Source organism: Elioraea tepida (assembly GCF_019203965.1).
In the GTDB taxonomy this organism is placed as follows: domain Bacteria; phylum Pseudomonadota; class Alphaproteobacteria; order Acetobacterales; family Acetobacteraceae; genus Elioraea_A; species Elioraea_A tepida.
Window position 1 is genome coordinate 1281557 of sequence record NZ_CP076448.1, and the last position, 221221, is coordinate 1502777.

A 221221-nucleotide genomic window follows, 5' to 3' on the forward strand; every position below is an offset into this window, starting at 1 on the left:
TCGAGGCCGATCTCCTCGCGCGCCATCCGCATCGCGCGGCACTCGAGCGCGAAGCCCTCGCGGTAGCGGGCGGAGTAGTAGCGTGCCGCACCGCGCAGCCCGAGCATCGGGTTCTCCTCCTCGGGCTCGAAGGCCGCCCCGCCGACAAGATGGGCGTATTCGTTGCTCTTGAAATCGGAGAGGCGGACGATCACGGGCTTCGGGTGGAACGGGGCGGCGATGCGCGCGACTCCGCGCGCGAGTGTCGAGACGAAATACGCGGCCTTGTCCGGCCAGCCGCGCGCGAGCCTCGCGATCTCGGCCTTGGCGGAACGATCCGTTAGCGTGTCGAAATGGAGAAGCGCCATCGGGTGGGCGCGCACTACGGCGGAGATGATGAACTCCATCCGCGCGAGCCCCACCCCCTTCGCGGGCAGCCTCCAGGCGCGCAGGGCCGAGGCGGGGGTTGCGATGTTCAGCATCAGCGCCGTGCGCGTGCGGGGGATCGCGCCGAGGTCGAGCTCCGTCGCCTCGAAGGGGATCGCCCCCTGATAGACCCGCCCCTCGTCGCCTTCGGCGCAGGAGACGGTGACGATCTCGCCGTCCGCGAGCGTCGTCGTCGCCGCCCCGGTGCCGACCACCGCCGGCAGGCCGAGCTCGCGGCTGACGATCGCGGCATGGCTTGTCGCCCCGCCCTGGTCGGTCACGATCGCGGCGGCCTTCTTCATCAGCGGCACCCAGTCCGGGTCGGTCGCCTCCGCGACCAGAACCGCGCCTTCAGGGAAGTCCTCGCTCGCCGCCGGGTCGCGCACGAGCCGCGCGGGGCCGGAGGCGATCGCCTCTCCGACCGCGGCGCCGCGCAGGAGCACCCGCCCCTTGCCCTTCAGACGCCAGGTCTTCAGCGTCGCGCCGCTGCGCGCCGAGTGGACCGTCTCCGGCCGCGCCTGGACGATCGCGAGCGCTCCCGTCACCCCGTCCTTCGCCCACTCGATGTCCATCGGCCGCCCGTAGTGCCGCTCGATCGCCACCCCCCAGCGGGCGAGGGTGAGGATCTCGGCATCGTCGAGAACGAAGCGGTTGCGCTCGCGTGCGGTGGTCTCGACCGTCGCGGTTCGGGCCGAGCCGCCCTCGGCAAGCACCATCTTCACCCGCTTCTCGCCGCAGCGCTTATCGAGGATGGGGGTCTTCGCCGGGTCGGCGAGCGGCGGCTTGAAGACGAGATAGCGGTCAGGGTTCACCGCCCCCTGAACGATCGGCTCGCCGAGGCCCCAGTTGGCGGAGATCACGACGACGCCCGGGAAGCCGCTCTCCGTGTCGAGGGTGAACATGATCCCTGCGGCCCCGCGATCGGCCCGGACCATCACCTGCACGCCGACCGAGAGCGCCACCTTCTCGTGCGCGAAGCCCTGAAGCTCGCGGTAGCTGATGGCGCGATCGGTGTAGAGAGAGGCGAAGCAGTGCCGGCAGGCCTCGAGCAGGGCGCGGGCGCCGACGACGTTGAGGAAGGTCTCCTGCTGGCCGGCGAAGGAAGCGGTGGGCAGGTCCTCTGCGGTGGCGGAGGAGCGGACGGCGACGGCGGGCTCGGGCGTGCCCACCCGTTCGCCGAGCCGGCGATAGGCGTCGGCGATCGCGCGAGCGGTGGCCTCGGGGAACTGGCCGTCAAGGAACAGACGGCGTATCGCCGCGCCGGTCTCGGCAAGGCTCGCCCGGCCCGCGTGGAAGGCCTCGAGCCGTTCGGCAAGGCGTGGCCCGATTCCGTTGGCGGCGACATAGTCGCGGAACGCCGCAGCGGTGGTGGCGAAGCCAGGCGGCACCGCTACCCCGGCGGCGGAGAGGGACCGAATCATCTCGCCAAGCGAGGCGTTCTTACCGCCGACGCGAGCGACGTCGGCAGCACCGACCTCATCGAACCAGAGCACGGGGTGATCAGGCAGCGTATTGGGCATCGGACGGTCCTCCTCAAGCATCAGAGCATGCCGCCCGCCCGGCCGGCCTTGATCTGGCGCATGGGGTGGCGCTTGCGGCGGTGCAGCGTCGCGCCTAGACAGGCGCGGCAACCTGAGGAGACGCCGTGATCCGAATCCTCCTGCTCGGCCTCGTGCTCGCCGGTGTCTGGTATCTTTACCGGATGGTGACGCAGCAGGGCGCCAAGGCCGGCACGCCGGCGACTCCCGCGACGGAGGACGGCACGGCGAGCCCGGCTTCCGGAGATGGGGAGGCGCAGCCGGAGGCCGAGGCAGCGTCGTCTCCCGAGCCCGCGGCGCCCGAGCAGCCGGCTGAGGCGCAAGAGATGCTCGAGTGCCCGCTCTGCCACGCCTATGTGCCGGAGGGCGCGCGTGACGGCTGCGGCCGGCCCGACTGCCCGATCCCCCTCATCGCGGCGGACCGCCCTGGCCCCGGGGGGACGTGAGCGATGCCCGCAGAACCTGCGTCAGACCGTTCCGCTGCCGAGGCGGCCCGGGTGATGCCAGCCGGAGCGTCTCCCGTGCGCGAGCCGCCGGCGAGCTTCCAGGAGGTGATCCTCCGCCTCTCCGAGTTCTGGGCGCGGCAGGGCTGCGTGATCCTGCAACCCTATGACATGGAAATGGGTGCGGGCACCTTCCACCCGGCGACGACTCTGCGCGCGCTCGGGCCCCGGCCCTGGCGCGCGGCCTATGTCCAGCCCTCGCGCCGGCCCTCGGATGGGCGCTACGGCGAGAACCCCAACCGTCTGCAGCACTACTACCAGTTCCAGGTGATCCTGAAGCCGTCGCCCGAGGACACCCAGGGCCTCTATCTCCGCAGCCTCGCCGAGCTCGGCATCGACCCGCTCCTGCACGACATACGCTTCGTCGAGGACGACTGGGAGAGCCCGACCCTCGGCGCCTGGGGCCTTGGGTGGGAGGTCTGGTGCGACGGCATGGAGGTGACGCAGTTCACCTATTTCCAGCAGGTGGGCGGCATCGCCTGCGAGGTGCCCTCGGCCGAGCTCACCTACGGGCTCGAGCGCCTTGCGATGTACATCCTCGGCGTCGAGAACGTGTTCGAGCTGCCGTTCAACCGCCCCGATGCCGCCACGCCGCTGACATATGGCGACGTTTTCCTGCGCGCCGAACGCGAGTTCAGCGCCCACAACTTCGAGCATGCCGACACGGATGTGCTCTTGCGCCACTTCGAGGACGCCGAGCGGGAATGCGCGCGGCTCCTTGCTGCGGGGCTCGCGCTTCCGGCCTACGACCAATGCATCAAGGCGTCGCACCGGTTCAACCTGCTCGATGCGCGTGGGGTGATCTCGGTGGCAGAACGGGCGGCCTACATCGCCCGGGTGCGGGCGCTCGCGAAGGCCTGCTGCGAGGCTTGGCTCGCCGGGGAGCGTGCGGCATGACCGGCTGCATCGCTTCTACCATTGAAGGGTGGTATTCTACCGACGCGATGGCACGGCAGCTCAACATCAAGTCCGAGGAGGCCTATCGCCTCGCTTCGGAGCTCGCTGCGCTGAAGGGGGAGAGCCTGACGCAGGCAGTGACGGCGGCGCTGCGCGAGCGGCTTGCGCGGGAGAGACAGAGGGCGACACGCGAAGAGCGGCTCGCGCGGATCCTCGAGCACGCAGCGGTGGTGCGGGCGAATGTCGCTCCGGGGACGAGCTCCGAGAGCGACAAGGACCTCTACAACGAGGACGGGCTTCCGACGTGATCGTCGACACCTCCGCCCTGCTCGCCATCCTTCTGGGCGAGGAGGAGGCCGCGCGCTTCGCCTCCGCCATCCTCGACGCCCCGAGCGCCGGAATCTCGGTCGCGAACGTCCTCGAGACGGCGATCGTTCTGGAGCGGCGCGGCAACGCGCTGGCGCGCAGCCGGCTCGATCCGCTGGTTGCCGATCTCGGCCTCGCCTTCCTGCCCGTCACCGTCGCCCAGATGCACCGCGCCCGCGCCGCCTTCACTCGGTTCGGCAAGGGCCGCCATCCCGCCGGCCTCAACTTCGGCGACTGCTTCGCCTATGCGCTCGCCGAGGAGACGGGCGAGCCGCTCCTGTTCAAGGGCGAGGACTTCGCGCGGACGGACATCGCCCGCGCGCTCTAGCCCATGCCCGACCTCCTGCTCGAACTCTTCTCCGAGGAGATCCCGGCGCGGATGCAGGCAGAGGCCGCGGCGTCGCTCGCGAAGGGTGTCGCCGAGGCGCTCGCGCCGCTCAACGCCCGCAACCTACGCCCGTTCTGGGGCCCCCGCCGGATCGGGCTCGCGGCCACCCTCGACGCTGCGACCGAAGCACGCCGGGTGACGGAGCGTGGCCCGCGCGTCACCGCCCCCGAGGCCGCGCTCGCCGGTTTCCTGCGCAAGCACGGTGCGACGCGCGAGGCGCTGCGCGAGGAGGGAGGCTACTGGGTGCTTGAGACGGCGACGGAGGCGGTCCCCGCCGAGGTCCTCGTCGCGGACGCGCTGCCGGGCGTGATCCGTCGCCTCCCTTGGCCGAAGTCGATGCGCTGGGGCAACGGCAGCATGTTCGCCTGGGTGCGGCCGCTCAGGCGCATCCTCTGCACGCTCGACGGCGCCCCGTGCCCCTTCGCGCTCGCCCAAACCGGCGACGACGCGCACGGCCTCGTCGCCTCCACCCTGACCGAGGGCCATCGCTTCCACGCGCCCGGGCCTGTCAGCGTCGGCGGGGTCGACGACTATGTCGCGCAACTCCGCGCCCATCGCGTGATCGTCGATGCCGCGGAACGGCGTTCGGTGATCGCCCAAGGGATCGCGGCTCTCGCGGCGTCGGTCGGCTGCACCGTCGCCGACGACCCCGCCCTGCTCGACGAGGTGACGGGCCTCGTCGAGTGGCCGGTGCCGCTGCTCGGCCGGATCGATCAGGCGTTCATGGACCTTCCCGCCCGCGTGCGCCAGGTGACCATGCGGGCGAACCAGAGATATTTCACCCTGCTCGAGGCCGACGGCTCGGCCGCCCCCTGGTTCGTCGTGGTCGCCAACATCGAGGCAGCCGATGGCGGGGCGGCGATCGTCGCCGGCAACGAGCGCGTGCTTCGGGCGCGGCTTGCTGATGCGCGCTTCTTCTGGGACCAGGACCGCAAGCAGAGGCTCGACAGCCGGCTGCCGAAGCTCGAGGCGGTGACGTTCCACGCCCGCCTCGGCACGCAAGGCGCGCGGGTGCTCAGGCTCATGCGGCTTGCGGGCGTGGTCGCGCCGCTCGTAGGGGCGGAGGTCGCCACCGCCGAGCGGGCAGCGCTTCTCGCCAAGGCCGATCTCGTCACCGGAATGGTCGGCGAGTTCCCCGAGCTCCAGGGCTACATGGGCGCGCGCTACGCCGCCCATGACGGCGAGGACGAGGCGGTCGCGCGCGCGATCGAGGAGCATTACGCGCCGCTCGGGCAGGGGGATTCGGTTCCCACCCACCCCGTCAGCGTCACCGTCGCGCTTGCGGATCGTCTCGACACGCTCGCCGGCTTCTTCGCGATCGGCGAGAAGCCGACCGGCTCGGGCGACCCGTTCGCGCTGCGCCGCGCCGCTCTCGGCCTCATCCGGCTTGTGCGGGAAAACGGGCTCAGGCTCGATCTGCGCGCTCTGGTCGCGGAAGCTGTGCGGGGTGTTGCAGGCGCGCTCGGCCTCGGGGCGGCTGATCAGGCCCGGGTCGTGGAAGAAGTCTTTGCCTTCCTCGTCGAGCGGCTGCGGGTGCAGCTCCGCGCCGAGGGGAGACGGCACGATGTGGTGGCGGCGACTCTCGCCCAGGCCGCCGCGGAAGGCGATCTCGTGCGCCTGCTCGCACGCGCCGACGCGCTCGCCGCCCTGCTCGGCACGGAGGACGGCCAGAACCTGCTCACCGCCTACAAGCGCGCGAGCAATATCCTTCGGATCGAGGAGCGGAAGGACGGCCGGAGCCATGCCGGGCCGCCCGACCCCGCCCTTCTGCGCGCGCCTCAGGAAATCGCTCTCGCCGAAGCGCTCGATGCCGCCGAGCCGGAGATCGAGGCGCGCCTTGCGGCCGAGGACTTCGCCGGGGCGATGGCGTCGATGGGGCGGCTGCGCGCGCCCGTTGATGCCTTCTTCGACGCGGTGACCGTCAACGCGACGGAAACCGATCTCCGTGCTAATCGGTTGCGGCTGCTCGCGCGCATCCGGTCGGTCACCGCCCGGGTCGCCGACTTCTCGCTGCTCGAAGGGTGAGGGCCATGAACGTCACCACAGCGACCAAGTGGGTCTATGCGTTCGGCGCCGGTCGCAACGAGGGCGGGGCGGGGATGCGCGACCTGCTCGGCGGCAAGGGAGCGAACCTCGCCGAGATGGCCGCGATCGGGCTGCCCGTGCCGCCCGGTTTCACGATCACCACCGAGGTCTGCACCGCGTTCTACGCCAACGGCCGGTCCTATCCGGCGGGGCTCGAGGGGCAGGTCCGCGAGGCGCTCGCCGGCCTCGAGGCGGCAACGGGGTTCCGTTTCGGCGACCCGGCGAATCCGCTGCTCGTCTCCGTCCGCTCCGGCGCCCGCGTCTCGATGCCCGGGATGATGGACACGGTGCTCAATCTCGGCCTCAACGACGCGACCGTCGCCGGGCTTGCCGCCAAGTCGGGCGATGCGCGCTTCGCTTGGGACAGCTACCGCCGGTTCATCCAGATGTTCGGCAGCGTGGTGCTCGATGTCGACCATCACCGCTTCGAGGAGATCATCGACGAGGTCAAGCGCGAGCGCCTGGTGACGGAGGACACCGCGCTCACCGCCCAAGACTGGATGCGCGTGGTGGAGGGGTACAAGCGCGTGGTCGAGGAGGCGACCGGCAGGCCCTTCCCGCAGGACCCGTGGGAGCAGCTCTGGGCCGCGGTCGGCGCGGTGTTCGGCTCGTGGATGAACCAGCGTGCCATCACCTACCGGCGCCTGCACGACATCCCCTCGGAGTGGGGCACGGCGGTGAACGTGCAGGCCATGGTGTTCGGCAACATGGGCGATGACTGCGCGACCGGCGTGTGCTTCACGCGCGACCCCTCGACGGGAGCGAACATCCTCTACGGCGAGTTTCTGGTGAACGCCCAAGGCGAGGACGTGGTGGCCGGCATACGCACGCCGCAGCCGCTCTCGAAGGCGGCGGCCAAGCCCGGCGAGGTGTCGATGGAGGAGGCGATGCCGGAGGTGTTCGCCGAGCTCCTCCGCGTGCGCAAGGTGCTCGAGGAGCACTACCGCGACATGCAGGACATCGAGTTCACCGTGCAGCAGGGCCGCCTCTACATGTTGCAGACACGCAACGGCAAGCGCACGGCGGCGGCGGCGCTGCGAATCGCGGTCGACATGGCCGAGGAGGGGCTGATCACGCGCGAGGAGGCGATCCGGCGCGTCAACCCCGCCTCGCTCGACCAGCTCCTGCACCCGACACTCGATCCGTCCGCGAAACGAACCTTTCTCGGCAAGGGCCTGCCCGCAAGCCCGGGCGCCGCCTCGGGCGTGGTCGTCTTCTCCGCCGAGGAGGCAGAGGCGCGCGCGCAGAAAGGCGAGAGCGTGATCCTCGTCCGCATCGAAACAAGCCCCGAGGACATCGCGGGCATGCACGCCGCCCGCGGCATCCTCACCACCCGCGGCGGCATGACGAGCCACGCCGCCGTGGTGGCGCGCGGCATGGGCCGCCCCTGCGTGGTCGGAGCAGGGGGGATCGCGGTCGACTACGCCGCGCAGACCCTCGCGGCGTCGGGCCACGTGGTGCGCGCGGGCGAGACGATCACCATCGATGGGGCGACGGGAGAGGTCTTCCTCGGCTCGGTGCCGATGATCGAGCCGAAGCTCTCGGGCGAGTTCGCCACCCTGATGGCCTGGGCGGACTCGATCCGCACGCTCAGGGTGCGCACCAACGCAGAGACGCCGCTCGATGCCGAGACGGCGCGGAAATTCGGCGCCGAGGGGATCGGCCTCTGCCGCACCGAGCACATGTTCTTCGAGGCCGAGCGGATCCTCGCCGTGCGGGAGATGATCATGGCGTCCGACGAGGCGGGGCGTCGGCGGGCGATCGCCAAGCTCCTGCCCTACCAGCGCCGGGACTTCGTCGATCTCTTCCGCATCATGGCGGGCCTGCCGGTGACCATACGCCTGCTCGACCCGCCCTTGCACGAGTTCCTGCCCCACGCGCCGGAGGAGATCGCCGAGGTCGCCGCCGCGATCGGCACCGATGCGGAGGCGATGAGCCGACGCGTGGCCGACCTTTCGGAGGCGAACCCGATGCTCGGCCATCGCGGCTGCCGGCTCGGCATCTCCTATCCCGAGATCTACGAAATGCAGGCGCGCGCCATCTTCGAGGCCGCGCTCGAGATCGCGGCCGAAGCCGGAGCGGCGCCGATCCCCGAGATCATGATCCCGCTTGTCGGCATGCGGAAGGAGCTCGAGATCACCCGCGCCCTGGTCGAGCGCACGGCGGAGGCCGTGTTCGCCGAGAAGGGGGCGCGCGTCGACTACTCGGTCGGCACAATGATCGAGCTGCCGCGCGCCGCGCTCACCGCCGACCGGATCGCCGAGGTCGCGGATTTCTTCTCCTTCGGAACGAACGACCTGACCCAGACCGTGTTCGGCCTCTCGCGCGACGACGCGGGCAAGTTCCTGCCCACCTATCTCGAGCAGGGGATCCTCGCGAAGGACCCGTTCGTCTCGCTTGATCGGGAAGGGGTGGGCGAGATGGTGCGGATCGCGGTCGAGAAGGGGCGGCGTGCCAAGCGCACGCTCAAGCTCGGCATCTGCGGCGAGCACGGGGGCGACCCGGCCTCGATCGCCTTCTGCCAGGAGGCGGGGCTCGACTACGTCTCCTGCTCGCCCTACCGCGTGCCGGTGGCGCGGCTTGCCGCCGCCCAGGCGGCGCTCGGCGCTGCGTCGGTCGACCGAACGGCCTGAACACTGGGGGAGAGCTCCCGCCGCGTCTGTAGGATCGGCAGGTCGCGCCGCTCGTCGCGCCTCGCCCGGCCGGTTCCGGCAATCCAGACCGGCAGCCGCAGCCTGAGGCTCACTCCGCCGCAAGCGGTCGGCGCTCCGCCTCCCGGAAGGGCTGGGTCAGCATCCGGTCGAGGCGGAGCTCGGCAGGGTCGCGGAACGTCTCGAGCCCAATCGTGAACCCCTCCTGCCCGGCCGCCGGCTCGGCCCGGTAGGTGCCGAACAGGCGGTCCCACACCGAGAGGCAGAAGCCGAAATTGCTGTCGGTCTCCTCCTTCAGCGCGCTGTGGTGAACGCGGTGCATGTCGGGTGTGACGATCACCCGCCGCAGTGCCGCATCGACAGGCGCGGGCAGGCGCACATTGCCGTGGCTGAACATCGCGGCCGCGTTGAGCAGAACCTCGAACAGCAGCACCCCGAGCGCCGGCGCCCCGAGCGCCACCACGACCGCGATCTTGATCAGCATCGAGAGCAGGATCTCGATCGGGTGGAAGCGCAGGCCCGTCGTGACGTCGAACTCCGTGTCGGCATGGTGCACCCGGTGCAGGCGCCACAGCGCGGGCACGGCGTGGAACAGTCGGTGCTGGGCCCAAATCGCGAGGTCGAGCACAAGGATTCCGAGCGGCACGGCAACCGGGGCCGGAACGTCGGCGAGATGGAACAGCCCGACCCCGCGCGCCTCGGCCCAGAGCGCGGCGCCGACCGCCCCTGCCGGGAACAGCACCCGAACGACCAGGCTGTCGAGCACGACAAGGCCGAGATTGTGCGGCCAGCGCTCGCCACGGCCGCGCGCCTGGGCGCGGAACGGGCGGCGGAGCTCCCAGGCCGCCATCGCGATCAGAACGGCGACGAAGGCGCCGAGCCGCAACAGCGGCTCCGGAAGGCCGAAGGCGGTGATCATCCGGGGCGGGGCGGCTCGTCCCGTCGCGCCTCTGCCTCGGCGAGCGCCCGCGCCATCTGAGACAGCGCGAGCTGGTGCCGCTCGTTGCTGATCTGGGCGAAGTTCCGCGCGACCTCGAGCCACAGACGCTGCCGCTGCGTCAGCGGCGCCGGCTCCTGGTCGGAATCGAGTCCGTCAAAGAACCAGCTGATCGGCACGCCGAGTGCGTGGGCGATCTCGTAGAGCCTGCCGGCGGCGATCCGGTTCAGACCGCGTTCGTATTTGTGCGCCTGCTGGTAGGTGACGCCGATCGCCTCCGCGAGCTCCTGCTGCGACAGGCCGAGCATCAGGCGGCGTTCGCGTATCCGCGCGCCGACATGCCGGTCAATCGCGCCGGGCTTGGGCGTGTGGCGACGGCCTTCCTGCGGGACGCGACCGGGCTCTCTTCGAGACACCCTACGCATGGCCCCCTCCGAGGGTCGTGGTGGGGACGGGGTGACCCCGCCCCGTTGGCTCCACATAAGACCCCAAACCGTGCCGGAATGCGCGCCGCGCGAGAGAACAATCGCGTGAGCGCGCCTGCCGCGTTCACCGCTGCCGAGCGAAGTCGTGATCAGTCAATCGCTTGACCGGTGTTCGCGGCTGCAGCGCACGCGCCTTGCGGAGCCGTCAGGAACGCAGCCCGAGGGCGAGATAGAGGCGCTCGCTCGGCGGCCAGGCGGCGATCACCGCCTCGCGATAGGCATAGGCGCCCCAACCTGCCACCGCGAGCAGAACAACCGTGGCGACCCAGCCGATGAGGGCGGCCGCGGCAAGCGACCGGGGGCGCGGCGCCCGGTCGTCCTCACCTGCCGCCCGCGCCTCCTCTGCCGGCGGCGCGGATGGGCGTTCGGCGCGGCCCGGATCCGGACGCGGCGAGTGTGGCGAAGGCGGAGGACCGCCGAGGTCGGTGGCTCCGGGGCGGACCGGCGGCTCCGGCCACGGCACCGGCGTCTCGGGGGCGATGACCGCAGCGCTTCGGGCGAGCCAGACCGTGCCGCACCGTGCGCAGCGGACGTTCTTCCCGGAGGGGCCGATCACCCCCTCGGCGACCTCGTAGCGCGCAGCGCAGTTCGGGCAGACGATCAGCATCCGGTCCGGCTCCTCAAGCTGCGACTCGGTTCGGTACAGGCGCTCCCCTGCCGCACCATTCCCGTCCGGGCCCAAGCGCGCAAGGGCGCTGCCGCGGCGTCGTCGCGCGCGCTTTGACAACCCCGTTCGGGGCGGCATGCTGAGCACCCGCGATCGCAGCTCGCCAGGAAAACAGACAGAGGACACGCCGAGGATGACCGCACGCCTAAGCCGCGCCGCAGCCGCACTTCTCCTCGCGCTTTCCGCCGCCCTGCCGGCGGCGGCGCAGGAGCCGCTTCGCCTGATCGTCTGCGCTCCCGCCGGCTCGACGGTGGACATCACCGCCCGCCTCTGGGCCGAGGCGCTGAAGGACCGGCTCGGCCAGCCTGTGGTGGTCGAGCCGCGCGCGGGAGCAGGCGGCATGGTGGGGGTCGAGGCCGTCGCCCGGGCCCGGCCTGACGGGCTGACGGCGCTCGTCTGCTTCCCGGGAAGCTTCACCATGCGGCCGCATCTCGGCCAGCCGATGCCGGTCGATCCGAACACGGCGCTCACGCCGGTCGCTCTGCTCGCGACAGCCCCCTTCGTGTTCGCCGCCGATGCGCGGCTCGGCCGGACGCTGCCCGAGTTCATTGCGCGCGCGAAGGCCCCGGGGGCCGACCTCTCCTATGCCTCGGTCGGCAACGGCAGCCTCGCCCATCTAGGCATGGAACTCTTTAAGGCCCGAACCGGGGTGGCGATGGTGCACGTGCCCTATCGCGGCAGCCCCGAGGCGGTCGCCGACATGCTCGCCGGACGGATCGCCGCCTTCATCACCCCGCTCTCCGCCGTCGCCGGCCACATCGAGGCGGGGCGGATCGCTGCCCTGTTCACCACCGGCCCCGCGCGCCTGCCGCAGCTCCCGGCGGTGCCGACAGCGCGCGAGGCGGGGTTGCCGGACCTCACGGTGGTGACCTGGCACGGGCTGTTCCTTCCCGCCGCCACGCCGGAGGCGGCTGTGGCGCGGCTGTCGCAGGCCGTGCTCGCCGCCGCGCGGGAGGACCAGGCGCTCCGCGACGGCCTCGCCCGCGCCGGCTCCGACCTTCCCGTCACGACGCCAGCGGAGGCCAAGGCGCATATCGCCGCGGAGAGTGCCATCTGGGCGCGCGTGATCGCCGAAGCGGGGATCAAGGCGGACTGAGCTTGCCCGCCGCAGAGCCGGCTGCTCCGGCTCCGGGGTGCGGCATCTGAGGCGCGACCGAAGGCGATCGGCACGTGCGAACCGGGAGGTTCGTTCGGGAGGAGCCGAATACCTCTCGATGAAACGCCAAAGGAGCCGCCCGTCTCTCGCGCCCAGCCTCGGATCGTCGCCCAATCGGTGCTCCGCCCGTGATCCGGTCGGATCGCGGCGAGCAAGGCCGCGCCCCCTTGCCCTCGCGTGCGTGATCGGCTGGCATCGCGCCGCACACAAGGGGGCCGAGGCATGGACCTTCACCTGCGCGGGCGGACCGCGCTGATCTCCGGCGGATCGAAAGGGATCGGCCGCGCCGCCGCCGAGAGCCTGGCAGCGGAGGGGTGCGACCTCGTGCTGGTCTCGCGCACCCTCGCCACGCTCGAGGAGACGGCGGTGGCGATCCGCGCCCGCCACCAGGTGTCCGTGCGCGTCCGTGCCGCTGACCTCTCCGTCCAAGGCGCGGCGGAGGACCTCTCCGCGCAGTTCCCCGATGTCGACATCCTGGTCAACAACGCCGGCGCCATCCCCGGCGGGTCGCTCGCCCAGGTGGACGGCACCACCTGGCGGCAGGCCTGGCAGCTGAAGGTGTTCAGCTACATCGACCTGTGCCGGGCCTTCTACCCGCTTCTCAAGGCGCGCTCCTCGCCCGCCTTACATTCCCTGCATCGTCAACGTGATCGGCAACGCGGCCGAGACGCTCGACCACGCCTATATCTGCGGCGTGACGGGCAACGCCGCTCTCTACGCCTTCACCCGCTCGCTCGGGGGGGCCGCGCCGAACGACGGCCTGCGTGTGGTCGGCCTCTCGCCGGGGCCGGTCGCGACCGACCGGTTGGTTAGCCTGATGCGCCGCAAGGCTGCCGATCGGAGGGGTGATCCCGAGCGGTGGCAGGAGCTGTTCGCGTCCATGCCCTTCGGCCGCGCCGCGACGCCGCAGGAGATCGGCGACATGATCGCCTTCCTCGCAAGCCCCCGATCCAGCTTCACGAGCGGCACGATCGTGACGATCGACGGCGGCATGGCCGCACGCTCGCGCGCCTTCTGAGGACAAAGCGATGACGCAGCGGACCATCACGACGACCGACGGCGTGCGCCTCGCCGTCGAGGACACGGGCTCGGGCACGGCGATCCTGTTCGTGCACGAGTTCGCGGGCGACATGCGCAGTTTCGAGCCGCAGGTGCGGTTCTTTTCGCGGATGTACCGCTGCGTGACGTTCAACGCGCGCGGCTATCCGCCCTCCGACGTTCCGCCGGAGCCGGAGCGCTATAGCCAGGAGCGCGCACGCGACGACATCCGCGACGTGATGGACGGGCTCGGCATCCAGGGGGCGCACATCGTCGGCGTCTCGATGGGCGGGTTCGCGGCGCTGCATTTCGGCCTCGCCTATCCCTACCGGGCGCGGTCGCTCGTGCTCGGCGGTGTCGGCTACGGGGCGCCGGCGGAGAAGCGGGCGCAATTCGCCGAGGAGTGCGAGGCGGCGGCGCGGCGCTTCGAGACGCTGCCGATCGCGGAGGCGGCCGCGAGCTACGGCCGCGGGCCGACGCGCGTCCAGTTCGAGAACAAGGACCCGCGCGGCTATGCCGAGTTCCTGAGCGCTCTCGCCGAGCATGACCCGACGGGTTTGGCGAACACGCTGCGCGGCGTGCAAAAGCGGCGGCCGAGCATCTTCGACCTCGCTGAGGAGCTGCGTGCCCTCGCCGTGCCGAGCCTGATCATCACCGGCGATGAGGACGACCCCTGCCTCGAGACGAGCCTGTTCATGAAGCGGCAGATCCCCTCCTCCGGCCTCGTCGTCCTGCCCTGCACCGGGCACACGCTCAACCTCGAGGAGCCGGCCGCCTTCAACGACGCGCTCGCACGGTTCTTCGCTGCCGTCGAGCTCGGACGCTGGCCGCGGCGCGACCCGCGCTCGACGACGGGAGCGATCCTCGGCGCGCGCTGAGGCAGTCGCCTCGCGGCGTACACGGGCGCAAGCGTCGCGCGCGGCCGCGTTGACACGGGGGCACGCCGCGCCAACCTAGCCGCCATGCGGCCCTTCTTCGCCCTTCTCCTCGCCTCGGCCACGCTCACCGGCGTGCCCGCGCTCGCGGGCGAGGACAGGCGAGCGGATGCGCCCGACCGAAGCGGCACAGCGGCGATCGATGCTGCGATGGCGACGCTCGCCCAGATGCGTGCCCAGGCCTCAGCGGAGGCAAGCGAGCTCGTCGCCGCCATCCAGAGGCGGCTCGCGGCTCTCGGCTATGACCCCGGCCCGCCCGACGGCGTGATCGGGGCGCGCACCCAGTCGGCGCTCGCCGCGTTCCAGAGCGACCGCGGCCTTCCGCCGACCGGCCTGATCGACGGGCCAACCATCGCCGCCCTGCGTTCCGCCGCGCCGGCGGGCAGCGTCGAGGGCCCTGACGGCAAGCCGCCGCCGATCGCAGCGGCGCCGCGGCAGGGCGCGGCCGTCGTGCCGGGCAAACCACCGCCGCCAACCGGCCCGGACAGGCCGGAGCCGATCCGCGGCACCGGGGCAGCGACACCGCCGCAGGGGCAACGCCCATCCCCCGTTCCGCAGGACCCGTTCGCCCAGCGCCCGATGCAGCGGGCGAGCACCGGCACCGGGTTCGTCGTGGCGGAGGTGCGGCTGCTGACCAACCAGCATGTCGTGGCGAACTGCCGGGCGGTGATCGGCGTCTTCCCCGAGAACCGACGCCACCCCCTGACCGTTCTCGCCGCCGACGCCCAGCGCGACCTCGCCCTTCTCTCGGCCCCGCGCGACGCCGGCCCTGCGCTTGCCTTCCGCGACGGCCCGCCGCGCCGTGGCGACGAGGTCGTCACCTACGGCTTCCCGCTCACCGGGATCCTCGGCAGCGGGCCGACGCTCACCACCGGCGATGTCAGCGCGCTCACCGGGCTGCGCGACGACCCCAATACCTTCATCATCTCCGCGCCCGTGCAGAGCGGCAACTCGGGCGGGCCGCTGCTCGACCGTTCCGGCAATGTCATCGGCGTCGTCGTCGCCAAGCTGAATGCCCAGCGCGTGGCGGAGCGGATCGGCGACCTGCCGCAGAACGTCAACATCGCGATCCATGGCCGGGTGGCGATGGACTTCCTCCGTCGCCACGGCATCACGCCGCGCACCGCGCCCTTCACGGGAACGCGCCCGGCGGCGGAGGTGGGCGAGATCGCACATCCCTCGACCGTCCTGATCGAGTGCATGCGCTGACCGGCGCAGCCGGGCCAATCCGCGACGCGGGATCGTGCCGAAAGGCGACGCATTTACGCGCGCCGCGCCGGGCGTGAGATTGACATGGTGCGCGCGCAAGCAGTGTGCGAGGATGTTTCGCCTGCAGCACTTCTCGGGGTGCGTCCATGCCGACCCGGATCGCCGCCTTCAACGTCGAGAACCTGTTCGCTCGCGCAAAGGCGCTGAACGCCGACCGTCCGGACGCGCACACTGACATCCTCGAGGCGCACGCTGCGTTGAACCGGCTGATCGACCGCGTGACCTACACCGATCCGGTCAAGGCCGAGATGCTCCGCCACCTCGGCACGCTTGGCCTGCTTTGGAGCGACACGGCCGAGTTCGCGCGGCTGCGCCGGATCAGGTGGAAACTGATCCATCGCCCCCGCAACAGCAGTACCCCCGAGATCGTCGCCTCCGGCCGCGCCGACTGGATCGGCTGGTGCGAGCTCGTCGTCGAGCCGGTGAATGCGCTCGCGATGCAGCACACCGCGCTTGTCATCAAGGAGGTCGCCGCCGACATCCTCGCCATCGTCGAGGCGGAGAGCCGGCCGGTCCTGACCGCTTTCCAGGAGCAGATGCTCGGCGCCGTCGGCGTCACGCGGGAGGAGGCCTACCGGCGCGTGATGCTGATCGACGGCAATGACCGGCGGGGGATCGATGTCGGCCTCGCCACGCGCTCCGGCTATCCGATCAGCGCGATCCGAAGCCATGTCGATGATCGCGGGCCGAACGGAGAGCCCATCTTCAGCCGCGATTGCCCGGAATACACCGTGTCGACGCCTTCGGGCGAGACGCTTGTTGTGTTGCCGAATCATTTCAAGAGCAAGTTCAGCGGCAATAGCTGCGCGAGCCGCGACAAGCGCAGGCTCCAGGCGAGAACAGCGGCCGGGATCTACCGGAGGCTCTGCAGCGAGGGGCACGAGAACGTGGTCGTGCTCGGCGACCTCAACGACACAGCCGACAGCGAGGAGCTCGCCCCGCTCTTCTGCGACACCGACCTCGTCGACGCCGCCCTCCATCCGGCCTTCACCGAGGTCGAGTTCCGGGGAAGGAGCGGCCGCGGCCTCGGCACGTTCGGGCTCGGCAACGACAGCGACAGGATCGACTACATCCTGCTGTCGCCGGCCCTGTCCCGCCGCATGGTCAGGGGAGGGATCTGCCGCAAGGGCGCTTGGCCCGGCGCAAGACCCAAGCGCTGGACGGTGTTCCCGACACTGACCGAGACCGTGCACGCCGCCTCGGACCATCATGCGATCTGGGTCGATCTCGATCTCTGACGCGAAGCCGACATCCCCACGGGCGCCCGACACCGGTCGAGTGTGGCACGCTCGAGGGCGCATGCGCTCGCCGCGTCACGTCGTGTGATCTGCCCCGATGCCCTACGCGACGAACGAGGACCTTCCGCCCGCCGTGCGTCACGCCCTGCCGGAACACGCCCAGGACATCTGGCGGGCGGCTTTCAACAACGCCTGGTCACGGCTCCGGCCGGGCGAGGACGAGGCAACGTGCCACCGGATCGCCTGGGCTGCGGTGAAGCGTGTCTATGTGAAGGAGGGAGATGTCTGGGTCCAGCGTGGATAGCCACGCGCAGCCTGTGCGTGGAGATGTGGCGGTCCTGGAACGGCAGGATCGGGCCAGGCGTCGGGACCGCCCCCACCTCTACGTCCGGAACGGGGACCAGGAGCCGCGGCCCAGAATCTATCGTCAAACCTCAAGCAGTTCAACGCCTACACGCCAACCGGCCGGGCGGTGTCGACGCGTCATTTGACGCTTCGTGCCGTCGCAGCGAGGCGCAAGGGCCCGATTACACCGCCCGGTGATGCCGTGATCAACCCGGCGACCCACGTGCGTCTTTCAGGGACTGTCGGAGGACGGCGCTGCAGGCTGGAGCGGGTAGCGGGAATCGAACCCGCGCATTCAGCTTGGGAAGCTGACAGGCTACCATTACATCATACCCGCCCGTTGGCGCCCGAAGTGGAATATAGGGTGGCCGGGCTTGACCCTGCAAGTCGCTGCCCCTATCCGACGCGTCGGTGCGTCGGCACCCCTCGCGATTTGTCCGGCCAGCTTGCGGCGAGGTGAAACAAGCGCGCTAAAAGGCCGCGTGCCCCCCGAGCCGGGGGTCGCGACCCCGTGGCCGGGCCCGGAGCGGAGAAGGGTCCGAGAACCATGACCGCACGCAGCTATCGCCCCGCCACCCTCGCTGTCCATGCCGGGCAGACGCGCAGCCAGCATGGCGAGACGGCGGAGGCGCTCTTCCTCACCTCAGGCTTCGTCTACGACAGCGCCGCCCAGGCCGAGGCCACCTTTCTCGGCACGGAGCAGCACTACCAGTATTCCCGCTTTGGCAACCCCACCGTCGCGATGTTCGAGGAACGCCTCGCCGCGCTCGAAGGCGCCGAGGCCTGCCGCGCCACGGCCACCGGGATGGCAGCCGTCGCCTCCGCCATGCTCGCGCATCTGAAGGCAGGCGATCGCGTCGTCGCCTCGCGGGCTCTGTTCGGCTCCTGCCACTGGATCGTCTCGACGCTCTTGCCCAAGTTCGGCATCGAGACCGAGTTCGTCGACGGCAGCGACCTCTCGGCATGGCGCAGCGCCCTCTCACGCCCGGCGCATGCCGTACTCCTCGAGACACCCTCGAACCCTTGCCTCGAAATTGTCGATCTCCGCGCCGTCTGCGACCTCGCCCATGCCGCCGGGGCGACGGTGATGGTCGACAACGTGTTCGCCACCCCGCTTCTGCAGCGGCCGCTGGCCTTCGGCGCCGACGTGGTGCTCTACTCGGCAACGAAGCACATCGACGGCCAGGGCCGCTGTCTCGGCGGGGCCGTGCTCTCCTCGAAGGCCTGGATCGAGGGGACGCTTCAGGCCTTCCTCCGCAACACCGGCCCGGCGATCAGCCCGTTCAATGCCTGGGTGATGCTGAAGGGACTTGAGACGCTGTCGCTGCGGGTGGCGGCGATGTGCCGCTCCGCCGCGCAGATCGCCGATTTCCTTGCGGGGCAGCCCGGTATCACGCGGGTGCTCTATCCCGGGCGGGCTGACCATCCGCAGCACGCACTCGCGATGTCCCAGATGTCGGCCGGCGGAACGATCGTCTCTTTCGAGCTCGCGGGCGGGAAGGCGGCGGCGTTCCGCCTGATCGATTCGCTACGGCTGATCCGGATAAGCAACAATCTCGGCGACGCGAAGTCGATCATCACCCACCCGGCGACGACGACGCACCTCAAGATCGGCGCGGAGGAGCGGGCGCGCCTCGGCATCTCGGACGGGCTCGTGCGCCTCTCCGTCGGCCTCGAGGACCCGGCCGACCTCGAGGAGGATCTCGCCCAGGCTCTCGCCTCGGCCGCGGTCGCGCGGGCGGCTGAGTGAGTCGGCGGAAAGGGGGCGCGCGATGGCGTCACGTCCCTCTTGCCTTCGCGCGCGACTCGGCCGATACCGCCGTCGCGTCGCAGCCGCTGCGTCAGCCAGCGGTGGCGACCCTGACCCGGGGGAGCCGATGAGTGAGGGCGGCTACAGTGCGACCACACGCGGAATTCGCGTCTCGGTCGAGCCCTTCTTCCTCGAGGAGCAGTCCTCGCCCGAGGACGGCCGCTACGTCTGGGCCTATCGGGTGGAGATCGTCAACGAGGGCAGCGAGACCGTGCAGCTGACCCACCGCACCTGGTCGATCACCGATGCGCGCGGGCGGGTGCAGAAGGTTCACGGCCCCGGCGTGGTGGGCGAACAGCCTGTGCTCGCTCCCGGCGAGAGGTTCGAATACACCTCCGGCGCTCCCTTGAGCACGCCGTCGGGCTTCATGCAGGGCGCCTACCACATGGTCGTGCGCGACACGGGCGAGACCTTCGATGCCGTGATCCCGGCCTTCTCGCTTGACAGCCCGCATGCGGAGATGCGGCGCCACTAGCGCGGCAGGCGGGCGGATGAGCGCCGAGCCGTCGGTGCCGCTGCCGTCCGCAGGCAGGAGCCGGGGGCGAACGGCTCGGGGCAGCCCACCGAAGGCGCCTCACGCGTGCGTGAGCGGGCTCTATCTGTCGTGAACGCTTGACGACGCGCTGGGCGGGAGCACCTTTGGCATGGTTGAGGAACCGGGGTGTCGGGCGCTTCGCCCGCTCCCTCGCGTATAACCCCGACGGAAGACGCGGGGCGAAAAGAACGGTCATCCCGCCACCCGAACCGTCCGGAAGGACACCAGGCACATGAACATCCACGCACCCGCAGCCCTCTCCGCCGCCTCTGTCAGCCGCCCGCGCCCGACGCGCGAGGAGGCAGAAGCCGCCGTCCGCACCCTGCTGCTCTGGGCAGGCGACGACCCCGATCGCGAGGGCCTCGTCGACACGCCCGCGCGCGTGGTCCGCGCCTACGAGGAGTTCTTCGCGGGCTACGAGATCGACCCGGTCGAGCTCCTCGCCCGGACCTTCGAGGAGACCGACGGCTACGACGAGATGGTTCTCCTGCGCGACATCCGGCTCGAGAGCCATTGCGAGCACCACATGGTGCCGATCATCGGCCGAGCGCATGTCGCCTACCTGCCGCACAAGCGCGTCGTCGGCATTTCGAAGCTCGCCCGCGTCGTTGAGGCCTATGCGAAGCGGCTGCAGATCCAGGAGAAGCTGACGGCGCAGATCGCCAACACGATCAATGACGTGCTGCAGCCGAAGGGGGTTGCCGTGGTGATCGAGGCCGCACACCAGTGCATGACGACGCGCGGCATCCACAAGCCGGGCGTGTCGATGGTGACAAGCCGCATGCTCGGGGCTTTCCGTGACGACCCGGCCACGCGGCGCGAGTTCTTGGCGATGATCTCGATGGGCGGAACCTCCGCACGCACCGCCTCGGAGGCCTGAGGCCCAGGGCGCTCGCCACCTGGCCGCAGCAAACGAAGGGGGCCATCAGGCCCCCTGTTCACATGTATCCCGTTCCCGAGCTGGCCCAGCTGACTTCGGGCAGGGCTGCGCGACCGAACACTCAGCGCGTGGCGCCCTCACCTGGTAGCGCGTGGAACGCACCCCCGCGCTGTTGCGCGACAGCGGCGGCGTGGGACGCGTGAAGCAGCGTCAGGAACGCATCGCCCGCGTGACTGCGACGCTCGGTGACGGCGCCGGCACCGAGCACCACCGCGGCTCCGATCATGGCCGCGACGAGGGGTATGATCAGGCGACCCATCTCCGTCCCACCTGGCGCCCTTGTCCGGCCGGCGTGTTGCCGAAGCGTTGACGAGGTCGCTCCGGCCACCGAACACCTCCGCATGGCGGCCATGCGCCAGCCGCCGCCGCGCCGTGCCGCAGCATGCACCGGGCCGCGGCCGCCCCGAGGTGCGGCTGGTCACACGGCGTCGACCGGAATGGCGGCGGCTGCGGGGTCCGGGTGTCTATGGGGGCGCGGAAGACCGGGCGGGGGCGGTCGGGACGTCGTCCCCGCTCCCCGCGCCCCTTAGCCGACCGCGATGACCTCGACCTCGATCGCGCAGCGCGGATCGGCGAGGCCAGAGACGATCACCTGCGTGCTCGCCGGCGGCGTGCCCGGGAACAGGGCGTCACGCCTCTCCTGCCAGGGCCCGCGCGCCGCCCGCGTCGTGAGATAGGTGGTGAGCTTCACCACATTGCCCCAGCCGAGCCCGTGATGGGCGAGCGCGGCCGTGATGTGCGCGATCACAAGATCGGCCTGGGCGCCGTAGTCCTCCGGCACCGACCCGTCCTGCGCCACGGGCAACTGGCCGCTGACGAGCACCCAGCGCGACGCGCCCGTGACCTCTGCCGTCATGCTGTAGCGCGCAGCAGGTGCGGGCATGCCGGTAGGGTTGGCGAAGGTGACGATCGGCATGGTCGTACTCCCCGAGGTGACGGCAGGGGGTGCGCGGCGGCAGCGGTCCGGTCAAAAGGCAGGTGAACGGTAACGTTGCCGTTCCCGCCCGGCGGGCCGCGCCCCTGGCCACGGCTCACCCCTCGCGCTCACCGCCCGCGATCCGGAGGCGGATCACGCCGCGGATGCCAGCATTCGGGTCCTGCGTCTTCCCCTTGCGGAGGATCTCGACCCGCCCCGCTCGGGCGAGCCGGAGCGCCTCCTCGCGCACGGGATGCATCAGGAGGCGCCAGACCTTCTCGTCGTCGCCGGCCAGCGCACGCGCCACCTCGGAGGGGCAGATGCTCCGCTCCGGCCCCCGTGCGGCGCAGAGAGCTAGGATCGTCCGCTCAATCGCGGTGCGGTCAGCCGTCATTCTCCGAGCGGCAGCGGGGCTTGCGCCCCCGCCTTCCGGCGTGCCCCGACCTGCTTCAGGCCGGACCGGCGGCTGCCATGGCGGCGCTGGATCGCATCCGCAGCGTCGCGATAGGCGCTGCCGCGTCGCACGGCCCAAAGCCTCTCGCGTGCTGCGCGCGCGAGCGCCTCGTGATCACCAAGCGGTGCCGGATAGGTTTCGACGCCCCCGAAACGCCACGGCATGTGCACGGACCCGCCCGGCAGGCCGCGCAACTCCGGGACCCAGCGTCGGACGAACACGCCGTCCGGGTCCTGGTCGAGCCCCTGCTTCACCGGGTTGTAGATCCGGATCGTGTTCACCCCTGTCACCCCGGACTGCATCTGCACCTGGCTCCAGTGGATCCCGGGCTCGTAGTCGGTGAACAGGCGGGCGAGATGGAGGCCGACCGCACGCCAGTCGAGCCCGAGATGCATGGACGCGACCGAGACGAGCATCGCCCGAGCGCGGAAATTGAGCCAGCCCGTCTCGGCAAGACAACGCATGCAGGCATCGAGGAAGGGCCAGCCGGTCCGGCCCTCCGCCCAGGCCCGGAACCGTGGGTCGTCCTCCCCCGCTCCGGCGAGCCCGCGATAGGCAGGGTGAAGGGCGCGGCGCTCGATCGCGGGCTCGGTCTCGATCTTCTGTATGAAATGGCAGTGCCAGGCAAGGCGCGTGAGGAAGCTGTCGATCCCCTTGCGCAACGGTCCCGCGGCGTTGGCGCGCGCCGACCGCGCGGCTTGGGCCGCCTCGCGCACCGAGAGCGTTCCGGCTGCGAGATGGGGTGAGAGACGCGAACACGCCTCCCACCCGGCGAGCGGCGAGGACATCGCGCGGCGGTAGGTGAGCGCGCGACCGGAGAGGAAGGACGCAAGCAGCGCCTCCGCCGCCGCCCGCCCACCGCGCTGCCGTCCCGGGCAGGGGTCGGGCGCGAGGCCAAGCGCCTCGGGAGAAGGGATCGTTCCGGGGTCGATGGCAACGGGGGCAAGCGCCTCGGGCGTCGGCACGAGCGGGGCGCGGGTGAAACGTTCCCACCGCGCCGCCCAGCCGTCGCGCGAGCCGAGAGCGCGGATCGCCCCGTTCTGCCGATGCTCGCGGAAAGGGATGCCGGCCGCTCGCGCCCAGGCCCGGACCGCGCGGTCGCGCGCGTAGTCGCGCTCGCCGGTGCTCTCCTGGTGTGCCTCGATCGCGCCGATGGTGACCGACGCGGCGAGCGCGCGGAACACTTCCACAGGCTCGCCGACACGAACGACCAGAGGCTGGCCAAGCGCGGCAAGGTCGGCCGAGAGCTCCGCCGCCGATTCCGCTTGGAACAGGTACTGCCGCGCGGACGCTTCGGGGGCGCGCCACTGGCCTGGCTCGACGATCCAGAGTGGCAGCACGGGGCCGGACGCCGCCGCGGCGACAAGCGGGGCGTGATCGGCGATCCTGAGGTCGCGCTTGAACCAGACGATGCTGACGGGGCGGCGCATGGAGGGGAGATGGGGGCCGCGCGCAGGCGCGCCAGCGGGGCGGCCGGTCAGGCGAGCTCGCTGTAGGGCAGGAACGCCACCGTGTCTCCCGGGGCGACCGTGCGCACCTCCTCGCCGAGCTCGACCAGCCCGTCGCTCTCGACCAGAGAGGAGAGAAGCCCGGCCCCCTCGCGCGGGAACTTTCGCGCCTCCGTCGCGCCGTCTTCCCCCAGGGCGAGGGTGACGCGCACATACTCCCGCCGCCCCGGCTTCTTGCGATAGGCGAACGCCGCGCGCACCGCGAACCGCGCGGGCGGCGTGACCGTCGCGCCCATCAGCCGCAGCGCGACGGGGCGGACGACATGGGCGAAGGTGACCATCACCGCGACCGGGTTTCCGGGAAGCCCGATGAAGGCCGTGCCGCCGACCTGGCCCATCGCCACCGGCCGGCCGGGCTTGATCGCAAGCCGCCACAGGAACAGAGACCCCGCCGCCTCGACGGCGGCCTTCACATGGTCCTCCTCCCCGGTCGAGACGCCGCCCGAGGTCAGGAGGAGGTCGTGCGCCGGCGCGGCGTCCCGGAGAGCCGAGGCCACAGCGTCGCGCCGGTCGGGCAGGATTCCGAGATCGGTAACGGCACAGCCGAGGCCGCGCAGAGCCGCGCCCAGCGTGAACCGGTTGCTGTCATAGAGCCGGCCTGGACCGAGCGGCGTGCCAGGCTCGGCGATCTCGTTTCCGGTCGAGAACACGGCGACACGGAGCGGGCGACGCACCTCGAGCGATGTGACCCCGATCGACGCGGCGAGGCCGACGTCCTGCGGACGGAGGCGACGTCCCGCGCGCAGGATCACACTCCCCGCAGCGACATCCTCGCCGGCCGCGCGCGCGTTCGCGCCACGCGCCAGACCAGGCGGAAGGCGCACCCTGCCGTCGGGCAAGGCTTCGGCATCCTCCTGCATGAAGACCGTATCCGCCCCCTCAGGCATCGGCGCGCCGGTGAAGATCCGGATCGCCTCGCCGGGGCGGATCGGCCTCCCCAGCGACCCACCCGCCGCCACCCTGCCGCCGACGGGAAGGAGCGTCTCGCCCTCCGGCGCGAGATCGGCGTGGCGGACGGCGTAGCCGTCGACGGCGCTGTTGGCGAAGGGAGGAACGTCGAGCGGCGAGCAGAGATCGGCCGCAAGCACGCGTCCAGCCGCCTCCGCAAGCCCGACGCGCTCCGTGCCGCTCACCGGCGGAAGACGCTCGGCGACCAGGGCGAGCGCTTCCTCCACACGCATGAGCGCGCCGCCGAAGGCAAAACAATCGTCGCTCAACTGGGCCACGCCGAGGATCCTTCAGGATTGGCGGCAGCGCAGCACCGCCTGCTCGATCACGAAGGCGGCGATCGCCTCGACATCGTCGAGGTCGAACACCGGCACGGTGCAGCCGGGCACGGCGCCGTCGGAGGCGACTGCCACCACGCTCGGATCGTCAGGCCAAAGCGGCGGCTTGCCGACGGCGGCGCGCCAGACCTCAAGCTTGCGGTGGCGGGACCGCTTGAACCCCTCGACCAGCACGAGATCGACCGGCGAAAGCCGAGCGGCCAGTTCCTCGAGCGTCAGCTCCGGCGCGCCGCGCAGCTCGTGGATGAGCGCGTATCGCGCGGCCGAGCTGACCAGAACCTCGGTCGCCCCCGCACGCCGATGCGTGTGGCTGTCCTTGCCAGGCGTGTCGAGGTCAAAGCCGTGATGGGCGTGCTTGATGGTCGAGACGGTGAGCCCGCGCGCGACCAGCGCCGGGATGAGCTTCGCAAGCAGCGTCGTCTTGCCGGAGCCGGACCAGCCGGCGATCCCGAACAGCGTCATGGAAAGAGAATGGGGGCTGGCGGAGGCCCTCCGCCAGCCCCGAGGCACATTGAGGTGGCCTGTCTCAGTCGGCGCCGGCCTTGCTGGCGCCGCGCGGAACAGAAGCGCCCCGTCCGCCGGACATCACCTCCTCGACCCACAGGCTGTGATGCTCCTTGGCCCAGTTCAGGTCGACCTTGCCGCTGCCCATCGCGGCGAAGGCTCCCTCCATGCCGACCGAGCCGATGTAGATGTGGGCGAGGATGATCGCGATCATCAGGAGAGCGATCACACCGTGAAGCTGGGTCGCGAGCTGCATTCCCTCCATCGTGGTCACGAACTGGAAGGGGAACATCATGATGAACCCGGTTACCGCGATCGCGCCGCCGCCGAGCACGACCAACCAGAAGATCACCTTCTGCCCGCCATTGAACTTCCGCGCGGGCGGATGTCCATGCCCGATCAGCCCGCCGCCGGCGGCGAACCACTTCACGTCGTCGCCGTTCGGGATGTTGTCCTTGATCCAGATGACGAGCATCAGGAGCACGCCGAGCGTGAAGGGGAAGGACAGGTAGTTGTGCGCGATCTTCCCCCACTGCGACCAGGCGGCGAACGCCTCCGGCCCCATCAGCGGCAGAAGCAGCTCCCGCCCGAAGCTGATGTTCAGCCCGGTGATGCCGAGGATGATGAAGGTCGAGGCGGTGAGCCAGTGCGCGAAGCGCTCGAGCCCGTTGAAGCGTTCGATCGTGCGCCCCGACAGCCCCGCCTCGACGCGAACCTTGCCGCGGATGAGGTAGAACAGCACGAGGACGGCGAGCATGCCGCCGATCGCGACACCGCCGATCCATTTCAGCGTGGTGCGCCAGAAATGCTGGAAGTCTCGCCCCCGGGGCTGGATCAGCAGCGCCGACTTCTGGTCGGGGATCGTCACGCGACCCTGAACGCTGCCCTGAAGATAGTTGAAGAGCATCTGCTCGTTCGCCGCCGAGGGCGACGCTGGCGCCTGGGCGGCCGCGGGGGGGAGCGAGGCCGGCAGGCTTGCCGCGGCAAGCCCGAGGCCAAGCAAGAGAGCGGCGACAACGCCGCGAAGCCGCTTGAGAAGTGGTCTCATCGGAAGCTCCTGCCGCTGTGCTTTGCTCTGGTGGCGGAGGCCGTTCGCCGGCACTCCGGCCACCACGCTGTCCTCCGCAACCGGTTCAGCCGGTCGTCATCTCCTTGTAGGCGGTGCGCCAGCCCCACGCCCCGGAGCCGTAGCCACGGCGTGTCACACGCTCGGCATAGATCTGCGCGATAATGTCGCCGTCACCGGCCAGCAGCGCCTTGGTCGAGCACATCTCGGCGCAGATCGGGAGCTTGCCCTCGGCGAGCCGGTTCGCGCCATACTTCGCGAACTCCGCCTGCGTGTTGTCGGCCTCCGGGCCGCCGGCGCAGAAGGTGCACTTGTCCATCTTGCCGCGGGTGCCGAAGTTGCCGAGCCGCGGGTATTGCGGCGCCCCGAACGGGCAAGCATAGAAGCAATAGCCGCAGCCGATGCACAGGTCCTTCGAGTGCAGCACCACGCCGTCGGCGGTAGTGTAGAAGCAATCCACCGGGCACACCGCGGCGCAGGGCGCGTCGGTGCAGTGCATGCAGGCCATCGAGATCGAGCGCTCGCCCGGCTTGCCGTCATTGATGGTGACGACGCGCCGGCGGTTGATGCCCCAGGGCACCTCGTTCTCGTTCTTGCAGGCCGTCACGCAGGCATTGCACTCGATGCAGCGGTCGCTGTCGCAGAGGAACTTCATGCGGGCCATGGTCGTGTCTCCCCTCTCCTACCCGCTCACGCTGCGCGAATTTGGCACAGCGTGCACTTGGTCTCCTGCATCGAGGTGACCGGATCGAAGCCGTAGGTCGTGACCGTGTTCACGCTCTCGCCGAGCACGATCGGGTCGGTGCCGGCGGGATACTTGCGCCTCTGGTCCTCCTGCATGAACCAGCCGGCGAAGTGGAACGGCATGAACGCCACGCCGCGCCCGACCCGGTCGGTGACGAGCGCCTTGACGCGGATGAACTTGCCCTGTGGCATCTCCGGGCCGTTCACGAGCACCCACTGGCCATCGCGGATGTTCCGCTCCGCCGCATCCTGGGTGTTGATCTCGATGAACATGTCCTGCTGCAGCTCGGCGAGCCACTTGTTCGAGCGCGTCTCCTCGCCGCCGCCCTCGTATTCGACGAGGCGCCCCGACGTCAGGACGATCGGGAAGTTGCGCGCGACGTTGTTCGCTACCGCACGCTCCTGGATCGTCTTGCCGATGTTCCGCACCCGATGCGCCATGAAGTTGTCGCGGGTCGGGTACTGCGCCACGAGGTCGGGGCGGGGGCTGTAGATCGGCTCGCGGTGCACCGGGATCGGGTCGGGCAGGTTCCAGGCGTTCGCCCGCGCCTTCGCGTTGCCGAACGGCGAACAGCCGTGCTTCAGCGCCACGCGGATGATGCCGCCCGAGAGGTCGGTCGCCCAGCTCACGCGATCGGCGTTCGCGCCGCCGATCCGCTCGATGGTCGCCCGCTCCGCCTCCGTCAGGTCCTTGTCCCAGCCGAGACGCTTGAGCACGGCGTAGGTGAACTCGGGGTAGCCGTCGGTCAGCTCAGAGCCCTTGGAATAGCTGCCCTCGGCGAGCAGCGACACGCCGTTGCGCTCGACGCCGAAGCGCGCACGGAACGTTCCGCCGCCGTCCATCACGTGCTCGTTCGTATTGTAGAGGATGTGCGTTCCGGGGTGGCGAAGCTCCGGCGTGCCCCAGCATGGCCAGGGCAGGCCGTAGTAGTCCCCCCTCACCTCGGGAGGCGCGTCGGGCTTGGCGCGCAGCGTGACGATGTCGAAGGCGCCCTGATTGGCCATGTGCGCCTTCAGACGCTCGGGGCTCTGGCCGGTGTAGCCGGTCGACCACGCGCCGCGGTTGATCTCCCGCAGCACGCTCTCGGGTTCCGGAACCTTGGCCTTGACCGTGATGTTCTTGAACATCTCGTTGGCGAAACCGAGCTTCTCGGCAAGACGGTAGATCACCTCGTAGTCGGTCTTGCTCTCGAAGATCGGCTCGACGATCTTCTGGCCCCACTGAACCGAGCGGTTGGAGGCGGTGCGGCTGCCGTCGCACTCGAACTGGGTGCAGATCGGCAGGAGGTAGGTGTTGTCGCGCCGGTTCGCGAGCACCGCGAAGGTGGTCGGGTGCGGGTCGGCCACCACGAGGAGGTCGAGCTTCTCGAGCCCCTTTGCCGCCTCGGGCATCCGGGTGACAGTGTTGCCGCCATGACCGAACACCAGCATGGCGCGGAAGTTCGGCTGCCCGGCCACAAGGTTCGCGGTGTCGCCCGACCCGGGCTCGAGGAGGATCGCGTCGAAGTAGCGCGTGGTGGTGATGCCGGGCATCTCCATCATGCGCTTGCGCGCCGCGTCATCCGCGTTGGGCGGGCCGAACCGGCCGCGAAGATACTCATAGGAGACATCCCACACCCGGCCCCAGTGACGCCACGCGCCCTCGTCGAGCCCGTAATAGGCTGGGAGCGTGGTCACATCGAGACCGAGGTCGGTCGCCCCCTGAACGTTGCAGTGGCCGCGGAAGATATTCGCGCCCGTGCCGGGGGAACCGACATTGCCGGTGGCAAGCAGGAGGATGCAGGCCGCGCGCACGTTCGCCGTGCCCACGGTCTTCTGCGTCATCCCCATGCACCAGACGAGGGTGGCGGGCTTTTGCTTCGCGAACATCTCCGCCACCTTGCGAAGCTGCGCGCCGGGAACGCCGCTGACGCGCTCGACCTCGGCCGGCGTCCACTTCGCCACTTCCTTCCGCACGTCCTCCATCCCGTAGACGCGCTGGCGGATGAACTCCTTGTCCTCCCAGCCGTTCTCGAAGATGTGCCAGAGGATGCCCCACAGCACGGGGATGTCCGTGCCGGGGCGGAACCGGACATACTCTGTGGCGTGCGCCGCGGTGCGCGTGAAGCGCGGATCGGCGACGATCAGGTTGGCGCGGTTGATCTCCTTGCCCTGGAGAACGTGCTGCAGCGACACCGGGTGCGCCTCGGCCGGGTTGCCACCCATGATCAGGATGGTCTTGGCGTTGCGGATGTCGTTGTAGCTGTTGGTCTGCGCCCCGTAGCCCCAGGTATTGGCAACCCCCGCGACCGTCGTCGAGTGGCAGATGCGGGCCTGATGGTCGACGTTGTTGGTGCCCCAGAACGCGGCGAACTTGCGGTAAAGATAGGCGCCTTCGTTCGAGAACTTGGCCGAGCCGAGCAGGAACACCGCGTCGGGGCCGGCCTTGGCGCGGATATCGAGAAGCTTGTCGCCGATCTCGTTGATAGCCTGGTCCCAGCTCAGCCGGGTCCACTGGCCGTTCACAAGCTTCATCGGGTACTTCAGGCGCCGGTCACCGTGCACGAGCTCGCGCACCGCGGCGCCCTTGGCGCAGTGCGTCCCGCGGTTGATCGGGCTCTCCCAGGCCGGCTCCTGGCCGACCCACACCCCGTTCTGCACCTCGGCGATCACGGTGCAGCCGACCGAGCAGTGGGTGCAGATGTTCTTCCTCTTCACCACCGCCACGCCGGGCTGCATCGGCCCGGCGTCCGCCTTCTTCACCGTGCCAGCACCGAGCGCGCCGAGCGCGCCGAGACCAGAGGCGACGATCCCCGACTTGCGGAGGAAGCCGCGACGGTCCATCGCCCCGCCGGAAAGGCCGGCGAAGGCCGAGGCGAGACCCGTGCGCGAGACCTTGCCCTCGCTGCGCTTGATCAGCATCGACGCCTCCCTCACTGCTCGTAGCGGTTGGTGCGGTAGAAGGCCTGGATGTGCGGGCTGTTCGGCTGGTAGCGCCGCTTGCGCGCTTCCTGGGCGCTCTCGCGTGCGGCAGCCGGCGTCGCCAGCAGCGGCGCCGAGACAGCGGCCGCTCCGGCGGACAGCCCGAGCGACTTGAGGAACCCACGCCGCGCCGGCGCGGCGTCAGCCTTCTCTGTCTTCATCATCCCTCACTCCGTACCGATCCGTTCCTCATCACCGGGAAGCCTTGGCCCCGACCTCAGGGGTTTCCCCTCAGGCAGGAAGCGTGGCCGCCTCAGCTTCGATCTCGACGAACACGCGCCCGAGCCGGCCGACCGCCCGGTAGAACCGGGCGTGCTCGGCCGTCTCGAGATCCCGAAAGAAGGTCCCCGCCCAGGGAGCGATATGGCGCGCGAAGAACCGCGGCGCCTCCTCGGCCCCCGCCTCGAACGCGCCGGAGAGGAGCCCCGCCATGATCTCGGCAAGTGTTGCGATATGGTCCTCCGGTTCGCCCACCCCGTCGGCGCGGGCAAGCCCGAGCCGCTCCATGTCCGCCCGAACTTTGGCGAGCGGCTTCTCGTGCAGGAAGCCCGTGAGATAGTAGCTCGCATAGGGCAGAAGCTCGCCGCGCCCGAGCCCGATGAAGAGATCGTGGAACTCGCGCGCAAGCGCGGCTTCGTTCGCCTCGCGGGCGGAAGCGGCCAGCATGCCGCGCGCCGCGCCAAGCGGCGTCTCGTCCGCCTCGAGCGACGAAAGCTGTTCAAGAAGCTCCTGTCCAGGTGGGCGGAACAGAAGCGTGGAGAGCAGGGACCAGTGCCGCGCCCGCATCACATCCACGGGGTCGACCGCCGCGTCGCGGCTGCTCTCCGCACCAGGGCCAAGCCGTGCCACGGCAAGCTGTTCGGCCATCAGAACCAGCCCCTCAGCGACCCAAAGCCTCGCCGCGCTGGAGGCCAGCACAAGCCCTGACTTGCACCGTTGTTCGGCGCTTCCGCCGCTTGCATCCGTGTCGGCACCAAGGCCAGCACGTCCCCGTTCCTCCCTACCTCGATGTGTGAGAGGCTATGCCCCAGCCGGCATGTCGGTCAATAGGCCGTGACCTGGGTTGCGGTGGCCGTGTCGGCCCGAGCGGAGCGCCTCCGCAAGGGCTCATCGTCTCGGAACGATGCGGGGACAGCCGTTTTTCCGACCTGCACGCTCAGGTAGGGGTCGCGCCGCCGTGACGCGGCCGCCGCGCCCCGCCCCTGCTCGCCTGACCATCGGCCGGCGCCTCGAGGCTCGCGGGAACCGCGGGAGCCGTTGCCGGGGGGATGGCGTCGGGCGCGGTGACCACCCGGCCCGCCGACTCGGAGAGGCGAATTGCTGCCTGGGGCGGCGAACCGGCTCCCTCCGCCCCGCCCGCGTCGGGCGCTTCCCCTGCCATGCCGTCGCTCGGGCTTCCGGGCTTGTCCTCGGCACGCTCGCGGCGAACGAGGCCAAGGATCCGGTCCGCCAAAGCCTCCACGTCCGGCCCGGTTGCGATCTCGGCCACGTAACCCGGCGCCCCCCCCGGCACGTTCCAGTCCCACGCATAGTCGGCCGGGCCGATGAAGTCGCGGATGGTGGGATCGAGGCTCCAGACCCGCCGAAGCGCGGCATTCCGAAGCGCTGCCGGAACCCCCTTGCGGAGGAAGACGCTGATGTCGCTCTCGGCCGTGAGCGTCTCGATCGGCGGCAGGGAGGAGAGGTCGAGCTCGGGCTCGGGCTCGGGCTCGCCGACGGCTTCGGCCCGCGCCGCGACGGGGGGCGGCGGGACTGGCTCGGTGGCGGGCGCGACCCCCGACGGCGCGCCCGGGGTGACGGTCGGAGGCGGCTCCTGGCGGGATCGCTCCCCGCCCGAGCGCTTGAGCCGCGACCAGCGGGCGAGGAAGCCTTCGCCGGAGCGCTCCTCCTCAGACATCGCGCGCGACCCGTCGGCGCACCCCGAGGCTCTCGGGGTCAGCACGATCACGCTTGCGCTTGTGGAAGCCGCGCTCGACGTGATGCGCGGCGACGAACGCCTCGAGCGCCTCGCGGATCTGCCCCGGCATCGGCACGGTCTCGATCACGTCCGACCCGGCGGTGGTCATCGCCTCCGCTTCGCCAGGATCGGCGAGCACGGCCACAAGCTCCATCCCTGGCGGAGTGCTCGAGGGCCTGAGCACCACCCAAAGCACCGGCGCCCCGCTCTCGAGGTTCGACTTGTAGTTCGGCGTCTCGGAGGAAAAGAAGCTCACCGTGGTGCTGCCGGCGATGTAGGCGGTGAGCCCTTTCTCTTTGCGCAGGACCGTCCACGGCGCCGCCGCGGTCTCGCCCGGCAGCACCGCGACCGGCACCCAGAGATCCTCGGCCCAGGGCGTCGACCCGGCACGACGTTCCACCACGACGGCGACGGGGTGATGCTCCTCGGCCAGCATCGCTTCCGCCTCAGGCGGCCTGCGCCTGCCGAAGCGGCAGGCCGGCGAGCAGGTTCTGCGGCTTCATCCGCACCGTTCGCGCCGGCGTCATGGCAAGAGCGAGATAGACCGGGCGGCCGGCAACGCGGGGCAGCATCTCGGCAGGATCCTCGAACTCGAGGCGGAACAGGGCGAGGATCCGGCCCAAGTCCTCCGCCCCCACACGCTCGCCGTGCCAGAGCCGGGTGCAGATCGCCGTCGCCTCCTGATCGAGGCCGACATACCAAGCCCAGGCCTCGTCATGGATCGTCTGCAGCGGCTGGACCGAGACGCGCACGCCGACGAGATGACGCACCCAGGCCTCGATCACGCGCGCGAGCGCGTCCTGGCCGTCGCGCCCGAAGGTCAGGTCGAGCACGGTATCGAACCGGTCCGACCGGTCCCAGTAGATCGCGGCATTGTCGCGCGACAGAACGTCGAGCTCCACCGAGCGAAGCTTCGCCCCGGCTTCGGCGATCATCTGCCCCAGCACGCCGAGGCCGGCGTGGCGCTCCCGCGCCTCTCCGGCCGCCGCCTGGACCGTCTCCTCGTCGGCGAGCAGGAGGTTGCCGCCCTCGGTCGAGACACGCTGCGGGCGGAAGAACAGCTCCGCCGCGCGCAGCCGGATCGGGTCGTCGGTCTCGTCGAGGATGTTGCGCAGGATCAGCTGCGCGAGCTGGGCGAGGAACAGCGGCGGGGTGCCGCGAAGGTCGCCGCGGAACAGCGCCGTGTAGGCCGACTCGACCGTCGGGTGGGCGAGCAGGTGGTCGCGGAACGCGAGCCAAGCCTGCCAGTTCTCCCGCGCATCGGCATCGGCGATCGCCTCGACCTCGACGGCAGCGACGCCGCGGCGCGGATTGGCGAGCAGGGAGGCGTGCAGAGCGCGCTCCGCCGCGCAGGCCTCTGCAGGCGGCACGAGCTCCGGCCGGGCGAGCCAGGCAGCAATGAGGGCGTCCGTCACCGCAAGCCCCCCCGCCTCGGTTCGCTCCACGAGGTGATGGCCGCACGAGAGCCAGAAATCGGGCCGCACGCCGCTCCTCCTCAGCCGTTCGCCCGACGCACGAGTGCGACGAGATCGACCCGCTCCGCGCGCTCCTCCGCCGCGTCGTCGCTGCGCACGAGGCCGATCACGGGCAGAGCCTGCGGGGACCCCCTGCGCCTGAGGGTGCGGAACCGCTCCCGAACCCCCTCCGCTTCGACGCTGCGGCTGAGCGCGATCACCGTTCCCGGCTCATGCCCGGAGGCGAGCTCCTCAGAGAAGGCGAGCTCCTCCTCGGCGACGGCGAGCGCCGACGCATCGTCGGGAGCGCCGAACTGGTCGCGCAGACGTGCGGCGAGAGAGGCGGCCGCAGCCGCACGCTCCTCCTCCGTGACCGAGCCCACACTGACGAGGGTCGAGAACCCGAAGGAGCCGAGGCCGAGGAAGCCCGAGCGGAAGGCTTGGCGCGCCCGGCCCGTGAGCGCGGCGGGGTCCACGTCCCAGAACATGAAACTGCCGACCACCGCGATCTCGCCCGGCTCGGCGGCGCGATCGAACACCACCGTGTCGGAGGGGTCGAGCCTAAGGGTGCGCAGGATCCGCCGTGTCATGCGACGAGATCGAGCCATTGGGGGGCGGCGAGCGCCTCGGCAAGCGGCCGTCGCGTCTCCACCCCTGCCTCGTCCACCAGCACAAGGTCGCCCGAGGGGTCGATCCCACGCCGCGCCGCCTTCGGCTCCTCGAGGCGCAAGAGATACTGCTCCGCCACCGGGGCGAGGCCCTCGTCCTGCCAGGTGTAGAGCCCGACCATGAGATGCCGCGCGAAGCGCTCGGCGAGCCGGGCCCCGTCCTGGTCCTCGAAGCCCTGCTGCTCGAGCGAGGTGCGGTCGGGGAAATGCCCGGTCTCGATTCCGGGCGGTTCGGCGAGCCTGAGCGCGGCGTGCAGGACCATCCAGGCGGGGGCCTGGAGCTCGCCCGCGACGGGGGCCCAGGCGAGCCGCATGCCGCCGAGCCGGGCGCCGTCGACGCGGATGAGATCGGGCCAGACGAAGCCGATCGGGTGCTCGGGCGGAGCGGCGACGGCAAGAGCATCGGCGAGCGCAGCCATGCCGACATAGAGGGCGAGCCGCGCGCGGGCGAGCGGCATCGCGGGTTCGAGCACCACCGCGCAGTCGAAGGTAAGGCCGCCACGGGCGAGCACCAGCGTCCCCGCCCCCGCCTCAGGCGCGATCGCGCAGGCGTGGCGGAAGGCGTCCCCGCCTTCGCGCAGAGTCACGCCCCTGAAAAGGGGGGGAAGGTCGAGTCGTCGGTCAAGCTCGGCGGCGCGCATGGCGTCGTGGGCTGCCCCCGCTGGCGGTCGTGGTCGCGCCGTCATATATGCGCGGGGCGGTCGGTTTCCCAGGCGGGCGCCGGCAGGCTCCGGGGGAGGCGCATGGCAGAGTCAGAGCGGCGCGTGTTCGTATGCTCCTGCGAGGAGACGATGCCGCTCGACCTCGGCGGCATCGCCCGCGTCTGCGCCCGCGCGCTTCCCGGCGCAAAGGTCGAGGAGGCGCGCCAGCTGTGCCGGGCGGAGCTCGCGCGTTTCGAGGCGGCTCTCGGCGGGTCGGACGTGCTTGTGGCCTGCACCCAGGAGGCGCCGCTCTTCGCCGAGCGGGCGGAGGAGGCGGGGCACCGGGGCCGGCTCGATACCGTCAACATCCGCGAACAGGCGGGCTGGAGCGACGAGGCGAAGGCGGCGACACCGAAGATCGCCGCGCTGATCGCCGCCGCCGCCGTGCCGATGCCCGAGACCGCGATCGTCACCTACACCTCGGAGGGGGTGACGCTCGTCTACGGCCGAGACGAGACAGCGATCGAGGCGGCGCGCCAGCTCGAGAACCGGCTGAACCTCACCGTTCTTCTCACGCGGCCGAAGGACGTGCTGCCGCCGCGCACAACCACCTTCCCCGTCCTCAAGGGGACCATACGCTCGGCGCGCGGGCATCTCGGCGCCTTCGAGCTCGTGGTCGATGACTACGCCGCCCCCGCCCCGTCCTCCCGCGCCGCGCTCGTCTTCGGCCCGCCCCGCGACGGGGCGAAGAGCCGCTGCGACGTGATCCTCGACCTCTCGGGCGGGGCGCCCCTGTTCCCGGCCCATCATAAGCGTCCGGGCTATCTGCGCGCCGACCCAGGCGACAGGGCGGCGGTGCAGAGAGCGATCTTCCAGGCGGCGGAGCTCGTCGGCACCTTCGACAAGCCGCGCTTCGTGACCTTCACCGCGAGCCTCTGCGCGCATTCCCGCAACAAGCGCACCGGCTGCACCCGCTGCCTTGACCTCTGCCCGGTCGGCGCGATCGCTCCTGCGGGTGATCATGTCGCGATCGACACGAACATCTGCGCCGGCTGCGGCTCCTGCAGCGCCGTGTGCCCAACAGGGGCGGCCTCCTACGCGCTCCCGCCGGCGGATGCGCTTCTGCGCCGGCTGCGCGCGCTCCTGCTCACCTATCTCGAGGCGGGGGGGAAGCGGCCAGTTCTGCTCCTGCACGAGGACGAGCATGGCGCGCCGCTGATCGAGGCGCTCGCGCGCCATGGCCCCGGCTTGCCGGCGCGCGTGCTTCCCTTCAACGTGAACGAGGTGACAGCGTTGGGTCTCGAGCTCATCGCTGCCGCCTTCGCCTACGGCGCGGCAGAGCTCCGCGTTCTGATGGGCGCGCGCCCGCGCGACGACACCGCCGCACTCGACCGGACGCTGACGCTCGCCGATGCGGTGCTACGTGGCCTCGGCTTCGGTGAGGAGCGGGTCGGGGTGATCGCTGCGGATGACCCGGACGCGCTCGCCGCGGCGCTGCGCACGCTGACGCGTCGTGACGGTGTGGCGGAGCCGAGGCGCTTCCTCGCGATGGGCGACAAGCGCGGCGTGCTGCAGACGGCACTGAAGGAGCTCGGCAAGGCAGCGCCCGCCCCTGCGGCGATCATTCCGCTTCCCGAGCGCGCTCCCTTCGGCACGCTTCGGGTCGACACCGCGGGCTGCACGCTCTGCCTCTCCTGCGTCTCCGTCTGCCCGACCGGGGCGCTGCGCGACAACCCCGACCGCCCGATGCTCACCTTCACCGAGGACGCCTGCGTGCAATGCGGCCTTTGCGCCGCGACCTGCCCGGAGAAGGTGATCGTACTCGAGCCGCGGCTGAATCTCACGCCGGAGGCCGCAGAGCCGCGGCTCATCAAGGAGGAGGAACCGTTCGCCTGCATACGCTGCGGCACCCCGTTCGGCACGAAGAGCACGATCGAGCGGATCGCGGCGAAGCTCTCGGCCTCGCACTGGATGTACAAGGGCTCGGCGGCGAATCTCGATCTCATCCGCATGTGCGCCGATTGCCGCGCCATCACGGTGACGGAGACGGGCGGGCTCGACCCCTATGCGGCCGGGGAACGACCGCGGATCGTCACGACCGACGACTACCTCGCCGCGCGCGGCGAAGGCGCCCCCGACGACCCGAAGAAGCTGAACTGAGGCGGCAGGGGCCCGCGCGCCGGCGCATCGCCCGTCCGACGGCCGGCGGCGGCGTTCCGAGATCTGGGAACGGGTCGGCTGAGGCGGCCTGCCCGCCCCGCGCCGACCTATGGCGAGCCTCGGCGGCCCTAGGCGCCCCCGTCAGCCGCGGCGGCGGAGTGCGAGGCCGAGGCCGACCAGCGCGGTGCCGAATAGGGCGAGCGCCCCTGTCACGGGCACGGCCGTCGTGAAGCTGTAGGTGATGTCGTTGATGCCACTGTCGTCCGGCCCGAACAGGATGAAGCCGGTCGAGGAGGTGGCGTTGATGGTCACCACGAGCCCCGTCCCGCCGGGGACAATCGAGGTTTGTTGGGCGACGGTGCTGTCGTCCGTGAGGTCCCTTACGCGCCAAAGGACGCTACGGTCCTGTGATTCAGCCAGGCGCCCAGGAAGAAGCTCTTGAGCGTCACCGTGCTGCCTGGGGCCACGGTCAGGTCGAGCCGACAGTCGGCCACCGCCGTGCACGACGCCGCCTGCCGGCGGGAGTAGTCCAGACCGTTCCAGTTCAACAGGCGCTGGAATGGGGACACGGCTGCGCCCCAGTCCAGTGTCACCGGGCCGGCGCTGCCGAAGCCGGGACGCGCAGTCTGGACCAAGTTGCTGTCGGTGGTGAACTCCATGTCCTCGACTTTGACCACAATGGGCGCCGCCGCGGCGAGGCCGGACGCGAACACCCCCGCGACAACGGCCGATGTCAGGAAACCCAGTCGCATCACCTTCTCCCTCGGTTCTTCTCGTCCTCCCTCGGTTCTTCTCGTCCTGCACGAGCCGATCAGCGCTGGGCCCGTGGATGAAGAAGGTCCGAAAAACAGATGCCAGAATGGAGGTCCTTGAAAAGCCATGGCTTTCAAAGCCCCTTTCATCGAAGTGTAAAATCCGCCGAGATCGCCTTTCAGGCGATCGTCGAGGAAGCGCGCTAGCGGCGCGTCTCGATCTCGAGGAAGTCGAGCAGGGCGTCGAGGTCCTCGCGGTTGCCCACCGTCTGTTCGGGCATGCGCGTGCCCGGCGTGTAGGCCGCGGGGCCGAGGGTGAACAGCGCCGCCAGCGTCTCGCGCGTCCAGACGATGTCCATGCGCCGCAGCGCCTCCGAGTAGGGATAGTCGGGCACGGAGGCGATCCGACGGCCGAACAGACCGGCAAGCGTCGGGCCGGCACGGTTGGCGCTGTCGCCGGTGAGCGTGTGGCAGGCGGCGCAGGCGCGGAACACGCGCGCGCCCGGGTGGTCAGAGGCGGTGGCGGGCTCTTCCTCCTCGGGCGTCACGGGGCCGAGATGCGCCCCCGTCGCCGCGTCCCAGCGGCGGACGCGACGGTCGGTGCCGCCGGTGAACAGCGTCCCGTCGGGGGCGAAGGCGGCCGCCCACACGGGCACGCCCGGCCCCGTCAGCGTGCGCAGAAGGCGCCCCTCGGGAAGCGACCAGATCGCCACCGAGCCTCGGATCCCGCCGGCCGCGAGCAGCGTGCCGCCGGCGTTCACGGCAAGGGCGATGATCGGAGCGGCCCCGCCCGCGAGCTCCCGCACCGCTCCCTCACCGAGCGGCACGAGCCGCACGGTGCCGTCCGCCCCGGCGACGGCAACGCCAGCGCCGCCCGGTAGCACGGCGAGAGCATTCTGCGGCAGGCCGAACTCGGCGAGCACCCGCGGCGCGCCGCCCTCGACCGGCCAGAGGCGAACCGTTCCGTCATACCCGGCGGAGACGATGGCCGAACCGTCAGCGAGCACGCCGACAGCGTTCACCGCATTCTCCGTATGGCCCTCGAACACCCGCGGGGCGGAGCCGTCGAGCGGCCAGAGCCGGACCGTCCGGTCCCACGCCGCGGAGACGAGGAAACGTCCAGAGGGGTCGGCCGCAAGCGAGGCGATCTTCGCGCCATGGCCCTCGAACACGCGCTCGGGGCGAGACGCGCCGGGCTGCCAGAGGGCGATCCGCCCCTCCTCGCCGGCGGTCGCGAACCGGCCATCGGGCAGGAAGGCGACGGCGTTCACCGCACCATCATGCGCGCGCAGCACCACTTCCGCCGCCCCGCGCCCGGGCGACCAGAGGATCGCGGATTGGTCGAAGCTGCCCGAGAGCACCCGCCCGCCGTCGGGCGAGACGGCGATCGCCTTCACCGGGCCGCCATGGCCGCGGAATTCCGCCCGCGCCGGAAGGGCGGCGACCAGAACGAGCAGAAGGACAAGACCCCTCATGGTGCGAACCCGAGTTCGTTGAGCATCGCGCGCGTCTCCTTCCGGGCAAGAAGCGCCTCGAAGCGTCGCACCGGCTCGCGCCCGCGTCGCGCCTCGGGCACCGCGAAATCATAGTGTTCGTCGGCGAGCGGGATGAAGCCGAGGCCGTAGTCGCGCGCGACCGTCGCGATCGCCAACCCCCAGTCCGCGCGGCCCCGAGCCACCGCCGCCGCCACGGCGTTGTGGCTCTTCGGCTGGTTCAACGCGCCCGGCGGGCGCGCGCCCTTGAGCAGCCCGTCGATCAGCACGCGCGTGCCGGAGCCCTGGTTTCGGCTCACCATGATGCAGGAGGGGTCGGCGAGAGCGGCGGCGACCGCTGCCTCGGCATCGCGCCCCTCGAAGCGCGCATCGCCCGGGCGGAACACGATGCCCTGCAGCCGCCGCCAGCCGGGGATGAGGGCGACGCCGGGGGGAAGGAACGGGGCGTTGTAGCGGCCGGTGGCAGGGTCAAGCAGGTGCATCGGCGCGAGGTCGCACTCGCCTCGGCGTGCGGCCGCGAGCCCGCCCATCGAGCCGATGGCGAGCGCCTTGACCGTGACGCCGCTCTCGGCGAGGTGCCCGAGCACACGGTCGAGCCCGACACAGTGGCTGCCCATCACCACGAGGTCGGCCGGCCGAAAGGCGCGCCCGATCAGCGTCACCCGAACCGGCGCCCCGGCCTCGATTCCGTCGGAGAGCGCATCGATCGCGATGAACCCGTCCGCCTGCGAGAAGGCCGTCACAGCGCCCGAGCCTTTCGCCAGCGGATAGGCGGCGAGCCCCTCCCCGGTCTCGACGAGGGAGACCATCGCATACTCGGTTCGGCCGAGCTCCGACGGCGTGCGCACCGCAAGCCGCGCCTCGACCGTCTCGGCCTCGGCCTCGCGACGCCCCGCCATGGCGCGGATGAGCGGCGCGACGAAGCCGTGGAAGGTGAACACGGCTGAGGTGGGGAACCCGGGCAGGACGGCGACGGGGGTTGCGCCCACGAGGCCAAGGCAGAGCGGCTTGCCCGGCTTGAGCGCCACCCCGTGCACGACCACCCGCCCGAGCGAGGAGAGAACGCGGTGCGAGAGGTCACCCGCCCCCTTCGAGGTGCCGCCCGAGAGCACGACGAGATCGGCCTCTTGGGCAGCGCGGCGGAGCGCGTCGGAGAGCGACACCTCGTCGTCGGCGATGATGCCGAAGGGAACTGCCTCGCCGCCCGACTCAGCGACGGCGGCGGCGATGATCGCGCCATTGCTGTCGAACACGCCGCCAGGCCGTGGCTCGCCACCGGGGGGGATGAGCTCGTCGCCGGTGGAGAGAACCGCGACGCGCGGGCGGCGGACCACCGGCACGCAGGCCCGACCGACGGCGGCAAGCAGGCCGATCTCCCGGCTCGACAGCACGGTGCCGCGGCGCAGCAGCGTCTCGCCGCGCGCGATGTCGCTGCCTGCGCCCGCGATCATCGCCCCCGGCACGACAGCGCGGCGCAGCACAATGACCGGCCCGTCTGCCCCCTCCTCGGCCTCGGTGTGCTCGACCATCACCACCGAGTCAGCGCCGCGCGGGACCATCCCGCCTGTCGCGATCACCGTCGCGGTACCGGGCTCGACCGCAAGGCTCGGCGCCCGGCCGCAGGCGAGAACCTCCGGGTTGAGGCGGAGCCGCACCGGCGCATCCTCCCGCGCCCCGAGCGTGTCGGCGGCACGCACGGCGAACCCGTCCACACTGCTTCGGTCGAAGCCCGGAACGTCAACCTCGCTTACCAGGTCCTCGGCAAGCACGCGCCCAAGAGCGGCCTCGAGCGGAACCTCTTCCGCCGGGCAACGCCTCGGGGTGAAGGCGGCGGCGAAGCGGGTGCGCGCCTCCTCCTCCGTCACCACCTCGAGGAACTGCTCCTGCCTCGCCGCGGCCCGCACCGCCGCCATCGCATCGAAGGGAGGCATGGTCAGGCGAGCACGGCGGGGGGAAGCAAAGTGACAGTCACGGACGCACCCTCCGGCCAGCCCTCGCTCGCCGGCGGGACCTCGACCCAGCCCGCGGCCAGGGTGAAGGCGGAGAGGGAGGGCGAGTCGGCCGCCGCCAGCGGTGTCGCCACCCCCTCGGCGAGGCGGACGAGAACGAGGTCGGTGAGGCCGGCGGCGGAGGCAAGCTTGCGGGCAAGACGCGCCGGCACGCTCTCGCCCGGCGGCGGAACGAGAGCGAGCCAGGCGAGCAGCCGCGCGGCCGGGTCGGCGGGCAAGGAGAGGGCGGGGCGACCGTCAGGGCCATGGCCGAGAACCGTCTCCTCGATCGGCCGCGCGCCGAGGCCGGCGATGGCCGGGGCGGAGACCGGCCCGAGGGCGAGGCCGGGCGGGGTGAGGGATGCGAGAAGCGGGAGCATCGCCTCCGCCTCGCCGGCGGCGAGCAGGCGCGCAAGCGGCGACGCGACGGACCCGGCGCGGGCGAGCACCTGGCCTACGGCGAGATGGCCCGAGGCCGGCACCACGCCTTCGCCCGGAGCGACCGAGGCCGTCACCTCCACCCAGGGGCCTGCCTCCGTCCCCGCCTCGGGCGGCAGAACCGCGTCGGTTCCCGGCGGAAGGGGCTCGCCGGCGGCGACGAGGCGGAGCCCCGGCAACGGAACCGGTCCATACGGGCTCGCCCCGAGCGTGGCCTCGGCCGGAACGGCCCAGCCCGAGCGACGCGCCGTCAGCACCGCGGGGAGGGGGCGTTCGACCACGAGATCGGCGTCGAGAGCCGGAGCCGCGGGCGCTGGGGCAGCGGCACCAAGGCCAAGAGCGGCAAGCCAGGCGCGCGCCTCTTCGAGGCCGCGCAGCCGGGAACGTCGCGGGAAGGCAGTCATCGGGCCGCAACATGGGGAGTGCCAGGGGATGGGAAAAGCCCGTCCCGGTCCGACCGTGGCGCGCCTCAGGCCGCGCCGGCGGGCGCCTCGGCGAGGTGGCAGGCCACGCGGTGCCCGGGAGCGAGCGGGCGAAGCGCCGGCACCTCCTCGGCGCAGCGGGCAACGGCGATCGGGCAGCGGGTTCGGAAGCGGCAGCCGGAGGGAGGGTCATCGGGGCGCGGGATCTCGCCCCGAAGCACGATCCGCTCCCGCCTTTGGGCGCCGGGGTCAGGCACCGCCGAGAGCAGCGCCCGAGTGTAGGGGCGGAGCGGGGCGGAAAACAGCGCCTCGCGCGGGGCCTCCTCAACGATCGTGCCGAGATACATCACCGCCACGCGCTCGGCCATGTGGCGCACCACGGCGAGGTTGTGGCTGATGAACAGGAAGGCGAGGCCGCGCGCGGCCTGAAGGTCCTTCATCAGGGTGAGGATCTGCGCCTGGACCGAGACATCCAGCGCCGAGACCGGCTCGTCGGCGACGATCAGCGACGGCTCGAGCGCGAGAGCCCGCGCGATCCCGATCCTCTGCCTCTGGCCGCCTGAGAATTCGTGCGGGTAACGCCCGGCGTGGTGCGCGGCGAGCCCCACGGAATCGAGCAGGCGTCGCACCGCGCGCGCCCGGTCCGCCGCGCTGCCGATGCCATGCACCACGAAGGGCTCGGCGAGGATCTCGGCCACCGTCATGCGCGGGTTGAGCGAGGAGAACGGGTCCTGGAACACGATCTGCATCCGACGCCTCAGCGCGCGAAGCCGGGCGGGAGGGGCGGCGCGCAGGTCCTCGCCCTCGAAGCGGATCGTCCCCGAATCCGCCTCGATCAGCCGCAGAACGAGCCGCCCCGTCGTCGACTTGCCACAGCCTGATTCGCCGACAAGGCCGAGCGTGCCGCCCGCGGGGAGGCCGAGATCGATGCCATCGACCGCGCGGACGGGACAGCCCGACCGGCCGAACAGGCGCGCGCGCGGGCGGAAGTGCTTGACGAGGCCGCGCACCGAGAGAAGCGGCTCGCTCACGCCGCCACCATGTAGCCCGCATGGCGAATGCACGCGGCCGCCCGCCCCTCGCCGACAGGCAGAAGAGGCGGGGCAGCGGCGGCGCAGGGGGCCTTGGCGTGGGCGCAGCGCGGCGCGAAGCGGCAGCCGGGCGGCATGGCGAAGGGCGGCGGCACCTGGCCAGGGATCGCGACGAGGCGCTCGACCGTCTCGGAAAGCCGCGGCAGCGAGGCGAGCAGCCCCTCCGTGTAGGGGTGGGCGGGCGCGGCGAACAGCGCCTCGGCCGGCGCCGTCTCGACGATCCGCGCGGCATACATCACCGCCACCCGGTCAGCGAAGTCGGACACCACGCCGAGATCGTGCGTGATCAGGATCACTGCCATGCCGAGCTCGGCGCGCAGCCTGCGAAGCAGATCGAGGAGCTGCGCCTGCACGGTCGCGTCGAGAGCGGTCGTCGGCTCGTCGGCGATCAGGAGGCGCGGGCTGCAAGCAAGCGCCATCGCGATCATCACGCGCTGGCGCATGCCGCCCGAGAGCTCGTGCGGATACTGCGAAACGCGCGCGGCCGCGTTCGGGATCTCGACGAGGGAGAGAAGCCGCACGGCTTCCGCCCGCGCCGCCCGCGCCGAGAGGCCACGGTGCCAGGAGAGTGCTTCGGCGATCTGCCGGCCGACGGTGAACACCGGGTTGAGGCTCGTCATCGGTTCCTGGAACACCATCGCCATTGCACCGCCCCGGATGGCGCGCATCCGCCGTTCCGGAAGCGTCAGGAGGTCGGTTCCCTCGAACAGCACCCGCCCCGAGACCACTCCGGGCGGCGGCACAAGCCGCATGAGCGCGAGCGCCGTCATGCTTTTCCCCGAGCCGCTCTCGCCGACGAGCGCGAGCACTTCGCCCGGGGCGACCGAGAAGGCAACGTCCTCGACCACCGCGAAGCGGCCGAACCGCACGGTAAGCGACTCGACGGTGAGCAGCGCCGTCACGGCGTGTCGATCCTCACCGCGGCTCGACCTTCATGCGCGGGTCGAGCACGTCGCGCAGCCCATCGCCGAGCAGGTTGAGCCCGAACACGGTGACGGCGATGGCAAGCCCCGGGAAGAGGCTGATCCAGGGTGCCTCGAGCATGTAGTCACGCCCGTCCGCGATCACGCCGCCGAGCGAGGGCGTGGGCGGAGGCGGCCCGACGCCGATGAAGGAGAGCACAGCCTCGGCGAGGATCGCGAGAGCGAAGATGTAGGTCGACTGCACCACGAGCGGGGTGAGCGCGTTCGGCAGGACGTGGCGGAACAGGATGTGCGCGTCCCCCGCGCCGAGCGCGCGCGCCGCCTCCACATAGTCGAGCTCGCGCACGACAAGCACCGAGGCGCGCACGACCCGCGCTGTGCGCGGCGTGTAGGCGACGGTGAGAGCGATCGCGGCATTGATCTCGGAGGGGCCGAGGGCGGCGGCGAGCGAGATCGCGAGCAGGATCGCCGGGAACGCCATCAGCCCGTCCATCAGACGCATCAGCGGCCCGTCCAGCGAGCGAAAGTAGCCCGCCACTGCACCGATCAGGGCGCCGAAGACGCCGGTCGCCGCCACCACCATCAGGCCGATGCGCAAGGACACGCGCGTGCCGTGGATGATCCGGCTCAGGATGTCGCGGCCGAACCGGTCGGTCCCAAGCCAGAACACCTCGTTCGGCACACCGAGCCGGTAGCGAAAATTGTTCCGCACCGGGTCGTGCGGCGCGATCCAGTCGGCCAAGAGAGCGACGAGCACCACCGCGCTGAACAGCACAAGCCCGATCAGCACGCCGCGATGGCCGAGCGCCCGGGAGAGCGCCGAGGGGCGCCGCGGCAGCGCCTCCGCGAGCGCCGCCTCACCGGCCATAGCGCACGCGCGGGTCGACCGCGGCGTAGAGCAGGTCGACCACGAGATTGACGAGCACGAAGATCGTCGCAGTGAGCAGGAGCCCTCCCTGGATCACCGGATAGTCGCGGCGCTGGATCGCGCCGATGATCAGACGCCCCACGCCGGGCAGGCTGAACACCTGCTCGATCACAACCGCTCCGCCGAGCAGGATTCCGACCGAGACGCCCGCGACGGTGATCACCGGCACGAGCACATTCGCCCACGCATGGCGGCCGACGACGACCCAGCCGGGAAGCCCCTTGGCGCGGGCGGTGCGCACATAGTCCTGCCGTAGCACCTCGAGCATCGAGGCGCGCGTCATCCGCGCAAGCAACCCCATCTGCGTGAGCGCGAGCGCGCCCGCGGGCATCGCCATCGCGCGAAGCCACCCCAGCGGGTCCTCCGTGAAGGGAACGTAGCCGCCGGTGGGCAGCCAGCCGAGCTCGATCGCGAATAGCCAGATGAAGACGAGACCGAGCCAGAAATCGGGCAGGCTAAGCCCGACGAGAGCGAGCGCCATCACGCCCTGGTCGGTCCAGGTGTTGGGGCGCACCGCAGCGACCATGCCCGCGAGCACGCCGAGCACGATCGCGACGGCGAGCGCAAGGACGGTCAGCCCGAGCGTGACCGGGAGACGCTCGAGGATCGCCTCCGTGACGGAGCGTCGCAACAGCACGCTCTGGCCGAGATCGCCGCGCAACAGCGCGCCGTACCACTCAACCATCCGCTCGAGGATCGGCTTGTCGAGGCCGAGCTCGGCCCGCAGCCGCGCGAGCTCCTCGGCGGTGGCGGAGGGCCCTGCCATCTCGCTCGCGATATCGCCCGGAACGAGGGCGATGATGGCAAACGAGACGAGCGAGACGACGAACAGGACAGGGATGGCGGCAAGGAGCCGCCTGGCCGTGTAGCGCAGCACCGCCGCGCGCCGCCCTCCCCGCCGGTCAGCGCCTCAGGCGAACCAGCAATCCCACATGCGGGGAATGCGGTAGGGCTTGTAGTTGACGATGTTGGCGCGCGTGGCCTGGACGATGCCGACATCGCCGCACTTGATCGCGATCGCCTGGTCGTACATCCGGCGCTGGAAGTCCGCCACGGCCTGCTTGCGGTCGGCCTCGGCGAGGCTCGTGTTGAGGCGGCGGTTCGCGTCCTCGATCACCGGGTCGGGGACATGCTGGATCGGCCTCTCGCCGGAGAAGAAGCCGACCACGTTGAACGGCCCCTCGTAGGGCTCGATGCCGAACATCAGAACCCACATGTGCCAGCCCTCGCGCCGGGTTCGCTGGTTGAAGGCGGTCGGCCAGTCGACGACGTTCAGCCGGACGTTGATTCCGACGGCCTTGAGTTGCTCGGCCGCCACCTCGCCGGCTGCCTTGTGGTTCGAGAACGAGCTGTCGGTGAGGATGATGAACTCCTCGTTTCGGTAGTTCGTCTCGCGCAACAGGGCACGCGCCCGGTTCGCGTCCTTGAGGTTGTAGAGCTCCTTGCCGACATCGCCGGCGAAATAGGTCGTGCCCGGATGCTGCCAGCCATGGGTGAGGCGGAATAGACCGTCGGTGGAGATCGCCATGATCTCCTCCATGTCGAGCGCAGCCTGGAGCGCACGGCGGAAGGCGAGGTTGGCCGTCGGCCCCTGAGCGTGGTTCAGCATAAGTGTCTGGAACGCCCAGGGCATCATCTCGTAGATGCGGATGTTCCGGTCCTCGCGCAGCCGCCGCGCCGCTGGAACGGCGAGCGCCTCGAGAACGTGGAGCTCGCCCGTCTGCAGCCCGGCGGTCCGGGCGCCGGCCTCCGGCACGAAGCGGATCGTCACGGTGTCGAAATACGCGGTCTTCCTTCCGCCGAACCCGTCGCGCGCTTGGAAGTTGGTGTTCTGGGTATAGTCGTCGAAGCGTGCGAGCCGCACATGGCTGTCGGGCCGGTACTCGACGAAGCGGAACGGCCCGGTGCCGATAATCTCGATCTGGCCGGCCGGCTTGGCCGCCTCCTCGGCGGGGATGATGGCGCAGGGAGCGCGCGGGCTCGAGATCCCGGCGATGAAGCCTGGCGAGGGTTCCTTGAGCTCACCACCACCGTGTTCGCGTCCGGCGTCTCAATGGCAGCGACCGGGCGCATGATCGCAGCCGAGGCGCCGACGCGGCCGTAGCGCTCGAGCGAGGCCTTCACATCGGCCGAGGTCATCACCTTGCCGTTGTGGAACTTCACCCCGCGCCGGAGCGGGAAGGTGTAGGTGAGCCCGTCCGAAGAAATGTTCACGCCCTCGGCGAGGTCGGGCATCGGGTTGCCGGCCTCGTCGCGGGCAAAGAGCGTCTCGAAGATGTGCAGCGTGATGTTGCGCGAGGATTGGGCTGACGAGGTGGCGGCATCGAGCGAGGGCGGCTGCGCCTGCTGCGCGATCACGACCTCGCCGCCACGACGCTGCGCGAGCGCCGGGGCGGCGAGCGTGCCCGCTCCGAGGGCCGTGGCGGCAAGACCCCCCACCCCCCTCGCCAGATCCCTCCTGCCCAGTCCCTTTCGCCCGCTCATCGATCCCGTCTCCCTGGTTTTTCGCGGCAACGATGGCGCGGGCCAATAGGCTCGGCAAACACTTCCGGAAGCGTTAAAGTTTTGGAAGCCGAACGAGGCAGGCGATGGAGCAGCACCCGGCGGAGGCCTCCCCCGTCTGCGCCGAGATCGATCTCTGGGCCCAGGGAGAGACGGCGGGGCATCTCCGGGTTCCCCACTCCCGGAACGATAGCGGCTGGGGAACGATCGCCATCCCGATCGTCGTCATCGCCAATGGCGAGGGCCCGACGCTGCTTCTGACCGCCGGCAACCACGGCGACGAGTACGAGGGACAGGTCGCGCTCCTGCGTCTCGCGAGAGAGCTCGACCCGGCAGCGCTCTCGGGCCGCGTGATCCTCCTTCCCGCGATGCACGATCCGGCTGCGCTGGCCGGCACGCGCAAGAGCCCAATCGACGGCCGAGACTTCAACCGCTGCTTCCCGGGCAACCCGCACGGCAGCGTCGCCGAGGTGCTCGCCCACTACATCGATACGCATCTGTTGCCGCTCTGCGATGCGCAGATGGATCTGCACTCCGGCGGCACGGGGATAGACATCCTCCCCTCGGCCTGCGGCCACATCCTTGACGACGAGGCCTACATGGAGAGGAGCCTCGCCATGGCCGATGCCTTCGGCGCCCCGATCACGCTGCTGCTCAAGGAGGTGAACGCCGGGCCGACGCTTCTGTCCGCCGCCGAGCGTCGCGGCGTCGTCGCTCTCTCCTCCGAACTCGGGGGCGCGGGGCGGCTCAACCCGCACGGGCTTGCCGTGACCGAACGTGGCGTGCGCAACGTGCTGAAGCACTATGGCATGCTCGACGGCGTGCCGGAGGGGGAGCGGAGCCGGCGCATGGTGGTGCCGGACCTGGCGCACTACGTGTTCGCGCCGCATGACGGGATCTGGGAGACGGCCGATCGGCTTGGCGCCGAGGTGCGCAAAGGCGAGCGCGCGGGCTTCTTGCACCGGATCGAGGAGCCGCTTGCACCGCCGACGGCGCTCGCCTACGGCGCGGGCGGGCTTCTGTGGTGCACGCGCGGCCCAGGCAGAGCCCGGGCCGGCGACCCGGTGGCGGTGGTCGCACGCGATCTCTGAGAACGGAGGAGGACGGGATGACGCCAGTGGTGAAGGCGCTCTCGAGCACGAAGGCCGAGGAGGCCGAATGGGCGCTCCGCTGCGACATGGCGGCGGTGTTCCGGATCAGCGCGCGGCTCGGCTGGAACGAGCAGATCGGCAACCACAACAGCGCAATGTTGCCGGGCGAGACGCCGCTGTTCCTGATCAACCCGCGCGGCTATCTGTTCCAGGAACTCCGCGCCTCGGACCTGATCGTGTGCGATCTCGAGGGACGCGTGCTCCGCGGCAGCGGCGAGCTACGGAAGGTCGCGTTCCACATCCATGCGCGGATTCACCTCGCCAATCCGAAGGCGGTGGTGGTGATGCATGTGCACCCGCAATACCTCACGGCGCTCTCGATGCTCGAGGGCGGCACGCTCAGGCTCGCGCACCACAACAATCTCCTTCTGAACGACCGCATCGTCTACGACACGGAAGGCTACGAGCCGGTGGACGACAACGAGGAGGGGGACAGGATCGCGCGCATGCTCGGCGACAAATCGATCCTGCTGATGGGCGGCCATGGCGCGACCGTCATCGGCGCGACCGTGGCCGAGGCCTTCGACGAGCTCTACTGCGCCGAACGGACGGCGATGTACCAGATGACGGCGATGTCGACCGGCCTTCCGTTGCGGGAGCTGCCCCAGAAGTACCGCCGCAACTACACCGGGCCCTGGGGCGAGAAGGTGGACGCGCGGATGCATCTCGACGCTTGGCGCCGAATCCTCGACCGCGAGGAGCCCGACTACGCGACCTGACCGCCTGGGGCGACCGCACGGGCGAGGCGCGACGGACCGGCCCCGAAAACGCTGGAACGGAAGGCCGTTCTGCCGCCAGGCGTGATGGAACACGCGTTCCTGCCGCCGAACCCTCGGCACGCGGCAACGCGCCCCTTCACAGCACGGCGCGGGGGAGCGCGGTGATGATCCCGGGGAAGACCATCATCAGCGCGAGGCCGAGGGCCTGCATCGCCACGAACGGGATCACGCCGCGATAGATGTCGGCCATGCTGACCGAAGGGGGCGCCACGCCGCGCATGTAGAACAGGTTGAAGCCGAAGGGCGGCGTGAGATAGGCCATCTCCATGTTCACCACGAACAGCACGCCGAACCACACCGGGTCGAAGCCGAGCGAGCGGGCGAGCGGGAAGAACAGCGGCACGGTGATGATCATGATGCCGATCGGGTCGAGCAGGCAGCCGAGCAGGAACCAGATCGCCTGCATGCCGATGATCACGCCCCAGCGCCCGCCGGGAAGGGCCGTCAGCGCGTTCCGCACCATCGCCTGCGCCCCCACGGCCGTGTAGAGCGCGGTGAAGATCGAGGCGGCGAACACGATCCAGATCACCATGCAGGAGAGGCGGAGCGTGATGCGCGCGCTCTCGGTCACCGCCGTCACCGTCAGCCGCCTCTGCACCGCGGCGCAGACCATGGCGCCGAACGCGCCCACGCCTGCGGCTTCCGTCGGCGTCGCCGCGCCCGACACGATCGAGCCGATTACGAGCACAATGAGCGCGATCGGCAGGACGACGGCCTTGAGCGCGACGAGCCGCTCGCGCCACGCCGCGCGCTCGCCCCGCGGCAGCGCCGGGGCGAGCTCCGGGCGAAGCGTCGCCGCCACGGTGATATAGGCGATGAAGAGAACCATCAGCAGCACGCCCGCGGGAATGCCGCCCAGGAACAGCGCCCCGATCGAGACGTTCGCGTAGAGGCCGAGCACGATCATCAGCACCGACGGCGGGATCAGCACGCCGAGCGCCCCGCCGGCGGCGATGCAGCCGACGGAGAGCCGGCGGTCATAGCCGCGCGCGAGCATCGACGGCAGGGCCACGAGGCCCATCGTCACGGTCGAGGCGCCGGAGACGCCGACCATGGCGGCAAAGATGCCGCAGATCAGCACCGTTCCGGCGGCGAGACCGCCGCGGACGCCGCCCATCCACTTATACATCATGTCGTAGAGATCCGTCGCGATGCCGGATCGTTCGAGCATGCAGCCCATGAAGATGAACAAGGGCACGGCGATCAGAACGAAGCTGTTTGCAGCGGAGAAGGTGCGCAGGCCAACCATCGCGAGCGCCTGCGGGCCCCACAGGAAATAGGTGCCGATGATCGCGACCGAGCCGAGCGCGAAGACGAGCGGCAGGCCGAGCGCGATCAGCAGGATGAACCCGCCGAACAGGAACAGCGAGGCGAGTTCCGGGCTCACGGTGCGAGCACCCGCCCGGTGAGCGCGAGGTGGAGGTCCCGCACGAGCTTGGCGAGCGCCTGCAGGAACAGCAGCGCCGCGCCGACCGGCAGCGACAGCATCACCGGGAAGAGCGGCGGGTTCCAGTCCGTCCCAGTGGTCCGTCCGGTCGCGAGCGCCTCAAGCGCGACCGACGCCGTGTAGTGGAACAGCACGCCGCAATAGAGCAGTGCGAAACCGGCGGTGAGGCAGTCGGCGATCGCCCGCCCGCGCGGCGAGAGGCGGCCGTGCAGGATGTCGACGTTCACGTGGTCGCGGAGGAGCAGCGTGTAGCCGCCGCCGAGCATGATCATGCCGGCGAACAGGAAGGTGATCAGCTCGGTGCCCCAGACCGTCGGGGCTGCGAACACATAGCGCAGCACCACCTCCATCACGACGAGGCCGACGAGGACGAGGACGAGCAGGGCGACGAGCCGGCCGAACCGCTCGTTGACCCAGTCGACGGCGCGCACGAAGCCTCGCAAGGCGGACATCACGGCCCCCGATGCTGATCGCCTGAGAGGGGAGCCGGGCGAGGCGGCCGCCCCGCCCGGCGGATGTGTCGCTCCGGCCTCAGATGCCGGGCGGCCGCTGCGCGAACGCGGCCTGGGTGTCGCGGATGATCTTCAGCGCCTGCTGCGTGCCGCGGTCGTTGCCGGCGAGCTTGTCGGTGAACTCAACCGTCAGCCGCTTCATCGTCTCGACGTCCTCGGGCACCATGGTGTTGAAGGTGACACCCTGCTGTTTCATGGTCGCGACGATCTTGGCGCTCTCGATCGCCGCGCGGGTATAGCGCTCAATCGCCCACACGCGTTGGGCCGTGAGCATCACCTGCTGGAGGTCGGCCGGCAGGCTGTTGAATGCCGCCATGTTCATGAAGCTGTCCTCCATGTCAGCCCAGATCAGCGGCGGCCCGAGATAGAACTTGGCGACCTCCTGGAGCTTAAGCTGGGCGAAGCCGAAGGGGCTGCCCCAGTTCGCGGCGTCCGCAACACCCGTCGCGAGGGCGGTGTAGATCTCCTCGCCCGGCACGGTGACGATCGAGGCGCCGAAGCTCTTCCAGATCTCGGCGGCGATGCCGAAGCTGCGCACCTTGAGGCCGCGGAAATCGGTCAGCCGCTTGATCTCGCGCCGCGACATGGTCGAGCCCCATTCGTCTGAGTAGATGGGGCCGAGGAACTTCACGCCGACGGTCGCGAAGGCGTCCGAGACGAGCTGGTTCAGCCCCGCCTCGTGCCAGAGATAGTCGTACTGGTCGATCCGTTCAAAGGCGAACGGGATGCCCCACGTGAACAGCGTCATCGGGAAGCGGCCGCGCCAGTACACCTGCGCGCCGTAGCCGATGTCGACCACGCGGTTGATCACCCCGTCGAGCATCTCGAAGGTCGGAACGAGGGCGCCGGGCGGGAAGGCCTGGATCTCGATCCGCCCGCCCGACATGTCGCGCACGCGCTTGATGAAGCGCGGCACGATGTCCTCCCATTCGTAGTTGCCGGGGCCGAGGAAGCTCTGCATCCGGAACCGGAACTGGGGGCGCTGCGCACGCGCCGGTTCGGGAACGCCGGCGACCGCGAACACCGAGGCGCCGGTGACGGCGGCCTGCATGATGTGGCGACGCTTGATCGCCTTGAGGCTTGCCATCAGGCGCTTGTCGTCAACCGGTGTGCTCATCGTCTCGTTCCTCCTCCGTGTCGCCGCCTTGCCGCGGCCTTGTTGGCCTCCGAGCCGGCCTTGCTAGCGCTCGATCCGGCAGACCTCCGCCCCGACCGCGACGGTCTCTCCCGCCGGAACGAGGATCTCGAGCAGCGTCCCGTCACAGGGCGCCTCGACTTCGGTCGTCACCTTCTCGGTCTCGACCTCGTAGAGCGGGTCGCCGGCGGCGAAACGGTCGCCCGGGGCGAGCTTCCACGCCGTGATCGTGCCTTCCTCCATGTTCATGGAGAGGCGCGGCAGTTTGAGTGCAGCCCTCATGACGCCCCGCCGGCGCTGACGGAACGCCGAAGTGCGGCGGCGATCCGCGCGGCATCGGGGATCACCCGGCGCTCGAGCGGCGGGCTGTAGGGGATCGCGACGTCGGGCACGGTCACGCGCAGCGGCGCCGCCTGCAGCGCGCCGAAGGCATGCTCAGTCACCACGGCGACGATATGGCTCGCCGCCGAGCAGGCGTCGCGCGCCTCGTCCACCACCACGAGCCGGCCGGTACGCCGCACGGAGGCGACGATCGTCCCGGTGTCGAGCGGCCAGAGTGTGCGCGGGTCGATCAGCTCCGCCTCGATGCCCTCCTTCGCCACCTCCTCCGCCGCGCGGCGTGCAGGTGCGACCATCGAGCCGATGGCGACGAGCGTGACGTCGCGGCCCGCACGAAGCACGGCCGCTTCGCCCAAAGTCGCGACCACCTCCTCCTCCGGCACCTCTCCCGCCTCGCCGCCGCGGCCGGCCGCCTGGAGGAAGATGACCGGGTTGTCATCGCGGATCGCCGCCTTGAGCAGCGCCTTCGCATCCGCCGGGCTGCCAGGAAGCACCACCTTGATGCCGCCGAGATTCATGAAGAGCGGATGCATCGCATCCGAATGCTGCGCGGCGGAGGAGCGGCCGCCGCCGAACACGCCCATGAACACCAGGGGGAGCGTGATCTGCCCGCCTGTCATGTAGCGGAGCTTGGCCGCCTGGTTCGCGATCGCATCGAACCCGGTATAGAGGAAATTGCCATACATCATGTGGCACACCGGCCGGTAGCCGGCCGCGGCGGCGCCGACCGCCATCCCCGTCATCACCGTCTCCGAGATCGGCGTGTTGCGCACACGGTCTGGCCCGAAGCGCGCGGCGAGCCCGCGCGTGTCTCCCATGATGCTGATCTCGACGTCCTCGCCGAACAGGATCACGCGCTCATCGCGCGCCATCTCCTCGGCGAGCGCCTCGTTGATCGCCTGGATCATCCGCTTGCGCGCCATCGCGGCACCCTTCCTCAGGCGAACATGAAGCGGAGTTCCTGGCCCTCCTCGGGCCAGGGCGAGGCCTCGGCGAAGGCGACTGCGTCCGCCACCTCGGCGGCGACCTCCTCGTCGAGGCGCACGAGATCGGCCTCCGTCGCCAGACCGTTGCCGACCAAATACGATGCGAAGCGCGCGATCGGGTCCTTGGCGCGCCAGGCCTCGACCTCGCTCTCCTCGCGGTACTTGCCTTGGAGGAACGTCACCTCCGCCTCGACATGGCCGCGCAGGCGATAGGTTCTGGCCTCGATCAGGGTCGGGCCGCCGCCCTCGCGGGCGCGGCGCACGGCGGCGTTGGCCGCCTGCCACACGGCAAGAAGGTCGTTGCCGTCCACCGCCACGCCGGGGACGCCGAACGGAGCGGCGCGGTCGGCGATCGTTCCGGCGGTGACCGTCGCGGTCGGCGAGAACTCGGAGAAGCCGTTGTTCTCGCACACGAGCACGAGCGGCAGCTTCCACAGAGCGCCGAGGTTGAGCGCCTCCATCAGCACGCCCTGGTTGGCCGCCCCGTCGCCGAAGAAGGCGACGGCCACGTGGCCCTTGCGGTCGAGCTGGGCCGCGAGCGCGGCCCCCACCGTCAGCGCGATGCCGCCGCCGACGATTCCGTTGGCGCCGATGATGCCGCGGGAGAAATCGGCCACATGCATCGAGCCGCCCATGCCGCGGCAGATGCCCGTGGCGCGGCCATAAACCTCGGCGATCATCGCCCGCGTCTCGCCCCCCTTGGCGAGGAAGTGCCCGTGCCCGCGGTGGGTGGAGGCGATCCAGTCGCGATCGGACAGGTGCGCGCAGACGCCGACCGCCACCGCCTCCTCACCGATGTAGAGATGAACGGGCCCAGGAAGCGTGCCAGCCTTGAAGTCGTCGCCGAGCCTCTCCTCGACGCGTCGGATCAGAAGCATGCGCCGATGGAGCGCGAGCAACTCGTCGCGCGAGAGGTTCGTCGCGACCGCGGGCGCCGCCTCCAGCATGGACCGTCCCATCCCGTGTGCGTGTTCGTTGCATCGATGGTGACGGAGGGCGTAAGCCCGCGTCAAGCGACCCCGTTTTTTCCGCGCGGCCGCTCGCCGAGCCGCCCCCCCATTGCATCGGCCGCGGAAAGGCTCGACGCTTGCCGCGAGCCTCGAGCGAAGGAGCGACACCGCATGATCGAGCTGCACTACTGGCCGACGCCGAACGGCCACAAGATCACCATGTTCCTCGAGGAGACGGGCCTTGCCTACGAGATCGTTCCGGTGAACATCGGCAAGGGCGAGCAGTTCCGGCCCGAGTTCCTCGCGATCGCGCCGAACAACCGCATGCCCGCGATCATCGATCGCGCCCCGGCCGATGGCGGCGCGCCGATCAGCGTGTTCGAGAGCGGCGCGATCCTGCTCTATCTCGCCGAGAAGACCGGGCGGTTCATCCCGCCCGACTTGCGCGGCCGCGTCGCCACGCTCGAGTGGCTGTTCTGGCAGATGGGCGGGCTTGGGCCGATGCTCGGCCAGAACACTCACTTCCGCGCCTATGCGCCGGAGACGATCCCGTACGCGATCGATCGCTATGGGCGCGAGGCGAACCGCCTATTCGGCGTGATGGAGCGCCGGCTTGAGGGGCGCGACTTCCTCGCCGGCGAGTACACGATCGCCGACATGGCCTGCTACCCCTGGGCCGTCACCTGGGAGCGGCAGGGAATCGACGTCGCCGAGTTTCCCCGTGTGAAGGCCTGGCTCGACCGAATCGGCGCGCGGCCCGCCACACAGCGGGCCTATGCGCTCGGGCCGAAATATCGCCCCGACGGCCCGCCGCAGATGACGGAGGAGCAGCGTCGCGTTCTGTTCGGGCAGACGGCGGCCTCGGTCGCCTCTGGCGCGCACATCCCAAAGGGCTGAGCCCGCCCGCGCGTCGCTCGCTCCGCCTCCCCCTTCGCCGTCGTGCTCCTGACCCCGGCCGAACGACGCCGGGTCGTCACCCCTGCGCTGAGACGTTCGGCTCCGCGCGCCTCAGTGTCTCCAGTCGGGCGCGAAGGCCGGGTTGACGAAGCGCCGGTCCTTCGGCAGCGCCGCGATCGCCGCGCGATCCGCCTCGTCGAGCCGGAGCGAGAGCGCGGCGAGATTGGCGCGCATGTTCTCGACCCGGGCCGATTTCGGGATCGCGGCGACCATGTCCTGCTCGAGAAGCCACGCGAGCGCGACCTGGGCGCCGCTCGCCCCGTGCTTGGCGCCGATCGCCGCGAGCACCGGGTGATCGACGAGCCCGCCCTTGCCGAGCGGAGAATGGGCCGTCAGCACCACGCCATGGGCGCGGCAGAGGGCGAGCAGCGGGTCCTGCCCCAGCATCACGTGATACTCGACCTGGTTGGCGGCGATCGGCGCGCCGGTCGCAAGCGCCTCGGCGAGCAGGCGCGGGGTGAAGTTCGCAACCCCGATGGCCCGGTAGAGGCCGCGCTCCTTCAGCACCTCCATCATCGCAAGCGTGCGCTTGAGCGGTACGGCCGGATTGGGCCAGTGGATCAGGAACAGATCGACATAGTCGAGCCCGAGACGCTTGAGGGAAGCCTCGAGCGCACGGTCGGGCGCCGCAAGGTTCTCCCACCAGACCTTGGTGGTGACGAAGAGGTGCTCACGCGGCACGGCCGAGTCGCGCAGGCCCTCTCCCACCGCCTCCTCGTTGCCGTACATCTCGGCCGTGTCGATGTGGCGATAGCCGAGGCCAATCGCCTCCGCGACGGCGCGGGCACAGTCCGCGCCTGAAAGCGCCCAGGTGCCGAGGCTGAGTTTGGGCATCGCAAGATGCGGTGTCTCGATGCGCGGCATCTCCCCCTCCCTTGACACGGCAAGCCTTGCGGCGTCGGCCCGCACGGTCAAGCCGCGCCGGCCCCCTTTCCCTGAGCCCGGCACTGTTCTAGGCTTCCCGCAAAGAGGAATCGGACCGGGAAGGGGAACGTCATGACCACGACACGACGCCGCCTGCTCGCCGCCGCCGCGCTCGCTCCGGCCGCGACGCTTGCCGCGCCGGGGGCGCGCGCGCAGCAGCGCTTCGAGAGCATCTTCATGTTCATCCCCGCCAGCCCCGGCGGCGGCTGGGACAGCACCGGCCGGGCGATCGAGCAGGCCGCACGCGCCGCCGGCCTGGTCGGGTCGTTCCAGTTCGAGAATGTCGGCGGCGCGGGCGGGATGGTCGGCCTGCCGCGTTTCGTCAACCAGAGGCGGAACCAGGCCAACGCGCTGATGGTCGGCGGCAGCGTGATGGTGGGCGCGGGCATCACCAACAAGTCACCGGTGACGATCGAGCACGTCCAGCCCGTGGCGCGGCTGACGGAGGAGGCGGGCGTTATCGTCGTGCCGGCAAGCTCAGAGGTGCGCGACTGGGCCGCGCTTGCGGCGAAGCTCCAGGCGAACCCGGGTTCGGTTCCGGTCGGCGGCGGTTCCGCCGGCGGCACCGACCATATCGCTCTCGCGCTCATCCTGAAGGCGCTCGGGCGCAACCCGCGCGAGGCATCCTACGTCGCCTTCGCCGGCGGGGGGCCTGCCAATGCCGCGATCCTCGGCGGCCAGGTGGCGGCAGGAATCTCCGGCTACTCCGAGTTCGCCGAGCAGATCAAGGCCGGCCGGATTCGCGCGCTCGCCACCACCGGGGAGAGGCGCGTTCCCGGCACGGACATCCCGACGCTGAAGGAGCTCGGCCTCGATGTCGTCGCGACGAACTGGCGTGGCGTGTTCTGCCCGCCCGGTCTCTCCGCGCCCCAGCGGCAGGCACTGATCGACCTGATGACGGCGATCCACGCGACCCCGCAGTGGAAAGAGATCCTTGCCGCGCGCGCCTGGACGGATGCGTTCCTCGCGGGCGATGCCTTCGCCGCCTTTCTCAAGCAGAACATCGCCGCGACCGAGGCCGTGCTGAAAGATCTCGGGCTTGCCTGAACGCCGCCCCGTCGCGGGCGAGGTGGGCGTCTCGATCGCGCTGATCCTGCTCGCGCTTGTGTCGCTGTGGGAGAGCGCGTCGATCCCGGTCTCTCCGATCTATGCCCGCGTCGGCCCGACCGTTTTCCCGTGGATCGCCTCCTCGGGCCTGCTTCTGATTGGCGTCCTCCTGCTCGCGCAGGCGCTGCGGGGCGGCTTCGGTGTCGAGCCGGCCCTTGCGGTGGACTGGCGCGCCACGGCTTGGGTCGCCGCCGGGCTTGCCGCCAACGCGGCTTTGATCGGGAGCCTCGGCTTCGTGTTCGCGGCCATCGCCTTATTCGTGTGCGTCGCGCGCGGCTTCGGCTCGGCCGCGCCGCTGCGCGATGCGGCGATCGGCGCGGCACTCGCTCTCGCCTCCTATCTCGGCTTCGAGAAGCTGCTCGGCGTCAACATCGGCGCCGGTGTGCTCGAGGGCCTTCTCTAGAGCGATGGATACGCTCGCCGCGCTCGCCGGGGGGTTTGCGACGGCGCTGACGCCAACCAATCTGCTGTTCGCCTTCGCAGGCTGCTTCCACGGCACGGCTGTGGGCGTGCTGCCCGGGATCGGCCCGGCACTCACCGTCGCCCTCTTGTTGCCGATCACCTTCCAGGTGCCGGCGACCTCGGCCTTCATCCTGTTCGCCGGCGTCTACTACGGCGCGATGTATGGCGGGTCGACCACCTCGATCCTTCTCAACACGCCCGGGGAGAGCGCGACCATCATCACCGCCCTCGAGGGGCACCGCATGGCGCGGGCCGGGCGCGCGGGCCCCGCACTTGCAACGGCCGCGATCGGCAGTTTCGTTGCCGGCACGATCGCCACGGCCGCCTTGACCTTCTTCGCGCCGGTCGTGGTCGAGCTCGCGCTGAAGCTAGGGCCCGCCGAGTATTTCAGCCTGATGGTGATCGCCTTCGTCGCCGTCTCCTCGGTGCTCGGGCGCTCGGTCCTGCGCGGGCTTGCGTCGCTCTTCCTCGGCCTGATCCTTGGCGTCGTCGGCGTCGATCTGCAGACGGGCCAGCCGCGCTTCACCTTCGGGATGCTCGAGCTGCTCGACGGGATCGAGGTGACGATCGTCGCCGTCGGCCTGTTCGCGGTTGCCGAGACGCTCCATCTCGCCACGCGGCGGCGGCACGGCGAGGACGAGATCCTGCCGCTGCAGGGCAGCCTCTGGCTCTCGCGGGAAGACTGGGCGCGGTCGTGGAAGCCGTGGCTTCGAGGCGCCCTGATCGGCTTCCCCTTCGGCGCGATCCCGGCCGGCGGGTCGGAACTGCCGACCTTCCTCAGCTACTACATGGAGCGAAAGCTCGCGCGGAAGCCGGAGGAGTTCGGCCGCGGCGCGATCGAGGGCGTGGCGGGGCCTGAGGCGGCGAACAACGCCGCCGCCGCCGGCGTGCTGATGCCGATGCTCACGCTCGGCCTGCCGACCTCCGTCACCGCGGCGATCATGCTGTCGGCGTTCCAGAGCTACGGCATCCAGCCCGGCCCGATGCTGTTTCAGACCCAAGGCGAGCTCGTGTGGGGCCTGATCGCGAGCCTCTATGTCGGCAACGCGATACTGCTCGTTCTGAACCTGCCGCTCGTCGGGCTCTGGGTGAGGATCCTGAAGATCCCCGCACCGCATCTCTACGCCGGCATCCTGGTGTTCGCCACGATCGGCGCCTACGGCGTCTCGAACTCGGTGGCCGATCTGCTCGTGATGTACGCCGTCGGCATCGTCGGGCTGTTCATGAAGCGCTACGACTTCCCCGTGGCGCCGACGGTGATCGGCATGATCCTCGGCCCGCTCGCCGAGCAGGCCTTCCGCCAGGCGCTGACGATTAGCCAGGGCGACGTCACCACCTTCGTCACCCGCCCGATCAGCGCCACCTTCCTCGCGATCGCACTCCTGCTCGGGGTCGGGCCTTGGCTTTGGCGCGCGCTCAAGGCTTCGCGCGCCGCGCGCGCCTGAGAGGCGCCATCATCCGCCGCTAGACCACGCGCATGCTCGTCCTCCGACGCGCTGTCTGGCTCGCGCTCACGCTCGTCTTCGCGGCCCTGCCGCTCGTTCTCCTCGCGGCGGCTCTCGGCGAGGGCGGGTGGACGCCGTGGGAAGCCATCGCCTTCGCGGCGCTCGCCGTCACGGCGCCGTGGGTCGGCACGATGGCGGCCTCGTCTGTGATCGGTGCGGTGCTGCTGCTCACCGCGCGCGACCCGCTCGCCGCCACTTGGCCCGGGGTCGCGCGCGGCGAGGGCCTGCCCAGGCTCAGGACCGCGCTTCTGCTCTGCCTCAGGAACGAGGACACGGCCGCAGCGCTCGGGCGGATCGCGCCTCTGCTCGACGGGCTCGCCGCCGCCGGGGCGGCGGATCGTTTCGCCCTGTTCGTTCTTTCCGACACGCCAGCGGGCGCGCATGCCGACGCGGAGGCGTGCGCCGTCGAGGCGTTCTGCGCCGCGCGTCCCGAGGCCCCCGCGATCCACTACCGAAGACGCGAGGTCAACACAGGGTTCAAGGCCGGCAATGTCATGGAATGGGTGAGGCATCGCTCGGCCGGGTTCGAGACGATGATCACGCTGGATGCCGACAGCGTGATGACGGCGGGGACGGTGCTCGAGCTTGCCCGCCTGATGGAGGCGAACCCGCACGCGGCGCTGATCCAGACACTGATCGTCGCCCGCCCGGCGCTCGTTCCGTTCCCGCGCCTGTTCCAGTTCGGCATGCGCCACGGCATGCGCGCCTATGCCGCCGGGATCGCCTGGTGGCAGGGGCCTGACGGGCCCTACTGGGGCCACAACGCGATCATCCGCGTCGCCCCCTTCGCGGCGCATGGAGACCTTCCCGCCCTGCCCAACGGAGAGGCGATCCTGAGCCATGACCAGGTGGAGGCGGCGCTGCTGCGCTCTGCCGGGCACGAGGTCCGGCTCGACCCACGCGAGACCGGCAGCTATGAGGCGAACCCGCCGTCGCTCCTGCCGTTCCTCGTGCGGGACATCCGCTGGATGGCGGGCAACCTGCAGTATCTCGCGCTCCTGCGCCTGCCCGGGTTCACCGTCGTCGGTCGGCTCAACCTTGTCTTCGCCATCCTGCTGTTCGCTGCCGCGCCGCTTGCGGTGGTCGCGTCGGTGGCGCTGATGCTGAACGCTCTCTCGTCCGATCCGGCGTCCGCGGTCGATCGCCCGCTCGGGCTCGCCGCAACGCTCGCCTATCTCGGAGGCTACTTCTCGCACAAGCTCTGCGGCGCGCTTCAGGCGGCGGTCGATCGGCGCGCGCGTACGTCATACGGCGGCGGGTGGAGGCTCGCGCTCGGTGCCGCGCTCGAGTTCTGCCACGGCCTCGTGCTCGAGGTGATCCGAGCGGTGAACCAGACGGGCGGGATGTTGGCGCTCGCGCTCGGGCGGAGGATCGGCTGGGCGCCTCAGCTGCGCGAGGAGCGCGGCGTGTCCTGGGCAGAGGCGGCGCGCGGCCTCTGGTGGCACAGTCTCCTGGGCGTTGCAGGGCTTGCGGGGTTCGCCGCCGCCGGGCCGGTGGCGTTCCTCTGGGCCCTGCCGTTCCTCGGCGGACTTGTGCTCGCCATCCCGTTCTGCGTGGTGACGTCCGACCCCGCCCTCGGCCGGCGCCTCGTTCGGGCTGGGATCGCCGCGATCCCGGAGGAGAACGATCCGCGCTCGCCCTTCCCGCCGCTTGGGTGACCCTCGTCGCGGCGCTCTATGGGAATGTGCAGACGCGGGCAAGATGCGCGCGCTGCCGCGCTCACCCAGGTGGGCGGCGCGCTCACCAGCACGAACGTTCGCGGCCAAGCAAAGCGACATTGCGCCGTGGCGGGATCGCACTTGGGGGGCAGAACCTGGAAGGCGGTGTCTTGTTGGCGCGTGCGGTCCCGGCAACGTGGATCAGACATTGAAGCGGAACAGCATCACGTCGCCGTCGCGCACCACATAGTCCTTGCCCTCGATCCGCATCCTGCCCGCCTCCTTCGCCCCCTGCTCGCCGCCGAAGGCCACATAGTCCTCATACGAGATCGTTTCGGCTGCGATGAAGCCGCGCTCGAAATCGCCATGGATCACGCCTGCCGCCTGGGGCGCCTTCGTGCCCTGGACGATCGTCCAGGCGCGCGCCTCCTTCGGCCCTGCCGTGAAGAAGGTGATCAGGCCTAAGAGCGCGTAACCTGCGCGGATCACCCGATCGAGGCCGCTGTCGGCGAGGCCGAGCCCCTCGAGGAAGGCGGGCTTGTCCGCCTCCGGCAGCTGGCTGATCTCTGCCTCGATCGCCGCCGAGACAACGACCTGCCCCGCCCCCTTCGCCCGCGCCATCTCCGCGACCCGGGCGGAGTGCGCGTTGCCGGACGCGGCCGACGCCTCCTCCACGTTGCACACGTAGAGAACGGGCTTGGTGGTCATGAGGCCGAGCGTGCGCGCGACCGCCTCCTCCCCGGGGCCGATCGCCGCCCGTGCGGGCCTTCCCTCCTGCAGCGCTGCGATCATCCGCTCGACGAGCGCGAGCAGGGCGGCACTCTCGCGGTCGCCGCCGCGCGCCCGTTTCGTGAGCGTGCCGAGGCGACGCTCGAGGCTCTCTAGGTCGGCGAGCATCAGTTCGGTCTCGACCGTCTCGGCATCGCGAACCGGGTCGACCGACCCTTCCACATGCGTCACGTCGGGATCGTCGAAGCAGCGCAGCACGTGGATGATCGCGTCCACCTCGCGGATATGGGCGAGGAACTGGTTGCCGAGCCCCTCGCCCTTGGAGGCACCGCGCACGAGCCCCGCGATGTCGACGAACTCGAGGCTGGTCGGCACGATCCGCGCGCTCCGGGCAAGCCGCGCGAGCGTCTCGAGCCGCCTGTCCGGAACCGCCACCCGGCCGAGATTCGGCTCGATCGTGCAGAATGGGTAGTTCGCCGCCTGCGCCGCGACCGTCGCCGTCAGCGCGTTGAAGAGGGTCGACTTGCCGACATTCGGCAGGCCGACGATGCCGCAGGTGAACCCCATCGCCTCTCCTCGCTTCGGGCGGTCTCCCCAAGCCCGGACACCGCTCCACCTTCAGCTGCTCCGCGTCGTCGCGCCCAAGGCCGATGACCGGTTACGCGGACGATGCGCCCTAGGGCCCCGGCTGGGTCAGAGCCGCTACCCGGTTCATGAACGCCTCCGCCCGCCCTTCCGCGAGCAGCGGCGCGGCTTCGGCCACCGCCTCGAGCAGGCGCTCGAGCCAGGCGCTGTCCTCCTTCGCGAAGTCGCCAAGCACATGGCCGGTCACCCGCTCCTTCTGGCCCGGATGGCCGATGCCGAGCCGCACCCGCCAGTAGTCCTGCGCGCCGAGAGCGCGGTCGATCGAGCGCAGACCGTTGTGGCCAGCCGCCCCGCCTCCTTTCTTGACGCGCACCTTGCCCGGCGGAAGGTCAAGCTCGTCATGGAACACGCAGATCGACTCCGGCGGGAGCCGGTGGAAATGCGCTGCCTGCTGCACCGAGGCGCCGCTGTCGTTCATCCAGGTCTCGGGCTTGAGGGCGAGGATCCTCTCCCCCGCGATCGTTCCGTCGGCGACCTGGCCGCGGAAGCGGGACCGCCACGGCGAGAAATGGTTCCGCGCGGCGATCGCGTCGAGCGCCATGAAGCCGATGTTGTGCCGCTGGCGCGCGTGCTGAGGCCCCGGATTGCCGAGGCCGACCCAGAGCTTCATCGCACCCCCGCCCGCCCCGGAACCGGGGCGTGGCCGCTACTTCTTCGCAGGCTTGGCGGCCGGCGCGGCCTTGGCCCCGCCGCCCGAAGCGGCCTTGCCGCCGGCGGCAGGTGCCGCACCCTTCGCCGGCGCCGCCGAGGACGCCGCCTCGGCCGACGCCGCCGTCTCGACCTGCTTGGTGGGTGGCGCGATCGTCGCGATGGTGAAATCGCGGTCGGCGATCACCGGCCTGATCCCGGGCGGAGCCTTCACCGCACTCCAGTGGATCGTATCCCCGATCGTGAGGCCGGTGAGGTCGATCTCGAACTTCTCGGGAACCGTCTCGGGCGTGCAATAGACCTCGACCTCGTGGCGCACGACGTTCAGCACCCCGCCCGCCTTCAGCCCGGGCGAGGCGGCCTCGTTGAGGAACACCACCTCGACGCCGACGCGGATCTCCTGCCCGGCGGCGAGGCGCTGGAAATCGACGTGCTGCGGCCGGTCCGTCACCGGGTGGAACTGGACGTCGCGCAGGAGCGCACGCTCGGTCACTTCGCCCACCTTCACATCATAGAGGCGCGACCGCCAGCCAGGCCGGTGCAGCTCCTTAAGCACCACCCGCGGATCGACCGAGAGGAGGCGCGGCGGCTGCTTCGCCCCGTAGATCACCCCGGGCACATGGCCCGCACGCCGTGTCGCCCGCGCCGCCCCCTTGCCGGCCCGCTCGCGCGCCACGGCCTCGATCGTCACGACCTCGACCATCGTCGGCTCCTTCGCGAAAGAGAAGCGCCGGCCTCCAGGGGTGCCGGCGCGAGCAGGCCTTTAGGGGAAACCGCCGAGAAAGGCAAGTCAGGCCGGAGGATGGACCTCGAGCGTCCAGGCCCCGGCCCGATCGGCGGGCGGGCGGACGAACAGAGGGGTGGCGTTCGGCGTCCGCACATTCACCTCGAGCCCGAGGGCAGAGCGTATGGCACGCCAGAACGCCCCGTGGCCGACGAGAAGCACCACGGGCGGCTCGCCGAGCGCTCGGTTGACCGCGGCGACGGCGCGGGTGCGGAGATCGGCGAAGCGCTCCCCGCCGGGCGGGGTGTAGCGTTCCGCGACCCACTCGGCGAACCACGCGCCCATCGGCTGGCCTTCGTGCGTGCCGAAGGCGCTCTCGCGGAGGTCCTCGTCCTCGGCGAGCGGCAGGCCGAGCTCGGCGGCGACGATCTCGGCGGTGCGCCGCGCCCGCGCAAGCGGGGAGTGGATGATCGTGGTGATGCCCCGACCCTTCAGCAGCTTCGCCGCAGCCTCAGCCTGAGCGATGCCGCGTTCGTTCAGGGGAATGTCGGTGCTGCCCTGGCTGAGCGACCGCGCGTTCCACTCCGTCTCGCCATGGCGCAGGAACCAGAAGGCGACGGGGGTGATCACCAGCAGCCGAAGCCGTCCGCGCGGCGGGCCGCGTCGGCCAGAGGGGCGGTGCCGCCCCCCTCGCCCCCCGTGCCGGCGCCTCCGGCCGCAGCGGCCATTCAGGCAAGCCCCTCTGCGGCGAGCGCCCTCTTCGTCGCCTCGCGCGCGGCCACCCGGTCATGGAGACGCTTGAGGGCAGGGAAGTCGGAGAGCTCTTTGCCAGTGCGCGGCACCCAGCGGGCGATCACGAAGAGATAGTCATCCACCACCGAGTGGCCGGACGGGAGCGCGGTGTCGCGGCCAGCGAGCATCTCCTCGGCGATCGTGAGATACTTGATCGTGTCGGCCTTAGCCTTCTCGCTCGCGGCCGGGGCGTGCTCGGGCGCACCCACGAAGCGTTCGGCACGCAGGATCCGGGTGAAGCCGCCGTTGTGGATGCTGCCCGAGATGAAGTTCATCCACTCGAGAGCGCGCGCCTCGCCGTCCGCGTCGTCCGGCAGAAGCTTCGCCTCAGGGCTCGTGCGCGCCACCCAGAACAGGATCGCTGGGCACTCGGTGAGGATCGAGCCATCGTCGCGCGCAAGCGCCGGCACCTTGCTCTTCGGGTTGACCTTCAGGAACTCGGGCGAGAACTGCTCGCCGTCCTTGAGGTTCACGCGCACCGCCTCGAAGCTCTTGCCGCTCTCGTGCAGCGCGATGTGGACGGCGAGGCTGCAGGCGCCCGGGCTGTAGAACAGCTTCATCGTCAACGTGACCTCTGGCGTTCGGGGTGAAGCGGGCGGCACTCTGATCAGGCGGCGCCGGGGGCGCAAGAGGGGGCGGGAGGATCGGGATGGCCGAGACGGCGGGAAGCGTGGTGGCGTTCTGGCGCGACGCCGGGCGCGAGCGCTGATTCCGCCGCGACGACGCGTTCGATAAGCTGTTCCGCGATCGTTTCATGGCGCTGCACCTCGAGGCCGCGGCGCGCGCGCACGACGACTGGGTGGAGGCGCCCGAGAGCGCGCTTGCGCTCCTGATCCTGCTCGACCAGTTCCCCTGCAATGCCTTCCGCGGCACGACACACATGTACCCGCGCGCGCTTGCCTTCGCCGAGGCGGCGATCGCGGCGGAGCATGACCGCAGCGTCGCTCATGACCTCCGCGTGTTCTTTCTACCTGCCCTTCATGCACGCGGAGTACCTGGGCCACCAGGAGCGGTACGTTGCGCTCTGCGGGCCCTTGTACGGAGAGACGCTCAAGCATGCGCTCGTCCACCGCGACATCATTGCGCGTTTCGGCCGTTTCCCGCACCGCAACCCCGCCTTCGAGCGCATGACAACGTCAGAGGAACAGGCGTTCCTCGACTTGGGCGGCGTCGCGGGCTGATGCGGAGACGCAGGATTTCCGCTTTCAGAGCGAGATCACGTTATCAGGCGGGTTGGCGGCAAGCGCTGCATAAAGCTGGGGAAAGCAGCCTGCCACCACACCCGGCACGCAGTCCTTCGGCTTGACCTCGCCTCGGCCGCACTGGTGGAAATCGCCCTCACCAAGGCCGCGGCGGATCGCACAGTCGTCGCACATCATGAGGAGAATGTTGCGCTCGGCAGCGAGCTTGGCCAGCCGCTCTCCAATCTCGTCGCCACGGCGAAGCACGAAGAGATTGTCGTCGAAAAACATCATGCCGACCACCTCGGCACCATGCTGCCCTGCTTCGAGCTGCGGCAGGATCATCCGCGCGAGCTTGAAGGTTGCAGCCATGGGAGAGATGAACACGTAGGCGACCTTCACAGCACCCCTCACTGGCAAAAGAGATGGTTAATGTTATAACATTTCGTGATGGAGACGCAAGCTGTGTGACGTGCGCCGATGCAGGTGCGGTTTCGCGACCGACCGCCGCGCTTGTCGTCCAGCGGCTGTGGCAGCGCGCCTCAGCAGAACAGCGAGCTGACGGAGCTCTCCTCGCTGATCCGCCGGATCGCCTCGGCGAGCAGAGGCGCGATCGTGATCTGGCGGATGTTGTGGCTGACGCGCACCGCTTCGGTCGCGAGGATGCTGTCGGTCGTGGTCATCATCTCGATCGGCGAGGCGGCGACACGCGCCACCGCCCCGCCTGAGAACACCCCGTGCGTGACATAGGCCGAGACACCGGTCGCGCCGTTCTTCATCAAGGCCTCGGCCGCATTGCAGAGCGTTCCGGCGGAATCAACGATGTCGTCAACAAGGATGCAGTGCCGCCCCTCGACCTCGCCGATCACGTTCATCACTTCCGACACGCCCGCGCGCTCGCGCCTCTTGTCGATGATGGCGAGATCGACGTTCAGCCTGGTTGCGATCTGCCGCGCCCGCACCACCCCCCCGACATCAGGGGAGACGACGATCAGGTCACGGCCCTTGTAGCGCTCGCGTATGTCGGCGGCGAACATCGGCGCGGCGAAGAGGTTGTCGACCGGGATGTCGAAGAAGCCCTGGATCTGCCCGGCGTGAAGGTCGAGCGTCAGAACCCGGTCGGCGCCTGCCTCGGTGATGAGGTTCGCGACGAGCTTGGCCGAGATCGGCGTGCGCGGCCCCGATTTCCGGTCCTGCCGCGCATAGCCGAAATAGGGGATCACCGCGGTCGCGCGCCGCGCCGAGCCGCGGCGCAGCGCATCGAGCGTGATCAGGAGCTCCATCAGGTTGTCGTTCGCGGGATAGGACGTCGACTGGACGACGAACACGTCCTCGCCGCGAACGTTCTCGTGGATCTCGACGAACACCTCCATGTCCGCGAAGCGCCGGACCGAGGCCTTGGTGAGCGGGATGTTCAGCGCCGTCGCGACCGCCTCGGCAAGCGGGCGGTTGGAGTTGCAGGCGACGATCTTCATCGCTGGCGGAACCTTTTGGGCTTGGCGGAGCGCACGGCGAGACGACCGGCGGGCGGTTGGTAGCAACGGCACGGAACCGTGTAAACCGGGCCTCAGGGCCGGCGCGGGGCGTCAGTCGCCGTCGCGGTGGCGGCGTATGACCTCGACCACCCCTTGCGCGGCCTGATCGGCCACGATCACCGCCACATCCCCCCACAGCCCGTCGAGCGCCCCGCGCGGCACCTCGTTGAGCTGCGCCACGCGCCCGAGCTCGAGCCCGTCGGCGCGGAACACGGTCCAGACGATCTCGACACGCTCGCGCGCCCGGCCGGCGGGAGCACGTGCCACCCGGCCGGCTATGCGGAACTCGGCCTCTGCCCCCTCCGGCGCCACCACCACGCCCTCGCGTTCGAGCGCGGCGCGCAGCGCGCGATCGAGCGAGCGGGCGCCGTCTCCCGGCGCGCCGACGATCGCGGGAAGCGTGGCCGAAGGGAGGCGCCTGGCAGCCGCCCCAGGGGCCTGCTCCCGCGCGCTCGCCTCCACCGCGCCGAGCATGCGCAGGATCGCCGGCGCGGCATCAGACGCCACGGCCCGGAGCGTCTCCGGCGCGGCCTCTGCCCAGGCTCGGGCCGGCACCGGCCGCGGCCCTCCCGTGGCGGCGATCTGCCTGCCGTCACGACCCGTGAGCGAATAGGTCAGGCGGACGAGCCCCGCCTCCGCCTCGCCGTTCACGAGCAGACGGTATTCGGGGTTCCGTATCCCCGCAGCGGTGGCGGGCACCTCGAGCTCCTGAAGCGCCGAGGCAAGCTCAGCGGCGAAGTGCTGCGCCCGGTCAGCCCCGAGCCCGGCCGAGGCGGGCGGGGGGATGACGATCCGCGCCGGCGGCGGGCGGATGAGCGACACGGGCGCGGGCGAGGGGGTGCTGCCTGGCTCGAACGGCATCGGCAGGGAGACGCAGCCCGCGAGCGCGAGAGCGACGATCACCGCCCGCGCGAGGCCAAGATCAGAGCGCACAGGTCGCGAGCATCCCGAGCAGAAGCAGGAAGAGGAACATCCAGAGATAAGGCATGGCACGGCGTTCCTAGCACGCCGGCGCGGTCCGGGGCAGGGCGGCCGTCAGGGCAGCCCGATCGCCGAAAGCTGGTGCCCGATCGGGCCCTCGCCCGCGAGGGTGGCGCGGCGATAGCTGAAGAAGCGCTCCGCCTCGGCGAAGGTGTCGGCCGCCACCACGGCGACCGTGCCGACCCCGGCCGAGGCAAGCGCCGCGGCGCAGAAGCCGGCGAGATCGAACTGGGCATGGCCCGGGCGGCCGGGCGAGAAGAACCGGGCGTTGCCAGGGTCGGCCTCGAGGAAGCGGGTGCGGAACGCGGCATCGACCTCGTAGCTCGCCTGGCGGATCGAGGGGCCGATCACGGCGGCGATCCGCTCGCGCCGTGCGCCGAGACGCTCCATGGCCGCGACCGTCGCGCCGACGATCCCGGCAAGAGCGCCGCGCCAGCCGGCATGCGCCGCCCCGATGACGCCGGCCTCCACGTCGGCGAATAGGATCGGCGCGCAATCAGCCGTGACGATGCCGAGCAGCACCCCGCGCCGGCGCGTGACCATCGCATCCGCCTTTGGCCGCGCCCCCGTCGCCCAGGGCTCCTGCAGCACAACGACCTCGGCCGAGTGCACCTGGAACAGCCCGACGAGCCGGTCGGGAGCGAAGCCGAGCGAGCGGGCGGCGCGGGCGCGGTTCTCGGCCACCGCCTCAGGGTCGTCCCTTCCCGAGAGCGAGCAATTGAGGCTCGCGAAGGCGCCACGCGACACCCCGCCCGCGCGGGTGAAGAACCCATGCGGCAGCGCGTCGAGCGACGGGTCTGTCAGCGGCGCGAGGGTCATGGGGCGAAACCGGGGAGGAGCGGCAGGCGAGGGTCGCAGACCGCGAGCGCCTTGACCAGAAGCCCCATCGCGTCGGGGTCCATCAGACGCCGCGCTCCGGCCTGCAGCGACCGTGCCACGCCAGGGGCGGCGTTGCGGCAGAGGATCGCCGTGCGCTCGGGCAGGCCGAGGCGTCGCAGGAACTCTCCCTGCGGCACCGGGCCCTGTACGGCGGCACCGGCTGCGCGCGCGGCGGCGGCGACGGCGCGCCAGTCGACATGGGCGGTGAGGTCGGCACTTCCGGGAGACTCGAGCGGGTCGGCCCGGGCGTGGCCGCGCACCGCCTGGAGGCTGTCCACGGGCGTCACATCCGCCGGCCCATAATCGAGGAAGAGAGCCGCTCCGCCCGAGGCGGCAAGCCGCGCGCCGAGCCAAGCGGCGAGATCGCGCGCCGCCTCGCACACCTCGCCGCCGCCGAGCGCGCGGATGTCCTCTGGCGGCTCCGCCGGAACCGTCACGAAGCGGTGCCGCCCGCCCTCCGACACCACCGCCACCTCGCGCCAGGCCCCGCCCTCGCGCAGGAAGCGGCGTATCGGCAGGGCATCGAGGAACTCGTTGGCGATCAGGATCAGCGGGCCGGGAGGCAGGGAGAGGGGATCCTCGTGCCAGGCAGCGACGGCGCCGCCGAGGCGGTCAGCCTGGGCCGCGCGCAGGCGCGGGCTCGTCTCGACGAGATGGAGGCGAAGGGTGTCGCGGAAGCGCGGGGCTGCGCGCGCCACGGCACGCAGCGCATCCGCCATCAGCGTGCCGCGGCCCGGGCCGAGCTCGGCGAGGATCACCGGCGCGGGCGCGCCCATCTCCTCCCACACAGCGGCGGCCCAGAGGCCCAAGAGTTCGCCAAACGCCTGGGTGATCTCGGGAGCGGTGATGAAATCGCCCGCCCGCCCGAACGGGTCACGCGCGGCGTAATACGCAGCGTTGGCGTCGGCCATGAACCGGTCGAGCCGCACCGGGGCAGAGCCGGCGATCGCCTGCGTCGGCCGCATCACGCCACCCTGCGCCGGCCGCTCGTGGCCACGAGCCAAAGCCCCGCCGCGAGCATCGGAAGCGACAGGAGCTGCCCCATGGTCGTGCCGAAGACGAGGAACCCCAGGAACGCGTCCGGCTCGCGGAACAGCTCGCCGATGCTGCGCGCCGCCGCGTAGCCGGCAAGGAAGAGGCCGGCGAGCAGGCCGCGCCGCGCCCGCACCTCCGTACGCGCGGCAAGCGTTGCCATCACCGCGAACAGAACGAGACCCTCGAGCGCCGCCTGGTAGAGCTGGCTCGGGTGTCGGGGCAGCTGCAGAGGATCGGCGGGGAAAATCATCGCCCAGGGCCCGTCCCAGGGCCTGCCCCAGAGCTCGCCGTTGATGAAATTGGCGCAGCGGCCGAGGAACAGGCCGATCGGCGCAACCGTCGCCACACGATCGCCGAAGCCGAGCATGTCGATCCCCCGGCCGCGGCAGAAGAGCACGATCGCCATGATCATGCCGATCATCCCGCCGTGGAAGCTCATCCCGCCCTGCCATACCATCAGCGCCTCGAGCGGGTTCGCGAGGTAGTGCGAGGGCCGATAGAACAGCACGTAGCCGAGCCGCCCGCCGAGAATGATCCCGACCACGGTCCAGGTCAGGAAATCGTCCACCTGGTCGCGGGTCGCAACGGGGGGCGGGGCGACGGCGAGGCGTCGCATCAGCATCCAGCCGGCGACGATCCCGGCGATGTAGGCGAGAGCATACCAGCGCACCGCGAAGGGCCCGACCGAGACGAGCACCGGGTCGATCGCCGGGAAGGGAAGGATGCCCAGCATCGGCGGGCGGGTCAGGCGCAGGCGCGCGGCGTCGCGGCGAGGGCGGCGCGCAGGGCTGAGACGGCCACCTCGAGTGTCGGCGCAGTATGCCTCAGCGGCGCGGCGACCGCGGCGATGAGGTCGATGTGCCCGACGCCCGGAAGCAGATGCAGCGCGGCGGGCCGGCCCGCGCGCGCGAGCGCCTCCGCCAGAGCCTCGCTGTTGCGCGGGCTGACGAGCGTATCCGACGCACCGGCGATCAGGACGGCAGGCGGCGCGGCGGCCGAGACCTGGGCGAGCGGCGACACCTCGGCGGGTTGCGGCGCCGGCCCGAAGGCGGCGACCACCATGCGCGCGCCGGTCGGGAAGATGGCATAGGGGCCGGCGAGGCCGAGCAGGGCGGCGACGTCGCGGCAGGGGGAGAGGCCGTGCGCGCCGAGCCACCGCGGATCAAGCGCGAGCATCGCCGCCGTGTGCGCCCCGGCGGAGTGCCCGGCGAGCACCAGGGGCCGGGACGCTCCGAGCCCCTGCCCGGCGAGGAGCCGAGGCAGGGCGGCGACGGCTGCCGCGCCGTCCTCGGCAAAGGCGGGCCAGCGCACCTCCGGCACGAGCCGGTAGTTGGGGATCGCCACCAGGAAGCCGCGCGCGGCGAAGGCCGTGCCCAGGAAGCGGTAGTCCTCCTTCGCCCCGGACCGCCAGCCGCCGCCGTGGAAGAACACGAGCAGCGGAGCGTCCGCTGCCACCTCTCCAGGCGGGAGGTAGAGGTCGAGCCTGCCCCGCGGTCCCTCGGCATAGCGCAGCTCGGCCACCCGGCGCACGCCCTCGTTGGGCGTCAGCGCGTTCAGCGCATCGACCGGAGCGCAGGCGGCGGCGGCGAAGGCAGCGGCGAGGGTTGCGGCGGCGAGCCTCATGCGTAGGGGTCGTCCTGACTCAGGTAGCGGCGGACGTAGATCTCGACCCCCTGCTCGAGCGGGGTGAACTGCTCCGTGTAGCCTGCGGCCCGCAGCCGCTCCATCCGCGCTTCGGTGAAATACTGGTACTGGCCCTTGAGCGCCTCGGGCATGTCGATGAAGGCGATCTCCGGCTCCCGCCGCATCGCCGCGAAGACGGCGTGTGCGAGCTCGAGATAGCTCCGCGCCCGCCCGGTGCCGAGATTGTAGAGCCCCGAGACCGACGGCGTGTCGAGCAGCCACAAGACGACCGACACGCAATCTCCGACCCAGACGAAATCCCGTTTCTGTTCGCCGTCGGCGATGTCGGGCCGCCCGCTTCGGAAGAGAAGGGCGGGGCCGCCGGCGGCGATCTCGTCGGCCTTGCGTTTGACCACCGAGATCATGCCGCCCTTGTGGTATTCGTTCGGGCCGTAGACGTTGAAGAACTTGAGCCCGACCCATTGCGGCGGGCGCGGGCGGCCGCGCGCAACGAGATCGACCACGCGCCGGTCGAACAGGTGCTTCGACCAGCCGTAGAGGTTGAGAGGCCTCAGCCGCGCGAGCGCCTCAGGCGTGGCCTCGTCGTCGAAGCCGGCTTCGCCCGCGCCATAGGTCGCGGCCGAAGAGGCATAGACGAAGGGCACGTCCTGGCTCGCGCACCACTCCCACAGGGCGAGCGACAAGGTGAGATTAGTGCGGAGGGTGAGATCGGCATCCGTCTCGGTGGTGGCGCTGATCGCGCCCATGTGGACGAGGCCCTTCAGCCGCGGCGCCCGCTCGAGCCAGGCGTGAAGGCCCTCTGGCTCTATCACTTCCGCGACCGCGTGCTTGGCGAGGTTGCGCCATTTCGACTCCGTGCCGAAGCGGTCGCACACCGCGACCTCCTCGCCGCGGGCGGCGAGCGCGGCGACGATATTCGAGCCGATGAACCCCCCTCCCCCGGTGACGAGATACATGCCCGCCTTGCGTTCCGCTGCTGCGCGCGCCGCACGGCGCATTGCCCGATCCGCGCGTGGGGTTATAGGGTCCGCTCGGAAGGGGCGGCAAGCGAGCCCGGGCAAGGAGAGAGGGTGATGCGCGGCAGCGTGGCGGACGATCTCGCGGGCGTGGCGGGTGGGGCGATCTCGGCTCTTGCAGGGCTGAGGCGGGAAATGGGCGAGCTCCTCCGCTCGGCGACCGAGGAAGCGGCGCAGCGGCTCGACCTCGCCGCGCGCGAGGAGGTGGAGGTGCTTCGGGAGCTCGTGGCGAAGCTCGCCCGCGAGCAGGAGGCGCTCGCCGCCCGTGTGGCCGCGCTCGAGGCGCGGCTCGCCGACCAGGTATCGACGGGCGAGGGCGACACGCCGCCGGCGGCCCAGGCCCCATGACGCCTGCGTGACATCGGCGGCCGCGCGTAGAGAAGCCTTGCGGCGCGGGATGCTCACCCCGTAATCTAGCAATGGTGTGAAAGGGGTTCGCCGGCAACAAGATGTCGGGGTTTCGGCCCGGTCACCCAGGGCCCGAGTTCGCCCCGCCCGCGCGCGGGGCAGCGACGCCACCTCCTTGCCACGGGAGCATGCGGCCATGACCGACCGCCTCGCCCTCCGCGAGTCAGCCACCGCCAATCCGCTCGATCTTCTCGAACAGATCGTCGCGGCGAATGACTGGACCTTCGATCGCCGCGGCGACGACGAGATGGCCGTCGAGGTGCCCGGGCGGTGGTGCGACTACATGCTGCACTTCACCTGGTGCGGCGAGATCAGCGCGATGCATTTCTTCTGCGCCTTCGACCTCAAGGTGCCGGGGCCACGCAAGGCTGCCGTGCACGAGCTGCTCGCGCTTGCCAACGAGAAGCTCTGGCTCGGCCATTTCGGCATCTGGACGGAGGAGAACGTGCCTGTATTCCGGCACTCGGTTCTTTTGCGCGGCGCCTCCGGCCTCTCGGTCGAGGCGCTCGAGGACATGGTCGACATCGCGATCACCGAGTGCGAGCGGTTCTTCCCGGCCTTCCAGTTCGTGCTCTGGGGCGGCAAGACGCCGGCCGACGCGCTTGCCGCCGCCATGCTCGAGTGCGCGGGCGAGGCCTGACCGTCGCGAGCGTCGGGGCGGCAGCGATGGCGTCCGAGGCAACGATCCTGCTCGTCGGCTGCGGCAAGATGGGCGGGGCGATGCTCGCCGGCTGGCGCGAAGCGGGCCGCGGCGTGGCCGTGGTCGAACCCCGCGCCGCCGTGCCCGACGCCTCTTCCCTCGTCGCGGTCGCCGCCACGCCCGAAGCCCTTCCCGAGCGCCTCGCCCCGGCGGCGGTGGTGTTCGCCGTCAAGCCGCAGGAAGCGGCGTCGGTCGTTCCGGCCTACGCGCGCTTCGCGGACACGGCTGTATTCCTCTCGATCATGGCGGGCAGGACGATCGCCGGGCTGTCGTCCCTGCTCGGGGGCGCGGGCCGGATCGTTCGCGCGATGCCGAACACCCCGGCCGCCGTGCGGCGTGGGATCACCGTCGCCTGCCCCGGCGCCGGCGTGACGGCGGCCGACCGCGCCTTGTGCGACTCGCTCCTCGGCGCGATTGGGACGGTCGCCTGGGTCGAGGACGAGGCGCTGATCGACCCCGTCACCGCGGTGTCGGGAAGCGGGCCGGCCTATGTGTTCCTGCTCGCCGAGGCTCTGGAGGAGGCGGGGGTGGCGCAGGGCCTGCCGCGCCCTCTCGCCCGCCGGCTCGCGCGGGAGACGGTCACCGGCGCAGGCGCCCTGCTTGCGGCGAGCGCGGAGGACGCGGCGGAGCTTCGGCGGAACGTCACGAGCCCGGGCGGCACCACGGCGGCGGCGCTTTCCGTGCTGATGGCCGAAGGCGGCCTGCCCGACCTCATGGCGCGCGCCGTCGCGGCCGCGACACGCCGCTCGCGAGACCTCGCCGGCTGAGGCCGCCTCGGTCTATCCTCGATCCCATGGACGGCATCGACCAGTTCGACCGCGAGGTGACAGCGGCGCTTCTGCGCGTGGCCGGCCGCGAGGGCTGGGAAGGGGTGACGCTCGCGGCCGTGGCGGCGGAGGCAGGGTGCAGCCTTGCTCCGCTCAGGACGCGCTACGGCAGCCGGGAGGCGCTGCTTCTCCGCTTCCTCGCCCTCGTCGATGCCGCGGCGCTCGCCGAGCCGGCGCAGGGCGACACCCCGCGCGAGCGCCTGTTCGACGTGCTGATGCGTCGCTTCGAGTCGCTCCAGCCGCACCGCGCCGGCGTGCTCGCGATCGCCCGCGCCCTCCCCGCCGATCCGTGCCTGCTTGCGCTCGGCACTTCGGCCGGGCTGCGCTCGATGGCATGGATGCTGGAGGCCGCCGGCATCCCTGCCGCCGGCCTCGCCGGGCGCCTTCGCGCCAAGGCTCTGCTCGCCGTCTGGCTCGGCGCCTTCCGCGCCTGGGCGAAGGACGAGAGCGCCGACATGAGCGCGACCATGGCGGCGCTCGACCGGCTGCTCGGCCGGGCGGAGAGCCTCGCGCGAACGCTCGAGCCGCTCCTGCCCGGCCGCCCCGCCGCCGCCCCACCCGACGCAACGCAGCAGGAGCCGGTTGCGGCCTCCGACAAGGTGTCGCCCGGGTGATTTTGCCGCACTGCACAATAGGGTTTGACCCGGCCTTACCGGGTGGCTAGACAGCGCTCGTTGCGAGACCGCTCGCGCCATCGTGCCCCGATCGGGCGCGGTGCCGCCCCGCCTGTAACACCGCCGAACGGGACAAGGACGACGACCATGCCAAAGAAGCCGGAAACCGTGTTCGATATGGACATCACCAAGATGATGGCCGAGTTCAAGCTGCCACAGGTCGATATCGAGGCGATGGTCGCGGCGCAGCGCAGGAACATCGAGACGCTCACCGCCGCCAACAAGCTCGCGCTCGAGGGCATGCAGGCGGTCGCCAAGCGCAACCTCGAGATCCTCCAGCAGGCGATGGCCGATCTAACGGAGGCGATGAAGGCGCTCGCCTCGGCCGAGGCGCCTCAGGCCAAGGCGGCGAAGCAGGCCGAGCTGATGAAGGCCGGCTTCGAGAAGGCGATGCAGAACATGCGCGAGCTTCAGGACATGGTGCAGAAGGTCTCCAGCGAGACGCTCGCCATGCTGAACAAGCGGGTGGCCGAGGCGCTTGACGAGGTGAAGGCGATGATGGCCGCCGCGGGTAAGGAGTAAGCGGCGCCTTCCCGAAGCGACGGGGCGCGAGGCCGGCCCCTCCCGCCCCGTCGTCTGCATCCGTCGCCTGGCCTGGTCATGCCGGGAGGCTGATCCGGGCGCGCAAGCCCCCGCGCGGGCTCTCCTCGAGCGCGATCTCGCCGCCATGCGCGCGCACAATGTCGCGCGCGATCGACAGCCCGAGCCCCGTGCCGCCCGCGCCGGCCGTGGCGCCGAGCCGGACGAAGGGGCGGAAGGCGTGCTCCCGCTGCTCGGGCGGGATTCCTGGGCCGTCGTCATCAACCGTGATCTGCACCGCTGCCCCGCCCGAGGGCCGGACGGAACGCGCAGCGCCAAGCCAGACATGCGCGGCGTGGCGTCTCGCGTTGTCGACAAGGTTGGTCAGGCAGCGCCGCATCGCATCGACCCTGAGCGGCACGACGAGCGAGGGCTCCGCCTCGACGGTGACGACGGCGCCGTTTCGGCGCGCCTTGCGCGCCACCTCCTCGATCAGCTCGGCGAGGTCGGCAGGCTGCGCCTGCTCCGCTCCCTCGCCGCGCGCGAAGGCGAGATAGGCCTCGATCATCGCTTCCATCTCGGCGAGGTCGCGCTCGAGCGCCGCCGCCTCCGCCCGGTCCTCCTCGCCGAGCCTGGGCGTGAGCATGGCCAGGCCGAGCCGCATCCGGGTGATCGGCGTGCGGAGGTCGTGGCTGACGCCCGCGAGCATCTCCGTCCGCTGCGCGAGGAAGCGCGCGATCCGCTCGCGCATGCGGTTGAACGAGGCGGCGGCGAGACGCACCTCCTCCGCCCCCTCTGGCTTGATCGGCGCCACGTCCTGGCCTTTGCCGAACGCCTCAGCCGCGGCGGCGAGGCGGCGGATCGGCTTGACCTGGTTGTTCATGAACAGCACCGCGACCGCGAACAGGATCAGCGCCGAGCCGATCAGCCAGATCACGAACACGGTGACCGTTCCGGTGAAGAGCCGTTTCGCCGGCGCCTCGACATGGAGAAGCCCGTCGGGAAGCTGCACCGCGATCTCCACCGCCCGCTCGGTGCGCGGCCAGGCGATCCGGAACGGCAGGCGCACGCGCTCGGCCAGCGCGGCGGCGAGCTCCGCCTCGGCCGGGCCGGTGCGCGGGTCGGGCTCCTCGGGCAGGACCGCTCCCGGTTCGAGGCGGATCACGAGCTCGAGCCGTGCGAAGGCCTCGCGCGTCACCCAGGCGAGCGTCTCCTCCCCCGGATGGCGGGCGAGCATCTCGACGATCATCGCGATGTCGCCCGCCACCGCCGCGGCGAGGCGCCGCGAGACGACCTCCCAGTGCGTGCCGTAAAAGATCTGCAGCGCCACCGCCTGCAGCACGATCAGCGGGGTGACGATGATCAGGACGCTGCGGCCGAAGAGCGTCCGCGGCAAAAGGCGCTTGAGCCGCGCGCGCATCCCCCGCCCTCAGCCGGGCCGGAGCACGTAGCCCCGGCCGCGCACCGTCTGTAGGAAGGCGGGTTCGCGCGGATCGCGCTCGATCTTGCGCCTCAGCCGCGTCACCTGCACGTCGATCGCCCGCTCGCCATGGTCCTCCTGGCCGAGCGCGGCGGCGAGGTCCTCGCGCGTCAGCGTCTCGCCGGCGCGGGCGGCAAGAGCGGCGAGCAGAGCCGCCTCGCCCGAGGTCAGCCGAACCGGCTCGCCATGGCGGGTGAGAAGGCCGCGGGCGGGATCGAACACCGCATCGCCGAGCCGGACCGGGCCGGCGGACGCCGCCGACGCCGCGGCCGCAGAGAGGCGACGCAGGATGGTGCGGATCCGCAACAGGAGCTCGCGCGGTTCGAACGGCTTGGCGAGATAGTCGTCCGCCCCCCGCTCGAAGCCGGCGATCCTGTCCTCCGGCGCGCCGCGCGCGGTCAGCAGAACAACCGGGATGTCGCGCTCGCGGCGCACCGCCTCGGTCAGCTCGAGGCCGCTCTCGCCGGGCAGCATCACGTCGAGCACGATCAGGTCGAACTGCATCGCCTTGAGCAGGCGCCGCGCCTCCACCGCATCGGGCGCGACCGTGACCCTGAACCCCTCCCGCTCGAGGAAGCGGCGCAATAGGTCACGCAGCCGCGAATCGTCATCGACCACAAGCAGGTGCGCGGCATCGGGCGGCGGGGGCGAGGCCATCAGGCGACCTTGCCGCTCTCCCGCAGCGGCGCGCGCCCCGCCTCGACCGGCGTCTCACCCGGCCGGCCACGCTCGAGGCGCGCGGGGCCGCGCTCGCGTGCCTCGAGCCGGGCGCGCGCCTCCGGCCCCATCATGCCGAGCATCACCCGCCGGAACCCCTCGACCGCCTGCGCACCCGACTCGCGATAGGCGCGCGAGAGCGTGTCGCGCTGCCGCTCGAACAGACGCCGCTCGAGCTCCTCCCCCTTTGCCGTGAGGGTGAGAAGACGCTGCCGCCGGTCGCTCCGCCCGCGGGCCTGCACGACATAACCGCCCTCGATGAGCGGCTTCAGCACCCGGCCGAGCGACTGCTTGGTGATACGCAGGATGGCGAGAAGCTCCGAGACGGTGATGCCGGGATGGCGGCCGACGAAATAGAGAACGCGGTGGTGGGCTCGGCCCATCCCGAGCGCGGCGAGGATCTCGTCGGGCCCGGCGGTGAAGTCGCGATAGCCGAAGAACAACAACTCCATGCCGAGGCGTATCTCCTCCTCGCGCAGGAAGAGCAGCGAAGCGGCACCGCGGGGATCCATGCGGCCGGGTCTCTCCAGGGTTGAGCGCTCGTTACGTCAGTGACGTTGACATATTAGCGCGCCGACCGTAGCGTCGCCAAGGTTTCTCTCGGGGGAGAGCCCGCGCAACAAGATTGCGCCAAACACCATCGCAACGCTCATGAAGGTGCGTCCATGGCACTCGTTCCCTATGACGACCGCGACGGGCTGATCTGGGTCGACGGCGTCCTGCGCCCCTGGCGCGAGGCGAAGCTGCACGTTCTCACCCACGGCCTGCACTACGGCTCGGCCGTGTTCGAGGGGGAGCGTGCCTACAACGGCCATGTCTTCAAGCTCACCGAACACAGCCAGCGCCTGCTCGACAGCGCCAGGATCATGGACATGACCATTCCCTGGACGCTCGAGGAGATCGACGAGGCGACCAGGGCCACCCTCGCCGCCTCCGGCCTCCAGGACGCCTATGTCCGCCCGATCGCCTGGCGCGGCTCGGAGATGATGGGTGTGGCGGGGCAGAAGAACACGATCCACCTCGCGATCGCGGTCTGGGAATGGGGCGCCTACTTCCCCGACCGGATGAAGGGCATTCGCCTCGACATCGGCGAATGGCGCCGGCCGCACCCGAAGACCGCGCCGACCGCGGCCAAGGCCACCGGCCTCTATATGATCGCGACCCTCAACAAGCACGCCGCCGAGGCGAAGGGCTATGCCGATGCGCTGATGCTCGACTGGCGCGGCCAGGTCGCCGAAGCGACGGGGGCGAACATCTTCTTCGTCATCGACGGCGAGCTGCACACGCCCCTGCCGGACTGCTTCCTCGACGGCATCACCCGACGCACCGTGATGCGGCTTGCGCGCAACCGGCAGATGAAGGTGGTCGAGCGGGCGATCATGCCCGAGGAGATGGCGCGCGCCACCGAGTGCTTCCTCACCGGCACCGCCGCCGAGGTGACGCCAGTGGCCGAGATCGGGCCCTATCGCTTCACCCCGGGCGACATCACGAGAACGCTGCTCGAGGACTATGAGCGAACGGTTCGGATGACGCCCGAGGAAGTGGCCCGGATCGCCGCCTGATCGACGCCGCGCCGGCGCGGCCCGGCAGCGGAGCGATGCGGGGTGAGTCGGTGGCGGCGCGACGCGAGGCCTCGGCCCGGACGAGGCCCGAGCGTGCCGCTTGGCTGCCACGCGCGTTCGCCCTCGTCGCGGCGATCACGCTGGCGCGCGTCGTCTGGCTCGCCTTCGACACGCCCGACCTCTATGCCGACGAGGCGCAGTACTGGGTCTGGGCGCAGGACTTGCGCTTCGGCTACGTCACGAAGCCCCCTCTCGTCGCCTGGCTGATCGCGGGCACCACCGCCCTCTGCGGCGACGGCGAGGGCTGCATACGCCTCTCCTCGCCGCTCCTCCATGCCGCCACCGCGCTGCTGCTCGGCGCCGCCGCGGCACGCCTCGCGGGCCCCCGCGCCGCGCTCTGGACGGCGGGCATCTACGCGACCCTACCTGCGGTGTCGGTCTCCTCGGCGATCGTCTCGACCGACCCAGGCTTGCTGACGGCCTGGGCCGCCGCCCTCTACGCGCTCGTGCGGCTGCGCGAGGGGGCGGGCGCAGTCTGGTGGGCGGTGCTCGGCCTCGCTCTCGGCCTTGGGTTCCTCGCCAAATATGCGATGGCAGGCTTCCTCGGCGGGCTCGTGCTGACGCTCGCGCTCGACCGCGAGGCGCGCGCGACCCTCCTGCGCGGACCGGGGCCGTGGCTTGGGCTCGGGGTCGCGCTCGCCGTGGTCGCGCCGAACCTCGCCTGGAACCTCGCGCACGGCTTCGCCACCGTCCGCCATGTCGGCGAGAACGCGAATCTCCGCGCCGGCCCCTCTTTCAACCCAGGCGAGGGGCTCGAGTTCTTCGGCGCCCAGTTTGGCGTGTTCGGCCCGATCACCTTCGTGCTCCTGCTGTGGGTGCTCGCACGGCGCGAGACCTGGGCCGAGCCGACGACGCGCATGCTCGGGCTGTTTTCCGCTCCGATGGGGCTCGTGATGCTCGCGCAGTCCTTCGCGAGCCGCGCCAACGCGAACTGGGCCGCACCGATCTACCTCGCCGGCACGCTTCTCGTCGTGCCCTGGGTGCTGGCGACGGGCCGGGTGATCCTGTTGCGCGCCGCCGTCGGGCTGCACCTCGCGGCCGCACTCGTCCTCTTCGCCGGCCCCCCCGCCCTTGCCGCCGCCGGCATCGAGCTGCCGCGCCGGGCCGACCCCTGGATGCGCCAGCGCGGCTGGGAGGCGCTCGGGTCGGCGATCTCCCGGATCGCCTCCGAGCATCCCGGGGCACGGCTCCTGTTCGAGCAGCGCCGCGACATGGCGAGCCTGATCTACTACGTCCGCCCCCACCCGCTCGATGCGCGGATGTGGGAAGCGGACGGTATAGCTCGGAACGAGTTCGAGCTGACGGCCGCTCTCGCTCCGGGCGATCGCGGCCCGTTCCTGTTCGTCACCCGGCGCGACAGCGCCCCAGACGTGGTCGGCCGCTTCGAGGACGCGACCCGTATCGGTCGGGTGACGGTGCCGACCCACCCGGACGCCGCGCTGCGCTACACGGTCTGGCGGCTCGAGGGTTTCCGCGGCTACCGGGACTGAGGGGCGGCGGCGGCCGCAGGGTGCTAGACTCGCCGCCGATGCCGCCTGCCGCAGCGCCAGACCGGCCGGGGAAGAGCCTCGCGAGGCTGCTCCTGCGGCTGACCGCGATCTTCGCCGTGCTCGCGCTCGGCGCGATCCTTCTTCCAGCCCTCGGCCGCGCCTGCCACGACTGGCTCGAGGCGCGCGTCAACGGGGCGCATCTCGCCGCGCTGGCGCTCGAGGCTGCCGGCGGCGATCCGCTCGACCCTGCCCTGCAGGATGAGCTTCTGACGCTTGCGGGGGTCGAGCTCGTCTCGCTGCGTACGCCTGGCCGCAGGCTCCTGCCGCTCGCGCGCGACGACCGCCCGCTCCAGGTCGGCACCACGATCGACCTCCGTTCGCTCACCCTGCAGCGCGCGACGCTGCTGTCGCTCCGCCTCATCGCCAACCGCGACGGCCTGCCCGTGCGCGTGATCGGCGTCAGCGCCGTCGACCCCGGGACGATCGTCGATCTCGTGATCCTGCGCGCCCCGATCGTCGATGCCCTGCGCGCGGCGGCGGCGCGGATCGTCACCACCGGGCTCGTCATTGCGCTCGCCGGAGCGGCGCTCCTCTACCTCGCCCTCCGCCTCCTGCTTGTCCGCCCGATCGAGGAGCTTACCGAGAGCATACGGCGCTTCGAGGCCGACCCCGAGGCACCCCAGGCGCCGTCGCGTCGGCACCGCGACGACGAGATCGGCGCGGCGATCGCGGCGGTGGCGGCGATGCAGGCGACGATCCGCGAGGATCTCTGGCGCAAGTCGCGTCTCGCGGCCCTGGGCACGGCACTCGCCAAGGTGACGCATGACCTGCGCGGCGTGCTCGCCACCGCCCTGCTCATCTCCGACCGTCTCTCCGCGAGCTCAGACCCGAAGGTGCGCGCGGCCGCACCGATGCTGCTCGGCGCGATCGAGCGCGCGATCGCGCTCGCCACCCGGACGATGGAGTTCGCGCGCGAAGGCCCGCCCACACTCCAGACGAGCACCTTCCCGCTCGCCCCGCTCGTCGCCGAGGCGGCCGAGGCGGCGAAGGCGGCAGCCGGGCGGGCGGAGGCCACCGTCACCCTCGCGGCCGGGCCCGGGCTCGCGCTCACGGCCGACCGGGAGTCGCTGTTCCGCGTCCTGCTCAACCTGTTCCGGAATGCCATCGAGGCCGGTGCGACCGTGATCCGCGTCGCGGCGGAGCGTGCGGAGGGAATGGTCGCGATCGAGATCGCCGATGACGGGCCCGGCCTTCCCGCCGCGCTCGCGGCCGATCCCTTCCGCCCCTTCCAGTCCGGCCGTCGCGGCGGCTCAGGCCTCGGGCTTGCGATCGCGCGCGACCTCGTTCGCGCCCATGGCGGGGAGATCGAGCTCGCGGCGACAGGGCCGTCGGGAACGCGCTTCCGCCTCACGCTTCCCGAGGGGCCGGCGCTCGACCAGGCCCCCGCCGGTGAGCCGGCGGCGCCGGAACAGGCGCCGTGACCGTCCGTCAGGAGGGCTCATCGTCGCGCGCGATCCGACCTGCGTCGAGCGTGCGGTCGCGCAGGCGCCGGCGCGCCGCCTCGGCCTCCGCGTCCGCCTTGGCCGCCTTGCCGCGGCCGTGCAGAGCGCGGTTGCGCGCCGCTTCGGCCGCCGCATCGGCCTTCGCCCGCGCCTTCCGCGCGCGGCGGAGATTGACGATCTCGCCCATTGACGCCTCCCAGCGGTACGATTTTCGGCCGGTCCGATGATGCCAGGACCGATCGCCGCCGTCCTCACCACGGTCGTGCCGGTGTTCGCTCTGGTGGCGCTGGGCTTCGTGGCCGTGCGGCGCGGCGTGCTCGACCAGGCGGCGCAGCGTGGGCTCGTGCTGTTCGCCTTCTCCTTGGCCGCGCCGGCGCTTCTGTTCTCCGCCGGCGTCTCGGCGGCCGGCGCCGGCGGGCGTGCGGCGGCGGCCTTCTTCGCCGGCTGCTTCGCTGTCTATGCGCTCGTGTTCGCGGCCGCTCGGACGCGGCTTGGCCTCGGCATCGGGCCTGCGGCGCTCACCGCACTGAACGCCGGCTTCGGCAATGTCGTCGCGATGGGCATTCCGCTCACCCTCGCAGCCTTCGGGGCGGAGGCGCTCGAGACGCTGCTCGGCATCGTCGGTCTCCACTCCCTCGCCCTGCTCGGGGTGACGACGGTGCTGCTCGAGGTCTCGGCGCGCGGCGCGGCGAGCCTCGGCGCGCTCGTCCCCGTCGGCCGCGCGGTGGTGACGAACCCGATCGTCGCGGCTCTGCTTGCCGCACTCGCCTGGCGGCTCCTCGGCCTGCCGCCACTTCCCGGCCCGGTGAAGGCGACGCTCGAGCTGCTCGGGCAGGCGGCCGCGCCGGTCGCCCTCGTCTCGCTCGGCGCCGGGCTCGCGGCGTTCCGCCTCGCCTCGGCCTGGGCGGAGGTCGCGCTCGCTGCCGCCGCCAAGCTCGCCCTGATGCCCGCGCTCGTGTGGCTCGCCGCGCGCGCGATCGGCCTCACCCCGCAGGAGACAGCGGTGACGGTCACCGCCGCGGCGCTGCCCACCGGCTCGAACCCTGTGCTGCTCGCGGCGCGCTACGGCATCGGGGTGGATCGTGCCGGCGCGACGGTGATCGCCTCGACGCTGGTCTCGGTCCTCACCCTGTCGGGCCTGGTGGCGGCGTTTCGCTGAGCAGGGGTTGCGACGGCCACACGGCTGGTCCATCCCAAGGAGAGACGAGCAGGGAGGCGCAACCATGGGCGAGACGATCACGCTGACGGCATCCGACGGCCACACGCTCTCGGCCTGGCAGGATGGCCCACAGGATGCGTCGCGCGCGCTCGTCGTCGTGCAGGAGATCTTCGGCGTCAACCGGCACATCCGGAACGTTTGCGCGCGCTTCGCCGCCCAGGGCTACCGGGTGATCGCCCCGGCCCTGTTCGACCGGGTACAGCGCGGCGTCGAGCTCGGCTACACGGCAGACGATGTCGCGACCGGACGTGCGCTGCGGGCGAAGGTGCCCGAGGCGGGCCCCGTGCTCGACATCGAGGCCGCCGCCGCCGCCCTGCCGGCCGGGGCGAAACGGGGCATCGTCGGCTATTGCTGGGGCGGAACGGTCGCCTGGTGGGGGGCGACGCGGACGCGGAGCTTCGCCGCAAGCTCCTGCTGGTATGGCGGCGGAATCGCCGCCACGCGGACCGAGACGCCGACCTGCCCGGTTCAGATGCATTTCGCCGAGAAGGACGCCTCGATCCCGCTGAGCGACGTCGAGCTGATCCGCGCCGCGCAGCCGGGGGTGGAGATCTTCGTCTATGCGGGCGCGCAGCACGGCTTCGGCTGCGACGAGCGGGCGAGCTTCAGCCGCGCGGACGCCGAGCTCGCGCAAGAACGGACGCTCGCCTTCTTCGCCAAGCACCTCGGCTGAGGGCCGGACGCGCGCGCCGCGAGCCCGGCCGCTTGCCGATGCGACGGCGGATCGTTTCCCGCTCCGCCACGCCACAGAGCGACACACTGCCGAGGACAGAGAGCGCCTCGCCGGCGAAGCCGTCAATCGATACGCTCCGCAGCGCTCGGCGAAACATGTGCCGCGCCCATCGCGCGGTGCGCGACGCGACGGCCGCGGCGCCGCGCCGCCTGCTCGCTCAGGCCTCGCCCCTGGCCTCGAGGCCGAGCACCCGGCCGGCCACCGCATCGAGCCGCGCCACGAGAGACGGATCGCGCTTCTCCGGTGCGGTGACGATCGCGTTCTCGAGAGCGGTGTGGCAGCCCGCGTGGCAGAGCGTGCGCCGCTCGCCGAGTGCGGGCACCACGCGCGCGACCAGCGCGCGCGCCTTGGCGGCGTTCTCGAACAGAACCTTCACCACGAGCTCGACGGTCACGTGGTCATGCTCGGGATGCCAGCAGTCGTAGTCGGTCACCATCGCGACGGTCGCGTAACAGAGCTCCGCCTCGCGGGCGAGCTTCGCCTCCGGCATGTTGGTCATGCCCACCACGTCGCAGCCCCAGGCGCGGTAGAGCTCGCTCTCCGCACGGGTGGAGAATTGCGGCCCCTCCATCGCGAGATAGGTGCCGCCGCGCCGGTGCGGAAGGCCGAGGTCGCGGCAGGCCTGCTCGAGCGCGTCGCCGAGCCGCCGGCACACCGGATCGGCCATCGAGACATGCGCCACGCAGCCGGCGCCGAAGAAGCTCTTCTGTCGGGCGAAGGTGCGGTCGATGAACTGGTCGACGATCACGAAACTTCCGGGCGGCAGCTCCGCCCTGAGCGAGCCGACGGCGGAGAGCGAGATGATCTCGGTGCAGCCTGAACGCTTCAGCGCGTCGATGTTGGCGCGGTAGGGGAGATCGGTCGGCGACAGACGATGGCCGCGATCATGCCGCGGCAGGAACACGACACGCACGCCGGAGAGCCTGCCGAACAGGAGCTCCCCCGACGGCAGGCCCCAGGGCGTGCGCACCTCGCGCCACTCCGCCTCCTCGAGGCCCTCGATGTCATAGACGCCCGAGCCGCCGATGATGCCGATGACGGGTTCGGGAACAGGATCTGCCATGCGCGCGCCTCCCGAGACGAAAGGGGCCGCCCGGCCGGGCGGCCCCCCGTTCTAGCGCAGCTCGCACCGCCGCATCAGTGCTTGAGGTCGGCCCAGACCTTGCGCTTCACAGCATAGGTCATGCCCGCGAGCACGAGCAGGAACAGGATCACCCGCACCCCCATCGCGCGCCGCTGCTCGAGCTCGGGCTCCGACGCCCAGGCCAGGAAGGTCGTCACATCGCGCGCCATCTGCTCGGTGGTGGCTGGAGTGCCGTCCGCATAGGTCACTTGGTCGTCGTAGAGAGGCCGTGCCATCGCGATCCAATGGCCGGGGAACCAGTCGTTGTAGTGCATCCCCTCCATCACCGGAACACCGGGCGGCGGCTCCTCCCGATAGCCGGTGAGCAGAGCGTAGAGATAGTCTGCCCCATACGGCCTTGCCTTGATGATCAGCGACAGATCGACCGGATAGGCGCCATTGTTCGCCGCCCGCGCTGCCTTCTCGTTCGGGAAGGGGCTGCGGAACCGGTCGGACGGGCGGCCGGGGCGCTCGAACATCTCGCCGTCGTCGTTCGGCCCGTCCTGCACCATCACCTCCGCAGCGATGGCGCGGATCTCGGCGTCGGACAGGCCGATATCGGCGAGGTTCCGGTAGCTGAGCTGCTTCATCGCATGGCAGGCGGCGCAGACCTGCTTGTAGACCTGGAACCCGCGCTGGGCGGAGGCGCGGTCGAAGGTTCCGAACAGCCCGCCGAACGACCAGTCCTGCGCTGGCGGCCTCGGCGCACCGCCCGCAGCATGCAGCGAGGCATGCGCCGAGAGTGCAACCGCAGCGGCGACAGCTAGAGCGAGAAGCTGGCGCATCACGCCTTCTCCATCGGCTTCGCCGCCGCAGCCGCAGGCACTGGCCCGCCGCCGCGAAGCACAGGGGCGGAGATGCTTTCGGGGAGCTTCAGCGGCCGCTCGAGCTTGCCGAGGAGCGGCAGGATCACGAGGAAATACATGAAGTAGTAGGCCGTGCCGACGCGGCTGATGGTCACCCAGATGCCTTCGGCCGGCATCGCGCCGCAGTAGCCGAGCACAACGCAGGAAATCGCGAACATCCAGAAGAACGGGCGCGCGAGCGGGCGGAAGCGCATGCTGCGCACCGGGCTCGTATCAAGCCAGGGCAGCACGAACAGGATCAGGATCGAGCCGAACATCAGGAGCACGCCGCCGAGCTTGTCCGGCACGGCGCGGAGGATGGCGTAGAAGGGCAGGAAGTACCATTCGGGCACGATATGCGCCGGCGTCACCAGCGGGTTGGCCGGGATGTAGTTGTCCGGATGGCCCATGTAGTTCGGCGCGAAGAAGACGAAGAACGCGAACACGATCAGATAGATGCAGAGGCCGAACGTGTCCTTGATCGTGTAGTAGGGGTGAAAGGGGATCGTGTCCTGCGGACCCTTCGGCTCGATGCCGAGCGGGTTGTTCGAGCCGGTGACGTGCAGCGCGACGATGTGCAGGAACACCACGCCCACGATCACGAACGGCAGGAGGTAGTGCAGCGAGAAGAAGCGGTTGAGGGTCGGGTTGTCGACGCTGAATCCGCCCCAGAGCCAGACCACGATATCTGGCCCGACGATCGGGATGGCGCTGAAGAGGTTGGTGATGACGGTCGCGCCCCAGAAGCTCATCTGGCCCCAGGGAAGAACGTAGCCCATGAAGGCGGTGGCCATCAGCAGGAGCAGGATGACGACGCCGAGCATCCACAGAAGCTCCCGCGGCGCCTTGTACGAACCGTAATACAGGCCACGGAAGATGTGGATGTAGACGACGATGAAGAACATGCTGGCGCCGTTCATGTGGATGTAGCGGATCAGCCAGCCGTAGTTCACGTCGCGCATGATGCGCTCGACGCTGTCGAAGGCATAGGCCGTGTGCGGCGTGTAGTGCATCGCGAGGAACACGCCCGTGACGATCATGATCACGAGGTTCACCATCGCGAGCGCGCCGAAGTTCCAGAAGTAGTTGAAGTTCCTCGGCGTGGGGAACTGCGCGTATTCCTTCTGCAGCAGGCTCGGGATCGGCAGGCGCTCGTCGATCCAGCGCACCACCGGGTTCTTCATTGTGCTCTTGTGCAGGCCGACCATCGTCTTGTGTGCCTCAGCCAATTCGGATGGAGGTGTCGGTCAGGAACGTGTACTCGGGGATTTCGAGATTGCGCGGCGCCGGCCCGCGGCGGATCCGCCCCGAGGTGTCGTAGTGGCTGCCATGGCAGGGGCAGAACCAGCCGCCGAAGTCGCCCTTCTGGTCGGTCGGGCGCTGGCCCAGCGGCACGCAGCCGAGATGCGTGCAGACGCCGATCATCACCAGCCACTCGGGTTTCTGCACCCGCGCGCTGTCCGGCTGCGGGTCGGGCAATTGCGCGAGATTGACGTCGCGCGCGGCGGCGATGTCCTCGGGCGTGCGGTGGCGGACGAACACCGGCTTGCCGCGCCACATCACCGTGATCGCCTGCCCTTCCGCGATCGGCGCGAGATCGACCTCCGTCGAGGCGAGCGCGAGAACGCTCGCTGAGGGGTTCATGCTCGCGATGAAGGGCCAGGCGAAGGCACCGACGGCGACACCGCCCATCGCTGCGGTGACGAGCTTGAGGAAGTCACGGCGCGGTGGCTCGGAGCCTTGCGCCTGGGCGGGGGCGGTCGCGGTCGCCGCGTCTGCCATTCGTCCTCCTCCTGCGGCGGCAGGTGGATGCCGCGCTGTGGAACCGTCACATGCTATTCAGCGCTGGAGAGGGAGAGTGCCGCAGAGAGGCGGCTCGGCATCCGTGCGGGACGCGCCCTGCCTCGAAACCCCCAACGCCCGCGGGCCTATAGCGCCTGACGTGCCGCCGGGCAACTCGGCGCCGAGACCCTCGCGACTGCGAGATGGACGCGGCGTGACGAATCGCAAGAGGCTCGAGGGGCGTTGACGGCAGCGCGCCTCTGCCGCCCCATACGCCCATGCCCGTGCCGACCGAGTCACAGCGCGACACCGCTCGCATCTGGTTCGAGACCCTGCGCGACCGGCTCTGCGCCGCCTTCGAGGCGCTCGAGGACGCGCCCGACACGCCGCTCGCCGCCACCCTCCCCCCCGGCCGGTTCGAGCGCACGGCCTGGGAGCGGCCGGGCGGCGGCGGCGGTGTGATGAGCGTGATGCGCGGCCGGGTGTTCGAGAAGGTGGGCGTGAACGTCTCGACCGTGTTCGGCGAATTCTCCCCCGAGTTCCGCACCCAGATCCCCGGGGCGGCCGAGGACCCGCGCTTCTGGGCATCGGGAATCTCGCTCGTGGCGCACATGCGAAGCCCGCGCGTTCCGGCGGCGCACATGAACACGCGGCTGATCGTGACCACCAGGGGCTGGTTCGGCGGCGGGGGCGACCTGACGCCGATGTTCCTCGACCGGCCCGAGACGGAGGAGGACCGCGACACCTTCCACGCCGCCTTCAAGGCGGCCTGCGACCGGCATGACCCGACCTACTACCCGCGCTTCAAGGAGTGGTGCGACCGCTACTTCTTCCTGCCGCACCGCGGCGAACCGCGCGGCGTGGGCGGGATCTTCTACGACACGCTCGACACCGGCGACTGGGAGGCGGATTTTGCCTTCACAAAGGACGTGGGCCTCGCCTTCCTCGAGGTGTTCCCGCAGATCGTCGCGCGGCGCATGCGCGAGCCCTGGACGGAGGCTGAACGCGAGCACCAGCTCCGACGCCGCGGCCGCTACGTCGAGTTCAACCTGCTCTACGATCGCGGCACGCTGTTCGGCCTGAAGACCGGGGGCAATGTCGAGGCGATCCTGATGAGCCTTCCGCCGGAGGTGCGCTGGCCCTGAGCCGCGCGGAGCGGAAGACCTTCGTTAAGGTTTCTCTCTCGCGTGTCGCGATCGGCGACGATCGATCACCAGAGGAGACATCTCGCATAAAGAAGGTGCTTTTCGCGTCCCTGCCGCTGCTCGCCCTCGCCGCGGGCGACGCTGTGGCGCAGCGGTCGCTCACCCCCGGCTAGTTCTTCGCCGGCCTCACCGAGAGCGGCGCCGAGGCGATCGTCGCCCAGGCGCAGGAGGCCTTCCCCGGCGTCATGGTCATGCCGAGCTACGACGTCGGCCTCGGCACGTGGACGGTCGATCTGCGCGACGCGATCGCGAGCGGGGCGGAAACCCCGGCCGAGTGAGGCCACGACAGGGTGCGCCGGCGCTGCGCCGGCGCCGCGACGCGGCCGGCGTGAGCACTCCGCCGGCCGCAGTCATTTGCTGGCCGTTCGCTTTGCTCGCGCCCATGGCGAGGACGCCCCGCCCGGCCGGCATCGCGTCGAAGCGCGCGAACAGCCCCGCCAGAGCACCCGAGCGCGTCAGCTGCTCGCGGGAGAGCCAGATCGTCTCGGCGTCAGGCACCGCTTCCTGCAGCGCAAGGCCCGCGAAGCGCATGACGCTCACGCGGTCGCGCAGCTGGTCCTCGGCCCGGTCGGTGGAGCGCCTGCAGCACGAGGACGCGGACCATCAGCACCGCGTCCCGCGGCGGGCGCCCGACGCGGCTTCGGTCGGCGCGCGGCAGCGCCGCCTCCGGCTCCGCGCAGAACGCCTCTCGGTCCACCACGGCGTGCAGGCATTCCAGGGGATCGCCCGAGGCCGAACGCCACCGCAGCCGCTCCTCCGCGCCAACAAAACCCGGGCTGTCCCGCCATCCGCCGCTCCCGCTGCCACACGCAGACGCGAAACACCCCACTGCCGTCAGCACCAGCGGTTTTTCGAGTTGTCCAAGTCACGCCGGCGGCCCGACCGCCAGCGACGGCGCGTTGCCGACCACGTGAAAATGACGGTGCCGGTTCTTTCGCCGCTGACAAGCGAGCCCTACCGATGGCAGCAGGCCGTCACCCACCCGCACCGTGATGCGGCCTGCTTGTCCCGTCAGCCGCCAGTCCCTGCGCCGGATGCTCACCACGCCAGCGTCGAAAAGCGTGCGAACGTGCACCTCGCGCAGCGTCCTGCTGAGGAGTTCCGACCGCTTCGTCGACACCACCTCCACGAGGTTGGAGGCGAGCAGCTCTGGGGCGCAGTCCGCGCCGACTATCTGACAACTCGGCGAAGCGCTGCAGCGTGTGCACGTTGTCCACCTCGCCCGTGACGACGAGGTGGTCGCCGCCCAGGATCAAGTCCTGCGGTGCGACCGGCGACGGCAGCCGGCCTCGGCGCACGATCTCCAGCAAAAACGGCTCCTGCAGGTTGCGCAACCTGTCGGCCGTGATGGTCCGGCCGAACAGAGGCGAGTTCGCGGCCACCCGCGCTTCCAGAAAATGAAAATACGGCAACGCTGCGCCGCTGTCGCGCTGCGCGCCCTGCGGCAGATGTCGACCGGCCCACATCACCACGGCCAAGCACAGCGGCGCCACCGACACGCCCACTCACGCCAACCGAAAGATCCCGAGGGTGGCAGCCGCGCCTGCACTTCCAGCGAATGGACAACCAGGTCGGTGCTCGTGCCAACCAGCTCGTGGTACCAGCCAACACCGACGCCTACGACAGAGGGATAAGCAGGTTGCTGGCGGTCATGCGGGGCTCGCACGAAACCACCGGAGCAAAGCCCCAACACCGCCGTGTTGTTCAGGAATGCCGACAACTCTGTCGCCAAGCCCGACAGTCGTTCTACGGCAGCCGGCTCCGAGCCGCGGATCACCTGTTGCGACAGCGCCGCCACCAGCGGGGAACGCTCCAACGCCAGCGACACCAGCAGCGCCACGAGGGCGGGATTGGTACTGCCCCCGAGGAACAGCCCTTTCGGCGCCCAGCTCAACAGATTGAGACCCGCGGCTCACGCGGTGACGAGCAACACCGGCGCCACCCGGCCTTGCACGAACAGGCCCAGCAGCACGAGCGCCGAGCCGAGCACCCGCACGGCGCCCGGGTGGCGCCGATCCATGCCGTCATGATCAAACGCCGAGACGGTTTCAGGCGCCGCCGTCACGCGCGGGCTCTCGCAGCACCGCCAGCAGCCGCTCCACGCACGCCTCCGGCGATCGCTCGGCGGTGCAGAGCTACACCTCGGGCTGCTCGGGCGGCTCATACGGGCTGTCGATGCCGGTGAAATGGCGCAACAGTCCCGCGCGCGCCTTGGCGTACAGCCCTTTGGCGTCGCGGCGCTCACACTCCTCAATCGGCGCATCGACGAAGACCTCGATAAATTCGCCCGGTGCAAACCGCTCGCGCGCGAACTGTCCTGCCGGAACGGCGAAATCAGGCACACCAGCACGATCTACCCCGCGTCCACCATCAGCCGCGCCACCTCCGCGACGCGGCGGATGTTTTCCACGCGGTCTGCTTCCGTGAAGCCCAGGTCGCGGTTGAGGCCGTGGCGCACATTGTCGCCGTCCAGCAGATACGTGTGGCGCCCTTCGGCGTGCAGCCGCTTTTCCAGCAGGTTGGCGATCGTGGACTTGCCCGCCCCCGACAGCCCCGTGAACCACACGCAGCGCGGCTTTTGGTGCTTGAGGGCAGCGCGCGCCGCCTTGTCCACCTCCAGCCTATGTCAGTGGATGTTCTGCGCGCGGCGCAGCGCGAAGTCGATCATCCCCGCGCCCACCCTCTCGAAGCCGAGCTTGTCGATCAAGATGAAGCTGCCCAGCGTGCGGTTGACCGCGTACGGCTCGAACACCAGCGGCGCGCTGGTGGAGAGGTTGACCCTGGCGATCTCGTTGAGCGCGATCGTCCTGGCGGCCAGGTGCGCGCCGGTGTTGACATCCTCGCGGTACTTGATCGCTGTGACCGCGGCCAACACCTCGCGCGTGCCGAGCTTCATCAAATACTGCCGTCCTGGCACCATCGGGCGCTCCGACAACCACAGCAGCCGCGCCTCGAACTGATCCGCCACGTCTGGGGGATCGTCCGCGGCCGCCAGCACGTCGCCGCGGCTGACGTCCACCTCATCCGTGAGCGTAATCGTCACCGAATCTCCCGGCGTGCGCCACCTTCACCATGTCGAAGCCGGCCCACACCGCCTTCACGCGCGTCGGCACGCCGGAGGGCAGCACCCGCACCGCGTCGCCGGGGCGCACGCTGCCTTCGGCAATCCGCCCGCAAAAGCCGCGGAAATCCGGGTTGGGCCGGTTGACCCATTGCACAGGAAGGCGAGAGGAGTGCCGCTCTGGGGCGTCGGCTACCTCCACCGCGTCCAGGTAGTCCATCAGGCTCGGGCCCGCGTACCATGGCGTGGGCGGGCTGCGGTGCAGCACGTTGTCGCCCTCCAGAGCGGACAGCGGTATCTGCTGCACGCTGGCAAACCCCAGCCCGGCCGCAAACGCCCGATACTCGGTCACGATGGCGTCGAACACCGCCGCGTCGAACCCGACCGCGTCCATCTTGTTGACCGCCAGCACCACGTGCCGGATGCCCATCATCGCCACGATGCGACTGTGGCGACGCGTCTGCGTCAGCACCCCCTTGCGCGCATCGATCAGGATGATCGCCAGATCCGCCGTGGACGCCCCCGTGGCCATGTTGCGCGTGTACTGCTCGTGCCCCGGCGTGTCGGCCACGATGTAGCGGCGCCGGTCCGTCGCGAAGAACCGGTATGCGACGTCGATCGTGATCCCCTGCTCGCGCTCGGCCTGCAGGCCATCGACGAGCAGCGCGACGCCCAGCCGCTCGCCCTGCGTGCCGTACTGGCGCGAATCGCGCTCGAGGCGTGCGAGCTGGTCGTCAAAGATCGCCTTTCTGTCGTACAATCGGCGCCCGATCAGCGTGCTCTTGCCGTCATCGACGCTGCCGCATGTGATGAAGCGCACGGTCGGCTTAAGGCGCTGCGCCTGCCGATAAGCGGCACTGTCGCACTCGGGCGACCTGGTCCTCAAAAGTAGCCTTCCCGCTTCTTCTTTTCCATCGAACCGGGCATGTCAGCGTCGATCAACCGACCCTGCCGCTCGGACCTGCGGGCGTTGAGCGTCTCCGCGATCACCGCCTTCAGAGTATCGGCGTAGCTCTCGATCGCGGCGGTCAGCGGCCAGCACCCCAGCGAGCGGAACCGCACCTTTCGCCACTGCACCCGCTCCCCCGGGGCGAAGGGGTAGCGCGCCTCGTCGTCCACCATGATCCACTGCCCGTCGCGCTGCACCACCGGGCGTTCGGCCGCCAGATACAGCGGCACGATCGGGATCCCCTCCGCGTGGATGTACTGCCAGATATCGGCCTCGGTCCAGTTGCTGATGGGAAACACCCGGATCGTCTCCCCCGAACGGATGTGGGGGTTGTACAGGTTCCACAATTCCGGGCGCTGCGCCTTCGGGTCCCACCGGTGGCCGAGGGCACGGAAGCTGAAGATCCGCTCCTTGGCGCGGGATTTTTCCTCGTCACGGCGCGCGCCGCCGAAAATCACGTCGTACCCATACGCGTCCAGCGCCTGCTTGACCCAACTTGGACAGTCGTGCGGAACATATGAGGAACTCTTTGGCCTGACTTAGTGATCGGGCAGAGGGCGTCTCTGGTCGGCCGAAAGTTTGAGTGAAAACATTTTGCGTAGACGATCAGGAATAGCTTGCGAATCAGCTCTTCCCGCGCGCACAACAGGGCATGTTCGTCGTCGAAAAGGCAGCCCGCGGCCGCCGCTACCTGTACCTCGTCGAAACCGTCCGAGAACCAGGCGGACGCGTCCGCCAGCGCATCCTCCAGCCACTTGGGCGCAAGGACATTCTCAAACAGTCCGGCGCCCTCGATCGCCTCCTCCAATCCCTCGGACGACATTGCGAACGCAGCATCATCCTTTCCGACATCGCCGCCGGCACCATCGCCTGTCGCCGCATCGGCGCGCCGCTGCTGTTCGGGCGCCTGTGGCAACGCGTCGGTATCGCCGATGTGCTCCACAACCGTCTCGCCGGCCGCGGCTTCGAGTTCGACGTCGAGCGCGCGATCTTCGTCACCGTGCTGCACCGGATCATGGTCTCGGGCTCGGATCGCGCCTGCGAGCGCTGGATGGAGGACTACGAGATCCGAGGTGCGGAGGGCCTTGCGCTGCACCACCTCTATCGGGCGATGGCCTGGCTTGGCGAGGAACTGCCCGACGCCGAGCAGGCCGGCGCCACCCCCTTCGCGCCCCGCTGCGTCAAGGACCAGATCGAGGAGGAGCTGTTCGCCCGCCGGCGCGACCTGTTCAGCGAGCTGTCGGTGGTGTTCATGGACACCACCTCGCTCTGCTTCCATGGCCGCGGCGGGGAGACGCTCGGCCGGCGCGGCCATTCCAAGGACCATCGACCCGATCTCAACCAGATGCTCCTCGCCGTCGTCATCGACGCAGACGGCAGGCCCCTCTGCACCGAGATCTGGCCGGGCAACACCGCCGATGTCGCGGTGCTGCTGCCTGTGATCGACCGCCTGCGCAGCCGCTTCGCCATCGGGCGGGTGTGCGTGGTCGCCGACCGGGGCATGATCTCGCAGGCCACCATCGAAGGCCTCGAGGCGCGTGGTCTCGAATACATCCTCGGCGCGCGCGAGCGCTCGGATCCGCTCATCCGCGAGGTGGTGCTGGCCGATGAGCGTCCCTTCACGCCCCTCCTCATCGAGCGCGCCAACGGCGCCGAGACCGAGCTTCGGATCAAGGAGGTCAGCGTCGCCGGCCGGCGCTACGTGGTCTGCCGCAACGAGGCCGAGGCCGAGCGGGATCGCGCCGACCGTCAGGCCATCCTCGCCGGTCTCGAGCGCCAGCTGAAGCGCGGCGACAAGGCGCTGATCGGCAACTCGGCCTATCGGCGCTACCTGCGCCGCCTCCGCGACGGCGACGGCAAGCCCGGCCCGGCCTTCGAGATCGACCCCGGCAAGGCCGCCGAGGAGGCCAAATACGACGGGCTGTTCGTGCTGCGCACCAACGCCCGCATCACCCCTCTGCAGGCGGTGCTGCGCTACCGCGACCTCCTTGCGGTCGAAGAGCTGTTCCGCCGGACCAAGGCGCTGCTGCGCACCCGCCCGATCTACCACTCCTCCGACGCCGCCATCCGCGGCCACGTCTTCTGCTCCTTCCTCGCCCTCCTGCTGCAGAAGGAGTTGGCCACGCTCTGCGCCGCCAAGGGCGTGAAGATCGAATGGGCCAATCTGTTGCGCGACCTCGATCGTCTTCAGCAGGCGACGATCGAAAAGGACGGCAAACGGATCGTCACCCGCACTCACGCCGAGGGCCAAGTCGGGCGCGTCTTCCAGGCAGCCGGCGTCGCCCTGCCGCCGCACTTCCGTGAACACCCAGGCTGAGCAGCCGCCTGCTCACGCCAACCGCAAATGTCGTGCAAACAACCGACACACACGCCCTATCGCATTGGAACAACAGGCGTTTTTCTCAGACAGTCTCCAAGTTGGGTTTGGCAAGCGGCGCCGCGGCGAGCGCCTCGAGGGGATGCAGGCGTCGATGCCGCGCGCTGCGACCAGCTCGGCCCTGAAGCGGGCACTGCGGTCAGCGATCGGTTCGTTGGCGGGCGGCAGCTTTGGGAACACATCGGGCCGCACCGCGGCGGTCGCTCGCCCGGCCCTCCGTCAACAGCAGGGCCACGGGGCGTCCCTGCCCGTCGCAGACGGCATGCAGCTTCGAGTTCAGCCCGCCCTTGCTCCTCCCGATGCAGCGGGGAAAAGCTCCTGTTTGAGCAGGCCGGCAGCGGTCCGATGCGCCTTGAGGTGCATGGCATCGATCATCAGCCGCGATGGCGGGCCACCCTCGGCCACAAGTGCTGCGTAGCTGCGGCCGAACACGACCATGCGGCTCCAGCGGACGACGCGGTTGGAGAGCGTCTTGTGCGGGCCATGGGGCCGCAGGCGCATCGCGCGACCGCAGGCCGTGGCGGATCACGAAGATCATCCCGCCGAGCACACGCCGGTCGTCCACTCGCCAAATACCACGCGAGAGCAGGACATGCGGCGACAGATGCTGCATCCGGACAGTCGTGACCAGAAACAGCGGGGCTGGCATCGCGGCCCCTCCGCCATACCCAGAACCACACCACCCCGCATCGCTCCAAGCCATCACCGGCTCCTGAAGCCTCGCGGCCGAAACGGAGCAAAGCGGTCAGCACTCCGCCGGCGAGGAGGCCCCAGAAGGCGGCGCCGACCCCGGCGATGCTCACCCCGGAGGCGGCGACGACGAAGGTGACGATCGCCGCCTCGCGACCGCGCGTCTTGCCAAGCGCCGCGACCAGCGCCGACGCAAGCGGCGCAAGCAAGGCAAGCCCGGCCACCGCCTGCACCAGAACCGGCGGCGCACGCGACGCAAGCCCCGTCACCCCGGCCGCGAACACGCCGAACACGACATAGCTCGCCCCGGCGACAGCGGCCGCCCACCAGCGCCGGGCCGGGTCGGAGTGCGCGCCGGGGCCGGCGCAGATCGCCGGGGTGATCGCGGCGAGGTTCACCGCATGCCCCCCGAATAGAGCGGCGGCGATCGAGGCGAGGCCGGTCGCTGTGAACAGAGGCCCCGGATTTGGCCGGTATCCGTTGGCCTGAAGCACCGCGAGCCCGGGGATGTTCTGCGAGGCCATGGTCACGAGGAACGGCGGGAGCGCGATCCCCATGAGCGCCGCAGGGGTGAAGGACGGCCGAACGAGCACCGGGGCGGCGACGCTCTCGCCGAGGCCGGCGAGCGGGGACGTCACCGCCACGCCGATCACCGCCGCGACGACCGCCGCCGGCACGGCGGCAACCGGGCTGATCCTGGCCGTCGCCGCCCAGGCCGCGAGCATCGGCAGCGCGAGCGCCGGCACCTCCGCCGCCGCCCGCATCGGCGCGAGGCAGAGCGGGAACAGGACGCCCGCGAGCATGGCGTTGGCAAGCGGTGCGGGGATCGACGCGACCGCCCGGCCGAACGGCCGGACGAGGCCGGCGGCGACCACCGCGAGCCCTGAGGCGACGAAGGCGCCGACGGCTGATGCGAACCCGCCCTCCGGCACGCCCGAGGAGACAAGCAGAGCCGCGCCCGGCGTGGACCAGGCAACCGAGACCGGAAGCCGAAGCGCCACCGACAGCGCGATGCCGCAGAGGCCCATCGCGGCGCAGAGAACCGCAAGGCCTGAGGCCGCCTGCCTCGCGTCCGCCCCGCAGGCGGCGAGCCCCTGAAGCACCACCGCGAAGCTCGAGGCGAAGCCGACGAGGCCCGCGAGCAGCCCGGCCGAAGCCGCCTGGAGCGAAGCGCCCCTCAGCACGCGCCCGGCGAGCGGTGCGTCACGCGGCCTCGCGCATCTCCCGCGCGCGCCGCGCCGCCGGCCGCTCGAGGCAGGTGTCGAGCCAGCGCTTCACCTTCGGGAACGGGCCGAAATCCCAGCCGTTGAACCAGGCGGTGTAGGCGACCGAGGCGACATTGAGGTCGGCGATCGTGAAGCCCTGCCCGAGCAGATAGGGCCCGCCCGAGCCCAGCACCGTCTCGAGCACGCCGTAGGGCTTCTTCATCCCCTCCGCCCCGGCTGCGGCGAGAGCCGGGTCGCGCTGTTCGGGCGGGCGGACGAAGCTGTTGTAGGCCCACTGCATCTGGATCGGTTCGAGCTCGGTCGCGGTCCAGAGCGTCCACATGAAGGCGCGCCCCTCATCCTCGACCGTCGCGGGCCAGAGGCCCTCGCCATACTTGCGCGCGATATAGAGGTTGATCGCGAGGCTCTCCCACAGCACGAGCGCCCCGTCCTTGAGCGCCGGGATCTTGGCGTTCGGATTGAGGGCGATGAAGGCCTCCGACTTCACGCCGGTGACGAAATCGGTCGGCTCGAGAACGTAGTCGAGCCTCACCTCCTCCGCCGCCCAAAGGTTCCGGAAGGCGCGCGAGCGGGGAATGCCGTAGATCGTCACGGGTGCCGCCATCGGTGTCTCCTCCATCTGATCGGAAGGCGCGACGCTAGAGCGGTTTCCAGATGAGTGGAAACCGCTCTGGCCTTGTCTTGCGAGCATCTTCACGCATACGGCTGTTTCCAGCCGTATGCGATCTGCTCTAGCAGCGGCGCAGGGCCGGGGTCACGGGGGGGGCGCGCAGGGCGGGCCTGCGGCGGCACGGCCGGGGCGCGGCCATGCGCCGGAACCCGGCGGGAAGGCGAAGGGGGCGGCCCCCCGCGGAGGCCGCCCCCGGCTTGGACGTTTCCTCGACCTCGTTTCGTTACCGCCTCATTCCGCCGCGACCGCGTGCAGCGTCGTGTGGCTCACCTGCCGCGCGCCATGGTCGCCGAAGAACTGCTCGTCCTCCGTCGACCCCTTGAGCGCGGTGGTGGAGGACTGCCCGCCCGTGACCGCGAGGCTCACCGCATCGAAATAGGAGGTGCCGACCTCGCGCTGGTGGCGTGTGGCGGTGTAGCCCAGAGGCTCGGCATCGAACTCGGCCTGTTGCAGCTCGGCATAGGCCGCCATGCCGCGCTCGCGATAGCCGCGGGCGAGCTGGAACATCGCGTAGTTCAGGCTGTGGAACCCGGCGAGAGTGACAAACTGGAACTTGTAGCCCATCGCGCCGAGCTCGCGCTGGAAGCTCTCGATCTTCTCAGGCGCCAGCTTCTTGCGCCAGTTGAACGAGGGCGAGCAGTTGTAGGCGAGCAGTTTCCCTGGGAACTCGCGGTGGATGGCTTCCGCGAAGCGCCGCGCCTCCTCGAGATTGGGCTCCGAGGTCTCCCACCAGAGGAGATCGGCATAGGGGGCGTAGGCCAGGCTGCGCGCGATCGCATACTCCACGCCGAGGCCGGGCTTGATCCGGAAGAAGCCCTCTGCCGTGCGTTCGCCGGTCAGGAACGGCCGGTCGCGCTCGTCGATGTCCGAGGTCAGAAGCTGCGCCGAGTGGCTGTCGGTCCGGCAAAGCAGAACCGTCGGCACGCCCTCGATGTCGGCGGCCAGGCGCGCGGCGTTGAGGGTACGGATATGGGTCGAGATCGGAACGAGAACCTTGCCGCCCATGTGGCCGCACTTCTTCTCCGAGGCGAGCTGGTCCTCGAAGTGCACGCCGGCCGCTCCGGCCTCGATCATCGCCTTCATCAGCTCGAAGGCGTTCAGCGGCCCGCCGAAACCGGCCTCGGCGTCGGCGACGATCGGGGCGAACCAGTGCGTCTCATCGCCCTTGCCCTCGAGCCGCGCGATCTGGTCGGCGCGTCGCAGGGCGTTGTTGATCCGCCGCACCACCATCGGCACGGAGTTCACGGGGTAGAGAGACTGATCCGGATACATCTCTCCGGCGAGGTTCGCGTCCGCCGCGACCTGCCAGCCAGAGAGATAGATCGCCTTGAGCCCAGCCTTGACCTGCTGGATCGCCTGGTTGCCCGTGAGCGCCCCGAGCGCCGGCACATAGGGTTCGGTCTTCAGAAGGTGCCACAGCCGGCGCGCGCCCATCTCGGCGAGCGTGTGGCGGATGCGCACGCTGCCCGAGAGGCGCTCGACCTCCTCGGGCGTGTAGTCGCGGCGAATGCCGGCGAAGCGCTCGGCGAGCCAGGAGGTCGGCGCGCCGGGGACGGCCTGCGCCGTGCCGTCCGGGGCATAGCAGCGCGGGTAGTTCATCGTGGACATGGCGGTTGCTCACTCCTCAACACAGCCCTCGGTTTCCGGGAGGGGCTTGGGTCAATACTTCACGCTGCACCCGCGAAACGCCAGCGGAGTCGCGCAAGGAAATGAGCAAAGACGTGGGTGGATTTTCGGAAAGCTGCGCGGTATTGTGAAACCTGTAAATGACGCGTGGGCCGGGGCGAGTGTCCCCGCCCGTGGTCGGAACCCGCCGCATGGCCCGCAAACCGCTGATCGGCCGCACGATCCGACGCCTGCGCACCGAGCGCGGCATGACCCAGGCAGCGCTCGCCGCCGCCTTGGGGATCTCGGGCTCCTACTTGAACCTGATCGAGCATGACCAGCGGGGCGTCACCGCGTCTCTGCTTCTGAAGCTCGCCGCGCTGTTCCAGGTCGATCTCGCCGCCTTGGGCGGCGCCGAGGAGCGCCAGCTCGAGGCCTCCCTGCGCGAGGCCTTCGTCGACCCGCTGCTCGGCGTCGAGAAGGTGCCGGAGGCGGAGGTGGCGGCGCTCGTCGATGCCGCGCCGAACGCCGCCCGCGCCGTGCTCGCGATCTACCGCGCCTTTCGCGTCGCCCGCGAGGATGCCGCCGGCATCGCCCTTCCCGGCGGCACACGCGTCGTTCTGCCCACCGAGGAGGCGCGGGATGTGTTCCACGCCAAGCAGAATTTCTTCCCCGGCCTCGAGGCGGCCGCCGAGGCGATCGGCGCCGAAATGGGCATCACGCTCGCGGCCGAGATGAACCACGCGATCGCGGAACGGCTCCGACGCAAGCACGGCATGACCGTGGTGGTGCAGACGCAGCCGGAGCTGCGGCGCTACGACGCCGCCTCGCGCACGCTCTCGCTGTCCGACCTGTTGCCGCGCGAGAGCCGCGGCTTCCAGATGGCCTTCCAGCTGATGCTGATCGAGGCGCGCGACGCGGTGGAGGCGGAGATCGCCGCGATCAGGCCCTCGAGCGAGGAGGCGGCGGCGCTGATCCGCTTCGGGCTTCTGAACTATGCCGCCGCGGCCCTCCTGATGCCCTACGCCCGCTTCCTCGCCGCGGCACGCGAGCTCCGCCACGACATGGATGCGGTCGCCGCACGGTTCGGCGTCGGCTTCGAGCAGGCCTGCCACCGGCTCTCGACGCTCTCGCGCGAGGGCGCACGCGGCATCCCGTTCTTCTTCCTGCGCGCCGATGCTGCCGGCAACGTCACCAAGCGCTTCTCGGCCGCGGGCTTCCCCTTCGCGCGCTATGGCGGCTCCTGCCCGCGCTGGGTGCCGCACCAGGCCTTCGCCACCCCGGGGCGGGTGCAGGTCCAGGTCGCCCGCCTTCCCGACGGGGCGACCTTCCTCTGTTTCGCCAAGGCGCTCGCCCGGCCCGCAGGGCCGTGGCCCGAGCCGCCGGAGGTGCATGTAATCGCGATGGGCTGCGACGTGGCGCATGCGGACGAGGTCGCCTACGCGGATGGGCTCGACCTCGAGCGGGCGGTGACCGAGATCGGCCTCTCCTGCCGTCTCTGCGAGCGTCCGAACTGCCGAAGCCGCGCCTTCCCCCCCGTCGCGCACCGCCTCGTGCTCGACCCCGAGGTCAAGGGCGCCTCCGCCTTCAGCTTCGCACCGCCGCGACGCTGACGGCGCAGCGCCAGGTGCGGCTCAGGCCGCGAGCGCGAGCGTCAGCGGCACGGTCAGCGCCGCGAGCACCGTCTGCGCCGTCGTGATCGCCGCCATCAGCGGCGCGTCGCCGCCGAGCTGGCGGGCGAGGATGTAGGAGGACGAAGCGGTCGGCATCGCCGCGAACAGGAGCGCGATCTCGGCCGCCATCCCGCCGACGCCGAAGCCCCGGCAGGCAAGCGAGACGCAGACGGGAAGGGCGACGAACTTGGCGGCACTCGCCAACGCCGCCGCGCCCGGCCTCGCCCGGAGCGCATGCGGCTGGAACGCCGCGCCGACGCACATCAGCCCGACCGGCAGGCTCGCCTGGCCGAGAGACCGCCCGGCAGCGACCACCACTCCGGGCAGCGCGAGGCCGAGCGCCTGAAGCGCGCCGCCCGCGGCACAGGCGAGGATCAGCGGGTTGGTCACGAGCATCCGGAGGGTGCCGAGAACGGTGGGCCGCGCCGTGCCGAAACGCGCGAAGACGAGCACCGACATCACGTTCACCGTCGGCACGATCGCTGCGGTGGTAAGAGCGGCGAGCGGCACGCCCGGCGCCCCGTGCAGCCCGACCGCGACGGCGAGCGCGATGTAGTTGTTGAACCGGATGCCGCCCTGGAACACCGAAGTGAAAGCGGGGCCATCGATCGCGAGCAGGGGCTTCAGCGCCACGAGCCCCGCGCCCACCGCGACGAGCGAGGCGACGATCGCCCCCGCCATCGCGACGACCGGCACGGCAGCGAAGTCGGCCGTGGCAAGCCCGACCGCGAGGAGGGCGGGCAGAAGCACGAGATAGCAGAGCCGCTCCGCCCCGGCCCAGAACGCGTCGCCGAGGCCCGGTACGCGGCGCAGCCCCGCTCCGAGCGCGATCAGGAGCGCCACGGGGACGATGGCGTCGAGCACAACGACGGCGCGGTCCATCGCCTCGGCATAGCGCGGCCTTGGGGCGACGTCACCGCCCCGGGGGCGCGGCCGGGAGCGTCGTGCCCGTCACCTTGCGCCGGCGGCACGCGCTCAGGCGCGCACGTCCATCGCCTGGCGCAGCCCGTCCGAGAGCAGGTTGAAGCAGATCGAGGTGGCGAAGATGCAGAGGCCCGGGAGCATCGCCACCGTCGGGTTGACGTAGATCGCGGTGCGCAGCGTGTTCAGCATCAGGCCCCATTCCGGCTCGGGCGGGGTGACACCGAGGCCCAGGAAGGAGAGGCCGGAGGCGAGGATCATCGACACCGAGACGAGGCTCGTGGCGTAGACGAAGATCGGCCCGAGAACGTTGCCGAGGATGTGCACGCGGATGATGGTGAGCGCGCCCGCCCCGGAGGCGCGCGCCGCATCGACGAAGTCAAGCGCGCGCACGCCCGTCGTCACGCTTTCGGCCACACGGATCACGGGCGGAATGAAGACGAGCGTCAGAGAGAGGATCGCGTTCACCGTTCCTGCCCCGAGCGCGCCGGAGATCGCGACCGCGAGCAGCACCGAGGGGAAGGCGTAGAACACGTCCGTCGTGCGCATGATCAGCATGTTCACGCCGCCGCCCGCGAAGCCCGCGAGCACGCCAAAGCCCGTGCCGATGACGAAGGCGAGGAACACCGGCGTGATCCCCATGAACCAGGAGAGGCGGCCGCCGTGCAGAAGCCGCGTCAGCATGTCGCGGCCGAGCTCATCGGTTCCGAGCGGATGGTTCGGCGTGCCGACGGGGCGAAGCCGACGCAGCATGCTTCCCTGATAGGGGTCGTGCGGCGCGAGCAGCGGCGCGAGAAGGATCGCGGCCAGCATCGCGGCGAGGATCACGGCGCAGGCGATCGTCACCGGATCACGCCGAAGCCGCTTCCACACGCCCGCCCAGTAGCCCTGGCTCGCGACCGCCGCCTCGCGCGCCTGCAACGCAAGCTCTGCCGCCGCCCCTGCCCCGACCTTCGCGCCAACCGCTCCTTCCGCCATCGCCACCTTCCCTCAGGCGCGCCGGATTCGCGGATCAAGCGCCGTCTGCGCGAGATCGACGATCAGGTTCAGCGCGACGAAGAACATCGCGAGCACGAGGATCGTCGCCTGCAGAACCGGCAGGTCGCGCTGGAAGATCGCGTTGTTGAGCAGAAGCCCGGTGCCGGGCCAGGAGAACACCGTCTCGACCAGGATCGAGCCGCCCATCAGGTAGCCGAGCTGAAGCCCCATCACCGCGATCGCGTTCGGCGCGGCGTTCTTCATCACGTGCAGGACGATCCCCCCCCGGCTCAGCCCCTTGCCGCGAAGGGTCAGGATGAACTCCTGGTTCAGGATTTCGGCCACAAGGCCGCGCACCGTGCGCGTGACGATCCCCATCGGGATCACGGACAGCGTGACGGCGGGGAGGATCAGGTGCTGCACATGCTCCCAGTCCCACGCCCAGTCGGAGGAGCCGCCCGGCCCTGCCCCCATGGCCGGAAGCCAGCCCAGGGTGACGCTGAACAGAACGACGAGAACCATGCCGAGCCAGTAGTGCGGCACGGACACGCCGGTGACGGCGAGCGCGACCGCGATCTTGTCGATCGCCGTTCCCTGCAGGCTTCCGGCGAGCGCCCCAAGCACGCAGCCGAGCAGGAAGCCGATCAGGGCCGCCGCGACCGCGAGCCTGAGCGTGTTGACGATGGCGACCGAGAGGTCCGACCAGACCGGCCTGCCGGTTGCGAGCGACAGCCCGAAATCGCCGAGCGCGACGCGGCCGAGCCAGATCCCGAACTGGATCGGCAGAGGCCGATCAAGCCCGTAATCGCGCCGGATCTGGTCGACGAGCTCCTGTGGGGCGTCCGCCGGGACGATGGCGTTGATCGGGTCGCCGGGCGCGATGTGCACGAGCAGGAAGCAGACGAGCCCGACCGACAGCGCGATCGGGACAGCGTAGAGGACGCGACGGAGGAGATAGGTCAGCATCGTGTGCGGCCCCGCAGGACGCTGTCGCTACGGGGCCGCTCTCCCCTCACCCTCTGCCGCACCTCACTGGATGAAGGGGAGCGTCAGGTCGACGAACCAGCTCTGCGGCTGGACGAAGCCGCGCACCCGCGGGCTCATCGCGCGCGGTGAGACGTCATGCGCGATCCAGATGAACAGCGCCTCGTCCACGCCGGCCGCGTGCAGCCGCGCGAGGGCCGCGTCGCGCGCCGCCGGGTCGAAGGTCTGGCGCGCCTCGGCCACCATCGCGTCGAAGCGCGGGTCGCTGAAGAAGCCCCAGTTGTTCGAAACCGGCGGCGCCATCTTGCTGTCCCAGAAGCGCAGCATGGCGAAGAACGGGTCCATCGCCGCGAAGGAGACGTTGATCGCGTGCGCGCCGCGCGCCGAGGCGTCGCGGCAGCCGCGGCGCCAGTTGGTGAACAGCGCGTTCCACTCGATCACGTCGAACTCGACGTTGACGCCGATCGCCTTGAGGTTCTGCTGCACGAACTCGTTCATCGGCAAAGGCTGCATCTGCCCCGAGCCGGAGGCGGAGATCTGAACCTTGAGGGTGAGCGGCCGCTGCGGCCCATAGCCGGCTTCGGCGAGAAGGCGCCGCGCCTCGGCCGGGTCATGCCGGATCTGGAACGAGGGGTTGCCCCACCATGGGTGCCCGGGCTGAACCGTGCCGACCGCCGGAACCATCATCCCGCCGAGCAGCGTCTTCAGCCCCTCGCGGTCGATGCCGAGATTGATCGCCTTGCGCACGCGCACGTCGGCGAGCGGCGAGCCGTCGACGAAGCAGGGCTGCCACGGCCAGACATGCGGCTGGGTGTTGGTCTCGATCCGCATCCCCCGGGCGCGGAGCTGCGGCACGGCATCGGGCGCGGGCGCCTCGATCCAGTCCACCTGGCCCGAGAGCAGGGCGGCGGTGCGCGCATTCGCCTCCGGAATTGGCAACAGAACGATCCGGTCCGCCTTCGCCTTCTGCCCCCAGTAGGCGTCGTTGCGCACGAACTCGGCGCGCTCGCGCGGCACGAAGCGCGCCATCCGGAACGGACCGGTTCCGGAAGGATCGGCTGCAAACGCGTTCCACGCGGCTTCCGCGTTCGGCGCGGCGGCGCGCTTGGCTTCCCAGTGCTTCGGGCTCGCCATGAACAGGTTGGTGAGGTTGAACGGCAGGATACTGTCGGGCTCCGAGGTGAAGAGCGCGACGGTGAGGTCGTCGATCTTCTCGGCACGCCTGAGCGTCGGCATGCGGGTCGCGGTTACGCCGACCTGGCGCGGGTCGAAATGCGGCGCGTCGCGGTCGAGCACCTTGCGCACGTTCCACACGACGGCGTCGGCGTTGAAGTCGGAGCCGTCGTGGAACTTCACCCCTGGGCGGAGGCGGAACACCCAGCGAGTCTTGTCGTTGGGATCGACCTCCCAGGAGAGGGCGAGGCCGGGGCGAAGCGGGGTCGGGCGGTCGGCGCGCGTGAGGTCCCACTCGACGAGCGCGTTGTAGAGGGGGATGCCGGTGAAGCGGTTGCCCTCGAAGCCCTGGTCCGGCTGGCCGTGGGTGAGCGGGATGTCGGCCGCCGTCATGCCAATCCGGATCGTGCCCTGGGCGGTTGCCGCTCCAGGTGCGGCGGCGAGCAGCGCCGCGAGGCTCGCGGCGGCAAGCAAGGAACGCGTGATCATCCGTGGCTCTCCCTCTCTCCCGCGTCGGGCAACCGGCTCCCAATGTCGTGGCGCCTGACGCCGTCCAACACAAGACCGGTGCGAGACACGCAATCCCTGTGCCAGGACCTGGGGCTTTGCGCCGGCGCGCGAACGGGCGATGCTTCGGCCCATCCTGCCCGCGCCATGGGCAGACTGCCCCCGATCGAGCGTGTCAGAGCGATGCGCCTTCTCCTCCTCAACGCCAACACCGACACGGCGATCACCGACCGGATGGTCTCCCTCGCCGCGGCGGTCGCCGGGCCAGGCGTGACGGTGGCGGGAGCGACGGCGCGGTTCGGCGCGCGCTACATCAGCACACGCGCGGCGGCGGCAATCGCCGCGCATGCCGCGCTCGATGCGCTCGCCGATGCGCTCGCCTCGGGCGCCCGCCCCGATGCCGTGCTGCTCGCCTGTTTCGGCGACCCGGGCCTTGCGGCTCTGCGCGAGATCTCGCCTGTGCCCGTAGCCGGCATGGCCGAGGCGAGCCTGTTCGCCGCCGCCTCGCTCGGGGCGCGGATCGGCGTTCTCACCGGCGGGGCGCGCTGGGTGCCGATGCTCGAGGAGTATGCCGCGGCGATCGGCCTCGGCGGGCGCGTGCGGGTGCGCGCCCTGCCGCAGACGGGCGACGCCATCGCTGCCGACCCCGATAACGCGCTCGAGGGCCTCGCCGACGCCGCACGCGCGATCGTCGCCGACGGCGCGGAGGCGATCGTGCTCGGCGGCGCGGGGCTCGCAGGCCTCGCGCCAAGGCTCGCGCCACGCCTTCCCGTCCCGGTGCTCGACAGTCTCGCCTGCGGCCTCGCGCAGGCCGTGATGCTGGCGCGGCTTGGGCCTGCGCGCGCGTCCGAGGGGGCCTCGGCGCGCACGCCGCCGGGCGACGTCACCGGCCTCGGCGCGGCGCTCTCCGCGCTGCTCGGCGGCTAGGGGAAGGGCGCGCGGCCCGAGGCGATGCCGCTCGCGGACCGCGCGAACCCCTGGCATGCTCCGCCCATGGACCGACAGGTGAGACCCGAGGACGCGCTCGCCGAAGCCGCGCGCAAGACCCTCGCCTATCTCGACTATCCGAAGCGCGCCTGGACGCTGCCCAGAACCGCCCCGGACGGGTCGGAGGCGTCGGACGTGCTCGTGGTCGGCGCCGGCATCAACGGTCTTGCCATCGCCTTCCTGCTCGCGCGCGAGCGCGTGGCGCGGGTGCGGGTGATCGATGCGGCAGAAGAAGGACACGAAGGCCCCTGGCTCGGCTTCGCGCGCATGCGCTGGCTGCGCACGCCGAAGGATCTCGTCGGCCCCGATCTCGGCGTCGCGCCCCTCTCCTTCCCCGCCTGGTACGCGGCGCGCTTCGGTGAGGCGGCATGGCAGGCGCTCGACAAGGCCCCGAACGCGGTCTGGATGGACTATCTCCGCTGGTTCCGCTCCGCCGCCGGCATTCCGGTCGAGAACGGTACGCGGCTGATCCGGATCGAGGAGGGAGAGGCCGGGCTGTTCACCTGCACGCTTGCGACCCCGCGCGGGATGGAGCGCGCCTACGCGCGTCGCATCGTGCTCGCGACCGGCGTGCTCGGCGCCGGCGGCCCGGCGATCCCTGAGGCGCTCACCGCCCTGCCCAAGCGGCTTTGCGCCCATTCCTCCGATGCGATCGAGTTCGGGGCGCTCGCGGGCCGCGCAGTGGCCGTGATCGGCGCCGGCGCCTCCGCCTTCGACAATGCGGCGATGGCGCTCGAGGCGGGCGCGGCCATTGTGACCCTGATCGCTCGACGCGACGCGATCGCCCAGCCGAACCTCAAGCAGGCGGTTGAGGCGGCGGGCTTCCTCCGCCACTGGGGCGACCTCGCCGACGACCAGCGCCTACGCCTCCACCGCCTGCTCGCGCGCGTCTCGGTGCCGCCGCCGCCCGACAGCATCGCCCGCTGCACCGTGCATGGCGAACGCTTCCGCGTGCTGACCTCGGCGCCGCTTCTCTCGGTGCGCGAGGCGGGCGGAGAGGTGGTGATCGAGACCCCCCGAGGCGAGGTCAGGGCCGCGTTCGTGATCGCGGCCACCGGCTTTGCCGTCGACATGTCGGCGCGGCCGGAGCTCGACGCCTTCGCCGGCCGGATCGCCCTGTGGCGCGACCGCGTCCCCGAAGCGGCGGACGACCCCGCCCTCGGCGCGATGCCCTATCTCGACGGCGGCTTCGCCTACACCGCGCGCGACCCGGCCGATGCGGCGGTCCTCGGGCGGATCCACGATGTCGGCATCGCCGCCGTGCCGTCCGTCGGGCCGATCTGCGTCGGGCTGAACGGGATGAAGTTCGGGCCCGATCGCGTTGTGCGCGCGCTCACACGAAGCCTGTTCCTCGAGGATGCGGAGGCGCATATCGAGGCAGTCGAGCGCTTCGCCGCGACCGCCGCCCCGGCGGGCGAGGACCCGTTCGTGATCTGACGCACGCCCCGAAAGGACGCAGCCGATGGACCCCGTGTTGCAGAGCCTGTTCAGCGGCCTGCCCAATCTTGTCCTGCAGTTCGCCGCCGCCGCCGCCATCTACTGCGCCGGGATCGCCGCCTACAAGCGGCTCACCCCCTATCACGAGCTCGACCTGATACGCTCTGGCAACGTCGCCACCGCGATCGTGCTCGCGGGCGCTCTGATCGGTCTCGCCCTGCCGATCGGGGCGACGCTCGCGCGCTCGCTCTCGGTCCTCGACATCCTCGTCTGGGGGGCGGTCGCGTCGGTGCTTCAGGCGGCGGCGTTCGGGCTTGCGAGCCTGCTTCTGCGCGAGCTTCCCGCGCGGGTCGAGCGGGGCGATATCGCCGCAGCGCTGGTCGCCGCGGCGGTTCAGCTCTCGGTCGGGATCGTCAACGCCGGCGCGATGTCGGGCTGACGGCGATGGGTGGGCTCGACCGGATCGCCTTCCTGATGCTGATCATGATGGCGCTCTGGGCCTTCTTCGGCGAGGAGCGCGAGGGCGCCGCGCCGCCGCCCGCCCCGCGCGCCCAATCGCTGCCGTTCCAACCGCAGGCCGCGCCACCGCCCGCGGTGCTCGCGCCCCTGCCGCCGCCCTCGCCGCGCGACCCGGTGTTCGAGGTCATCGCCGATGGCCCCGGTGGCGGGACCAGCACCGGCACGGCGTTTTCGGTCAACGCCCAAGGACTTTGGCTGACGGCGCGACACGTGGTTCAGGGCTGCGGCGCGATCGGGCTGAGGGAGCGGCAGCGCTGGGTTCGCGCCACCGTCGCCTGGGCGCACCCGAACGCCGATGTCGCCCTCTTGCGCACGCAGAACGGATCCCCGCCGCTCGCCCTCTCCGAGTCCGCGCCGCTCCGGGGCATGGACGGCTACGGCATGGGCTTCCCGCAGGGCCGGCCGGGCGCAGTGCACGGGCGCCTGCTTGGGCGCGCGCAGATGCAGGCGCGCGGGCTGTTCCAGGGCCGGGCGCCGACGCTCGAATGGGCCGAGGTGCGTCGCGCGCCGTCCTTTCGCGGCTCGCTCGGGGGGATCAGCGGCGGGCCGCTGCTTGACGGCGAGGGGCGTGTGCTCGGCGTGATGGTAGCGGAGGAGCCGCGACGGGGGCGGTTCTCCACCGCCGCGCCTGAGACGCTGCTCGCCATGGCCGGCCCGAACCGGCCGATCCCGCTCGGCGCGGCGCGCACCCCGCCCGTTCCGGTCACCCCGGGCGGGTTCGGAGCGGTGGCCGACCAGCTCCGCGGCCGCCTCTCGATCGCACAGGTTCTCTGCCAGGCGCGCTGAGGGACTTCAGCGCTCGATCGGCGTTCCTTCGGGCGTGAGCGAGACATGCGCCGAGACGATCCGCCAGCCAAGGCCCGGCAGCCGCGCGAGGATCTTCGTCTCGCGCCCGATCAGCCCGGTGGCGAGGCGGCGATAGACGATGTTGGTCACGCCGAGATCGCGCCCGAAGGTCGTCACCAGGACTTCGAGCCGCTCGCGCGCCTGGTAGCCGCCGGTCTGCGCGCGCCGGAAGCGGCGGATCGCCTCCATCCCGACCAGGATCTCGTTCACCCCCATCCGGACCGTGCGCGGATCGTCCCAGAACAGCGCCTCGAGCGTCGCGACGTCGTTCGTCATCAGCGCCGTCTCATAGCGGTCGATGATCGCCCGAACCTCAGCCACCACCTCGGGACTGTCGATCTCCATCGGGGTTTCCCTCCGCTGCCGCGCCGCTAGGATGCGCGAGCGACGCGACGGAGGCGACAGGACGTGACCGAGCTCAACCGAATGACCGCAACCGCTCTCGCCGCGGCCTATGCCGCGCGTCGTCTCTCCCCTGTCGAGGTGCTCGAGGCGGCGATCGCGCGCGCCGAGACGGTGCAGGCGAAGCTCAACGCCTTCAGCCTGATCGACCCCGCGGCGGCGAAGGCGGCGGCGCGGGAGAGCGAGGCGCGCTGGCGCAAAGGCGAACCGCTCGGGCCGCTCGATGGCGTTCCGCTCGCGATCAAGGACAATCACGGCCTGCGCGGCTGGCCGAAGCGGAGCGGCAGCCGCACGCGCGAGGCAACGCCGCAGCCCGAGGACCAGCCGCACATCGCGCGCCTTCGCGAAGCAGGCATGCTGATCTTCGCCAAGACCACGATGCCCGACCTTGGCTGGAAGGGCGTGACCGACAGCCCGCTCACAGGGGTGACGCGCAACCCCTGGAACCCGGCGATGACGCCTGGCGGCTCCTCGGGCGGCGCGGCCGTGGCGGTCGCGACCGGGGTGTGCCCGATCGCGACAGGTGGTGACGGTGGCGGATCGATCCGCATCCCGGCGGGCTTCACCGGCGTCTACGGCATCAAGCCGACCTCGGGCCGGATCCCCGGGCTCTATGACAGCCCCGCCGGCGACCTCGTCTCGCCCGGCCCCTTGAGCCGGACGGTGGCCGACAGCGCCGCCGCCCTCGCCGCCATGTGCCGGCCGGATGCGCGCGACCCTGCTGCCTCAGCCCTGCCGGTTCCCGACTTCCCGTCCCTGCTCGGCGCCGGGGTGAAGGGGCTCACGGTCGCCGTCTCACCCACGCTCGGGTTCACGCGGCGGCCGGATCCGGTGCGCCTCGCGGCGCTCGAAGGGGCGGCGAAGGCGATGGAGGCGGCCGGCGCGCGCGTGGTCTGGACCGACCCGAAGCTGTGGAACGCGCGGCAGCCCTTCGTGACCATCTGGGAGGCGGCTTACGCGCTTGCGGTGATGACCACCCCCGCCGAACGCTTGCCGCTGTTCGACCCCGGCCTGCTCGAGGTCGGCCGGCGCGGCCTTGCCCTTCCAGCGGTCGCGGAGAAGCTCGCCCAGGCCGAGCGCCTGAGGCTGATGCACGCGATGATCGCCTTCCACCGCGAGCACGACCTTCTGCTCTGTCCGACCCTGCCGATCGCGGCCTTTCCCGCCGGCCACGGCATCAACACCCCCGACCCGCATCTTTATCCTGAGTGGTACGACTGGACGCCCTACACCTGGACCTTCAACCTGACGAAACAGCCCTGCGCCTCCGTCCCCTGGGGGTTCGACGACGCGGGGCTTCCCGTCGGCGTGCAGGTGGTGGCGACGCATTTCCGGGAGGACCTTGTGCTGCGCGGGTCGGCCGTGCTCGAGGCGGCGATGCCGGTCGAGATGCCGCCCGACCGGCTCTGGTCGTGAACGGTACGCTTTCACAGCGGCTCGATCGGCTGCTCGCGCGCCTGCCACAGGCTTATCCGGGGCCGGGCGGCGCGATCGCCGTGCTGCGTGCGGGCGAGGTGCTCGTCCGGCACGCCTGGGGATACGCCAATGCCGAGGCGCGCATCCCCTTCACACCGAAGACGCTGTTCCGGATCTGCTCGATTACGAAACAGTTCACCTGCGCCGTGGTGCTCGAGGCCTTCGGCGACCCCGACGCGCTCGACGGGGCGGTGCGGGCGCGCCTGCCGCTGCTCGGTGCGGCGGCGCCTCCCGCGCGGCTCCTCTGCCACAACCAGTCGGGCTTCCGCGACTACTGGGCGGTGGCGATGCTGCATGGCTCCCCCGTCGAGGCGCCGTTCGGCCCGCGGGAGAGCGCGCGGCTGATCGCCGGAACGTGCAGCCTCCAGTTCGCTCCCGGAACGCGCGCGTCCTACGCCAACCAGAATTTCCGGCTGCTCTCCGACGCAGCGGAGGACGTGAGCGGCAGGTGCTTCGCCGAACTCCTCCGAAGGCACGTATTCGAACCCGTCGGCATGGAGAGCGCTCTGCTTGCTGCCGACACGCGCGCTCTGCCCGACGGAACGGAAGGCTACGAGGGAACGCAGGCCACGGGCTTCCGCGCCGCCGAGAACCGGATCCTCTGGACCGGCGATGCCGGCATCGCCGCCTCGCTCGACAACATGGTCGCCTGGGAGAGACATATCGACGCGACGCGCGAGGATCCGCGTTCGTTGCATGCGCGCCTCTCCGCACCCGTCACCTTCGCCTGCGGCGCCCCGGCGCGCTACGGCTTCGGGCTCGCCCGGCGCGAGGAGCTCGGGCGGCCGGTGCTCGGCCATGGCGGGGCGCTGCGCGGCTGGCGTAGCCACCGGTTCTACGCGCCGTCCGAGCGCGTCTCGGTCGTCGCCTTCCTCAACCATCTCGGTGACGCCACGGCAATGGCGACCGACGCCTTCGCCGCCGCACTCGGAATCGAGAAGCCGAAGCCGGATGCGCGCCTTCCCCCGCCCGCCTGGCTCGGCGCCTGGCGCGAGCCGGAGACAGGGCTTGCCGTTCGGATCGATTCTGCCGCTCCGGGAACGATCCGCCTCCGCTATGGCCAGGCGCCCGAGCTGCTCGCCCTCGCCGCCGACGGCTCGGCCCAGGGGGCGATCACGCGCCTCTGCGTCGCGGATGGAACGCTCCGGATGGAGCGCCCGGGCGACAACCACGTGACGCGGCTCGTTCCCGCGGCGGGGCAGCCGCCGGGGGACATCGCGGGGCGCTATCGTTGCGAGGAGCTCGACGCCGAGCTCACGATCGAGGACGCCGGCGGGGCGCTCTACGGCGCCTTCTCGGGCTTTCTCGGCCAAGGCAGCATGGAGCTCCTCGAGCCGATCGGCGGCGAGCTCTGGGCGCTGCCCTGCCCGCGCGCGCTCGACCACACCCCGCCGGGGGACTGGACTCTCGCGGTTCAGCGCGAGGGGGGCCGGGTCGTCGGCCTCACCGTCGGCTGCTGGCTCGCGCGCGGTCTCCTCTATCAGCGGGTCGGCTGACGGGGGTCGGGATGAGGGGCGACGGGGCGGACGGCCACGGGCGGCCATGCGCGCCTGCCGCCGACGTTCACCTCGCCCCGGCGGCCTGCGCGGCGAGATAGGCGCGCCAGCCGCCCAAGCCCGTGATGTCTTCGGCACGGCTCGGTGCCGCGTCGGCGCAGAGAAAGCCGACCGGCTCGCTGCCATCCGCGAGCGTGACGCGGCCGAGCGCAAGCGGCGCGGGGATCGCGGCGAGCAGGGACGCGACGGCGGCTTGGGGCACGCGCCAGAGCTCGCCCGCGATCGCGGCCCCGCCCTTGCTCCGGATCAGCCCAGGCCGCGGCGGCGCGCCGGGAAGAGCGACGAGTCGGTAGAGCGGCGCGGTCGTCACCTCGCGCACGAACGAGGCGCCGAGGCGCCGCAGTTCCCCGTTCAGCGGCAGCCCGCGCATGTGCGCGCCGAATACCGCGAGCTCGAGCGACGGCGTGGCCTCGGCCTCCGCCTCCGCGACCCGCTCTCCCGCGAAGCGCCGCGCGATCGCCGCGAGCCGTGCCTCGGTGAAGGCGGGGCCGATGAAGCTCACACCGAAGGGAAGCCCCTCCGCGTCGAGCCCGGCGGGAACCGACACAGCCGCGAGGTCGAGCAGGTTGACGAAGGTCGTGTAGGTGCCGAGCTGGCTGTTCACCACGACGGGCTCGGCGGCGACCTCCTCGAGCGTCGGCACAAACGGAGCGGTGGGCAGCACAAGCGCATCGAGAGACGCAAGCGCCCCGTCGGCAGCACGCTTGAGCTCGGCGAGCCTGTACTGGGACCGGAACGTCTCGACCGCGGAGATGTCCCGCCCGCGGGCGATGATTCCCCGGACGACGGGGTGGATCGCCTCCGGCTGGGCGGCCATCAGGCGCTCGATCACCGCAAGCCGCTCGGCGACCCATGGCCCGTCGTAGAGAAGGCGCCCCGCCTCCTCGAAGGGCGCGAGGTCGATCTCCTCGAGCTCGGCGAAGGCGGCGCAGGCCGAGACGGCGCGGTGGAACGCCGCCTCGGAGGCGGCGCGGCCGAAGAACCGCAACGCGTCCGCGCGCGGCACGCCGAGCCTTGGCCGCGCGCCGAGACCGATCCGGGCGAGCGCCCGGGGCGGCGCCGCGCGGGAATAGGCGTCGAGCGGGTCGAAGCCGGCGGTGACGTCGAGCACGGCCATCGCATCGTCGATGAAGGCGGCGAACACCGAGACGCAGTCGAGCGAGCGGCAGGCCGGCACCACACCGCGGGTCGAGACGAGGCCGCGCGTCGGCTTGAGCCCCACCACGCCGTTCATCATCGCCGGCACGCGGCCCGACCCAGCCGTGTCGGTTCCGAGCGCGAAGGCGACGAGCCCTGCCGCGACCGCGACCGCCGAGCCGGAGGACGAGCCGCCCGGCACGTGCCCTGGCGCGAGCACGTTGCGCGGCGCGCCGTAGGGCGAACGGACGCCGACGAGCCCGGTCGCAAACTGGTCGAGATTGGTCTTGCCCACCAGCATCGCCCCGGCCGCCTCAAGCGCTTCCACCACGGGCGCGGAACGATCCGGCACATAGGCGAAGGCCGGACACGCCGCGGTGGTCGGAAGGCCTGCGACATCGATGTTGTCCTTCACGGCGAAGGGAATGCCCCAGAGCGTCCGCCCGGCCGGGCCCTGCTCGGAAAGCGCGCGTGCCTGGGCGCGCAGGCGATCGGCGCATGCGCCGCCGATCCATACGCCCGGGTCGTCATGCGCGGCGATCGCCGCGAGCACCTCCTCGGCGACGTCACAGGGCGTCATGCCGCGGCAGTATCGGTCTCTCAGGGAGGTGAGCGTCAGCGACGTCGGCAAAGTCAGACGCTCCCCCGCCGCCGGAGCGGCGTGCGCGGCGCCGTGCAGCGGAATGCGCCGACAGTGTGATCATGTTCTGAGCGTTCTGCCCACTTGGAAAGCATTTTCATCTGTCGCTGTAACGTCCTGCCCACGTTTTCGGCACATCCTCGCGCCGCCTGTACGAGCGTGTGCACATGGCATGCCGGTTGCTGCTCACCGGTTTCGGAAACCAAGCCGAAGCGAAGGGAGAGAGAGGATGATCTCACGTCGTCATGTGCTCAAGGCCGGCACCGCCGCGGCGGCCGGTGCGGCGCTGTCTGCCCCAGCGATCCGCGGCGCAGCCGCACAGGCACGGCGCGAGACCCTGCTGCTCGTCAGCGAGAACCCGCCGAACTCGACCGACATCCACGGCGTCGGCGCCAACCGGCCGGCCTACGAGGCCTCCTGGAACCTCTACGACCGGCTGATGACCTTCGGCGTCAAGAAGGACGCCAACGGCGTCGACCACTACGACTACACCAGGCTCGAGCCCGAGCTCGCGGAGGAGTGGATCCTGACCCCGACCTCGGTGACCTTCAAGCTTCGCCGCGACGCCACCTTCCATGACGGCACGCCGGTCACGGCCGAGGACGTGAAGTGGAGCTTCGACCGCGCCGTCTCCGTCGGCGGTTTCCCCACCTTCCAGATGCGCGCGGGCTCGCTCGAGAAACCGGAGCAGTTCGTGGTGGTCGACCGGCACACCTTCCGCGTCGACTTCATCCGGACCGACAAGCTGACCATGCCCGACCTCGCCGTGCCGGTGCCGGCGATCTACAACTCGGGGCTTGCGAAGAAGCACGCCACCGCTGCCGACCCGTGGGCGATGGAGTGGCTGCGCGCCAACCCGGCGGCGGGCGGCGCCTTCCGGCTCGAGCGCTGGGTGCCCGGCCAGGAGATGGTGTTCGCCCGCTTCGACGACTGGAAGAGCGGCCGGCGCCCGGCGCTCGCGCGGGTGATCTGGCGGATCGTGCCGCAGGCGGGCAACCGGCGCGCCCTGCTCGAGCGCGGCGACGCCGACATCTCCTTCGACCTGCCGCCGAAGGACTTCCAGGAGCTCGCCGCCGCACGGCGTCTCAAGATCGTCGGCACGCCGGTCGAGAACGCCATGCAGTACATCGGCATGAACGTGACACGGCCGCCGTTCAACGACGTCCGGGTGCGGCGTGCGATCGCCCATGCCATCCCCTATCAGCGAATCATGGAACAGGTGACGTTCGGCACCGCGGTGCCGCTGTTCGGCGGCCCTGCCGAGCCGACCGAGCCGGTCTGGCCGCAGCCCTCGCCTTTCGTGACCGATCTCGACCGCGCCCGTGCGCTGCTCGCCGAGGCCGGCTATCCGAACGGGTTCGAGACGACCTTGAGCTTCGACCTCGGCCTTGCGTCGCTGAACGAGCCGATCGCGGTGCTCGTTGCGGAGAGCCTCGCGCGGCTTGGCATCCGCGTGACCATCAACAAGATTCCGGGAGCGAACTGGCGAAACGAGCTTCTCAAGAAGGAGCTGCCGCTCATCACCAACACCTTCGGCGGCTGGCTCAACTTTCCGGACTATTTCTTCTTCTGGGCCTATCACGGCCAGAACGCCGTGTTCAACACGATGTCGTACCAGAACCCGGAGATGGACGCGCTGATCGACCGCTCGCGCTTCACCCAGGACGAGGCGGAGTACCGCGCGGCGGTGAAGGGCTTCATCGCCAAGGCGTGGGAGGATGTGCCGCGAGTGCCGCTGTTCCAGCCGAAGCTGATGGTGGCGATGCGCGAGAACGTCGAGGGCTACCGTTACTGGTTCCACCGCCAGCTCGACTATCGCGTGCTCGCAAAGGTCTGAGCCGTGGTGCTCGGGCTCGTCGCGCAGCGGCTTGCCGCCGCGCTGCCCACGCTTGCGGGCGTCGTCGTCGTCACCTTCCTCCTCACGCGCGCCTTGCCGGGCGACCCGGCCGCCTATTTCGCCGGGCCGGCAGCGACGCGCGAGGCGGTCGAGGAGATACGCCGCACGCTCGGTCTCGATCAGCCGCTATGGCTTCAATTCCTCGACTATCTCGGCGATCTCGCGCGCGGGGATCTCGGCATCTCGATCACCACTGGCCAGCCCGTGCTCGCCGATCTCGCACAGCGCCTGCCGGCTTCCGCCGAGCTCACCCTGCTCGGGCTTGCGATCGCCGCGAACTTCGGCGTCACGATGGGAGTCGTTGCGGCACTGCGCCCCGGCTCATGGGTCGATCACCTCTGCCGCATGATCGCCACAGCCGGCGTCTCGCTGCCGACCTTCTTCACGGGCCTGCTGTTCGTCTACGTGTTCTACTACGTGCTCGGCTGGGCGCCCGCCCCGCTCGGGCGGCTCGATGCCTTCTCCTCGCCGCCGCCACACGTCACGGGGTTCTACCTGATCGACAGCGCGCTTGCCGGCGATGGCGAGACCTTCGCCGCGGCGGCGGCGCAACTCGCGCTGCCTGCCCTCACCTTGGGCATCTTCGCGCTCGCCCCGATCGCCCGGATGACGCGCGGCGCGATGCTCGCGGTGATGTCGTCCGACTTCATCCGCGCCGCCCGCGCCTCCGGGCTTGCGCGACGAACGCTTGTGCTGCGCTACGCCCTGCGCAACGCGCTTCTTCCCGTCGTTACCACGCTCGGCATGGTGCTCTCCTTCCTGCTCGGCGCCAATGTGCTCGTCGAGAAGGTGTTCGCCTGGCCGGGCATCGGCTCCTACGCCGTGGAGGCGCTGATCGCCTCCGACTACGCCCCGGTGCAGGGCTTCGTGCTGACGATGGGGGTGCTCTATGTCACCCTCAACCTTTTGATCGATCTCGCCTACCAGGCGATCGACCCGCGCGTGAGGATCGAGGCGTGAGCACGCTCGCCCATGCGCGGCATGTGCTCGCCGAGAACCCGGTCACGGCGGTCGCCTTCTGCCTGTTCGCCCTGCTTGTCGCGGCTGCCATCGCCGGACCTTCGCTCGTTCCCTATGACCCGCTCGCCTCGTCCGACCGTGCGCTCGCCCCGCCCTCGGTGCAGCACTGGTTCGGCACCGACAATCTCGGGCGCGACGTGTTCTCGCGCGTCGTCGTCGCGGCACGGCTCGATCTCGGCATGGCCTTCGCCGCAATGGCGATCGTCTTCGCGACCGGAACGGTCGCGGGTGTGGCCGCCGGGTTCCTCGGCGGCTGGACCGACCGCGTGATCGGCCGCGTCACCGACACGATCATGGCGTTCCCGCTGTTCGTGCTCGCAATGGGGCTCGTCGCCGCGGCCGGCAACACCGTCGCCAACGTCATCTGGGCCACAGCGATCATCAACTTCCCGATCTATGCGCGGGTCGCGCGGACGGAGGCGAACATCCGCCGCGAGGCCGGTTTCGTCGAGGCGGCTCGGCTTTCGGGAAGGGGCACGCTCCAGGTGATGATCTGCGAGATCCTGCCCAACGTGTTGCCGATCATGATGGTTCAGGTGAGCCTGACGATGGGCTACGCGATCCTCAACACCGCCGGCCTCTCCTTCATCGGCCTCGGCATCCGGCCGCCGACGGCCGAGTGGGGCATCATGGTGGCCGAAGGCGCGGGCTACATCGTTTCGGGCGAGTGGTGGATCGCGTTCTTCCCCGGGCTCGCCCTGATGCTTGCCGTGTTCACCTTCAACCTGCTGGGCGACGGGTTGCGCGACATCGTCGACCCGCGACGCCGCTCCTGAGGCGGCGGGCATGCCGCAGCCTCCGCTGCTTGCGATCGAGCATCTCGCGGTCGAGTTCCGCACGCGCTCAGGCGTGGTGCGTGCGCTCGAGAACGTCTCCTTTGCGATCGCCCGAGGCGAGACGGTCGGCGTGGTCGGCGAAAGCGGGTCGGGCAAGTCGGTCACGGCTTACGCGGTGATGCGTCTGCTCGACCCTTCCGCGCGCGTCACCTCGGGAAAGATCGTGTTCGGCGGGCTCGACATGCTCGCGGCCGACGAGGCCACGCTTGCGGAGATGCGCGGGCGGGAACTCGCGATGATCTTCCAAAACCCGCGCGCGAGCCTCAACCCGATACGCCGCGTCGGCGACCAGATCGCCGATGTGCTGCGCCGCCACGCCAATCTCGGCGCCCGCGCGGCGGCCGACCGCGCCGTCGCCCTGCTCGCCGAGGTCGGCATCCCCGATCCGTCGCGCCGTGCGAGGGCCTACCCCTTCGAGCTCTCGGGCGGGATGTGCCAGCGCGTCGGCATCGCCATCGCTCTCGCCTGCCGCCCCGCTCTTCTCATCGCCGACGAGCCGACCACGGGCCTCGACGTCACGACCCAGGCCACGATCATGGACCTCGTGGCCGAGCTCGGCGCCGCCCGCGGCATGGCGACGATGCTGATCACCCATGACCTCGGGCTGGCCGCGGAACGGTGCGACCGTATGGTGGTGATGCATGCCGGCCACGTTGTGGAGGACGCTCCGACCGAGGCCCTATTCGCCCGGCCGCGTCACCCCTACACCGCGCGGCTTCTGGCCGCCACGCCGCGGCCAGGGGTGACGCTCGCGGGGCTCAGCCCGATCCCCGGCGGGCTTCCGGACCTCAGGCGCGACGACCTCCCGCCCTGCCGCTTCGCCGCACGCTGCGACCGCCGACGCGACGACTGCCTCGCCGGGCCGCTGCCGCTGCAGATCGAGGGCGCGCGGCGCGTCGCCTGCAGGCACCCGCTGTGAACGCGCCCCTGATTGAGGCCGAGGCGAGGGCGACGCCGGTGCTCGTCGCCTCCTCGCTCAGCAAGCGGTTTCCGGTGGGCCGGCCACGCCTGTTCGCCCGGGCGCGGCGGCCGCTCCTGCACGCGGTCGATCGTGTGTCGCTTGCGATCGGCGCCGGCGAGACGGTCGGCCTCGTCGGCGAGTCGGGCTGCGGCAAGACCACACTCACCCGCATGCTCGCGCGTCTGATCGACCCGACCGAGGGCAGAATCCTGTTCGGCGGCGAGGATCTCGCTGCCATCCCCGCCGCGCGCTTCGCCCGGCATCCTGCCAGGGCCGCGATCCAGATGGTGTTCCAGGACGCCGAGGGCTCGATCAACCCGCGGTTCACCGCCTTCGAGGCGATCGCGGCGCCGCTGCGGCGTCTGCGGGGGCTTCGCGGCGCGGCGCTTGCGGCGTCGGTCGAGCGCGCTGCCGAGCGTTGCGGCCTGCCGAAGGAGCTGCTCGGGCGGTTCCCGCACCAGCTCTCGGGCGGGCAGAAGGCGCGCGTCGGCATCGCCCGCGCCATTGCGACCGAGCCGACGCTGCTGATCCTCGACGAGCCGACCTCGGCGCTCGATGTTTCGGTGCAGGTGGTGATCCTGCATCTCCTCGCCGAGCTGAGGCGCGCGCTCGGCATGAGCTATCTCTTCGTCAGCCATGACCTGAATGTGGTTCGGCTGATCTGCGACCGGGTGGCGGTGATGTATCTCGGCCGGATCGTCGAGGAGGGCCCAGCGGAAGCGGTGTTCCGCTCCCCCGCCCATCCCTACACCCGCGCCCTGGTGGACAGCATCGCGATCCCGGGGCAGAAGCGCGCGGGAGCAAGGATCAGGCTCACGGGAGACCCGCAGAGCCCGATCGACCCGGATCCCGAGGCATGCCGCTTCCACGGGCGCTGCCCGCGCGGCGAGGCGCTGTGCGGCAGGGCCGCGCCTCCCGAGGTCTCGCCCGCTCCGGGGCGGCGCGCCCTCTGCCACTTCCCACTCCTCGAGCCCGGATGACCGAGACCACACCGAAGCCGCTCACCGAGGCAGAAGCCGAGGCGCTGATGGAGGCCGCCTCGCGCGCGCTTTCCCTGCCGATCCCGGAAGCATGCCGCGCGGGAACGATCGCCAACATCGTCGCCGCCTCGCAGGCGGCTGCCTTCGTCATGTCCTTCCCGCTCGCCGACACCGACGAGGCGGCGCCGGTGTTCCGCGCATGACCGACGAGGCGACCGCAGCCGACACCCTGCTCGACGGCGATGCCGTGGCCATCGCCGCCGCCGTTCGGTCGCGTCGCGTCACGGCTCTCGCCGTCGCGGAGGCGGCGCTCGCGCGTATCGGGGCGCGCAACCGGAGCCTCAACGCCTTCACCGACATCACGGCCGAGCGCGCCCGCGCCGCCGCCCGGAGGGTGGACGAGGCGGTCGCCTCGGGGCGCGATCCGGGCCCGCTCGCCGGGGTTCCGTTCGCGGCGAAGAACCTCTTCGACGTCGCTGGCCTGCCGACGCGCGCGGGCTCGCGGATCGGCCGCGACAACGCCCCCGCCACGCGCGATGCGACCGCGATCCGACGCCTCGAGGCAGCCGGCGCGGTGCTCGTCGGTGCGCTGAACATGGGCGAGTACGCCTATGACTTCACCGGCGAGAACGCGCATGACGGGCCGTCACGAAACCCGCACGACCTCTCGCGCATGTCGGGCGGCTCCTCGGGCGGATCGGGGGCGGCGGTGGCGGGGCGTCTCGTGCCGCTCGCTCTCGGCACGGATACGAACGGCTCGATCCGCGTGCCGGCCGCCTTCTGCGGCGTCTTCGGCCTGAAGCCGACCTACGGGCGTCTGTCGCGCGCGGGCGCGATGCTGTTCGCCGCGAGCTTCGACCATGTCGGCCCGCTCGCGCGCTCGGTGCGCGACCTCGCCGCCGCCTATGACGCGATGCTCGGTGCGGATTCGGACGACCCCGCTCTCGCGCCCGTCGATCCTGTTCCGCTTTCCGATCGTCTCGAGATCGATCCTTCGGAGCTGCGGATCGCGGTCGCCGGAGGGCATTTCGCGGCGAACGCCGCACCGGGCGTGCTCGAGGCGGTGGAGGCTGTCGCCGCCGCCCTCGGCGCGACGCGTCGGGTCGAGCTGCCGGAGGCTGCGCGCGCACGTGCCGCCGCCTTCGTCATCACCACGGTCGAGGGCGGGAACCTTCACCTCGAGCGGCTTCGCGCCCGGGCCATGGACTACGACCCGGCGACGCGTGACCGGTTCCTCGCCGGCGCGCTTCTTCCCGCCGGCTGGTATCTCGCAGCACAGCGCTTCCGGGCGTGGTATCGCGCGCGCGTGCTCGCCCTGTTTGAGGAGGTGGACGTGATCCTTGCCCCGGCGACGCCCCTGCCCGCACCGCCGATCGGGGCGCAGACGATGACGCTCGGGGGCAACACCGTGCCGCTTCGTCCGAATATCGGCCTCTACACCCAGCCGCTCTCCTTCATCGGGCTGCCGGTCGTCTGCATCCCCGGGGGCCGCTCGCCCGAGGGCCTGCCGCTCGGCGTGCAGGTGATCGCCGCGCCATGGGCGGAGGAGAAGGCGCTCGCGGTCGCCGCGGCGCTCGAGCGCCACGGCGTCGCCCGCTGTCCGGAGCTTCCTGCATGACCATGCCCATCAACCTTCCCGGGCCGCTCGCCGAGGTCAGGGAGGCGTTCGCGGCCTATGAGCGCGCGCTCGTCGGCAACGATGTCGCGCTCCTCGACCTCCTGTTCTGGAACAGCCCGCACACGCTCCGCTACGGGGTGACGGAGAACCTCTACGGCTGGGAGGCGATCGCCGCCTTCCGCGCCGGCCGGTCGCCTGCGGGGCTTGCGCGGTCCTTGCGCAACACGGTCATCACCACCTTCGGCACAGACGCCGCCACCGCCAACACCGAGTTCGTGCGCGACGGCTCCACGGCGATCGGCCGGCAGAGCCAGTGCTGGATACGCTTCCCCGTCGCCGAGGTCGGCGAGGCCTTCCGGGGCTGGCGCATCGTCGCCGCCCATGTCTCGCTGCTCGTCGAGCCGGAAGCGCCGGCGACCCGGGGGCGTTGACGCACGCCGCTGCCGGCGCACATCGTGGGCGCATGGAAGGGAGCCCAGCCGCACGCGCCGAGCGCGACGCGCACACCGCCGTCGCGTCCGAAGAGAGGGTGGCCACGCCGTTCCTCCTGCTTGCCGCCGTCGCCGGCATCGGCCAGGTGGCCGCGAACCTGCCGCTGCCGAGCCTGCCCGCGATCGCCGAGACCTTCCGCGTCGGTCCGGGCGGAGGCGAGCTCGTGCTCGCTGTGTTCCTCGCCGCTTTCGCGCCGTTTCAGCTCGTCTGGGGCCCTCTGTCGGATCGGCACGGGCGGCGCCCGGTCGTGCTCGGCACGCTCGGCCTGTTCGCTGCCGGAAGCCTGCTGTGCGCGGTCGCGACGAGCTTCGCGGTGCTGCTCGCCGGCCGCGTGCTTCAAGCAGCGGGCGGGGCGGCCGGGCTCGTGATCGCGCGGGCGATGATCCGTGATGCGAACGAGGGAGCAGGCGTTGGCCGCGGCATGGCGGCGCTGTCGATGGCGATCGCCGCAGTGCCGGCCTTCTCGCCTCTCCTCGGCGCGGCGCTCGATCTCGCCGCCGGTTGGCGCGCCGGCTTCCTGTTCTCGGCCGCCGTCGCGCTCGCGATCCTTGCCTTGGCCGCCCGCGCCCTGGTCGAGACGAACATCAGCCGGCTCGTCGTTCTCGACGCCCGGGCGATCGCGCGCGGCTATCGCGGCGTGTGGGCCTCGCCGCGGTTCCGGGCCAATGTGCTCGTGGCCGCGGGCGCGATGGGAGGGCTGTTCGCCTTCGGCGCCGGCAGCCCCGAGCTCTACATCATCGGGTTCGGGCTCACGCCCGCGGTTTACGCGCTCTATCCGTTGATCGCTGTCGGCGGTGTCGTGATCGGCGGCGGTGTCGCGCGGCAGCTGATGAAGCGCGGCCGGGCGACCGCTGGCCTCGCCACCGGCACGGTGCTGATGCTCGCGGGCAGTCTCGGCATGGTCGCGCTCGACCCGCTCGGCCTGTTCGGCAAGCATGCGGTGAACGTGACGATGAGCCTCTTCGTGCTGGGGCTCGGGCTCGCGCTTCCTGCCGCCTTCGCCGAGGCGCTCGCCGAGTTCAAGGGCAATGCCGGGACCGCGGCGAGCCTTGCGGGCGCGATCCAAATCGGCTTCGGGGCGGTCGCCGCGGCGCTTGCGGGTGTGATCGGCATGCCGGCGGCGATGGCGGGCTGCGGCCTCGTCGCTGCAGCCTCGCTCGCGGTTCGGCCGGCGGGACGCCACAGCACGTGACGCCCGGGCCGCGCCTGCGCCCGGCCTGACCGCGGCGCCGCAGCCCGAATCGCACGCGCCGCGCCGCGAGCTTCGCGCGAGGAGGCAGCGCCTCCTGAGCTCGCGGCCCCGGGCTCAGGCCGCGCGTTTCGAGAGAAACCCTCGGGCGATCAGCGTCTCGGCGATCTGCACCGCGTTCAGCGCCGCGCCTTTGCGCAGATTGTCGCTCACACACCAGAAGGCGAGTCCGTGCGGCACGGTCGGGTCCTTGCGCAGGCGCGAGACGAACACGTCGTCCTCTCCCGCCGCCTCCACCTGCGTCATGTAGCCGCCGTCCTCGCGACGGTCGACCACCGTGACGCCTGGCGCGCGGCGCCATGCCGCAAGCGCCTCCGCCACACTGATCGGGCCTTCGAACTCGACATGCACCGCCTCAGCATGGCCGACGAAGACGGGCACGCGCACGCAGGTCGCGATCACCGCTATGTCGGGGTCGAGGATCTTCCGCGTCTCCACCGCCATCTTCCACTCCTCCTTGGTGGAGCCGTCGTCCATGAAGCGGTCGATGTGCGGGATGCAGTTGAAGGCGATCGGCTTGGTGAACTGCTCGGGCGCCTTGAGGTCGTTGACGAAACTGCCCTTGGTCTGGGCGTAGAGCTCGTCCATCGCCTCCTTGCCCGCGCCGGAGACGGATTGGTAGGTCGCGACCACGACGCGCTTGATCCGGGCGATCCGATGCAGGGGCTTGAGCGCCACCACCATCTGGATGGTCGAGCAGTTGGGGTTGGCGATGATGTTGCGCTTGGCGTAGCCCTTCAGCGCCTGCGGGTTGACCTCCGGCACGACGAGCGGGATATCCGGTTCCATGCGGAAGTGGCTCGTGTTGTCGATCACGACGCAGCCTGCCGCCGCGGCCCGCGGCGCATGGACGGCGGAGACGGAGGCGCCTGGGCTGAACAGGCCGATGTCGATGCCCGAGAAGTCGAAGCTCTCGAGGTTCTGAACGGTGAGCACGCGGTCGTCGCCGTAGCTCACCTGCTGCCCGGCAGAGCGGCCGGAGGCGAGCGCCACCACCTCGCTCGCGGGGAAGTTCCGCTGGGCAAGCGTCTTGAGCATCTCGCGCCCGACCGCCCCGGTCGCGCCGACCACCGCAACCTTGTAGCCCATGCAAGCTCTCCTCGCCGCAGACGCCGGGAGGGGAGTTACGCCCCCTTGCCGGGGGGTTCAAGCCTCGGCCCGCCGCGCAGCCGTGCGCCCGAGGCGAGCCACACCCCGGCGGTGAGCGCGGCGAAGCCCGGGATCTCGATCAGACTCGGCACCTCGCCGAGCACCGGGATGGCGAGGAGAGCGGTCAGCGCGGGGTTCAGCGCCGCGGGGCTCGCCGCCCGTGCCGCCCCGAGCCGCGCCACCCCGATCGAGAACAGGATCACCGACAGTGTGGCCGCGAGCCCCCCGTGCAACGCCCCCTGGAGGAACAGTTCTGCAGCTGGAGCGTCGAGGAAGCGGGGGCCGACGAGAAGCAGATAGACCGGCACATAGACCACCGCCGAGCCGATGACGCTGAGCGCCACCGCATCGAGCGAGCCGAGCCGGGCGCGGCGGATCGCGATCGTGTAGCAGGCGAAGAGGAAACCCCCGCCCGCAAACAGGGCATGGCCGAGGAACACGCGCCGGTCATGGCCCGCGAGGGTCGCGCCGACGAGGGTGGCCACCCCGGCGAGGATCAGCCCGAGCCCGGAGAGGCTTCGCCGGCCGAGGCGCTCGCGCAGGACGAGGTGGGCAAGAAGGCCTGTGAACACGGCCGAGAGCGGGGCGGTCATCGCCCCGGCATGGCCTGCGGGGGCGAACACGAGCCCGCCGGTGTTGCAGAGGCTGAAGGCGAAGCCCGACCCGCCCACCACGGCGGCAAGCGAGAGCGGGGGCAGCCGACACAGCGGCAGGCCATGACGCAGGGCATGGGGGAGCATCAGCGCGGCCGCCGCGAGGAACCGAACAGCGATCATGTCGATCGCATCGAGCGTGGCCGACCCGAGCAGCCAGCGCGTGGCCACCGCCCAGGACGCCCAGATCGAGACGGCGCCGATCGCCGCCGCCCAGCCGACAGCCTCCCCGCGCCCGAAACCGCTCTTGCCCATGTGTCCGAAGCATACGCCTCCGTGGCGCGACGGCGAGGGCGGGCCGCGTTCATCCTCCGTTTGCTTTCTTGCTCGAGAGAAAATCCGACGTCGTCAGCTTTCGGGGCCTCGCCATGTCGTTGCGATGGAAGATCATCCTCCCTGTCCTCGCCCTGCTCGCGGTGGTCGTTTCGCTGCTCTCCTCGCACGCCATCGAAGCGTGGCGCACGGTGCACAGGCAAAACCTCCTGGCCGAGGCGAACACCGCCTCCGGACACCTTATCGCAGCGACGACCTCGCTGGCGGTCGAGCGCGGCACGACGAACACGCTGCTCGGCCTCGCTCCCGATCGCCGCGCGTCCGCACGCGAACCCGTGCTCGCCGCCCGTGCCCGCGCGGACGCCGGGCTCGAAGCGGCGCTCGCCTCGCCCGCCCTCGGCGGGTCGAGCCTCGCGCCCGAGCGCGCCGCGCTCGCGCAGATGAGGCAGAAACTCGCCGCGCTCCGCGCCCGCGTCGACGGCCCGGCGTCGACGGCGCCGTCGCAGGCCGAGTGGTTCGCAGCGAGCACGTCCGTGATCGATGCCGCCACCACGTTGCGCCGCAGCTTGGAAGCTGGCGCCCTCGCGGCGTCGGTCGACCGCACGCAGGTCTTGATCGGCATGCGCGATGCGCTTTTGGAGTCGCTCGAATACGCCGGGCGCCAGCGCGGCTTCGTCGCCGGCGTGATCGCTGCCGGCCGGCCGTTCGAGCCGGGAGAGCTTCGTCGTATCGGCTCTTTCAGCGGCCATGTCCGCTCCGCTCGCGACCGACTCACGGCACTCGCGATTGACGCGACCCCCGAGACCGTGCGCACGGCTCTCGCGCGCGCCGACGAGCGCTACTTCCGCGCCATTGACCCGCTGCTCGATCGCATCGTCGCCGCGTCGGGCGCGGGGGCGGCCTATCCGATGGCGGCGGAGGCGTGGTTCCGAGACGTCACCGCGATGATGACCGCGATCGAGGAGGCGATCGCCGCGACGACCATGGCGCTCGACGAGACGGCGGCGGCGACGCGCAGCGGTGGCTGGCTCGCCTTCCTCAGCGCCGCGATCCTGTTCGCGGCTGCCGTGGCCGGGTCGATCGCTCTCTTCCTTTTCGTCGTCCGGCGCGTCGTACGCCCGCTGCTCGGCGCGATTACGGCGATCCGTAGCCTCGCCGCGGGCGACACGGAAGTCGCCGTTCCTGCGCCGCGAGGGCGCGACGAGGTCGCTGCTCTCATCGCCGCGACTGCGGCATTCCAGCGCCAGGCGCGCGAGAACGCTGCGCTCGTCCGGCAACAGGAGTCCTTGCGCGCCGAGGCCGAGAGCGCCCGCATTGAGGCGATCCGGCACATGGCCGACGTAATCGAGAAGGAAGCCGCCGCCGCCGTCGCGAGCGTCGGCCGCCGCAACGACCGGGTCGTCGGCCTCGCCGGCGATCTCGATGCGATCGCGGCGACTGTCGGCTGCACGGCGGAGGCGGTGGCACGGACCGCAGAAGCCTCGCTGGCGACGATTTCCGGCGCCGCCGCCGCCTCCGAGGAGCTGACGGCGAGCATCGGCGAGGTCACGGAGCGTATAGGCCGTTCCGCCGCCACCGCGCGGGAAGGGGCCGCGCGCGCCGAAGCCGCGCGGGAAAGCTTCGATCAACTGGCGAGCGCCGTGCGGGAGATCGCCGAGGTCAGCCGCCTGATCGGCACGATCGCGGGCCAGACCAAGCTGCTGGCGCTGAACGCCACGATCGAGGCGGCGCGCGCCGGCGAGGCGGGCAAAGGCTTCGCCGTCGTCGCCTCGGAGGTGAAGAACCTCGCTGCACAGACGACGAAGGCGACGGAAGAGATCGGCGGGCGTATCAAGACGATCGAGCAGGCGACGAAGGCGGCGCTCGCAGGCATCGCCGACATCACAGCGGCGATCGGCGACATCGATGCGATGGCGGCCGAGGTGGCAGCGGCGATGAGCAGCCAGACGGATGCAGTTCGGGAGATCGCGCGCGCGGTGAACGCCTCCGCCGCGTCGGCGCGGTCCGTCACGGAGGAGATGCGTCGTGTCATCGAGGATGCGACGCGCAACGGCAAGATCGCGGCCGAGGTCAAGACCGTGGTCGGCGAAGTCGCCGAAGAGGTCGGCACGCTGAGAAGCCTGCTCACCCGGGTCGTTCGCACGGCGACGAAGGAGGCCGATCGCCGTTCCGATGGGCGTTTCGCGGGGCGCGGGGCCGTCGCGCTGCACTTCGCCAACGGGCGCCGTGTCGTCGCGACGCTCGGCGACATCTCGGCGAGCGGCTTCTCGGTCACGTTCGGCGAGGATCCGCCACGCTTTTCCGAGGAGGTGGAGGCCGAGCTTCCTGGCCTGCCGCCGCTCACGGTGCGCCCGGTGCGGCGCGAGGGTCAGACCGTCGCTTTCGCGTTCCTCCATCGCTCGGAGGCGGAGCGGCGGAGCACCGAACAGGCGATCGCCGGCCTCGTCTCGCGGCTCGCGGCCTGAGCGCCGGATCGCGCTCGCCGCCGTCGCGGCAGCGGGCGTGACGCGAAACGCGACAGGCAGTTGTTCCGAACGGACGGCCGGCGCTTGCGCACCGGCCGCCCCGATCGCCCCCCGTAGAGGCCGCTCAGGCCATCACGAGCGCGTCAGGCACCGCGAAGCCGTTCTCGCGGAACCACTTCGCCGCGCCCGGGTGGAACGGCAGGAAGGTGTTCTTGTTCCAGTTCTCGGGACGGGTCTCCTTCGCCGCGGCGGTGGCCTGAACCATGCGCGCGTTCTGCGTCATCACCGCCTTGACGAGCTCGTAGACGAAATCCTCGGGCAGCGACCGGTGCCCGATCGCGAAGTTGTAGACGCCGAGGATGTTCAGGTCCTCGGTCGGCGTCCGGTAGGTGCCCTTCGGGATCTTACCCTTCGAGAGCTCCGGAATCTCCTTCACGATCGTCTCCATCTGCGCGGGCGTGAAGCCGAAGATGGTCACCTGGTTGGTCGTCTCGAGCTCGCTGAAGGCGGGGATGGGCGCTCCGGCGGCGAACAGGAACGCGTCGAGCAGCCCGTCGGAGACCTGGCCGATCAGGTCCGAGGCGCTGCCGTAGCGGATCGCCGACGGCGTGACGCCGAGCGCGCGCAGGATCAGCGGATAGTAGGTGCCGGGCGTGCCCCCGCGCGGGCCAACGCCGACCGACTTGCCGTTGAGCTGGCTGTGGTCGGTGATGCCGCTGCGGCGCAGGGCGATGCCGTGGAACGGCGTGTCATACATTGGGAACAGGGCGCGGATGTCGCGGAAGCGGTTGCCCTGGGTCCACTCGCCCTGGCCGTTCCAGGCCTGCAGCGCCACCCCCATGGTCACCATCCCAAGCTCGACCTCCTTGCGATTGACCAGGATGATGTTCTGGTTCGGGCCCTGGGTCGTGCGATAGGAGATGTTCACCCCCGTCGCCTCCTGGACGATCTGGCCCCAGGCAGGGCCGTAGATCGCGTAGGTGCCGCCCGGCGCCGCCGTGCCCATGTTGAGCGCGCGCGGCCAGGCGGGGTTGCGCGGCTGCGCCGAGGTGACGGCCGGCAGGCCCAAGCCCGCGAGCGAGGTCGCGGCGATCAGATGGCGTCGCGTGATCATAGTGTCGGTCCTCCCCGTACGACGACTCCCCGAAACATGAGGGAAACCGGCCCCGGGCGGAAGGGCTTCAGGGGCGAATCTCGGCAAGCGAGACGATCCCGTCCGGGTCGGCCGAGAGCCGGATTCGCTCGCCGACGCGCGGGGCGGGCCAGGGCACGTCAAGCACGAGCGGGTCCGCCGCCGCACCGCTGACCACAAGCCGCGTCCTCTCCCCCTGGAACGAAGGCGGCCGTGACGACGCCCTCGAGCGTCCCTTCTGGGTCGAGCCTGAGCGCCTCGGGGCGGCAGCAGAGATCGGCGGTGCCGTCGGCCAGGGAGACGGCGAGCGAGCCCTCGGGCAGGTGGACACGCCCCGATGCGACGGTTCCCCCGAGCACGTTCAGCGTGCCGACGAAGCCCGCCACGAACCGGTTCGCCGGGCGGCGATAGATCTCCTCTGGCGTGCCGATCTGCGCGACCGCGCCGTTCTGCATCACCGCCACCCTGTCGCCGAGCGCCATCGCCTCGGCCTGGTCGTGCGTGACGAAGACGGAGGTGATCCTGAGCGTGCGCAGAAAGCGCCGCGATCTCTGCCCTGAGCTCGTCGCGCAGGCGTGCGTCGAGCGCCGCGAGCGGCTCGTCGAGCAGCAGCACCGCTGGTTCCGGCGCAAGCGCGCGGGCGAGCGCGACACGCTGGCGCTGCCCTCCCGAGAGCTGGTCGATACGCCGCCCGGCGAGCTCACTGATGCGCATCATCTCGAGCAGGCGGGCGACGCGGCGCGAGGCGTCCTCGCGCGGCACGCGTCGCACCTTGAGCCCGTAGCCCACATTTCCCGCGACGTCCATGTTCGGAAACAGCGCGTAGGACTGGAACACCATGCCGACGTTGCGACGCTCGATCGGAAGCCGCGTCACATCGCGCTCGTCGAACAGCACCCGCCCGCCCGGGTCTGGCTCGGCGAGGCCGGCGATGATCCGCAGCATGGTGGTCTTGCCGCAACCGGAGGGACCGAGGAGCGCGAGCGTCTCTCCCGGAGCGATCGCGAGATCGGTCGGCCGCAGGGCGCGGGTGCCATCGGGGAAGGTGCGGGCGCAGGAGAGGAGCGCAACGGCGACACTCATCGCCGGCCGATCCCGGCGGCACGGTCAGCCGCCGCCTGGAGCGCGACGAGCAACGGCACGATCAGCATGAGGAACACGAGCGTATAGGCCGAGCCGATCTCGAGCCGCATGGAAGCGTAGCTGTCGGCGAGCCCGACCGGGAGCGTCATGGTGAAGGGCGTGTGCAAGAGAAGCGTCATGTTGAACTCGCCGAGCGAGAGCGTGACCACCATCAGGCTTCCCGAGACGATCCCCGGTCGGGCGTTCGGAAGCAGGACGGTGACGAAACGATACGGCAGCCCCGCGCCGAGCGACCGCGCCCCCTCCTCGAGCACGGGAAGCCCCACCCCGAGCAGCACCGCGAGAACGGCGCGCACCATGAAGGGCAGGGTGAACAGCACATGGCCCGCGAGGATGAAGGTCCAGTGCGAGCGGAACGCGCCGACCGCTCCCCAGGCGAGGATCAGCGCGAGCCCCGTCGCGATCCCGGGGATCGCGACCGGCATCACGAGCGCCTCCTCGACGAGGCGCGCGAACCGCCCCTGGTGCCGCGCGAGCGCGTAGGCGACCGGGATGCCGAGCACGAGCGTGGCGACGAGCGTGGCAAGCGCGATCTTCACCGAGAGCAGGATGGTGTGGGCGTAGAGGTCGAGCACGCGCGCGACCCAGGCGAGGGTGACGCCGGAAGCGAGGATCCCGCGCTGGTAGTTGGCCGTCACGCCCGCGAGGATCGAGAGGATCACCGGCACGATCAGGAAGGCGGCGACGAGCGCGGCGAAGACGAGCCCTGCCCAGAAGCCTGCGTCGCGCCGCATCGCCCTCAGCCGGCGGCGGCGACCGTGCCGCCAGCGGCCGTGCGCGCGAGAGCAAGCACGGCCCAGGTGACGGCGCCGAGCAGGAAGGAGAGGGCGGCGGCAGCGGCGATGTTCGCGCTCACGGTGAACTCGGCGTAGATCAGCATCGGCAGGACCGAGATCTCGGTCGCGAGCGTGAAGGCGGTGCCGAAGGCGCCCATCGCGGTCGCGAAACAGATCGCTCCGGCGGCAAGGAAAGCGGGGCGGAGGCCGGGGATCAGCACATCGCGCACCACCTGCCAGCGCCCCGCTCCGCAGGCACGCGCCGCCTCCTCAAGTGCCGGGTCGAGCGTCTCGGCCGCTGCCATCACCGTCAGCACCGTGCGCGGGATCGAGAAGTAAAGGTAGCCGATAAACAGCCCCGCCATCGAATAGGCGAAGACGAGGCGCTCGCCTGCGAGCGCCTGCGTGATCTGCCCGATCAGCCCCTGCCGGCCTGCGAGCATGATCACGAGGAAGCCGACGACCACGCCGGGAAAGGCAAGCGGCAGCGTCAGCATCGCCACGAGAAGCCTCCGGAAGCGGAAGCGATGCCGCGACAGGAACAGGCCCGCGATGCCCGAGACGACGAGGGTCGCCGCCGTCACGCCTGCGGCGAGGGCGAGGGTCTGGCCGAGGCTCTTGAGATAGCGGGCATCGGTCAGGATCGCGGCATAGGTCCAGAGCCCGTCGGGCCCGGACGCGCCGGTACGCAGCATCAGCACGAGCGGCAGAAGGAAGAAGGCGGCGAGGAAGGCGCCGGCGGGCGCGAGCAGAGCCCCGAGGGTGAAGCGGTCCGCGCCCCTCACCGGCCGAAGGTGAACCGGGCGAGCGCGTCGCGCAGGCGGCGGCGACGGGGCACCGGCAGGGCGAACAGAGGGTCAGAGAACAGAGCGAACATCACGCCCCCGACGCTCAGGCGCCGACCTCGGTTCGGTAGCGCGCCACCGCGGCGTCCTGTGCCGCCACCATCTTCGCGATGTCGATGGGGCGCGCGCGCGCATACTCCGAGGCGGGAAGGAACCGCGCGGCGACCTCCGCCGGCAGGCTCACGTTCGCGCGGGCGGGGCGGAGGAAGGCGTTGGCCCAGATACGCTGCCCCTCGTCGGAGAGGGTAAAGTCGAGGATCTTGCGGCCGTTCTCCGGGTTCGGCCCGTTTGCGACCAGCCCCATGATGTAGGGGAAGCTGATCGTGCCCTCACGCGGCAGGACGAAACGAACCGGCGCACGGTCGGTGAACTGGGCGCGCATCGCGTTGAAGTCATAGTCGAACAGGATCGGGATCTCGCCCGAGACAACCCTTGCGTAGGCCGTCTGGGTCGGGATGATCGGCGCGTTCTGGCGGAGCTGGGAGAAGAAGCGGATCGCCGGGTCGAAGTTCTCGTAGCTTCCCCCTAGGGCGAGGTTGACGGCGAACAGCCCCACCTGCCCCACCGCGGCGCTGATCGGGTTGAGGAACCCGACCTTGCCGCGATACTCGGGCTTCAGGAGGTCGGACCACCCTGTCGGGACGGGCGTGCGGCCGAGCGCTTCGGTGTTGACGAAGAGGCCCAAGGTTCCGGAGTGGATCGCGAACCAGTACCCGTCGGGGTCCTTCATCCCCTCGGGAACCTCCTCGATCAGGGCCGGGCGATAGGGGGCGAGCACGCCTTCCGCGCGGGCGCGCGGGCCGAAATTGCCGCCGAAATACGCCACATCCGCGACCGGCCGCGCCCGCTCGGCAATCAGCGCCGCGAGCGCCTGGCCGCTGTTCTTGTTGTCGTGCGGGACGACGATCCCGAGACGCTCGCGAATCGCCCGCAGGGCCGAGGCCCAGTCAGCCCACTCGGGCGGGCAGTTGTAGCAGACGGCGCGCTGCGCCTGCGCCGCTAGCGGCTGGGCAAGCGGCAGCGTAGCGGCGGCGATCAGAAGCGAGCGGCGATCCATGGCCGTGCGACTCCGCGACGTGACGACGGCCCGAACCATGCAGGCGATGGATGACGGTGGTGTGACGTGTCGATGACGGATCGATGAATCCTCCCGCTCGCCGCGCAAGGCGGTGCGCGCACGACGCGGCGCCGATCCCGCCCCCGAGCCGACGCGGCGGCGAGGCGCTTGTCTTCCGCGACGATCGTCGCGATTCTCCTCCGGTCACGCCAAAGATCACACGTGCCTGATCGGGAGAAACGCCATGACGCTCTCACGCCGCACCCTGTTCGCCGCAAGCGCGCTCGTGCTCGCGGCGCCACACCGCGTCTGGGCCCAGGCCGCCACCTCGCCGCCGGCTGGGCCGTTCACCCTGCCGCCGCTGCCCTACCCGGCGGATGCGAACGAGGCGGCGATCGACGCACGCACCATGGAGATCCATCACCGCTTCCATCACGGTGCGCAGGTGGCGAACCTCAACGCCGCGGTCGCCAACCACCCGCAAGTGGCGGCGATGCCGCTCGACCAGATCCTGATGCGGCTTTCCGAGATGCCCGAGTCGGTGCGCACGGCGATCCGCAACAATGGCGGCGGGCATGCCAACCACTCGATGTTCTGGACCATCATGGGCGGCCGCGGCGGGGAGCCCACGGGCGAGCTCGCCGCCGCGATTGCGCGCGACTTCGGCAGCATCCAGTCCTTCCGCGAGCAGTTCGAGCGCGCCTCGAACACGCTGTTCGGCTCGGGCTGGGCGTTCGTGACCGTCAGCCGCGAGGGGCGGCTTGCGATCGTGCAGAAGCCGAACCAAGACAACCCGCTGATGGATGGCCAGCGCGTCCTGATGGGCAACGATGTCTGGGAGCATGCCTACTACCTGCGCTACCAGAACCGCCGCGCCGAGTATGTGCGCAACTGGTGGAACGTCCTCGACTGGGAGAAGATCGCCGCCCGCTACGCCGCGGCACGCGCCGGCACGCTCGCGATATGACGCCGCCGCGCCTTGGCCGGCGTCGCCGCGGGACGCCCTGAATGCTCGCGGGTGGCGAGCGCGCGCCACCCGCGGCTCAAGCCCAGGCCGCGCTCACATGCCCGGAAGCGGCGTCCAGTGCGGCGCTGGGCGGATGATCCGGTTCTCCATGTGCACGAGATAGCCGGCCTCGGCCGCCTTCTTCAGATAGGCCTGCCAGGCCGGGTCGGCCGCCATGGCGTTGCGCCTCTGCTCGCGATCCGCCTGGCTATCATAGGCCCACATGTGCACGACCTGGTTCAGCTGGCCCTCGACCGTGACGTACCAGCCGACGCAGCGTCCGAGATATTTCTGCTGCAGCGGCCAGGCGTGCTCGCGATAGAGGGCGATGAAGTCGTTCACGTGGTTCGGCTTGCAGGTGTAGATGCGCAGGTCGACGATCATGACGGTGCGTTTCCTCCGTGTCCCGGGTGAACGCCGGGAGACTTGCGCAGCCGGCGCGTCAACGCCATACCTCAACAGCTGTGATCAGGCTTCTGCCCATTCTACGCTGCAGCGCGAGGCTTCTCGCCGCGCTCGCCGTGCTGGCGCTCGTGCTCCCACCGGCGCTTTCCCGTGCCGCTGCCGCGTCAGCCCCGCTCATGCTTGTCGTTTGCACCGCGGACGGGCTCGTGCCTGTGCCGGTGGACGGCGATAAGGGCCACGCCGATCACGCCGATTGCCCCGCCTGCCTCCGGCACGACCTCGCGGCTTTGCCACCGCCTCCGCCGCCTCTGCCGCTCGCGCGAGGCGGTGCGCTTGGCTTCGAAGTGGCGCTGCCTGAGTCGGTTCGCCAAGGCGAGGGGCCGCACCGGAGGCCTCCGGCACGGGCTCCCCCCGCTCTCTCCTGACTGGTCTTGTCCCTGCAGTGCCCGCCGGCCCTGCCCCCTTGTGAGCAAACTGGACTGGAGAGAGCCCATGCCTTTGCGACACGCTGCGCTTGCCGCAGCCCTTGCGCTTGCCGCCCTGCCCCTGCGGGCCGAGGATACGATCGTCTTCGTCTCGGCACGCAACCACCTTGTCGCCTACGACCTCGCCACGGGAGCGGAGCGTGCGCGCTTCGCCACGCCTGGGCTGAGCAGCGACATGATGGTGACCCGCGATGGCGTGCTGCTGCTCAACCACCGCGATGGGGACACGATCCTCGTGGTTGACGCGCGCAGACTTCGCGAACTCGCCCGCATCCCCTCCTCGTCTATGGGTGGGCGGCGGCCCGTGCATGGCTACCTGACGCCGGTGATCGACGGGCGGCAGTTCTTCGTGGCGCTGAATGACGGTGTGAGCACGCCCGGCCAGCCGAATACAGACAACACCGCTCTTTTCATCGACGTCACGCCGGGAAGCCCGACCTACCTCAAGCCCGCGGGCGAGGTGCGGCTCGGGCAGGGGCACCACAAGGCGGCCTTCCATCCGACCCTGCCACGCATGGCCGTGAGCAATATCAATGACTGCGAAGAGATTATCGGCGTCTATGACTTCGCCAATCCGGCAGCGATCCGGCGCGTGGCATCCTTAGACGCCCGCAGGCTTGGTCTCGACGGCAGCAGCGAGGCGAAGACCTGCACCCCTACCGCTAGCCGCCCTGGCGTCCGCCCGGCACCGCATGGGGCGGCAACCGAGCCAGTGAGCGGGCTCGCCGTACACAACCTTAACGGCACGGGGCAGTTCGTCCTCGTCGACATGGCGGCGGAGCCATCGTCCTTCACCGCTTTGGCCACCCGCGGCTGGGGTGGCTCTGCGATCGGCGTTCACCCTCTTGGGCGCTGGCTCTACGGCCCGCAATACGCCCCGCGCGAGGGTGACAGCAGGGCACCGGGCCTTCCCTGCCAAGTGGGGCAGATTGCCGTCATCGATGGAGCCAAGGCCTCGGTTGTCACCGAAATCCCGGTTCTCAAGGACGGACCGGACTGCACCCGGAGCCTCGCCGGAACGCCAGAGGCAGGCGCGCGCGTTGGCTACGTTGCCGTCGCGCCCCGCGGGGACAAGCTCTTCCTGCCGCTCGGTACGCTCGGGCCGGAGACGACGCGGTCGAGTGCGGTTGCCGTGTTCGATCTCAGCGAGCCGCAGCGTCCTGTTCAGCGCGCCTCGATCGCTGTCGGACTGCACAACGGGCATCGCGACATGGCGATGACGGGTGACGGGACGCGACTGCTCGTTCCGGCGAACATTGACAACACGCTGACAGTGATCGACATGGCGAAGGCCGAAGCGGTGCGGAGCTTCCCGGTCACAGAAAGGCCGAACCGCGTGGCGACGTTCAGCCCCACCTCAGGGCCAAGCAAGCCAGCAGGGCCGCCCCCGACACGATGAACACAGGGATTGACCAACGGAGAGAGACGCGCATGCCGTTCCCAAAAAGCGCGCGGCGGGGCCTCGCTCTGGCCTTGGCCTCCGCCGTTGCCACCCCAATGCCCGCGCTTGCCTGCGACGTGGCGGAGATGCACGCGATCGCAACGGAGGCCTGCGCTGCCGCGATCGGTGAGACAGGCACCGTGCTTGCGGCACTCGAGCGACATGCGACGGAGGCGGAACGGGCGATGATCGAGCGCCAACTCGCCGCCGCCCGTGAGGCCTGCGCCGAGGGCAACGCAGGCTTTGCGGCAGCGGAGGCAGCGCGGCTCGCGCGGCTCGCCGGCCGGATTGAGGCGAGGGCCGGGGAAGCGCCGCCGATCTGGCCGCAACACAGCACGGGGGTATTCCGATGAGCAAGACTGAGAGGCTTGCCGAGGCCACCGGCGAGGCAGCCCCCTGTGCGAGCCCCTTTTGGTGGCTTCCCTACGCCGTGGGCGGGTTCATGCTCACGCCTTTCGCCGTCTGGGCCGGGCTCTACCTCTCCGGCATCGCTGGACCAAAGAGCGGCTTCGGCACGCCGGAGATGGTGGTCCTGCTGTTTGCCTCGCTGCCGCTCGCGGCCTTCTTCTTCCTCGCCAATCTCGGGCAGATGGCCTCGGCCATGCGCAGCGGGCCAGGGGGCGAGCGCGTGCCCCGCGCCGCACGGCTGATGCCCTGGCTTTCCCTCTCCGTGGGTGCGGGCGGGATTGCGTTGCTCACGCTCCTTGGCCGCGAGAGCGAAGGCATCCTCGCGGTCGGCGTCACGACGGCGGCGATGGTCGCTCTGATGGCGGCGAGCCTCCGGTCCGGCCCAGCCACAGCAAGGCCGTCTCCGCAGGAGACACCGCAAGCCGCGGAGGAGGAGCGCGCCCTCTGGCTCCTCGTCACGCCGCTCCTTGGCGTAGCCTTCCTCGCCCTTGCCTGGTCGCCTGCGGTGATCTTCTACGCCGCGCTGATAGGCATTCCGCTGGCGTTCGTGGCGATCCTCGCTGGCGCTCATGCCGGGCTTGGGGGAGGGTCGCCATGAGCACAGAGGTGCAGGGGCTTCAGCGCGGCCTCGCCCTTCTCGCTGGCGGCGCGCTGCTGTTGCTGATTGGCATAGGCGGCGCGGCTCTTTGGCTCAGACCAGCGCCAGAGAGCCTTGGCCCGACGCTGCCCGCCGGCGTGGCGATCGGCGGGCCCTTCTCGCTGATCGACGAGACAGGCGCTCCGGTGACCGAGAAGACGTATCGCGGCCGTCACATGCTGATTTTCTTCGGTTTTACCTATTGCCCAGACGTCTGCCCGACCGAGCTTGCCAAGATCGCCGCTACGCTCGACCTTCTGGGGCAGGACGCGCAACGCCTCGTGCCGCTCTTCGTCAGCATCGACCCGGAGCGCGACACGCCCGAGGCGCTCGCCCGGTACACCGATCTGTTTCACCCTGCGATCATCGGGCTCACCGGCACGGAGGCTGAGGTCGCGGCCGCGGCGCGCGCCTTCCGCGTGTACTACAACAAGGTGAAGACCGGGCCGGAGCCTGACGCCTACACGATGGACCATTCCGCCTTCGTCTACCTGATGGGACCGGACGGGGGGTTCCGCCAGTTCTTCTCCCCCCAGGCAACGCCCGAGCAGATGGCGGCGGCGATCCGCTCCCATCTCGCCCGCAGCTGAACGACAGGAGACCGACAGGATGACGACACGACGCCTTCTTCTCGCGAGCCTCGCCACCCTCGCCCTGTTCACCGCCATGCCCGCGCGCGCTGAGCCGCTCGTCGTGCACGAGCCCTGGGCACGGGCGGCGCTCGCCGGCCGCAACTCGGCGGCCTACATGACCATCGAGAACACCACCGACACGCTCGACCGTCTCGTCTCGGCGGCAAGCCCGGTGGCACGCGTCGTCGAGCTGCACACCCACATGATGGACGGCGGGGTGATGCGGATGCGCCCCGTTTCGGCGATCGAGGTGAACCCCGGCGAGCCGGCGGTGCTGCGCCCGGGCGGGCTGCACGTGATGTTGATCGACCTCGTCCGGCCGCTGCGCGCCGGCGAGACCATTCCGCTCACGCTTCGGTTCGAGCGGGCCGGCGAGGTGACGGTCGAGGTGCCGGTTCTTCCCGCCGGCGCCTCCGGCCCCGGGCAGGGGCATGGCCACGGGCATGGCGATGGCCAAAGCCACGGGCACAGCCACGGACACGATCAAGGCCATCGCCATCGCAACTGACGGCCGGCGCCACGCCTCAGGCCTCGCGCCCGATCGCATCGGCCCAGTCGAGGATGTCCTGGGCCACCTGCGCGCGCCCGGTGTCGCGCAACAAGAGGTGATAGCCGTCCGCGTAGGAGATGAACCGCTGCCGGCCGGAAGCGAGGCCCGGCAGCCGCGCCCGCAGCGCTGCGATCGCGCGCGGCGGCACGATGTCGTCACGCTCGCCATAGAGGATCAGGGCCTGTGCGTCGAACCGCGGCGCGGCCTCGAGCGCGGCATCCATCAGCCCCACAAGTCCCCACAGCGAATCGATCCGCGTCGCGCGCAGAACCATCGGGTCACGCGCCATCGCACGCAGAGCCGCCTCGTTGTCGGAGGCGCGGATCGCTGGGCTGCCGCCGACGATGCCGAGCGCGGGCACGGTATGCGCGAGGACCTCGAGGATCTTCCGCCCGGTTCGCCCCAGCGTCTCGCCTCCCCACACGGCCGGCGCGGAGAGGACGTAGCCGTCGGCGGGGGGCGGATCGGCCCCCGTGGCGGCGAGGATAAGCACCGCCGCGCCCATGCTCTCGCCGAGCAGGATCAGCCGCCGGCCCGGGTGGCGGGCCCGTATGAGCCGCGCGGCGGCGGAGGCGTCGGCCGCGAGCGTCTCCGCCCCGGCCCAGATGCCGCGCCGGGGCGCGCCGCCGAACCCCCTCTGGTCATGGGCGTAGAGCGCCCAGCCGGCCGAGGTGAACAGCGGCGCCGGGATCTCGAAGGCGCCTCGGTAATCGTTGAACCCGTGCAGGCAGAGGAGGACGCCGCACGGCTCCCCCTCCGGCAGCCAGGCCGAAAGCGGCAGGCGCGCGCCATCCCCCATCACCAGCGCATCGCCCGAATCACGCGGCGGGTGCAGGGCGGGTCCGGCCGGCTCGACGCGCGGCGCGCAGGCGCCGGCGGCAAGCGCGGCGAGCAGCGCACGCCGCGAGAGCGTCGACGGAGCGTCGGTTGATCGTGCCATCACGGCCGCTATCATCCCCCACCCTCGAGAGGACAGGAACCGCCATGCCGTCGCCAGGCGCCGCCCCGGCCCCCGCCGAGACGATCACGGTGTCCGAGACCACGGTCGCCTGCGACGGCGGCGGCGGCGCGCTCGGCCACCCGCGCGTCTTCCTCACCCTGGTCGACGGCCGCGTCGTCTGCCCCTACTGCTCGCGCGTCTTCGTGCTCGCGGCCGAGGGCGCGAAGGCGGTCGGCTGAGCGCGGTGGCGGAGGCACCCCCGAGCCTGATCCTGGTCGACGGGTCGGGCTACATCTTCCGCGCCTTTCACGCCCTGCCGCCGATGACGCGCCCCGACGGCACCCCCGTCAACGCCGTGTTCGGCTTCGTCAACATGCTCGCGAAGCTGATCGCGGAGAACCCGGGGCAGCGCATCGCGGTGGTGTTCGACGCCGGCCGCAAGAGCTTCCGCAACGACATCTACCCGGCCTACAAGGCGCAGCGCCCCGACCCGCCGCCCGAGCTCGTCCCCCAGTTCGGGCTGATCCGCGAGGCGGTTGACGCCTTCGGCCTGCCCGCGATCGAGCTCTCCGACTGGGAGGCGGATGACCTGATCGCGTCCTATACCAGGGCGGAGACTGAGGAGGGAGGGCGCGTCGTCATCGTCTCCTCCGACAAAGACCTGATGCAGCTCGTCCGCCCGGGCGTGACGATGCTCGACCCGATCAAGCAGAGGCCGATCGGCGAGGCGGAGGTGGTGGAGAAGTTCGGCGTGCCGCCCGCCAAGGTGGTCGATGTGCAGGCGCTTGCGGGCGACCCGGTGGACAACGTCCCGGGCGTTCCGGGCATCGGCATCAAGACAGCCGCCCAGCTCATCACCGAGTATGGCGACCTCGAGACCCTGCTCGCCCGCGCGAGCGAGATCAGGCAGCCGAAGCGGCGCGAAGCACTCCTCGAACACGCCGAGGCCGCGCGGATCTCAAAGCGCCTCGTTGCGCTGAACGACCGCGCCCCTCTGCCCTTGCCGCTTGCCGCGCTCGCGCTCAAGGAGCCCGACCGGGCGAAGCTCGCCGCCTGGCTCAGGGCGCAGAACTTCCGCTCGACGCTTGCGCGGCTCGGGCTCGACGGCGGCACGGCGCCGCCCGACCCGGGCGCGGCGGGTCGAGGGAAGCCACCGGCCGAGGCGGCCTCCGCAGCCAACGGAGATGCAGCTCCGTTCGGCCCCTATGTGACGATCACCGACCTTGCGACCCTCGAGTCCTGGATCGCTGAGGCGCACCGCCTCGGCGTCGTCGCCCTCGACACCGAGACCGACAGCCTCGATGCCCAGAGTGCGATGCTGGTCGGCCTCTCGCTCGGGCTCGCGCCCGGCCGCGCGGCTTATGTTCCGCTCAGGCACGCGCGCGCGCGCGATCTCGCGACCGGACCGGCGCCGGAACAGATCGATTTCAAATCGGCCGTCGCGGCGCTTCGCCCGCTGCTCGCCGACCCGTCCGTCCTCAAGGTGCTGCAGAACGCCAAGTACGATCTCGAGGTGCTCGCCCGCGAGGAGAACGGCGGCCTCGCCGTCTCGCCGATCGACGACACGATGCTGATCTCCTTCTGTCTCGATGCGGGCCGCCACGACCACGGGATGGACGAGCTGTCGGAGCGGCATCTCGGCCACCGGCCGATCAGCTACGACAGCGTCACCGGAACGGGGCGCGCACGGATCCCCTTCTCCGAGGTGCCGATCGATCGCGCCACGGCCTACGCCGCTGAGGACGCGGACGTGACCCTCAGGCTGTGGCACGCTCTCAGGCCCAGGCTGCGCGAGGCGCGCGTGCTCGCCCTCTACGAGCACGTGGAACGGAGGCTGATCCCGGTCATCGCGGCGATGGAACGCGCGGGCGTCAAGGTCGATGCCCGCGACCTCAAACAGATGAGCGCCGAGTTCGCTGACCGCCTCGCCGCACTCGAGAGCGAGATCCACGCGCTCGCCGGCCGCCCCTTCACCGTCGGCAGCCCGCAGCAGCTCGGCAAGGTGCTGTTCGACGAGCTTGGCCTTGCCCCGCCCGGCGGGCGGCGTGCGAGGACCGCGACGGGACAATACGCAACCGATGCGGGCGTGCTCGAGGAGCTTGCGGCGCAGCACCCGCTTCCCGCCAAGGTGCTCGAATGGCGGCAGCTCGCGAAGCTGAAATCGACCTATGCCGATGCGCTCGTGCACCAGATCAATCCGCGCACCGGGCGGGTGCACACCTCCTTCGCGATGGCGGCCGCGAGCACCGGCCGCCTCGCCTCGACCGACCCGAACCTGCAGAACATCCCCGTGCGCACCGAAGAAGGGCGGCGCATACGCCGCGCCTTCATCGCCGAAGCCGGGCACGTGCTGCTGTCGGCCGACTACAGCCAGATCGAGCTTCGCCTGCTCGCCCATGTGGCGGAGGTGCCGGCGCTCGCGGAAGCCTTCCGCAACGGCGAGGACATCCACGCCCGCACCGCGGCGGAGGTGTTCGGCGTGCCGATCGAGGGCATGGACCCGCTGACGCGACGCCGCGCCAAGGCGATCAACTTCGGCATCATCTACGGCATCTCCGCCTTCGGGCTTGCCAACCAGCTCTCGGTCACGCCAGGCGAAGCGAAGGCCTATATCGACGCCTATTTCGCCCGCTATCCCGGGATCCGCGACTACATGGAGCGGATGAAGGAGGAGGCGCGGATCAAGGGGTTCGTCACGACCCCGTTCCGGCGTCGGATCTGGATCCCAGGGATAGCCGAGAAGAACCCCGCCCGGCGCGGCTTCGCCGAGCGCCAGGCGATCAACGCCCCGCTTCAGGGCGGGGCGGCCGACATCATCAAGCGCGCCATGGTGCGCCTGCCCGCCGCTCTCGCCGAGGCCGGCCTCTCGGGGCGGATGCTCCTGCAGGTGCATGACGAGCTCCTGTTCGAGGTGCCGGAGGCGGAGGCGGACGCCACAGCCGAGGTGGTGAAGCGGACGATGGAGGGGGCGGCAAGCTTGCGCGTGCCGCTCGTCGTCGAGACCGGCGCCGCCCGGAACTGGGCAGACGCGCATTAGAGGCGCCGCTCAGCGCCTCTCGCGCCGCGCGGCATCGAGCGCGCCGAGAACCGAGACCGCGGGCTCCTCTCCGAGCATCGCCTCGGCGGGCCGGGCGAGGCGCCGTCGCCAGTTCGGATGTTCCGTCACCGTTCCGGGAAGGTTCGGCTGCTCGGTGGTCATGATCGCATCCTCGAGCGGCAGCAGCACGAGCGGGGCGGGGGTTGCGCCGAGAAAGCGCGCCACGGCCACGCCAAGCTGGTGCTCCGCCCGCGCGGGCGGCTCTCCCTGCGCCCAGCCATGGTCGGCGAGCGCCTGCCACAAAGCGCGCCGGTCAGCCGCGCGGCGCGCCTCGGCCTCCGCCGCCGTCTCGCCCGGGGCGAGCAGGCCGAGCCGGTCACGCAACGGGATGTCCGCTCCCTCCCACCAGCCGGCAAGCGTGGGCAGATCGTGCGTCGTGCTTGTGGCAATGGCGTCCGGGCAGTAGCGGCCGGGCGGGGCGAAACCGTCGCCCTCGCGCTCGAAGAACAGAACACGGAGGCCGTGGATCCCGTGCGCGGCGAGCGTCTCGCGGAAGCCTTCCGGAACCGTGCCGAGGTCCTCGCCGATCACCACCGCTCCGGCGGCGGCGCTTTCGGCGGCAACGATGCGCAAGAGGTCGGCAGCCGGAAAGCGGAGATAGGCACCCTCGTGCGGCCGCGCGCCCTCGGGGATGCACCAGATCCGCGTGAGCCCCATCACATGGTCGAGCCGGACACCGCCCGCCTGCGCCATCGCGGCGCGCAACTCCTCGATGAAGGGGGCGAACCCCGCGGCGGCGAGGGGCCCGGGAGCGAAGGTGGTGAGGCCCCAGTCCTGCCCGACGGTGTTGAGCGCATCGGGCGGGGCGCCGATCGACACCCCCGAGAGCAGTGCCGCGGTGCCAGACCAGGCGCGCGACCCGCCCGGGCTCGTGCCGACCGCGAGATCAGCGATCAGCCCGATCGCCATCCCGGCCGCGCGCGCTGCCTTCTGCCCGGCCGCGAGCTGGCGCGCGGCGAGCCACTGCAGGAACGCGTGGAACGACACCTCCTCGGCGTGTTCGGCGGCGAAACGCGCGACCTCTGGCGAGAGCGGGTCGCGAAAAGGGGCGGGCCAGCGGCGCCAGTCCCAGAGCGATGGGTCGCTGCCGAAATGATGTGCGTGCAGCGCCTCGAACTGCGCATGCGCCTCGAGCGTCGCCCCGCCTGCGGCGCAGAAGGCGGCGAACTCGGCCCCGAGCGGGGAAGCGGGGGCGACGGCACGGAAACGGTTGTGCAACGCGCGGAGAAGCGCGAGCCGGAGGGGGATTGCGGCGGCGTAATCGATCAGCGCCAAGGACTCGAGCGACGCCATCTGCTCGGCCACACCGAGGGCGGCGGCGAGCTCCCCAAGCGTGGCGATGTCGGGAAGGCCGCCCGGGTCAACCATCCAGCCGTTCAGCATCGCCCGGTGCGACGGGGAGTAGGGGGAGTAGGCACCCGGATCGGCCGCGAACAGCGCATGCAGCGGGCTCACGGCAAGCGCGTCCGCCCCGGCGGCGGCGGCGGCGCGCGCGAGCCCAGGGATCAGGCCGAGATGGCCAAGCCCGCCATCGCCCGGCGCACGCAGCCCGTAGAGCTGCACGCCGAGCCCCCACAGACGCCCGGACGCAAGCGGCCCGCGATGACAGGAGGAGGGGGCGACGAGAACGCACACCGAACGCCCGCCGAACGCAAGAACCGCTTCACCCAAGGCCGCTGGAAGATGCGCCCTGAAGGCGGCTGTTCCGGCCTCGCTCCGGAACGGTTCGGCAACGCCCTCGCGCGCCGTGCCGTCGGCCGCGATGATCCGCCAGGCGACCGGCGCCGTCGCCTCGGCTTCAGCGAGCGGGACCTCGAGCACCCCGCCCGCCGTTCCGGTGAGCAGGGGCGGGAGATCGCCGCGCCGCGCCGCCTCCTCAGCCTCGGCAAGCGCGGCTTCGGGGCGAGCCGGGTCGACGCCGACGGAGCGGAGGAGAGCGCGGAGCACATCGAGCCCGACCTCGCGATGCTCGCCGCGCCAATCCTGCCAGGTCGTGTCGATTCCGTGCCGTTCGGCGAGGCGCCTGAGCGCCTGGTCGGTGCCGGTCATGGCGCGGGGTGCTTGCGCGTGGCGATCACGAGCGCATGCGCCGCGACGGGGACCTCGACGCAGGGCGGCGCGGGCGCCGCATCCGGGTCGGCCGTGTCGAGCGCGATCGCGAACGGCTCGGGCAGGTGGAAGGTCACGGGAGCGTTGCCCGGATTCATCAGCACGCGGAGGACGTCGATCGCGCCCGCCCCGTCCGGGCCGGCGAGCTGCAGAGCGAAGGCGCGTGCCGAGCGGTCATGCCAGCGCTCGGGCGAAAGCGTCGTGCCGTCCGGGTCGAACCAGGCGATGTCGGGAAGCCCAGGCGCGACCAGCGTGCCATGAAGGAAACGGTCCGACCGGAGCACGGGGTGGGCGCGCCGAAGCGCGGCGAGGCGCGCGACGAACCGCGTCATCCCCGCGCCGGTCTCGGATCCGGCGAGGTCCCAGTCGAACCAGGAGGTCTCGTTGTCCTGGCAGTAGGCGTTGTTGTTTCCGCCCTGGGTTCGCCACGCCTCGTCGCCCATCGCGAGCATCGGCGTGCCGATGGCGACGAAGACGGTCGCGAGCATCGCGCGTGCGACCGCCAGGCGACGCGCCTGGATGGGAGCGCTCCTTGTCTCGCCTTCCGCGCCCCAGTTGCAGCTGTGGTTGTCGTTGTGGCCGTCGCGGTTGTCCTCGCCGTTCGCCTCGTTGTGCTTGCGGGCGTAACTGACGAGGTCGCGCAGGGTGAACCCGTCATGGCTCGTGACGTAGTTCACGCTCGCCCAGGCGCGGCGACCGCCGCGGTCGAACAGATCGGCCGAGCCAGCAAGACGCGCGGCCATCGCCGGCCGCATCCCCTCGTCGCCGCGCCAGAACAGGCGCACGGTGTCGCGGAACCGGTCGTTCCACTCGGCGAAGCCGGGCGGATGGTTGCCGAGCTGGTAGCCTCCGGGGCCGACGTCCCAGGGCTCGGCGATCAGCTTGCGCGTGGCGAGAACCGGGTCCTGCCGCAGCGCGTCGAAGAAGCCCGCGCCGGCATCGAAGCCGTGCTGCTCGCGCCCGAGCACGGTCGAGAGGTCGAAGCGGAAGCCGTCGACGCCATAGACGGTCGCCCAGTGGCGGAGACTGTCCATGACGAGCTGGATCACCCGCGGGTGCGAGAGGTCGAGCGTGTTGCCGGTGCCGGTGTCGTTGATGCAGCGCCGCCTGTCCTCCGGCACGAGGCGGTAGTAGCTCGCGTTGTCGATGCCGCGAAAGGAGAGGGTCGGGCCCTCCTCGCCGCCTTCCGCGGTGTGGTTGTAGACGACGTCGAGGATGACCTCGATGCCGGCGGCGTGCATCGCGCGGATGGCGCTGCGCGCCTCCTCGACCGAGCCGGTCGCGAGATAGCGCGGGTGCGGCGCGAAGAAGGCAAGCGTGTTGTAGCCCCAGTAGTTGGACAATCCCTTCTGCGCAAGGAACGGTTCGTCGGCGAAGGCGTGAACGGGGAGGAGCTCGACGGCGGTTACGCCGATCCGGTGCAGGTGCTCGACGACGGCCGGGTGGGCGAGGGCGGCGAAGGTCCCGCGTTCGGCTTCCGGAACGGCAGGGTGGCGAATCGTCAGCCCGCGCAGATGCGCCTCGTAGATCAGCGTGTCGCGCCACGGCGTGCGGGGCAGAGGCGGCGCCTCGGGCTCGGGGAAGGCGACGACCATCGCTTTCGGCATGAGCGGCGCGCTGTCGCGGCGGTCGGGGATGTGCTCGCCGCCCGCACCCGCGCGGTGGCCAAAGAGCGCATCGCCGTGCTTGAGCGTTCCAACCAGCGCCTGCGCATAGGGGTCGAGCAGGAGCTTCGCCGGGTTGAACCGGTGCCCGGCACGCGGGTCGTAGGGGCCGTGCACGCGGAACCCGTAGACGAGCCCGGGCCCCGCGCCGCGGAGGTAGCCGTGCCACACGCCGTCGGTCCGCTCGGGCAGATCAAGTCGCGCGAGCTCGCGCCTGCCCTCGGCATCGAACAGGCAGAGCACGACGCGCGTGGCGTGGTCGGAAAAGAGGGCGAAATTGACGCCAAGCCCGTCCCAGCGCGCCCCGAGCGGATAGGGAGCGCCTGGCTCGAGACGGTCGGGCAGACGCGTCATCGCGGCCCCACGAGGAACAGCGTCGCGAGCGGCGGCAGGGTGAGCACGAGCGATTGCCCGTGCCCATGCATCGGCACATCCTCCGCGGTCACGGCGCCGCCATTGCCGAGATTGCTGCCGCCATAGAGAGCGGAATCGCTGTTGAGCCGCTCGGTCCAGACGCCGCCGCGGGGAACGCCCACCCGGTAGCCGTGCCTCGGCACCGGCGTGAAGTTCGACACCACGAGAACGGGAGCGTCCGCCGCCGCGCCGAAGCGGAGGAAGGCGAAGATGCTCTGGTCGCGGTCATCGACGACGGACCACGCGAACCCTTCCGGGCGCGTGTCGTTGCGGTAGAGCGCCGGATGGGAGCGCAGGACGGCGTTTAGGTCACCGACCCAGTGCCGCATGCCCGCATGCATCGGATCGTCGAGCAGGTGCCACGGCAGCGAGGCGGCATGGTTCCACTCCTCGGGCTGGCCGAACTCCCCGCCCATGAAGAGGAGCTTCTTGCCGGGGTGGCCCCACATGAAGCCGAGATAGGCGCGCAAGTTGGCGAAGCGCTGCCAGCGGTCACCCGGCATCTTCGCGAGCAGGCTCCCCTTGCCGTGCACCACCTCGTCGTGCGACAGCGGCAGGATGAAGCGTTCGCTGAAGGCGTAGAGAAGCCCGAAGGTGAGCCTGTCGTGGTGCCAGCGCCGGTGCACCGGGTCCTTCGCCATGTAGGCGAGGGTGTCGTTCATCCACCCCATGTTCCACTTGAAGCCGAAGCCGAGCCCGCCGTGCGACGCGGGGGCCGTGACGCCCGGCCAGGCGGTCGACTCCTCGGCGATCACCGTGGCCCAGGGCGCGTGCTCGGCCACCGCCTCGTTGAGCTCGCGGAAGAAGGCGATCGCCTCGAGGTTCTCGCGGCCCCCATAGATGTTCGGGATCCACTCGCCTGGGGGGCGGGAATAGTCACGATAGAGCAACGACGCCACCGCATCGACGCGCAACCCGTCGCAGCCGAAGTCCCGCAGCCAGGTGAGGGCGGACGCGATCAGGAAACCGCGGACCTCGTGCCTGCCGAGATTGTAGATCAGCGTGTTCCAGTCGCGGTGGAAGCCCTCGCGCGGGTCCTCGTGCTCGTAGAGGGCGGTGCCGTCGAACCGCGCGAGCCCGTGCGCGTCGGCCGGGAAATGGGCGGGAACCCAATCGAGGATCACGCCGAGGCCCGCCGCATGCGCGGCATCGACGAAGCGTCGGAACGCCTCCGGCGGGCCGAACCGGGCCGTCGGCGCAAAGAGGCCAATCGGCTGATAGCCCCAGGAGCCGTCGAACGGATGCTCGGTGATCGGCAGGAGCTCGAGATGTGTGAAGCCGAGCTCACGGGCATAGGGAATGAGACGTTCGGCAAGCGCGTCCCACCCGAGCACGCCGCCGTCCTCGCGCCGCATCCACGACCCAGCATGCACCTCGTAGATGGTCACGGGCACTTCCGGCGCGAGCGGCGGCCCGCCCGTGCGCAGATGAGGGGGAAGCGGCCTCGGCACCACGGAGGCAGTGGCCGGGGGATGCTCCGCCTCGCCGGCGCAGGGATCGGCCTTGAGCGGCAGGAGCGCGCCGTGGGCGCCGATGATCTCGTACTTGTAGCGCGCGCCTGGGCCGACATCGGGGATGAAGATCTCCCACACGCCCGCCTCGATGCGAAGCCGCATCGGATGCCGCCTCCCGTCCCAGGTGTTGAAGTCGCCCACCACCGAGACGCGGCGCGCGTTCGGCGCCCAGACGGCGAAGCGCGTGCCGGAGACCCCCTCGACCTCCATGACATGCGCCCCGAGCGCCTCGCCGAGCCGGCGATGCCTTCCTTCGGCGAAGAGGTAGAGGTCCATCGGCCCGAGCAGGGGCGGGAAGGCGTAGGGATCGGCCGTGTCCTGCACGCCCCCCGGCCACTCGATTCGCAGCCGGTATGGCCAGCGGAAGGGGATCATGCCCTCGAACAGGCCTTCGTGCGGCGTCGGCGCGAGCGACGCGAGCAGGCTGCCGTCGACCGCATGGGCGGAGACGGCGCGCGCGCCCGGAACGAGCACCCTCAGCCGCCAGCCGCCTTCCTCCCGATGGGGCCCGAGCAGCGAGAAGGGATCGCCGTGCCGCCCGGCGGCGAGGGCGGCGAGCGCGGGCTCGTCAGTCACGTTGGCGAGCCCGCGACGCCCGCACCCGATGTGCACGCGCGACGTCCCGCCGCGTGACACCGTGCGCCGATCTCCGCTGCCGTTCCGTCGAGCACCCCTCCGCTCCTCATTGCGGCGGGCAGACTAGCCGAGGGTCAGGCGGGCGCGTCAACGCGGCGGGAAATCAGCCGGGGCCGGGGCGACGCGGCGGGCGACGCCAGGCGCGCCGGAGCAGGAGGAAGACCCGGTAGGCGAGTTCGGCGACCGGCGCGACAGGCCGGCTCGCGGCGAGACGGCCGAGCAGGCGGAACCCTGGAAGCGCGCTCCAGATAGCGGCGAAGGCGCGGGCGCCGCTCACGAGCGTTCCATCCGACGCGCGCACATGCATCCGTGCGAGCGCCGCCTCGCGCTCGAGCCCGGGGCCGAGCGCCTCGGGCGGGCAGGACGAGACGTCCACCCACGCGATCGCCTCCGCCCCTGCGCGGCTTCGATAGTGCGCGATCTCGCGCCGGCAGAGCGGGCAGGCGCCGTCGTAGTACACGGTCGCGGCAGGGCGGGTGGTGTCCATGTGCGAGAGGTGGGCCTTGGCCGGCGGTCGCCAAGGCTTGCGCGGCCTCGACCGCACGCCATCTCCGGGGCAGGTCAACGGAACGGACCAGACCATGAATGCCACCACCGGCCATGCGCCGAGCCCGCCCCGGGTCAGCACGCCTGCGTCTGCCCTTCCCGCTTGGCTTGTCGGCGAGCTCCGCTCCGACCATGCGGGCGAGACCGGAGCGGTGATGATCTACCGCGGCATCCTCGCCGTCTCGCGCGACGCCTCGGTGCGCGCCTTCAGCGAGCGCCACAAGGCCACCGAGCAGGGCCATCTCGACCTGCTCGAGGCGCTCCTGCCGCCCGGGCAGAGGAGCAGGCTTCTGCCGCTGTGGCGCATCGCCGGCTGGCTCACCGGCGCGATCCCGGCCCTGTTCGGCCCGCGCGCCGTCTATGCGACGATCGACGCGGTCGAGACCTTCGTCGACCACCACTACCAGGCGCAGATCGACCGGCTCGACGCTGAGGGAATCCACCCCGACATCCGCGCCCTGCTCGAGCACTGCCGCGTCGAGGAGGTGCACCATCGCGACGAGGCGCGCGGGCTGGGCGATGCGCCGCCAGGGGCGCTGTTGCGCTTCTGGTCGTGGCTCGTCGGCGCCGGGTCGGCCGCCGCCGTCTCAGCTGCGCGGCGCCTCTAGATCGCGGATCGCGACCGCGACCGTCACGAGCCCGACGAGAACGACGAGCGCCTCGAGCACGAGCGTGTGCCGCGCGGGCCCAAGCCGCGCGACGACGAGAGCGGCGAGCCGCGAGCCGGGAACGGTCGCCGCACCCAAGGCGAGGCCGAGCAGGACGAGATCGGGCGGCAGAAGGCCGGCCCAGCCATAGCCGATGCAGCGCACGAGATGCATGGCTCCCGAGACGAAGGACTCGGTCGCGAGCAGAGCAGGGCCACAGAAGCCCGCCCCGAGCAGGAGCGGCAGGAGCAGCACGCCCGCACCCGTGGTCATCCCCGAGAGGATCCCCGTCACGGCGCCACCACCGGCCAGCACCGCCGGGTGGCCCAGAACGGCACGGCCGGCGAGAGCGCGCCGAAGCGGCACGGTGACGATGAGGAACGCCCCGACGACGAGATCGGCCATCGGGCCCGGGAGTTCGGCGAAGGCGCCCGAGCCCGCGAGCGAACCGGGCAGGACGCCCGCAAGCACCGGCACCGCCCGGCGAAGCGAGAGCCCCTGCCGGAAGGCCCAGATCCGGCCGGCATTGGTCAGCACCATCGCCACCGCGAGCACCGGCACGGCGATGCGCGCGCCAAGAACGGGCAGGAGATAGGCCGACATCATCAGCCCGGCGCCGAAGCCGGAGAGCCCAGAGAGCGTGCCCGAGACGAGCGCGAGCGCGACCGCCGCGGCCCACTGCCACGGCTCGAGCATCGCCGCCTCAGCCGCCGAGGAAGGCCCCGCCGTTGACGTGGATCGCCTGGCCGGTGACGTAGCGCGCACCGGGGCCGCAGAGATAGCGCACGGCGGCGGCCACCTCCTCCGGCGTGCCCTCGCGGCCGACGAGCGTCTTCCGCCCGGCGCGATGCCCGGGCGCCCCAGGCGTGGCCGACCCGCCCGGGCCCCGGGCGGTGGCGATCATTCCCGGAACGACAAGATTGACGGTGATGCCGTAGCTCGCGAGGTCATGCGCGAGCGCGCGGGTGAAGCCCGCAAGCCCCGCCTTGGCGGTGACGACATGCGCGCGGTGCGGCGCCCCCGTGTGGCCGGTGAGCCCGCCGATGTTGACGATCGTTCCCGCGCCGGAGCCCTTGAGCGCAGCGAGCGCCGCCTTGGTGACGTGGAAGGCGCCGTCGAGGCACACGTCGAGCACCGCGCGCCAGGCGGCGAAGTCCATCTCCTCGAAGGCGACCTCGCGCCGGATCGCTGCGTTGTTGACGAGGATGTCGAGCCTGCCGAAGGCCTCGAGAGCGGTGCGCACCATCGCCGCGGCGGCTTCCGGGTCGGCCACGTCGCCGAGCGCGACGGCGGCGCGCCCCCCGGCCGAGCGGATCGCCGCGGCCACCGCCTCGGCCTCGGCGGCGTTCCGGCGCGCGTTCACCACCACCGCCGCCCCTGCGTCGGCGAGGTCGCGCGCGATCGCCGCGCCGATGTTCCGGCCCGCTCCGGTGACGAGGGCGACGCGCCCTTCGAGCTCGCGCGTCATAGTCGTTCCGGTTTAGTGACGACGGGAGGAGAGACCGACGCGCGGCGCGTCGAACACGGACCGGGCGAGGGAGAGCACGGCGCGCGCCTCGTCCTCGCTCCAGCCGCCGTGGCGACAGTTCGCGACGCACTTCGCCTCCAGCTCCTCGCGCGTGAGCGGCTCGGAGGCGCCGCCGCGGAAATGCGGCTGCCTCTCCTCGACGACCGCTCCGTCGTCGAGCTCTTGCCGCACATGCCCGGTGAAGGCGCGCGGGTAGGGGTTCGCGGGGTCGACCACGTAGGACACCTTGGCCGCGAGCGCACGCAGCCGCGCATCGGCCACACGCTCCTCGGTGAAGGCGTCGAGATAGGCGCCGTCGAGCAGGAAGCCCGCGGCGATGCCGTAGGGAACCGAGAACTTCGCCGCATAGGCGTTCGGCACCGCACGCTTGAGCGCGAGCGGCTCCCACAGCCTGTGCAGGATCCCCTCCGCCATCTCGCAGGTGATGGAGACGATCCGCCCCGGGGCGATGCCGCGCGCGGCGAGGCGTCGGGCGCAGTCGATGTAGGGGTGGATCATGGTGCCGCAGGCATAGGGCTTGAACGCGATCGTCTCGGCAACCCAGCGCTCGCCGAAGCCGTCGAGCAGTGCGCCCCAGTCTCCCTCGGTCGTGTGCGCGGAGCCGTTGAACAGCCCGTGCCTGCCCTCGAACACGGTGAGCGGCCCGACGAAGCCGCCGCGTGCGAGCAGTGCTGCGCGCACCCCCGCCTGCGCCGCCCAGCCGGCGTGGACGCGCTTCGTCCACGACCCGTCGGCGAGATACTCGATGATGCCGGAGGCGAAGGAGCCGGCGATGCCGAGCGCGTGCGCAAGCGCCGCAGCGGGGAGCCGGAGCGCCACGCCCGCCCCGAGGGCGGCGCCGATCGCGCCGAACACGGAGGTCGGGTGGAAGCCGGCCTTGCGCACCGCCTTCGGCACCACCGTTGAGAGCCGGCACGTCGCCTCCGCGCCGACGGCGATGCCGGCGAAGCCATCCGCCCCAGAGAGCCCGAAACGTTCCGCAATCGCAAGAACGGCGCGAACCACCACCGCCCCCGCATGCACCGGGCCGCCCTCGAGGGTGTCGTCATAGTCCTCGCCATGCGCCGCCGTGCCGTTGACGAGGGCGGCATCGAGGGCGGTGAGAGCGCGGGGGTGGCCGATCACGGTCGAAGCGCCTGCGCCCTCGGCGCTGTCGAGCACCGCCGCGACATAACGCTCCCGCCGGGCTCCGACGCAAAGGCCGGCGATGTCGAGCACGAGCCGCTCGGCGGTCTCGCGCATCGCCTCCGTCGGCCGCGCCGCGCCCGCCGCCGCCGCAAGCCGTTCGGCGATCGTCATGTCTTCCTCCTGAACTCGGACCAAAGCGACCAAAGGGTGAGCGCTGCCGCGGCCGCGAGCAGGGTGGCCGCCACCGGGTCCTCGACGAACACGGCGTGGTCGCCGCCGGAGATGACGAGGCTGCGGCGGTAGTTGCTCTCGAGCATGAAGCCGAGCACGACGCCGAGAACGAGCGGCAGGACCGGCACGCCCGCAAGCCGAAGCAGGTAGCCGAGAACGCCGAAGCCGAGCACGAGGCCGACATCAAACAGGCTCTGCTCGATCGCGTACACGCCCGACACGATCAGGCAGAGGATGGCGGCGAGCAGGTAGGGCTTCGGCCGGTTCACGAGCCAGAGCGCGGGGGTGAGGATCACGAGGCCGAGCAGAAGCATGGCGATGTTCGCCGCGAGCAGGCCGCCATAGAGTCCCCACACGACTTTGGGCGCCTTCTCGAACAGCAGCGGCCCTGGCGTCAGACCGTGCACCAAGAAGCCGCCGAGCAGGACCGCTGCCGAGTTGGAGCCGGGGATGCCGAGCGAGAGAAGCGGCACGAGAGCGGTGGCGGTGACGACATTGTTCGCCGCCTCCGGCGCCGCCACGCCCTCGGGCGCCCCCTTGCCGAAGGCTTCCGGCTCCTTCGACCTGCGGCGCGCCTCGTTATAGGCCATGAACGCCGCGATCGTGCCGCCCGCGCCGGGCGTCACCCCCTCGACGGTGCCAATGCCGCAGCCGATCGCCTGCGCGAGCAGGAGCCTCCGCATCATCGAGAGGCCCGGAAGCGTCAGCCGCGTGTCGCGCGCCTCGGCTCTCGCCCAGGCCGGCTCGCCGATCTGCACCAGCATCTCCGCCACCGCGAACAGGCCGACCATCACGAGGATCGGCCGGATGCAGCCGAGGAGCTCAGGCGTCGCGAAGGTGAAGCGCGGGACGCCGGAGACGGGATCGGTGCCGACGGTCGAGATCATCAGCCCGAGCCCGGCGCCGATCAGCCCCTTGGTCAGCGAGCCGCCGGCGAGCGAGGCGATGACGGAGAGGCCGAGCACGGCGAGGGCGAAATAGGCCGCCGGCGTGAAGGCGAGCGCGAGCCGCGCCAGCGGCTCGGTCGCGAGCACGAGCACCGCGAGGCCGAACAGCCCGCCGACGAGGCCGGAGACGAGCGAGATGCCGAGTGCCTCGCCGCCGCGGCCCTGCCGCGCCATCTCGAACCCGTCGAGCGCGATCGCGGCGGAGGCGTTCGTTCCCGGCGTTCGGATCAGGATTGCCCGGATCGAGCCGCCATACTCCGCCCCGACATAGACGGAGGCGAGCAGCACGATCGCCGGGACAGGCTCCATCCCGTAGGTGAAGGGCAGGAGCAGCGCCATCGCGATCGAGGGCGAGAGTCCGGGGAGCGCGCCGCCGAGGATCCCCCAGAGACAGCCGGCGAAGGCGAACAGGATGGTCACGAGACCATCAGCGGAGAGGAGTGTCAGGCCGCCTCAGAGGCCGCCGAACAGGGAGCCGACCGGGAACGGGATTCCGAGCACGACGACGAACATCAGCGAGAAGACGCCGGCGAGGCCGGCCGCGAACAGGGCGGGCGAGACCCCGCGCGCCCCAGCGAACCAGGCGACGGCGGCGCCGAGCAGGCCGAGCGCGGGCGGGTAGCCGAGCAGGGGCACGGCGAGCACGTAGAGCGCAACGAGGCCCGCGAGGCCGGCGGTGCGGCGGTGATGAGGCCGCTCGCTGGCCGCGCCAGGGGCGACGAGGGCGGCCCGCAGCATCAGCACAGCCCCCGCGCTCGCCATCAGCCCGGCGATCATCAGCGGCACGCCGCCGGGGCCGACCGAATCGGACAGCAGGCTCACCGGAAGCGCCGAGGCCATCGCGGCATAGCCGCCGGCGAGAGCGAGGGCTGAGGCGCCGAGCGCGAGGTCGGCCGCGCGGCTCATCGCACCACGCCGAGCTCGCGCAGCGAGGAGGCGGTCTCGGTGGCCACACGGGTGGTGAACTCGCGCGCCGCCGCCCGGGGCAGGAGAAGCGGCGTCGGCACGAGGCTCTCCTTGGCGTAGACGGCGCGATAAGCGGGGCTGTCGAGCACGGTGCGCAGCGCGCCCGCCCAGAGCTCGGCGATCTCGTCCGCCATGCCCTTCGGCCCGGCTAGGCCGCGGAACTTGGTGACGACGAGGTCGATGCCCTGCTCGCGCGCGGTCGCGAGCGAGGGGGTCGTCTCGAGCCGGCTCTCGGTCAGCACGCCGAGCAGGCGGATCCGGCCCGCCTCGTCCTGGGCATTGATCTCCTGGATCTCCCCGATGCCGAGGTCGAGCGTGCCGTTCAGCACGTTGATCATCAGGTCGCCGCCGCCCTCGTGCGGCACCACCGCCGCCCGCGCGCCGACCAGCCGGTTGAGACGCTCAAGCGCGATCCGCTCGAGCGAGGCCGGGTTCGCCGCGCCCCAGCGCTGCCGGCCCGGGCTTGCGCGCGCGGCGTCCATCGCCTCGGCGAGCGTCTGGAAAGGCGACTGGACGCGGGTGTAGATGAGCTGCGGGTCGAGGAAGACGATCGAGAGCGGGTTGAGGCTGTCGTAGCCGAACTCGGGGCGCGACAGAAGCGTCGTCTGGATGTAGGTCGGCGTGGTCGCGTAGACCATGCCGCCGTTCGGCTGCGCGCGCGCGACCCGTGCGACCGCGGTGGCTCCCGACCCGCCGCGAACGTTCTCGACCGCGAACGAGACGCCCATCACAGGGGTGAGGTGCTTGATGAGCTCGCGCAAGAAAACGTCGCTGCCGCCTCCCGGCGAGGAATGGGTCACGAGGGTGACGGAGGGAAGGGGATAACGCGTCTGCGCAAGTACCCGAGGGGCGGCGAGCGGCACGGCGGCGGCCGCGACCGCGAGTGAGCGTCGTGTGAACATCGTTTCCTCCCTCTCCACCCCTCGGGCTTCGCCCGTGGCGGTGGTTTTGTCAGCGCCCCTTGAACACCGGCTTGCGCTTCTCGAGGAAGGCGCGGCGGCCCTCGATGTAGTCCTCCGAGGCGAAGCAGGCGGCGACCAGCGCGTCGACAGCGGCGCGATCGCGCGCGCTCTCGTCCTTCAGCACCTCGTTGATGACGGCCTTCGCGGCCCTGACCGTGAGCGGCGCGTTCGCGACGATCGTCGCCGCGCACTCGGCCACGCAGGGGCCGAGCTCGGCATCAGGCAGCACGCGGTTGACGAGGCCCATCGCCCGCGCCTCCTCGGCCGAGAAGAGCCGGGCGGTGAACAGCATCTCCTTGGCGAAGGCGGGGCCGATCACGTCGACGAGACGCTTCATGCCGCTGTAGCCGTAGCCGAGGCCGAGCTTCGCGGCCGGAATGCCGAAGCGGCTGTCCTCGGCGCAGAAGCGCAGGTCACAGCAGACGGCGAGAGCGGTACCGCCGCCGACGCAGGCGCCATGGATCTCGGCGATCGTCGGCTTGGGGAAGCCGTGGAGCATGGCGTAGACGCGCTCGGTCTGCGCGTTATAGGCGCGCACCGCCTCCTCGCTCGCCCGCTCGCTCTCGAACTTCGAGATGTCGGCCCCCGAGACGAAGGCCTTGCCGCCGGCGCCGGTGATGACGACGACGCGCACCTCGGGGTCGTCGCGGAAGTCGGCGAGGATCGCCTCGGCCGCCTCCCACATCTCCATCGAAACGGCGTTGCGCCGCTCCGGGTTGTTGAAGGTCATGGTGCCGATGCCGCCCGCCTTGGCGGCGAGCATCTTGTCGGTGGTGAGCCTCAGGCCATCGGGCATCGTTGCGGTCCTCAGACGATCTGCCGGGAGCGGAGGTCGGCCACGGCGCCGGCGTCGTAGCCGAGTTCGGCGAGCACCTCTTCCGTGTGCTCGCCGAGCTCGGGCGGCGGCGCGGCGAGGCGCGAGGGCGTGCGGGAGAGCAGGATCGGCTGCGCGACCAGGTTGATCTTGCCGCGCACCGGGCTCGTCACCGGCGCGGCGAGGCCGAGATGCTTCACCTGCGGGTCGGCGAACACCTCGGCGATGTTGTAGATCGGGCCTGCCGGCACCCCGGCCTCGTTCAGAGCCGCGACCCAGTGCGCCGAGGTGTTCGTCTTCAGCACCGCGCCGATCTCGGCGTTGAGCGCGTCGCGGTTGCGCGACCGTTCCGCTGCCGTGGCGTAGGCCGGAGTGGTGATCCAGTCCTCGCGCCCGAGCGCCTTGCAGAACCGCTCCCAGATCTTGCCGCCCGCGACGGCGACGTTGATGTGGCCGTCGGCGGTCGGGTAGACGCCGGTCGGGATCGAGGTCGGGTGGTTGTTGCCGGCCTGTTTCGGCACCTCGCCGTCGACGAGGAAGCGGGCGGCCTGGAAATCGAGCATGAACACCTGGGCCTGCAGGAGCGAGGTCTGAACCCACTGGCCCTTGCCGCTCCTCTGCCGCTCGATGAGAGCGAGCAGGATCCCTTGGGCGCAGAAGATGCCGGCGCAGAGATCGGCGATCGGGATGCCGGCGCGCACCGGCCCCTGGCCGGGCAGGCCGGTGATGCTCATCAGCCCCCCCATCCCCTGGGCGATCTGGTCGAAGCCGGGTCGTTCCGCATATGGGCCGTCCTGGCCGAAGCCGGAGATCGAGGCGTAGATGAGGCACGGGTTGATCGCGGCGAGGCTCGCGTAGTCGATGCCGAGGCGGAACTTGACGTCGGGGCGAAAGTTCTCGACCAGAACGTCGGCCCGCTCGACCAGACGCTTGAGGATCGCCACCCCCTCCGGCGCCTTCAGGTTCAGCGTGATCGAGCGCTTGTTGCGGTGCAGGTTCTGGAAGTCGGGTCCGTGGCGCGGGCCGCCCAGCTGGTCGCCCGCCTCGAGACCCTCGGGCATCTCGATCTTGATCACGTCCGCCCCCCAGTCGGCGAGCTGGCGGACGCAGGTCGGGCCGGAGCGGACGCGCGTGAGATCGAGAACGCGAAGGCCGGCGAGCGCTTCCGAGGCCAGAGGGAGTGACATGCTGGACGCCCCGCTTGGTTTCTGCGATTCGTCTAGCACCGTTATCCGCACCTGTAAACTGTCAACAGTTTGCGTGAGGCGCCGGCAGATGGCACATCGCAGCGCATGCTCGACACGCCACCGGTCCCGGCCGGACCGATCGACATCGTCCGCACCCAGTCGCTCACCACCCTGGTGCAGCGCGAGCTCGAACGCCTGATCCTCGCGGGCGAGATCAAGCCCGGGGAGCGGATCAACGAGCAGCACGTCGCGCAGCGGCTTCGGGTGAGCCGCGGGCCGGTGCGCGAGGCCCTGCGCGGGCTCGAGCGCGCGGGGCTCGTCGAGGCGCGCGTCAACCGCGGCGTCTATGTGCGCGAGGTGTCGGTCGAGCAGGCGCTCGAGCTCTACGAGATGCGCGGGCTGATCACCGGCTTCGCCTGCGCCCGCCTCGCCGCCGCCTCGACCGCCGAGCAGCGGGCGGAGCTCGCCGCCCTCGTGGAGCGGATGGAGCGCGCCGCGGTAGACGGCGACCAGGCGCTCTACTATGCGATCAACCTCGAGTTCCACGACCGGCTGATGCAGTTCGCGGGCAATGCGCGCGCCAAGGCGATGTATGACGCGCTCGTCAAGGAGAGCCATCTCTGCCGGCGGCGCAGCCTGTTCACCCCGCGCAACATGGCCGAGAGCAACGCCGAGCACGCGGCGATCCTGGACGCGATCCGCCGCGGCGATGTCGAGGCGGCGCGGCGCGTCGGCGAGGAGCACATCGTCGCCGGCCGTCGCCGCTTCCTCGACGCGGTGGCGGCGACGGGGGCCGGCTGAGGTCGGGCGGCCGCGACAGGCCCGCCCGCGCCGCCTGCGGCCGACCGCGTTCGGCTGACGTCCCGAAGCGGCGCCACGGCGCTGCCGATGCTCCGTGCGGACGGCGTTCCCGTCCGTTCGCGGGCCGCGAGGCTCAGGGCAGCCCCTTGGCGATGCCGCCATCGACATTGACGGTCTGGCCGGTGACGTAGGCGGCACGCGGCGAGGCGAGCCACACCACCATCGTCGCCACCTCCTCGGGCGTGCCGAAGCGGCCGAGCGGGATCTCGCGCGCGAACTCGGCGATGATCGCGTCAGCCGGCACGCCGCGCTCCGCCGCTAGCCGTTCGGCACGCTCGGTCCACAGCCGCGTCAGCGTCCGGCCGGGTGCCACGGCGTTGACCCGTATCCCCTCAGGCGCGAGCTCGCCCGCGAGCGTCTTGACGAGGCCGAGCAGCCCCGCCTTGTGCACGTTCGACACGATCTGGTGCGGGTGCGGCTGCCGGCCCGAGGCGGCGCCGAGGATCACGATCGCCGGGTCGGTGCCTTGCGAAGAGCCGGCAGGGCGGCGCGCACCAGCCGCACGGCGGAGAGCACGTTGAAGGTGTAGTTGGCGAGCCAGTCCTCGTCGGAGAGCGCCTCGAAGGCGGACCGGACCGAGCCGCCGACGCAGTCGATCAGCGAATCGAGGCCACCGAGCGCAGCGATCGTTGCGGTGACGAGGCGATCCGCCTCGCCCGCGACCGTGAGGTCGGCGGCGAGCGGCACGGCTGCGTTGCCAGTCTCGCGGGCGATCGCCTCCGCCGCCGTGGCGAGCGCAGGCACGCTCCGCGACGCCATCGCCACGCGCGCGCCTTCCGAGGCGAGGAGCCGCGCGGTGGCAAGCCCGATTCCGGCCGAGGCGCCGGCCACGAGCACGCGCCGATCTGCAAACCCGAGATCTATTTCCCCCTCCCTCGCGATCACCGAACCGCCCGTCGGAGCGGCAGGCCGGGTGACGAGCACGCCGATGCCGGCATCCCGACCCAGCGCGGAGGCCGGCCACCGCCGCGCCAGGAGCAGGACGCTCGACGCCAACCCTTAGCCTGTCAACGGTCAACACATCAGACATGAGAGCACCGCGGACGAAGCCCAGCCTCGCGCACGCGCTAGGCTGCACGGCCCCGCGCGTTGACGGTTGACACGCGAGCGGCTCAAGGCTGGCGCGAGAGGGAACTCAAGCCCTGGGCCAAGATGGCGGAGAAACGCGCATAGCCGCACCACGGAGGACGCTCCGGCGCCGGAGGCTGCTCATCGCCGCGACTGCGGCATCGCTCGCCGCCCCGCGGGTCCTCCGCGCCCAGGCCTATCCCGACCGCCCGCTGACCATCCTCGTGCCCTTCGCCACGGGCGGCTACAACGACCGCTACGCGCGCGCGATCGCGCCGTTCCTGCAGAAGCATTTCGGCCAGCCCGTGGTGGTCCAGAATCGCCCCGGCGGCGGAACGATGCTCGGCAACATGTACGACCTGCAGCAGCCGGACGACGGCTAGATGGTGATGGTGCACTCGGCCGGGCCGTTCATTCCGCTCTCGATCATCACCCGAAACGCCACCTACAAGGCCGAAGACTTCTGGATGATTAACCTGCCCTCGCGCGACGCCACGCTCGTCGCCACCGCGACGACGAAGCCGATCGCGACGATCGAGGAGGCGATCGCGCAGCTGCGGCGCGACCCGCGCAGCCTCAGCGTCGGCATCCAGCCCGCCTCGGCCGACCTCGTGAACCTCGCCCTCCTGATGCAGGCCTCCGGAATCGACCGGTCGCGGATGCGCATCGTCACCTATGACGGCGGCGGCCCGGCGCGGACCGCGACGATGGGCGGGCATGTCGACATCGGCCTCGTCGGCGGCGAGGGCTTCCTGCCGGTGAAGGATCGGATCCGTCCTCTGCTCGTCTTCGCCGAGGAGAAGGTGGAAGGCTTCGAGGAGGCGAGGCTGATCACCGACTACGCAAAGGCGAACGGCTTCGCGCCCGAGTTCGTCGACGGCTCGCAGCGCGGCTTCGTGGTGACGCGACGCTTCCGCGAGCGCGCGCCCGAACGCTACCGTTTCCTCGAGCAGGTGATCGAGCGAACGACGAAGGACCCCGAGTGCCTCGCCGCGCTGAAGGGGCAGCAGCTCGCCACCACCTGGTACGGGCCGGAGGCCTCGAACGCCGCCTATCTGCGCAGCGCCGCGCTGATGCAGAACTACGCCGATCTCCTCAAGGGCGCCTGACGCGGCCTCGCGCGGGGGCGTCGTTGCAGGGGGCAGACAGGGAAGGCAGGCTGCGCCGGATCGCCTGGGGCGAGCTCGCCCTCGTCACGGCACTCGCCGCCCTCGCGCTCGCCTACCTGATCGATGCCCGCTCGGTCTCGCTCTCCGTCAACAACCTCCTGCTCGTCCAGCCGACGGCGATCCTCGTCCTCGTGCTGTGGGCGGTGATCGCGGCGGGCTGCCTCCGCCGGGGAGCGGACGCCGCGCCAGCGGCCGCGGGCGATCGGGCCGGCCGGCTGCGCACGCTCGCGATGGTGGCGGCGTTCGGCCTCTTCATCCTCGCGCTCGAGCGCATCGGCTACGACGTCGCGATGGCTCTGTTCGTCGCCGCGGGGCTGTTCGTCGGCGGCGAGCGCCGGCCGCTCTGGCTCGTGCTGTTCCCGCTCGCCTTCGCCGCGGCGGTGATCCTCGGCTTCCGCGCCCTGATCCCCTACCCGTTCCCGACGGCCGTGCTCTGAGGCCGCGATGATCGACCTCGACGCCGCCGGCTCGGCTGTCACGCTGCTCGCGGGCTCGCTCGAGGCCTGGATCTGGGTCGTTCCGGGCCTCCTGATCGGCCTCGTGTTCGGCGCCATGCCGGGCATCTCCGTCTCGAGGGCGATGGCGCTTGTGCTGCCGGCGACGCTCGACATGGAGGTTTTGCCGGCGATCATCTTCCTCGCCTCGGTCTACACCGGCGCGGGCTTCGGCGGCTCGGTGCCGGCGGTGCTGATGAACATCCCCGGCACCTCCTCGGCGGTGGCGACCACCTTCGACGGCTACCCGATGGCGCGGCAGGGCCGGCACAACGAGGCGCTCGGCCTCGCCCTCGTCGCCTCCTGCCTCGGCGTGCTCGGAAGCTGTGCCGTGCTGTTCGTGCTCGTGCAGCCGATCGCTGAGCTCGTGCTCAAGATCGGGCCATTCGAGATGGCGGCGATCGCGATCTGGGGCCTGGCTCTGCTCGGCTCGCTCGGCGGGTCGTCGCTCGCGCGCGGGCTGTTCGCCGCAGCGATCGGCATCCTGATCGGAACCGTCGGCATGAACACCGCGGGCTATCTGCGCGGCACCGCGGGCATCCCCGGGCTGCTCGACGGCGTGCCCACCATCCCGGCCATGGTGGGCCTGCTCGCGGCGAGCCAGCTCTTCGCGCTCGTGAACACGCGCTTCCTCGTCGAGGCGAAGGAGGACCGCAGGATCAGCCTCGCGCGCATCCTCGCCGGCGGGGCGCTGGCGCTGCGGCACCCGAAGACGCTCCTGCGCGGGTCGATCATCGGCGCGCTCGTCGGCGCCACCCCGGGGGTGGGGTCCTCAATCTCGAACCTGCTCTCCTATGCCGAGGCGCGGCGCGTGTCCGAGGACCGGGACAGTTTCGGCAAGGGCAACCCAGAAGGCGTGATCGCGTCGGAGAGCGCGAACTCCTCCTCCGAGGGCGGGGCGATGGCGACGATGCTCGCCCTCGGCATCCCGGGCGGCGGGGCGACGGCGATCCTGCTCGCCGCCTTCGCGATGCACAACGTGGTGGGGGGGCCTCGGTTCATGGACCAGAACCGCGACCTCGTCTACGCCATCATCCTGTCGAACTTCGCCCAAGCCCTGCTCCTGCTCGTCGTCGGCACCGGCTTCGTGTTCGCGGCAAGCGCGATCATGCGGCTGCCGCTCCGCGTCCTCATCGCCTGCGTGCTCGTGCTCGCGACCATGGGCGCCTTCGCGATCGAGGGCTCGATCGCCGGGCCCGTGACGTTGTTCGTCTTCGCCGTGCTCGGCTGGCTGATGTCCTCGGCGGGCTACCCGGTCGCCGCGGTCGTCGTCGGGCTCCTGCTCGGGCAGCTGATCGAGACCGCGCTCCTGCGCGCTTGGCAGCTCTCGGGAGGCGACCCGGCTGAGATCCTCGAGCACCCGGCGGCGCTCGTGATTGTCGTGCTAATGATTGCCTCGCTCGCCGCCACCGCGTGGCGCGACCGCCGCCTGCGGCGCACCGAAGATCTGATCACGCCAGGCTGACCTGGCGGGAGGGGATGATGCTAGAGGAGAGCCTGATCGTCGCGCTCGGCCCGGCGCGCTACCGGGTGCAACGGACGTGGGGCGACCTGCCCGCCGGGGCCGGCGCGCCGACCGACGTCGCCTGTGCCGCGGCCGTCCGCCTTCAGGCCGGGTCGTGATCCGTCCGACCCTGCGCGGCCGGCTCGACCGTGTCGCACACATCGTCAAGGCGGTGACGCAACAGCACCATCGCGATCTTCTGCCGCTGCTGCGGCCGGTCGTCGCCTCCGATGCCGTCATCCTCGATGTCGGCGCCCATGCCGGCCAGTTCACCAAGCTCTTTGCGCGGCTTGCTCCGCGCGGCCGGATCCTCGCCATCGAGCCATCCCCCTACGCGCTTGGGATCCTGCGCCTCGTGGTCGCGCTGCGGCGGCTCCGTCAGGTCGAGATCGTGCCGGTCGGTGTCTCGGACGCTCCGGGAACGGCCACGCTTCTGACCCCGATCAAGCCGTCCGGTGCCGTCGGGTTCGGCTTGGCGAGCTTCGCGCGGCGGGTCGACCGCGCGGCGCACCGGTCGGACGCCGTTGCGGTGGAGACGCTGGACGCGATCGCGGACCGCTTTCGGCTCGCGCGCATCGATCTGGTCAAATGCGACATCGAGGGGTTCGAGGTGCACGCGCTCCGGGGAGCGCGGCGCCTGCTCGAGCGCTTCCGCCCGGTCCTGTTGCTCGAGATTTCCTCAGCCTCGCTCGCGCGCGCGGGCGAGACCCCGGACGCGATCTGGTCGCTTCTGGCGCCGCTCGGCTATCGCGGCCGGCGCCTCGGCGAGCCGGCGTGGGACGACGGCTTCCGCGGCGATGGCGACTATCTGTTCGCCACGCCCGACCGGACCGAACTGACCGATCCCCCACTCCGAAGCGTGGCGGGCGATCGTTCGCAGCGTCGGCTGACGCCGGCCGGCAGAGCGTAACCCCTGCGGCTGCGAGCGCTGCCGGTGCCTCGCTGACCACGGAACCGCGGCAAAGCCGCCGCGCTGCAAAGGGGGCGACGCGGTGAGGCGCGGCCAGGCTTCGCGCATCGCATCTCGCCTGTCGAGCGAGTTGTCCGCGCGGGCGGTCGCGGCCGGGCTTGCCCGCGCGTCCTCTGGCGGCCACGCCTCAGGGGCTGTCGAGGGAACGGGGATTCCGGCTTCGGCTGGCGTCGCCTGGCGGCTGCCCAGCCGGACGGGTGTTCGGCTGGCGGAAGAGCGTGCGCTGCGAGGGGCTTCGCCTTTGCTCGACCGCGGCACTTGATCGATAAAAGATATAAGGATAACTTTATGAGGCGTCGGTCCCGCGCGAGCGGGCGAAGAGGGAAGTCCGTACGGGGAATGCCCCCAAGTCGGACGCTGCCCCAGCAACTGTCGGCGGGAAGTCGCCGGTCCAAGCCTCCGTCGGAGGCGTCACTGTGCCACGGCACGGGAAGACCGGACCGGCGATGACGGGCGCGAGCCCAGCACCCGCGAGCCAGGAGACCTGCCGACGCCGTGCAGCCCGTTACTGCGGGAGCGCGCCACCCTTTCGACCGGGCTGGGTGCACCGGGAGACGGAGACCGACTGCGATGACGATCGCCAGCAATCTCGGCTACCCGCGCATCGGGCCACGCCGCGAACTCAAGACCGCCCTCGAAGCCTTCTGGGCCGGCAAGTCCACCGAAGCCGACCTGCTCGCTACCGTAACCGCGCTGCGCGCCGGCGCGCGCGCGGTCCAGCAGGGCAGCGGCATCAGCCATATCCCCTCGGGCGATTTCGCTCTCTACGACCACGTGCTCGAGACTGCCTGCGCCTTCGCCGCCATCCCCGAGGGCTATGGCTGGTCGGGCCACGGGCCCGCCGGGCTCGCAACGATCTTCGCGCTCGCGCGCGGTGCGCGCGGCACCGCGGCGGAGCGGGAGGCGGGCATCCCCGGCACGGCCACGGCGCTCGAGATGACGAAGTGGTTCGACACCAACTACCACTACCTCGTGCCGCGCCTCTCGGCGCGAATGCGCTTTCGCCTGCTGCACAACCGCTGGGCCGAGGCTTATGCCGACGGGGTGGCGCATGGCACGCGCACGCGCCCCGTTCTGCTTGGCCCGGTCTCGTTCCTCCTCTTGTCCAAGACCGAGGACGGATCGCGCCCGCTCGAGCTTCTGCCCGCCCTGCTGCCGGCCTACGCTGAGGGGTTGCGCGGCATCGCCGAAGCCGGCGCCGCCTGGGTACAGATCGACGAACCCTGCCTCGTCATGGACCTCCCGCCCGGCGCTGCGGAGGCCTATCGCACCGGCTTTCGTGCGCTTGCGGATGCCGCGCCGGGGCTGAACCTGCTGCTGACCACCTATTTCGAGGGCCTGCGCGACAATCTCGCGCTGGCTACCTCGCTGCCGGTCGCTGGCTTGCATGTGGATCTCGTCCGCGCGCCCTGGCAGCTCGACGACGTGCTGGATGCACTCCCGAAGGATCGCTGGCTCTCTCTTGGCGTCGTGGACGGCCGCAATGTCTGGCGCACCGACCTGCGCCGGGCGCTCGCGCAGCTCCGCGCCGCCGAGGCGGCGGGCTTCGGCAGGCGGCTGATGGTCGCGCCCTCTTGCTCGCTGCTTCACGTGCCGCACAGCGTCGCGATGGAGACCACGCTCGACCCAGCGCTGAAGCGCCGCCTCGCCTTCGCCAACGAGAAGCTGAAGGAGGTCGCCATCCTGGCGCGCGCCGTGGACGAGGGCGAGCAGGCCGTCGCGGCCGCGTTCGAGGAGAGCGACCGGGTGCTCGCCGAGGCCCGCCAGGATGCCCGGCTGCACGATCCGGCGGTCGCTGCGCGCCTCGCTGCCATCACGCCGGAGATGGAGCGACGGGCCAGCGCCTATCCGGTGCGCGCCATCGCGCAGGCCGCGCGGCTCCGCCTACCGAAGCTGCCGGTGACGTCCATCGGCTCCTTCCCCCAGACGACCGAGGTCCGGGCGCTGCGCGCACGCCTCGCCCGCGGCGAACTCGACCAGGAAGGTTACGAGGCCGAGATCGAACGCCTGATCGCCGACGCGGTGCGCTGGCAGGAGGAGATCGGTGTGGACGTACCGGTCCATGGCGAGTTCGAGCGCAACGACATGGTGAAGTACTTCGGCGAACAACTCTCTGGCTTCGCTTTCACGAAGCACGGCTGGGTGCAATCCTACGGCAGCCGCTGCGTCGCCCCGCCGATCATCTGGGCGGACGTCTCGCGCCCCGCCCCGATGACCGTCCGCTGGTCGGCCTACGCGCAGTCGCTGACGGACAGGCCGATGAAGGGCATGCTGACCGGGCCCGTGACAATGCTGCAATGGTCCTTCGCGCGCACCGACATCCCGCGCGAAACCATTTGCCGGCAGATCGCGCTCGCGCTCCGCGACGAGGTGGCTGACCTCGAGGCCGCCGGCATCCCGATCATCCAAATCGACGAGCCGGCCTTCCGGGAGGGGCTGCCGCTGCGCATGGCGGACCGTGCCGACTATCTCCGCTGGGCCGTCGCCTGCTTCCGCCTCGCCTCGAGCGTGGTGCGCGACGACACTCAGATCCACACCCACATGTGCTACAGCGAGTTCAACGACATCATCGCCGATATCGCGGCGATGGACGCCGACGTGATCTCGATCGAGACCGCGCGCAGCAACATGGAGCTGCTTGAGGCCTTTCTGGACTTCAACTACCCGAACGAGATCGGGCCGGGCGTATGGGACATCCATTCGCCCCGCGTTCCCACGGCCGAGGAGATGGCTGGGCTGTTGCGCCGCGCGACCAATCGTATTCCCGTCGAGCGGCTGTGGGTGAACCCCGATTGCGGCCTCAAGACACGCAGCTGGAGTGAGGTCAAGCCCGCGATGTTCAACCTGGTGAACGCCGCTCGGAAACTGCGTGCCGAACTGACGTGACCAAAAGCCCCGCGCCCTGGATCGCAGGGCGCGGGGCTCCCACGCGACGTGCGGTCTGGAACGACGCGCAGCGGCCCAGCAACCGCGGCAGCGGCGGCACCGCGCCGCGCGGGCGGGCGCCACCTTACCCCTTCCAGCCGCAGGCCGAGAGCGCCTCCACCATGTGCGCCGGCACGGGCGCCTCGACCGTGATCGTCTGGCGCCCGGCCCAGCCCGGGATCGTCACGCTGCGCGCGAGAAGCTGCAGTCCCTCCTCAGCCGCCGCGCCATGCAGCCGGTCGCCGAGGATCGGGAAGCCCGACGCGGCACAATGGACGCGGAGCTGGTGCGTCCTGCCCGTGCGCGGCGCGAGCGCGAGCCAAGTGATCCCCCCACCGCGGCCGAGCACGCGCCAGGCCGTCACCGCCGGCTGGCCGCGCGGGTCGGGCAGAACCCGCCACCCGCCCGCGCGCGTGCTCACCTTCGCAAGCGGCAGCGCGATCTCCCCCGCCTCCGCTTCGGGCCCGCCGCGAACGACCGCCCAGTAGGTCCTGCCGATCCGGCCCTCAGCGAACAGCCGCCCGAGCGCGGCAAGCGCCGGGCGCGTTCGGCCCAACACGAGGCAGCCGGCCGTGTCGGTGTCGAGCCGGTGCGCCGGCTCCGGCCGGCGGCGCTTGCCGAAACGGAACTCCTCGAGCCAGTCCTCCACCGAGGCTCGGGCGCGCGGGCCGGGATGCGTGGGGAGGCCCGCGGGCTTGTCGATCACGAGCACCGCCTCGTCGCGGAAGAGAAGCTCGGGCTTCCCTACCAGGGCGTTCCGTCCGCTCGGGTGAAGCGTCTCCCGCCGTCCGGGCCAGGCTCGGCACGGAGATCGTCGTCCGGATAGGTGACGACGTCGCGCTCCGTCGCCCGCGTGCCGACGACGGGGAACAGCCCCAACGAATCGCTCCGGTTTACGAGGTGGTGCGCATCGCCGGTCCCTGCCGGGACGCCGACGGCCATGCCGGGGCCGACCTCCTGCTCCCCGTCATCGGTGACCAGGGTGAGCACCCCCTCGAGAACGAGCACGAACTCGTCCTCGGCGCTGTGGGCGTGGCGGAGCGCGCTCGCCGCACCAGGAGAGAGGCGGACGAGGTTCACCCCGAACTGGCCGAGGCCCAAGGCGTCGCCGAGCCGGCGCACGTGCCGCCCCGCCACGCTCGCGCGGAACGGCTCGGGGTAGGCCGAGCCGCTCCGCTCCTCGACCGCGTCGACGGGGATCGCGCGCGCCATCGCCTCAGGGGATGAGGACCGTCGAGCCGGTGGTGCGCCGCCCCTCGAGGGCGCGGTGCGCCTCCGCCGCGTCCTTGAGCGGGAAGCGCTGGTTCACCTCGATCTTCACCGCTCCTTTTTGCACGACCTCAAACAGGGCGGCGGCGGAGGCGGCGAGGTCCTCGCGCTTGGCAGTGTAGCTCGCGAGCGTTGGGCGGGTGAGGAACAGCGACCCCTTCGCCGCGAGCAGGCCGATCTCGAACGGCGGCACGGCACCGGAGGCGTTGCCGAAGGACACCATCAGGCCGAGCGGGGCGAGACAGTCGAGCGACTTCATGAAGGTCTCGCGCCCGACGCTGTCATAGACGACAGGCAGCATCTTGCCGCCGGTGATCTCCTTCACCCGCGCCTGGAAGTCCTCGCGCGTGTAGACGATCGGGTGGTCGCAGCCATGCGCCTTGGCGAGCGCCGCCTTCTCGTCCGAGCTCACGGTGCCGATCACCGTCGCGCCGAGATGCTTCGCCCACTGGCACATGATCAGCCCGACCCCACCGGCGGCAGCGTGGATCAGGATGGTCTGGCCCGGCTGAACCTTGAAGGTCCGGCGCAGCAAATACTCGGCCGTCATGCCCTGGAGCATCATCGCCGCCGCCATCTCGAACCCGATCGCGTCGGGCAGCTTGACGAGACGGTCGGCCTTCAGCGTGCGGTACTGGGCGTAGGCGCCGATCGGGGCGGTGGCGTAGGCGACACGGTCGCCCGGCTTGAGGTCGGTCACGCCCTCGCCCACCGCCTCGACCGTGCCGGCCCCCTCCATGCCGATGGTCGCGGGCAGGGCGGGCGGCTTGTAGAGGCCGGTGCGGAAATAGATGTCGATGTAGTTGAGGCCGACGGCCGCATGCTTGACGAGCGCCTCGCCGGGGCCGGGCGAGGGCATCGGCACCTCCTCCCAGCGCAGAACCTCGGGGCCGCCGTGCTCGTGGATTCGGATGGCGTGATTCATCGCAGGCTCCCGGTGCAGGTTGTGGTCGTTCTCTCGTTTCGCGGTCAGGCCGGCCGGTCAGACAGGCGGGAGGACCTGCTCGAGGGCGAGCAGGTGGCGTTTCGTGTCGAGCCCCGCACCGCCCGAGTAGCCGCCGAGAGAGGCGCTGCCGACGACGCGATGGCAGGGGATGATGATCGGGATCGGGTTCGCACCGCAGGCGGCGCCGACGGCGCGGGCGGAGCTGCCGAGGCGGGCGGCGATTTCCCCGTAGCGCATCGTCTGGCCCGGGGGAATGGCGCGCATCGCCTCCCAGACGCGGCGCTGGAACGGCGTTCCCGCCGGCGCGAGCGGCAGGTCGAAGCACGTGCGGGGATCGTCGAAATAGGCTTCGAGCTGCCGCTTCGCCTCGACCAGCACCGGCGTCCGCTCGCCGCTGCCGGCGCCGCGGCCCCATTCGAGCGCGATGATGGAGCCGCCCTCCTCGAAGACGGTGAGTTCGCCGAACGGCGAGTGCAGCGAAAGGTGCGGCACGGCTTCCCCATCTGGGCCAGGGCCGTCCTCCGGGGCGGCGCATGGCGGGGGGATTTCGCGCCCAGGCGAGCGGGGCGTCAAGTCGCCACCCTGCCGCCCAGGGCTCGCGTCCGGGATGGCTCCGGCGGCTTGACGGGGCCTAAGGTGCTTGCTGCGATGCGGCAGACTGCGACACGCCTCGACGCCGGAGACGCCATGGCACGCCACCGCCTCGACGCCTCGCCCGAGACCGTTCACTGGGGCTACTTCGACTCGTCCCTGCAGCCGGTGCTGACCATCGCCTCCGGCGATACGGTCGATGTCAGCTGCGTCTCGGGGCGTGACGCGGCTCTGCCGCCGCCCGAAAGCGGGCTCGCGATCCCGCCGGCGCTCGCGGCGATCAACGAGACGCTCGCGCCGGAGCTTGGCGCGCACATCCTCACCGGGCCGATCGCGATCGAGGGCGCCGAGCCGGGCGACATGCTCGAGGTTCGGATCGAGGCGATCCGCCCAGGCGCGGACTGGGGGTTCTGCCTGGTCCGTCCGCTCTCGGGAACCCTGCCGGAGGACTTCCCGCTCAGCCGCGTTCTCCACATCCCGGTCGACCGCGCGCGCAACACCTGCCGGCTGCCCTGGGGAACCGAACTCCCGCTCCGCCCCTTCTTCGGGGTGATGGGGGTGGCCCCGCCGCCCGCGTACGGGCGGATCGCCTCAAATCCCCCGCGCGAGCATGCGGGCAATCTCGACAACAAGGAGCTCGTCGCCGGATCGACCCTGTTCCTGCCGGTCTGGGTGCCCGGGGCAAAGTTCTCGGTCGGCGACGGCCACGGCGTGCAGGGCGACGGCGAGGTGTGCCTCACCGCCCTCGAGATGTGCCTCGACGGCACCCTCACCTTCATCCTGCACAAGAAGCAGGGCAGCGCGCCCCTGCTCTCCTTCCCCCGTGCCGAGACGCCGACCCACTACATCTCGATGGGGCTGAACGAGGACCTCGACCTCGCGATGAAACAGGCCCTGCGCGAGATGATCGCCTTCATCGCTTCACGGTCGAACCTCTCGCCGCTCGACGCCTACCAGCTCTGCTCCCTCGCGGTCGATTTCCACGTCACGCAGACGGTCAACGGCATCAAGGGCGTGCACGGGATGCTCCGCAAGGACCTTCTCTAGCGGCGCCCGTCCGCGTGGGCGGGAGTTGTCCACAACTTTCTCGCCGGGAGGCGATTACTACCGGTTGTGGGGTCCTGTGCCGAACTGATACCGTATGTGGTAGCGGACGGCTGGATGGGAGCCCAAGCGATGGAGTGGACCGAGGAGGCGATCGCAACCCTTCGCCGGCTCTGGGCGGAGGGGCACTCGACGGCCGAGATCGGCCGGCGGATGGGCATCTCAAAGAACGCCGTGGTCGGCAAGGCGCACCGGCTCAATCTCGCCGCGCGCCCCTCGCCGATCCGGCGCAGCCCCGGGGCGCCAGCGGTGCCGCGCGCGCCGCGCCCTGCGCCGAGGCCAGCGATGCCGCGGCCGGTGCCGATCCTGCCCGTGCTGCCCGGCCCGGTCGGGCAGCGGCCGCCGGCCGTCGCCCCGAGCCGCGTCGAGCCGACGCCGCGGCCCGCGCCGCTGCGGACGGGAAGCGCCACCTGCTGCTGGCCGATCGGCGAACCGGGCAAGCCTGGCTTCCGCTTCTGCTCGGCACCGGCGCTCCCCGGGAAGCCCTACTGCGAGGAGCATGCCGCGCTCGCTTATGTCCGCGCCAAGCCCGACCGGCGCGAGGACGCCGCCTGAGCGACGCTGACCGCCCGGCCGGCCAACGGCAGGCCGGGCGATGACCGTCAAGCCGGCCGATCGGCCGGTGCTTGGCATCGCCCTGATGCTCGGGGCCTTGTTCCTGTTCGTTCTGATGGACAGCGCGATCAAGGCCTCGGTCCAGTCCCTGCCGGTGCTGCAGGTGCTCTGGGCGCGGTTCCTGTTCCACATGCTGATCGTCTCGGCAGCGCTGCGTCTGATGGGCCGGCGTCTGCCGCCGCGCACCGGCGCGGCGCGGCTTCAGGTCGTGCGCTCGCTCTGTCTCGCCGCGGCGAACCTGTTCTTCACCGCCGCGCTCGTGCACGTGCCGCTCGCCGAATGCGTGGCGATCGGCTTCGTCTCGCCGCTGATCGTGACGCTACTCGCCGCGCGGATGCTTAAGGAGCGCGTCGGCTGGCAGCGCTGGACGGGGATCCTCGTCGGCTTCGCGGGCGTGCTGATCATCCTGCGGCCGGGTGCCGGGGTGACGCATCCGGCCGCCCTGTTCGTGCTCGTGACCGCGGCCGTGTTCGCCGTCTATTCGGTCCTGACGCGCCGGCTTGCGGGGATCGACGACGCCTTCACCACGATCTTCCACACCGGCGTCGCGGCGACGGGTGTCACCAGCCTCGTCGTGCCGTTCGTCTGGGTGTGGCCGAGTGCGGGCGGGTGGGCGCTTCTCGCTCTGCTTGGCATGCTCGGCGGGGTTGGGCATTTCCTGCTGATCCTCGCGTATCAGCGGGCGCAGGCCTCGGTGCTCGCGCCCTTCGCCTATACACAGATGGTCTGGGCCACACTCGCGGGCTTTCTTCTGTTCGGCGAACTCCCCGACGCTGTGGCGGTGGCCGGCGCGGTCGTCGTCGCCGCGGGCGGGCTGTTCGTGCTCTGGGCCGAGACGCGGGGCGCGGCCAAGCAGGCGTGACCGGAAGGGGCATTGCGCCCGGGCGCGCGCGGGAGTAGGCGCATGCGCACCATGCCAGCCACGATCGACCAGCGCGAGGGCGGCAGGGCCGGCGGCCAGGCGCCGGCGGCCCCGGCGCGCCCGCTCGACGCCGCCTCGGTCCGCGCCGCATACCGGCGCTGGGCCGGCGTCTACGACAGCGTGTTCGGCCTCGTGTCGAAGCCGGGGCGGATGCGCGCGGTGGCCGCGATCAACGCTCTTCCGGCCGAGCGAATCCTCGAGGTCGGGGTGGGCACCGGGCTTGCCCTGCCGCATTACGCGGCCGGCAAGCGCGTCACGGGAATCGATCTCAGCCCCGAGATGCTCGCGGTCGCGGAGCGTCGCGTGCGGGCGGGTGTCGCCGCCACCATCGAGGGGCTCCACGAGATGGACGCCGAGGCGATGACCTTTCCAGAGGCCAGTTTCGATGCGGCGGTGGCGATGTTCGTCGCCTCCGTCGTGCCGAACCCGCGCCGGCTGATGGCGGAGATGCGCCGCGTGGTCCGCCCCGGCGGAACGATCCTGATGGTGAACCACTTCCTCGCCCCGCCGGGTCTGCGCCGCGGCATCGAGCGGGCGATGGCCCCTCTCAGCCGGATCCTCGGCTGGCACCCGGATTTTGCGATGGAGAGCGTGCTCACGCCTGGACAGATGGCGGCGGCGCGTTTCGAGCCCTGCCCGCCCTTCGGCCTGTTCACCCTCGTGACGCTCCCGCGCGACGCCGCCTGAAGGCGGAGGCGCGGAACGGCGAGACGGCGGCGGCGAGAGCGAAACCGAGCCCCGCCATCACCGCAATCATTCCGGCCGCGTTGAACCCCTGCGCGGCGCCGAGAGCGGCAGGCAGGAGCGCGGCCGCCCCATAGCCGGCCAGCGCGATGCCCGCACCCGCGGCGGCGGCAAGCACGAACGTCATCGCATAGCGGTCGGTCAGGAGACGGGCGATCGCCGCCGGGCCGATCAGCGCGGCGATCACCAGGATCGACCCCACCGCCCAGAACGACGCCACGCAGGCAGCGGCGATCAGAAGCATCAGAAGCGCGCGGACGGGCCGCGGGTCGAACCCGATCACCCTGCCGAAACCGGGGTCGAAGGCGGCAAGCCGAAGCTCCTTCCACAACAGGGCGAGCACGAGCAGCGTGACGGCGAAGATCGCCGCAAGCAGCATGAGCTCGGGCGGCAGAGCGGCGAGCGCCTCGGCGTCGAGGAGGCTTCCGAACCCGGTCGCCTCGGGCCAGACGAGGGTCTCGAGGATGCCGAACAGGACGCAGTCGAGGTCGAGATCGACCCGCTCGGCGCCGGACCAGACGAGCATCAACAGGCCGAGGGCGAACAGGCCCGAGAAGACCACCCCCATCGCCGCTCCGGCCTCGAGCCGCGCCAGCCGACGGATCAGGCCGATCAACGCCACCGCGAGCACGGCGGCGGCGATCGCTCCCGCCACCATCGGCAGGGCGGCCCGGGTGCCGGTGAGCCAGAAGCCCGCGGCGATGCCGGGAAGCACGGCGTGGCTGATCGCATCGCCCATCATGCTGTTGCGGGTGAGCAAAAGAAGCGTGCCGAGCAGGCCGCAGGTGACGCAGCTGAGCAGGGCGGCGAGCATCGGCACGAGGTCGAGCTGGAAGAACTCGGCAAGCGTCATGCCCGCGCTCCGTGGCCCAGAGACCCCTCGACCGGCGGCGGCACGGGCTCCCGCGCGAGCGCCGGGTCGGCCGCGGCAAGCCAGGCTTCGACCTCCGCCTCCACCTCGGGGGGAAGCGTGTGCTCGATCAGGTCGGCGCCGCGATGGGCGGCGAAGGCGCGCACCCCGCCCGCACGGGTGAGGTAGATCTCCCACACCCTGTGGCGGCGCACGACCCCCCGGGCGAGCGCGGTGCCCTCCTCCGTGAGCCGCAGGAACCCGGGCTCCCCTGCGGGCGTGAGAAGGCCGGCGGCGCGGGCGGCGCAGGTCACCAGGGCGAGGCGCGCCGGGCCCCAGCCCCAGGCCTCGGCCACCGCCGCCGCGGCGAAGGCGCCGTCCGGTCCGAGGCGCTGGCGCTCAAGCTCCTCCCAGGCGCCGCGGAGGAAGTGGTCGCGCGCGATGCGCCAAGACAGCCGGGCATGGCGGAGGAGCGCGGCGAGCACGCCGCGCCCGGGCGAGAGCAGAAGTGCGGCGACGAACAGGGCGCAGGCGACGAGGGTGACGACCGCCCCGGTCGGCAGACCCGGCGCGGCGGCGGAGAGAGCGGCACCCACCCAGCCGGAGACCGCGCCGAACAGCGAGGCGAGCGCGGCCATCACCCCGAGCCGATCGGTCACGAGTCGCGCCGTCACCGCCGGGATCACCATCAGCGCGACGACGAGGATCAGCCCGACCGCGCGCAGGCCCGCCACGGCGACGAGCAGCATCAGCGCCATCAGAGCGAGATCGAGCAGGCGAACCGGAAGCCCGGTGGCGGCGGCGAAGGCCTCGTCGAAACAGAGCGTGCGCAGCGGATTGAACAGCAGAAGCACCATCGCCACCGCGCCGGCGGCGAGCACGCCGAGCGCCCTCGCTTCCGCCTCGGCCATGCCGGCCGCCTGGCCGAGGATGAAGTGCGCAAGCCCCGCCTGGCCGCCGGTGGGACGCGACTGCACCACCGACATCAGCACCACGCCGAGGCCAAAGCCCGCCGAGAGCACGAGCGCCATCGCCGCATCGTCGCGCACCCGCCCTGTCGCCGTGGCGGCGCGCACCGCGAGCGTGCCCAGCGCGGCCGATGCCGCCCCACCTGCCATCAGGAGCCACAGGTTGCGCGGATCGGCGCCGGCGAGAGTCGCCCCGATGAAGGCGGCGGCGACCCCGGGCAGGGTGGCGTGCGCGGCGACATCGGCGATCAGCGCCCGGCCGCGCAGGAGCACGAAGCAGCCGACGAGACCGGCGGCGAGCCCGAACGCGGCGCAGCCAAGCACGACCACGGTGGCGTTGTGGCCGAGCCCGAGGCCGAGCGCGGCGAGGAAATCGTCGGCCGCGACCATGGCGTGCCGTCAGGCCCTCGGCGCGGCGCCCGGAGCGCCCGCCGCCGCCGCGACCGCCTGGTCGAGAAGCGACAGCCGCCCGCCATAGGCGAGGGCGAGGTTCTCGGGTGTGAAGGCCTGGCGCATCGGCCCCGAGGCGATGGCGCGGAGGTTGAGCAGGAGCACGTGGTCAAAATAGTGCGGCGCGGTGGCGAGGTCGTGATGGACGACGATCACCGTGCGCCCCGAGTCCGCAAGCCGGCGCAGCACCGCGACGATCGCCTTCTCGGTCGCGGCATCCACGCCGGCGAAGGGCTCGTCCATGAAGTAGAGATCGGCCTTGAGAGCGAGGGCGCGGGCGAGGAACACGCGTTGCTGCTGCCCGCCCGAAAGCTGGCCGATCTGGCGTTCGGCGAAGTCGGCGAGCCCGACCTCGGCCAGCGCCGCCCGCGCCGCCTCGCGCTCGCGCCGGCCGAGGGGGCGGAGCCAGCCCGCGCGCGGGTAGCAGCCCATCGCCACCACGTCGAGGGCGGTCGCGGGGAAGTCCCAGTCGACAGAGGCGCGCTGCGGCAGATAGCCGACCCTGCGGCGCACCGCGGCGAGCGGCTGGCCGAAGATGCGCACCTCGCCCGAGATCCGGGGAACGAGGTCGAGGCAGGCCTTGATCAGCGTGGACTTGCCCGCGCCATTCGGCCCGATCACGGCGACGAGGCCGGAGGGCGGCGTCGCCCAGCTCACCTCCCACAACACCGGGGCGTCACGGTAGGCCACCGTCAGGTGCCGAACCGAGAGGGCGGGAACCGGGAGGGAGGCGGGGGTGCTCATCCCGCGAGCCGCCCGCTCATGCCCCTCGCCGGCGCCGTGCCGCCCAGCGCGCGGGCGATCACGGTGGCGTTGTGGTCCATCATCCCGATATAGGTGCCCTCGTAGGTGCCGGGCGCGCCCATCGCGTCGGAGAAGAGCGCGCCGCCGATGGCGACGCGGTGGCCCCGCGCGGCAGCGCCCTCGACCAGCGCGCGGACGTTGCGGTCGTTCACCGAGGTCTCGACGAACACCGCGGGGATGCGGCGGGAGACCAGGAGCTCGACCAGGTCCTGGATGCGGCGAAGCCCGGCCTCGCCCTGGGTCGAGAGGCCCTGGATGCCCTCGATGGCGATGCCGTAGCGGCGGGAGAAATAGCCGAAGGCGTCATGGGCGGTGACGAGCACCCGGGCGTGCTCAGGGATCGAGCCGATCACCCGCATCACATAGGCGTCGAGCGACTCGAGGCGCCGGGCAAGGTCGTTGTGGTAGCGGCGGAACGTGCCGGCGTCGGCCGGGCGGAGGCGCGCGAGCGCGTCGCGGATGCGCTCCGCCGCCTTGGCCCAGAGGGTGACGTCCATCCAGACATGCGGGTCGTCCTTGCCGTCATCCTCCTGCAGCAGATGGTCGGCGGCGAGCAGCTCGGTGACGGCGAAGACGGGCTTGCCGCCGCGGGCGAGGCGGACAAACACGTCCGTCATCTGCCCCTCGAGCAGCAACCCGTTGTAGAACACGGCATCGGCGGCGGAGAGGCGGGCGATGTCGGCCCGCGTCGGCTTGTAGGTGTGGGGATCGACCCCCTCGCCGAGCAGCGTCTCGGCCTGCACCCGGTCCCCGCCGATCTCGCGGACGAGGTCGCCGATCATGGCGGTGGTTGAGAGCACCCGCGGCGGGCCGGCGCGCTCGGACTGCGCCCGCGCGACGCCGGGCGTGGCGAGCAGCGCGGCGGCGCCGGCCAGCAGGGAGCGGCGTTGGACGCTTGAACAGCTGTTCATCTCTACACCTCGTCAATACCTTGAAAGACGTTGGCTCTTCGCAACGAGATATGGCCGTGCCTGCGGCCGCGCACAAGGCCCCGCTTGCGTTCGGCTCGGTTTGCTGTGAGCCTCTGGGCCGTGTCAGCGAACGGTCGGACGGGTCAGCGGGAGGGCCGCACGCGCGGCGTGGGCGAGGACGAGATCGTCGAGCTCGCCGAGATGTTCCGCCTGATGAGCGACCCGACCCGGCTCCGGATCATCCTCGCCTGCCTGACCAAGCCGGTGGCGGTGACGGAGATGGCGCAGGGGCTCGGGCTGTCGGCAAGTCTTGTGAGCCATCATCTGAGGCTGTTGCGCGCCGCTCGCCTGCTCCAGGCCGACCGGCAGGGACGGCAGGTGTTCTACGTCGTGGGCGACGACCACATCCGTTCGATGCTCACCGACATGGTTGACCATGTCGCCGAGGAGGCGGACGAGCCGGACGGCGCCTGAGACGTGCTCAGCTGGGCTTTCGGGCCGACTGCGTGCGGGTGCTCATCCGAAGCGGCAGCGCCTCACGCCGGGGCTGCCTGCGCAGGCGCTGCGCCGTCTCGGCGATCACCTCTGCGGCGATCGCCGTCACCACCTCGCGGACCTTCGCGCGAGACACCTTGCCCTTGGCGGCGCCCCGCCCGGCGGCGCCGCCCTCTCCCCTTTTCTTTGCCATCCTGAAAACCCGGCAGACCTGACTGTGGCGGATATAGGGCGGCTCCGCGCGCTTGCTAGGGGAAAGCAGCCCGTCACAGCGTTCCGGCCGCAAGCCGCGCCGCGACGGGAACGCGGGCGGCGAGCTCCGCCGGGTCTGCGGGGCGTGGCGGGAGGATGAAGCCCCAGGCCGGGAACACCGTGACCCCGAGCGTCCCCGAGGCGGGGTGCCAGACACGCACCGAAGACCAGTCGTTCCGCGGCGAGACATCGACCACGCTCTGGTCCTCGGCCACCTGCCCGCGCGCGCTGCCGCTTGCCCAGTTGGCATGGGTGACGCGGATCTCGCGCGGGCCGACGGTGCGCACGACCACGGCGAGATGCCCCTGCGGGAGGCGCGCGCTGCGCCGGAACACGAGCACCGCTCCGGGCACCGGAACCGTGCCGCGCCGGTAGCGCGGCGCCGCCGCGTGCCACCACAGATGCGCATCCCCCGCAAGCGCGATCCCGGACAGCGCGCGCGCGAAGGGAACGCAGGAGATGCCGGCGGGAAGCGGCGCGGCGGCGGCCTCGGACGGCTCGCGCGGGCGCTGGGCGCAGCCCGCGGCCGAAAGAAGCAGAAGGAGACGGCGTCTCTGCAGCATCGGCTCCGACGGCGTGGTGGCGGGCCAGGCCGAGCCGCGGCAAGCGGCGGCTCACGCCGCTTCCCGGGCGGCCCTCACATGGCGCAGATGGCCCGACGCCGCGCCGTCACCAGCAAGACGCGCGGCGAGATCCGCCGCCTCAAGCAGCTTCGGCCAGACGACTCCCGTCTCGACCCCGAGGCGCCGGAACAGCCACACGACATCCTCGGTCGCGACATTGCCCGAAGCGCCCGGAGCGAAGGGGCAGCCGCCGATCCCTCCGGCGGCGGCATCGATCACCCGCACCCCTGCCTCGAACGCGGCGGTGACGTTGGCGATGCCGAGATTGTAGGTGTCGTGGCCGTGGAAGGCGAAGCGGGCGCTCTCGCCGAACCGGGCGATCGCCTCGCCGAACAGGGCGCGGACCTCGCTCGGCGCGGCGTTGCCGGTGGTGTCGGCAAGCCCGATGGTGAGGCCGGGGCGGAGCGCGACCACGCGCTCGATCAGCGCGAGCACGCGCTCGCGCGGCACCACGCCCTCGAACGGGCAGTGGAACGCGCAGGAGAAGCTCCAGCGCAGCGCCGGCCCCTCCGCCGGCAGGCCGGCGACGATATCGGCAAGCTCGGCGAAGCTCTCCTCGACCGAGCGGTTGAGGTTCGCGCGGTTGTGCCCCTCGGTCGCGCTCATCACGAGGCCGAGCTTGCGCGCCCCGGCGGCGAGCGCGCGCTCGACCCCCTTCCGGTTCGGCACGAGAACGGAGGGGATGATCCCCGGTATGGCATTGGCGGCGGCGAGCACCTCCGCCGCGTCGGCGAGCTGGGGAACCGCCTTCGGCGAGACGAAGCTCGTGGCCTCGATCTCGACGAGGCCGGCCCCGGCAAGCGCGCGAACGAGCGCGATCTTGTCCGCGGTCGGCACGACGCCGCAGGCGGCCTGCAGCCCGTCGCGCGGCGCCACCTCGACGATGGTCACGTGATCGGTCATCGCACCACCTCCTCCCCTCGCTCCTCGCCCCGAGCCGCGCGCGCCGCCTCCGCGTCGAGCCCGGCGAGCGTCTCGAGAACGAGAGCGTTGTGTGCGCCGACGGCCGGTCCCGTCCAGCCCACGACCGTCTCCGGCGGATGGCCGGAGACGTGCACCGCGGGCCCCGGGTGCAGCACGCGGCCGAGCAGCGGGTCCTCGACCTCCTGGACAGCGCGTCGGGCGCGGAAATGCGGGTCCTCGGCGCAATCGCGGATGGTGTAGAGGCGGCAGGCCGGCACCTCGGCCTGCTCGAGCAGACGCTCGGCCGCGAGCGCGTCATGACGCCGCGTCCACGCCGCGATCGCGGCATCGAGCTCGGCCACGTGGGCGCAGCGTCCGGCATTGGTGGCAAGACGCGGGTCCTCGGCGAGGTCGTCTCGGCCGATCAATGCCATCAGCCGGCGGAAGATCGGGTCGGAGTTGCCGGCGATCACGATCCAGCCGCCATCCGCCGTGGGGTAGGTGTTGGTCGGCGCAGCGGTGGGGATCGCCTCCCCGGCCGGGTGGCGCACCCGGCCGAACAGGCCGTATTCGGGCAGCATCCCCTCCATCAGCGAGAACACGCTCTCGACGAGGCTCACGTCGAGCACCGCCCCCTCGCCCGTGCCTCGGCCGTCCCGCCGCCAGCAGGCGGCGAGCAGGCCGATCGCGGCATAGAGGCCGGCGAGGTCGTCGGCGATCGAGACGCCGCAGCGCGGCGGCGGCAGGTCGCTCGCCCCGGGCGGGTGGCCGGTGAGGTGGCGCAATCCCCCCATCGCCTCGCCGATCGCGCCGAAGGCGGGCTTGTCGCGATAGGGGCCGTCCTGGCCGAAGCCCGAGATCCGCGCGATCACGAGCCGCGGGTTGAGCGCGCGCAACGCCTCGGGCCCAAGGCCGAGACGCTCCAGCGTGCCGGGCCGGAAGTTCTCGACCAGCACGTCCGCCCGGGCCGCGAGCCGGCGCACCGCCTCCCGTCCCTCCGCCCGCTTGAGATCGACCTCGGCGCACAGCTTGTTCCGGCCATGGATCGACCACCAGACCGAGTTGCCCCCGACCGACGCGCCCCAGCCCCGGAACGGGTCGCCGCCGGGCGGCTCGAGCTTCACCACCTCGGCGCCAAGATCGGCGAGGATGCGCGTGCAGAACGGCCCGGCGATGTAGTGGCCGAGTTCGAGCACGCGCAGGCCGGCGAGCGGCCCGCGCGGCGTTTCGGCAGGCGAGAGGTCCATCCTTCCCCCGTGCGGCTGACCGCTGTCACCCGGTCCAGAACCGCTGCCGGATGATCACACCCCGCGGCACCTGGCGATCACATTGTCGTGAGCACATCGGAGGGATACAACCTTTCCGCGAATCGCCTCCGCGAATCGCCTTGTTCGGTTGTGCAACCTATGATTAATCATTCGCGGGTATGTTGCCCAGTGAGGAACGGCGCGGTGCCGATCCTCGTCTCTCCCGGATGTCGCCGGCACGGTCCCGCCGGCGCGCGCGCCGATCCCCCCCCGGTCAGGCGCGTGAAGCCTCGGGGCGGGAAGCGCAAGCCTCCCGCCCCCTTTTTTCGTCACCCCCCGCGATCAGGCGGCGCGTGCCGCCGGCCTCGACTCCGACACGGGAGCCGAGGGGACACGCTCCGCCACGAAGGGCGGTTCCGGCGCCGGCAGAACCATGGTCGCGCGCAGGCCGGGGCAGGCGTCCTCGAGCAGGAGCGACCCGCCATGGAGCTGCGCCACCGCCTGCACGAGCGCGAGGCCGAGCCCCGAGCCGGGGGTGCCGCGGCTCGCCTCGGCGCGGTAGAACCGCTCCACCACGCGGGCACGCTCCGGCTCCGGGATGCCGGGACCGGTGTCCGAGACGACCACTCTCACCTCCGCCCCGCGACGCTCCGCCGCGAGCGTCACCCTCCCTCCCGCCGGGGTGAACTTGATGGCGTTGTCGAGCAGGTTCGCCGCCGCCTGGAGCAGCATGTCGCGGTCGCCCACGAGTGGCAGCGAGCGCGGCAGCTCGACCGCGAAGGCGATTGCCCGCTCGTCCGCCGCCGCGCCGTAGAGATCGGCCGCGTCCGCGAGAACGGTGGCGGCGTCGAAGGCGGCGAAGGCGGACCGGCGCGCCCCCGCCTCGATCTCGGCGATCCGCAAGAGCGCCTGGAACACGCCGATGATCCCGTCGAGCTCGACGATGCCGCGCTCGACCGCGGCGCGCAGGCTCGCCGGGTCGCCGGCGCCGAGGCTCTCCTCGAGCCGGCCGCGCAGCCGCGCGAGCGGCGTGCGCAGATCGTGCGCGATCGCGTTCGACACCTCGCGCACGCCGTCCATGAGCACGCCGATCCGATCGAGCATCGCATTCAGCGTCTCGGCCAGCCGGTCGAAGTCATCATCCGCTCCCGAGAGCGGCACGCGGTGGCTGAGATCGCCCTGGCCGATCGCGCGTGCCGTCACCGCCACCGGCGCGAGCCGCGATTGCAGAAGCCGGCGCACGAGCACGCCGCCGATCCCGCCAAGCAGAACCGCGAGCGCGCTGCCGTAGAGAACCGCATCGGCGACGAGCTCGCGCAGCTCGAGCTTCTGCTTCACGTCCCGCCCCGCGATCAGCCGCATGCCGTCGGGCAGGGCGAGCGTGTAGATCCTCCCCACGGTCGGCTGGCCCGCGCGCACGAGCGGCAGCTCGTACCAGGCGTCCTCGGCGGTCGCCTCCGGCGGCCAGCGATCGAGATTGCCGGCGACGATCCGCCCCGCCCGGTCGGCCAGGAGATAGATCTCCTCGTCCTCGGCGTCCTCCGCGAGGCGCTGCTCGATCGCGCGCGCGAGCCCCGCCCATTCCCCGGCACGCCAACGCGCCGAAAGGATCAGCACATCGGCGCGGATCGCCTGGTCGGTCTGCCGGTTGAGGTAGCCCGCGGTGCTCCACCAGAAGAAGCCGCCGAGGGCGAGCGCCGAGGCGACGAGCAGCGCGGCATGCAGGGCGGCGAGCTTGAAGCCCGTGGAGCGCAGGAGCTTGACGACGGGGCGCTCCGGCAGGCCGGGCGGCAGGGGAGAGGCGCGCGCCATCGCCGGCTCACGGCTCGGCGCGCAGAATGTAGCCGGCGTTGCGCACCGTATGGATCAGCGGGAAGGCGAAGCCGCGATCGATCTTCTGCCGCAGCCGCGAGACGTGCACATCGATCACGTTCGTCTGCGGGTCGAAATGGTAGTCCCACACCGCCTCGAGCAGCATCGTGCGCGTCACCACCTGGCCCGCATGACGCATCAGGAACTCGAGCAGGCGGAACTCCCTCGGCTGCAGCTCGATCGTCCTGCCGGCGCGCTTCACCGTGCGCGCGAGCAGGTCCATCTCGAGATCGGCGACCGAAAGCCGTGTCACCGGCGCCTCCGACCGGCCGCGCCGGCCGAGCGCCTCGACGCGGGCGAGGAGCTCGGTGAAGGCGAAGGGCTTGGTGAGATAGTCGTCGCCGCCGGCCTTGAGCCCCTTCACGCGCTCGTCGACCTGGGCGAGGGCGGAAAGGAACAGGACCGGAACCTTCGCGCCGGTCGCGCGGAGCGTCTCGAGCAGCCTCAGCCCGTCCATCCCTCCGGGAAGCATCCGGTCGAGGACGATCACGTCGTAGTTTTCCGAGGCGGCGAGGAACAGCCCGTCCCGCCCCTGGTCGGCGTGATCGACGGTATGCCCCGACTCCTTGAGGCCCTTGGTGATGAAGCGGGCGACGTCCTTGTCGTCCTCGACCAGAAGAATCCGCATGCCGAACCCGACCTCCGGCCCGACCGTCCTCCCTCCGGCGCCGACGCCGGCCCGTCCTTAATCCTTGCACGGACGGGGCCCGCCGTCGCCACCTCGTGCGCGCGGCGCGGCGAGGTCGGGAAGCTTGCCCGAAGCCGCGCTCCGGCCCAAGGCTAGAGGCCCCACCGCTGCCGGAGCCAGGCCCTGTCGCTCGCGCTCACCGCCACGCTGGCCATGCTGGTTCAGCAGGCCTTCGCGACCTTCACGCGCGGCCTCGTTCCCGTGCTCGCCCCGGCGATGGCGCCCGATCTCGGCGTCGATCCCTCGCTCGCCGGGCTCTACGCCGCTCTCGCCGCCGCCGCCGCGCTCGTCGGCACGCTCGGGGTGGGGGGCTTCCTCGCCCGCTACGGCGCGCTGCGCGTCGCCCAGGTCGCGCTCGCCATCGCCGCCGCGGGGCTTGCCATGGCAGCACCGGCAGGTGTCGCCCTCGTCGCGCTCGGCGCCATTCCGGTCGGGCTCGGCAGCACCATCGCCACCCCCGCCTCCTCGCACCTGCTCGCGCGCGTCGTCCCGCCGCGGCAGCAGCCGCTTCTGTTCTCGATCAAGCAGACGGGGGTTCCCGTCGGTGTGGCCATGACGGGCCTGCTCGGCCCGGGGCTTGCCGCCCTGTTCGGCTGGCGCGGCGCGCTCGTCGTCTCGGCGCTCCTCTGCCTCGGCCTCTGTCTCGCGCTCGAGCCGTTCCGGGCCCGCTTCGACTCCGACCGCGATCCGGGGGCGCTGATCGGGCTGGCGGGCGTGCTCGATACGCTTGCGACCGTGCGCCGGCTCGGCGCGATCCGCGTGCTCGCGATGGCGTTCGTGGTCCTCGTCGGCCTGCAGTTCGTGCTCCAGACCTTTCTCGTCGTGTTCCTGGTCGAGCGGCTCGGCTGGACGCTCGGCTCTGCCGGCGCGCTGTTCAGCCTCGCGAGCCTTGTTGCGATCCCGGCGCGAATCCTCTGGGGCGCTGCGGGGGCGCGGTTCCCCGCGCGGGTGCTGCTCGCGATCATCGCGTTCGGAACCTGCCTCTCCTTCGCCGCGCTCGCGCCGCTTGCGCCCACGAGCTCGTGGTGGCTCGTCTTCGCCGCATCGATCGCCGGTGCGGCGACGGCGATGGCCTGGCACGGGCTGATGCTCGCCGAGCTTGCCCGCCTCTCCCCGCCCGGGCGCGCCGGAGCGGTGACGGGAGCCGTGCTCGCCTTCGCCCAGATCGGGCAGATCGCCCTACCGCCGCTGTTCGGCGCTCTGGTCGGCGCGGGCTTGGGCTGGGGGCCTGCCTGGGTCGCGCTCGGCCTGCCCGCAGCCCTGGTCGCGGTCTGGCTCCTCAGAAGCCGCTAGAGGGATCCTCGGGCCAGGCGTGCTTGGGGTAGCGGCCGCGCATCTCCTTGCGCACCTCCGCCCACGCCCCCTTCCAGAACGCGCCGAGGTCGCGGGTGAGAGCGATCGGCCGCCCGGCGGGAGAGAGAAGCTCCACCGCGAGCGCGATCGTTCCGTTGCCGATGCGGGGGGAGCTCGTCTGGCCGTAGAAGGCCTGCGCGCGGGCTGAGACCACCGGCGGGTCGCGCGTGTAATCCACCGGCGCGCGCACGCCGCTCGCAAGCACCACGTGCGAGGGGAAAGCCTGATCGAGCAGCGCGGCGCGATGGCCAAGGAGCCCGCGCAGGACCGCGGCGAGATCAAGCCGCGCGAGATCCTCGAGCGTGCGCATCCCGGCGAGATGCGGCGCGAGCCATTCCCCGAGCGAGTCGACAAGCGACGCCTCGGAGAGGTCGGGCCAGGACTCGCCTTCGGCCCGGCGCATCAGGAGAGCGCGCGCCTGAAGCCGACGCGCCGCCTCCGTCCAGGGAAGAACGGCAAGCCCCCGACGCCGGATGCCCTCGCACAAGGCCGCGGCGACCGCCTCCGCGGGCGGCTCGGCAAGCGGGGCCTCCTCGAGCACGAGCGCGCCGAGGCGAACACGCCGCCGCGCCCGCACCGCCCCGGCGCGGTCGTCCCAGGCGATCTCGTCCGACCGCTCGATGCGGTCACGAAACAGTGTCTCGAGCTCTGAGCGCGCGATCGGCGCGGCGAGGCGTATGCGCGCCTCCCGTCCCGAGAGGTCGAGCGCGGCGACGGCGAGGAAGGGCTCGCGCGCGAGCGGATCGGCGGCATCGAGGCGCGCGCCGCGGCCAGAGGCTAGAAGATACCCGCCCGGATCGTTCGCGCGCGCCATCGCCACCCGGTCGGGGAAGGCAAGGGCGAGGAGGCGCCCGCAGGCGGAGGGGTCGAGCGGGCCTCCCCTGCCGGCGCCGAGCCGCCGGCGATGCTGCTCGGCAGCGCGCGCGGCCGCACCCGAGAGCCGGCCGAGCCGGAGCCTGAGGTCGGCAGGAGGGGAGCGCTCGCCGCCCGCGCGAAGCGGGTCACGCTCCTCGAACAGGGCGGCGATCTCGGCCGCGAGCGCCGCCTGATCGCCCGCCGCGACGAGCATTGCCGCAAGCCGCGGGTGGGCGGAGAGCCGCGCCATCGCCCGCCCGCGGGCGGTGATCGCTCCCTGCCCGTCGAGCGCGCCGAGCTCCGCAAGCAGCGCCCGCGCGGCGGCGAGAGCGCCTTCGGGAGGCGGATCGAGGAAGGGGAGCGACGACGCCTCCGCCCCCCAGGCGGCGAGCTGGAGCGCAAGCGGGGCGAGATCGGCCTCGAGGATCTCGGGCATCTCCTGTGCGGCGAGGCCGCGATGCAACGCCTCCGTCCAGAGCCTCAGCGCAACACCGGGGCGAAGCCGACCGGCACGCCCCGCCCGCTGCTCCGCCGCCGCGCGGCTGATCCGGCGCGTGGCGAGCGCGGTCAGCCCCGTTCCGGGGTCGAACCGTGGCGCGCGCCGGAACCCGCCATCGACCACCGCGTCCACCCCTTCCACGGTGAGCGAGGTCTCGGCGATCGAGGTCGCGAGGATGATCTTCCGGCGCCCTCGTGGGTCGGGGCGGAGAGCGAGGTCCTGCAGGCCAGGGTCGAGCTCGCCGTGCAGAAGGTGCACCGACGCCTCCACCCCCTCGAGAAGCGCCTCGGTGCGGCGCAGCTCGGCAAGGCCCGGCAGGAACACGAGCACGTCCCCGGAGGCGAGGGCGAGCGCCCGGCGCGCCGCGCGGGACGCGGCCTCCGCGAGCTCGCGCGGGTGCGAAAGGTCGGCGCCCGACCAGACGATCTCGACCGGGAACATGCGCCCCGCGCTCTCGATCACCGGAGCGTCGCCGAGCAGGCGTGAGAAGGCGGCGCCGTCCAGCGTCGCGCTCATCGCGACGAGGCGAAGCTCGGGCCTGAGCCCCGCCTGCAGATCGCGGCAGAGGGCGAGAGCGAGGTCGGCGTCGAGGCTGCGCTCGTGCACCTCGTCGAAGATCACCGCGGCCACGCCTTCGAGCCCCGGGTCGGACTGCAGCCGGCGGACGAGCAGCCCCTCCGTCACCACCTCGATCCGCGTCGCGGGCCCGACCGCGCTGTCGAGCCGGGTGCGCAGCCCCACGGTTGCGCCGACCTTCTCGCCGAGGAGCGACGCCATCCGCCGCGCCGCGGCGCGCGCGGCGAGCCGCCTCGGCTCGAGCAGGAGGACACGCCCCTCGCCGCGCCACGGCGCGCCGAGGAGAGCGAGCGGCACCACGGTGGTCTTGCCCGCCCCAGGTGGAGCGACGAGAACCGCGTTCGGCCCCGCCTCGAGAGCGGCGGAAAGACGCGGCAGGGCGGCGGCGACCGGCAGGGCGGCGGCTTCGGGCGGCAGGGAGAGCATCACCGCCCCTTGCGCCCGCCCGCACGGCGCCCGACAAGCGTGGCGAGGAGACCCGAACGATGCACGGACCCCTTCCGGCGCATGCCGGCGCCAAGCCACCGCCAACCCGCCTGCCGAAGCGTCTCGTCCGCGCCCTGTGCCTCGACGATTTCGAGCCGATGGCACGGGCGCACCTGCCGCGGCCAATCTTCGGCTATGTCGCTGGCGCGGCCGAGCGCAACGCCTCGCTCGAGGACAATCACCGCGCCTTCTGCGAATGGGGCTTCGTGCCGCGGATCCTGCGCGACGTCTCGCGCCGCGACCCCGCCGCGACGCTGTTCGGGCGGAGGTGGAGCGCCCCGTTCGGAATCGCGCCGATGGGGCTTGCCGCGCTCGTCGCCTATCGCGGCGACATCGCGCTTGCCGAGGCCGCGAAGGCCGCGAACATCCCCTTCGTCCTCTCGGGCTCCTCGCTGATCCGGCTCGAGGAGGTGATCGCCGCAAACCCGGAGGCCTGGTTCCAGGCCTATCTCCCCGGGGCGGCGGAGCGGATCGAGAAGCTGATCGACCGTGTGGCGGCGGCAGGCTTCGGCACCCTGCTCGTGACCGTCGATACGGCCGTTCTGCCCTCGCGCGAGAACAACGTGCGCAACGGGTTCTCCACCCCGCTTCGCCCCTCGCTCCGGCTCGCCTGGGACGGGCTGATCAAGCCGCGCTGGCTCATCGGAACGTGGTTCCGCACGCTCGCCCGCTACGGCATGCCGCATTTCGAGAACAGCTTCGCCGAGCGCGGCGTGCCGATCCTCGCCCGGAACGTGCTGCGCGATTTCACCGCCCGCGACCATCTCAACTGGGAGCATCTGGCACTGATCCGACGCCGCTGGAAGGGGCGGCTCTTGGTGAAGGGGATCCTCCACCCGGAGGATGCGCGTCTTGCCCGCGAGCACGGGGCGGATGCGGTGATCGTCTCGAACCACGGCGGCCGCCAGCTCGACGGCTCGGTCTCGCCGCTGCGCGTGCTGCCCGCTGTGGTGGCGGCGTCCGGCGACATGCCGGTTCTGTTCGACGGCGGGGTGCGGCGCGGCACCGACGTCTTGAAGGCGATGGCGCTCGGGGCGCGCTTCGTGTTCGTGGGCCGTCCGATGCTCTACGCCGCGGCCGTTGGCGGAGCCGAGGGGGTCGGCCACGCGATCGCGCTTCTGAGGGGAGAGCTCGACCGCGACCTTGCGCTGCTCGGCATCGACACCCCCGCTTCGCTCGGGCGCGACAGCGTGTTCCGCCTGGCGGATGGGCTGCTCCCGGGGCTCGGGTGAGCGCTGCGCGGCTTACGCCTGCGCGGGCGGAAACCGCCGCAGGAGGACGAGCATGATCGCAAGCCCGGGCAGGGCGGCGGCGGTGGTGAGCAGGAAGAAGCGTGTCCAGCCCATCGCCTCGGCGAGATACCCGGACAGGCCTCCGACGGTGCGCAGCGGCAGGGACGCGAGCGATGAGAGAAGCGCATACTGCGTGGCGGTGAAGGCCGTGCTCGTGAGACCGGAGAGATAGGCGACGAACGCGGCATCGGCGAGCCCGTCGGTCGCGTTCTCGATGCCGACCTGCGCCCAGAGAAGGGGAAGCGAACGGCCGGCCTCGGCGAGCGCGACATACATCAGGTTCGACAGCATCTGGCCGAGCCCGGTGACGACGAGCGCCCGCCCGGTGCCGACGCCCGCGACGAGAACGCCGCCCAAGGTGACGCCCGCGAGCGTGGCCAGAAGCCCGAACACGCCCGAGACGGCGGCGACCTCCTCGCGCGCGAAGCCGAGCGCGCGATAGAACGGCGCCGTCATGATCCCGGCGAGCGCCTCGCCCAGCTTGAACAGAGCGACGAAGCCGAGGATCAGCCACGCACCCGGCCGGCAGAGGAAATCCCGCACCGGCGCGACCACGGCGGCGGCGAGCCAGGCGCCGATGCCGCTGCGCGCTGCCCGTTCGGGCGGCCGCGGCTCGCGGGCGAGGAACAGCGTCGTCGCGAGCCCGACCGACATCAGCAAGGCCATCGCGAGGAAGGCCCCTCTCCAGCCGACGCGTTCGACCGAGAACAGCACGCCCGCATTGGCGACGAGGAGCGCGATTCGATAGCCCCAGACATAGGCCGCGAGCCCGAGCCCCTGGCGCCCGAGCGGAAGGCTCTCGATGCGGAAGGCGTCGATCGTGATGTCCTGCGTGGCCGAGAGGAACGCCACCGCAACGGCCGCCGCGACCGTCCCGGTCGCGTTCCGGGCAGGGTCGGTCAGCGCCAGCGCCGCGATCGCCGCGGCGAGCAGGAGCTGGACCGGCGCGAGCCAGCCGCGGCGTCGGCCGAGGCTCGGCAGCAGCGGCGGCGCATGGTCGAGCACCGGCGCCCAGAGGAACTTGAGCGAGTAGGCGAGGCCGATGAGCGCGGTGAGCCCGATCGCGCCGAGGGGAACATTCGCCTCCGAAAACCATTGCCGCAGCGTGAAGCCGGTGAGCGGCAAAGGGAGGCCTGCCGAGAAACCGAGAAGCAGCATCACAAGGAGCGGCCGGTCGGGCCGAAGCGCAGCGGCGAGGCGCATCCCGCGCTCACTCCGCAGCGGCGGGGGCGGAGAATTCGGGAACCATCACGGAGAGGATCGCAAGCGCCGCCTTCTCCCGCCCCGCCCGCGCCTCTGCCGCCGCCTCGTCGATCGCGCGGGCGACGATCGCGAGATCGACCACACGCGGCCGCGCGACCAGAAGCCCGGGCACGCCGAGCGGCACCAGCTCCTCGCGGCCGTGGAACAGTTCCTCGTAGAGCTTCTCGCCCGGCCGCAGACCGGTGAAGACGATCTTGACGTCCACCTCCGGCCTCAGCCCGGCAAGCCGGATCATCTTCCGCGCGAGATCGAGGATCCGCACGGGCTTGCCCATGTCGAGCACGAAGATCGCGCCCCGCTCCACCGCCGCGGCTGCCGCCCCACCTTGCAGCACCGTCGCCATGGCGATCAGGACGAGGCCGACCGCCTCGCGCGTCGTCATGAAGTAGCGCATCATGTCGGGGTGGGTGACGGTGAGCGGCCCGCCGCGCGCGAGCTGCGCCTGGAACAGCGGCACGACCGAGCCGGTCGACCCGAGAACGTTTCCAAACCGAACCGTCACGAACCGCGTCGGCCGCGCCGCCCCCGCGGCGCGAAGATCGAGCCCCTGGCAGTACATCTCGGCAAGACGCTTGGTCGCACCCATCACCGAGGTTGGGTTCACCGCCTTGTCGGTTGAGATCAGCACCACCGCCTCGGCGCCAACAGCGACCGCCGCGTCGGCGACGTTCCGCGTGCCGTAGGCGTTGGTGAGGATCCCCTCGAGCGGGTTCGCCTCCACAAGCGGCACGTGCTTCAGCGCCGCGGCGTGGAACACGAGCTCGGGGCGCACAGCGGCGAACAGGGCGGCGATGCGCTCGCGGTCGCGGATGTCGAGGATCACCGCCTCGCGCGCGAGCCCCGGGTGCGCCACCCCGATCTCCATGTCGATCGCGTAAAGGGCGTACTCGCCGTTGTCGACGAGCGTGAGCCGCGCCGGCTGGGCTTCGGCGATCTGGCGCACGAGCTCGGAGCCGATCGAGCCGCCGGCGCCGGTCACCAGCACCCGCTTGCCGCGCGCCACCGCCGCGATCAACGCCCGGTCGATCGGGCGTTCGGGCCGGTCGAGCAGCTCCTGCGGGTCGGACGGGGTATCGTCGGGCCGCCGCAGCGGCGCATAGGGGCGAAGATCGGCCGGGCGCGGCACCTCGAGAAGCGCAAGCCCCCGCGCCTCCGCCACCTCGCGCAAGCGGGCAAGCGCGAGACCCGAGGCGGAGCGTGCGGCGAGCGCGATCGCCGTCGGCGAATCGCGCGTGCCGGCGAGGCGGTCGAGCACGGAAGCGGCCTCGTCGAGCGTGCCAAGCACCCGCACGCCATGCAGCCTCTGGCCGACCATCGAGCGATCGACGGTGACGACGCCGACGACACGGAACCGCACCGCGCTGCCGCGCGCGAGCGCCCGCAGGAAGAGCTCCGCCTGGTCGCCGGCGCCGGCGAGCAGGACCGGACGCGCGTCGGGGTCGCGCCGCACGCCGCCGAGGATCGCGAGCCGATACAGGCCGCGAGCGGCGAGGGCGGTCGCGGGCAACAGAACCACGAGAAAGGCGAGTGCCCAGGGCGCGACGGGGCCGGGCCACAGGAGTGCCGTGGCGAGGCTGGCGGCCAGAGCGGCGAGCGCCGAGGCGGCGGCGGCGCGCGCCATCTCTGCCGTGCCGCCGTGACGCCAGGAATCGCGCGGCACGCCGAATACGAGATGGATCAGCACCGTCGCGGCGGCGGCGGCGAGCACGAGCAGGGCGGCGGCACCAGGCGCGAGCCCGCCCCAGGCGGCTCCTGCGAGCGCGGCGAGGGAAGCAGCGGCGGCGGCGGCCATCGCATCGACGGCGAGGATGGCCGGAAGCCTCGGCAGGCGTCGGAGCGAGGGCGGAAGCAGGGCGAGGATCACGGGGCGGCCTCGAACGGCGCTCTCTCGGCGGCGCGACTCGGCCGGCGATCAGCCCCTGGGCGCGCGGGGCTGCACCCTAGGCAAAAGCCCGCGCCGGATCAAACCCCCGCCACCCGCTCAGCTTCGGGCGAGCTCCTGCTCTACGAGTGTGGCCCAGAAGCTTGCCCCGATCGGCAGGATCGCATCGTTGAAATCGTAGTTCGGGTTGTGCACCGGCACGCCGCCCGTTCCGTCCGGCCCCCTCTGGCCGAAGCGGACGAAACAGCCCGGCACCTTCTCGGCCATGTAGGCGAAGTCCTCCCCGCCCATGGTCAGGGGCTTCTCGCGGTGCACGCGCGACGGGCCGAGCAGTTTCGCCGCGGCGGCGGCGGCGCGCTCTGTCACCTCCGGGTGGTTGAACACGATCGGGTAGCCGCGCGTGTACTCGAATCGCGCCACGGCGCCTTGGCTTTCGGCGGTGGCGCGGGCGATCGCGGCCATCTGTGCCTCGAGCATGTCACGCGTCCCGGGCTTGAGCGTGCGCACCGTGCCGTTGAGGAACGCCGTCTCTGGGATCACGTTGCCGGCCGTTCCGGCATGGAACTGGGTGATCGAGAGAACCGCAGAATCGGCCGGGTCGACGCGCCGCGAGACGAGCGTCTGCCAGGCGAGCACGATCTGGGCGCCGATCGTGATCGGGTCGATCGTCATATGCGGGCGCGCGGCATGGCCGCCGCGACCGTCGATGTGGAGCACGAAACGATCCGAGGCCGCGCTGTTCGGCCCGGCAACGACATACATCTCGCCGACCGGAAGCGTGGGGTCGTTGTGCGCGCCGTAGACGGCATCGGCCGGGAAGAGCTCGAACAGACCCTCCTCGACCATAACGCGCCCCCCGCCTCCGCCCTCCTCTGCCGGCTGGAAGATAAAGTGCACCGTGCCATCGAAGTTCCTGGTCTCGGCGAGGTAGCGGGCGGCGCCGAGCAGCATGGCGGTGTGCCCGTCATGCCCGCAGGCGTGCATCTTCCCCTCGAACCGGCTGCGGTGCGGCATGTCGTTCGCCTCCCGCATCGGCAACGCGTCCATGTCGGCGCGGATTGCGACGGCGCGGCTCGAGCTGCCCACCTTGAGCGTGCCGACGACGCCGGTCTTGGCGAGCCCGGTGTGCACCGTGATGCCCCAGGAGGCGAGCTTTTCGGCGACGATGGCGGCGGTGCGGTGCTCCTCGAAGCCGAGCTCCGGGTGGGCGTGCAGGTCGCGACGCCACGCGGTCATCGCCTCGGCGAAGGCGGCGATCCGGTTGTTGATCGGCATGGGGTGTCCTGGGTGGCTGGTCGGGGGAGGGAAGCACGCGCAGCAGGCGGGGGGAAGGGTGGGGGGGCCGAGAGAGCGAAAGACCTGCTACGGCGTGAGTTCAGCCGACGGATGCCGTCCCGGTCGAGGCGTCCACCCGATCGACAAGGCCGCCCTGCCCAATCTCCGCCAGTGAGGCATGCTTCGGCGGGTCACCTCTCGCATCGAGGCGCGCCGGGCTTTTCCAGCCCGCGGTGCTGAGGTGAGCCGCCCCACCCTCCGGTCCGGCCCTGATCGGATCGCGCCGGCGGACCGCGCCCCAAATCCGGCCCGAGGCCGCGTCGAGGCCCTCCCTCACGCCGCCTCGGCCAGCCCTTCGGCCGCCACACGGTCACGCCCCGACGCCTTGGCGGCATAGACGGCACGATCCGCCGCAGCGAGCAGAACACGCGGTTCGGAGACATCGAGCGGCACAATCGAGGCGGCGCCGATGCTCGCCGTCACGATCCCGTGCGGCGACCCTTCATGCAAAAGCATCAGCGCGTGCAGACGCGCGCGTATCCGCTCGCCGAGCGCGACCGCTCCCGGAAGGTCGGTGTCGGGCAACAGGACCGCGAACTCCTCGCCGCCGAGACGGGCGACCACGTCGTGCGGGCGCAGCGCGATCGACGCGAGCTGCCGCGCGACGCGGATCAGGCAGGCATCCCCCTCGAGATGGCCGTAGCGGTCGTTGAACTGCTTGAAATGGTCGATGTCGATGATCAGGAGGCCGAGGGGCAGGGCCTGGCGCTGCGCGCGCTTCCACGACGCCTCGAGCGCACGGTCGAAGGCGCGGCGATTGGCAAGCCCGGTCAGCGGGTCACGTTCCGCGAGTTCGGAGAGATGGCGGTTCGCCGCCTCGAGCTCGTGTTTCGCCGCCTCGAGCGCCGTCTGCCGCCGGGTGATCTCCGCCGCCATGCCGGTGAAGGCCTGGGCCAGGAGCGCGATCTCGCGAACCGCCGGCCGGTCGGCCAGGGGCGGCGGAACCTCGCCGTCGCGCAGCGCTTTGGCCGCCTCCGCGAGCGCCAGGAGCGGCCTGCCGATGCGCGCCTGCGCGACCCAGAGCGCCGCTCCGACCCCGGCCGCCGCGGCGGCGGCGATCAGCCCGAGCGCGATCAGGAGCTCGCGCGTGATCGGCCCGACGATGCTCGCGCGGTCGGTCGCGACCGCGATCGCAAGCCCCGTTGAGCGCGTATGGGCGAAGCCGACGATGCGATCGCGCCCCGCGAAATCGGCAACAGCGGCCCAGCCGGCGGGTGCCGCAAGGATCGCCTCGATGAACGGGTGGGCGGCGGGGCGATCCGCCGGCGGAAGGTCGGCGATGCGCGGGTGGGCGGCGAGCACCTGGGCATTGTCACTCACGATCAGAGCGAAGCTTTCGCCCCCCGACTCGTCGCTCATGGCGTGGACGAGACGCGCGAACCAGCCGAGATCGAGCGGAGCGACCAGGACCGCCGGAGTGTTCGGCAGCCTCGCCCCATCCTCGGACGGCGGCCCTGCAGGAACGGCGTGGGCGACCGGAAGCACCACCTCGCCGGTCAGCCGCCCCACCACGGGCGTGCCGACGACGAGGCCGGGCGAGGCGAGAGCACGCCGCAGATAGGGCCGGTCGCCGAGGCTGACCGGCGTCGCGGGGATGCCGACGCTGGTGCAGAGAACGCGCCCGTCGCCCGCAACAACAAGAACGCGCTGGATGAAGGGCTGGGTGGCCGCCACCTTGGCGGCGCGCGCCACGCACTCCGCCCCGACGGCCCAGTCCCCGGCGCTCCGCGCGGCATTCTCCAGCGTCCGTGCGACCGAGTCGAGCATCTCCTCGAACAGCCGCACGGCCGCCTCGGCGGCCTGCTGCTGCTGCCGGGCCGCATACTCGACGGCGAGGCTTCGGGCGCCGCTGCCGAGCTGGGCGAGCACGACCAGCGCCGGGGCAAGGGCGAGCAGCATCAGCGCCACGACGAGCCGTCCCAAACCGCTGCGGAAGAAACTCTGCGCCATGCACGCCTCGGTTCCGCCGGCCGCGTCGGATCGCGACTCCCGGCACCGAACAGATCGCGCAGGAGGATGAACAACTCCCCAACGGCGCAGATCGGCACAACGCGGAAGCGTCGGCCCACTCCGCCGCGGGCCGACGCCGGGGCGGCGCGCGACAGGGCCTCAGGGCGAGGCGCGTGCCTCGTAACGCGCCGCCTGCCACACCTCGCGCGCCGCATCCGCGTTCAAGGCCGCGATCGCAAGCCCCACGATCACGTCCGGCCAGGCCGAACGCCAGATGAAGGCCGTGACCAGCCCGGCGAGAACCATGCCGAGATTCGCTGCCGCATCGTTCCGGGCGGAGAGGAAGGCAGCCCGCGTCAGGCTGCCGCCTTCCGTGCGGTGGCGGGGGAGCATCAGCGCGCAGGCGAGGTTCACGGCGAGCGCGCCAAGGCCTGCGAGGGTGAGCAGAACCGGGGCAGGAGCGACCGGTTCGAGCAGCTTGCCCCAGGCGGTCCAGAGCGTGGCGATGGCCGGCACGAGCAGGATGGCCGCGAGCGCGAGTCCAACCCGCGCCCGCCACACGGCGCTCCAGCCCAGCGCGAGCAGGATCAGCAGGTTGACGGAGGCGTCCTCGAGGACGTCGATGCTGTCGGCGAACAGCGCCACCGAGCCGATCACGGCGGCGACCGACACCTTGACCAGGAAATACCCGAGGTTGAGCGCGACGACGCGCCGCACCGCCGCGCGGAGCGACGGATCGGCGAGAGCGTCCGACACGCGCGCTGCGCGTTCGGCTCGCGGCCAGGGCCCGCGCGGCTCAGGCCGCCGCCTCCTCGGACCGGCGCTCCATCTTCCGTCGCTGGTGCGGGTCGAGGAAGCGCTTACGCAGCCGGATCGCGCCTGGGGTCACCTCGACAAGCTCGTCGTCCTCGATATAGGCGATCGCCTGCTCGAGGCTCATCCGCCGCGGCGGGGTGAGCAGCATCGCGTCGTCCTTGCCGGCGGCGCGGATGTTGGTGAGCTTCTTCTCGCGCAGCGGGTTCACCTCGAGGTCTCCGGCGCGGGCGTTCTCCCCGATGATCATCCCGACATAGACCTTCTCGCCCGGGCCGATGAACAGCGCCCCGCGCTCCTGCAGGTAGAAGAGGGCGTAGTGCACCGCCTCGCCGTCGGCGTTGCTGATCAGCGTGCCGTTGCGCCGCCCCTCGATCGGCCCCTTCCACGGGCCGTAGCCAGCGAACAGGCGGTTCATGACGCCGCTGCCGCGCGTGTCGGTGAGGAACTCGCCGTGGTAGCCGATCAGGCCGCGGCTCGGGATCAGGAAGACAAGCCGGGTCTTGCCGCCGCCCGAGGGGCGCATGTCGCGAAGCTCTCCCTTGCGCGCCGACATCTTCTCAACCACCACGCCTACGTAGGCGTCATCGACGTCGATCAGCACCTCCTCCATCGGCTCGAGGCGCTCTCCCGTCGCCTCGTCGCGTCGGAGGATCACGCGCGGACGGCCGATCGTGAGCTCGAACCCCTCGCGGCGCATCGTCTCGATCAGCACGCCGAGCTGCAGCTCGCCGCGCCCCGACACCTCGAAGGCCTCCGACTCCTCGCTCTCGCGCACCTTGATGGCGATGTTCCCCTCCGCCTCGCGGAACAGCCGCTCGCGGATCTGGCGCGAGGTCACCTTCCTGCCCTCGCGCCCGGCAAGCGGGCCGTCATTGATCCGGAACGTCATCGCGAGGGTGGGCGGGTCGACCGGGATCGCGGGAAGCGGCAGGGCAAGCTCGGGCGCGCAGATCGTGTCCGGAACCGTCGCCTCGGCGAGCCCGGCGACGGCGATGATGTCGCCGGCCGCCGCCTCCTCGACCGGAACGCGCTCGAGGCCGCGGAAGCTCATCAGCCGCGCAAGCCGCCCGGTCTCCACCGCCGTGCCGTCGGGCCGCAAGACCTTGAGCGGCATGTTGAGGCGCGCCCGCCCCTGCTCGATCCTGCCGGTCAGCACGCGGCCCAGGAACGGGTCGTAGTCGAGGATGGTCGCCACCATCGCGAAGCTGGCCTCTGCGTCGAGCCGCGGCGGCGGGACGTGGGAGAGGATCAGCTCGAACAGGGCGGAGAGGTCACGCCGCGGCCCCGAGAGCTCCCGGTCGGCCCAGCCCTGGCGGCCGGAGGCGTAGAGCATCGGGAAGTCGAGCTGGGCATCGTCCGCTCCGAGGGCGGCGAACAGGTCGAACACCTCGGTGTGCACCTCGTCGGGGCGGGCGTCCTGCCGGTCCACCTTGTTGATGACGACGATCGGGCGAAGCCCGCGCGCGAGCGCCTTGCCGACGACGAACTTCGTCTGCGGCAGCGGGCCTTCCGCCGCATCGACGAGCACGATCGCGCCATCGACCATGTTCAGGATTCGCTCCACCTCGCCGCCGAAATCGGCATGGCCAGGCGTGTCGACGATGTTGATCCGGTGGCCGCGCCACAGCACCGAGGTGCACTTGGCGAGGATGGTGATGCCGCGCTCGCGCTCGAGATCATTTCGGTCAAGCGCGCGTTCGGCCACCGCCTGGTTCGCCCGGAACGCGCCCGACTGCCGCAGGAGCTGGTCCACGAGCGTGGTCTTGCCATGGTCGACATGGGCGATGATGGCGACGTTGCGGATCTCGGAGCTCTGCATCGGGCCTTCCTGAATGGCGGCGAACCGTGGCTCCTGGGCAGCCGCGCGCGTGCCCAAGGGTCGTCAGGTCCAACCGTTCGGCTTCTTCCGGCGGCAGAGATAGGGGTCCGGGCGGACGGATGCGAGGGAAAACGCGGGCGGGGCAGGTTCGCCTCGGGCGTGCGCCCGGCGCGGCGGTGTCGCGGCCGCGGCAGGGTGGCTCCCTCAGGCGTCGGCGCCGAACCGCTCCTCGGCAAGGGCGGCGAGCGAGCGCATCGGCCGCGCGCCGACATGGCTGATCACCTCTGCCGCGGCGAGCGCCCCGAGCCGGCCGCACCGGCCGAGCTCCCAGCCGCGCACATGCCCGGCGAGGAAACCGGCTGCATAGGCATCTCCCGCCCCGGTGGTGTCCACCACCTCCGCGGGCTCTGCCTCGATCACGTGCACCGCATCGCCGCAGACCACGACCGAGCCGCGTTCGCTCCGCGTGAGGCAGGCGATCCTCGTCTCGGCGCGGGCGGCGGCGAGCGCGTCCTCGAACCGGTCCACCTGGTAGAGGGAGAGAATCTCGGCCTCGTTGGCGAACAGGATGTCGACCTCCTCGCGCACGAGGGCACGGAAGGCCTCGCGGTGGCGGGCAACGCAGAACGGATCAGACAGCGTGAGCGCAACCTCGCGCCCGTGCGCGTGCGCCACCTGGGCGGCCTTGCGGAAGGCGGCCTGCGCGGCCGGCGGATCGAACAGGTAGCCCTCGAGGTAGGTGACGGAGGAGGAGGCGACGAGGGTCTCGTCGATGTCATCCTCGTCGAGGTTCACGCAGGCGCCGAGATAGGTGTTCATGCTCCGCTGCGCGTCGGGCGTGACGAGGATGAGGCAGCGCGCCGTCGGCGGCCCGCACTCGGCCGCAGGCGTTCGGAAGGCGATGCCGGCGGCGCGGATATCATGGGCGAACACCGCGCCGAGCTGGTCGTTCCGCACCTTGCCGATGAAGGCGCCTGGAGGGCCCGCACGCCCGACGAGGCTCGCATAGGCGGCGAGCGTGTTGGCCGCCGACCCGCCGGACACCTCGACGGCGGGGCCCATGGCGTCATAGAGCGCCTCCGCGCGGGCGGCGTCGATCAGCGTCATCGCCCCCTTGGTGATCCCCTGCTCGGCGAGGAAGGCATCGTCGCAGCGCGCCACCACGTCGACGATCGCGTTGCCGATGCCCAAGACACCGTATCGAGACGATCTGTCCGCCATGCTCTCCTGCCGCTCCTCTGCCCCGAGGCCCTCGCGGGGCTCTTAGCGCGCCACGCGGCGCTGCGCCATGATGCCGCTGATGATCAGCGCCTGGCTGCTCGCTCTCGCCCAGTTGTCCGATCCGCGCCTGCGCCGGCCGCTGCTCCTCGGCCTCGGCGCCGCGACGGCCCTGTTCCTCGCCCTGATCGTGGGCGGCAGCTGGCTCGTCGCCTCGGCGGCATCGGGAGGGGGCTGGCTCGAGCGTGTCGTCGACGCGCTCGGGGCGATCGCGTCGGTGGCGGTCGCGGTTCTGCTGTTCGGCCCGGCCACGCTTCTGGTCGCGGGGCTTTTGCTCGAAGACGTCGCGGCGGCGGTCGAGGCGCGGCACTATCCGGGCCTGCCGCCGGCGCGGGTGAGCGGGCTCGGCGAGCAGCTCGTGGCGGGGCTCCGGCTCGGCGGGCGCCTGCTCGCTCTCACCCTGCTCGCCCTGCCGGTCGCTCTCCTTCTGCCAGGCTTCGGCTGGGCCGTTTGGCTTGCGGTCGCGGCCTATGCCTACGCGCGCGACTATGCCGAGCTTGCGGCGCTTCGCCGGATGGACCTCGCCGCCGTCCGCGCGTGGCGGCGCCGGCACCGGCTCACCCTCTTCCTCGCCGGCCTTCCGGCAGCCCTGCTCGCTCTCGTTCCGGTCGCCAACCTGCTCGTGCCCGTGCTCGGCGCGGCGGCCTTCACCTATCTCGCGATCCGCCTCGGCCCTGCCCCCCGCCCGGCTCGGGCGGCGCCGTGAAGGGGCGCGGGCCTCCGTTGCAGCGGCAGAGGACGGGTGTATGATCCCGCGCCTGCCGCGCCGGCCTCTACGCCGGCCCGGCAGGCCCCCGAGAAACCGCCCCGGACGACGAAGGATCACCGCCCTGTCCCTCTTCCCCAAGACCCGCAAGCCGTCCGACCCATCGGCGCCGCAGCAGGCGGCGTCCGAGCCCCGACCTATGATCCGCACGAGCGAGAGCACCCCGCAGATGGCGACGAAGCCCGGCTTTCCCGCGACCGGTATCCCCCCCGCACCCGCTCCTGCGCCGACGCCGACGCTCGGCATCCGCCAGGCCGCCCCGGCCGCCTCGGCCGCGCCCCGTGCGGCGGCGGAACGTCGGGCGCTCACCGTCGGCCGCGGCATCTCGCTTTCTGGGGGGGCGATCAGCGACTGCGAGCGGCTCGAGGTTCACGGCACGGTTGAGGTCAGCCTCAACCATGCTCTCGAGCTCTCGATTGCCGAGACGGGCGTGTTCCGCGGCGAGGCGGAAATCGAGGAGGCTGACATCTCCGGCGCCTTTGACGGCGCGATCACGGCGCGGTCCCGGCTCGTGGTCCGCTCTACGGGGCGGCTCTCGGGCACGATCCGCTGCGCGCGGCTGATGGTCGAGGAGGGCGCGCAGGTCTCCGGCCGGATCGAGATGATCGCCCCTGCCCCGGCGGCGGCTCCGGCCGGCCCGGCTCCTGCCGCCGCGCCGGATCCCCACGCCGCCCCGCCGGCCGAGCCGGTCTTCGCCCGCTCCTGACGCGTTCCGGAGCCTTGGCGGGAGGAGTGCCGTCGATTCGCCCATCCGCTCTCGCCATGCTCTCGCTCGCCGCCGCGCAGGCACTGCTTCTTGCCTGCTCGGCCGCGCAGCCGGACGGGGAGGTGGCGGCCGTCGCCCCTCCCGCCCGGATAGCGGTCGCGGCGGCGGCGTGGCCGGAGGGTGCATCGACCGCCGGCTTCGTTCCCGCCTCCGCCGGTCGCGCGCCGGCCCGCCCCCTCCCGTCGCGTTTCGTGGGCCGCTCGCCCCGCTCTGCCCGCGACCTCGCTGGGCTGACGGATGGCCAGCTGATCGCGGTGATGGGCGAGCCCGACCTCAGGCGCGTCGAGGAGGGCAGCGAGGCGTGGCTCTACCGGAGCCCCCTCTGCCTGCTTGATGTGTTTCTCGAGTCGGATGCGCCCGGCGAGGAGCCGCGCGTGGTGCTCGCCACGGCCCGGCCGGCAGGCACAACGCTGCTTGTCGAGGAAGCCTGCCTTCGCGCGCTCGCGCGGACCCGCGCCGGCCTTCGCCCGCCTTTTCAGCCCTGACCCGGCCGGATCCGGCGCCCACGAGCGGGCGTGCGGTGCCGCCGCGCGACGGCTTGGACCTGAGACGAGCAGGATCAGCTGCGCCTTGCCGCCGCCCCCCGCGCAGGCCGCTCTTCGCGCGCGGCGCGCGCCGTCGCAGCCCCTCGATCAGCCGTAGCGCAGAAGCCGCGGCCCATGCGCCGCGAGCCAGGCCTTCGCCGCCTCCGTGTGCGGCGTGAGCCGCGCGACCGCCGCCCAGAAGCGCGGGCCATGGTTCATCTCTGCAAGGTGCGCGACCTCATGCGCCACTACGTAATCGAGCACCCAGGGCGGCGCGAGAACGAGCCGCCAGGAGAAGGCGAGCGTCCCGTCCGGCGCGCAGGAGGCCCAGCGGCTTTTCGGGTCCTTGATCGTGACGCGGGTGACGCGCCGGGCGAGCCGCGCCGCGTACTCGGCCGCGCGCGGGGCGATCTCGGCCTTCGCCCTTGCCCTCAGCCACGCGGTGACGCGTCGCGATACGAAGGCCGCCTCGCCCGAGACGTGGATCTCGTCCCCCTCGAGCCAGACGCCGCCGATCGCGCCAGGGCGGTGGCGGATGGTGTGGGCACGGCCCAAGAGCGGCACGCTCGCGCCATCCTCGAACGGAACGCGCGGGCTCAGCGCGGCGAGACGGTCCGCCACCCAGGCCGCATGGGCCTTGAGCAGGGCGAGCCCCTGGGCCCGCCCGGCCCGAGGCGGGAGGGTGACGACGACCGCGCCGGCGGCAGGGTCGATCCGCAGCGTGACGCGGCGTGCGCGCGGGCTGCGACGCCACTCGACCTCGGCGACACCGTGGCCGAGCGACAGCGTTTCCCGCGCCCTTTTGGCGCGCGGGGCAGAGGCTCGATGTGGCGCTCGCGCCATGGCCATGCCTCAGCATGCCAAACGCGCCGGTGGCGGTTCAACCGCCGGGCTCGGAGCGTGCGCGAGACGACGCCGGCAGGGACGGGCTAGTCTCCGCGGGCCGTGGTCCAGCCCTCCCCGCCCTCGACACGCCGGCCCGATGCGCTGGCGTTCGCCCTGCTCGCCGCTCTGGGTGCGCTCTGGGGGCTGACGCCGGCGCTCGGCAAGGCCGCCTTCGGCCTTGGCGCGACCCCGCTCGCCTACGTGTTCCGCTCCGCCCTCGTCGCCGCAACGATCCTGTTCGTGGTCGGGCTCGTACGTCGCCGACCGCTGCCGCTCGACGCAAGCGGCCTCCGCTTCCACCTTGGCAGCGGCCTTGTGGGCTTCGCCGTGCCCAACCTGATCGGCTTCCTCGCGCTGCGCCATGTCCCGGCCGGCCTGTTCGCGATGGTGATCCCCGCGGCACCGCTCGTGACGTTCACCCTCTCCGCCGCCCTCGGCCTCGAGCGCGCGACCCTGCGTCGTTTCGCCGGCGTTGTGGTGGCGCTCGCGGGAACGCTGCTCGCCCTCTCCCCGGGCGCCGCCCTGCCCGAGGGCGGCGCTCTCGGCTGGGCCTTCGCCTCGCTCGCGGTTCCCGCCTGCTACGCGTGCTCGAACGTGTTCGCCGTGCGCTTCCGCCCGCCCGGGGCCGACCCGCTCGCGCTCGCCTGCGGCACCGCCTCCGGCGCGGCAGCCTGGCTTGCGCTCGCCGCCTCCGTGCCCGGAGAGCCCTGGGGGCCGCTTGCGCTCGCGCGCCCCTTCCCGCCGTACGACGTCTTCGCCGCGGCGCAAGGGGCGCTGACGGCCGTCGCCTACGCGATCTATTTCCGGCTTCTCACCCGCCACGGCGGCGTGTTCGCCTCGCAGGTCGGCTACGTGCTGGTGCTGACCGGGCTCGGCTGGGGCTGGGTGCTGTTCGGCGAGGTTCCGGGGCCGCTGATCGTTCCGGCGGCCGCACTGATCTTCGCGGGCCTTGCGCTCGCCACCTCGCCGTCGCGCGGCCCGAGCCCGTAGGCGCGCACGAGCGCCCAGACATGCCAAGGCACCATCGCCTTCATCCGCGCGGGCTTCTCGCGGCGGAGATGCACCACCGTCTCGACCGCCTTCATCTCCACGCGGGCGCGCGCGAACTCAAGCCCCCGCGGCCCGATCCGGGGCATCAGCCACGAGACGATCGGCCTGAGCCAGCCGGGCATGCGACGCAGCGGCAGCCCGCCCGCAGCGCGCAGCGTGTTGGCGAGGAAGCCCTTCACGTGGGCCGCGCGCCTGCCGCCGCTGCGCGGTTCGGAGAGCACCACCTCGCCCTCAAGCAGCGAAAGGAGCTCCTCGCCGCGCTCGTTGCGCACGATGAGCCACTGCTCGCCCTCGCCGCCCATGTAGCCGACGGTGATGTCGGCGAGCACGTTGGTGTAGTCGACGCAGGTTCGGCAGGTGAGGGGGAAGAAGTCGGGCGGCAGTTTCGAGATCGGCAGCTCGAGGAACGGGATCTCCCGCTTCGTTCCGTTATCGAAGCGGAGCTCGACGCGGTAGTCGGCGCGGAACTCGAGATAGGTGATGGTCTCGGGGCGGTCGGAGAGCAAGCGGAGGAAGTCCCAGAATCGTTCCGTGGTCGTGTTGTCCGAGCACGGCGTGCCGATGACGAGGATGCGCTCGAAGCCGAGCCGACGCTCGAGCGCGCGCAGCGCATGCACCTGGCAGGGAATGCCGATCAGGGCGATGCGCCGGTGCCCGGCGGCGGCGGCCGGTTCGAGCAGGGCGAGAAGCGGGGCGAAGCCCATGCGCATGCCGCGGACGCGCGCCATGCCTTCGGCGCGCGTCACGATCACCGGAACCGGGCGCCAGCGGTCGTCCTCCGCCGGCGCGACGGTCAGCACCGCATCCACCGCCCCGGTCTCGAGCAGGCGCTCGGCGAGCCGCGTCGCGATCCCCGTCCATTGCGCCTCCGCAAGGGGCTTGGCGAGTCGGGCGCGCAGCATCCGCCGGAACGGGCCGAAGTGGAGCTCGTCGGGGCGAAGGGGGTCGCGCGCGCGGCCGTGCACGGCGCGCTCCATCGCCGGATAGTCGGGCGCGATGAACTGGCAGGCGTGGCCGCAGGCCTTGTGGTCGGCCATCCGGGAGACGCCGCAATCGGTGCAGAGGCCGCGCGGCGCGGCCTCGCGCAGCCTCGGGGCGAGGATCCCGCCCCCTTCCGGCTCAGGCGGCGTGCGCGAGTCCACCGATGCCGGTCGCGTCGAAGGCGGCGAGGAAGGGGCCGACCTTCTCAGCGGCGAGCGGCAGGTTCGGCGGGCGGATACGTCGCCAGGCCGGGTTGCCCGTCCGCCGCGCCACGATCTCGCGCAGGCCTGCGATCAGCGGCACCGAGGTCGCGATCCGGCGCGTCGCCGTCAAAACCGCCTGCGCCGCCTCCTCCGCGGCCCTGTCGCCTGCGCGGAAGGCGCGCACCACGGCGGCGGCGGCGGCGCAGTTGACGTTGGCGGCGGCGGTGATCGAGCCAGCCCCGCCGTCATGCAGGATGCGCGAGAGGAATTCGTCGGAGCCGGAATAGACCTCGAAGCCTTGGGCGGCGAAGGCATCGATCATCGCCTTCATGTTGCCGTAGTCGCCGGAGGAGTCCTTCACGCCCTTGATCACGCCGGGGAAGGCCGCGAGCAGGCGCCCGATCAGCTCGAGCGAGAACGGCACGGCCGATTGCTGCGGGAAGTGGTAGAGATAGACTTTCACCCCGCCGCCGACCCGGTTGATCACCTCGGAGAACCAGGCGAACAGGCCATCATCGCTCGGGTTCTTGTAGTAGAACGGCGGCAGCATCAGAACGCCCGGGCAGCCGAGGCGCTTCGCCGCCTTCGTCAGCTCGACGCTGTCGGTGAGCGCGGCGCAGCCGGTGCCGGGCATCAGCTTCTCGGCCGGAATGCCGGCCGCGACCAGCCCCTCCATCACCGCGATCCGCTCCGCCACCGAGAAGCTCGTCGCCTCGCCTGTCGTGCCGAGGATTCCGAGGCCGTCGCAGCCGTTCTCGAGCAGCCAGCGGCAATGCGACGCCATCAGCGGCACATCAGGCGCGAGGTCAGGCCCCATCGGCGTGAGCACCGCGGCGTTCACCCCGCCGTAGAGCGCCCGCTCGAGCATCGGTTCCGTCGTCGTCATCTCCTCCTCCCCGCTCCGCAGGGGCAGGTGACGCGAGGCGGGCCTCTGCGTCAACCCGCAGGCTCGCGCGCCCCTCTCGGCCAGCGCCGCGGCCAGGAGACCACATGGTCCTCGAGCGCGCCCGCGTCGCGCTCGCTGACCGCCCGGCCGCGCACCGAGATGCCGGCCGTGTGCACCGTCTCGGGGCTTCCGGAGACGAGCGGGTGCCACCAGGGGAGGTCCTTGCCCTCGGCGACGAGGCGATAGGCGCAGGTGGGGGGAAGCCAGTCGGCCTCCCGTACCACCTTCGGGGTGAGGCGAACGCAATCGGGAACGCGGCGGAAGCGGTTTGCGTAGTCGCTGCAGCGGCAGGAGCGGAGGTCGAGCAGCCGGCAGGCGACCTCGGTGAAGGCGACCGCTCCGTCGTCGGGGTCACGCAGCTTGTGCAGACAGCAGCGGCCGCAGCCGTCGCAGAGGCTCTCCCACTCCCGCGGGCTCAGCTCCTCGAGCGATTTGACCCGCCAGAACGGCTCCGCCGTCCCGGGCGCGTCGGGGGCGGGTTCAGCTCGTCTGCGAGAAGGCGGCAAGCGCGGCACGGAGATTGTCGGCGGCGGGGTTGTGCACCTCCATGCGCAGGACGATGTCCTCAGCCGAGACGGGGCGGCCGAAATAGGCGGCGTTGTCCTCGTTCCGGCGCGACAGGATGCTTCCCGAGAGGCTCACCCCGGCGAACAGGCCGCGCGACCGCGACACCGCAACGATGTCGGCGCTCAGCGCCGCGGTGGTCGATCCCTCGATGCCGGCGCCGATGGTCGCGATCGCGAGCGAGGCGTCGGCGCCGAACTTGAACTGGCTCTGCAGCAAGGCGTTCAGCGCCCGGTCGTTCATGATGAACAGCATCATCTGGCTGTCCTGAACCCCGGCCTGCAGCCCGATTGAGCCCGAGCCGATGCTGTAGAAGGCGGGGGAGGACCAGTTGCCCGCCCCGTCGCGCGCGACGAGCACACCCGACCCGCCCTCGCCGCCGAGGATGAACCCGCCGCGGAAAATGCGTGGGAACACCATCACCGCGCGGGCGCGCTGCAGGAGGGTGCGGATGTCGGCCGCGTGCCGGTCACGCATGAACTCGTTGACCGTGAGCGTGGCGCGATCGACCAGCGCCTGCTGGTCGGCTGCGGCCAGGGCCACGCGCGGCGCGGCGATGAGGCACGCGGCGGCGGCGAGAAGCCGGCGGCGGGTGCCGGAGGCGGCGCTCGGGCGGGTCATGGCGTCTCCCTCGGTGCAGAGGTCGTCAGACGAAGGCATGGGCGATCGCGTCGAATCGGGTCAATCCCTTCGCGCGTTCGTGAACGTGCTCACTCGCCCACGTTCAGGAGCAGGCCCTGGCGACGGGCGATCCGGAACACGCGGGCGAATGCCCAGGCGGCGGCGGCGAGCCAGAGCACGTCGAGCGCTGCGGCGGCCGCGAGGTGCCCGGCGTCGAACCGGCCCTCGAGCAGGGCGGCGCGCATGCCCTCGAACACATGCGTCGCCGGGATGGCGAGCGCCACGGGCTGCAGCCAACCGGGGAGCACAGAGACGGGGTAGAACACGGCCGAGAGCGGCGCGAGCCCGAACAGAACGCTCCAGGCGAGCGCCTCGGCGCCGGCGCCGTGGCGAAGCACCATCGCCGTGACGGCAAGCGCCACCGCCCAGCCCATCGCCATCAGCAGCGCGAAGAACGCCACGAGCACCAAGCCCATGTCGGTGATCCGGAAGGCGTAGAGCGCCCAGGCGAGCAGGATGGCGGGAAGGATGCCGGCGAGCATGCGCAGAACGCTCATCGATACGAGCCCGGCCACGAGCTCCCACGGCCGGATCGGCGTGACGAAGAGGTTGCCGAGGTTGCGCGACCAGACCTCCTCGAGGAAGGAGATCGCAAAGCCCATCTGGCTTCTGAGGCACACCTCCCACAACAGCACCGCGCCGATCAGCACGCCCGAGGCGGCCGCCGCCCAGCCGGAGGCGCGCACCATGAACTCCGACACGAAGCCCCAGATGCACATCTGCAGCACCGGCCAGTAGGCGAGCTCGATCAGTCTCGGCCAGGAACGCCGGTAGAGGGCGAGGTGGCGGTAGATCAGCCCCCAGACGCGCCGCGCCGCCGATCCGCTCATGCCCCGCCCCCCGCGGCCACGCCCGTGCCACGGGCGATGTGGCGGCGCTCCGCTTCGCCCATCGCCCCGCTCACGATCCGCCCCCCGGCCGCCACGCCCGTGCCACGGGCGATGTGGCGGCGCTCCGCTTCGCCCATCGCCCCGCTCACGATCCGCCCCCCGGCCGCCACGCCCGTGCCACGGGCGATGTGGCGGCGCTCCGCTTCGCCCATCGCCCCGCTCACGATCCGCCCCCCGGCCGCCACGCCCGTGCCACGGGCGATGTGGCGGCGCTCCGCTTCGCCCATCGCCCCGCTCACGATCCGCCCCCCGCGGCCACGCCCGTGCCACGGGCGATGTGGCGGCGCTCCGCTTCGCCCATCGCCCCGCTCACGATCCGCCCCCCGCGGCCACGCCCGTGCCACGGGCGATGTCGAGGAACACCTGCTCGAGGTCCTGTCGCCCGTAGCGCCCGATCAGCGCCGCGGGCGCGCCGCGATCCACCACCCGGCCGTGCTTCAGCATCACCACATCGGAACAAAGCCGTTCCACCTCCGCCATGTTGTGCGAGGCAAGCACCACCGTCGCGCCGGTCTCGTCGCGGTAGCGCTCGAGCCAACCGCGCACGCGGTCTGCCGTGTCGGGGTCGAGGCTCGCGGTCGGCTCGTCGAGGAGCAGCACCTCGGGCGTGTTGATCAGCGCCTTGGCAAGAGCGGCGCGGGTCTTCTGCCCCGCCGAGAGCTGCCCGGCCGGGCGGTCGAGGAAGGGGCCGAGCTCGAGCTCCTCGGCGAGCCGGGCGATCCGCCGCGACAGCCCGCGCACGCCGTAGAGATGGCCATAGACCGTGAGGTTCTCCCGCACCGAGAGCCGATGCGGCAGCGACACGTAAGGCGAGGAGAAGTTCATCCGCGCGAGCGCGGCGAACCGGTCGGTCGCCATGTCGTGGCCGAGCACGGTGATCCGCCCCGAATCCGGGATCAAGAGGCCGAGCAGCATGGCGATGGTGGTGGTCTTGCCCGCGCCGTTGCCGCCAAGGAGGCCGAGCACCGTCCCGGGGGCGGCCTCGAAGCTCACCTGATCCACCGCCGTGACGGTGCCGTAGCGCTTCACGAGCCCTTCCGCGATGATCGCGGGGCGGCGAACCCAGTCTCGCATGGACTCCTCGTCAGGGCCCGGACGCGGCGCAGCCGTTCCGCCCTAGGGCTTCCCCCCCGGGCGCGTGCGCAACTACCCTCGCTCGAACCGCAGCGCAACGCCACTCCCTGTGCCCGATCGCCCCGACGACCCCGCTCCCGAGCCGGGCCTCGACGCCCCGGCGAGCCTGCCCGAGGGCCTGCGGATCTATGCCGTGGGCGACATCCATGGCTGCGCGGCGAGGCTCGATGTGCTGCACGGCCTGATGGCCGAAGACGCGGCGAAGGCGCCCGAGAGGCGCAAGGTGATCGTCTATCTCGGCGACTATGTCGATCGCGGCCCCGACAGCCGCGGCGTGATCGAACGCCTCCTGGGCCCTCCCCCCTTCGCCGCTGAGACCGTCCACCTCGCCGGCAACCACGAGGCGCTGATGCTCGCCGCCCTCGATGATCCGGGCGATCTGAGGGCGGGGGCGCTGTGGCAGATGAACGGCGGCGGCGCAGCGCTCGCCTCCTGGGGGGTGGACCCGGAGGCGCCGCAGGAGCGCTGGGCGGAGGCGATCCCGCCCGCCCATCTCGCCTGGCTGCGCGGCCTCGCCCGCTCGGTGCGGTTCGGCGGCTACGTCTTCGCCCATGCCGGGGTGCGGCCCGGGGTACCGCTCGCCCGGCAGGACCCCGAGGATCTGATCTGGATCCGCGAGCCCTTCCTCTCCTCGACGGCGGACCATGGCGCCGTGGTGGTGCACGGGCATACGCCGGGGCGAGAGGTCGTGCTGCGCCGGAACCGGATCGGCCTCGACACGGGCGCCGTCTTTGGCGGCAAGCTCACCTGCGCGGTGCTCTGGGCCGGTCGGCTCAGGCTGCTGCAGGCGTGACGCGGGCGCGGGTTTCGGCTAGGCCATCCGCTCATGCCCGACCATCTCCCGGACGACGACCGCGCCCTCGACCCGGACCGCGCCGACCTCGCCAACGGGCTCGCCGCCCTGCCGCGCGCCTCCGTCCTCGTCGTCGGCGATGCGATGCTCGACCGCTACGTCTACGGCTCGGTCACCCGGGTCAGCCCCGAGGCGCCGATCCCCGTGCTTTCGGTCGAGCGCGAGCTCGCCATGCCGGGCGGGGCGGCGAACGTGGTGCGCAACATCACCGCTCTCGGCGCCTCTGCCGCCTTCGTGACGGTGGTGGGCGACGATGTCGCCGGCTCCGACCTCACTGCCCTCATCGGCGGCCAGCCCAAGGTCGAGCCCTGGATGCTCGTCCAGGGGGGGCGGCCGACCACGGTCAAGACGCGCTACCTCGCCGCCGGCCAGCAGCTTCTGCGCGCCGACCGCGAGACCACGGAGCCGATCCACCCGAAGCTCTCCGAACGCCTCGTTCGGATCGCCACCGACGCGATGGCCGCCTGCCGCGCCGTGGTGCTGTCCGACTATCATAAGGGCGTCCTCGCCGGCTCCGCGGCGCAGGCGATCCTCCGCGCCGCCCGCTCCGCCGGCCGGATCACCGTGGTCGACCCCAAGGGCCAGGACTGGGCCCGCTATGCCGGCGCCGATGTGCTGACCCCGAACCGGCGCGAGCTCGCCGAGGCCTCAGGCATGCCGACGGCGACGCCCGAGGAGGTGGTCGCGGCGGCCGAGGCGATGCTCGCCGCACACGGCTTCGGCGCGGTGCTCTGCACCCGTTCCGAGGACGGGATGACGCTTGTCCGCCGCGGCGGGGCGACGCTCCACCTCGCCGCCGAGGCGCGCGAGGTGTTCGACGTCTCCGGCGCGGGCGACACGGTGGTGGCGACACTCGCCGCGGGACTCGCGGCTGGTCTTGCCCTGCCCGTTGCCGCCCGGCTCGCCAACATCGCCGCCGGAATCGTTGTCGGCAAGGTCGGCACCGCGGTGGCGCGCGAGAGCGAGATCCGCGCCGTCCTCTCCCCCGCCTCGGGCAGCCTCAGGAAGGTCGTCACGCGCGAGGAGGCGGCCGAGCAGGTGGAGCGGTGGCGACGACGCGGCTGGCGAATCGGCTTCACCAATGGCTGCTTCGACCTCCTGCACCCTGGCCATGTGCATCTGTTGGCGCAGGCGCGGGCGGAGTGCGACCGGCTCGTCGTCGGCCTGAACTCCGATGCCTCGGTGCGGCGTCTGAAGGGCCCCACCCGCCCGGTGCAGACGGAGGCCGCGCGCGCGGCCGTGCTCGCCTCGCTCGCCGATGTCGATCTCGTCACCGTGTTCGAGGAGGACACGCCGGAGGCGCTGATCGCTGCGCTCAGGCCGGACGTGCTCGTGAAGGGAGCCGACTACCGGCTCGACCAAGTGGTCGGCGCCGAGCTCGTGCGCGGCTGGGGCGGGCGCGTAGTGCTCGCCGAGCTCCTGCCCGGCAACAGCACCACCGCGACGATCGCGCGGCTTCGGGGCTGAGGCGGGCGCGGGTCTCCACCTCGCTGGCTCGTCGCCCCCGATGAGAAACGGCGCGGCGGTCCACCCAAAGCCGGGGCTTGCGCGATGCGGGGATCGACGGAACCTCTGTCCGGTCGCACGACCAGGGAGCGAGCATGAGCACGAAGACGGAGAGCTTTCCCGTCCAGAAATCGGAGGCAGAGTGGCGTGCCGTCCTCACGCCCGAGCAGTACCGCGTGCTGCGCGGCCACGGCACCGAGCGGGCGGGCACCTCGCCGCTGAACCACGAGAAGCGCGACGGCATCTATGTTTGCGCCGGCTGCGGCGCGCCGCTCTTCTCGTCGGAGGCGAAATACGAAAGCGGCACCGGGTGGCCCTCGTTCTTCCGCGCCCTTCCGGGCGCCGTCGGCACGCGGATCGACCGCAGCTTCTTCATGGTGCGGACGGAGGTGCACTGCGCGACCTGCGGCGGCCATCTCGGGCATGTCTTCCCAGACGGCCCGCCGCCGACCGGAGAGCGCTACTGCATGAACGGAGTCGCGCTCGTGTTCCGGCCGAAGGAGGAGTGACGCTCAGCCGGGCGCCAGCGCGGCGACAGGCCCGAACGTTCCGGCGAGGCGGCCCGAGGCGCGACCGCTCCGGGGCGGCTTTGGCGTCCTGCCAATGATAGGCTTCCGGGCCTGCCAAACACGGCAACCCGACCCGGCAGGGACCGGGCCGGACGCGAGGGCAGCCAGGCTCACGACCCATTCATCTGCTTGCGGGGACGCGGGCGGGCGTGATTTTGAAGGGGGCGGAGGTGCCCTGATGTCCGTCCCGTTCCTGCTCACCCCGGCGCAGATGCGGCGCATCCGGCCGCACGTCCCGCTCTCGCACGGCATCCCGCGCGTGGACGACCGGCGCGTCCTCAGCGGCATCATCTTCGTCATCCGGGGCGGCCTGCGCTGGCGCGACGCCCCGCCGGGCTAAGGCCCGCACAAGACCCTCTACAACCGCTTCGTCCGCTGGAGTGTTCAGCCGCATCTTCGCCGCCCTCGCCGGCGAGGCCGGCGAGCCCGACCGCCTAATCATCGACAGCACGCACCTGAAGGCCCACCGCACCGCAGCCAGCCTCCTCAAAAGGGGGCGCCTGATCGGTGCATCGGCAGAACCAAGGGCGGGCTGAACGCTAAGCTCCACGCCGTCTGCGACAGCCAAGGCCGCCCCGTCGTCATGATGCTCTCCGCCGGGCAGATGAACGACCAGAAGGGCGCCAACATCCTCGCCCCACTCCTGCCGCCGGCGCGCGAGCTGATCGCTGACCGCGGCTACGACAGCAACCCGTTCCGCGCCGCGCTCGCCGAGCGTGGCATCGCCGCATGCATCCCGACCAAGAAGAACCGCAAGCAGCCCATCCCGCACGACCCAACGCTCTACCGACAACGCCACCGCATCGAGAACATGTTCGGCCGCCTCAAGGACTGGCGACGCATCGCCACCCGCTACGACCGATGCGCCACCATCTTCTTCGGCGCCATCGCCCTCGCCGCAATCGTCACCTTCCGGCTCGGCCAATGAGTCCTGAGCCTAGCGCAGGGCGTACGCCGCCTCTGCCGTGTAGTGCGGCCCCTCCCGCCCGAGCCGCGACGAGAACAGCGTGAAGTGCTCGACCGGAACCGGGCCGAGGCGGAACAGGGCGTTGCCGTGAAGCCAGTCGCCGAGCTTCGCGGGGTCAGGCTGGTCGAGACGCGCGAGCGTCACATGCGGGGTGAACTTGCGACGCTCCGGCTCGCAGCCGGCACGCACGAGCGCGCTCTCGACCTTGGCGCGCAGGTGCTCGAGCGCTGGGTTCCGCTCCACCCCCGCCCACAGAGCATGCACCCTCCGCCCGCTCTGGAAGGTGCCCACCCCCTCGAGGGTGAGCGAGAAGCCGCGCGCGGCGATCGTGCCGAGGGCCGCGTCGATGTCGTCGGCGCGCCCGTGATCGACCTCGCCGACGAAGCGAAGCGTCAGATGCATGTTCTCGGGCGGAACCCAGCGCGCCCCGGGAAGCTTCGCCCCGGTCAGCAGGCGAAGCCTCTCCCGAACCTCGAACGGCAGGTCGAGCGCGACGAACAGCCTGACCATCGCTGCCTCCTCACCGCTCTTGCCTCACGCACGCACCCGGGCGAGCAGCCGCTCCACCGCGGGCAGGATACGCTCGACCATCACTGCGACACCGCGGGCATTGGGGTGGATCCCGTCCGGCTGGTTCAGCTCGGGCACCGTCGCGACACCATCGAGGAAGAATGGGTAGAACACGACGTCGTGCTCGCGGGCGAGGCGCTGATAGGCGCCTTCGAAGGCGGTGACGTAGTCCTGTCCGAGATTGCGTGGCGCGAGCATGCCGGCGAGCAGCACCGGGATGTTGCGCTCGGCAAGCCGCCGCAGGATGGCGTCGAGATTGGCGTAGGTCGCCTCAGGGGGGATGGCGCGCAGGAGATCGTTGCCGCCGAGCGCGACGATCGCCGCATCCGGCCGGTCGGCCAGCGCCCAGTCGAGCCGAGCCCGCCCCCCGGCGGTGGTGTCGCCCGACACCCCGGCATCGATCACGGTCGCGGCGATTCCCTTCGCCCGCAGCGCTGCCTGCAGCTGGGCGGCGAACCCCTCCTGACGCGGCAGGCCGTAGCCGGCGGTAAGGCTGTCGCCGAGGGCGAGGATGCGGATCTCGCGCCCCCCTTGCGCCCGCGCACGTGCTGACATGGCCGTGAGAAGCGCCACCCCGGCAAGGGAGGCAAGTTTGCGCCGGGAAAGCGCCGGGCCATATCTCGGAAGGAGCTGAAGGGGTTGTGCGCGCATGGATGCCATCGTCTCCGACCTGCCGCTTGCCGCCGCGTCGGGGCGTGGCGGCGAACCGCTGATCGCGGTGCGCGACCTCGCCTTCACGGTGGCCTCGGCGGCGGGCAAAATCAACATTCTCAAGGGTATCACCTTCTCGGTCGCGGGCGGCGAAGGGGTCGCGATCGTCGGGCCTTCGGGCAGCGGCAAGTCCACCCTGATGATGCTTCTGGGTGGGCTCGACCGCGCCACGGGCGGCTCGATCCGGGTCGCCGGCCACGACCTCACGGCGTTGGACGAGGACGCGCTCGCCCGCTTCCGGCGCGACCACGTTGGCATCGTATTCCAGGCCTTCCACCTCGTGCCGACCATGACGGCAGAGGAGAACGTGGCCCTGCCGCTCGAGTTCGCGGGCGGCGCCAATGCGCTGGCCCGCGCGCGGGAGGCGCTCGCCCGCGTCGGCCTCGGCCATCGCACGCGCCACTATCCGGCCCAGCTTTCGGGCGGCGAGCAGCAGCGCGTGGCGCTCGCCCGCGCGATCGTCGCCAAGCCCTCGATCCTGCTCGCCGACGAGCCGACGGGGAACCTCGACGGCGCGACCGGTGCGGCGGTGATGGACCTCCTGTTCGGTCTCCGCGCCGAGCTCGGCACCACTTTGCTTCTCATCACCCATGACGAGCGCCTCGCCGCGCGCTGCGGCCGGATCATCTCGCTCGCCGACGGCAGGATCGAGTCCGACCGGGTTGTCGGCTGATGTCTCTCGTTCTGGCCAATGCCTGGCGGATCGCGCGGCGCGAGCTCCGCGGCGGGGCGAAGGCACTGCGGATCGTGGTCGCCTGCCTCGCCCTCGGGGTGGCCGCGATCGCCGCCGTCGGCACGCTCTCGCGCGCGGTCGAGGAGGGGCTGAAGGCGGACGGGCGGCGTATCCTCGGCGGCGATCTCGAGGTGTCGGTCGGCTACCGGCCGATGCCCGAGGCGGCGCGCGCCTGGGTCGCCGAGCGCGGCGGGCTTCTCTCCGAGGTCACCGAACTCCGCTCGATGCTTGTCGCCGAGACCGGCGCGCGCGACCGGATGCTCGTCGAGCTCAAGGCGGTCGATCAGGCCTACCCGCTCTACGGCGCCGTCCGGCTCGAGCCGGACGCGACGCTTGCCGAGGCGCTTGCGGTGCGAAACGGGCGCCCCGGCCTCGTCGCCGAGCGCGTGGTTCTCGAGCGCCTGAACCTCCGCCCGGGCGACACGGTTCGTCTCGGCGAGGGGCTGTTCGAGGTGCGCGGCACGCTCACCGAGGAGCCTGACCGGGTGGCGAGCCCTGCCGTCCTCGGCCCGCGGGCGATGATCGCGGCAGACGCGCTCGCCGCGACGCGGCTCGTCCAGCCCGGAAGCCTCGTCCGCTACGAATACCGGATCCGCCTTCCTGACGGAGCGGATGTCGCCGCCTTCCGCGCGGCGATGGAGGGAGCGTTCCGCGACGGCGGCTGGCGGTTCCGAACCTACGCCCAGGCCGCCCCGGGCGTGATCCGCTTCGTCGAGCAGACGGCCCTGTTCCTGACGCTCGTCGGGCTCACCGCCTTGCTCGTCGGCGGCATCGGGGTGGCCAATGGCGTGACCGCCTGGCTCGAGGCGCGGCGGCGCACGATCGCCACGCTGAAGTGCCTCGGCGCGCCGCAGGCGACCGTGTTCGCGGCCTATGGCCTGCAGCTTCTCGCCATCGCCGGGGTGGGGATCGGGCTTGGCCTCGCCGGAGGGCTTGCTCTTCCCTGGGTGGCGGCGCAGGCGCTCGCGGGCGTTCTTCCGGTGCCGCCGCGGTTCGGGGTCTATCCCGGCCCGCTCGGGATCGCCGCCCTGTTCGGGCTGCTCACCGCTGCGACCTTCGCTCTCTGGCCGCTCGCCCGCGCGCGCGCCATACCGGCGGTGGCGCTGTTCCGCGACGTCGTCGCGCGCGCCGAGGTCAGGCCGGGGCTCGGCCTCCTCCTCGCCAACGGGCTGCTCGCCGCCCTGCTTGCCGGACTTGTCGTCGCGGTGTCGCAGGACCGTCGCTTCGCCGCCGCCTTCTGCGCCGGCGCGGCCGGCACACTTCTGCTGTTCCGGCTCGGGGCGGCGCTGTTGAAGGCGCTCGCCGCACGCGCGCCGCGATCCTCCCTCCCTGCCGTTCGGCTCGGGCTTGCCAACCTCCACCGCCCCGGGGCGCCAACCGGGCTGATGCTCGTCTCACTTGGCCTCGGGCTCTCCACACTCGCCGCGGTGGCGCTGATCCAGGGCAACATCCAGCGCCAGGTGACGGAGACGATGCCGGACGCGGCGCCGGCCTTCTTCTTCATCGACATCCAGTCCGATCAGGTCGAGCGCTTCGAGGCGATCGCCGCCGCCCAGGCTGGGGTCGGAGAGGTGCGTCGCATGCCCTCGCTCCGGGCACGGATCGTCGCGGTCAACGGCATTCCCGCCGACGAGCTCCAGGTGGCGCCCGAGAGCGCCTGGGCGCTTCGCGGCGACCGGGGGCTCACCTATGCCGCCACCCCGCCGGAGGGCACGCGGATCGTCGCCGGGGAATGGTGGCCGCCCGACTACCGGGGCGAGCCGCTGGTCTCTTTCGACGCCGCGCTGGCGCGGGGCTTCGGCATTGGCATCGGCGACACGATCACCGTCAACGTGCTCGGGCGGGACGTGACGCTCCGGATCGCCTCGCTGCGCGACATCTCCTGGCGGTCGCTCGGGATGAACTTCACGCTGGTCGCCTCGCCGGGGCTGCTCGAGGCGGCGCCGCACACCCATATCGCAACGGTGCACGCCGCGCGCTCGGCCGAGGCGACGCTCCTGCGCGCCGTGACGGACGCGCTCCCGAACGTCTCGGCGATCCGGGTGCGCGAGGCGCTCGAGGCGGTCTCCGCCCTGCTCGGCCAGATCGGGGCGGCGCTGTCCTCGACCGGGGCGATCACGCTCCTCTCCGGCGCGCTCGTGCTCGCGGGCGCGATCGCCGCGGGGCGTCGGCGCCGGGTGTACGAGGCCGTGGTCCTGAAGACGCTCGGCGCGACACGGCGGCAGGTGCTCGCCGCCTATCTCGTCGAGTTCGGCGTTCTCGGCGCGGCGGCGGGGGTGATTGCGGCCGCGGTCGGCACCGCCGCGTCCTGGGCCGTGATCACCGTCGTGATGCGCGCCGAGTGGGCGTTCCTGCCGGGCACGCTCGCCGCGACCATCGCCGCCTGCACGGCGATGACGATGCTGATGGGTTGGGCCGGAACGGCCGCGGCGCTCCGGGCGCGGCCGGCACCGCTTCTGCGGACCGAGTGACGCGCCACGCCGCCTCGCCGCGCTTGCACCTCGCGGGCGAATCCGATTGATTCGCCCGTGGGGAGGCCCATATACCCGACCGGGGTGGTCGGAGAGGGTGGTCCGTGCCCCCTTGCCGGGACAAGCTCAACGAAGGGGTTTGCGAACGATGGCCTGGAATCCAGATTTCCGCTCGATGGCTGCCGCGCAGACGGTTCCTTCCGCCGGCGTCGACGCCGCGCGGCTGGACGCCGGGCTGCGCCGCTACATGCTCGGCGTCTACAACTACATGGCGTCCGGGCTTCTGCTCAGCGGCATCGTGGCGCTCGCGATCGCCTCCTCGCCGGCGCTCGCCGAGCTCTTCTACACCCGTGTGATGACGCCGCGCGGGGCGGCGACGATCCCGACGACGCTCGGCTTCATCGCGATGTTCTCGCCGCTCGCCATCATCCTCGTGATGATGTTCGGCGTGAATCGCATGTCGAAGACGGCCGCCCAGGCTGTGTACTGGGTGTTCACGGCGCTGATGGGCGTGTCGCTTGCGAACATCTTCCTGATCTACACCGGCACCTCGATCAGCCGCGTGTTCTTCGTCACCGCCGGCACCTTCGCCGCGATGAGCATCATCGGCTACACGACGCAGCGTGACCTGACGAAGCTCGGTTCGTTCCTGATCATGGGGCTGATCGGCATCATCCTCGCGAGCCTCGTCAACATCTTCATCGGCTCGACGGCGCTGCAGTTCGCCGTCACCGTGCTCGGCGTGGTGATCTTCGTCGGCCTGATCGCCTACGACACCCAGCGGATCAAGACCGACTACATCTCCTATGCCTATGCGGAGGGCTCGGAGGTCGCGGACAAGCGGGCGGTGTTCGATGCGCTCGCGCTCTACCTGAACTTCATCAACCTGTTCCAGCTCTTGATGAGCCTGCTCGGCCAGCGCCAGAGCGAGTGAGCCGCACCGCGGCTCGGGTTCGGGGAAGGCCCCGGGGGAAACCCCGGGGCCTTTCTCTTTTCGGGCTCGGTGTGCGCTCCGCCTGAGGGTGCGCCCGAGGCTCCTGCCGCGACAAGGCCCTCAGGCCTCCAGCACCTCGAGCACCTCACCGGTCGGCGCGAGGCAGGCGGCGACGAGCGGGCCGCCGAGCCCGCAGCCGGCATCGAGCGTCAGCCCCCATCCCGAGGCACGCGGCCCGTCATGGCGCGCGCACCCGCCGCGGACCAGACGCGCGAAGCCACCCCAGGGCAGCCGCCCCTCCTCCCCCTCAGGCGCGGGGATGCCGGCCGCGGCACGGTCAAACCCCGGTTCGTCCCACCAGAAGGCGTCGCCCTGCGCCTCGAAGGGGCGGTCGGGGTTCAGGCCGGAGGCGACGAACAGCACCCCGGGCGCCTCGCCCGCAAGATCCACCGGAACCGTGCAGGCGGCGCGTCGCAGCGAGGAGAGCAGCGCGTCATGGCCGGGGGCGGCGCGGATCGCGGCGGTGATCGAGGCCGTCCAGCGCGCCCGTTCCACAGGCCCCCGGGCGGCGACGCGCAGCCCCTCCGCCACCGTCGTCCCGTAGGCCGCGAGCGTCGGCCCGATCCCGTGCGCCTCCATCCAGCGCAGCGCCTCGACCGCAGCCGCCGGCCCGGGCGCATACTGGATCCGCAAGAGGCGGTTCAGCATCTCCTCCTGCGCGCCGCGCAGGAACACAACGTCATTCGCCTCGAAGCCGGGGCGTGCGATCACCGCCCGGCGGAACAGAAGCGCCTCGCGGATCGTGCCGGCCACATCGGGTCCCACGCCGATCAGGTTGCCGCAGTAGACGAGCCGATCACCGCGCCAGACGCGATCCTCGAGAGCGGCATGCAGGCGGGAGAGGCGGATGGGGTCGCCGCGCACGGCGGCGATGGCCCAGACACGTCGGGCGTGGGTGAGCCGGGCAACCCGGGGGGCAGGGTCCTGCTGTGCCGCCATCACCCTGCCCGGCAAACGAAAGGGGCGGCAGGCGCCTCGGCGCCCCCGCCCCCTGCACCCGGGCTGCGGCGCGGCGTCACGCCGCCTTGAGCATGGTCGCGAGCTTGGCCTGGGCGGTCGACTTGTCCACGCCGTCGATCGCGGCGAGCTCGGCGGCGAGACGATCCATCGCCTGCTCGTAGATCTGACGCTCCGAGAAGGACTGGTCCGGCTGGCCGGCGTTGCGGTGCAGGTCGCGCACCACCTCGGCGATCGCCACCGGGTCGCCAGAGTTGATCTTCGCCTCATATTCCTGCGCCCGCCGGCTCCACATCGTGCGCTTGACCCGGGCGCGGCCCTTGAGCGTGGCAAGCGCCGCCTCGATCGCCTTGCGGCTCGAGAGCTTCCGCAGGCCCGCCGAACGCGCCTTCGCCACCGGCACGCGCAGAACCATTCGGTTCTCCTCGAACTCGATGACGATGAGCGTGAGCCTGTGGCCGGCGATCTCCTCCTCCACCACGCCCGTCACCTTGCCCACACCGTGGGTCGGATAGACGACATGGTCGCCGACCTCGAACTGCAGCGGGGGCTCGGACGAGGCCGCGGCGGCCGGCTGTGGGCGCGGCGGCGCGAGACGTCCGGGCGCTGCCGGCCTCGCCGCGGGCGGCCGTGCCATCGACGGCCCGGGGGGCGTGCCCTGGGCGGTGTCGGCCCGCGCCGTCTCCGCGGCGGAGGCCATCGGCGCGGCGGTCGCGGGAGAAGCGGGCGCAGAGGACCATTCCGGCGCCGCAGCCGGCGCGGCGGGGGCCTTGGCCGATGCCGCCGGCTTCTTCGCGCCGACCTCGGCGGCCTTCGTCGCCGGCGCTGGCCCGCGCAGCTCCGCCGCCTTCACCGCCGGCTTCTTCGGCGCCGCCTTGGGCTCGGCAGGCTTCGCCTCTGCCGCCGCGACCGTCTTCGTCGCCACCTTATCCTTCGCCGCTGCCGCCTTGGGCGGCGTGGCCTTCGCCGCCGCAGGGCGCGCGGACGCCTTCGCCGGCTTGGCCGGAGCGGCTTTCGAGGCGGTCGGTTTCGCCGCTGCGGCCTTGGCCTGGGCCGGCTTGCCCGCCGTGCTCTTCGCCTGCTTCGCCTTCACCTGCGTTCCCTTCGCCTGTGACGACTTCATTCCATGCCTCACCCTGACTGCCTGCGCTGACGGAGGCTCGGGACCTCGCTGCGCACAACAAACCATGCCGCCGCAGCCGATCGGCCGGGCGCCGACATCACCCTCATGCGCGCAGCCACAAAGCGGGGATCACCCCGCCGTCAGGCCTCCGTCCCGCAAGATATCAAAGTATAGCACAAAACGACCGCGATGGTAGGCCCGCGATCGCGTGTCTCGCCACAGATCCGTTCAGGGTTGACCAGGTTCGGGGCTGAAGAACTGCATCTTGTCGGGCTTGCCCTTCCACTCGTCGGCGTCGGGCGGCGGTGTTCCCTTCCGGGTGATGTTCGGCCAAGCTTGGGCAAACTTACGGTTGTGTTCTACCCATGCCGCTGCACGCTCATCGCTGTCGGGCAGGATCGCCTCGGCCGGGCATTCGGGTTCGCACACGCCGCAATCGATGCACTCGTCAGGGTGGATCACCAGCATGTTCTCCCCGACATAGAAACAGTCGACCGGGCAGACCTCGACACAATCCATGTACTTGCAGCGTATGCAGGCCTCGGTCACGACATAGGTCATGCAGAGCGCTCCATCCGGTCGGACATATCGGTACATGGACCGGATCGCGCCGCGACGCAAGAGGGCGTCAGACAGCTCTGACAGTCGGGATCGTCGCGACGCGACGTTGCCCGGCAGGGGCAGCCCGGGTTCGGGAACCGCCCGGCCTCACGCCCTCCCCGGGGGGTCGAGGTCCTCGTAGAGAAGGCGCGCCTCCGCGGCCGGCCCGCGCCGATCCCCCAGCGCCAGCACGCGGATCACCCGCACCGAGGGGCCGAGGCCGAAGGTCAGGACGTCGCCCGGACGCACACGGGCATGCGGCT

The 221221-nt window shown here is 71.4% G+C and carries 220 protein-coding genes, 1 tRNA gene, 7 pseudogenes and 2 riboswitches (2 of these 230 cut by a window edge); of the genes and pseudogenes, 92 read left to right on the forward strand and 136 right to left on the reverse strand.

Annotated elements, in window-relative coordinates:
- Nucleotides 1-1925, reverse strand: the 5' portion of a protein-coding gene (gene ppsA, locus KO353_RS06140; RefSeq protein WP_218286832.1) for a phosphoenolpyruvate synthase. The gene continues 508 nt to the left of window position 1, outside the view; the window shows 1925 of its 2433 coding nt (coding positions 1-1925); it begins with the start codon at nucleotides 1923-1925; the stop codon falls past the left edge of the window.
- Between the two features lie 125 nt (nucleotides 1926-2050).
- Here ppsA and KO353_RS06145 point away from each other — a divergent pair, with 125 nt between their 5' ends.
- The 6 genes from KO353_RS06145 to ppdK are packed head-to-tail and all read left to right on the forward strand — an operon-like array spanning nucleotide 2051 to nucleotide 8815.
- Nucleotides 2051-2389, forward strand: coding sequence for a hypothetical protein (locus KO353_RS06145; RefSeq protein WP_218286833.1), 339 nt, complete (start codon nucleotides 2051-2053; stop codon nucleotides 2387-2389).
- 54 nt (nucleotides 2390-2443) lie between these two features.
- The gene (locus KO353_RS06150; RefSeq protein ID WP_218287279.1) at nucleotides 2444-3343 is read left to right on the forward strand and encodes a glycine--tRNA ligase subunit alpha; all 900 of its coding nucleotides are present in this window, start codon (nucleotides 2444-2446) and stop codon (nucleotides 3341-3343) included.
- A complete protein-coding gene (locus tag KO353_RS06155; RefSeq protein WP_328774508.1) occupies nucleotides 3340-3651 on the forward strand; it encodes a type II toxin-antitoxin system VapB family antitoxin in 312 nt (103 codons plus the stop codon). The genes KO353_RS06150 and KO353_RS06155 overlap by 4 nt, the downstream gene beginning before the upstream one ends.
- Nucleotides 3648-4037 (forward strand): type II toxin-antitoxin system VapC family toxin, encoded by a 390-nt coding sequence (locus KO353_RS06160; protein WP_218286834.1) that lies wholly within the window; start codon nucleotides 3648-3650, stop codon nucleotides 4035-4037. The genes KO353_RS06155 and KO353_RS06160 overlap by 4 nt, the downstream gene beginning before the upstream one ends.
- 3 nt (nucleotides 4038-4040) lie before the next feature.
- On the forward strand, nucleotides 4041-6122 hold the full coding sequence (gene glyS / locus KO353_RS06165; protein WP_218286835.1) for a glycine--tRNA ligase subunit beta: 2082 nt from the start codon (nucleotides 4041-4043) through the stop codon (nucleotides 6120-6122).
- A 5-nt stretch (nucleotides 6123-6127) separates the two neighbouring features.
- Nucleotides 6128-8815 carry a pyruvate, phosphate dikinase gene (gene ppdK, locus KO353_RS06170; RefSeq protein ID WP_218286836.1) on the forward strand — a complete coding sequence of 896 codons (2688 nt, stop codon included), beginning with the start codon at nucleotides 6128-6130 and terminating at the stop codon, nucleotides 8813-8815.
- Nucleotides 8816-8924: 109 nt separating this feature from the next.
- Here ppdK and KO353_RS06175 read toward each other — a convergent pair whose 3' ends face one another.
- The 3 genes from KO353_RS06175 to KO353_RS06185 form a co-directional block, all read right to left on the reverse strand.
- Nucleotides 8925-9752 carry a sterol desaturase family protein gene (locus KO353_RS06175; protein ID WP_218286837.1) on the reverse strand — a complete coding sequence of 276 codons (828 nt, stop codon included), beginning with the start codon at nucleotides 9750-9752 and terminating at the stop codon, nucleotides 8925-8927.
- Nucleotides 9749-10195, reverse strand: a complete 447-nt coding sequence (locus KO353_RS06180) for a helix-turn-helix domain-containing protein (RefSeq protein WP_218286838.1) — start codon at nucleotides 10193-10195, stop codon at nucleotides 9749-9751. The genes KO353_RS06175 and KO353_RS06180 overlap by 4 nt, the downstream gene beginning before the upstream one ends.
- Nucleotides 10196-10400: 205 nt before the next feature.
- Entirely contained in the window at nucleotides 10401-10862 is a 462-nt protein-coding gene (locus tag KO353_RS06185; protein ID WP_218286839.1) for a zinc-ribbon domain-containing protein, read from the reverse strand.
- 193 nt (nucleotides 10863-11055) lie between these two features.
- On the opposite strand from KO353_RS06185, the gene KO353_RS06190 reads away from it, so the two are divergent.
- The 7 genes and pseudogenes from KO353_RS06190 (at nucleotide 11056) to KO353_RS06215 (ending at nucleotide 16862) form a co-directional block, all read left to right on the forward strand.
- The gene (locus KO353_RS06190; RefSeq protein WP_218286840.1) at nucleotides 11056-12018 is read left to right on the forward strand and encodes a Bug family tripartite tricarboxylate transporter substrate binding protein; all 963 of its coding nucleotides are present in this window, start codon (nucleotides 11056-11058) and stop codon (nucleotides 12016-12018) included.
- A gap of 282 nt (nucleotides 12019-12300) precedes the next feature.
- Nucleotides 12301-12636, forward strand: a pseudogene (locus KO353_RS16700) (SDR family NAD(P)-dependent oxidoreductase); the annotation flags it as partial.
- A gap of 88 nt (nucleotides 12637-12724) precedes the next feature.
- Nucleotides 12725-13096: an SDR family oxidoreductase gene (locus KO353_RS16705; RefSeq protein WP_268906217.1), complete on the forward strand. Its 372-nt coding sequence runs from the start codon at nucleotides 12725-12727 to the stop codon at nucleotides 13094-13096.
- Between the two features lie 10 nt (nucleotides 13097-13106).
- On the forward strand, nucleotides 13107-13994 hold the full coding sequence (locus tag KO353_RS06200) for an alpha/beta fold hydrolase (RefSeq protein ID WP_218286841.1): 888 nt from the start codon (nucleotides 13107-13109) through the stop codon (nucleotides 13992-13994).
- A gap of 84 nt (nucleotides 13995-14078) precedes the next feature.
- A complete protein-coding gene (locus tag KO353_RS06205; protein ID WP_218286842.1) occupies nucleotides 14079-15260 on the forward strand; it encodes a trypsin-like peptidase domain-containing protein in 1182 nt (393 codons plus the stop codon).
- A 146-nt stretch (nucleotides 15261-15406) separates the two neighbouring features.
- Complete coding sequence (locus KO353_RS06210; protein ID WP_218286843.1) at nucleotides 15407-16558, forward strand: endonuclease/exonuclease/phosphatase family protein; 1152 nt, start codon at nucleotides 15407-15409, stop codon at nucleotides 16556-16558.
- A gap of 97 nt (nucleotides 16559-16655) precedes the next feature.
- Nucleotides 16656-16862, forward strand: coding sequence for a ChaB family protein (locus KO353_RS06215; protein ID WP_218286844.1), 207 nt, complete (start codon nucleotides 16656-16658; stop codon nucleotides 16860-16862).
- Nucleotides 16863-17166: 304 nt separating this feature from the next.
- Here KO353_RS06215 and KO353_RS06220 read toward each other — a convergent pair.
- Nucleotides 17167-17240, reverse strand: a tRNA-Gly gene (locus tag KO353_RS06220).
- Between the two features lie 78 nt (nucleotides 17241-17318).
- Nucleotides 17319-17397, forward strand: a riboswitch (SAM riboswitch).
- A gap of 53 nt (nucleotides 17398-17450) precedes the next feature.
- Here KO353_RS06220 and metZ point away from each other — a divergent pair.
- The 3 genes from metZ (at nucleotide 17451) to folE (ending at nucleotide 20128) form a co-directional block, all read left to right on the forward strand.
- Nucleotides 17451-18653 carry an O-succinylhomoserine sulfhydrylase gene (metZ, locus tag KO353_RS06225; protein WP_218286845.1) on the forward strand — a complete coding sequence of 401 codons (1203 nt, stop codon included), beginning with the start codon at nucleotides 17451-17453 and terminating at the stop codon, nucleotides 18651-18653.
- A gap of 127 nt (nucleotides 18654-18780) precedes the next feature.
- The gene (apaG, locus tag KO353_RS06230; RefSeq protein WP_218286846.1) at nucleotides 18781-19188 is read left to right on the forward strand and encodes a Co2+/Mg2+ efflux protein ApaG; all 408 of its coding nucleotides are present in this window, start codon (nucleotides 18781-18783) and stop codon (nucleotides 19186-19188) included.
- A gap of 292 nt (nucleotides 19189-19480) precedes the next feature.
- Nucleotides 19481-20128, forward strand: coding sequence for a GTP cyclohydrolase I FolE (folE, locus tag KO353_RS06235; RefSeq protein ID WP_218286847.1), 648 nt, complete (start codon nucleotides 19481-19483; stop codon nucleotides 20126-20128).
- A gap of 121 nt (nucleotides 20129-20249) precedes the next feature.
- Here the strand turns inward: folE and KO353_RS06240 are convergent, their stop codons facing one another.
- The 16 genes from KO353_RS06240 to KO353_RS06315 all read right to left on the reverse strand — a co-directional run bounded on the left by KO353_RS06240 (nucleotide 20250) and on the right by KO353_RS06315 (nucleotide 34347).
- On the reverse strand, nucleotides 20250-20447 hold the full coding sequence (locus KO353_RS06240; protein WP_218286848.1) for a hypothetical protein: 198 nt from the start codon (nucleotides 20445-20447) through the stop codon (nucleotides 20250-20252).
- 267 nt (nucleotides 20448-20714) lie between these two features.
- The gene (locus KO353_RS06245) at nucleotides 20715-21104 is read right to left on the reverse strand and encodes a RidA family protein (RefSeq protein WP_218286849.1); all 390 of its coding nucleotides are present in this window, start codon (nucleotides 21102-21104) and stop codon (nucleotides 20715-20717) included.
- 115 nt (nucleotides 21105-21219) lie between these two features.
- Nucleotides 21220-21498, reverse strand: a complete 279-nt coding sequence (locus tag KO353_RS06250) for a DUF3253 domain-containing protein (protein ID WP_218286850.1) — start codon at nucleotides 21496-21498, stop codon at nucleotides 21220-21222.
- Complete coding sequence (locus tag KO353_RS06255; protein WP_218286851.1) at nucleotides 21495-22988, reverse strand: FAD-binding domain-containing protein; 1494 nt, start codon at nucleotides 22986-22988, stop codon at nucleotides 21495-21497. Before KO353_RS06255 ends, KO353_RS06250 begins: the two co-directional genes overlap by 4 nt.
- A gap of 47 nt (nucleotides 22989-23035) precedes the next feature.
- Nucleotides 23036-24292, reverse strand: coding sequence for a molybdopterin molybdotransferase MoeA (locus tag KO353_RS06260; RefSeq protein ID WP_218286852.1), 1257 nt, complete (start codon nucleotides 24290-24292; stop codon nucleotides 23036-23038).
- 12 nt (nucleotides 24293-24304) lie between these two features.
- Complete coding sequence (gene mobB / locus KO353_RS06265; protein WP_218286853.1) at nucleotides 24305-24814, reverse strand: molybdopterin-guanine dinucleotide biosynthesis protein B; 510 nt, start codon at nucleotides 24812-24814, stop codon at nucleotides 24305-24307.
- 64 nt (nucleotides 24815-24878) lie between these two features.
- On the reverse strand, nucleotides 24879-25904 hold the full coding sequence (locus KO353_RS06270) for a formate dehydrogenase subunit gamma (RefSeq protein ID WP_218286854.1): 1026 nt from the start codon (nucleotides 25902-25904) through the stop codon (nucleotides 24879-24881).
- 85 nt (nucleotides 25905-25989) lie between these two features.
- Complete coding sequence (fdh3B, locus tag KO353_RS06275; protein ID WP_218286855.1) at nucleotides 25990-26586, reverse strand: formate dehydrogenase FDH3 subunit beta; 597 nt, start codon at nucleotides 26584-26586, stop codon at nucleotides 25990-25992.
- A 26-nt stretch (nucleotides 26587-26612) separates the two neighbouring features.
- Nucleotides 26613-29567: a formate dehydrogenase subunit alpha gene (locus KO353_RS06280; protein ID WP_218286856.1), complete on the reverse strand. Its 2955-nt coding sequence runs from the start codon at nucleotides 29565-29567 to the stop codon at nucleotides 26613-26615.
- A gap of 11 nt (nucleotides 29568-29578) precedes the next feature.
- The gene (locus KO353_RS06285) at nucleotides 29579-29791 is read right to left on the reverse strand and encodes a hypothetical protein (protein WP_218286857.1); all 213 of its coding nucleotides are present in this window, start codon (nucleotides 29789-29791) and stop codon (nucleotides 29579-29581) included.
- 67 nt (nucleotides 29792-29858) lie between these two features.
- Nucleotides 29859-30545 (reverse strand): TorD/DmsD family molecular chaperone, encoded by a 687-nt coding sequence (locus KO353_RS06290; RefSeq protein ID WP_328774509.1) that lies wholly within the window; start codon nucleotides 30543-30545, stop codon nucleotides 29859-29861.
- A gap of 238 nt (nucleotides 30546-30783) precedes the next feature.
- On the reverse strand, nucleotides 30784-31524 hold the full coding sequence (locus KO353_RS06295; protein WP_218286858.1) for a DUF3306 domain-containing protein: 741 nt from the start codon (nucleotides 31522-31524) through the stop codon (nucleotides 30784-30786).
- Nucleotides 31517-32020 carry a DUF3305 domain-containing protein gene (locus tag KO353_RS06300; protein ID WP_218286859.1) on the reverse strand — a complete coding sequence of 168 codons (504 nt, stop codon included), beginning with the start codon at nucleotides 32018-32020 and terminating at the stop codon, nucleotides 31517-31519. The genes KO353_RS06295 and KO353_RS06300 overlap by 8 nt, the downstream gene beginning before the upstream one ends.
- Before the next feature lie 10 nt (nucleotides 32021-32030).
- Nucleotides 32031-33068: a DUF6352 family protein gene (locus KO353_RS06305; RefSeq protein WP_218286860.1), complete on the reverse strand. Its 1038-nt coding sequence runs from the start codon at nucleotides 33066-33068 to the stop codon at nucleotides 32031-32033.
- Nucleotides 33069-33079: 11 nt separating this feature from the next.
- The gene (locus tag KO353_RS06310; RefSeq protein ID WP_218286861.1) at nucleotides 33080-33628 is read right to left on the reverse strand and encodes a DUF6505 family protein; all 549 of its coding nucleotides are present in this window, start codon (nucleotides 33626-33628) and stop codon (nucleotides 33080-33082) included.
- Nucleotides 33625-34347, reverse strand: coding sequence for a biotin/lipoate--protein ligase family protein (locus tag KO353_RS06315; RefSeq protein ID WP_218286862.1), 723 nt, complete (start codon nucleotides 34345-34347; stop codon nucleotides 33625-33627). The genes KO353_RS06310 and KO353_RS06315 overlap by 4 nt, the downstream gene beginning before the upstream one ends.
- 102 nt (nucleotides 34348-34449) lie before the next feature.
- Here KO353_RS06315 and KO353_RS06320 point away from each other — a divergent pair, with 102 nt between their 5' ends.
- Nucleotides 34450-36507, forward strand: coding sequence for a 4Fe-4S binding protein (locus KO353_RS06320; protein ID WP_218286863.1), 2058 nt, complete (start codon nucleotides 34450-34452; stop codon nucleotides 36505-36507).
- A 141-nt stretch (nucleotides 36508-36648) separates the two neighbouring features.
- On the opposite strand, the gene KO353_RS06325 is transcribed toward KO353_RS06320, so the two are convergent.
- The 10 genes and pseudogenes from KO353_RS06325 to KO353_RS06370 form a co-directional block, all read right to left on the reverse strand.
- Nucleotides 36649-36819, reverse strand: coding sequence for a hypothetical protein (locus KO353_RS06325; RefSeq protein WP_218286864.1), 171 nt, complete (start codon nucleotides 36817-36819; stop codon nucleotides 36649-36651).
- A 68-nt stretch (nucleotides 36820-36887) separates the two neighbouring features.
- Nucleotides 36888-37259 carry a hypothetical protein gene (locus tag KO353_RS06330; protein ID WP_218286865.1) on the reverse strand — a complete coding sequence of 124 codons (372 nt, stop codon included), beginning with the start codon at nucleotides 37257-37259 and terminating at the stop codon, nucleotides 36888-36890.
- Nucleotides 37260-37462: 203 nt separating this feature from the next.
- Nucleotides 37463-38734 (reverse strand): c-type cytochrome, encoded by a 1272-nt coding sequence (locus KO353_RS06335; RefSeq protein ID WP_218286866.1) that lies wholly within the window; start codon nucleotides 38732-38734, stop codon nucleotides 37463-37465.
- Nucleotides 38731-40683: a molybdopterin biosynthesis protein gene (locus KO353_RS06340; protein WP_218286867.1), complete on the reverse strand. Its 1953-nt coding sequence runs from the start codon at nucleotides 40681-40683 to the stop codon at nucleotides 38731-38733. Before KO353_RS06340 ends, KO353_RS06335 begins: the two co-directional genes overlap by 4 nt.
- Before the next feature lie 2 nt (nucleotides 40684-40685).
- Nucleotides 40686-41582, reverse strand: a complete 897-nt coding sequence (locus KO353_RS06345; RefSeq protein ID WP_218286868.1) for a hypothetical protein — start codon at nucleotides 41580-41582, stop codon at nucleotides 40686-40688.
- Between the two features lie 65 nt (nucleotides 41583-41647).
- A complete protein-coding gene (locus KO353_RS06350; protein WP_218286869.1) occupies nucleotides 41648-42631 on the reverse strand; it encodes an ABC transporter ATP-binding protein in 984 nt (327 codons plus the stop codon).
- Nucleotides 42628-43593: an ABC transporter ATP-binding protein gene (locus KO353_RS06355; protein ID WP_218286870.1), complete on the reverse strand. Its 966-nt coding sequence runs from the start codon at nucleotides 43591-43593 to the stop codon at nucleotides 42628-42630. Before KO353_RS06355 ends, KO353_RS06350 begins: the two co-directional genes overlap by 4 nt.
- A 13-nt stretch (nucleotides 43594-43606) precedes the next feature.
- Nucleotides 43607-44482, reverse strand: coding sequence for an ABC transporter permease (locus tag KO353_RS06360; RefSeq protein ID WP_218286871.1), 876 nt, complete (start codon nucleotides 44480-44482; stop codon nucleotides 43607-43609).
- Nucleotides 44472-45419: an ABC transporter permease gene (locus tag KO353_RS06365; RefSeq protein ID WP_218286872.1), complete on the reverse strand. Its 948-nt coding sequence runs from the start codon at nucleotides 45417-45419 to the stop codon at nucleotides 44472-44474. The genes KO353_RS06360 and KO353_RS06365 overlap by 11 nt, the downstream gene beginning before the upstream one ends.
- Before the next feature lie 33 nt (nucleotides 45420-45452).
- A pseudogene (locus KO353_RS06370) lies at nucleotides 45453-47026 on the reverse strand (ABC transporter substrate-binding protein).
- 104 nt (nucleotides 47027-47130) lie between these two features.
- Between KO353_RS06370 and KO353_RS06380 the strand changes: the two are divergent.
- Nucleotides 47131-48135 (forward strand): succinylglutamate desuccinylase/aspartoacylase family protein, encoded by a 1005-nt coding sequence (locus KO353_RS06380; protein WP_218286875.1) that lies wholly within the window; start codon nucleotides 47131-47133, stop codon nucleotides 48133-48135.
- A 17-nt stretch (nucleotides 48136-48152) separates the two neighbouring features.
- A complete protein-coding gene (locus KO353_RS06385; RefSeq protein WP_218286876.1) occupies nucleotides 48153-48914 on the forward strand; it encodes a class II aldolase/adducin family protein in 762 nt (253 codons plus the stop codon).
- A 136-nt stretch (nucleotides 48915-49050) separates the two neighbouring features.
- On the opposite strand, the gene KO353_RS06390 is transcribed toward KO353_RS06385, so the two are convergent.
- From KO353_RS06390 to KO353_RS06415, 6 genes are all read right to left on the reverse strand, one after another.
- Nucleotides 49051-50361 carry a TRAP transporter large permease gene (locus tag KO353_RS06390; RefSeq protein WP_218286877.1) on the reverse strand — a complete coding sequence of 437 codons (1311 nt, stop codon included), beginning with the start codon at nucleotides 50359-50361 and terminating at the stop codon, nucleotides 49051-49053.
- The gene (locus KO353_RS06395) at nucleotides 50358-50873 is read right to left on the reverse strand and encodes a TRAP transporter small permease subunit (protein ID WP_218286878.1); all 516 of its coding nucleotides are present in this window, start codon (nucleotides 50871-50873) and stop codon (nucleotides 50358-50360) included. The genes KO353_RS06390 and KO353_RS06395 overlap by 4 nt, the downstream gene beginning before the upstream one ends.
- Nucleotides 50874-50952: 79 nt before the next feature.
- The gene (dctP, locus tag KO353_RS06400; RefSeq protein WP_218286879.1) at nucleotides 50953-52050 is read right to left on the reverse strand and encodes a TRAP transporter substrate-binding protein DctP; all 1098 of its coding nucleotides are present in this window, start codon (nucleotides 52048-52050) and stop codon (nucleotides 50953-50955) included.
- Between the two features lie 63 nt (nucleotides 52051-52113).
- Nucleotides 52114-52350, reverse strand: coding sequence for a lipoyl domain-containing protein (locus KO353_RS06405; protein ID WP_218286880.1), 237 nt, complete (start codon nucleotides 52348-52350; stop codon nucleotides 52114-52116).
- Entirely contained in the window at nucleotides 52347-53330 is a 984-nt protein-coding gene (locus KO353_RS06410) for an alpha-ketoacid dehydrogenase subunit beta (protein WP_218286881.1), read from the reverse strand. Before KO353_RS06410 ends, KO353_RS06405 begins: the two co-directional genes overlap by 4 nt.
- A 14-nt stretch (nucleotides 53331-53344) precedes the next feature.
- Nucleotides 53345-54340, reverse strand: coding sequence for a thiamine pyrophosphate-dependent dehydrogenase E1 component subunit alpha (locus tag KO353_RS06415; protein WP_218286882.1), 996 nt, complete (start codon nucleotides 54338-54340; stop codon nucleotides 53345-53347).
- Nucleotides 54341-54514: 174 nt separating this feature from the next.
- Here KO353_RS06415 and KO353_RS06420 point away from each other — a divergent pair, with 174 nt between their 5' ends.
- Nucleotides 54515-55240, forward strand: a complete 726-nt coding sequence (locus KO353_RS06420; protein ID WP_218286883.1) for a glutathione S-transferase N-terminal domain-containing protein — start codon at nucleotides 54515-54517, stop codon at nucleotides 55238-55240.
- Between the two features lie 111 nt (nucleotides 55241-55351).
- Here KO353_RS06420 and KO353_RS06425 read toward each other — a convergent pair whose 3' ends face one another.
- The gene (locus tag KO353_RS06425) at nucleotides 55352-56164 is read right to left on the reverse strand and encodes an aldo/keto reductase (RefSeq protein WP_218286884.1); all 813 of its coding nucleotides are present in this window, start codon (nucleotides 56162-56164) and stop codon (nucleotides 55352-55354) included.
- Between the two features lie 132 nt (nucleotides 56165-56296).
- Between KO353_RS06425 and KO353_RS06430 the strand changes: the two genes are divergently transcribed.
- From KO353_RS06430 to mdoH, 4 genes are read left to right on the forward strand one after another with little or no spacing between them, the layout of a single operon-like run.
- Entirely contained in the window at nucleotides 56297-57271 is a 975-nt protein-coding gene (locus KO353_RS06430) for a Bug family tripartite tricarboxylate transporter substrate binding protein (RefSeq protein ID WP_218286885.1), read from the forward strand.
- Nucleotides 57264-57734 carry a tripartite tricarboxylate transporter TctB family protein gene (locus KO353_RS06435; RefSeq protein WP_218286886.1) on the forward strand — a complete coding sequence of 157 codons (471 nt, stop codon included), beginning with the start codon at nucleotides 57264-57266 and terminating at the stop codon, nucleotides 57732-57734. The genes KO353_RS06430 and KO353_RS06435 overlap by 8 nt, the downstream gene beginning before the upstream one ends.
- A gap of 4 nt (nucleotides 57735-57738) precedes the next feature.
- The gene (locus tag KO353_RS06440) at nucleotides 57739-59238 is read left to right on the forward strand and encodes a tripartite tricarboxylate transporter permease (RefSeq protein WP_218286887.1); all 1500 of its coding nucleotides are present in this window, start codon (nucleotides 57739-57741) and stop codon (nucleotides 59236-59238) included.
- A gap of 32 nt (nucleotides 59239-59270) precedes the next feature.
- Nucleotides 59271-60956: a glucans biosynthesis glucosyltransferase MdoH gene (mdoH, locus tag KO353_RS06445; RefSeq protein WP_218286888.1), complete on the forward strand. Its 1686-nt coding sequence runs from the start codon at nucleotides 59271-59273 to the stop codon at nucleotides 60954-60956.
- Nucleotides 60957-61157: 201 nt separating this feature from the next.
- Here the strand turns inward: mdoH and ychF are convergent, their stop codons facing one another.
- The 5 genes from ychF to KO353_RS06470 form a co-directional block, all read right to left on the reverse strand.
- Nucleotides 61158-62252 (reverse strand): redox-regulated ATPase YchF, encoded by a 1095-nt coding sequence (gene ychF, locus KO353_RS06450; RefSeq protein ID WP_218286889.1) that lies wholly within the window; start codon nucleotides 62250-62252, stop codon nucleotides 61158-61160.
- A gap of 109 nt (nucleotides 62253-62361) precedes the next feature.
- Complete coding sequence (gene pth / locus KO353_RS06455) at nucleotides 62362-62940, reverse strand: aminoacyl-tRNA hydrolase (RefSeq protein ID WP_218286890.1); 579 nt, start codon at nucleotides 62938-62940, stop codon at nucleotides 62362-62364.
- Between the two features lie 36 nt (nucleotides 62941-62976).
- A complete protein-coding gene (locus KO353_RS06460) occupies nucleotides 62977-63681 on the reverse strand; it encodes a 50S ribosomal protein L25/general stress protein Ctc (RefSeq protein ID WP_218286891.1) in 705 nt (234 codons plus the stop codon).
- 87 nt (nucleotides 63682-63768) lie between these two features.
- Nucleotides 63769-64332, reverse strand: coding sequence for a histidine phosphatase family protein (locus tag KO353_RS06465; protein WP_235692046.1), 564 nt, complete (start codon nucleotides 64330-64332; stop codon nucleotides 63769-63771).
- A 98-nt stretch (nucleotides 64333-64430) separates the two neighbouring features.
- The gene (locus KO353_RS06470) at nucleotides 64431-65054 is read right to left on the reverse strand and encodes a glutathione S-transferase family protein (RefSeq protein WP_218286892.1); all 624 of its coding nucleotides are present in this window, start codon (nucleotides 65052-65054) and stop codon (nucleotides 64431-64433) included.
- A 194-nt stretch (nucleotides 65055-65248) separates the two neighbouring features.
- Here KO353_RS06470 and KO353_RS17005 point away from each other — a divergent pair.
- Together KO353_RS17005 and KO353_RS16350 are read left to right on the forward strand one after the other, a co-directional pair.
- A pseudogene (locus tag KO353_RS17005) lies at nucleotides 65249-65365 on the forward strand (DUF924 family protein); the annotation flags it as partial.
- 58 nt (nucleotides 65366-65423) lie between these two features.
- Nucleotides 65424-65675 (forward strand): DUF924 family protein, encoded by a 252-nt coding sequence (locus tag KO353_RS16350; RefSeq protein WP_235692048.1) that lies wholly within the window; start codon nucleotides 65424-65426, stop codon nucleotides 65673-65675.
- Nucleotides 65676-65699: 24 nt separating this feature from the next.
- Here the strand turns inward: KO353_RS16350 and KO353_RS06480 are convergent, their stop codons facing one another.
- The 8 genes from KO353_RS06480 to rfaD all read right to left on the reverse strand — a co-directional run bounded on the left by KO353_RS06480 (nucleotide 65700) and on the right by rfaD (nucleotide 72705).
- A complete protein-coding gene (locus KO353_RS06480) occupies nucleotides 65700-66077 on the reverse strand; it encodes a SaoD/DsrE family protein (RefSeq protein ID WP_218286894.1) in 378 nt (125 codons plus the stop codon).
- A 140-nt stretch (nucleotides 66078-66217) separates the two neighbouring features.
- Complete coding sequence (locus KO353_RS06485; RefSeq protein WP_218286895.1) at nucleotides 66218-67150, reverse strand: ribose-phosphate pyrophosphokinase; 933 nt, start codon at nucleotides 67148-67150, stop codon at nucleotides 66218-66220.
- Between the two features lie 111 nt (nucleotides 67151-67261).
- Nucleotides 67262-68143: a hypothetical protein gene (locus KO353_RS06490; protein WP_218286896.1), complete on the reverse strand. Its 882-nt coding sequence runs from the start codon at nucleotides 68141-68143 to the stop codon at nucleotides 67262-67264.
- A 102-nt stretch (nucleotides 68144-68245) separates the two neighbouring features.
- Nucleotides 68246-69010: a peptidoglycan editing factor PgeF gene (gene pgeF, locus KO353_RS06495; protein ID WP_218286897.1), complete on the reverse strand. Its 765-nt coding sequence runs from the start codon at nucleotides 69008-69010 to the stop codon at nucleotides 68246-68248.
- On the reverse strand, nucleotides 69007-70035 hold the full coding sequence (locus KO353_RS06500) for a class I SAM-dependent methyltransferase (protein WP_218286898.1): 1029 nt from the start codon (nucleotides 70033-70035) through the stop codon (nucleotides 69007-69009). Before KO353_RS06500 ends, pgeF begins: the two co-directional genes overlap by 4 nt.
- Complete coding sequence (gene lgt, locus KO353_RS06505) at nucleotides 70035-70838, reverse strand: prolipoprotein diacylglyceryl transferase (protein ID WP_218286899.1); 804 nt, start codon at nucleotides 70836-70838, stop codon at nucleotides 70035-70037. Before lgt ends, KO353_RS06500 begins: the two co-directional genes overlap by 1 nt.
- Before the next feature lie 11 nt (nucleotides 70839-70849).
- Nucleotides 70850-71728: an alpha/beta hydrolase gene (locus KO353_RS06510; RefSeq protein WP_218286900.1), complete on the reverse strand. Its 879-nt coding sequence runs from the start codon at nucleotides 71726-71728 to the stop codon at nucleotides 70850-70852.
- On the reverse strand, nucleotides 71725-72705 hold the full coding sequence (rfaD, locus tag KO353_RS06515) for an ADP-glyceromanno-heptose 6-epimerase (RefSeq protein WP_218287283.1): 981 nt from the start codon (nucleotides 72703-72705) through the stop codon (nucleotides 71725-71727). The genes KO353_RS06510 and rfaD overlap by 4 nt, the downstream gene beginning before the upstream one ends.
- 117 nt (nucleotides 72706-72822) lie before the next feature.
- Here rfaD and KO353_RS06520 point away from each other — a divergent pair, with 117 nt between their 5' ends.
- From KO353_RS06520 to KO353_RS06540, 5 genes are all read left to right on the forward strand, one after another.
- The gene (locus KO353_RS06520) at nucleotides 72823-73113 is read left to right on the forward strand and encodes an accessory factor UbiK family protein (RefSeq protein WP_218286901.1); all 291 of its coding nucleotides are present in this window, start codon (nucleotides 72823-72825) and stop codon (nucleotides 73111-73113) included.
- 196 nt (nucleotides 73114-73309) lie between these two features.
- Complete coding sequence (locus tag KO353_RS06525) at nucleotides 73310-73813, forward strand: type III secretion system chaperone family protein (protein WP_218286902.1); 504 nt, start codon at nucleotides 73310-73312, stop codon at nucleotides 73811-73813.
- A 26-nt stretch (nucleotides 73814-73839) separates the two neighbouring features.
- Nucleotides 73840-74640, forward strand: coding sequence for a pyrroline-5-carboxylate reductase (gene proC, locus KO353_RS06530; protein WP_218286903.1), 801 nt, complete (start codon nucleotides 73840-73842; stop codon nucleotides 74638-74640).
- 26 nt (nucleotides 74641-74666) lie between these two features.
- Entirely contained in the window at nucleotides 74667-75314 is a 648-nt protein-coding gene (locus tag KO353_RS06535; RefSeq protein WP_218286904.1) for a TetR family transcriptional regulator, read from the forward strand.
- Nucleotides 75315-75461: 147 nt separating this feature from the next.
- The gene (locus KO353_RS06540; RefSeq protein ID WP_218286905.1) at nucleotides 75462-75896 is read left to right on the forward strand and encodes a phasin family protein; all 435 of its coding nucleotides are present in this window, start codon (nucleotides 75462-75464) and stop codon (nucleotides 75894-75896) included.
- Between the two features lie 76 nt (nucleotides 75897-75972).
- Here the strand turns inward: KO353_RS06540 and KO353_RS06545 are convergent, their stop codons facing one another.
- Genes KO353_RS06545 through KO353_RS06555 form a run of 3 tightly spaced genes read right to left on the reverse strand, consistent with a single transcriptional unit; the run spans nucleotide 75973 to nucleotide 78602 of the window.
- A complete protein-coding gene (locus KO353_RS06545) occupies nucleotides 75973-77313 on the reverse strand; it encodes an ATP-binding protein (protein ID WP_218286906.1) in 1341 nt (446 codons plus the stop codon).
- Nucleotides 77314-77322: 9 nt separating this feature from the next.
- Nucleotides 77323-78030: a response regulator transcription factor gene (locus tag KO353_RS06550; RefSeq protein WP_218286907.1), complete on the reverse strand. Its 708-nt coding sequence runs from the start codon at nucleotides 78028-78030 to the stop codon at nucleotides 77323-77325.
- A complete protein-coding gene (locus KO353_RS06555) occupies nucleotides 78030-78602 on the reverse strand; it encodes a MarR family winged helix-turn-helix transcriptional regulator (RefSeq protein ID WP_218286908.1) in 573 nt (190 codons plus the stop codon). The genes KO353_RS06550 and KO353_RS06555 overlap by 1 nt, the downstream gene beginning before the upstream one ends.
- A 153-nt stretch (nucleotides 78603-78755) precedes the next feature.
- On the opposite strand from KO353_RS06555, the gene KO353_RS06560 reads away from it, so the two are divergent.
- Genes KO353_RS06560 through KO353_RS06570 form a run of 3 tightly spaced genes read left to right on the forward strand, consistent with a single transcriptional unit; the run spans nucleotide 78756 to nucleotide 82683 of the window.
- Nucleotides 78756-79652, forward strand: a complete 897-nt coding sequence (locus KO353_RS06560) for a branched-chain amino acid aminotransferase (RefSeq protein ID WP_218286909.1) — start codon at nucleotides 78756-78758, stop codon at nucleotides 79650-79652.
- A gap of 35 nt (nucleotides 79653-79687) precedes the next feature.
- Complete coding sequence (locus tag KO353_RS06565) at nucleotides 79688-81202, forward strand: ArnT family glycosyltransferase (RefSeq protein WP_218286910.1); 1515 nt, start codon at nucleotides 79688-79690, stop codon at nucleotides 81200-81202.
- A gap of 38 nt (nucleotides 81203-81240) precedes the next feature.
- Nucleotides 81241-82683 carry a sensor histidine kinase gene (locus KO353_RS06570; protein WP_218286911.1) on the forward strand — a complete coding sequence of 481 codons (1443 nt, stop codon included), beginning with the start codon at nucleotides 81241-81243 and terminating at the stop codon, nucleotides 82681-82683.
- Between the two features lie 7 nt (nucleotides 82684-82690).
- Here the strand turns inward: KO353_RS06570 and KO353_RS06575 are convergent, their stop codons facing one another.
- On the reverse strand, nucleotides 82691-82891 hold the full coding sequence (locus tag KO353_RS06575; protein WP_218286912.1) for a DUF4169 family protein: 201 nt from the start codon (nucleotides 82889-82891) through the stop codon (nucleotides 82691-82693).
- 39 nt (nucleotides 82892-82930) lie between these two features.
- Here KO353_RS06575 and KO353_RS06580 point away from each other — a divergent pair, with 39 nt between their 5' ends.
- Nucleotides 82931-83863 carry an AEC family transporter gene (locus tag KO353_RS06580; RefSeq protein WP_218286913.1) on the forward strand — a complete coding sequence of 311 codons (933 nt, stop codon included), beginning with the start codon at nucleotides 82931-82933 and terminating at the stop codon, nucleotides 83861-83863.
- Between the two features lie 64 nt (nucleotides 83864-83927).
- Nucleotides 83928-84596: a dienelactone hydrolase family protein gene (locus KO353_RS06585; protein WP_218286914.1), complete on the forward strand. Its 669-nt coding sequence runs from the start codon at nucleotides 83928-83930 to the stop codon at nucleotides 84594-84596.
- 217 nt (nucleotides 84597-84813) lie between these two features.
- Here KO353_RS06585 and KO353_RS06590 read toward each other — a convergent pair whose 3' ends face one another.
- The 4 genes from KO353_RS06590 to petA all read right to left on the reverse strand — a co-directional run bounded on the left by KO353_RS06590 (nucleotide 84814) and on the right by petA (nucleotide 88406).
- On the reverse strand, nucleotides 84814-85719 hold the full coding sequence (locus KO353_RS06590) for an S-methyl-5'-thioadenosine phosphorylase (protein ID WP_218286915.1): 906 nt from the start codon (nucleotides 85717-85719) through the stop codon (nucleotides 84814-84816).
- A 74-nt stretch (nucleotides 85720-85793) separates the two neighbouring features.
- On the reverse strand, nucleotides 85794-86564 hold the full coding sequence (locus KO353_RS06595) for a cytochrome c1 (RefSeq protein ID WP_218286916.1): 771 nt from the start codon (nucleotides 86562-86564) through the stop codon (nucleotides 85794-85796).
- Nucleotides 86564-87832, reverse strand: coding sequence for a cytochrome b (locus tag KO353_RS06600; protein WP_218286917.1), 1269 nt, complete (start codon nucleotides 87830-87832; stop codon nucleotides 86564-86566). Before KO353_RS06600 ends, KO353_RS06595 begins: the two co-directional genes overlap by 1 nt.
- Before the next feature lie 13 nt (nucleotides 87833-87845).
- A complete protein-coding gene (gene petA / locus KO353_RS06605; RefSeq protein ID WP_218286918.1) occupies nucleotides 87846-88406 on the reverse strand; it encodes a ubiquinol-cytochrome c reductase iron-sulfur subunit in 561 nt (186 codons plus the stop codon).
- 278 nt (nucleotides 88407-88684) lie between these two features.
- On the opposite strand from petA, the gene hemF reads away from it, so the two are divergent.
- A complete protein-coding gene (hemF, locus tag KO353_RS06610) occupies nucleotides 88685-89551 on the forward strand; it encodes an oxygen-dependent coproporphyrinogen oxidase (protein WP_218286919.1) in 867 nt (288 codons plus the stop codon).
- Between the two features lie 492 nt (nucleotides 89552-90043).
- Here the strand turns inward: hemF and KO353_RS17010 are convergent.
- The 8 genes and pseudogenes from KO353_RS17010 to cysD form a co-directional block, all read right to left on the reverse strand.
- Nucleotides 90044-90178, reverse strand: a pseudogene (locus tag KO353_RS17010) (transposase); the annotation flags it as partial.
- Between the two features lie 407 nt (nucleotides 90179-90585).
- The gene (locus KO353_RS06620; RefSeq protein WP_218286921.1) at nucleotides 90586-91116 is read right to left on the reverse strand and encodes a TrkA C-terminal domain-containing protein; all 531 of its coding nucleotides are present in this window, start codon (nucleotides 91114-91116) and stop codon (nucleotides 90586-90588) included.
- 407 nt (nucleotides 91117-91523) lie between these two features.
- Entirely contained in the window at nucleotides 91524-91676 is a 153-nt protein-coding gene (locus KO353_RS06625) for a hypothetical protein (RefSeq protein ID WP_218286922.1), read from the reverse strand.
- Between the two features lie 70 nt (nucleotides 91677-91746).
- Complete coding sequence (locus KO353_RS16840; RefSeq protein WP_328774511.1) at nucleotides 91747-91953, reverse strand: adenylyl-sulfate kinase; 207 nt, start codon at nucleotides 91951-91953, stop codon at nucleotides 91747-91749.
- Between the two features lie 11 nt (nucleotides 91954-91964).
- The gene (locus tag KO353_RS16845) at nucleotides 91965-92225 is read right to left on the reverse strand and encodes an adenylyl-sulfate kinase (protein ID WP_328774512.1); all 261 of its coding nucleotides are present in this window, start codon (nucleotides 92223-92225) and stop codon (nucleotides 91965-91967) included.
- Nucleotides 92226-92237: 12 nt separating this feature from the next.
- Nucleotides 92238-92654: an elongation factor 1-alpha C-terminal domain-related protein gene (locus tag KO353_RS16850; RefSeq protein WP_218286923.1), complete on the reverse strand. Its 417-nt coding sequence runs from the start codon at nucleotides 92652-92654 to the stop codon at nucleotides 92238-92240.
- Nucleotides 92632-93492: a sulfate adenylyltransferase subunit 1 gene (locus KO353_RS16855; RefSeq protein WP_218286924.1), complete on the reverse strand. Its 861-nt coding sequence runs from the start codon at nucleotides 93490-93492 to the stop codon at nucleotides 92632-92634. The genes KO353_RS16850 and KO353_RS16855 overlap by 23 nt, the downstream gene beginning before the upstream one ends.
- A 62-nt stretch (nucleotides 93493-93554) precedes the next feature.
- Nucleotides 93555-94100 (reverse strand): sulfate adenylyltransferase subunit CysD, encoded by a 546-nt coding sequence (gene cysD / locus KO353_RS06645; RefSeq protein WP_218287284.1) that lies wholly within the window; start codon nucleotides 94098-94100, stop codon nucleotides 93555-93557.
- 173 nt (nucleotides 94101-94273) lie between these two features.
- On the opposite strand from cysD, the gene KO353_RS06650 reads away from it, so the two are divergent.
- Entirely contained in the window at nucleotides 94274-95938 is a 1665-nt protein-coding gene (locus KO353_RS06650; protein WP_218284787.1) for an IS1634 family transposase, read from the forward strand.
- Between the two features lie 434 nt (nucleotides 95939-96372).
- On the opposite strand, the gene KO353_RS06655 is transcribed toward KO353_RS06650, so the two are convergent.
- From KO353_RS06655 to aceA, 3 genes are all read right to left on the reverse strand, one after another.
- Nucleotides 96373-97872, reverse strand: a complete 1500-nt coding sequence (locus KO353_RS06655; RefSeq protein ID WP_218286925.1) for a benzoate/H(+) symporter BenE family transporter — start codon at nucleotides 97870-97872, stop codon at nucleotides 96373-96375.
- A gap of 19 nt (nucleotides 97873-97891) precedes the next feature.
- Complete coding sequence (locus tag KO353_RS06660) at nucleotides 97892-98518, reverse strand: glutathione S-transferase family protein (RefSeq protein WP_218286926.1); 627 nt, start codon at nucleotides 98516-98518, stop codon at nucleotides 97892-97894.
- Between the two features lie 297 nt (nucleotides 98519-98815).
- The gene (gene aceA, locus KO353_RS06665; RefSeq protein WP_407928213.1) at nucleotides 98816-100192 is read right to left on the reverse strand and encodes an isocitrate lyase; all 1377 of its coding nucleotides are present in this window, start codon (nucleotides 100190-100192) and stop codon (nucleotides 98816-98818) included.
- Nucleotides 100193-100401: 209 nt separating this feature from the next.
- On the opposite strand from aceA, the gene KO353_RS06670 reads away from it, so the two are divergent.
- Nucleotides 100402-101802 carry a helix-turn-helix domain-containing protein gene (locus KO353_RS06670; RefSeq protein ID WP_218286927.1) on the forward strand — a complete coding sequence of 467 codons (1401 nt, stop codon included), beginning with the start codon at nucleotides 100402-100404 and terminating at the stop codon, nucleotides 101800-101802.
- A 21-nt stretch (nucleotides 101803-101823) separates the two neighbouring features.
- Here the strand turns inward: KO353_RS06670 and KO353_RS06675 are convergent, their stop codons facing one another.
- From KO353_RS06675 to KO353_RS06690, 4 genes are all read right to left on the reverse strand, one after another.
- Nucleotides 101824-102744: an AEC family transporter gene (locus KO353_RS06675; RefSeq protein ID WP_218286928.1), complete on the reverse strand. Its 921-nt coding sequence runs from the start codon at nucleotides 102742-102744 to the stop codon at nucleotides 101824-101826.
- A 93-nt stretch (nucleotides 102745-102837) separates the two neighbouring features.
- Nucleotides 102838-103761: an ABC transporter permease gene (locus KO353_RS06680; RefSeq protein ID WP_235692049.1), complete on the reverse strand. Its 924-nt coding sequence runs from the start codon at nucleotides 103759-103761 to the stop codon at nucleotides 102838-102840.
- A 12-nt stretch (nucleotides 103762-103773) separates the two neighbouring features.
- Nucleotides 103774-104727: an ABC transporter permease gene (locus KO353_RS06685; protein ID WP_218286929.1), complete on the reverse strand. Its 954-nt coding sequence runs from the start codon at nucleotides 104725-104727 to the stop codon at nucleotides 103774-103776.
- Nucleotides 104728-104790: 63 nt separating this feature from the next.
- On the reverse strand, nucleotides 104791-106407 hold the full coding sequence (locus KO353_RS06690) for an ABC transporter substrate-binding protein (RefSeq protein ID WP_218286930.1): 1617 nt from the start codon (nucleotides 106405-106407) through the stop codon (nucleotides 104791-104793).
- Nucleotides 106408-106608: 201 nt separating this feature from the next.
- Here KO353_RS06690 and KO353_RS06695 point away from each other — a divergent pair, with 201 nt between their 5' ends.
- The 4 genes from KO353_RS06695 (at nucleotide 106609) to KO353_RS06710 (ending at nucleotide 110154) form a co-directional block, all read left to right on the forward strand.
- A complete protein-coding gene (locus KO353_RS06695) occupies nucleotides 106609-107352 on the forward strand; it encodes an aspartate/glutamate racemase family protein (RefSeq protein WP_218286931.1) in 744 nt (247 codons plus the stop codon).
- Nucleotides 107353-107430: 78 nt separating this feature from the next.
- Entirely contained in the window at nucleotides 107431-108849 is a 1419-nt protein-coding gene (locus KO353_RS06700) for a flavin-containing monooxygenase (RefSeq protein ID WP_218286932.1), read from the forward strand.
- Nucleotides 108850-108874: 25 nt separating this feature from the next.
- Complete coding sequence (locus KO353_RS06705; RefSeq protein ID WP_218286933.1) at nucleotides 108875-109288, forward strand: DUF350 domain-containing protein; 414 nt, start codon at nucleotides 108875-108877, stop codon at nucleotides 109286-109288.
- A gap of 5 nt (nucleotides 109289-109293) precedes the next feature.
- Nucleotides 109294-110154 (forward strand): S1 family peptidase, encoded by an 861-nt coding sequence (locus KO353_RS06710; protein ID WP_218286934.1) that lies wholly within the window; start codon nucleotides 109294-109296, stop codon nucleotides 110152-110154.
- A 6-nt stretch (nucleotides 110155-110160) separates the two neighbouring features.
- On the opposite strand, the gene KO353_RS06715 is transcribed toward KO353_RS06710, so the two are convergent.
- Nucleotides 110161-110559 carry an AtzH-like domain-containing protein gene (locus tag KO353_RS06715; RefSeq protein WP_218286935.1) on the reverse strand — a complete coding sequence of 133 codons (399 nt, stop codon included), beginning with the start codon at nucleotides 110557-110559 and terminating at the stop codon, nucleotides 110161-110163.
- 63 nt (nucleotides 110560-110622) lie between these two features.
- Between KO353_RS06715 and KO353_RS06720 the strand changes: the two genes are divergently transcribed.
- Both KO353_RS06720 and KO353_RS06725 read left to right on the forward strand, forming a co-directional pair.
- Complete coding sequence (locus tag KO353_RS06720) at nucleotides 110623-112032, forward strand: amidase (protein ID WP_218286936.1); 1410 nt, start codon at nucleotides 110623-110625, stop codon at nucleotides 112030-112032.
- A complete protein-coding gene (locus tag KO353_RS06725) occupies nucleotides 112029-113588 on the forward strand; it encodes a D-aminopeptidase (RefSeq protein ID WP_218286937.1) in 1560 nt (519 codons plus the stop codon). The genes KO353_RS06720 and KO353_RS06725 overlap by 4 nt, the downstream gene beginning before the upstream one ends.
- Nucleotides 113589-113655: 67 nt before the next feature.
- Here KO353_RS06725 and atzF read toward each other — a convergent pair whose 3' ends face one another.
- Nucleotides 113656-115416: an allophanate hydrolase gene (gene atzF, locus KO353_RS06730; protein ID WP_268906218.1), complete on the reverse strand. Its 1761-nt coding sequence runs from the start codon at nucleotides 115414-115416 to the stop codon at nucleotides 113656-113658.
- 238 nt (nucleotides 115417-115654) lie between these two features.
- On the opposite strand from atzF, the gene KO353_RS06735 reads away from it, so the two are divergent.
- From KO353_RS06735 to KO353_RS06775, 9 genes are all read left to right on the forward strand, one after another.
- Entirely contained in the window at nucleotides 115655-117262 is a 1608-nt protein-coding gene (locus KO353_RS06735; RefSeq protein WP_235692050.1) for an ABC transporter substrate-binding protein, read from the forward strand.
- 6 nt (nucleotides 117263-117268) lie between these two features.
- Nucleotides 117269-118282: an ABC transporter permease gene (locus KO353_RS06740; protein ID WP_218286939.1), complete on the forward strand. Its 1014-nt coding sequence runs from the start codon at nucleotides 117269-117271 to the stop codon at nucleotides 118280-118282.
- Nucleotides 118279-119118 carry an ABC transporter permease gene (locus tag KO353_RS06745; protein ID WP_218286940.1) on the forward strand — a complete coding sequence of 280 codons (840 nt, stop codon included), beginning with the start codon at nucleotides 118279-118281 and terminating at the stop codon, nucleotides 119116-119118. The genes KO353_RS06740 and KO353_RS06745 overlap by 4 nt, the downstream gene beginning before the upstream one ends.
- A 10-nt stretch (nucleotides 119119-119128) precedes the next feature.
- Nucleotides 119129-120097, forward strand: coding sequence for an ABC transporter ATP-binding protein (locus KO353_RS06750; RefSeq protein ID WP_218286941.1), 969 nt, complete (start codon nucleotides 119129-119131; stop codon nucleotides 120095-120097).
- Nucleotides 120094-121119, forward strand: coding sequence for an oligopeptide/dipeptide ABC transporter ATP-binding protein (locus KO353_RS06755; RefSeq protein ID WP_235692051.1), 1026 nt, complete (start codon nucleotides 120094-120096; stop codon nucleotides 121117-121119). The genes KO353_RS06750 and KO353_RS06755 overlap by 4 nt, the downstream gene beginning before the upstream one ends.
- The gene (locus tag KO353_RS06760; RefSeq protein WP_218286942.1) at nucleotides 121116-121322 is read left to right on the forward strand and encodes a DUF4089 domain-containing protein; all 207 of its coding nucleotides are present in this window, start codon (nucleotides 121116-121118) and stop codon (nucleotides 121320-121322) included. Before KO353_RS06755 ends, KO353_RS06760 begins: the two co-directional genes overlap by 4 nt.
- The gene (locus tag KO353_RS06765) at nucleotides 121319-122737 is read left to right on the forward strand and encodes an AtzE family amidohydrolase (RefSeq protein ID WP_218286943.1); all 1419 of its coding nucleotides are present in this window, start codon (nucleotides 121319-121321) and stop codon (nucleotides 122735-122737) included. Before KO353_RS06760 ends, KO353_RS06765 begins: the two co-directional genes overlap by 4 nt.
- Nucleotides 122734-123168 carry an oxalurate catabolism protein HpxZ gene (hpxZ, locus tag KO353_RS06770; protein WP_407928214.1) on the forward strand — a complete coding sequence of 145 codons (435 nt, stop codon included), beginning with the start codon at nucleotides 122734-122736 and terminating at the stop codon, nucleotides 123166-123168. Before KO353_RS06765 ends, hpxZ begins: the two co-directional genes overlap by 4 nt.
- Nucleotides 123169-123266: 98 nt before the next feature.
- On the forward strand, nucleotides 123267-124421 hold the full coding sequence (locus tag KO353_RS06775) for an MFS transporter (RefSeq protein WP_218286944.1): 1155 nt from the start codon (nucleotides 123267-123269) through the stop codon (nucleotides 124419-124421).
- Between the two features lie 114 nt (nucleotides 124422-124535).
- On the opposite strand, the gene KO353_RS06780 is transcribed toward KO353_RS06775, so the two are convergent.
- Together KO353_RS06780 and KO353_RS06785 are read right to left on the reverse strand one after the other, a co-directional pair.
- Complete coding sequence (locus KO353_RS06780; protein WP_218286945.1) at nucleotides 124536-125567, reverse strand: aspartate-semialdehyde dehydrogenase; 1032 nt, start codon at nucleotides 125565-125567, stop codon at nucleotides 124536-124538.
- Between the two features lie 35 nt (nucleotides 125568-125602).
- Nucleotides 125603-126535 carry a DMT family transporter gene (locus tag KO353_RS06785; protein ID WP_218286946.1) on the reverse strand — a complete coding sequence of 311 codons (933 nt, stop codon included), beginning with the start codon at nucleotides 126533-126535 and terminating at the stop codon, nucleotides 125603-125605.
- 113 nt (nucleotides 126536-126648) lie between these two features.
- On the opposite strand from KO353_RS06785, the gene KO353_RS06790 reads away from it, so the two are divergent.
- Nucleotides 126649-129018, forward strand: a complete 2370-nt coding sequence (locus KO353_RS06790) for a methyl-accepting chemotaxis protein (protein WP_218286947.1) — start codon at nucleotides 126649-126651, stop codon at nucleotides 129016-129018.
- A 124-nt stretch (nucleotides 129019-129142) separates the two neighbouring features.
- Here the strand turns inward: KO353_RS06790 and KO353_RS06795 are convergent, their stop codons facing one another.
- From KO353_RS06795 to KO353_RS06815, 6 genes and pseudogenes are all read right to left on the reverse strand, one after another.
- Nucleotides 129143-130132, reverse strand: a complete 990-nt coding sequence (locus tag KO353_RS06795; protein ID WP_218286948.1) for a TAXI family TRAP transporter solute-binding subunit — start codon at nucleotides 130130-130132, stop codon at nucleotides 129143-129145.
- Nucleotides 130133-130290: 158 nt separating this feature from the next.
- Nucleotides 130291-130632: an ATP-binding cassette domain-containing protein gene (locus KO353_RS16355; RefSeq protein WP_235692141.1), complete on the reverse strand. Its 342-nt coding sequence runs from the start codon at nucleotides 130630-130632 to the stop codon at nucleotides 130291-130293.
- 166 nt (nucleotides 130633-130798) lie between these two features.
- Nucleotides 130799-131233: pseudogene (locus KO353_RS16360) on the reverse strand (ABC transporter ATP-binding protein); the annotation flags it as partial.
- Nucleotides 131230-132027 (reverse strand): ABC transporter permease, encoded by a 798-nt coding sequence (locus KO353_RS06805; RefSeq protein ID WP_218286949.1) that lies wholly within the window; start codon nucleotides 132025-132027, stop codon nucleotides 131230-131232. The pseudogene KO353_RS16360 and the gene KO353_RS06805, both read right to left, overlap by 4 nt.
- 5 nt (nucleotides 132028-132032) lie before the next feature.
- Nucleotides 132033-132854: an ABC transporter permease gene (locus KO353_RS06810; RefSeq protein ID WP_235692052.1), complete on the reverse strand. Its 822-nt coding sequence runs from the start codon at nucleotides 132852-132854 to the stop codon at nucleotides 132033-132035.
- 106 nt (nucleotides 132855-132960) lie between these two features.
- Nucleotides 132961-133971 carry an extracellular solute-binding protein gene (locus tag KO353_RS06815; RefSeq protein WP_218286950.1) on the reverse strand — a complete coding sequence of 337 codons (1011 nt, stop codon included), beginning with the start codon at nucleotides 133969-133971 and terminating at the stop codon, nucleotides 132961-132963.
- 244 nt (nucleotides 133972-134215) lie between these two features.
- Between KO353_RS06815 and KO353_RS06820 the strand changes: the two genes are divergently transcribed.
- Nucleotides 134216-134938 carry a superoxide dismutase gene (locus KO353_RS06820; RefSeq protein WP_218286951.1) on the forward strand — a complete coding sequence of 241 codons (723 nt, stop codon included), beginning with the start codon at nucleotides 134216-134218 and terminating at the stop codon, nucleotides 134936-134938.
- A gap of 93 nt (nucleotides 134939-135031) precedes the next feature.
- Here the strand turns inward: KO353_RS06820 and KO353_RS06825 are convergent, their stop codons facing one another.
- On the reverse strand, nucleotides 135032-135361 hold the full coding sequence (locus KO353_RS06825; RefSeq protein ID WP_218286952.1) for an NIPSNAP family protein: 330 nt from the start codon (nucleotides 135359-135361) through the stop codon (nucleotides 135032-135034).
- Between the two features lie 80 nt (nucleotides 135362-135441).
- On the opposite strand from KO353_RS06825, the gene KO353_RS17015 reads away from it, so the two are divergent.
- The 6 genes from KO353_RS17015 (at nucleotide 135442) to KO353_RS06850 (ending at nucleotide 139493) form a co-directional block, all read left to right on the forward strand.
- A complete protein-coding gene (locus KO353_RS17015; RefSeq protein ID WP_407928215.1) occupies nucleotides 135442-135807 on the forward strand; it encodes a DUF2946 family protein in 366 nt (121 codons plus the stop codon).
- Nucleotides 135808-135874: 67 nt separating this feature from the next.
- On the forward strand, nucleotides 135875-137266 hold the full coding sequence (locus KO353_RS06830) for a beta-propeller fold lactonase family protein (RefSeq protein ID WP_218286953.1): 1392 nt from the start codon (nucleotides 135875-135877) through the stop codon (nucleotides 137264-137266).
- A 128-nt stretch (nucleotides 137267-137394) separates the two neighbouring features.
- Nucleotides 137395-137661 (forward strand): hypothetical protein, encoded by a 267-nt coding sequence (locus tag KO353_RS06835; RefSeq protein WP_218286954.1) that lies wholly within the window; start codon nucleotides 137395-137397, stop codon nucleotides 137659-137661.
- On the forward strand, nucleotides 137658-138314 hold the full coding sequence (locus KO353_RS06840) for a hypothetical protein (RefSeq protein WP_218286955.1): 657 nt from the start codon (nucleotides 137658-137660) through the stop codon (nucleotides 138312-138314). The genes KO353_RS06835 and KO353_RS06840 overlap by 4 nt, the downstream gene beginning before the upstream one ends.
- On the forward strand, nucleotides 138311-138943 hold the full coding sequence (locus KO353_RS06845) for an SCO family protein (protein ID WP_218286956.1): 633 nt from the start codon (nucleotides 138311-138313) through the stop codon (nucleotides 138941-138943). Before KO353_RS06840 ends, KO353_RS06845 begins: the two co-directional genes overlap by 4 nt.
- A 19-nt stretch (nucleotides 138944-138962) precedes the next feature.
- A complete protein-coding gene (locus tag KO353_RS06850; RefSeq protein ID WP_218286957.1) occupies nucleotides 138963-139493 on the forward strand; it encodes a copper chaperone PCu(A)C in 531 nt (176 codons plus the stop codon).
- Nucleotides 139494-139509: 16 nt separating this feature from the next.
- On the opposite strand, the gene KO353_RS06855 is transcribed toward KO353_RS06850, so the two are convergent.
- Nucleotides 139510-140475 (reverse strand): alpha/beta fold hydrolase, encoded by a 966-nt coding sequence (locus tag KO353_RS06855; RefSeq protein ID WP_218286958.1) that lies wholly within the window; start codon nucleotides 140473-140475, stop codon nucleotides 139510-139512.
- A gap of 44 nt (nucleotides 140476-140519) precedes the next feature.
- On the opposite strand from KO353_RS06855, the gene KO353_RS06860 reads away from it, so the two are divergent.
- Entirely contained in the window at nucleotides 140520-140714 is a 195-nt protein-coding gene (locus KO353_RS06860; protein ID WP_218286959.1) for a zinc-finger domain-containing protein, read from the forward strand.
- 5 nt (nucleotides 140715-140719) lie between these two features.
- On the forward strand, nucleotides 140720-143512 hold the full coding sequence (gene polA / locus KO353_RS06865; protein WP_218286960.1) for a DNA polymerase I: 2793 nt from the start codon (nucleotides 140720-140722) through the stop codon (nucleotides 143510-143512).
- A 9-nt stretch (nucleotides 143513-143521) separates the two neighbouring features.
- Here polA and malQ read toward each other — a convergent pair whose 3' ends face one another.
- From malQ to KO353_RS06885, 4 genes are all read right to left on the reverse strand, one after another.
- Nucleotides 143522-145621 (reverse strand): 4-alpha-glucanotransferase, encoded by a 2100-nt coding sequence (gene malQ, locus KO353_RS06870; RefSeq protein ID WP_218286961.1) that lies wholly within the window; start codon nucleotides 145619-145621, stop codon nucleotides 143522-143524.
- Nucleotides 145618-147699, reverse strand: a complete 2082-nt coding sequence (gene glgX, locus KO353_RS06875; RefSeq protein ID WP_218286962.1) for a glycogen debranching protein GlgX — start codon at nucleotides 147697-147699, stop codon at nucleotides 145618-145620. Before glgX ends, malQ begins: the two co-directional genes overlap by 4 nt.
- Nucleotides 147696-149849: a 1,4-alpha-glucan branching protein GlgB gene (gene glgB / locus KO353_RS06880; protein ID WP_218286963.1), complete on the reverse strand. Its 2154-nt coding sequence runs from the start codon at nucleotides 149847-149849 to the stop codon at nucleotides 147696-147698. Before glgB ends, glgX begins: the two co-directional genes overlap by 4 nt.
- A gap of 163 nt (nucleotides 149850-150012) precedes the next feature.
- On the reverse strand, nucleotides 150013-150396 hold the full coding sequence (locus KO353_RS06885; protein ID WP_218286964.1) for a thiol-disulfide oxidoreductase DCC family protein: 384 nt from the start codon (nucleotides 150394-150396) through the stop codon (nucleotides 150013-150015).
- Between the two features lie 94 nt (nucleotides 150397-150490).
- Here KO353_RS06885 and KO353_RS06890 point away from each other — a divergent pair, with 94 nt between their 5' ends.
- Nucleotides 150491-151063, forward strand: coding sequence for a demethoxyubiquinone hydroxylase family protein (locus tag KO353_RS06890; protein ID WP_218286965.1), 573 nt, complete (start codon nucleotides 150491-150493; stop codon nucleotides 151061-151063).
- Here the strand turns inward: KO353_RS06890 and KO353_RS06895 are convergent.
- The 8 genes from KO353_RS06895 to KO353_RS06930 are packed head-to-tail and all read right to left on the reverse strand — an operon-like array spanning nucleotide 151043 to nucleotide 158865.
- Nucleotides 151043-151798, reverse strand: coding sequence for a sulfite exporter TauE/SafE family protein (locus tag KO353_RS06895; protein ID WP_218286966.1), 756 nt, complete (start codon nucleotides 151796-151798; stop codon nucleotides 151043-151045). The genes KO353_RS06890 and KO353_RS06895 overlap by 21 nt on opposite strands.
- Before the next feature lie 7 nt (nucleotides 151799-151805).
- Entirely contained in the window at nucleotides 151806-152570 is a 765-nt protein-coding gene (fabG, locus tag KO353_RS06900) for a 3-oxoacyl-ACP reductase FabG (RefSeq protein WP_218286967.1), read from the reverse strand.
- A 12-nt stretch (nucleotides 152571-152582) separates the two neighbouring features.
- Nucleotides 152583-153929 (reverse strand): MmgE/PrpD family protein, encoded by a 1347-nt coding sequence (locus tag KO353_RS06905; protein ID WP_218286968.1) that lies wholly within the window; start codon nucleotides 153927-153929, stop codon nucleotides 152583-152585.
- Nucleotides 153926-155356 (reverse strand): tripartite tricarboxylate transporter permease, encoded by a 1431-nt coding sequence (locus KO353_RS06910; RefSeq protein ID WP_218286969.1) that lies wholly within the window; start codon nucleotides 155354-155356, stop codon nucleotides 153926-153928. The genes KO353_RS06905 and KO353_RS06910 overlap by 4 nt, the downstream gene beginning before the upstream one ends.
- A 33-nt stretch (nucleotides 155357-155389) precedes the next feature.
- Nucleotides 155390-155842 carry a tripartite tricarboxylate transporter TctB family protein gene (locus KO353_RS06915; RefSeq protein ID WP_218286970.1) on the reverse strand — a complete coding sequence of 151 codons (453 nt, stop codon included), beginning with the start codon at nucleotides 155840-155842 and terminating at the stop codon, nucleotides 155390-155392.
- The gene (locus tag KO353_RS06920) at nucleotides 155839-156804 is read right to left on the reverse strand and encodes a tripartite tricarboxylate transporter substrate binding protein (protein ID WP_218286971.1); all 966 of its coding nucleotides are present in this window, start codon (nucleotides 156802-156804) and stop codon (nucleotides 155839-155841) included. Before KO353_RS06920 ends, KO353_RS06915 begins: the two co-directional genes overlap by 4 nt.
- A gap of 49 nt (nucleotides 156805-156853) precedes the next feature.
- A complete protein-coding gene (locus KO353_RS06925) occupies nucleotides 156854-157660 on the reverse strand; it encodes an enoyl-CoA hydratase (protein WP_218286972.1) in 807 nt (268 codons plus the stop codon).
- Between the two features lie 11 nt (nucleotides 157661-157671).
- Complete coding sequence (locus KO353_RS06930; protein ID WP_218286973.1) at nucleotides 157672-158865, reverse strand: CaiB/BaiF CoA transferase family protein; 1194 nt, start codon at nucleotides 158863-158865, stop codon at nucleotides 157672-157674.
- Between the two features lie 105 nt (nucleotides 158866-158970).
- Here KO353_RS06930 and KO353_RS06935 point away from each other — a divergent pair, with 105 nt between their 5' ends.
- Nucleotides 158971-159666 carry an FCD domain-containing protein gene (locus KO353_RS06935; protein ID WP_218286974.1) on the forward strand — a complete coding sequence of 232 codons (696 nt, stop codon included), beginning with the start codon at nucleotides 158971-158973 and terminating at the stop codon, nucleotides 159664-159666.
- Nucleotides 159667-159799: 133 nt separating this feature from the next.
- Here KO353_RS06935 and KO353_RS16715 read toward each other — a convergent pair whose 3' ends face one another.
- Together KO353_RS16715 and KO353_RS16720 are read right to left on the reverse strand one after the other, a co-directional pair.
- Nucleotides 159800-160174 carry an SDR family oxidoreductase gene (locus KO353_RS16715; protein ID WP_218286975.1) on the reverse strand — a complete coding sequence of 125 codons (375 nt, stop codon included), beginning with the start codon at nucleotides 160172-160174 and terminating at the stop codon, nucleotides 159800-159802.
- Nucleotides 160171-160563: an SDR family NAD(P)-dependent oxidoreductase gene (locus KO353_RS16720; protein WP_218286976.1), complete on the reverse strand. Its 393-nt coding sequence runs from the start codon at nucleotides 160561-160563 to the stop codon at nucleotides 160171-160173. Before KO353_RS16720 ends, KO353_RS16715 begins: the two co-directional genes overlap by 4 nt.
- 455 nt (nucleotides 160564-161018) lie before the next feature.
- Here KO353_RS16720 and KO353_RS06950 point away from each other — a divergent pair, with 455 nt between their 5' ends.
- From KO353_RS06950 to metE, 7 genes are all read left to right on the forward strand, one after another.
- Nucleotides 161019-161177, forward strand: a complete 159-nt coding sequence (locus tag KO353_RS06950) for a tripartite tricarboxylate transporter substrate-binding protein (protein WP_218286977.1) — start codon at nucleotides 161019-161021, stop codon at nucleotides 161175-161177.
- Nucleotides 161178-161903, forward strand: coding sequence for a type 2 periplasmic-binding domain-containing protein (locus tag KO353_RS06955; protein WP_218286978.1), 726 nt, complete (start codon nucleotides 161178-161180; stop codon nucleotides 161901-161903). It abuts the gene before it with no gap.
- A 23-nt stretch (nucleotides 161904-161926) separates the two neighbouring features.
- The gene (locus KO353_RS06960; RefSeq protein WP_218286979.1) at nucleotides 161927-162400 is read left to right on the forward strand and encodes a tripartite tricarboxylate transporter TctB family protein; all 474 of its coding nucleotides are present in this window, start codon (nucleotides 161927-161929) and stop codon (nucleotides 162398-162400) included.
- Between the two features lie 7 nt (nucleotides 162401-162407).
- Nucleotides 162408-163922: a tripartite tricarboxylate transporter permease gene (locus KO353_RS06965; protein WP_218286980.1), complete on the forward strand. Its 1515-nt coding sequence runs from the start codon at nucleotides 162408-162410 to the stop codon at nucleotides 163920-163922.
- 17 nt (nucleotides 163923-163939) lie between these two features.
- On the forward strand, nucleotides 163940-164080 hold the full coding sequence (locus KO353_RS06970; RefSeq protein WP_218286981.1) for a hypothetical protein: 141 nt from the start codon (nucleotides 163940-163942) through the stop codon (nucleotides 164078-164080).
- Nucleotides 164077-164871: an FkbM family methyltransferase gene (locus tag KO353_RS06975; RefSeq protein WP_218286982.1), complete on the forward strand. Its 795-nt coding sequence runs from the start codon at nucleotides 164077-164079 to the stop codon at nucleotides 164869-164871. The genes KO353_RS06970 and KO353_RS06975 overlap by 4 nt, the downstream gene beginning before the upstream one ends.
- Before the next feature lie 340 nt (nucleotides 164872-165211).
- A riboswitch (cobalamin riboswitch) is annotated at nucleotides 165212-165437 on the forward strand.
- A gap of 64 nt (nucleotides 165438-165501) precedes the next feature.
- The gene (metE, locus tag KO353_RS06980; protein WP_218286983.1) at nucleotides 165502-167817 is read left to right on the forward strand and encodes a 5-methyltetrahydropteroyltriglutamate--homocysteine S-methyltransferase; all 2316 of its coding nucleotides are present in this window, start codon (nucleotides 165502-165504) and stop codon (nucleotides 167815-167817) included.
- Between the two features lie 124 nt (nucleotides 167818-167941).
- Here metE and KO353_RS06985 read toward each other — a convergent pair whose 3' ends face one another.
- Genes KO353_RS06985 through KO353_RS07000 form a run of 4 tightly spaced genes read right to left on the reverse strand, consistent with a single transcriptional unit; the run spans nucleotide 167942 to nucleotide 170563 of the window.
- The gene (locus tag KO353_RS06985) at nucleotides 167942-168562 is read right to left on the reverse strand and encodes an RluA family pseudouridine synthase (RefSeq protein ID WP_328774515.1); all 621 of its coding nucleotides are present in this window, start codon (nucleotides 168560-168562) and stop codon (nucleotides 167942-167944) included.
- Nucleotides 168563-168600: 38 nt separating this feature from the next.
- Entirely contained in the window at nucleotides 168601-169068 is a 468-nt protein-coding gene (locus tag KO353_RS06990) for a cupin domain-containing protein (protein WP_218286985.1), read from the reverse strand.
- A 4-nt stretch (nucleotides 169069-169072) separates the two neighbouring features.
- Nucleotides 169073-170050 carry a quinone oxidoreductase family protein gene (locus KO353_RS06995; protein ID WP_218286986.1) on the reverse strand — a complete coding sequence of 326 codons (978 nt, stop codon included), beginning with the start codon at nucleotides 170048-170050 and terminating at the stop codon, nucleotides 169073-169075.
- A 57-nt stretch (nucleotides 170051-170107) separates the two neighbouring features.
- Nucleotides 170108-170563 carry a methylated-DNA--[protein]-cysteine S-methyltransferase gene (locus KO353_RS07000; RefSeq protein ID WP_218286987.1) on the reverse strand — a complete coding sequence of 152 codons (456 nt, stop codon included), beginning with the start codon at nucleotides 170561-170563 and terminating at the stop codon, nucleotides 170108-170110.
- A gap of 195 nt (nucleotides 170564-170758) precedes the next feature.
- On the opposite strand from KO353_RS07000, the gene KO353_RS07005 reads away from it, so the two are divergent.
- The 4 genes from KO353_RS07005 (at nucleotide 170759) to KO353_RS07020 (ending at nucleotide 173990) form a co-directional block, all read left to right on the forward strand.
- Complete coding sequence (locus tag KO353_RS07005; RefSeq protein ID WP_218286988.1) at nucleotides 170759-171709, forward strand: acetamidase/formamidase family protein; 951 nt, start codon at nucleotides 170759-170761, stop codon at nucleotides 171707-171709.
- Between the two features lie 129 nt (nucleotides 171710-171838).
- Nucleotides 171839-172321, forward strand: coding sequence for a GcrA family cell cycle regulator (locus KO353_RS07010; protein ID WP_218286989.1), 483 nt, complete (start codon nucleotides 171839-171841; stop codon nucleotides 172319-172321).
- Between the two features lie 40 nt (nucleotides 172322-172361).
- Entirely contained in the window at nucleotides 172362-173243 is an 882-nt protein-coding gene (locus KO353_RS07015) for a DMT family transporter (RefSeq protein ID WP_218286990.1), read from the forward strand.
- Between the two features lie 51 nt (nucleotides 173244-173294).
- A complete protein-coding gene (locus KO353_RS07020) occupies nucleotides 173295-173990 on the forward strand; it encodes a class I SAM-dependent methyltransferase (RefSeq protein WP_218287291.1) in 696 nt (231 codons plus the stop codon).
- Here KO353_RS07020 and KO353_RS07025 read toward each other — a convergent pair.
- From KO353_RS07025 to KO353_RS07040, 4 genes are read right to left on the reverse strand one after another with little or no spacing between them, the layout of a single operon-like run.
- A complete protein-coding gene (locus KO353_RS07025; RefSeq protein WP_218286991.1) occupies nucleotides 173956-174900 on the reverse strand; it encodes a metal ABC transporter permease in 945 nt (314 codons plus the stop codon). The genes KO353_RS07020 and KO353_RS07025 overlap by 35 nt on opposite strands.
- A complete protein-coding gene (locus KO353_RS07030; RefSeq protein ID WP_218286992.1) occupies nucleotides 174897-176255 on the reverse strand; it encodes a metal ABC transporter permease in 1359 nt (452 codons plus the stop codon). Before KO353_RS07030 ends, KO353_RS07025 begins: the two co-directional genes overlap by 4 nt.
- A gap of 9 nt (nucleotides 176256-176264) precedes the next feature.
- The gene (locus KO353_RS07035) at nucleotides 176265-177059 is read right to left on the reverse strand and encodes a metal ABC transporter ATP-binding protein (RefSeq protein ID WP_218286993.1); all 795 of its coding nucleotides are present in this window, start codon (nucleotides 177057-177059) and stop codon (nucleotides 176265-176267) included.
- On the reverse strand, nucleotides 177056-178030 hold the full coding sequence (locus tag KO353_RS07040) for a metal ABC transporter solute-binding protein, Zn/Mn family (RefSeq protein ID WP_218286994.1): 975 nt from the start codon (nucleotides 178028-178030) through the stop codon (nucleotides 177056-177058). The genes KO353_RS07035 and KO353_RS07040 overlap by 4 nt, the downstream gene beginning before the upstream one ends.
- A 168-nt stretch (nucleotides 178031-178198) precedes the next feature.
- Here KO353_RS07040 and KO353_RS07045 point away from each other — a divergent pair, with 168 nt between their 5' ends.
- A complete protein-coding gene (locus KO353_RS07045; protein WP_328774516.1) occupies nucleotides 178199-178504 on the forward strand; it encodes a metalloregulator ArsR/SmtB family transcription factor in 306 nt (101 codons plus the stop codon).
- A 7-nt stretch (nucleotides 178505-178511) separates the two neighbouring features.
- Here KO353_RS07045 and KO353_RS07050 read toward each other — a convergent pair whose 3' ends face one another.
- From KO353_RS07050 to KO353_RS07075, 6 genes are all read right to left on the reverse strand, one after another.
- A complete protein-coding gene (locus KO353_RS07050) occupies nucleotides 178512-178718 on the reverse strand; it encodes a hypothetical protein (RefSeq protein ID WP_218286995.1) in 207 nt (68 codons plus the stop codon).
- 73 nt (nucleotides 178719-178791) lie between these two features.
- Nucleotides 178792-179340, reverse strand: a complete 549-nt coding sequence (locus KO353_RS07055; protein WP_218286996.1) for a CHAP domain-containing protein — start codon at nucleotides 179338-179340, stop codon at nucleotides 178792-178794.
- A gap of 51 nt (nucleotides 179341-179391) precedes the next feature.
- The gene (locus KO353_RS07060; RefSeq protein ID WP_218286997.1) at nucleotides 179392-180303 is read right to left on the reverse strand and encodes a hydroxymethylglutaryl-CoA lyase; all 912 of its coding nucleotides are present in this window, start codon (nucleotides 180301-180303) and stop codon (nucleotides 179392-179394) included.
- The gene (locus tag KO353_RS07065) at nucleotides 180300-181550 is read right to left on the reverse strand and encodes a CaiB/BaiF CoA transferase family protein (protein WP_218286998.1); all 1251 of its coding nucleotides are present in this window, start codon (nucleotides 181548-181550) and stop codon (nucleotides 180300-180302) included. The genes KO353_RS07060 and KO353_RS07065 overlap by 4 nt, the downstream gene beginning before the upstream one ends.
- A 342-nt stretch (nucleotides 181551-181892) precedes the next feature.
- On the reverse strand, nucleotides 181893-183362 hold the full coding sequence (locus KO353_RS07070; protein ID WP_218286999.1) for a sensor histidine kinase: 1470 nt from the start codon (nucleotides 183360-183362) through the stop codon (nucleotides 181893-181895).
- A 7-nt stretch (nucleotides 183363-183369) separates the two neighbouring features.
- Complete coding sequence (locus tag KO353_RS07075; RefSeq protein ID WP_218287000.1) at nucleotides 183370-184050, reverse strand: winged helix-turn-helix domain-containing protein; 681 nt, start codon at nucleotides 184048-184050, stop codon at nucleotides 183370-183372.
- Nucleotides 184051-184263: 213 nt separating this feature from the next.
- Here KO353_RS07075 and KO353_RS07080 point away from each other — a divergent pair, with 213 nt between their 5' ends.
- Entirely contained in the window at nucleotides 184264-185403 is a 1140-nt protein-coding gene (locus KO353_RS07080) for an MFS transporter (protein WP_218287001.1), read from the forward strand.
- On the opposite strand, the gene hrpB is transcribed toward KO353_RS07080, so the two are convergent.
- Nucleotides 185390-187819 carry an ATP-dependent helicase HrpB gene (gene hrpB, locus KO353_RS07085; protein WP_218287002.1) on the reverse strand — a complete coding sequence of 810 codons (2430 nt, stop codon included), beginning with the start codon at nucleotides 187817-187819 and terminating at the stop codon, nucleotides 185390-185392. The genes KO353_RS07080 and hrpB overlap by 14 nt on opposite strands.
- A 59-nt stretch (nucleotides 187820-187878) precedes the next feature.
- Here hrpB and KO353_RS07090 point away from each other — a divergent pair, with 59 nt between their 5' ends.
- Entirely contained in the window at nucleotides 187879-189111 is a 1233-nt protein-coding gene (locus tag KO353_RS07090) for an alpha-hydroxy acid oxidase (RefSeq protein ID WP_218287003.1), read from the forward strand.
- Between the two features lie 12 nt (nucleotides 189112-189123).
- Here KO353_RS07090 and KO353_RS07095 read toward each other — a convergent pair whose 3' ends face one another.
- From KO353_RS07095 to KO353_RS07125, 7 genes are all read right to left on the reverse strand, one after another.
- A complete protein-coding gene (locus KO353_RS07095) occupies nucleotides 189124-190374 on the reverse strand; it encodes an AmpG family muropeptide MFS transporter (protein ID WP_218287004.1) in 1251 nt (416 codons plus the stop codon).
- A gap of 7 nt (nucleotides 190375-190381) precedes the next feature.
- Nucleotides 190382-192298 (reverse strand): polysaccharide biosynthesis protein, encoded by a 1917-nt coding sequence (locus tag KO353_RS07100; protein WP_235692053.1) that lies wholly within the window; start codon nucleotides 192296-192298, stop codon nucleotides 190382-190384.
- A gap of 117 nt (nucleotides 192299-192415) precedes the next feature.
- Nucleotides 192416-193591, reverse strand: a complete 1176-nt coding sequence (locus tag KO353_RS07105) for a M20 aminoacylase family protein (protein WP_218287005.1) — start codon at nucleotides 193589-193591, stop codon at nucleotides 192416-192418.
- A gap of 333 nt (nucleotides 193592-193924) precedes the next feature.
- Nucleotides 193925-195601 (reverse strand): diguanylate cyclase domain-containing protein, encoded by a 1677-nt coding sequence (locus KO353_RS07110; RefSeq protein WP_218287006.1) that lies wholly within the window; start codon nucleotides 195599-195601, stop codon nucleotides 193925-193927.
- A gap of 159 nt (nucleotides 195602-195760) precedes the next feature.
- Entirely contained in the window at nucleotides 195761-196357 is a 597-nt protein-coding gene (locus KO353_RS07115; RefSeq protein WP_218287007.1) for a cation transporter, read from the reverse strand.
- A gap of 40 nt (nucleotides 196358-196397) precedes the next feature.
- Complete coding sequence (gene typA, locus KO353_RS07120) at nucleotides 196398-198236, reverse strand: translational GTPase TypA (protein ID WP_218287008.1); 1839 nt, start codon at nucleotides 198234-198236, stop codon at nucleotides 196398-196400.
- Between the two features lie 204 nt (nucleotides 198237-198440).
- Nucleotides 198441-199457 (reverse strand): adenosine kinase, encoded by a 1017-nt coding sequence (locus KO353_RS07125; protein ID WP_218287009.1) that lies wholly within the window; start codon nucleotides 199455-199457, stop codon nucleotides 198441-198443.
- Nucleotides 199458-199536: 79 nt separating this feature from the next.
- Here KO353_RS07125 and KO353_RS07130 point away from each other — a divergent pair, with 79 nt between their 5' ends.
- From KO353_RS07130 to KO353_RS07140, 3 genes are all read left to right on the forward strand, one after another.
- Entirely contained in the window at nucleotides 199537-200220 is a 684-nt protein-coding gene (locus KO353_RS07130) for an EI24 domain-containing protein (protein WP_218287010.1), read from the forward strand.
- A 199-nt stretch (nucleotides 200221-200419) separates the two neighbouring features.
- The gene (locus KO353_RS07135; protein ID WP_235692054.1) at nucleotides 200420-200986 is read left to right on the forward strand and encodes a bactofilin family protein; all 567 of its coding nucleotides are present in this window, start codon (nucleotides 200420-200422) and stop codon (nucleotides 200984-200986) included.
- A 26-nt stretch (nucleotides 200987-201012) separates the two neighbouring features.
- The gene (locus tag KO353_RS07140) at nucleotides 201013-201531 is read left to right on the forward strand and encodes a hypothetical protein (RefSeq protein WP_218287011.1); all 519 of its coding nucleotides are present in this window, start codon (nucleotides 201013-201015) and stop codon (nucleotides 201529-201531) included.
- A gap of 147 nt (nucleotides 201532-201678) precedes the next feature.
- Here KO353_RS07140 and KO353_RS07145 read toward each other — a convergent pair whose 3' ends face one another.
- Nucleotides 201679-202413: a M48 family metallopeptidase gene (locus KO353_RS07145; RefSeq protein ID WP_218287012.1), complete on the reverse strand. Its 735-nt coding sequence runs from the start codon at nucleotides 202411-202413 to the stop codon at nucleotides 201679-201681.
- A gap of 102 nt (nucleotides 202414-202515) precedes the next feature.
- On the opposite strand from KO353_RS07145, the gene KO353_RS17130 reads away from it, so the two are divergent.
- On the forward strand, nucleotides 202516-203445 hold the full coding sequence (locus tag KO353_RS17130; RefSeq protein WP_456236928.1) for a DMT family transporter: 930 nt from the start codon (nucleotides 202516-202518) through the stop codon (nucleotides 203443-203445).
- A gap of 305 nt (nucleotides 203446-203750) precedes the next feature.
- Here the strand turns inward: KO353_RS17130 and KO353_RS17135 are convergent.
- The 7 genes and pseudogenes from KO353_RS17135 to KO353_RS07180 form a co-directional block, all read right to left on the reverse strand.
- Nucleotides 203751-204542 (reverse strand): annotated as a pseudogene (locus tag KO353_RS17135) (Coenzyme F420 hydrogenase/dehydrogenase, beta subunit C-terminal domain); the annotation flags it as partial.
- Nucleotides 204543-204624: 82 nt separating this feature from the next.
- Nucleotides 204625-205575 carry a dihydrodipicolinate synthase family protein gene (locus KO353_RS07155; RefSeq protein ID WP_218287013.1) on the reverse strand — a complete coding sequence of 317 codons (951 nt, stop codon included), beginning with the start codon at nucleotides 205573-205575 and terminating at the stop codon, nucleotides 204625-204627.
- 50 nt (nucleotides 205576-205625) lie between these two features.
- The gene (locus KO353_RS07160; RefSeq protein ID WP_218287014.1) at nucleotides 205626-206141 is read right to left on the reverse strand and encodes a YcgN family cysteine cluster protein; all 516 of its coding nucleotides are present in this window, start codon (nucleotides 206139-206141) and stop codon (nucleotides 205626-205628) included.
- Nucleotides 206116-206820, reverse strand: coding sequence for a lipid-binding SYLF domain-containing protein (locus KO353_RS07165; protein WP_218287015.1), 705 nt, complete (start codon nucleotides 206818-206820; stop codon nucleotides 206116-206118). The genes KO353_RS07160 and KO353_RS07165 overlap by 26 nt, the downstream gene beginning before the upstream one ends.
- Before the next feature lie 89 nt (nucleotides 206821-206909).
- The gene (locus KO353_RS07170; protein ID WP_218287016.1) at nucleotides 206910-207710 is read right to left on the reverse strand and encodes an ABC transporter permease; all 801 of its coding nucleotides are present in this window, start codon (nucleotides 207708-207710) and stop codon (nucleotides 206910-206912) included.
- Nucleotides 207707-208009: a hypothetical protein gene (locus KO353_RS07175; protein ID WP_218287017.1), complete on the reverse strand. Its 303-nt coding sequence runs from the start codon at nucleotides 208007-208009 to the stop codon at nucleotides 207707-207709. Before KO353_RS07175 ends, KO353_RS07170 begins: the two co-directional genes overlap by 4 nt.
- Nucleotides 208010-208079: 70 nt before the next feature.
- Entirely contained in the window at nucleotides 208080-208844 is a 765-nt protein-coding gene (locus KO353_RS07180; protein ID WP_218287018.1) for an ABC transporter ATP-binding protein, read from the reverse strand.
- A 109-nt stretch (nucleotides 208845-208953) separates the two neighbouring features.
- On the opposite strand from KO353_RS07180, the gene KO353_RS07185 reads away from it, so the two are divergent.
- From KO353_RS07185 to KO353_RS07200, 5 genes and pseudogenes are all read left to right on the forward strand, one after another.
- A complete protein-coding gene (locus KO353_RS07185) occupies nucleotides 208954-209697 on the forward strand; it encodes a metallophosphoesterase family protein (RefSeq protein WP_235692056.1) in 744 nt (247 codons plus the stop codon).
- A gap of 33 nt (nucleotides 209698-209730) precedes the next feature.
- Nucleotides 209731-211224: a D-glycero-beta-D-manno-heptose-7-phosphate kinase gene (gene rfaE1 / locus KO353_RS07190; protein ID WP_218287019.1), complete on the forward strand. Its 1494-nt coding sequence runs from the start codon at nucleotides 209731-209733 to the stop codon at nucleotides 211222-211224.
- Between the two features lie 134 nt (nucleotides 211225-211358).
- Nucleotides 211359-211772 (forward strand): peptide-methionine (R)-S-oxide reductase MsrB, encoded by a 414-nt coding sequence (msrB, locus tag KO353_RS07195; protein WP_218287020.1) that lies wholly within the window; start codon nucleotides 211359-211361, stop codon nucleotides 211770-211772.
- A 238-nt stretch (nucleotides 211773-212010) separates the two neighbouring features.
- Nucleotides 212011-212172 carry a transposase gene (locus tag KO353_RS16375; protein WP_235692057.1) on the forward strand — a complete coding sequence of 54 codons (162 nt, stop codon included), beginning with the start codon at nucleotides 212011-212013 and terminating at the stop codon, nucleotides 212170-212172.
- A 12-nt stretch (nucleotides 212173-212184) separates the two neighbouring features.
- Nucleotides 212185-212760 (forward strand): annotated as a pseudogene (locus KO353_RS07200) (IS5 family transposase); the annotation flags it as partial.
- A 9-nt stretch (nucleotides 212761-212769) separates the two neighbouring features.
- On the opposite strand, the gene thpR reads toward KO353_RS07200, so the two are convergent.
- A complete protein-coding gene (thpR, locus tag KO353_RS07205; RefSeq protein ID WP_218287021.1) occupies nucleotides 212770-213309 on the reverse strand; it encodes an RNA 2',3'-cyclic phosphodiesterase in 540 nt (179 codons plus the stop codon).
- Between the two features lie 24 nt (nucleotides 213310-213333).
- Nucleotides 213334-213924, reverse strand: a complete 591-nt coding sequence (locus tag KO353_RS07210) for an arylesterase (protein ID WP_235692058.1) — start codon at nucleotides 213922-213924, stop codon at nucleotides 213334-213336.
- Nucleotides 213925-214018: 94 nt separating this feature from the next.
- On the opposite strand from KO353_RS07210, the gene KO353_RS07215 reads away from it, so the two are divergent.
- The 3 genes from KO353_RS07215 to KO353_RS07225 all read left to right on the forward strand — a co-directional run bounded on the left by KO353_RS07215 (nucleotide 214019) and on the right by KO353_RS07225 (nucleotide 218218).
- Complete coding sequence (locus KO353_RS07215) at nucleotides 214019-214753, forward strand: ABC transporter ATP-binding protein (protein ID WP_218287023.1); 735 nt, start codon at nucleotides 214019-214021, stop codon at nucleotides 214751-214753.
- Nucleotides 214753-217284 (forward strand): ABC transporter permease, encoded by a 2532-nt coding sequence (locus KO353_RS07220; RefSeq protein WP_218287024.1) that lies wholly within the window; start codon nucleotides 214753-214755, stop codon nucleotides 217282-217284. The genes KO353_RS07215 and KO353_RS07220 overlap by 1 nt, the downstream gene beginning before the upstream one ends.
- Nucleotides 217285-217432: 148 nt before the next feature.
- Nucleotides 217433-218218, forward strand: coding sequence for a Bax inhibitor-1/YccA family protein (locus KO353_RS07225; RefSeq protein ID WP_218287025.1), 786 nt, complete (start codon nucleotides 217433-217435; stop codon nucleotides 218216-218218).
- 120 nt (nucleotides 218219-218338) lie between these two features.
- Here the strand turns inward: KO353_RS07225 and KO353_RS07230 are convergent, their stop codons facing one another.
- The 4 genes from KO353_RS07230 to KO353_RS07245 form a co-directional block, all read right to left on the reverse strand.
- Nucleotides 218339-219217, reverse strand: coding sequence for a hypothetical protein (locus KO353_RS07230; RefSeq protein ID WP_218287026.1), 879 nt, complete (start codon nucleotides 219215-219217; stop codon nucleotides 218339-218341).
- Nucleotides 219218-219293: 76 nt separating this feature from the next.
- Nucleotides 219294-220358 carry a CarD family transcriptional regulator gene (locus KO353_RS16380; protein WP_235692059.1) on the reverse strand — a complete coding sequence of 355 codons (1065 nt, stop codon included), beginning with the start codon at nucleotides 220356-220358 and terminating at the stop codon, nucleotides 219294-219296.
- A gap of 228 nt (nucleotides 220359-220586) precedes the next feature.
- Nucleotides 220587-220919 (reverse strand): ferredoxin FdxA, encoded by a 333-nt coding sequence (gene fdxA / locus KO353_RS07240; protein WP_218287027.1) that lies wholly within the window; start codon nucleotides 220917-220919, stop codon nucleotides 220587-220589.
- A gap of 147 nt (nucleotides 220920-221066) precedes the next feature.
- Nucleotides 221067-221221: the 3' portion of an RNA-binding S4 domain-containing protein gene (locus KO353_RS07245; RefSeq protein ID WP_218287028.1), read on the reverse strand. It continues 154 nt past the right edge of the window; 155 of the gene's 309 nt are visible here — the last part of the coding sequence; its start codon lies off the right edge, out of view; the stop codon is at nucleotides 221067-221069.

Bases quoted from the DNA above. Each gene is read 5' to 3' on its own strand.
- KO353_RS06850 (WP_218286957.1), top strand. From the start codon at position 138,963: ATGACGACACGACGCCTTCTTCTCGCGAGCCTCGCCACCCTCGCCCTG.
- KO353_RS06385 (WP_218286876.1), top strand. From the start codon at position 48,153: ATGACGCCAGTGGTGAAGGCGCTCTCGAGCACGAAGGCCGAGGAGGCC.
- KO353_RS06925 (WP_218286972.1), bottom strand. From the start codon at position 157,660: ATGCCCGATGGCCTGAGGCTCACCACCGACAAGATGCTCGCCGCCAAG.
- dctP (WP_218286879.1), bottom strand. From the start codon at position 52,050: ATGAGCACACCGGTTGACGACAAGCGCCTGATGGCAAGCCTCAAGGCG.
- metE (WP_218286983.1), top strand. From the start codon at position 165,502: ATGACGATCGCCAGCAATCTCGGCTACCCGCGCATCGGGCCACGCCGC.
- KO353_RS07035 (WP_218286993.1), bottom strand. From the start codon at position 177,059: ATGAGCACCCCCGCCTCCCTCCCGGTTCCCGCCCTCTCGGTTCGGCAC.
- KO353_RS07010 (WP_218286989.1), top strand. From the start codon at position 171,839: ATGGAGTGGACCGAGGAGGCGATCGCAACCCTTCGCCGGCTCTGGGCG.
- lgt (WP_218286899.1), bottom strand. From the start codon at position 70,838: ATGCTGGGCATCCTTCCCTTCCCGGCGATCGACCCGGTGCTCGTCTCG.
- KO353_RS06855 (WP_218286958.1), bottom strand. From the start codon at position 140,475: ATGGCACGATCAACCGACGCTCCGTCGACGCTCTCGCGGCGTGCGCTG.
- KO353_RS06155 (WP_328774508.1), top strand. From the start codon at position 3,340: ATGACCGGCTGCATCGCTTCTACCATTGAAGGGTGGTATTCTACCGAC.
- KO353_RS06650 (WP_218284787.1), top strand. From the start codon at position 94,274: ATGTTCGTCGTCGAAAAGGCAGCCCGCGGCCGCCGCTACCTGTACCTC.
- KO353_RS06845 (WP_218286956.1), top strand. From the start codon at position 138,311: ATGAGCACAGAGGTGCAGGGGCTTCAGCGCGGCCTCGCCCTTCTCGCT.
- KO353_RS06310 (WP_218286861.1), bottom strand. From the start codon at position 33,628: ATGACACGGCGGATCCTGCGCACCCTTAGGCTCGACCCCTCCGACACG.
- KO353_RS06705 (WP_218286933.1), top strand. From the start codon at position 108,875: ATGGACCCCGTGTTGCAGAGCCTGTTCAGCGGCCTGCCCAATCTTGTC.
- KO353_RS06890 (WP_218286965.1), top strand. From the start codon at position 150,491: ATGAATGCCACCACCGGCCATGCGCCGAGCCCGCCCCGGGTCAGCACG.
- KO353_RS06545 (WP_218286906.1), bottom strand. From the start codon at position 77,313: ATGCGCGCGCGGCTCAAGCGCCTTTTGCCGCGGACGCTCTTCGGCCGC.
- glgX (WP_218286962.1), bottom strand. From the start codon at position 147,699: ATGACGCGTCTGCCCGACCGTCTCGAGCCAGGCGCTCCCTATCCGCTC.
- KO353_RS06965 (WP_218286980.1), top strand. From the start codon at position 162,408: ATGATCGACCTCGACGCCGCCGGCTCGGCTGTCACGCTGCTCGCGGGC.
- KO353_RS06715 (WP_218286935.1), bottom strand. From the start codon at position 110,559: ATGGAGATCGACAGTCCCGAGGTGGTGGCTGAGGTTCGGGCGATCATC.
- KO353_RS06955 (WP_218286978.1), top strand. From the start codon at position 161,178: ATGGTGATGGTGCACTCGGCCGGGCCGTTCATTCCGCTCTCGATCATC.
- typA (WP_218287008.1), bottom strand. From the start codon at position 198,236: ATGCAGAGCTCCGAGATCCGCAACGTCGCCATCATCGCCCATGTCGAC.
- KO353_RS07080 (WP_218287001.1), top strand. From the start codon at position 184,264: ATGCTGGTTCAGCAGGCCTTCGCGACCTTCACGCGCGGCCTCGTTCCC.
- KO353_RS06420 (WP_218286883.1), top strand. From the start codon at position 54,515: ATGATCGAGCTGCACTACTGGCCGACGCCGAACGGCCACAAGATCACC.
- KO353_RS06210 (WP_218286843.1), top strand. From the start codon at position 15,407: ATGCCGACCCGGATCGCCGCCTTCAACGTCGAGAACCTGTTCGCTCGC.
- KO353_RS16380 (WP_235692059.1), bottom strand. From the start codon at position 220,358: ATGAAGTCGTCACAGGCGAAGGGAACGCAGGTGAAGGCGAAGCAGGCG.
- KO353_RS06190 (WP_218286840.1), top strand. From the start codon at position 11,056: ATGACCGCACGCCTAAGCCGCGCCGCAGCCGCACTTCTCCTCGCGCTT.
- KO353_RS06680 (WP_235692049.1), bottom strand. From the start codon at position 103,761: ATGGCGGAAGGAGCGGTTGGCGCGAAGGTCGGGGCAGGGGCGGCGGCA.
- KO353_RS07210 (WP_235692058.1), bottom strand. From the start codon at position 213,924: ATGTCAGCACGTGCGCGGGCGCAAGGGGGGCGCGAGATCCGCATCCTC.
- KO353_RS06415 (WP_218286882.1), bottom strand. From the start codon at position 54,340: ATGCTGGAGGCGGCGCCCGCGGTCGCGACGAACCTCTCGCGCGACGAG.
- KO353_RS07060 (WP_218286997.1), bottom strand. From the start codon at position 180,303: ATGACCGATCACGTGACCATCGTCGAGGTGGCGCCGCGCGACGGGCTG.
- KO353_RS06315 (WP_218286862.1), bottom strand. From the start codon at position 34,347: ATGCGCGCCGCCGAGCTTGACCGACGACTCGACCTTCCCCCCCTTTTC.
- KO353_RS06215 (WP_218286844.1), top strand. From the start codon at position 16,656: ATGCCCTACGCGACGAACGAGGACCTTCCGCCCGCCGTGCGTCACGCC.
- KO353_RS06760 (WP_218286942.1), top strand. From the start codon at position 121,116: ATGACCGAGACCACACCGAAGCCGCTCACCGAGGCAGAAGCCGAGGCG.
- KO353_RS07040 (WP_218286994.1), bottom strand. From the start codon at position 178,030: ATGAACAGCTGTTCAAGCGTCCAACGCCGCTCCCTGCTGGCCGGCGCC.
- KO353_RS06395 (WP_218286878.1), bottom strand. From the start codon at position 50,873: ATGTCCGCCTTGCGAGGCTTCGTGCGCGCCGTCGACTGGGTCAACGAG.
- KO353_RS06285 (WP_218286857.1), bottom strand. From the start codon at position 29,791: ATGATGAAGACAGAGAAGGCTGACGCCGCGCCGGCGCGGCGTGGGTTC.
- KO353_RS06590 (WP_218286915.1), bottom strand. From the start codon at position 85,719: ATGGCAGATCCTGTTCCCGAACCCGTCATCGGCATCATCGGCGGCTCG.
- KO353_RS07095 (WP_218287004.1), bottom strand. From the start codon at position 190,374: ATGCGCCTCGCCGCTGCGCTTCGGCCCGACCGGCCGCTCCTTGTGATG.
- KO353_RS06425 (WP_218286884.1), bottom strand. From the start codon at position 56,164: ATGCCGCGCATCGAGACACCGCATCTTGCGATGCCCAAACTCAGCCTC.
- KO353_RS07050 (WP_218286995.1), bottom strand. From the start codon at position 178,718: ATGGCAAAGAAAAGGGGAGAGGGCGGCGCCGCCGGGCGGGGCGCCGCC.
- msrB (WP_218287020.1), top strand. From the start codon at position 211,359: ATGAGCACGAAGACGGAGAGCTTTCCCGTCCAGAAATCGGAGGCAGAG.
- malQ (WP_218286961.1), bottom strand. From the start codon at position 145,621: ATGACCGGCACCGACCAGGCGCTCAGGCGCCTCGCCGAACGGCACGGA.
- KO353_RS06795 (WP_218286948.1), bottom strand. From the start codon at position 130,132: ATGATCACGCGACGCCATCTGATCGCCGCGACCTCGCTCGCGGGCTTG.
- KO353_RS06180 (WP_218286838.1), bottom strand. From the start codon at position 10,195: ATGCGTAGGGTGTCTCGAAGAGAGCCCGGTCGCGTCCCGCAGGAAGGC.
- KO353_RS06685 (WP_218286929.1), bottom strand. From the start codon at position 104,727: ATGCTGACCTATCTCCTCCGTCGCGTCCTCTACGCTGTCCCGATCGCG.
- KO353_RS06765 (WP_218286943.1), top strand. From the start codon at position 121,319: ATGACCGACGAGGCGACCGCAGCCGACACCCTGCTCGACGGCGATGCC.
- KO353_RS06470 (WP_218286892.1), bottom strand. From the start codon at position 65,054: ATGAAGCTGTTCTACAGCCCGGGCGCCTGCAGCCTCGCCGTCCACATC.
- KO353_RS06185 (WP_218286839.1), bottom strand. From the start codon at position 10,862: ATGCTGATCGTCTGCCCGAACTGCGCTGCGCGCTACGAGGTCGCCGAG.
- KO353_RS06830 (WP_218286953.1), top strand. From the start codon at position 135,875: ATGCCTTTGCGACACGCTGCGCTTGCCGCAGCCCTTGCGCTTGCCGCC.
- KO353_RS07215 (WP_218287023.1), top strand. From the start codon at position 214,019: ATGGATGCCATCGTCTCCGACCTGCCGCTTGCCGCCGCGTCGGGGCGT.
- pth (WP_218286890.1), bottom strand. From the start codon at position 62,940: ATGAAGCTCTGGGTCGGCCTCGGCAATCCGGGGCCTCAGCACGCGCGC.
- ppdK (WP_218286836.1), top strand. From the start codon at position 6,128: ATGAACGTCACCACAGCGACCAAGTGGGTCTATGCGTTCGGCGCCGGT.
- KO353_RS06500 (WP_218286898.1), bottom strand. From the start codon at position 70,035: ATGCGGCCGACGCAGGCGATCGCCGGCTCTGCCCCGGTGCGGCTCGAC.
- KO353_RS06335 (WP_218286866.1), bottom strand. From the start codon at position 38,734: ATGAGGGGTCTTGTCCTTCTGCTCGTTCTGGTCGCCGCCCTTCCGGCG.
- KO353_RS06815 (WP_218286950.1), bottom strand. From the start codon at position 133,971: ATGGATCGCCGCTCGCTTCTGATCGCCGCCGCTACGCTGCCGCTTGCC.
- KO353_RS06820 (WP_218286951.1), top strand. From the start codon at position 134,216: ATGACGCTCTCACGCCGCACCCTGTTCGCCGCAAGCGCGCTCGTGCTC.
- KO353_RS07070 (WP_218286999.1), bottom strand. From the start codon at position 183,362: ATGGCGCGCGCCTCTCCCCTGCCGCCCGGCCTGCCGGAGCGCCCCGTC.
- KO353_RS07015 (WP_218286990.1), top strand. From the start codon at position 172,362: ATGACCGTCAAGCCGGCCGATCGGCCGGTGCTTGGCATCGCCCTGATG.
- KO353_RS06840 (WP_218286955.1), top strand. From the start codon at position 137,658: ATGAGCAAGACTGAGAGGCTTGCCGAGGCCACCGGCGAGGCAGCCCCC.
- KO353_RS06320 (WP_218286863.1), top strand. From the start codon at position 34,450: ATGGCAGAGTCAGAGCGGCGCGTGTTCGTATGCTCCTGCGAGGAGACG.
- petA (WP_218286918.1), bottom strand. From the start codon at position 88,406: ATGGCAGACGCGGCGACCGCGACCGCCCCCGCCCAGGCGCAAGGCTCC.
- KO353_RS06540 (WP_218286905.1), top strand. From the start codon at position 75,462: ATGCCAAAGAAGCCGGAAACCGTGTTCGATATGGACATCACCAAGATG.
- fdxA (WP_218287027.1), bottom strand. From the start codon at position 220,919: ATGACCTATGTCGTGACCGAGGCCTGCATACGCTGCAAGTACATGGAT.
- KO353_RS06245 (WP_218286849.1), bottom strand. From the start codon at position 21,104: ATGCCGATCGTCACCTTCGCCAACCCTACCGGCATGCCCGCACCTGCT.
- KO353_RS06565 (WP_218286910.1), top strand. From the start codon at position 79,688: ATGCGGGGTGAGTCGGTGGCGGCGCGACGCGAGGCCTCGGCCCGGACG.
- KO353_RS06935 (WP_218286974.1), top strand. From the start codon at position 158,971: ATGCTCGACACGCCACCGGTCCCGGCCGGACCGATCGACATCGTCCGC.
- KO353_RS06885 (WP_218286964.1), bottom strand. From the start codon at position 150,396: ATGGACACCACCCGCCCTGCCGCGACCGTGTACTACGACGGCGCCTGC.
- KO353_RS06780 (WP_218286945.1), bottom strand. From the start codon at position 125,567: ATGGGCTACAAGGTTGCGGTGGTCGGCGCGACCGGGGCGGTCGGGCGC.
- KO353_RS06300 (WP_218286859.1), bottom strand. From the start codon at position 32,020: ATGCTGGCCGAGGAGCATCACCCCGTCGCCGTCGTGGTGGAACGTCGT.
- KO353_RS06790 (WP_218286947.1), top strand. From the start codon at position 126,649: ATGTCGTTGCGATGGAAGATCATCCTCCCTGTCCTCGCCCTGCTCGCG.
- KO353_RS06825 (WP_218286952.1), bottom strand. From the start codon at position 135,361: ATGATCGTCGACCTGCGCATCTACACCTGCAAGCCGAACCACGTGAAC.
- KO353_RS07220 (WP_218287024.1), top strand. From the start codon at position 214,753: ATGTCTCTCGTTCTGGCCAATGCCTGGCGGATCGCGCGGCGCGAGCTC.
- mobB (WP_218286853.1), bottom strand. From the start codon at position 24,814: ATGACGCTGTTCGGGATCGCCGGCTGGTCCGGCTCCGGCAAGACGACG.
- thpR (WP_218287021.1), bottom strand. From the start codon at position 213,309: ATGGTCAGGCTGTTCGTCGCGCTCGACCTGCCGTTCGAGGTTCGGGAG.
- KO353_RS06860 (WP_218286959.1), top strand. From the start codon at position 140,520: ATGCCGTCGCCAGGCGCCGCCCCGGCCCCCGCCGAGACGATCACGGTG.
- KO353_RS06560 (WP_218286909.1), top strand. From the start codon at position 78,756: ATGGCACTCGTTCCCTATGACGACCGCGACGGGCTGATCTGGGTCGAC.
- KO353_RS06930 (WP_218286973.1), bottom strand. From the start codon at position 158,865: ATGTCACTCCCTCTGGCCTCGGAAGCGCTCGCCGGCCTTCGCGTTCTC.
- KO353_RS07125 (WP_218287009.1), bottom strand. From the start codon at position 199,457: ATGGCGGACAGATCGTCTCGATACGGTGTCTTGGGCATCGGCAACGCG.
- proC (WP_218286903.1), top strand. From the start codon at position 73,840: ATGGCGTCCGAGGCAACGATCCTGCTCGTCGGCTGCGGCAAGATGGGC.
- KO353_RS06295 (WP_218286858.1), bottom strand. From the start codon at position 31,524: ATGTCTGAGGAGGAGCGCTCCGGCGAAGGCTTCCTCGCCCGCTGGTCG.
- KO353_RS06995 (WP_218286986.1), bottom strand. From the start codon at position 170,050: ATGAATCACGCCATCCGAATCCACGAGCACGGCGGCCCCGAGGTTCTG.
- KO353_RS07225 (WP_218287025.1), top strand. From the start codon at position 217,433: ATGGCCTGGAATCCAGATTTCCGCTCGATGGCTGCCGCGCAGACGGTT.
- KO353_RS06970 (WP_218286981.1), top strand. From the start codon at position 163,940: ATGCTAGAGGAGAGCCTGATCGTCGCGCTCGGCCCGGCGCGCTACCGG.
- KO353_RS06200 (WP_218286841.1), top strand. From the start codon at position 13,107: ATGACGCAGCGGACCATCACGACGACCGACGGCGTGCGCCTCGCCGTC.
- KO353_RS06920 (WP_218286971.1), bottom strand. From the start codon at position 156,804: ATGTTCACACGACGCTCACTCGCGGTCGCGGCCGCCGCCGTGCCGCTC.
- KO353_RS07030 (WP_218286992.1), bottom strand. From the start codon at position 176,255: ATGGTCGCGGCCGACGATTTCCTCGCCGCGCTCGGCCTCGGGCTCGGC.
- hemF (WP_218286919.1), top strand. From the start codon at position 88,685: ATGCCCGTGCCGACCGAGTCACAGCGCGACACCGCTCGCATCTGGTTC.
- KO353_RS07135 (WP_235692054.1), top strand. From the start codon at position 200,420: ATGATCCGCACGAGCGAGAGCACCCCGCAGATGGCGACGAAGCCCGGC.
- KO353_RS06835 (WP_218286954.1), top strand. From the start codon at position 137,395: ATGCACGCGATCGCAACGGAGGCCTGCGCTGCCGCGATCGGTGAGACA.
- KO353_RS06520 (WP_218286901.1), top strand. From the start codon at position 72,823: ATGCGCGGCAGCGTGGCGGACGATCTCGCGGGCGTGGCGGGTGGGGCG.
- KO353_RS06460 (WP_218286891.1), bottom strand. From the start codon at position 63,681: ATGGTCGAGGTCGTGACGATCGAGGCCGTGGCGCGCGAGCGGGCCGGC.
- KO353_RS06405 (WP_218286880.1), bottom strand. From the start codon at position 52,350: ATGAGGGCTGCACTCAAACTGCCGCGCCTCTCCATGAACATGGAGGAA.
- KO353_RS06360 (WP_218286871.1), bottom strand. From the start codon at position 44,482: ATGGCCGGTGAGGCGGCGCTCGCGGAGGCGCTGCCGCGGCGCCCCTCG.
- KO353_RS06580 (WP_218286913.1), top strand. From the start codon at position 82,931: ATGCCAGGACCGATCGCCGCCGTCCTCACCACGGTCGTGCCGGTGTTC.
- pgeF (WP_218286897.1), bottom strand. From the start codon at position 69,010: ATGACCCTCGCGCCGCTGACAGACCCGTCGCTCGACGCGCTGCCGCAT.
- KO353_RS06895 (WP_218286966.1), bottom strand. From the start codon at position 151,798: ATGCTCGAGCCGTGGCAGTGGGCCGCGGCGGTCGCGCTCGCGCTCGTC.
- KO353_RS06255 (WP_218286851.1), bottom strand. From the start codon at position 22,988: ATGCGCCGCCCCGTCAGCATCGTCTGGTTCAAGCGCGACCTCAGGATC.
- KO353_RS06660 (WP_218286926.1), bottom strand. From the start codon at position 98,518: ATGGCGGCACCCGTGACGATCTACGGCATTCCCCGCTCGCGCGCCTTC.
- KO353_RS06410 (WP_218286881.1), bottom strand. From the start codon at position 53,330: ATGGCGCGCAAGCGGATGATCCAGGCGATCAACGAGGCGCTCGCCGAG.
- KO353_RS06240 (WP_218286848.1), bottom strand. From the start codon at position 20,447: ATGGGTCGCCTGATCATACCCCTCGTCGCGGCCATGATCGGAGCCGCG.
- KO353_RS06750 (WP_218286941.1), top strand. From the start codon at position 119,129: ATGCCGCAGCCTCCGCTGCTTGCGATCGAGCATCTCGCGGTCGAGTTC.
- rfaE1 (WP_218287019.1), top strand. From the start codon at position 209,731: ATGCCCGACCATCTCCCGGACGACGACCGCGCCCTCGACCCGGACCGC.
- KO353_RS06735 (WP_235692050.1), top strand. From the start codon at position 115,655: ATGATCTCACGTCGTCATGTGCTCAAGGCCGGCACCGCCGCGGCGGCC.
- KO353_RS07075 (WP_218287000.1), bottom strand. From the start codon at position 184,050: ATGCGGATTCTTCTGGTCGAGGACGACAAGGACGTCGCCCGCTTCATC.
- KO353_RS06695 (WP_218286931.1), top strand. From the start codon at position 106,609: ATGCGCCTTCTCCTCCTCAACGCCAACACCGACACGGCGATCACCGAC.
- KO353_RS06675 (WP_218286928.1), bottom strand. From the start codon at position 102,744: ATGGACCGCGCCGTCGTTGTGCTCGACGCCATCGTCCCCGTGGCGCTC.
- KO353_RS06485 (WP_218286895.1), bottom strand. From the start codon at position 67,150: ATGAAGATCGTCGCCTGCAACTCCAACCGCCCGCTTGCCGAGGCGGTC.
- KO353_RS07055 (WP_218286996.1), bottom strand. From the start codon at position 179,340: ATGCTGCAGAGACGCCGTCTCCTTCTGCTTCTTTCGGCCGCGGGCTGC.
- KO353_RS07180 (WP_218287018.1), bottom strand. From the start codon at position 208,844: ATGCGAGACTGGGTTCGCCGCCCCGCGATCATCGCGGAAGGGCTCGTG.
- KO353_RS07130 (WP_218287010.1), top strand. From the start codon at position 199,537: ATGATCAGCGCCTGGCTGCTCGCTCTCGCCCAGTTGTCCGATCCGCGC.
- KO353_RS06600 (WP_218286917.1), bottom strand. From the start codon at position 87,832: ATGGTCGGCCTGCACAAGAGCACAATGAAGAACCCGGTGGTGCGCTGG.
- KO353_RS06805 (WP_218286949.1), bottom strand. From the start codon at position 132,027: ATGCGGCGCGACGCAGGCTTCTGGGCAGGGCTCGTCTTCGCCGCGCTC.
- KO353_RS06690 (WP_218286930.1), bottom strand. From the start codon at position 106,407: ATGATCACGCGTTCCTTGCTTGCCGCCGCGAGCCTCGCGGCGCTGCTC.
- KO353_RS07110 (WP_218287006.1), bottom strand. From the start codon at position 195,601: ATGGCGCAGAGTTTCTTCCGCAGCGGTTTGGGACGGCTCGTCGTGGCG.
- KO353_RS07230 (WP_218287026.1), bottom strand. From the start codon at position 219,217: ATGGCGGCACAGCAGGACCCTGCCCCCCGGGTTGCCCGGCTCACCCAC.
- KO353_RS06525 (WP_218286902.1), top strand. From the start codon at position 73,310: ATGACCGACCGCCTCGCCCTCCGCGAGTCAGCCACCGCCAATCCGCTC.
- KO353_RS06570 (WP_218286911.1), top strand. From the start codon at position 81,241: ATGCCGCCTGCCGCAGCGCCAGACCGGCCGGGGAAGAGCCTCGCGAGG.
- KO353_RS16350 (WP_235692048.1), top strand. From the start codon at position 65,424: ATGACCGCAGCGTCGCTCATGACCTCCGCGTGTTCTTTCTACCTGCCC.
- hrpB (WP_218287002.1), bottom strand. From the start codon at position 187,819: ATGCTCTCCCTGCCGCCCGAAGCCGCCGCCCTGCCGGTCGCCGCCGCC.
- KO353_RS07005 (WP_218286988.1), top strand. From the start codon at position 170,759: ATGGCACGCCACCGCCTCGACGCCTCGCCCGAGACCGTTCACTGGGGC.
- KO353_RS16355 (WP_235692141.1), bottom strand. From the start codon at position 130,632: ATGGCGCTCGGCGACAGGGTGGCGGTGATGCAGAACGGCGCGGTCGCG.
- KO353_RS06150 (WP_218287279.1), top strand. From the start codon at position 2,444: ATGCCAGCCGGAGCGTCTCCCGTGCGCGAGCCGCCGGCGAGCTTCCAG.
- KO353_RS06785 (WP_218286946.1), bottom strand. From the start codon at position 126,535: ATGGGCAAGAGCGGTTTCGGGCGCGGGGAGGCTGTCGGCTGGGCGGCG.
- KO353_RS06430 (WP_218286885.1), top strand. From the start codon at position 56,297: ATGACCACGACACGACGCCGCCTGCTCGCCGCCGCCGCGCTCGCTCCG.
- KO353_RS07165 (WP_218287015.1), bottom strand. From the start codon at position 206,820: ATGACCCGCCCGAGCGCCGCCTCCGGCACCCGCCGCCGGCTTCTCGCC.
- KO353_RS06175 (WP_218286837.1), bottom strand. From the start codon at position 9,752: ATGATCACCGCCTTCGGCCTTCCGGAGCCGCTGTTGCGGCTCGGCGCC.
- KO353_RS06915 (WP_218286970.1), bottom strand. From the start codon at position 155,842: ATGAGCCGCGCGGCCGACCTCGCGCTCGGCGCCTCAGCCCTCGCTCTC.
- KO353_RS06380 (WP_218286875.1), top strand. From the start codon at position 47,131: ATGGAGCAGCACCCGGCGGAGGCCTCCCCCGTCTGCGCCGAGATCGAT.
- KO353_RS06440 (WP_218286887.1), top strand. From the start codon at position 57,739: ATGGATACGCTCGCCGCGCTCGCCGGGGGGTTTGCGACGGCGCTGACG.
- KO353_RS06595 (WP_218286916.1), bottom strand. From the start codon at position 86,564: ATGCGCCAGCTTCTCGCTCTAGCTGTCGCCGCTGCGGTTGCACTCTCG.
- KO353_RS07155 (WP_218287013.1), bottom strand. From the start codon at position 205,575: ATGACGACGACGGAACCGATGCTCGAGCGGGCGCTCTACGGCGGGGTG.
- KO353_RS07090 (WP_218287003.1), top strand. From the start codon at position 187,879: ATGCACGGACCCCTTCCGGCGCATGCCGGCGCCAAGCCACCGCCAACC.
- KO353_RS07065 (WP_218286998.1), bottom strand. From the start codon at position 181,550: ATGGACCTCTCGCCTGCCGAAACGCCGCGCGGGCCGCTCGCCGGCCTG.
- KO353_RS06510 (WP_218286900.1), bottom strand. From the start codon at position 71,728: ATGAGGCTCGCCGCCGCAACCCTCGCCGCTGCCTTCGCCGCCGCCGCC.
- KO353_RS06340 (WP_218286867.1), bottom strand. From the start codon at position 40,683: ATGCCTCCCTTCGATGCGATGGCGGCGGTGCGGGCCGCGGCGAGGCAG.
- KO353_RS06270 (WP_218286854.1), bottom strand. From the start codon at position 25,904: ATGAGACCACTTCTCAAGCGGCTTCGCGGCGTTGTCGCCGCTCTCTTG.
- KO353_RS06555 (WP_218286908.1), bottom strand. From the start codon at position 78,602: ATGGATCCCCGCGGTGCCGCTTCGCTGCTCTTCCTGCGCGAGGAGGAG.
- fdh3B (WP_218286855.1), bottom strand. From the start codon at position 26,586: ATGGCCCGCATGAAGTTCCTCTGCGACAGCGACCGCTGCATCGAGTGC.
- KO353_RS06330 (WP_218286865.1), bottom strand. From the start codon at position 37,259: ATGCGACTGGGTTTCCTGACATCGGCCGTTGTCGCGGGGGTGTTCGCG.
- KO353_RS06250 (WP_218286850.1), bottom strand. From the start codon at position 21,498: ATGACGGCTGACCGCACCGCGATTGAGCGGACGATCCTAGCTCTCTGC.
- KO353_RS06585 (WP_218286914.1), top strand. From the start codon at position 83,928: ATGGGCGAGACGATCACGCTGACGGCATCCGACGGCCACACGCTCTCG.
- KO353_RS06990 (WP_218286985.1), bottom strand. From the start codon at position 169,068: ATGGCGCGCGCGATCCCCGTCGACGCGGTCGAGGAGCGGAGCGGCTCG.
- aceA (WP_407928213.1), bottom strand. From the start codon at position 100,192: ATGTCCACGATGAACTACCCGCGCTGCTATGCCCCGGACGGCACGGCG.
- KO353_RS06535 (WP_218286904.1), top strand. From the start codon at position 74,667: ATGGACGGCATCGACCAGTTCGACCGCGAGGTGACAGCGGCGCTTCTG.
- KO353_RS06905 (WP_218286968.1), bottom strand. From the start codon at position 153,929: ATGACGATCGCCGAACGGCTTGCGGCGGCGGCGGGCGCGGCGCGGCCG.
- KO353_RS06575 (WP_218286912.1), bottom strand. From the start codon at position 82,891: ATGGGCGAGATCGTCAATCTCCGCCGCGCGCGGAAGGCGCGGGCGAAG.
- KO353_RS06345 (WP_218286868.1), bottom strand. From the start codon at position 41,582: ATGACTGCCTTCCCGCGACGTTCCCGGCTGCGCGGCCTCGAAGAGGCG.
- metZ (WP_218286845.1), top strand. From the start codon at position 17,451: ATGACCGCACGCAGCTATCGCCCCGCCACCCTCGCTGTCCATGCCGGG.
- KO353_RS06710 (WP_218286934.1), top strand. From the start codon at position 109,294: ATGGGTGGGCTCGACCGGATCGCCTTCCTGATGCTGATCATGATGGCG.
- KO353_RS06550 (WP_218286907.1), bottom strand. From the start codon at position 78,030: ATGGCCTCGCCCCCGCCGCCCGATGCCGCGCACCTGCTTGTGGTCGAT.
- KO353_RS06280 (WP_218286856.1), bottom strand. From the start codon at position 29,567: ATGCTGATCAAGCGCAGCGAGGGCAAGGTCTCGCGCACGGGTCTCGCC.
- KO353_RS07170 (WP_218287016.1), bottom strand. From the start codon at position 207,710: ATGAGCGGATCGGCGGCGCGGCGCGTCTGGGGGCTGATCTACCGCCAC.
- rfaD (WP_218287283.1), bottom strand. From the start codon at position 72,705: ATGTATCTCGTCACCGGGGGAGGGGGGTTCATCGGCTCGAATATCGTC.
- fabG (WP_218286967.1), bottom strand. From the start codon at position 152,570: ATGACGCGCGAGCTCGAAGGGCGCGTCGCCCTCGTCACCGGAGCGGGC.
- KO353_RS07020 (WP_218287291.1), top strand. From the start codon at position 173,295: ATGCCAGCCACGATCGACCAGCGCGAGGGCGGCAGGGCCGGCGGCCAG.
- KO353_RS07105 (WP_218287005.1), bottom strand. From the start codon at position 193,591: ATGCCGATCAACAACCGGATCGCCGCCTTCGCCGAGGCGATGACCGCG.
- KO353_RS07025 (WP_218286991.1), bottom strand. From the start codon at position 174,900: ATGACGCTTGCCGAGTTCTTCCAGCTCGACCTCGTGCCGATGCTCGCC.
- KO353_RS06670 (WP_218286927.1), top strand. From the start codon at position 100,402: ATGGCCCGCAAACCGCTGATCGGCCGCACGATCCGACGCCTGCGCACC.
- KO353_RS06205 (WP_218286842.1), top strand. From the start codon at position 14,079: ATGCGGCCCTTCTTCGCCCTTCTCCTCGCCTCGGCCACGCTCACCGGC.
- glyS (WP_218286835.1), top strand. From the start codon at position 4,041: ATGCCCGACCTCCTGCTCGAACTCTTCTCCGAGGAGATCCCGGCGCGG.
- apaG (WP_218286846.1), top strand. From the start codon at position 18,781: ATGAGTGAGGGCGGCTACAGTGCGACCACACGCGGAATTCGCGTCTCG.
- KO353_RS07145 (WP_218287012.1), bottom strand. From the start codon at position 202,413: ATGGCGCGAGCGCCACATCGAGCCTCTGCCCCGCGCGCCAAAAGGGCG.
- hpxZ (WP_407928214.1), top strand. From the start codon at position 122,734: ATGACCATGCCCATCAACCTTCCCGGGCCGCTCGCCGAGGTCAGGGAG.
- ychF (WP_218286889.1), bottom strand. From the start codon at position 62,252: ATGGGGTTCACCTGCGGCATCGTCGGCCTGCCGAATGTCGGCAAGTCG.
- KO353_RS16375 (WP_235692057.1), top strand. From the start codon at position 212,011: ATGTCCGTCCCGTTCCTGCTCACCCCGGCGCAGATGCGGCGCATCCGG.
- folE (WP_218286847.1), top strand. From the start codon at position 19,481: ATGAACATCCACGCACCCGCAGCCCTCTCCGCCGCCTCTGTCAGCCGC.
- mdoH (WP_218286888.1), top strand. From the start codon at position 59,271: ATGCTCGTCCTCCGACGCGCTGTCTGGCTCGCGCTCACGCTCGTCTTC.